Origin of the sequence: Comamonas guangdongensis, assembly GCF_041079535.1 — a bacterium.
Lineage (GTDB): Bacteria > Pseudomonadota > Gammaproteobacteria > Burkholderiales > Burkholderiaceae_C > Comamonas > Comamonas guangdongensis.
The window spans coordinates 55,904-234,350 of record NZ_JBFYGN010000006.1 but is presented as its reverse complement, the minus strand read 5'-3'; the positions used below and the strand labels follow the sequence as shown (position 1 = coordinate 234,350).

Annotated in this window: 164 protein-coding genes, 2 tRNA genes, 1 other RNA gene and 1 pseudogene (1 of these 168 only partly in view); 46 read left to right on the top strand and 122 right to left on the bottom strand. The window is 64.0% G+C overall.

What is annotated here, in order from left to right:
- Positions 1-462: pseudogene (locus AB6724_RS07710) on the top strand (transcriptional regulator); the annotation flags it as partial.
- A 101-nt stretch (positions 463-563) separates the two neighbouring features.
- Here the strand turns inward: AB6724_RS07710 and AB6724_RS07705 are convergent.
- The 7 genes from AB6724_RS07705 to AB6724_RS07675 all read right to left on the bottom strand — a co-directional run bounded on the left by AB6724_RS07705 (position 564) and on the right by AB6724_RS07675 (position 7,025).
- The gene (locus AB6724_RS07705; protein ID WP_369337923.1) at positions 564-1,463 is read right to left on the bottom strand and encodes a carbohydrate kinase family protein; all 900 of its coding nucleotides are present in this window, start codon (positions 1,461-1,463) and stop codon (positions 564-566) included.
- A gap of 20 nt (positions 1,464-1,483) precedes the next feature.
- Positions 1,484-2,680, bottom strand: a complete 1,197-nt coding sequence (locus AB6724_RS07700; RefSeq protein WP_369337922.1) for a DUF3426 domain-containing protein — start codon at positions 2,678-2,680, stop codon at positions 1,484-1,486.
- 62 nt (positions 2,681-2,742) lie between these two features.
- Positions 2,743-3,633: a 50S ribosomal protein L11 methyltransferase gene (prmA, locus tag AB6724_RS07695; protein ID WP_369337921.1), complete on the bottom strand. Its 891-nt coding sequence runs from the start codon at positions 3,631-3,633 to the stop codon at positions 2,743-2,745.
- Positions 3,634-3,779: 146 nt separating this feature from the next.
- Positions 3,780-5,138 (bottom strand): acetyl-CoA carboxylase biotin carboxylase subunit, encoded by a 1,359-nt coding sequence (gene accC / locus AB6724_RS07690; RefSeq protein WP_369337920.1) that lies wholly within the window; start codon positions 5,136-5,138, stop codon positions 3,780-3,782.
- 124 nt (positions 5,139-5,262) lie between these two features.
- Positions 5,263-5,730 (bottom strand): acetyl-CoA carboxylase biotin carboxyl carrier protein, encoded by a 468-nt coding sequence (gene accB, locus AB6724_RS07685; protein ID WP_369337919.1) that lies wholly within the window; start codon positions 5,728-5,730, stop codon positions 5,263-5,265.
- A 148-nt stretch (positions 5,731-5,878) separates the two neighbouring features.
- Positions 5,879-6,427: a TlpA family protein disulfide reductase gene (locus AB6724_RS07680; RefSeq protein ID WP_369337918.1), complete on the bottom strand. Its 549-nt coding sequence runs from the start codon at positions 6,425-6,427 to the stop codon at positions 5,879-5,881.
- Entirely contained in the window at positions 6,420-7,025 is a 606-nt protein-coding gene (locus tag AB6724_RS07675) for a hypothetical protein (protein ID WP_369337917.1), read from the bottom strand. Before AB6724_RS07675 ends, AB6724_RS07680 begins: the two co-directional genes overlap by 8 nt.
- 271 nt (positions 7,026-7,296) lie before the next feature.
- Between AB6724_RS07675 and mpl the strand changes: the two genes are divergently transcribed.
- Positions 7,297-8,715 carry a UDP-N-acetylmuramate:L-alanyl-gamma-D-glutamyl-meso-diaminopimelate ligase gene (gene mpl / locus AB6724_RS07670; protein WP_369337916.1) on the top strand — a complete coding sequence of 473 codons (1,419 nt, stop codon included), beginning with the start codon at positions 7,297-7,299 and terminating at the stop codon, positions 8,713-8,715.
- 162 nt (positions 8,716-8,877) lie between these two features.
- Here the strand turns inward: mpl and AB6724_RS07665 are convergent, their stop codons facing one another.
- Positions 8,878-9,195, bottom strand: coding sequence for a hypothetical protein (locus AB6724_RS07665; protein WP_369337915.1), 318 nt, complete (start codon positions 9,193-9,195; stop codon positions 8,878-8,880).
- 353 nt (positions 9,196-9,548) lie between these two features.
- On the opposite strand from AB6724_RS07665, the gene AB6724_RS07660 reads away from it, so the two are divergent.
- Entirely contained in the window at positions 9,549-9,920 is a 372-nt protein-coding gene (locus AB6724_RS07660) for a YqcC family protein (RefSeq protein WP_369337914.1), read from the top strand.
- A gap of 72 nt (positions 9,921-9,992) precedes the next feature.
- Here AB6724_RS07660 and AB6724_RS07655 read toward each other — a convergent pair whose 3' ends face one another.
- The 3 genes from AB6724_RS07655 to rodA all read right to left on the bottom strand — a co-directional run bounded on the left by AB6724_RS07655 (position 9,993) and on the right by rodA (position 14,536).
- Positions 9,993-11,150, bottom strand: a complete 1,158-nt coding sequence (locus AB6724_RS07655; protein ID WP_369337913.1) for a 3-deoxy-7-phosphoheptulonate synthase — start codon at positions 11,148-11,150, stop codon at positions 9,993-9,995.
- Positions 11,151-11,711: 561 nt separating this feature from the next.
- Positions 11,712-13,172 carry a metalloprotease TldD gene (tldD, locus tag AB6724_RS07650; RefSeq protein ID WP_369337912.1) on the bottom strand — a complete coding sequence of 487 codons (1,461 nt, stop codon included), beginning with the start codon at positions 13,170-13,172 and terminating at the stop codon, positions 11,712-11,714.
- A gap of 182 nt (positions 13,173-13,354) precedes the next feature.
- On the bottom strand, positions 13,355-14,536 hold the full coding sequence (gene rodA, locus AB6724_RS07645) for a rod shape-determining protein RodA (RefSeq protein WP_369337911.1): 1,182 nt from the start codon (positions 14,534-14,536) through the stop codon (positions 13,355-13,357).
- 178 nt (positions 14,537-14,714) lie between these two features.
- Here rodA and AB6724_RS07640 point away from each other — a divergent pair, with 178 nt between their 5' ends.
- The 6 genes from AB6724_RS07640 to ruvC all read left to right on the top strand — a co-directional run bounded on the left by AB6724_RS07640 (position 14,715) and on the right by ruvC (position 20,790).
- Positions 14,715-15,299: a YqiA/YcfP family alpha/beta fold hydrolase gene (locus AB6724_RS07640; RefSeq protein ID WP_369337910.1), complete on the top strand. Its 585-nt coding sequence runs from the start codon at positions 14,715-14,717 to the stop codon at positions 15,297-15,299.
- Between the two features lie 154 nt (positions 15,300-15,453).
- On the top strand, positions 15,454-17,517 hold the full coding sequence (locus AB6724_RS07635) for a ribonuclease catalytic domain-containing protein (RefSeq protein ID WP_369337909.1): 2,064 nt from the start codon (positions 15,454-15,456) through the stop codon (positions 17,515-17,517).
- A gap of 31 nt (positions 17,518-17,548) precedes the next feature.
- Positions 17,549-18,409, top strand: a complete 861-nt coding sequence (locus AB6724_RS07630; protein ID WP_369337908.1) for an energy transducer TonB — start codon at positions 17,549-17,551, stop codon at positions 18,407-18,409.
- A 156-nt stretch (positions 18,410-18,565) separates the two neighbouring features.
- Complete coding sequence (aroE, locus tag AB6724_RS07625; RefSeq protein WP_369337907.1) at positions 18,566-19,450, top strand: shikimate dehydrogenase; 885 nt, start codon at positions 18,566-18,568, stop codon at positions 19,448-19,450.
- Positions 19,447-20,163 (top strand): monofunctional biosynthetic peptidoglycan transglycosylase, encoded by a 717-nt coding sequence (mtgA, locus tag AB6724_RS07620; protein WP_369337906.1) that lies wholly within the window; start codon positions 19,447-19,449, stop codon positions 20,161-20,163. The genes aroE and mtgA overlap by 4 nt, the downstream gene beginning before the upstream one ends.
- Before the next feature lie 78 nt (positions 20,164-20,241).
- Complete coding sequence (ruvC, locus tag AB6724_RS07615; RefSeq protein WP_369337905.1) at positions 20,242-20,790, top strand: crossover junction endodeoxyribonuclease RuvC; 549 nt, start codon at positions 20,242-20,244, stop codon at positions 20,788-20,790.
- Positions 20,791-20,835: 45 nt separating this feature from the next.
- On the opposite strand, the gene AB6724_RS07610 is transcribed toward ruvC, so the two are convergent.
- From AB6724_RS07610 to AB6724_RS07455, 32 genes are all read right to left on the bottom strand, one after another.
- Positions 20,836-21,234 carry an RcnB family protein gene (locus AB6724_RS07610; RefSeq protein ID WP_369337904.1) on the bottom strand — a complete coding sequence of 133 codons (399 nt, stop codon included), beginning with the start codon at positions 21,232-21,234 and terminating at the stop codon, positions 20,836-20,838.
- A 233-nt stretch (positions 21,235-21,467) separates the two neighbouring features.
- Positions 21,468-21,644, bottom strand: a complete 177-nt coding sequence (locus tag AB6724_RS07605) for a hypothetical protein (RefSeq protein ID WP_369337903.1) — start codon at positions 21,642-21,644, stop codon at positions 21,468-21,470.
- Between the two features lie 12 nt (positions 21,645-21,656).
- Positions 21,657-22,580, bottom strand: coding sequence for a UDP-3-O-acyl-N-acetylglucosamine deacetylase (lpxC, locus tag AB6724_RS07600; protein WP_369337902.1), 924 nt, complete (start codon positions 22,578-22,580; stop codon positions 21,657-21,659).
- A gap of 255 nt (positions 22,581-22,835) precedes the next feature.
- A complete protein-coding gene (ftsZ, locus tag AB6724_RS07595) occupies positions 22,836-24,038 on the bottom strand; it encodes a cell division protein FtsZ (protein WP_369337901.1) in 1,203 nt (400 codons plus the stop codon).
- A gap of 146 nt (positions 24,039-24,184) precedes the next feature.
- Positions 24,185-25,414 (bottom strand): cell division protein FtsA, encoded by a 1,230-nt coding sequence (ftsA, locus tag AB6724_RS07590; RefSeq protein WP_369337900.1) that lies wholly within the window; start codon positions 25,412-25,414, stop codon positions 24,185-24,187.
- A gap of 72 nt (positions 25,415-25,486) precedes the next feature.
- Positions 25,487-26,296 carry a cell division protein FtsQ/DivIB gene (locus AB6724_RS07585; protein WP_369337899.1) on the bottom strand — a complete coding sequence of 270 codons (810 nt, stop codon included), beginning with the start codon at positions 26,294-26,296 and terminating at the stop codon, positions 25,487-25,489.
- Positions 26,293-27,264: a D-alanine--D-alanine ligase gene (locus AB6724_RS07580; protein ID WP_369337898.1), complete on the bottom strand. Its 972-nt coding sequence runs from the start codon at positions 27,262-27,264 to the stop codon at positions 26,293-26,295. Before AB6724_RS07580 ends, AB6724_RS07585 begins: the two co-directional genes overlap by 4 nt.
- A complete protein-coding gene (murC, locus tag AB6724_RS07575) occupies positions 27,261-28,694 on the bottom strand; it encodes a UDP-N-acetylmuramate--L-alanine ligase (RefSeq protein WP_369337897.1) in 1,434 nt (477 codons plus the stop codon). Before murC ends, AB6724_RS07580 begins: the two co-directional genes overlap by 4 nt.
- Positions 28,691-29,788: an undecaprenyldiphospho-muramoylpentapeptide beta-N-acetylglucosaminyltransferase gene (murG, locus tag AB6724_RS07570; RefSeq protein ID WP_369337896.1), complete on the bottom strand. Its 1,098-nt coding sequence runs from the start codon at positions 29,786-29,788 to the stop codon at positions 28,691-28,693. Before murG ends, murC begins: the two co-directional genes overlap by 4 nt.
- Positions 29,785-31,056 (bottom strand): putative lipid II flippase FtsW, encoded by a 1,272-nt coding sequence (ftsW, locus tag AB6724_RS07565; RefSeq protein ID WP_369337895.1) that lies wholly within the window; start codon positions 31,054-31,056, stop codon positions 29,785-29,787. Before ftsW ends, murG begins: the two co-directional genes overlap by 4 nt.
- Positions 31,053-32,942, bottom strand: a complete 1,890-nt coding sequence (gene murD / locus AB6724_RS07560) for a UDP-N-acetylmuramoyl-L-alanine--D-glutamate ligase (RefSeq protein ID WP_369337894.1) — start codon at positions 32,940-32,942, stop codon at positions 31,053-31,055. Before murD ends, ftsW begins: the two co-directional genes overlap by 4 nt.
- A 5-nt stretch (positions 32,943-32,947) precedes the next feature.
- A complete protein-coding gene (gene mraY, locus AB6724_RS07555; RefSeq protein ID WP_369337893.1) occupies positions 32,948-34,126 on the bottom strand; it encodes a phospho-N-acetylmuramoyl-pentapeptide-transferase in 1,179 nt (392 codons plus the stop codon).
- Complete coding sequence (locus AB6724_RS07550) at positions 34,117-35,535, bottom strand: UDP-N-acetylmuramoyl-tripeptide--D-alanyl-D-alanine ligase (RefSeq protein WP_369337892.1); 1,419 nt, start codon at positions 35,533-35,535, stop codon at positions 34,117-34,119. The genes mraY and AB6724_RS07550 overlap by 10 nt, the downstream gene beginning before the upstream one ends.
- Complete coding sequence (locus AB6724_RS07545) at positions 35,532-37,046, bottom strand: UDP-N-acetylmuramoyl-L-alanyl-D-glutamate--2,6-diaminopimelate ligase (RefSeq protein ID WP_369337891.1); 1,515 nt, start codon at positions 37,044-37,046, stop codon at positions 35,532-35,534. Before AB6724_RS07545 ends, AB6724_RS07550 begins: the two co-directional genes overlap by 4 nt.
- On the bottom strand, positions 37,043-38,791 hold the full coding sequence (locus tag AB6724_RS07540; protein ID WP_369337890.1) for a peptidoglycan D,D-transpeptidase FtsI family protein: 1,749 nt from the start codon (positions 38,789-38,791) through the stop codon (positions 37,043-37,045). Before AB6724_RS07540 ends, AB6724_RS07545 begins: the two co-directional genes overlap by 4 nt.
- Complete coding sequence (ftsL, locus tag AB6724_RS07535) at positions 38,788-39,072, bottom strand: cell division protein FtsL (RefSeq protein WP_369337889.1); 285 nt, start codon at positions 39,070-39,072, stop codon at positions 38,788-38,790. Before ftsL ends, AB6724_RS07540 begins: the two co-directional genes overlap by 4 nt.
- A gap of 43 nt (positions 39,073-39,115) precedes the next feature.
- Entirely contained in the window at positions 39,116-40,045 is a 930-nt protein-coding gene (gene rsmH, locus AB6724_RS07530; RefSeq protein WP_369337929.1) for a 16S rRNA (cytosine(1402)-N(4))-methyltransferase RsmH, read from the bottom strand.
- A 14-nt stretch (positions 40,046-40,059) separates the two neighbouring features.
- Positions 40,060-40,488 (bottom strand): division/cell wall cluster transcriptional repressor MraZ, encoded by a 429-nt coding sequence (mraZ, locus tag AB6724_RS07525; protein WP_369337888.1) that lies wholly within the window; start codon positions 40,486-40,488, stop codon positions 40,060-40,062.
- Positions 40,489-40,843: 355 nt separating this feature from the next.
- Positions 40,844-42,163 (bottom strand): ATP-dependent protease ATPase subunit HslU, encoded by a 1,320-nt coding sequence (hslU, locus tag AB6724_RS07520; protein WP_369337887.1) that lies wholly within the window; start codon positions 42,161-42,163, stop codon positions 40,844-40,846.
- A gap of 77 nt (positions 42,164-42,240) precedes the next feature.
- Positions 42,241-42,786: an ATP-dependent protease subunit HslV gene (gene hslV, locus AB6724_RS07515; RefSeq protein WP_369337886.1), complete on the bottom strand. Its 546-nt coding sequence runs from the start codon at positions 42,784-42,786 to the stop codon at positions 42,241-42,243.
- A 195-nt stretch (positions 42,787-42,981) separates the two neighbouring features.
- Positions 42,982-44,706, bottom strand: coding sequence for an STAS domain-containing protein (locus AB6724_RS07510; protein WP_369337885.1), 1,725 nt, complete (start codon positions 44,704-44,706; stop codon positions 42,982-42,984).
- Positions 44,707-44,752: 46 nt separating this feature from the next.
- Positions 44,753-45,496, bottom strand: coding sequence for an RNA polymerase-binding protein DksA (gene dksA / locus AB6724_RS07505; RefSeq protein WP_369337884.1), 744 nt, complete (start codon positions 45,494-45,496; stop codon positions 44,753-44,755).
- Between the two features lie 257 nt (positions 45,497-45,753).
- Complete coding sequence (locus tag AB6724_RS07500; RefSeq protein WP_369337883.1) at positions 45,754-46,854, bottom strand: CobW family GTP-binding protein; 1,101 nt, start codon at positions 46,852-46,854, stop codon at positions 45,754-45,756.
- Between the two features lie 203 nt (positions 46,855-47,057).
- Complete coding sequence (locus tag AB6724_RS07495) at positions 47,058-48,110, bottom strand: tyrosine recombinase XerC (RefSeq protein WP_369337882.1); 1,053 nt, start codon at positions 48,108-48,110, stop codon at positions 47,058-47,060.
- A gap of 9 nt (positions 48,111-48,119) precedes the next feature.
- The gene (locus AB6724_RS07490) at positions 48,120-48,833 is read right to left on the bottom strand and encodes a DUF484 family protein (RefSeq protein WP_369337881.1); all 714 of its coding nucleotides are present in this window, start codon (positions 48,831-48,833) and stop codon (positions 48,120-48,122) included.
- The gene (gene dapF / locus AB6724_RS07485; protein ID WP_369337880.1) at positions 48,830-49,708 is read right to left on the bottom strand and encodes a diaminopimelate epimerase; all 879 of its coding nucleotides are present in this window, start codon (positions 49,706-49,708) and stop codon (positions 48,830-48,832) included. Before dapF ends, AB6724_RS07490 begins: the two co-directional genes overlap by 4 nt.
- A gap of 49 nt (positions 49,709-49,757) precedes the next feature.
- On the bottom strand, positions 49,758-50,312 hold the full coding sequence (locus AB6724_RS07480) for a MarR family winged helix-turn-helix transcriptional regulator (protein WP_369337879.1): 555 nt from the start codon (positions 50,310-50,312) through the stop codon (positions 49,758-49,760).
- Between the two features lie 78 nt (positions 50,313-50,390).
- Positions 50,391-52,157 (bottom strand): acyl-CoA dehydrogenase family protein, encoded by a 1,767-nt coding sequence (locus AB6724_RS07475; RefSeq protein WP_369337878.1) that lies wholly within the window; start codon positions 52,155-52,157, stop codon positions 50,391-50,393.
- A gap of 157 nt (positions 52,158-52,314) precedes the next feature.
- Positions 52,315-53,310, bottom strand: coding sequence for a Bug family tripartite tricarboxylate transporter substrate binding protein (locus AB6724_RS07470; RefSeq protein ID WP_369337877.1), 996 nt, complete (start codon positions 53,308-53,310; stop codon positions 52,315-52,317).
- Between the two features lie 169 nt (positions 53,311-53,479).
- On the bottom strand, positions 53,480-54,247 hold the full coding sequence (locus tag AB6724_RS07465; protein ID WP_369337876.1) for an SDR family NAD(P)-dependent oxidoreductase: 768 nt from the start codon (positions 54,245-54,247) through the stop codon (positions 53,480-53,482).
- A 44-nt stretch (positions 54,248-54,291) separates the two neighbouring features.
- Positions 54,292-56,199, bottom strand: coding sequence for a feruloyl-CoA synthase (locus AB6724_RS07460; protein WP_369337875.1), 1,908 nt, complete (start codon positions 56,197-56,199; stop codon positions 54,292-54,294).
- A 36-nt stretch (positions 56,200-56,235) separates the two neighbouring features.
- Positions 56,236-57,018: a crotonase/enoyl-CoA hydratase family protein gene (locus tag AB6724_RS07455; protein WP_369337874.1), complete on the bottom strand. Its 783-nt coding sequence runs from the start codon at positions 57,016-57,018 to the stop codon at positions 56,236-56,238.
- A 157-nt stretch (positions 57,019-57,175) separates the two neighbouring features.
- Between AB6724_RS07455 and AB6724_RS07450 the strand changes: the two genes are divergently transcribed.
- Entirely contained in the window at positions 57,176-58,864 is a 1,689-nt protein-coding gene (locus tag AB6724_RS07450; RefSeq protein ID WP_369337873.1) for an MBL fold metallo-hydrolase, read from the top strand.
- 55 nt (positions 58,865-58,919) lie between these two features.
- Entirely contained in the window at positions 58,920-59,687 is a 768-nt protein-coding gene (locus AB6724_RS07445) for a pseudouridine synthase (protein WP_369337872.1), read from the top strand.
- 74 nt (positions 59,688-59,761) lie between these two features.
- Here AB6724_RS07445 and rnpB read toward each other — a convergent pair.
- An RNA gene (gene rnpB / locus AB6724_RS07440) (RNase P RNA component class A) lies at positions 59,762-60,099 on the bottom strand.
- A 21-nt stretch (positions 60,100-60,120) separates the two neighbouring features.
- Entirely contained in the window at positions 60,121-60,945 is an 825-nt protein-coding gene (locus tag AB6724_RS07435; RefSeq protein ID WP_369337871.1) for an AraC family transcriptional regulator, read from the bottom strand.
- Between the two features lie 98 nt (positions 60,946-61,043).
- Between AB6724_RS07435 and AB6724_RS07430 the strand changes: the two genes are divergently transcribed.
- The 7 genes from AB6724_RS07430 (at position 61,044) to AB6724_RS07400 (ending at position 72,249) form a co-directional block, all read left to right on the top strand.
- Positions 61,044-61,997, top strand: a complete 954-nt coding sequence (locus AB6724_RS07430) for a DMT family transporter (protein WP_369337870.1) — start codon at positions 61,044-61,046, stop codon at positions 61,995-61,997.
- Positions 61,998-62,269: 272 nt separating this feature from the next.
- Positions 62,270-63,190 carry a cysteine synthase A gene (cysK, locus tag AB6724_RS07425; RefSeq protein ID WP_369337869.1) on the top strand — a complete coding sequence of 307 codons (921 nt, stop codon included), beginning with the start codon at positions 62,270-62,272 and terminating at the stop codon, positions 63,188-63,190.
- A 194-nt stretch (positions 63,191-63,384) separates the two neighbouring features.
- Positions 63,385-65,223, top strand: a complete 1,839-nt coding sequence (locus AB6724_RS07420; RefSeq protein WP_369337928.1) for an ABC transporter ATP-binding protein — start codon at positions 63,385-63,387, stop codon at positions 65,221-65,223.
- 43 nt (positions 65,224-65,266) lie between these two features.
- A complete protein-coding gene (locus AB6724_RS07415) occupies positions 65,267-65,533 on the top strand; it encodes a DUF2164 domain-containing protein (RefSeq protein ID WP_369337868.1) in 267 nt (88 codons plus the stop codon).
- Between the two features lie 97 nt (positions 65,534-65,630).
- Positions 65,631-66,869 (top strand): exonuclease subunit SbcD, encoded by a 1,239-nt coding sequence (gene sbcD / locus AB6724_RS07410; protein WP_369337867.1) that lies wholly within the window; start codon positions 65,631-65,633, stop codon positions 66,867-66,869.
- A complete protein-coding gene (locus AB6724_RS07405) occupies positions 66,866-70,303 on the top strand; it encodes an AAA family ATPase (RefSeq protein ID WP_369337866.1) in 3,438 nt (1,145 codons plus the stop codon). The genes sbcD and AB6724_RS07405 overlap by 4 nt, the downstream gene beginning before the upstream one ends.
- A 167-nt stretch (positions 70,304-70,470) precedes the next feature.
- Positions 70,471-72,249, top strand: coding sequence for an NAD(P)/FAD-dependent oxidoreductase (locus AB6724_RS07400; protein WP_369337865.1), 1,779 nt, complete (start codon positions 70,471-70,473; stop codon positions 72,247-72,249).
- Positions 72,250-72,306: 57 nt separating this feature from the next.
- On the opposite strand, the gene AB6724_RS07395 is transcribed toward AB6724_RS07400, so the two are convergent.
- On the bottom strand, positions 72,307-73,650 hold the full coding sequence (locus AB6724_RS07395) for an amidohydrolase (RefSeq protein ID WP_369337864.1): 1,344 nt from the start codon (positions 73,648-73,650) through the stop codon (positions 72,307-72,309).
- A 105-nt stretch (positions 73,651-73,755) separates the two neighbouring features.
- Between AB6724_RS07395 and AB6724_RS07390 the strand changes: the two genes are divergently transcribed.
- Both AB6724_RS07390 and AB6724_RS07385 read left to right on the top strand, forming a co-directional pair.
- Positions 73,756-74,799 (top strand): GlxA family transcriptional regulator, encoded by a 1,044-nt coding sequence (locus AB6724_RS07390; protein ID WP_369337863.1) that lies wholly within the window; start codon positions 73,756-73,758, stop codon positions 74,797-74,799.
- Between the two features lie 129 nt (positions 74,800-74,928).
- On the top strand, positions 74,929-75,489 hold the full coding sequence (locus tag AB6724_RS07385; RefSeq protein WP_369337862.1) for a hypothetical protein: 561 nt from the start codon (positions 74,929-74,931) through the stop codon (positions 75,487-75,489).
- Here the strand turns inward: AB6724_RS07385 and AB6724_RS07380 are convergent.
- The 7 genes from AB6724_RS07380 to AB6724_RS07350 all read right to left on the bottom strand — a co-directional run bounded on the left by AB6724_RS07380 (position 75,470) and on the right by AB6724_RS07350 (position 80,708).
- Positions 75,470-76,279 carry an oxepin-CoA hydrolase, alternative type gene (locus AB6724_RS07380; protein WP_369337861.1) on the bottom strand — a complete coding sequence of 270 codons (810 nt, stop codon included), beginning with the start codon at positions 76,277-76,279 and terminating at the stop codon, positions 75,470-75,472. The genes AB6724_RS07385 and AB6724_RS07380 overlap by 20 nt on opposite strands.
- 91 nt (positions 76,280-76,370) lie before the next feature.
- Positions 76,371-76,727, bottom strand: a complete 357-nt coding sequence (locus AB6724_RS07375; RefSeq protein WP_369337860.1) for a hypothetical protein — start codon at positions 76,725-76,727, stop codon at positions 76,371-76,373.
- A 111-nt stretch (positions 76,728-76,838) separates the two neighbouring features.
- Positions 76,839-77,711 carry a protease HtpX gene (htpX, locus tag AB6724_RS07370; RefSeq protein ID WP_369337859.1) on the bottom strand — a complete coding sequence of 291 codons (873 nt, stop codon included), beginning with the start codon at positions 77,709-77,711 and terminating at the stop codon, positions 76,839-76,841.
- Positions 77,712-77,784: 73 nt separating this feature from the next.
- A complete protein-coding gene (locus AB6724_RS07365) occupies positions 77,785-78,615 on the bottom strand; it encodes a DUF3025 domain-containing protein (protein WP_369337858.1) in 831 nt (276 codons plus the stop codon).
- A gap of 11 nt (positions 78,616-78,626) precedes the next feature.
- On the bottom strand, positions 78,627-79,454 hold the full coding sequence (locus tag AB6724_RS07360; RefSeq protein ID WP_369337857.1) for an NYN domain-containing protein: 828 nt from the start codon (positions 79,452-79,454) through the stop codon (positions 78,627-78,629).
- A 73-nt stretch (positions 79,455-79,527) separates the two neighbouring features.
- Complete coding sequence (pyrC, locus tag AB6724_RS07355) at positions 79,528-80,559, bottom strand: dihydroorotase (RefSeq protein ID WP_369337856.1); 1,032 nt, start codon at positions 80,557-80,559, stop codon at positions 79,528-79,530.
- The gene (locus AB6724_RS07350) at positions 80,556-80,708 is read right to left on the bottom strand and encodes a hypothetical protein (protein ID WP_369337855.1); all 153 of its coding nucleotides are present in this window, start codon (positions 80,706-80,708) and stop codon (positions 80,556-80,558) included. The genes pyrC and AB6724_RS07350 overlap by 4 nt, the downstream gene beginning before the upstream one ends.
- Between AB6724_RS07350 and ocd the strand changes: the two genes are divergently transcribed.
- On the top strand, positions 80,707-81,813 hold the full coding sequence (gene ocd, locus AB6724_RS07345) for an ornithine cyclodeaminase (protein WP_369337854.1): 1,107 nt from the start codon (positions 80,707-80,709) through the stop codon (positions 81,811-81,813). The two genes, AB6724_RS07350 and ocd, sit on opposite strands and share 2 nt — an antisense overlap.
- Positions 81,810-82,784, top strand: a complete 975-nt coding sequence (rocF, locus tag AB6724_RS07340) for an arginase (protein WP_369337853.1) — start codon at positions 81,810-81,812, stop codon at positions 82,782-82,784. Before ocd ends, rocF begins: the two co-directional genes overlap by 4 nt.
- Before the next feature lie 175 nt (positions 82,785-82,959).
- Here rocF and AB6724_RS07335 read toward each other — a convergent pair whose 3' ends face one another.
- From AB6724_RS07335 to AB6724_RS07315, 5 genes are all read right to left on the bottom strand, one after another.
- Entirely contained in the window at positions 82,960-83,697 is a 738-nt protein-coding gene (locus tag AB6724_RS07335; RefSeq protein ID WP_369337852.1) for an amino acid ABC transporter ATP-binding protein, read from the bottom strand.
- Positions 83,698-83,721: 24 nt separating this feature from the next.
- Positions 83,722-84,393, bottom strand: a complete 672-nt coding sequence (locus AB6724_RS07330; protein WP_369337851.1) for an amino acid ABC transporter permease — start codon at positions 84,391-84,393, stop codon at positions 83,722-83,724.
- Between the two features lies 1 nt (position 84,394).
- Positions 84,395-85,147: an amino acid ABC transporter permease gene (locus tag AB6724_RS07325; protein ID WP_369337850.1), complete on the bottom strand. Its 753-nt coding sequence runs from the start codon at positions 85,145-85,147 to the stop codon at positions 84,395-84,397.
- A gap of 112 nt (positions 85,148-85,259) precedes the next feature.
- Complete coding sequence (locus AB6724_RS07320) at positions 85,260-86,159, bottom strand: transporter substrate-binding domain-containing protein (RefSeq protein ID WP_369337849.1); 900 nt, start codon at positions 86,157-86,159, stop codon at positions 85,260-85,262.
- Positions 86,160-86,584: 425 nt separating this feature from the next.
- A complete protein-coding gene (locus tag AB6724_RS07315) occupies positions 86,585-87,535 on the bottom strand; it encodes a LysR substrate-binding domain-containing protein (RefSeq protein ID WP_369337848.1) in 951 nt (316 codons plus the stop codon).
- A 298-nt stretch (positions 87,536-87,833) separates the two neighbouring features.
- On the opposite strand from AB6724_RS07315, the gene AB6724_RS07310 reads away from it, so the two are divergent.
- Genes AB6724_RS07310 through AB6724_RS07300 form a run of 3 tightly spaced genes read left to right on the top strand, consistent with a single transcriptional unit; the run spans position 87,834 to position 90,776 of the window.
- Positions 87,834-88,397, top strand: coding sequence for a TRAP transporter small permease (locus AB6724_RS07310; RefSeq protein WP_369337847.1), 564 nt, complete (start codon positions 87,834-87,836; stop codon positions 88,395-88,397).
- Positions 88,394-89,692 (top strand): TRAP transporter large permease, encoded by a 1,299-nt coding sequence (locus AB6724_RS07305; RefSeq protein ID WP_369337846.1) that lies wholly within the window; start codon positions 88,394-88,396, stop codon positions 89,690-89,692. The genes AB6724_RS07310 and AB6724_RS07305 overlap by 4 nt, the downstream gene beginning before the upstream one ends.
- 46 nt (positions 89,693-89,738) lie before the next feature.
- Positions 89,739-90,776: a DctP family TRAP transporter solute-binding subunit gene (locus AB6724_RS07300; protein ID WP_369337845.1), complete on the top strand. Its 1,038-nt coding sequence runs from the start codon at positions 89,739-89,741 to the stop codon at positions 90,774-90,776.
- Between the two features lie 54 nt (positions 90,777-90,830).
- Here AB6724_RS07300 and AB6724_RS07295 read toward each other — a convergent pair whose 3' ends face one another.
- Positions 90,831-91,418, bottom strand: a complete 588-nt coding sequence (locus tag AB6724_RS07295; RefSeq protein WP_369337844.1) for a TetR/AcrR family transcriptional regulator — start codon at positions 91,416-91,418, stop codon at positions 90,831-90,833.
- Between the two features lie 178 nt (positions 91,419-91,596).
- On the opposite strand from AB6724_RS07295, the gene AB6724_RS07290 reads away from it, so the two are divergent.
- Positions 91,597-92,013, top strand: coding sequence for an LIC_13387 family protein (locus AB6724_RS07290; protein WP_369337843.1), 417 nt, complete (start codon positions 91,597-91,599; stop codon positions 92,011-92,013).
- Between the two features lie 30 nt (positions 92,014-92,043).
- Positions 92,044-92,436: a hypothetical protein gene (locus tag AB6724_RS07285; protein WP_369337842.1), complete on the top strand. Its 393-nt coding sequence runs from the start codon at positions 92,044-92,046 to the stop codon at positions 92,434-92,436.
- Positions 92,437-92,449: 13 nt separating this feature from the next.
- On the opposite strand, the gene AB6724_RS07280 is transcribed toward AB6724_RS07285, so the two are convergent.
- The 8 genes from AB6724_RS07280 to AB6724_RS07245 all read right to left on the bottom strand — a co-directional run bounded on the left by AB6724_RS07280 (position 92,450) and on the right by AB6724_RS07245 (position 101,653).
- A complete protein-coding gene (locus AB6724_RS07280; protein WP_369337841.1) occupies positions 92,450-93,391 on the bottom strand; it encodes a 2-hydroxyacid dehydrogenase in 942 nt (313 codons plus the stop codon).
- A gap of 113 nt (positions 93,392-93,504) precedes the next feature.
- On the bottom strand, positions 93,505-94,473 hold the full coding sequence (locus tag AB6724_RS07275; protein WP_369337840.1) for a PDR/VanB family oxidoreductase: 969 nt from the start codon (positions 94,471-94,473) through the stop codon (positions 93,505-93,507).
- A 22-nt stretch (positions 94,474-94,495) separates the two neighbouring features.
- Entirely contained in the window at positions 94,496-95,581 is a 1,086-nt protein-coding gene (locus AB6724_RS07270; protein ID WP_369337839.1) for a Rieske 2Fe-2S domain-containing protein, read from the bottom strand.
- Between the two features lie 18 nt (positions 95,582-95,599).
- Positions 95,600-96,955, bottom strand: a complete 1,356-nt coding sequence (locus AB6724_RS07265) for an MFS transporter (protein WP_369337838.1) — start codon at positions 96,953-96,955, stop codon at positions 95,600-95,602.
- Positions 96,956-97,181: 226 nt separating this feature from the next.
- Positions 97,182-97,667: a MarR family winged helix-turn-helix transcriptional regulator gene (locus tag AB6724_RS07260; RefSeq protein ID WP_369337837.1), complete on the bottom strand. Its 486-nt coding sequence runs from the start codon at positions 97,665-97,667 to the stop codon at positions 97,182-97,184.
- 85 nt (positions 97,668-97,752) lie between these two features.
- Entirely contained in the window at positions 97,753-98,832 is a 1,080-nt protein-coding gene (locus AB6724_RS07255) for an aromatic ring-hydroxylating dioxygenase subunit alpha (protein ID WP_369337836.1), read from the bottom strand.
- Between the two features lie 61 nt (positions 98,833-98,893).
- Positions 98,894-99,658, bottom strand: a complete 765-nt coding sequence (locus AB6724_RS07250; protein ID WP_369337835.1) for a GntR family transcriptional regulator — start codon at positions 99,656-99,658, stop codon at positions 98,894-98,896.
- Positions 99,659-99,820: 162 nt separating this feature from the next.
- Positions 99,821-101,653, bottom strand: coding sequence for an ABCB family ABC transporter ATP-binding protein/permease (locus AB6724_RS07245; RefSeq protein WP_369337834.1), 1,833 nt, complete (start codon positions 101,651-101,653; stop codon positions 99,821-99,823).
- 41 nt (positions 101,654-101,694) lie between these two features.
- Between AB6724_RS07245 and AB6724_RS07240 the strand changes: the two genes are divergently transcribed.
- A complete protein-coding gene (locus AB6724_RS07240) occupies positions 101,695-102,156 on the top strand; it encodes an acyl-CoA thioesterase (RefSeq protein ID WP_369337833.1) in 462 nt (153 codons plus the stop codon).
- 64 nt (positions 102,157-102,220) lie between these two features.
- On the opposite strand, the gene AB6724_RS07235 is transcribed toward AB6724_RS07240, so the two are convergent.
- The 15 genes from AB6724_RS07235 to AB6724_RS07165 all read right to left on the bottom strand — a co-directional run bounded on the left by AB6724_RS07235 (position 102,221) and on the right by AB6724_RS07165 (position 119,726).
- On the bottom strand, positions 102,221-102,805 hold the full coding sequence (locus AB6724_RS07235; protein ID WP_369337832.1) for a bactofilin family protein: 585 nt from the start codon (positions 102,803-102,805) through the stop codon (positions 102,221-102,223).
- A 196-nt stretch (positions 102,806-103,001) separates the two neighbouring features.
- Entirely contained in the window at positions 103,002-103,514 is a 513-nt protein-coding gene (locus tag AB6724_RS07230) for a thioesterase family protein (protein ID WP_369337831.1), read from the bottom strand.
- A 171-nt stretch (positions 103,515-103,685) separates the two neighbouring features.
- Positions 103,686-104,471: an enoyl-CoA hydratase gene (locus tag AB6724_RS07225; protein ID WP_369337830.1), complete on the bottom strand. Its 786-nt coding sequence runs from the start codon at positions 104,469-104,471 to the stop codon at positions 103,686-103,688.
- Between the two features lie 45 nt (positions 104,472-104,516).
- Complete coding sequence (locus tag AB6724_RS07220) at positions 104,517-105,350, bottom strand: acyl-CoA thioesterase (protein ID WP_369337829.1); 834 nt, start codon at positions 105,348-105,350, stop codon at positions 104,517-104,519.
- Positions 105,351-105,387: 37 nt separating this feature from the next.
- Positions 105,388-106,326 (bottom strand): alpha/beta hydrolase family protein, encoded by a 939-nt coding sequence (locus tag AB6724_RS07215; protein WP_369337828.1) that lies wholly within the window; start codon positions 106,324-106,326, stop codon positions 105,388-105,390.
- A 17-nt stretch (positions 106,327-106,343) separates the two neighbouring features.
- Complete coding sequence (locus AB6724_RS07210; protein WP_369337827.1) at positions 106,344-107,540, bottom strand: acetyl-CoA C-acyltransferase; 1,197 nt, start codon at positions 107,538-107,540, stop codon at positions 106,344-106,346.
- 22 nt (positions 107,541-107,562) lie between these two features.
- Positions 107,563-109,965 (bottom strand): 3-hydroxyacyl-CoA dehydrogenase/enoyl-CoA hydratase family protein, encoded by a 2,403-nt coding sequence (locus AB6724_RS07205; protein WP_369337826.1) that lies wholly within the window; start codon positions 109,963-109,965, stop codon positions 107,563-107,565.
- 69 nt (positions 109,966-110,034) lie between these two features.
- Entirely contained in the window at positions 110,035-110,478 is a 444-nt protein-coding gene (locus AB6724_RS07200) for a DUF2147 domain-containing protein (protein WP_369337825.1), read from the bottom strand.
- A 79-nt stretch (positions 110,479-110,557) separates the two neighbouring features.
- Positions 110,558-112,354: an acyl-CoA dehydrogenase C-terminal domain-containing protein gene (locus tag AB6724_RS07195; RefSeq protein WP_369337824.1), complete on the bottom strand. Its 1,797-nt coding sequence runs from the start codon at positions 112,352-112,354 to the stop codon at positions 110,558-110,560.
- A gap of 59 nt (positions 112,355-112,413) precedes the next feature.
- Complete coding sequence (locus tag AB6724_RS07190; RefSeq protein ID WP_439329836.1) at positions 112,414-113,229, bottom strand: TetR/AcrR family transcriptional regulator; 816 nt, start codon at positions 113,227-113,229, stop codon at positions 112,414-112,416.
- 198 nt (positions 113,230-113,427) lie between these two features.
- On the bottom strand, positions 113,428-114,123 hold the full coding sequence (gene slmA, locus AB6724_RS07185; RefSeq protein WP_369337822.1) for a nucleoid occlusion factor SlmA: 696 nt from the start codon (positions 114,121-114,123) through the stop codon (positions 113,428-113,430).
- Between the two features lie 177 nt (positions 114,124-114,300).
- A complete protein-coding gene (locus AB6724_RS07180; protein ID WP_369337821.1) occupies positions 114,301-115,800 on the bottom strand; it encodes a sensor histidine kinase in 1,500 nt (499 codons plus the stop codon).
- Between the two features lie 136 nt (positions 115,801-115,936).
- Positions 115,937-116,656, bottom strand: coding sequence for a response regulator transcription factor (locus AB6724_RS07175; protein ID WP_369337820.1), 720 nt, complete (start codon positions 116,654-116,656; stop codon positions 115,937-115,939).
- A 157-nt stretch (positions 116,657-116,813) separates the two neighbouring features.
- Positions 116,814-117,704 (bottom strand): acetylglutamate kinase, encoded by an 891-nt coding sequence (gene argB / locus AB6724_RS07170; protein WP_369337819.1) that lies wholly within the window; start codon positions 117,702-117,704, stop codon positions 116,814-116,816.
- Between the two features lie 114 nt (positions 117,705-117,818).
- Entirely contained in the window at positions 117,819-119,726 is a 1,908-nt protein-coding gene (locus AB6724_RS07165) for a polysaccharide biosynthesis protein (RefSeq protein ID WP_369337927.1), read from the bottom strand.
- Between AB6724_RS07165 and AB6724_RS07160 the strand changes: the two genes are divergently transcribed.
- Complete coding sequence (locus tag AB6724_RS07160) at positions 119,655-119,852, top strand: hypothetical protein (protein ID WP_369337930.1); 198 nt, start codon at positions 119,655-119,657, stop codon at positions 119,850-119,852. The genes AB6724_RS07165 and AB6724_RS07160 overlap by 72 nt on opposite strands.
- 7 nt (positions 119,853-119,859) lie before the next feature.
- Here the strand turns inward: AB6724_RS07160 and AB6724_RS07155 are convergent, their stop codons facing one another.
- The 16 genes from AB6724_RS07155 to glyQ form a co-directional block, all read right to left on the bottom strand.
- On the bottom strand, positions 119,860-120,453 hold the full coding sequence (locus AB6724_RS07155; protein WP_369337818.1) for a sugar transferase: 594 nt from the start codon (positions 120,451-120,453) through the stop codon (positions 119,860-119,862).
- Complete coding sequence (locus tag AB6724_RS07150) at positions 120,453-121,607, bottom strand: DegT/DnrJ/EryC1/StrS family aminotransferase (RefSeq protein ID WP_369337817.1); 1,155 nt, start codon at positions 121,605-121,607, stop codon at positions 120,453-120,455. Before AB6724_RS07150 ends, AB6724_RS07155 begins: the two co-directional genes overlap by 1 nt.
- 169 nt (positions 121,608-121,776) lie before the next feature.
- Positions 121,777-123,006 (bottom strand): glycosyltransferase family 4 protein, encoded by a 1,230-nt coding sequence (locus tag AB6724_RS07145; RefSeq protein WP_369337816.1) that lies wholly within the window; start codon positions 123,004-123,006, stop codon positions 121,777-121,779.
- A gap of 3 nt (positions 123,007-123,009) precedes the next feature.
- Positions 123,010-123,879: a hypothetical protein gene (locus tag AB6724_RS07140; RefSeq protein ID WP_369337815.1), complete on the bottom strand. Its 870-nt coding sequence runs from the start codon at positions 123,877-123,879 to the stop codon at positions 123,010-123,012.
- A complete protein-coding gene (locus tag AB6724_RS07135; protein ID WP_369337814.1) occupies positions 123,864-124,529 on the bottom strand; it encodes a PIG-L deacetylase family protein in 666 nt (221 codons plus the stop codon). Before AB6724_RS07135 ends, AB6724_RS07140 begins: the two co-directional genes overlap by 16 nt.
- A gap of 29 nt (positions 124,530-124,558) precedes the next feature.
- Positions 124,559-125,098 (bottom strand): PglD-related sugar-binding protein, encoded by a 540-nt coding sequence (locus AB6724_RS07130; protein WP_369337813.1) that lies wholly within the window; start codon positions 125,096-125,098, stop codon positions 124,559-124,561.
- The gene (locus tag AB6724_RS07125; protein ID WP_369337812.1) at positions 125,095-126,171 is read right to left on the bottom strand and encodes a glycosyltransferase; all 1,077 of its coding nucleotides are present in this window, start codon (positions 126,169-126,171) and stop codon (positions 125,095-125,097) included. The genes AB6724_RS07130 and AB6724_RS07125 overlap by 4 nt, the downstream gene beginning before the upstream one ends.
- On the bottom strand, positions 126,168-127,151 hold the full coding sequence (locus AB6724_RS07120) for an NAD-dependent epimerase/dehydratase family protein (protein WP_369337811.1): 984 nt from the start codon (positions 127,149-127,151) through the stop codon (positions 126,168-126,170). Before AB6724_RS07120 ends, AB6724_RS07125 begins: the two co-directional genes overlap by 4 nt.
- Positions 127,148-128,530, bottom strand: a complete 1,383-nt coding sequence (locus tag AB6724_RS07115) for a hypothetical protein (protein WP_369337810.1) — start codon at positions 128,528-128,530, stop codon at positions 127,148-127,150. Before AB6724_RS07115 ends, AB6724_RS07120 begins: the two co-directional genes overlap by 4 nt.
- 5 nt (positions 128,531-128,535) lie before the next feature.
- A complete protein-coding gene (locus AB6724_RS07110) occupies positions 128,536-129,816 on the bottom strand; it encodes a lipopolysaccharide biosynthesis protein (protein ID WP_369337809.1) in 1,281 nt (426 codons plus the stop codon).
- A 47-nt stretch (positions 129,817-129,863) separates the two neighbouring features.
- Positions 129,864-130,952 (bottom strand): DegT/DnrJ/EryC1/StrS family aminotransferase, encoded by a 1,089-nt coding sequence (locus AB6724_RS07105; protein WP_369337808.1) that lies wholly within the window; start codon positions 130,950-130,952, stop codon positions 129,864-129,866.
- Between the two features lie 6 nt (positions 130,953-130,958).
- On the bottom strand, positions 130,959-131,540 hold the full coding sequence (gene wbpD / locus AB6724_RS07100; protein ID WP_369337807.1) for a UDP-2-acetamido-3-amino-2,3-dideoxy-D-glucuronate N-acetyltransferase: 582 nt from the start codon (positions 131,538-131,540) through the stop codon (positions 130,959-130,961).
- Complete coding sequence (locus AB6724_RS07095) at positions 131,537-132,484, bottom strand: Gfo/Idh/MocA family protein (protein WP_369337806.1); 948 nt, start codon at positions 132,482-132,484, stop codon at positions 131,537-131,539. Before AB6724_RS07095 ends, wbpD begins: the two co-directional genes overlap by 4 nt.
- Positions 132,485-132,499: 15 nt before the next feature.
- Positions 132,500-133,795, bottom strand: coding sequence for a nucleotide sugar dehydrogenase (locus AB6724_RS07090; protein WP_369337805.1), 1,296 nt, complete (start codon positions 133,793-133,795; stop codon positions 132,500-132,502).
- A gap of 81 nt (positions 133,796-133,876) precedes the next feature.
- Positions 133,877-135,991 carry a glycine--tRNA ligase subunit beta gene (gene glyS, locus AB6724_RS07085; protein WP_369337804.1) on the bottom strand — a complete coding sequence of 705 codons (2,115 nt, stop codon included), beginning with the start codon at positions 135,989-135,991 and terminating at the stop codon, positions 133,877-133,879.
- 87 nt (positions 135,992-136,078) lie between these two features.
- Positions 136,079-137,017 (bottom strand): glycine--tRNA ligase subunit alpha, encoded by a 939-nt coding sequence (gene glyQ / locus AB6724_RS07080; RefSeq protein ID WP_369337803.1) that lies wholly within the window; start codon positions 137,015-137,017, stop codon positions 136,079-136,081.
- 376 nt (positions 137,018-137,393) lie between these two features.
- On the opposite strand from glyQ, the gene AB6724_RS07075 reads away from it, so the two are divergent.
- Both AB6724_RS07075 and AB6724_RS07070 read left to right on the top strand, forming a co-directional pair.
- Entirely contained in the window at positions 137,394-138,503 is a 1,110-nt protein-coding gene (locus AB6724_RS07075; RefSeq protein ID WP_369337802.1) for an SPFH domain-containing protein, read from the top strand.
- 231 nt (positions 138,504-138,734) lie between these two features.
- The gene (locus AB6724_RS07070) at positions 138,735-139,829 is read left to right on the top strand and encodes a TFIIB-type zinc ribbon-containing protein (protein ID WP_369337926.1); all 1,095 of its coding nucleotides are present in this window, start codon (positions 138,735-138,737) and stop codon (positions 139,827-139,829) included.
- Between the two features lie 140 nt (positions 139,830-139,969).
- On the opposite strand, the gene AB6724_RS07065 is transcribed toward AB6724_RS07070, so the two are convergent.
- The 4 genes from AB6724_RS07065 to AB6724_RS07050 all read right to left on the bottom strand — a co-directional run bounded on the left by AB6724_RS07065 (position 139,970) and on the right by AB6724_RS07050 (position 145,252).
- Positions 139,970-141,085 (bottom strand): TIGR03364 family FAD-dependent oxidoreductase, encoded by a 1,116-nt coding sequence (locus tag AB6724_RS07065; RefSeq protein ID WP_369337801.1) that lies wholly within the window; start codon positions 141,083-141,085, stop codon positions 139,970-139,972.
- A 107-nt stretch (positions 141,086-141,192) separates the two neighbouring features.
- Positions 141,193-142,944 carry a putative 2-aminoethylphosphonate ABC transporter permease subunit gene (locus tag AB6724_RS07060; RefSeq protein WP_369337800.1) on the bottom strand — a complete coding sequence of 584 codons (1,752 nt, stop codon included), beginning with the start codon at positions 142,942-142,944 and terminating at the stop codon, positions 141,193-141,195.
- Entirely contained in the window at positions 142,941-144,017 is a 1,077-nt protein-coding gene (locus AB6724_RS07055; RefSeq protein WP_369337799.1) for an ABC transporter ATP-binding protein, read from the bottom strand. The genes AB6724_RS07060 and AB6724_RS07055 overlap by 4 nt, the downstream gene beginning before the upstream one ends.
- A gap of 188 nt (positions 144,018-144,205) precedes the next feature.
- On the bottom strand, positions 144,206-145,252 hold the full coding sequence (locus AB6724_RS07050) for a putative 2-aminoethylphosphonate ABC transporter substrate-binding protein (protein WP_369337798.1): 1,047 nt from the start codon (positions 145,250-145,252) through the stop codon (positions 144,206-144,208).
- A gap of 225 nt (positions 145,253-145,477) precedes the next feature.
- Here AB6724_RS07050 and AB6724_RS07045 point away from each other — a divergent pair, with 225 nt between their 5' ends.
- Positions 145,478-146,344, top strand: coding sequence for a LysR substrate-binding domain-containing protein (locus AB6724_RS07045; RefSeq protein WP_369337797.1), 867 nt, complete (start codon positions 145,478-145,480; stop codon positions 146,342-146,344).
- Positions 146,345-146,369: 25 nt separating this feature from the next.
- Here the strand turns inward: AB6724_RS07045 and rfbC are convergent, their stop codons facing one another.
- From rfbC to AB6724_RS06970, 15 genes are all read right to left on the bottom strand, one after another.
- Positions 146,370-146,927 carry a dTDP-4-dehydrorhamnose 3,5-epimerase gene (gene rfbC / locus AB6724_RS07040; protein ID WP_369337796.1) on the bottom strand — a complete coding sequence of 186 codons (558 nt, stop codon included), beginning with the start codon at positions 146,925-146,927 and terminating at the stop codon, positions 146,370-146,372.
- The gene (gene rfbA, locus AB6724_RS07035; protein ID WP_369337795.1) at positions 146,924-147,811 is read right to left on the bottom strand and encodes a glucose-1-phosphate thymidylyltransferase RfbA; all 888 of its coding nucleotides are present in this window, start codon (positions 147,809-147,811) and stop codon (positions 146,924-146,926) included. The genes rfbC and rfbA overlap by 4 nt, the downstream gene beginning before the upstream one ends.
- Positions 147,812-147,830: 19 nt before the next feature.
- Positions 147,831-148,721, bottom strand: coding sequence for a dTDP-4-dehydrorhamnose reductase (rfbD, locus tag AB6724_RS07030; protein WP_369337794.1), 891 nt, complete (start codon positions 148,719-148,721; stop codon positions 147,831-147,833).
- Complete coding sequence (gene rfbB / locus AB6724_RS07025; RefSeq protein WP_369337793.1) at positions 148,718-149,797, bottom strand: dTDP-glucose 4,6-dehydratase; 1,080 nt, start codon at positions 149,795-149,797, stop codon at positions 148,718-148,720. The genes rfbD and rfbB overlap by 4 nt, the downstream gene beginning before the upstream one ends.
- 57 nt (positions 149,798-149,854) lie before the next feature.
- A complete protein-coding gene (locus AB6724_RS07020; protein ID WP_369337792.1) occupies positions 149,855-150,628 on the bottom strand; it encodes a type III pantothenate kinase in 774 nt (257 codons plus the stop codon).
- 205 nt (positions 150,629-150,833) lie between these two features.
- Complete coding sequence (locus AB6724_RS07015; protein ID WP_369337791.1) at positions 150,834-151,259, bottom strand: rhodanese-like domain-containing protein; 426 nt, start codon at positions 151,257-151,259, stop codon at positions 150,834-150,836.
- A 27-nt stretch (positions 151,260-151,286) separates the two neighbouring features.
- On the bottom strand, positions 151,287-152,276 hold the full coding sequence (locus AB6724_RS07010; protein ID WP_369337790.1) for a M48 family metallopeptidase: 990 nt from the start codon (positions 152,274-152,276) through the stop codon (positions 151,287-151,289).
- 16 nt (positions 152,277-152,292) lie between these two features.
- Complete coding sequence (locus AB6724_RS07005) at positions 152,293-153,033, bottom strand: lysophospholipid acyltransferase family protein (protein ID WP_369337789.1); 741 nt, start codon at positions 153,031-153,033, stop codon at positions 152,293-152,295.
- Between the two features lie 134 nt (positions 153,034-153,167).
- The gene (locus tag AB6724_RS07000; RefSeq protein WP_369337788.1) at positions 153,168-153,755 is read right to left on the bottom strand and encodes a D-glycero-alpha-D-manno-heptose-1,7-bisphosphate 7-phosphatase; all 588 of its coding nucleotides are present in this window, start codon (positions 153,753-153,755) and stop codon (positions 153,168-153,170) included.
- Between the two features lie 80 nt (positions 153,756-153,835).
- On the bottom strand, positions 153,836-155,059 hold the full coding sequence (gene fabB, locus AB6724_RS06995) for a beta-ketoacyl-ACP synthase I (protein ID WP_369337787.1): 1,224 nt from the start codon (positions 155,057-155,059) through the stop codon (positions 153,836-153,838).
- The gene (gene fabA / locus AB6724_RS06990; protein ID WP_369337786.1) at positions 155,056-155,577 is read right to left on the bottom strand and encodes a bifunctional 3-hydroxydecanoyl-ACP dehydratase/trans-2-decenoyl-ACP isomerase; all 522 of its coding nucleotides are present in this window, start codon (positions 155,575-155,577) and stop codon (positions 155,056-155,058) included. Before fabA ends, fabB begins: the two co-directional genes overlap by 4 nt.
- 218 nt (positions 155,578-155,795) lie before the next feature.
- Positions 155,796-157,439: an apolipoprotein N-acyltransferase gene (gene lnt, locus AB6724_RS06985; RefSeq protein ID WP_369337785.1), complete on the bottom strand. Its 1,644-nt coding sequence runs from the start codon at positions 157,437-157,439 to the stop codon at positions 155,796-155,798.
- Positions 157,440-157,505: 66 nt separating this feature from the next.
- Positions 157,506-158,387, bottom strand: coding sequence for a CorC family transporter (locus AB6724_RS06980; RefSeq protein WP_369337784.1), 882 nt, complete (start codon positions 158,385-158,387; stop codon positions 157,506-157,508).
- A 137-nt stretch (positions 158,388-158,524) separates the two neighbouring features.
- Positions 158,525-159,247: a GNAT family N-acetyltransferase gene (locus tag AB6724_RS06975; protein ID WP_369337783.1), complete on the bottom strand. Its 723-nt coding sequence runs from the start codon at positions 159,245-159,247 to the stop codon at positions 158,525-158,527.
- A 152-nt stretch (positions 159,248-159,399) separates the two neighbouring features.
- On the bottom strand, positions 159,400-159,882 hold the full coding sequence (locus tag AB6724_RS06970; RefSeq protein WP_369337782.1) for an Lrp/AsnC family transcriptional regulator: 483 nt from the start codon (positions 159,880-159,882) through the stop codon (positions 159,400-159,402).
- Positions 159,883-160,098: 216 nt separating this feature from the next.
- Between AB6724_RS06970 and hppD the strand changes: the two genes are divergently transcribed.
- From hppD to AB6724_RS06950, 4 genes are all read left to right on the top strand, one after another.
- Positions 160,099-161,220 carry a 4-hydroxyphenylpyruvate dioxygenase gene (gene hppD / locus AB6724_RS06965; protein ID WP_369337781.1) on the top strand — a complete coding sequence of 374 codons (1,122 nt, stop codon included), beginning with the start codon at positions 160,099-160,101 and terminating at the stop codon, positions 161,218-161,220.
- A 394-nt stretch (positions 161,221-161,614) separates the two neighbouring features.
- Positions 161,615-162,571: a Bug family tripartite tricarboxylate transporter substrate binding protein gene (locus AB6724_RS06960; protein WP_369337780.1), complete on the top strand. Its 957-nt coding sequence runs from the start codon at positions 161,615-161,617 to the stop codon at positions 162,569-162,571.
- 85 nt (positions 162,572-162,656) lie between these two features.
- Complete coding sequence (gene phhA / locus AB6724_RS06955; RefSeq protein WP_369337779.1) at positions 162,657-163,544, top strand: phenylalanine 4-monooxygenase; 888 nt, start codon at positions 162,657-162,659, stop codon at positions 163,542-163,544.
- A 173-nt stretch (positions 163,545-163,717) separates the two neighbouring features.
- The gene (locus AB6724_RS06950; protein ID WP_369337778.1) at positions 163,718-166,123 is read left to right on the top strand and encodes a DUF3772 domain-containing protein; all 2,406 of its coding nucleotides are present in this window, start codon (positions 163,718-163,720) and stop codon (positions 166,121-166,123) included.
- Here the strand turns inward: AB6724_RS06950 and AB6724_RS06945 are convergent.
- Entirely contained in the window at positions 166,087-167,049 is a 963-nt protein-coding gene (locus AB6724_RS06945) for an esterase/lipase family protein (protein ID WP_369337777.1), read from the bottom strand. The two genes, AB6724_RS06950 and AB6724_RS06945, sit on opposite strands and share 37 nt — an antisense overlap.
- 182 nt (positions 167,050-167,231) lie before the next feature.
- On the opposite strand from AB6724_RS06945, the gene AB6724_RS06940 reads away from it, so the two are divergent.
- The 5 genes from AB6724_RS06940 to AB6724_RS06920 all read left to right on the top strand — a co-directional run bounded on the left by AB6724_RS06940 (position 167,232) and on the right by AB6724_RS06920 (position 170,891).
- A complete protein-coding gene (locus AB6724_RS06940; RefSeq protein WP_369337776.1) occupies positions 167,232-168,932 on the top strand; it encodes an AMP-binding protein in 1,701 nt (566 codons plus the stop codon).
- A 155-nt stretch (positions 168,933-169,087) separates the two neighbouring features.
- Positions 169,088-169,162: transfer RNA gene (locus AB6724_RS06935), tRNA-Val, on the top strand.
- 6 nt (positions 169,163-169,168) lie between these two features.
- Positions 169,169-169,243: transfer RNA gene (locus tag AB6724_RS06930), tRNA-Val, on the top strand.
- A gap of 151 nt (positions 169,244-169,394) precedes the next feature.
- Positions 169,395-169,847: a bacteriohemerythrin gene (locus tag AB6724_RS06925; RefSeq protein ID WP_369337775.1), complete on the top strand. Its 453-nt coding sequence runs from the start codon at positions 169,395-169,397 to the stop codon at positions 169,845-169,847.
- Between the two features lie 96 nt (positions 169,848-169,943).
- Positions 169,944-170,891 carry an MBL fold metallo-hydrolase gene (locus AB6724_RS06920; RefSeq protein WP_369337774.1) on the top strand — a complete coding sequence of 316 codons (948 nt, stop codon included), beginning with the start codon at positions 169,944-169,946 and terminating at the stop codon, positions 170,889-170,891.
- A 61-nt stretch (positions 170,892-170,952) separates the two neighbouring features.
- Here AB6724_RS06920 and AB6724_RS06915 read toward each other — a convergent pair whose 3' ends face one another.
- Positions 170,953-171,744, bottom strand: coding sequence for a siderophore-interacting protein (locus AB6724_RS06915; protein ID WP_369337773.1), 792 nt, complete (start codon positions 171,742-171,744; stop codon positions 170,953-170,955).
- Between the two features lie 75 nt (positions 171,745-171,819).
- On the opposite strand from AB6724_RS06915, the gene AB6724_RS06910 reads away from it, so the two are divergent.
- Entirely contained in the window at positions 171,820-172,266 is a 447-nt protein-coding gene (locus AB6724_RS06910) for a MarR family winged helix-turn-helix transcriptional regulator (RefSeq protein ID WP_369337772.1), read from the top strand.
- A gap of 61 nt (positions 172,267-172,327) precedes the next feature.
- Here AB6724_RS06910 and AB6724_RS06905 read toward each other — a convergent pair whose 3' ends face one another.
- A complete protein-coding gene (locus AB6724_RS06905; protein ID WP_369337771.1) occupies positions 172,328-174,307 on the bottom strand; it encodes a lytic transglycosylase domain-containing protein in 1,980 nt (659 codons plus the stop codon).
- Between the two features lie 15 nt (positions 174,308-174,322).
- Here AB6724_RS06905 and AB6724_RS06900 point away from each other — a divergent pair, with 15 nt between their 5' ends.
- Complete coding sequence (locus AB6724_RS06900) at positions 174,323-174,913, top strand: 5-formyltetrahydrofolate cyclo-ligase (protein ID WP_369337770.1); 591 nt, start codon at positions 174,323-174,325, stop codon at positions 174,911-174,913.
- Between the two features lie 109 nt (positions 174,914-175,022).
- Here the strand turns inward: AB6724_RS06900 and queC are convergent, their stop codons facing one another.
- Entirely contained in the window at positions 175,023-175,769 is a 747-nt protein-coding gene (gene queC / locus AB6724_RS06895; protein ID WP_369337769.1) for a 7-cyano-7-deazaguanine synthase QueC, read from the bottom strand.
- A gap of 107 nt (positions 175,770-175,876) precedes the next feature.
- Between queC and AB6724_RS06890 the strand changes: the two genes are divergently transcribed.
- The 3 genes from AB6724_RS06890 to AB6724_RS06880 all read left to right on the top strand — a co-directional run bounded on the left by AB6724_RS06890 (position 175,877) and on the right by AB6724_RS06880 (position 178,342).
- Complete coding sequence (locus AB6724_RS06890; protein ID WP_369337768.1) at positions 175,877-176,560, top strand: glutathione S-transferase family protein; 684 nt, start codon at positions 175,877-175,879, stop codon at positions 176,558-176,560.
- 36 nt (positions 176,561-176,596) lie between these two features.
- Positions 176,597-177,841 (top strand): multifunctional CCA addition/repair protein, encoded by a 1,245-nt coding sequence (locus AB6724_RS06885; RefSeq protein ID WP_369337925.1) that lies wholly within the window; start codon positions 176,597-176,599, stop codon positions 177,839-177,841.
- Between the two features lie 72 nt (positions 177,842-177,913).
- Entirely contained in the window at positions 177,914-178,342 is a 429-nt protein-coding gene (locus AB6724_RS06880; protein WP_369337767.1) for a DUF4124 domain-containing protein, read from the top strand.
- Between the two features lie 6 nt (positions 178,343-178,348).
- Here the strand turns inward: AB6724_RS06880 and trxC are convergent, their stop codons facing one another.
- Positions 178,349-178,447, bottom strand: partial view of a thioredoxin TrxC gene (gene trxC / locus AB6724_RS06875; RefSeq protein ID WP_369337766.1) — the 3' end only. 336 nt of this gene lie beyond the right edge of the window; only the last 99 of its 435 coding nucleotides appear in the window; its start codon lies beyond the right edge, outside the window; it ends in the stop codon at positions 178,349-178,351.

The window sequence follows — 178,447 nt, the reverse complement described above, 5'->3', positions numbered from 1 at the left end:
GCTGCTGCCAAGCCCGCTGCAAAGGCTGCTGCCAAGCCCGCTGCAAAGGCTGCTGCCAAGCCCGCTGCAAAGGCTGCTGCCAAGCCCGCTGCAAAGGCTGCCGCCAAGCCCGCTGCAAAGGCTGCCGCCAAGCCCGCTGCAAAGGCTGCCGCCAAGCCCGCTGCAAAGGCTGCCGCTAAGCCCGCTGCAAAGGCTGCTGCCAAGCCCGCTGCAAAGGCTGCCGCTAAGCCCGCTGCAAAGGCTGCCGCCAAGCCCGCTGCAAAGGCTGCTGCTAAGTCCGCAACCGCCAAGAAGGCTGCCGACGCTGCCAAGCCCAATGGCGCAGCTCCCAAGAAGGCCGCCGCCAAGAAGGCCGCTGCTGCACCCGCAGCTCCTGCCGCCGTGGAGGCCGCAGCGCCCATCGCTCAGACCCGTCTGGCGCCCCAGGCTGCCTGGCCCTTCCCCACAGGCAACAAGCCCTGATCGGCACTCTGACTGGCACTCAATGAAAAGCCCGGCCTCTTGCGAGAACCGGGCTTTTTTACGAGCTCAGCGCCGGATCATCGGCGCACCTGAATTCAGTCTCAGGGCTGAAAGTCCAGCTGATAATTCTGCGGGCCGCGGTGCGCAATCTTCAGCGCTCCCATGCGGTTGCCCAGCTCGGCACAACGCACCAGATCCCAGCCACGCTCCAGACCGAACAGGAAAGCGCCGCGCCAGGCATCGCCGCAGCCCGTGGGATCGACCACGGCAGCCGGCTTGACCGGAGCCACCACGGTCTTGCGACCCTGCTCCCAGACTTCGCAGCCCTCGGCTCCCAGCGTAACGATCAGACCGCGCACCTGCTGCGAGATCTGCTCGAAGCTCAGGCCTGTGCGCTCGCTGAGCATCTTGCCTTCGTAGTCGTTCACCGCCACCCAGTCGGCCTCCTCGATGAAGACCTTGAGCTCTTCACCATTGAACATGGGCAGGCCCTGGCCCGGATCGAACACAAAGGGAATGCCTGCGGCCTTGAACTGGGCCGCGTGGTCGATCATGGCCTGGCGGCCGTCTGGCGCCACAATGCCCAGCTTGACCTGATCCGCCATCTCCACGGTGATCCGGTTCTCATGCGCCTGCATCATGGCGCCGGGATGGAAGGCCGTGATCTGGTTGTTGTCATGGTCGGTCATGATCATGCACTGGGCGGTGTGCGTGCTCTGCAGCTGACCCACATGACGGGTTTCTATGCCCAGCTCCCGGAAGCGCTGCACATAGTCGGCGCCGTCGCTGCCCACCATGGCCATGGGCCAGGCTTCGCCGCCCAGCAGCCTCAGGCTGTAGGCGATATTGCCGGCACAGCCGCCGAAGTCGCGACGCAGCGTGGGCACCAGAAACGACACATTGAGGATGTGCAGCTGGTCAGGCAGTATCTGGTCCGCAAAACGACCATCGAAGGTCATGATGTTGTCGAATGCCAGCGATCCGCAGATCAAAGCAGCCATGGTGTCGTTCTCTTTCTTAATCAGGGATAAAAAACCAGTGCGCGATAGCCGGCCACGGGTGCGGACAGGTTCTCTACCTGCACCGGCACGCTCACGCTCCATTCCTGGCGGGCCAGCAGTTGCGCGGGCGCGCCCAGGGGCTTGAGGTCGATCACGCGGCGCAGCAGCGGCTTGTCCTGGGCATCGGTCAGCGTGAGCTCGGCCATGGGAATGGCCACGGGAACATCGGAGCGATTTTCCAGGCTCAGGCTCCATTGGTAGCGTTGGACATCGGCCAGTTGCTTGAAACCCGAGCCGCTGATCACCACATCGGCGATCTCGCGCCGCGCCTGCAGCTCGCAGCCCATCAGATGGCAGGCCTGGCCCAAGGCCGGGGCCAGGGCCGGATGCTGCGCAGCCAGCACATCGCGCTGCTGCCATGCATATTGGGCCGCCACGCCTGCCAGCGCGAGCATGGAGCCCAGGACCAGCGCCGCGCGCATGCCGGCGGAATGCCAGAAGGCCTGGCGGCGGGCCTGGCGCACAAAGCCTGGTTCTTCGGCCGGAGCCGGCTCTTCAGACCCGACCGGCTCGGCTTCCGGCGGCCGGGCCGCATCCGCCTCAGAGCGCGGCGCGTCCATATCGGTGGACAGCAGCGCCTGTGCCGATACCACTTCCACCTCGGCCCCGGCCGCCTCATCCGCCGCGGCCTCGGACTGCATGGACAGAGGCTCGGCCTGCGGCTCGGGCTCCTGCGCCTGGTCCTGGCTGGCATCGGGCAAGAGAGCTTGCGGCTCGCCGCTCTCGCTCAGCACCACTTCGGCAACCAAGGGCCTGGCCTGGTCCACAAAGGACGGCTGCACCATCTCCGGCTCCGCGAGCGGCTCCTGCGTTGGCGCTTCCTCCGTCGCAGCCAGCACTGAGGCTCCGGATGGCGCGGCATCATCCGCCTTGCCACTCACTGAAGCCGTATCCAACAAGGCTGCAGCCCTTGCTGCAGCCGCGGACTCCGCTTCCAAAACAGGAGTCTGCGGCGGTTTGACGGCCTCGCTCACCTGCCCGGCCTGCTGAGCCACCGCGGATTGCAGCAGCTCCTCGGGCACGCTCTGCAAATCCTGCGATGCGTCGAACACGCTTTGGCACATTCCGCAGCGCACCCAGCCCTGCGAGATGCGCAGCTGGTCGGCAACCACTTTGAAGCGGGTTCCACAGGAGGGGCAACGGGTGACTTGGCTCATCGGTTTGCAATTGTAGGCAGCCGCGGCCGGCGCTCCTGCTCGAGCGCCGGCCGCTGCCGCAATCAGGCTGCGCGCTGGGCAGTCATCAGAATCCAGCCGTCCTCGCTGTCAGCCACCTCGAGCTTGAGGTAAGGCGCATAAGCCTGCTTGAGCTCGTCGGCCTGGCGCTCCAGGATGCCGGCCAGCACCAGATTGCCGCCCGCATGCACGCGACCGCACAGCAAGGGCGCCAGCACCTTGAGCGGCGTGGCCAGGATATTGGCCAGCACGGTCTGGTATTCGCCGGCCGCAGCCTCGGGCAGGCCGGCATTGACCTGCACATGGTTGGCGCTGGTGTTGTAGTTGGTCGACTCCACGGCGGCCGGGTCTATGTCCACGGCGTCGATCTCGGTCGCGCCGAACTTGGCCGCGCCGATCGCCAAAATGCCGGAGCCGCAGCCGTAGTCCAGCGTGCGCCCCAGAGTCCCCTGGGGCTGGCGCGCAATCCAGCGCAGGCACATGCGGGTGGTGGGGTGGGTGCCGGTGCCGAAGGCCAGGCCCGGATCGAGACGGATGCTGACCTTGGCCTGCTCGGGCAGCTCATGCCAGGTCGGCACGATCCAGAACTCGGGCGTGATGTCCACGGGCTCGAACTGCGACTGCGTCAGCCGCACCCAGTCCTGCTCGGGCACGGGCTTGACGGCCAGCACCTTGCAGCCTTCAAAGAAGTCCTGCGGCAGCAGCAGCTCGCGCGCCTCGATGGCCGCGGCCTCGCTGGGGAACAGCGCGATCACGCGGCTGCGCTGCCAGCCTTCCTTGGGCGCGGGCATGCCGGGCTCGCCGAACAGCGCCTGCTCGGCTTCGGTCTGCGCATCGGCGTCCTCGACGGACACGCTCAGCGCGTCGAGCGCATCCAGCGCATCGCTAATGGTTTCAACCCGATCTTCGGGGCACAACAGGCTCAGCTCGAACATGGCCAATCCTTTCTTGGGCCTACGTCAAGCCAGATGCGGGACTGACCCGGGCTGCTCGCGTAAACCGTACTTTCCTGAAAAACGAAAATGCTGGCCTCCGTCACCAGAGGCCAGCATGGGAACTCAGAGCCGCAAAGCTCGCGGTCTCATCGCTTGGAAGGAGTGCGATGGGTCAGCCACTCTTCCAGATAGTGGATATTGGTGCCGCCTTCCATGAACTTGGAGTCGACCATCAGGTCCTGGTGCAGCGGAATATTGGTGTTGATGCCTTCCACCACCGTCTCCAGCAGGGCGGTGCGCATGCGGGCTATGGCCTGCTCGCGCGTATCGCCGTAGGCAATGATCTTGCCGATCATGGAGTCGTAGTTGGGCGGCACGAAGTAGTTGTTGTACACATGGGTATCAACACGCACGCCTGGGCCGCCGGGCGCATGCCAGGTGGTGATGCGTCCGGGCGAGGGGATGAACTTGTACGGGTCTTCGGCGTTCACGCGGCATTCGATGGCGTGGCCCTTGAACTCGACCTGGCGCTGCGTGAACGGCAGCTTCTCGCCGGCGGCGATCATGATCTGGGTGCGCACGATGTCGATGCCCGTGATCAGCTCGGTGATGGGGTGCTCCACCTGCACGCGGGTGTTCATCTCGATGAAGTAGAACTCGCCGTTCTCGTACAGGAACTCGAAAGTGCCCGCGCCGCGATAGCCGATCTTCTTGCAGGCCGCAGCGCAGCGCTCGCCGATCTTCTCGATCAGGCGGCGGGGAATGCCGGGGGCCGGAGCTTCCTCGATCACCTTCTGGTGGCGGCGCTGCATGGAGCAGTCGCGCTCGCCCAGATAGACGGCATTCTTGAAGGTATCGGCCAGCACCTGGATTTCCACGTGGCGTGGGTTCTGCAGGTACTTTTCCATGTAGACCGCGGGATTGCCGAAAGCGGCACCGGCCTCGGCCTTGGTCATCTGCACGGCATTGATCAGCGCCGCTTCGGTGTGGACCACGCGCATGCCGCGGCCACCGCCGCCGCCCGAGGCCTTGATGATCACCGGGTAGCCGATGGCCTTGGCGATGCGCTTGATGAGTGCGGGATCGTCGGGCAGCTCGCCGTCCGAGCCCGGCACGCAGGGCACGCCGGCCTTGATCATGGCTTGCTTGGCCGAAACCTTGTCACCCATGGTGCGGATGTTCTCGGGAGTCGGGCCGATGAAGGTGAAGCCGCTCTTTTCCACGCGCTCGGCAAAGTCGGCGTTCTCGGAGAGAAAGCCATAGCCGGGGTGGATGGCTTCCGCGTCGGTCACCTCGGCGGCCGAGATGATGGCCGGCATATTGAGGTAGGACAGCGGGGACGGTGCCGGGCCGATACACACGGCCTCATCGGCCAGCTTGACGTACTTGGCATCGCGGTCGGCTTCGGAGTAAACCATCACCGCCTTGATACCCAGCTCACGGCAAGCGCGCTGGATGCGCAGGGCGATCTCGCCCCGGTTGGCAACCAAAATTTTCTTAAACATGAAGTTCCTCGCAGCTTGGCGCCCGCGCCGCAGCACAGGCCACTGCCAATGACTCAGTCGCGCCGCCGGAGGCTGGCGCACCTAGGCGCTGCCATGCGGACCGCATGCAACGCCTCATGATCTATCACTCGATCACGAACAGGGGCTGGCCGTATTCCACAGCCTGGCCGTTTTCGCCCAGCACGCGAACAATGGTGCCGCTCTTGTCGGCTTCGATCTCGTTGAGGATCTTCATGGCTTCAACGATGCAGATGGTGTCGCCTTCCTTGACCTGGCTGCCAACATCCACAAAAGGCTTGGCGCCGGGGCTGGAGGCACGGTAGAAGGTACCGACCATCGGCGACTTGACCACATGACCTTCCACAGCGGCGGCGGCCGGTGCGGCGGTGGCGGGAGCGGCGGCCACGGGGGCTGCAGCGGCGACGGGAGCTGCCATCATGGGAGCGGCCTGTACGGGAGCGGCAACGTATTGGTGAACCACACCTTCGCTCTTGACGATACGGACCTTGCCCTCTGCTTCGGTGATCTCCAGTTCCGAAACATTCGATTCGGACACCAGGTCAATGAGGGTCTTGAGTTTTCGCAAATCCATGGGAGCTCCAGCGGCTAAAACTAAACAGGGCGCGAATTTACCTCAATTTCGCCCTTCTGCGCGCATTGGCGCATATTTTTCAATAACGTCGCTAGGGAATTTCCCCATCCCTACACTTTTCTTACGCCAAGAGCCAGTTTCATCCGTTCTATTTGCTCCAATTTGCCAGATCTTCGCCGGAAAGCTCGCCTATTTTACGCTGCCGCACTTGCCCCTCGGCGTCGAACAGCACGCTGAACGGCAGGCCGCCCTGCAGATTTCCGAGGGCGCGCGTCAGTCCCAGCCCGCCCTGGGCGACCAGCGCCACGGGAAATTGCACCGGCTGACGCTGCAGGAAACGCAGCACGGCCTCGGGCTTGTCGATCGCCAGACCGACGACCTGAATTCCCCGGGAACCTTGATGCGCCGCAAACTCGCTGAGCATGGGCAGCTCCTTGACGCAGGGCGGGCACCAGGTAGCCCAGAAGTTGACCAGCAGCGGCCGGCCCTTGAAATCCGCCATGGCCAGGGGCCTGCCATCTGGGGCGGCAAAGCTCTGACTCCACAGCTGCTGCTCGGCACTCGGACCCATGGCCTGGGGCCGGCCGCGCCACCAGGCCGCGCCTGCACCGGCGGCGGCCGCAGCCACGGCGACCGCGCCCGTCAGCCACAGGCGGCGGGAGCTGCCGCGTGCCTCGGCGGGCTTGATCTCATTCATGTTCACTCTCCTGCTCCAGCAGCTTGCGCAGCGCTTTGGCATCGCCGCGCGGGCTGCGGCCGCGGCTGTCGGGCTTCATCGCGCCGCGCATATCGTCATGGTCATAGACCAGCAGATGCACGCCCACGGTTTCGTTGAGGGGTTTGCACAGCGAGTGGATGGACAGCGCCTCCACGGGCTTGCCCTGAAAGCCAGTGACCGTGCTCGGCTCGTACTGCACCTGATTGTTGATCAGCGCGATTTCGGCCGATTTGGGGTCATCGCAAAACAGCTGCAGATAGATATCGGACAGCCGGGTGGCCGTTCCGCGCCAGACGGCGCCCGCCAGATGGGGACGGAACTCCTGCAATCTGTCCATCCAGACCAGGGCCAGTTCACGCAGGGCGCGCAACTCCCGGGGCTGGGTGTCGGCGCAGAACAGCTCTATATATTCACGCACCGCCTCTTCCATCAGCTCGTTGTCGGGCAGGGCCGTGCGGCCGGGCAGCCCGAGCTGACGCAGGGCACGCTGTTTGGCAGCCCCCCATTCCAGGCCCTCTTCCACCACGATGCGGGCAGCCGCCTGGGCGATTTCAGCACTCACATTGTCCAAGCTCATAGCGATTCCTAGCCCCCGCCGCGGTCTGCGGAACGGGTCATGCGGGCATTGTGACCCATATGGACCGAGCCAGTTTTGCCTATTCCGCACAAAGCCCATGTTTTCATAGCATCTAGCGCTTGACAGCTCTCATATCTCCAGAGGGAACCATTGAAAAAGAATGGAAGCCTTGCGCATCAAGCTATCAATTTGATAAGAAAGGTTACCGCCTGCGCCTCTGCGGCCCAGGGCTCGCGCCCGGGTCATGCGCGCAAACGTAGAATCTCCGCCCATGCACATACATATTCTGGGCATTTGCGGCACCTTTATGGGGGGCCTGGCCGCTTTGGCACGTGAGGCCGGTCACAGGGTCACGGGTTGCGACTCGGGCGTCTACCCGCCTATGAGCGATCAGCTGCGCGAGCTGGGTATCGAGCTGATCGAGGGCTATGGCGCCGATCAGATCGCCCTCAAGCCCGATATGTACGTGATCGGCAATGTGGTCAGCCGCAGGCGGCTCGAGGACGGCTCGCCCAAGTTTCCGCTGATGGAAGCGATCCTCGATGCCGGCGCCCCCTATACCAGCGGCCCGCAGTGGCTGGCCGAGCATGTGCTGCGCGGTCGCCATGTGCTGGCCGTGGCCGGCACGCATGGCAAGACCACCACGACCTCCATGCTGACCTGGGTGCTGGAATGCGCGGGCCTGCAGCCCGGCTTTCTGGTCGGCGGCGTGCCGCTGGACTTCGGCGTCTCCGCGCGCCTGGGCGCGCCCAAACGCCCCGTCTGCGGCCCCGGCCCGGCCGGCGAGGAGCCCGTGTTCGTGATCGAGGCCGATGAGTACGATACGGCCTTCTTCGACAAGCGCAGCAAGTTTGTGCACTACCGCCCACGCACGGCCGTGCTCAACAATCTGGAGTTCGATCACGCCGACATCTTCGACGATCTGGCCGCCATCGAGCGCCAGTTCCACCATCTGGTGCGCACCGTGCCCTCGACCGGCCGCATCGTGAGCAATGGCCTCGAAGAAAGCCTGAGCCGCGTGTTGGGCCAGGGCTGCTGGAGCGAGGTGCGCAGCTTTGGCGCCGCCGTCAGCGACTTCAGCGCCGAGGGCGACCCCGGCGACTTCTACGTGCTGCGCCATGGCCGGAAGGTGGCGCGCCTGAGCTGGTCGCTGACCGGTGTGCACAACCAGCTCAATGCGCTGGCCGCGATTGCAGCGGCCGACCATCTGGGAGTGAGCGCCGAAGTCGCCTGCGAAGCCCTGTCGCGCTTTCAGAATGTGAAGCGCCGCATGGAGCTGCGCGGCACCTTGAACGGCATCGAGGTCTATGACGACTTTGCCCACCACCCCACGGCCATCCGCACCACGCTGGATGGCCTGCGCCGCAAGCTGGGTCCGGACGCCCGCATCCTGGCCGTCTTCGAACCGCGCAGCAACACCATGAAGCTGGGCACCATGAAGAGCCAGCTGCCCTGGTCGCTGGAGAACGCCGATCTGGTCTTCTGCCATACCGCGGGCCTGGACTGGGATGCGGCCGAAGCCCTGGCCCCCATGGGCGTGGGGAGCGGCAAGCGCGCCCAGGTGGCCGGCAACATCGAGGCGCTGATCGCCCAGATCACCACCGCCGCCCGGCCCGGCGACCATATCGTCTGCATGAGCAACGGCGGCTTTGGCGGCATTCATGCCAAGCTGCTTGAAGCCTTGAAATAAGCACCAAACAAAATGCCCGCAAAAAACGGGCATTTTCATCAGCTATCTTCAAAAGCGGCATGCCCCAACACGGGGACAGCGAGCAAGAGCCGTCTTGCAGCGAGGCTGTCGTCCCCCTCCGCGAAGCAGAGAGGGGGAAGCCGCAAAGCGGCTCAGGGGGCGTCAGTAGCTTATAGACATCGCCGGCACATCCACGCGGATCAGCGGCTTGGACAGCACGGCCTGGGCGGCCACAGCATAGCTGTTGAGCCAGTCCTGGTTCCCAAACAGCTCGGGACGGCTGCGCGCCTCACGCGCCACCACCACCAGCTTGTCGGCCAGCAGCACCTTGCCCGTGGCACGCAAGGGCTCACAGTCCAGCGCCACAAATTGCTGGTCCAGCCAGCGGCGGCCCTCGTCCGAGCTCACCGACGACAGGGACTGGGTGTCCACCCGATATTCACGGTCGGCATCCAAAACCACGATCACTTCACTACGCATAGTTCTCCTCGCTTCATGGCGCTTTGCACCAGTCGTTGTCATGGCCACAGCTTGATGGTGGCGGCAGGACGGGAAATGCTTCAAGCTGACTGCTGGCAAACAGCAATGGCCCATAAGCCCTCACCAGACTTATCAGGCATCAGGGCGGATATGAAAAAGTGTTATGCCGCAGCGCCAGTTTTGCAAGCTTCGACGACATCCAGCGCGGACATGAACCCCATATTTGGGCCGGTCCGCGTATTTCAAGCCCCGGCATCGATCGGCGCTCCGCTCTTGAAGTCGCCGCAAACGGGCTTACATACAATTCATGACTTTGCGGCAAAGGCTGCAAACGCCTTCAGGACTCCCCAACCATGACTGCCGACATCATCCACAAAGAACTGCGGGAGCATCTGCAACAGCTGCAGGCCGAACTGCAGGCCCAGCAACTCTGGTCTGCCGCCGCGCCCTCTCCCAAGGCCCTGGAATCCACCGTCCCCTTTATGTACGACACGCTGCAGCTGCACGAGTGGCTGCAATGGGTGTTTATTCCACGCCTTCAGGCGCTGATCGACGCCAAGGGCAGCCTGCCCCACCAGAGCCATATCCATCCGCTGGCCGAGCACGAATGGGAAAAGCGCAACGACTTCGACAAGCGCCAGTTGCTGCGGCTCATCAACCGCATCGACGCCACGCTCAACGGCTGCGATATGACTCCTCATCCGGAGCCTGGCGAGGAACATTAAGCGGCGTCTAGAGAGCCAAGAAACAGGTCACAAGGCAAGCCGCCTTGCGACCTGTTTTTTTATGGGCTCGGCTCAGGCCGCGACGGCGGCCTCCTGGCCGGCCACCACCGCCTCGCGGCGCTGGCGCACCGCCTGGGAGAGCTCTTCCAGCGTTGCCAGCGAATCTTCCCAGCCCAGGCAGGCATCGGTGATGCTCTGGCCATAGGTCAGCTTGCAGACCTCGTCCTTGCCCGGCGTGAACTTCTGGGCGCCGCCCACCAGATGGCCTTCGATCATCACGCCGAATACGCTGTTCGAGCCTGCCGCGATCTGGCCGGCGATGTCACGCGCCACATCTTTCTGGCGTTCATGCTGCTTGCTGCTGTTGGCATGGCTGCAGTCCACCATCAACGACGGCGTCAGGCCTGCGGCGGCCAGATCCTCGCAGGCGGCGGCCACATGCTTGGCATCGTAGTTGGGCGTCTTGCCGCCGCGCAGAATCACATGGCAGTCCTGGTTGCCGCCCGTATGCACGATGGCGACCTGGCCGTTCTTGTGCACCGACAGGAAGTGATGGCCGCGGCTTGCCGACTGGATGGCGTCGGTGGCGATGCGGATATTGCCGTCGGTACCGTTCTTGAAACCAATGGGCGCCGAGATGCCCGAGGCCAGTTCGCGGTGCACCTGGCTTTCGGTGGTGCGGGCACCGATAGCGCCCCAGCTGATCAGGTCGCCGATGTACTGGGGCGAGATCACGTCGAGGAACTCGCTGGCCGCCGGCACGCCCAGGCGGTTGATGTCGATCAGCAGCTGGCGCGCGATGCGCAGGCCCTCGTCGATGCGGTAGCTCTGGTCGAGGTAGGGGTCGTTGATCAGTCCCTTCCAGCCCACGGTGGTGCGCGGCTTTTCGAAATAGACGCGCATCACCACTTCCAGAGTGTCCTTGTACTGCTCGCGCACCACGGCCAGGCGACGGGCATATTCGAGCGCCGCGGCCGGATCGTGGATGGAGCAGGGACCCACGATGACCAGCAGGCGATCGTCCTGGGCACGCATGATGTTGTGGATGCTGCGGCGGGTGTCGCTGATCAGGGTCTCCACGGCCGTGCCGCGAATCGGGAAGAAGCGGATGAGGTGCTCTGGAGGGGGTAACACTGTGATTTCCTTGATGCGTGCGTCGTCGGTCTGGCCTGTTTTGGGAGAGCCGGAGCGATACCAGGAATCGGCGGAGGAAGTGTTCAGAGCAGTCATGGCAATCTTTCGTGAGGTCGTTGATCGATGAAAACCGGGGGAGCTGAAACGTAGGGGTGAAAAAAAACCGCCGGGCTTTGCAGCTTCGGCGGTTCTTTGGGAGGTGTTTGCAGGTGCGCGCGCTTACCTCTCAGCCGCCGGGGGCGAGAACCAAAAGTAAAAGAAATAGGCGCGTTGCGTTTGCATGTCTTTCAATGTAGCACAGCCATTGCGCATTGCAACATGGACGCCAGAGGGTGGCGTACCGGCAAAAGCACCTCACCCCTCTGTGGAAGCCAATAATTCAATGAATTAACATTTGCAATTTTTTTTCAAAATTTCAAATTTCAAGAAATTTTATTGAGTTAAAAAATACAAAATCCATAATTCATGCAATTTTAAAGCGCAATTCAGATATTCATTGAATTCAGACTCCAAGCCTCCCGCAAAACCCTTTCAGCGGCTGCCCTGCAGCCGGCCTGCGCTTCCGAAAACAACAAGGCCCCGGTCTGCAATGCAGACCGGGGCCGGTAGGAATGGCGCGCAGCGGACACTGCCGCAACGGATATTGCGGCTAGTGGATCAGGCCGTTCCGCCCACGGTCAGACCGTCGATGCGCAGCGTGGGTTGGCCCACGCCCACCGGCACGCTCTGGCCTTCCTTGCCGCAGGTGCCCACGCCCGAGTCCAGGCGCATGTCGTTGCCTATCATGGTGATGTGCTTGAGCGACTCGGGGCCGCTGCCCACGATAGTGGCGCCCTTGACCGGGTACTGGATCTTGCCGTTCTCCACCCAGTAGGCTTCGCTGGCCGAGAACACGAACTTGCCGCTGGTGATGTCCACCTGACCGCCGCCGAAATTGGTGGCGTACAGACCCTTCTTGATCGAGGCGACGATTTCCTGCGGATCCTTGTCGCCGCCCAGCATGTAGGTATTGGTCATGCGCGGCATCGGGATATGCGCATAGCTTTCGCGGCGGCCGTTGCCCGTGGGCTTGACGCCCATGAGGCGGGCATTCATAGAGTCCTGGATATAGCCCTTGAGGATGCCGTCCTCGATCAGCACATTGCTCTGGCTGGCATGGCCTTCGTCGTCCACATTGAGCGAGCCGCGGCGATCGGCCAGCGTGCCGTCGTCGAGCACCGTCACGCCCTTGGCCGCCACGCGCTGGCCGATGCGGCCGCTGAAGGCGCTCGAGCCCTTGCGGTTGAAGTCACCTTCCAGACCATGTCCCACGGCCTCGTGCAGCAGCACGCCGGGCCAGCCCGGGCCAAGCACCACGGTCATCTGACCGGCCGGAGCTGGACGCGAGTCCAGGTTGACCAGGGCCGCATGCACGGCCTCGTCCACATACTGGCTGATCTGCTCGTCGCTGAAATAGGCGAGGCCGAAACGGCCGCCACCGCCCGAAGAGCCCACTTCGCGGCGGCCCTTCTGCTCGGCGATCACGGTCACCGACAAACGCACCAGCGGGCGCACGTCGGCTGCCAGCGTGCCGTCGGCACGCGCGACCAGCACCACGTCGTATTCGCTGGCGAGGCCCGCCATGACCTGCACCACGCGCGGATCCTTGGCGCGGGCCAGCTTTTCCACCTTGCCCAGCAGCTCGACCTTGGCCGTGCTGTCCAGCGTGCTGATGGGATCCAGACCCGGATACAGCGAGCGGCTGGGCGCAATCTTGGGCGCACCCGCCTTGACGCGGCGCGACTGGGTGGCTGCGGAGATGGAGCGCACGGTACGCGCGGCATCGAGCAGCGAGGCCTCGGAGATATCATCGGAATAGGCGAATGCCGTCTTCTCACCGCTGACCGCACGCACCCCCACGCCCTGGTCGATGGAGAAGGAGCCGGTCTTGACTATGCCCTCCTCCAGGCTCCAGCCTTCGGCGCGGGTGTACTGGAAGTACAGGTCGGCGTCGTCCACCTGGTGCGAGCGAATCTCGGCAAGCGCACGAGCAAGATGGGTTTCGTCCAGGCCAAAGGGCTCAAGCAGCAACTGACGGGCCGTGGCCAAGCGTTCGATGGTGGGTTCGCGGGAAATCATGGAATGCATTGTAGAGAGGCTTGCATGCCCTCGCGACCGCTAGGCTGCTGGCGGCCCGCCTCGCGCCGCAGGCATTCTCCCAGCCGGACCGCGTCACGCTGCGCACTGCGTCGCCCCCTCAACATCCGCAAGCCCTGGACGCTTGACCCTTCGGCGCCTGCCGCTGCTTCTTTCAGAAGCGATCAGGCGTGGGGAATATGTCCGTCGCCGCCCGGCAACTGGCGCTGTGCGCGCGACACCGACATCAGCACCCCCAGCGCCAGCCCCAGCGTCACCATGGCCGTGCCGCCATAGCTGATGAAGGGCAGAGGCACGCCCACCACGGGCAGGATGCCGCTGACCATTCCCATGTTCACAAACGCATAGGTGAAGAAGATCATGGCCACGGCCGCCGCCATCAGGCGGCCGAACAGCGAGCTGGCGTGCATGGCGATGGCCAGGCCGCGCCAGACCAGCAACAGAAAGCAGACGATGATGAAGAGATTGCCTATCAGGCCGAACTCCTCGGAATAGGCGGCGAAGATGAAGTCGGTGGTGCGCTCGGGGATGAATTCCAGGTGCGTCTGGGTGCCGGCCATGAAGCCCTTGCCCCAAACCCCGCCCGAGCCGATGGCAATCATGCCCTGGATGATGTGGAAGCCCTTGCCCAGCGGGTCGCGCGTGGGGTCCAGCAGCGTGCACACGCGGGTGCGCTGGTAGTCGTGCAGAAAATACCAGCTCACGCCGTCGGCGCAGAGCTGGGGCTCGTACCAGATGATGAGAAACACGCCGATCACGCCCAGTACCACGGGCGGCACGATGAGCTTCCAGGGCAGGCCCGCAAAAAAGATGACCGACAGGCCGGCCGCCATCACCAGCAGCGAGGTGCCGAGGTCGGGCTGCTTCATGATTAGACCCACGGGAATCAGCAACAGGCCGAAAGCGATGGCGAAGTCCGTGCCGCGCAGATTGCCTTCGCGGCGCTGGAACCACCAGGCCAGCATCAGCGGCGTGGCGATCTTGAGCAGCTCCGAGGGCTGGATCACCACGCCCACGTTCACCCAGCGCGTCGCGCCCTTCTTGGTGATGCCGAACAGCGCCACGGCCACCAGCAGCGCCACGCCCAGGGTATAGAGCGGCACGGCGGCCTTCATCAGCTGCTGGGGAGGAATCTGCGCCACCACAAACAGCAGGCCCGCCGCAATCAGCATATTGCGACCATGGTCCACAAAACGCGTGCCGTGGTCGAAGCCCGAGGAATACATGGCCAGCAGGCCGGCGCTGGCCAGCAGCGCGACAAACAGCAGCAGCAGGAAATCAAAGCCGCGGAACAGCGGAATGATGCGTTGCAATAACGAAGGTTTGTCGAATTCGGTGGCAGACATGGGCCGCAATTATCGTGTGAGCCGGTCGCCGTGCGCGTTGCAGGGTTGAGCCCTGCCAGCGCTGCGGCCGGTTCGCCCCGGGTGAGGTCCGCCACAGGCCTCCCCCCTGCCAAGCCTGGGGCAGACAGGCCACAATGGACGCAAAACATTCATCGCCTGACTAGAGGAGACTGCCGCCATGACCACCACCCATCTGCTTTATCTGCACGGCTTCCGCTCCTCCCCGCAGTCCAACAAGGCCCGCATCCTCGCGGACTATGTGGGCGCCCGGCATTCCCGCGTGCGCTGGTGGTGCCCGCAGCTGCCGCCCTCCCCGCGCGAGGCTGCCGCCCTGATTGCCGAAGGCATTGCCAGCTGGCCGCGCCAGACCATGGCCGTGGTCGGCTCCTCGCTGGGCGGCTACTACGCGAGCTGGGTGGCCCAGCTCGCGCGCTGCAAGAGCGTGATGATCAACCCCGCCGTGAATCCGGCCCGCGACCTGGAAAAATACATCGGCGAGCAGAGCAGCTGGCACGACCCCGCGGAGCACTTCTTCTTTCGCCCCGAATACATAGACGAGCTGCGCCAGCTCGATACCCGGGCCATGACCCCGGCCGCGCCCGAAATGGTGCTGATCGCCCAGGGCGACGAGGTGCTGAACTGGAACGAGATGAGCGAGCGCTACCCCCATGCGCTGCAGCTGGTGCAGGAAGGCGGCGACCACGCGCTGTCCAACTTCGAGGAATACCTGGATCGCGTCGACGAATTTCTGGCCCTGGCCTGAAACCGTCCCCAGCCCAAACGGACTCCTGGCCCCCGCCTCGACGCCTCGCGCGCCATATGTGGCCGGTCAAGATGCGGGCCATTAATTGGCCGATCTGCAGCGCGAAGCTTGGCGCATTCGCATGCTTCGCCGGCTCGTGGGAAAATGCGCGGTTATGCACGCACTGTTTGAAGAAGCCGGCAAATTTCTGGCCGGGCGCATCCTCTCCGAAGCCGAATCCTCGGCCCAGGTCGAACTGGACTCGGGTAAACGGGTCAAGGTCAAGGCCGCCAACCTCCTGCTCAAGTTCGAGAAGCCGGCTCCCGCCGAGCTGATGACCCAGGCCCAGGCCCAGGCCGCCGAGATCGATCTGGATCTGGCCTGGGAGTTCGCCCCCGACGAGGAGTTCGGCTTCGCCGACCTGGCGCGCGACTATTTCTCCGAATCCGCCACGCTGGCCCAGCAGGCCGGCGCGCTGTTCCGGCTCTACGACGCGCCGCACTATTTCCGCCGTGCGGGCAAGGGCCGTTTCAAGAAGGCACCGGCCGAAATCCTGCAGCAGGCCCTGGCCGCCATCGAGAAGAAGAAGCTGATCCAGGCCCAGATCGAGGCCTGGGCCGAGGAGCTGAGCCGCGGTGCCTGCCCCCAATCCATCCGCGAGCAGCTCTACAAGATTCTGTTCAAGCCCGACAAGAACGCGCCCGAATACAAGGCCGTGGTCGAAGCCAGCCGCGCCACCAAGCTGGCCCCGCTGGAGCTGCTGCACCGCGCGGGCGCCATAGACTCGGCCTACCAGTTCCACTGGAAGCGCTTTCTGTTCGACAACTTCCCCAAGGGCACGGGCTTCCCCAGCCTGCAAGCCCCCCAGCCGCCGGCCGATCTGCCCGTGGCCGAGGTCCAGGCTTTCTCCATCGACGATTCGGCGACCACCGAAATCGACGATGCGCTCTCCGTGCGGGGCCTGGGCACCGGCACCGTCACCGTGGGCATCCACATCGCGGCGCCCGGCCTGGCCATCACGCCCGGCGGCGAGCTCGACAAGCTGGGCCGTGCACGCCTGTCCACGGTCTATATGCCGGGCTACAAGATCACCATGCTGCCCGACGAGGTAGTGCAGATTTACACGCTGGACGAGGGCCGCTCCAACCCGGCCGTGTCGCTGTACGTGACCATAGACGAGGCGACGCTGGAGACCACGGCCAGCGAAACCCGACTGGAGCGCGTGCCCGTGGAAGTCAACTTCCGCTACGACAAGCTCGACCATATCGTGACCGAGGAATGGCTGGCCGATCCTTCGATCGAGATCAAAAACACGCCCCAGCCTCTGCTGGGCAAGCGCCAGGAGCTCACATTTCTGCAGCGCTGGTCCAAGCATCTCAAGGCCAAGCGCGAAGTGGTGCGCGGCAAGCCCGAGAACTTCAGCCGCCCCGACTACAACTTCCGCCTGGTCGGCAATGACGGCGCCGAGCCCCAGGGCAGCGAGCAGGTGCAGATCAGCGTGCGCAAGCGCGGCGCGCCGCTGGACCTGATCGTGGCCGAGGCCGCCATCGTGGCCAACAGCACCTGGGGCAGCTGGCTGGCCGAACTGGGCGTGCCCGGTATCTACCGCAGCCAGGCCAGCCTGGCTCCCGGCGTCAAGGTGCGCATGAGCACCAAGGCCCTGCCCCATGCGGGCATAGGCGTGAAAGCCTATTCCTGGGCCACCTCGCCGCTGCGCCGCTATGTGGACCTGGTCAACCAGTGGCAGATCATTGCCTGTGCGCGCCATGGCGCGACGGCCGCGCTGGCTGCTCCGTTCAAGCCCAAGGATGCTGAGCTGTTCGGCATCATCAGCAGCTTCGACGGCGCCTACAGCGCCTACAACGGCTACCAGGCCGGCATGGAGCGCTTCTGGACGCTCAAGTATCTGCAGCAGAACAACATCACCGAGCTCACGGCCAGCGTGATCAAGGAAGGCGTCAACGGCGGCTTCCTGGTGCGCGCCGACGATCTGCCCCTGGTGCTGCCCGTGCTGGGCGCGCAGAACCTGCCGCGCGGCGCCCATGTGCGCGTCAAGCTCGGCGAGATCGACGAGATCGCGCTCGACATCTCGGGCACGCTGATCGAACGTCTGGACGGCGACGTCCAGACTGCCGAGGACGCAGGCGAGGACGAGGAGGAAGCCGTGGCCGGCCCCATCTCCATCGCGGTGGACATGAACGACGCCGACGCTCCGGCCGCCAACAACCAGTCGTCCTGATGCATCCCCTCCATCCGCTCTGGGCGCTGCCGTGAAACTGCCTACCTCGCTTCAAAGACTGAGCACGCTGCAGATTGCGCTGGGCGTGTCCATTGCCGTGCATGTCGTGACCCTGTCCATCAAGTTCGTGGACCCGGAGCGCTTCGAGCGCGTGTTTCAGGACACGCCGCTGGAGGTGATCCTGGTCAACGCGCGTGCCAACGAGACGCCGGACAAGGCCCAGGCCATTGCCCAGACAGCGCTGGCCGGCGGCGGCGACGCCGACCAGGGTCGGGCCACCAGCCCCATGCCCTACTCGGCCCTCACGGCCGCGGGCGACGACTTCGAGGAAAAGCAGCGCCAGATCGACGCCATGCAGCAGCAGCAGAATCAGCTGCTGACCCAGCTGCGCGAACAGGTCGCATCCCTGCCGCCGCTGGACCCGCGCCTCTCCGCCGACGCCAGGGAGCACGAGGCGCAGGAACAGAAGCGCCGCCAGCTCATCAAGATGCTGGCCGAGATCGAAAAGCGCATCAACGAGGAAAATGCCAGACCCAAGAAGCGCTATATCAGTCCCGCCACCAAGGAGGCCGTGTATGCGGTCTACTACGATGCACTGCGCCGCAAGGTGGAGGACAAGGGCACGGAGAACTTCCCCGAGAACAAGGGCAAGAAGCTCTATGGCGAGCTGGTCATGATCCTCACCGTGAACCACGACGGCCGCGTGCTCTCCACCGAGGTAGTGCAGGGCTCGGGCAACCGCATGCTGGACACGCGCGCCGAAGCCATTGCGCGCGCGGCCGGCCCTTACGGTCATTTCGGCCCCGCCATGCGCGCCAAGGCCGACCAGATCGCCGTGGTCTCGCGCTTCAAGTTCACGCGCGAGCAGACGCTGGAAACGGATGTGCGCTAAACCTCTGTGCCGCTTCGCGGCTTCCCCCTCTCTCGCTGCGCGGGAGGGGGACGGCAGTCTCGCTGCGGGGCGGCCCTTGCTCGCCGCCGCCCGCTTAGACCGCGCCAGTATTGCAGGCCCGGCTTCATGCTTTCAAGCTTGCACAAATTCTTAGATATGACGACCACTCTTGATTCCTACTGCGTCGTTGGCAACCCCGTGGCCCATAGCCGCTCCCCCTGGATCCATGCCCGCTTCGCCGAGCTCACGGGCCAGCGGCTGAGCTATGAGCGCACTCTGGTGCCGCTGGACGGCTTTGGCGCTTTTGTGCGCGAGTTTGCCGCCAGCGGCGGCAGAGGCTGCAACGTGACCGTGCCCTTCAAGCTGCAGGCCGCCGAGCTGGCCGCCAGCGCCAGCGAACGCGTGCGCCTGGCTGGTGCCGCCAACACCCTGGTGTTCGATGCCCAGGGCATCCATGCGGACAACACCGACGGGCTGGGCATAGTCGCCGACATAGTCCGCAATGCGGGCGTGCAGATCGCGGGACGCGATCTGTTGCTGCTGGGCGCGGGCGGTGCCGCGGCCGGAGCCCTGGGTTCGCTGATCGAGCAACAGCCGCGCCGCATCGTCGTGGTCAACCGCACGCACGCCAGGGCCGTAGAGCTGGTGACACAGCATGCGCCGCTGGCAGCGCTGCATCAGGTAGAGCTGCTGGCGCTTGAAAAACAAGGGCTGGAAGCCGATCCGGCCCAGAATTTCGACATCGTCATCAATGCCACGGCCAGCAGCCTCGCGGGCGCCGAGGTGCCGGCTCCCGCATCGGTGCTGCGCCCCGGCAGCCTGGCCTACGACATGATGTATGGCCCGGCCGCCCAACTGTTTCTGGACTGGGCCCGCAGCCACGGTGCCCAGGCGCGCGACGGCCTGGGCATGCTGGTCGAGCAGGCGGCCGAGTCCTTTGCTCTGTGGCGCGGCGTGCGTCCGCCCTCGGCCCAGGTGCTGGCCGAACTGCGCACGCTGCTGCAGGCCGAAACCGCGCGCCCAGACCCGCGCCAGCCATGAAAGCCCTGGCCCGACTGCTGCTACTGATACTCTGCGCAGGCCTGCTGCTGCAAGTATTTTTTGTAGCACGCATCGCAGTCATGGTCTGGGCTGACCCGCAATCGACCAGCTATCAGCGCTCCGAGGCCTGGCAGCTGGCGCACAGCGAAGACGGCCTGCGCTGGCGCCAGCAATGGGTGGACTATGGGCAGATCTCCGCCAACCTCAAGCGCGCGGTGATCGCCTCCGAGGATGCGGGCTTTATGGAGCACCATGGCGTGCAGTGGGATGCGATCCGCAAAGCCTACCAGCGCAACGCCAGGGCCGAGGAAAAAGCCGAGAAGGCCGACAACGGCAGGCCGGCCAAGGTCTACGGCGGCTCCACCATCACCCAGCAGCTGGCCAAGAACCTGCTGCTCTCGGGCGAGCGCAACTTTCTGCGCAAGGGCCAGGAATTGGTGCTGGCCCAGCTGCTGGAGCTGATGCTGGACAAGCGGCGCATTCTGGAGATCTATCTCAACAGCGTGGAATGGGGCCAGGGCATCTTCGGCGCCGAGGCCGCGGCCCAGCACTACTTCCGCAAGAGCGCGGCCCAGCTCAGCGCCAGCGACGCTGCGCGTCTGGCGGCCATGCTGCCGGCACCCAAGCGCTTCGAGAAAACGCCCCAGTCGCGCTATCTGGCGCTGCGCACCCGCACCATCACCCACTATATCCCGATGATTACGCCCCCCTGAGGCGCTGCGGCGCGGCCGGCATAGGCCTGCGCCACTCGCCTGGAATGCAACGGGTTGGTACGTGGATAATCGGCTGCCATGCGCATTCTAGGAATCGACCCCGGCCTGCAGACCACGGGCTTTGGCGTCATAGACATGGACGGCCAACGCCTGTCCTATGTGGCCAGCGGCACCATCCGCACCACCAAGATGGAGCTGGGCGACCTGCCCGGCCGCCTCAAGATGCTGTTCGACGGCATTTCCGAGGTGGCTGCACGCTACCAGCCCGATATGTCGGCCGTGGAAATCGTGTTCGTCAACGTCAACCCCCAGTCCACGCTGCTGCTGGGCCAGGCGCGCGGCGCGGCGCTCACGGCTCTCGTCAACGCCAATCTACCCGTGGCCGAGTACACGGCGCTGCAGATGAAAAAAGCCGTGGTCGGCCACGGCCGCGCGGCCAAGAGCCAGATTCAGGAAATGGTCAAGCGTCTGCTGCAGCTGCCGGGCCTGCCCGGCACCGACGCCGCCGACGCCCTGGGCCTGGCCATCACCCATGCCCATGCGGCGGCGGCCATGGGCAAGATGGCCGAGGTCACGGACCTGCGCCGCCGCCAGCATGCGATGTACCGCGGCGGCAGAGTCTATTGATGCCCTGAACGGCCACACGGCTGCCGACTGTGGAGAACACGGGTTTCAGTAGCCGCTGTCCAGGACTATGGAGAGGATCACGCCGGTGCCTATGCCGATCAGCAGATAGTCGCCGCCATTCTGTATCCAGTGGTAGCCGCGCGGCGGAGCCGACAGATGGTGGGCACGCCAGTCATCGACCACATAGTGATGCGAGCGATATTCGGGCGGCACGCGGTAGCCGCGCCGCCAGTCATGCTCCGGGCCTGCGCCACGGCCCTGGTCATCGCGGTCAAAGCGGCGCTCATCACGGCGGTCCTCATAGCGGTCGCCGCGGTCGTCATAGCGGCCGCCATGGCGCATCTCCTGCGGGCCTCGGCCCGGCTGGGCCTGTACGGCCAGGCAGCTCAGCCCCAGGCACGCAGCCATCGAGGCGGAAAGAACACGGGTTGTCAGACGGGACATGGTTTCTCCTTTCTGAAACGGTTCAGTCACGGCGGCCTGCCAGATGCCGCCCACACCTGCATCATCCCCCGAACCCGCCTCGCAGCGGCGCAGGACGAACGTCGCTTTACCGGCTTTTGCCCCGGTTTACAAAACCTACACCGTTGCAACACGCGACCACAAAGTTCGTGCAGCTACTGATTCAATAACTTCAGGCGCAGATACCGCAAGCCATGCAAACGATCTGAGCCTATTCAGGCAATGCGCCCCGCAAACAGCACGGCAAAAAAGGCCAGGGCCGCGATGACCGTCCATTTGAAAAGCAGAAAGCCCAGGCGCTTGTACTGCGACCTGCCCGTTCCCAGGTAGAACGCGAAGCACAGCAGCGAAGCCAGGATCAGCAAACTGGCCAGCCAGCGGAAAATCAGCATGGCTTAACCCACCTACCAGGCCCGCACGGGCTGCGCATAGCCCTGGGGCGCCTGGCGCTCGCTCTCGAAGGTCACGACCTCCCAGGTTTCGGGCTGGGCGAGCATAGCCCGCAGCAGCTTGTTGTTGAGGCCATGGCCCGAGCGGAAGGCGCTGTAGGCGCCAAGAATGGGCTTGCCGATCAAATACAGATCGCCGATCGCATCAAGGATCTTGTGCTTGGCGAATTCGTCGTCATAGCGCAGGCCATCGCTGTTGAGGACCTTGTAGTCGTCCATGACGATGGCGTTGTCCAGCCCACCGCCCAGGGCCAGGCCGTTGTTGCGCAGCATCTCCACATCCTTGGTGAAGCCGAAGGTACGGGCCCGCGCGATATCGCGCGTGTAATTGTCTAGGCCCATGTCGAACTCCACGCACTGGCCCGTGGAATCCACAGCGGGGTGGGCAAAGTCGATCTCGAAGCGCAGCTTGAAGCCGTGATAGGGGTCGAAGCGCGCCCATTTGAGATTCTGGCCTTCGCCCTCGCGCACTTCCACCGGGCTCTTGATGCGGATGAAGCGCTTGGGCGCCTTCTGCAGCTCTATGCCTGCGCTTTGCAGCAGGAACACAAAGGAGGAGGACGAGCCGTCCAGAATCGGCACTTCCTCGGCCGTGATGTCCACGTAGAGATTGTCTATGCCCAGGCCCGCAATCGCCGACATCAGATGCTCGACGGTATGCACCTTGGCGCCGCCCGTGCCTATGGTGGAGGCCATGCGCGTATCGGTCACGGCCTCGGCGGAGATGGGGATGTCCACCGGCTCCGGCAGATCCACGCGACGGAACACGATGCCGGTATCAGGCTGGGCAGGGCGCAGCGTCAGTTCGACGCGCTGGCCGCTGTGCAGACCCACGCCTACGGCACGGGAAATCGTCTTGATGGTGCGTTGTTGGAGCATGTCGCCATTTTAAATGTGACAACCCCGAGACAGCATAGCCATCCCAGGGTTGTATTAATCGCTGCCATACAGCGAACTGATGAGGCCTCGATCCTTAACGATCCGCAGGCCTTGACGGCTGACCGCCCCCCTCCAAACAGGCATGTCCCATCACAGAGACAGCGAGCAAGGGCCGCCCCGCAGCGAGGCTGTCGTCCCCCTCCCGCGAAGCGAGAGAGGGGGAAGGCGCAAAGCGCCTCAGGGGGTGGCCGACGATCAGTCGGCCTGTTTGCGCAGGAAGGCGGGGATTTCCACGTCTTCCATGCCGCCCGAGGCCAGGGCGCTCACGCGCTCCGAAGCCTGGCTGCGGTTGGTGCGCCAGACGCTGGGCACATTGGTGTTGGCGGTACCGAAGTCCATGCCCACATTGCCGCTCAGGGGCGGCAGGCCCACGGCCACGTTGTCGGTGCCGGTACGCAGACCGCCCTGCACCACCTGGATGCTCTGGCGACGCACGTGGGGACGCGACAGGCCGGTGGCCACCACGGTCACGCGGATTTCATCGCCCAGCGAATCGTCGTAGGCCGCGCCGTAGATCACATGCGCGTCGGGCGAAGCGTAGGCGTTGATGGTGGACATGGCCAGACGCGACTCGGACAGCTTGAGGCTGCCCTTGGCGGCCGTCACCAGCACCAGCACGCCCTTGGCGCCGGACAGGTCGATGCCTTCCAGCAGCGGGCAGGCCACGGCCTGCTCGGCGGCGATGCGTGCGCGGTCGGGACCGGCGGCCTTGGCCGTGCCCATCATGGCCTTGCCGGGCTCGCCCATCACGGTGCGCACGTCTTCGAAGTCGACGTTCACATGGCCGTACTCGTTGATGATTTCAGCGATGCCGCCCACGGCATTCTTGAGAACATCGTTGGCATGGGCGAAAGCCTCGTCCTGGGAAATATCGTCACCCAGCACATCGAGCAGCTTTTCGTTGAGCACCACGATCAGCGAGTCCACATTGGCTTCCAGCTCGGCCAGACCGGAGTCGGCGTTCTGCATGCGGCGGCCGCCTTCCCATTCGAAAGGCTTGGTCACCACACCCACCGTCAGAATGCCCATGTCCTTGGCGACGCGGGCGATCACAGGAGCGGCACCCGTGCCCGTACCACCGCCCATGCCGGCCGTGATAAAGAGCATATGCGCGCCTTCGATGGCGGCACGGATGTCTTCCACAGCAGCTTCGGCAGCATCGCGACCCTTGTCGGGCTTGCTGCCTGCACCCAGGCCGCTGCCACCGAGTTGAATGGTGCGGTGTGCACGGCTGCGCAGCAGGGCCTGCGCATCCGTGTTGGCGGTGATGAACTCAACGCCCTGCACATTGCGTTCAATCATGTGGTCGACGGCGTTGCCGCCGCCGCCGCCGACGCCGATCACCTTGATCTGCGTGCCTTGGTTGAACTCTTCAACTTCAATCATGTCGATAGGCATGGTGGTGCTCCTGTTCTCTAGTGGTGGTTTGTCGCTGCTGTGGAAAAGAAATCGTCGAATCGTGGAGCGGCCTCGGTCTTCGTCGCCGGTGCCGCGAAAAATCCGTCATGGGTGGGCCGGTGATGAACATGCGATGAGTGCTCATATCAGAAGTTCCCCACGATGAAGTCCTTGAACCGGCCGAAAGCGGTCTTCATGGAACCGCTCTTCTGCGCCACCTTGTAGCCGCGCATGCGTGCCAGGCGGGCCTCGTCGAGCAGACCCATCACGGTGGCCGCGCGCGGCTGGGCGACCATGTCGGCCAGCGCGCCCGAATACTTGGGCAGGCCGCGGCGCACGGGCTTGAGGAAGATGTCCTCGCCGAGTTCGATCATGCCGGGCATGACGGCGCTGCCGCCCGTGAGCACGATGCCCGAGGACAGCACTTCCTCGTAGCCCGATTCACGGATGACCTGCTGCACCAGCGAGAAGATCTCTTCCACACGGGGCTCGATCACGCCGGCCAGCGCCTGCTTGCTGATCATGCGCGGGCTGCGGTCGCCCAGGCCCGGCACTTCGACCTGGGCATCGGGATCGGCCAGCAGCTGCTTGGCATAGCCGTTCTCGACCTTGATGTCCTCGGCATCCTTGGTGGGCGTGCGCAGCGCCATGGCGATATCGCTGGTGATCAGGTCGCCGGCGATGGGAATCACGGCCGTGTGGCGGATCGCTCCGCCGGTGAAGATGGCCACGTCGGTGGCGCCGGCGCCGATGTCGACCACGGCCACGCCGAGCTCGCGCTCGTCATCGGTGAGCACGGCCTGGGCCGATGCCAGCGGGTTGAGCAGCAGCTGCTCCACTTCCAGGCCGCAGCGGCGCACGCATTTGATGATGTTCTCGGCCGCGCTCTGGGCGCCGGTCACGATATGGATCTTGGCCTCGAGGCGGATGCCGCTCATGCCTATGGGCTCGCGCACTTCCTGGCCGTCGATCACGAATTCCTGAGCCTCCACCAGCAGCAGGCGCTGGTCGGAAGAGATATTGATGGCCTTGGCGGTTTCCATCACGCGGGCCATGTCGGTGGCCGAAACTTCCTTGTCCTTGATAGCCACCATGCCGCTGGAGTTGAGACCGCGGATATGGCTGCCCGTGATGCCCGTGCAGACGCGCTGGATCTTGCAGTCGGCCATCAGCTCGGCCTCCTTCAAGGCCTGCTGGATGCTCTGCACGGTGGCATCGATATTCACGACCACGCCGCGCTTGAGGCCGTTGCTGGGCGCCACGCCCAGGCCCGCCAGCTTGAGCTCGCCATTGGACATGACTTCGGCCACCACCGCCATCACCTTGGCCGTGCCGATATCCAGCCCAACGATCACATCCTTGTATTCTCTTGCCATATCAGCTTCCGCCCCCGGTAGGTTCTGTCTTGTCTTTGTGTGCGCCTTGCATGCGTGCTCCCCTGCTCCTGTTCATCGCCTCGCCCTGGCCGGTGTCGCCGCGGCAGAGGAACCGGTGGTCACGCCCTTGAGTCGCAAGGCATAGCCATCGTCGTAACGCAGATCGGCGGACTCCAGGGCCACGGCCGTGCGTTTGTATTGAGAGGTGATCTGGGGCAGCGTGCGCACAAAGCGCTGCACGCGCTGCAGCACCTCTTCGGCCGTTCCGCCGCCCAGCTTGATCACGGCTTCGTTGTCCAGCGCCATTTCCCAGCCGCCGCGCGCATCCAGCGTCAGACCGTCCAGGCCGACGTTCAGGGGCCTCAGGGTCGGAGCCAGCATGCGGAACATCTGCAGCACGCGCAGGGCCGAGCCCTCGGGTCCCTGCAGCCGCGGCAGTCCTTCGCGGTCCAGTTCGCCCAGATTGGCCTCGAACACCTCGCCAGCCTTGTCCACCAGGCCCGTGCCCGTGTCGGGCCCCCAGAAGGCCTCGGCCACATGCTCCTTGAGGATGACGCGCAGGCCGTTCGGATACTCGCGGCGCACCTGGGCTTCCTTGACCCAGGGTGCCTGCTCGAAAGCATGCTGGGCCGACTTGAGGTCCACCGTGAAAAAATTGCCCTTGAGCGCCGGCGCCACATTGGCGCGCAGCGTCACGGCGTTGTTGTGCACCAGCTCGCCTTCCACCACGATCCGGCCGATGTTGAAGGCCGGAGTCCGCATCAGCCACCAGCCCACGGCCATCACGCACGCAGCCAAGCACCCCATGAACATCACCGTGGCGGTGATGTTCATGAGCTTGACGTCGAACGGCACGACGGCTGTGGGTTGGTTGCGGGTCATGGCTGTGGCGCTTCTCCATCCAGCGTGCTGCTGGCCAGAATGCCCAGGCACAGGTTTTCATAGCTCACATCGGAGGCCCGCGCCGCCATGGGCACCAGCGAGTGCCCCGTCATGCCCGGCGAGGTATTGATCTCCAGCAGAAAGGGCTTGCGGTCGCCGGCGCGGATCATGATGTCGGCGCGCGCCCAGCCGCGGCAGCCCAGCGTGCGGAAGGCCTTGACCACGATGCGCTGGATCTCGGCCTCCTCCTCGGCCGGCAGACCGCTGGGGCAGTGGTATTGCGTGGTGTCGGTGAAGTACTTGTTCTGGTAGTCGTAATTGCCTTCGGGCGCCACGATGCGGATCACCGGCAGCGCGTGGGCGCCGGCGTCGGCCCCCAGCACGGGGCAGGTGGTCTCGTCGCCGGCAATGAACTGCTCGCACAGCACTTCCAGGTCGTACCGGGCCGCCAGCTCATAGGCCTTGGCGCATTCCTCGGCATTCATCACCTTGGTCAGGCCGATGCTCGATCCGTCACGCGCGGGCTTGACGATCATGGGTGCGCCCAGCGCCTCAAATGCCGCCACGGTTTCCTCGGCCGAAGACACCATGCGCCAGTCGGGAGTGGGCAGCCCTTCGAAGCGCCAGATGCGCTTGGTCATGACCTTGTCCATGGCAATGCTGGAAGCCATCACGCCGGAGCCCGTGTAGGGAATGCCCAGCAGCTCGAGCGCGCCCTGCACCGTGCCGTCTTCGCCATAGCGGCCGTGCAGCGCGATGAAGCAGCGGTCGAAGCCCTGCACCTTGAGCTGGTCCAGCCCCTGCTCAGCGGGGTCGAACTTGTGGGCGTCCACGCCCTTGGACTGCAGCGCGGCGAGCACGCCCGAGCCCGACATCAGCGACACCTCGCGCTCGGACGAGCGCCCGCCCATGAGCACGGCCACCTTGCCCAGGGCCTTCACATCAATATTGGTGCCAAATGTGCTCATTGCGCATTCCCCTCTTGCACACTCAGCTCATCTTTCGAGAGCATTTCAACCAGCTTTCCGGGCACGGCACCAATGGAGCCCGCACCCATGCAGAGCAATACATCGCCAGCTTGCGCATTCGCGGCGATGGCCGCCGGCATATCGGCAATGTTTTCCACAAATACAGGTTCGACCTTGCCGGCCACACGCAAAGCACGGGCCAGCGAGCGGCCGTCGGCCGCCACGATGGGCGACTCGCCCGCCGCATAGACCTCGGCCAGCAGCACGGAGTCGGCACTGCCTATGACCTTCACGAAGTCCTCGAAGCAGTCGCGCGTGCGGCTGTAGCGGTGGGGCTGGAAGGCCAGCACCAGGCGCTGGCCCGGGAAGGCGCCGCGCGCCGCGGCCAGCGTGGCCGCCATCTCGACCGGATGGTGGCCGTAGTCGTCGATGATGGTGAAGGTGCCGCCGTTGCTGGCGGGCAGCTCGCCATAGCGCTGGAAGCGGCGGCCCACGCCCTTGAAGCCCTCGAGCGCGCGCAGCAGCGCCTCGTCCGAGATCTCCAGCTCCATGGCCACGGCCACGGCCGACAGCGCGTTCAGCACGTTGTGCTCGCCGGGCAGGCTCAGCACCACATCCAGGTCGGGATAGCTCTGGCCGTTGCTGCGGCGCACGGTAAAGCACATGCGGCCGCCTTCGGCGCGCACGTTGACGGCGCGCACCTGCGCATCTTCGGCAAAACCGTAGGTGGTCACCGGGCGCGCCAGCTTGGGCAGGATTTCGCGGACTGCGGGGCTGTCCACGCAGAGAATGGCGCGGCCGTAGAACGGCATGCGGTGCAGAAAGTCCACGAAGGCCTGCTTGAGACGGCCAAAGTCATGGCCGTAGGTCTCCATGTGGTCCGCGTCGATATTCGTGACCACGGCCATCACCGGCAGCAGGTTCAGGAAGGAGGCATCGGACTCGTCGGCCTCGACCACGATGTAGTCGCCGTGGCCGAGCTTGGCATTGGCGCCCGCGCTGTTGAGTTTGCCGCCGATCACAAAGGTCGGGTCCAGCCCGGCCTCGGCCAGCACGCTGGTCACCAGGCTGGTGGTGGTGGTCTTGCCATGGGCGCCCGCAATTGCGATGCCCTGCTTGAAGCGCATCAGCTCGGCCAGCATCAGCGCGCGCGGCACGACGGGAATCTTCTTCTCGCGCGCCGCCACGACTTCGGGGTTGTCGCCATGCACGGCCGTAGAGGTGACCACGACATCGGCGCCCGCGATATTGCCCACGGCATGGCCCACGAAGGTCTTGATGCCCAGGCTGGCCAGACGGCGCAGCGTGGCGCTGTCGGCCAGGTCGGAGCCCGAGATGGCATAGCCCAGGTTGTGCAGCACTTCGGCGATGCCGCTCATGCCGGCGCCGCCAATACCGACAAAATGAATGTGATGGATGGCGTGTTTCATGCGGCCAACTCCTCACAAGCGGCAACCACCTTCGCGGTGGCATCGATCTTTTGCATTTTCTTCGCTAGTTCAGCGCGCTCCAACAGCGTCGCACGCTGCATATTTTGTAGCATTTCAGCCAACCCTTGGGGGCTCAAAGTACTTTGCGGCAACAACCACCCGGCGCCGGCGTCCACCAGGAAGCGCGCATTGCTGGTCTGGTGGTCGTCCACGGCGGCCGGAAACGGCACATAGATCGCCGCGGCGCCCACGGCCGCAATCTCGGTCACGGTGCTGGCTCCCGCGCGGCAGACGATGACATCGGCATCGGCAAAAGCCTTGGCCGTGTCGTCGATGAAAGGCGTGAGTTCGGCCTGCACGCCGGCCGCCGCATAGTTGGCGCGCAGCGCGTCGATCTGGGCCGCGCCGCTCTGGTGCATGACCTGCGGGCGCTGGTCGGCGGGAATCAGGGCCAGGGCCTGGGGCACGATCTCGTTCAAGGCCTTGGCACCCAGGCTGCCGCCCACGACCAGCAGCTTCAGCGGACCGGCGCGGTCCGCAAAGCGCCGCGCGGGATCGGGCTGCTCGGTGAAGGCCCGGCGCAGCGGATTGCCCACCCACTCGCCCTTGGCAAACACCTTGGGGAAGGCCGTGAACACGCGCTTGGCCACCGTGGCCACCACCTTGTTGGCCATGCCGGCCACGGAGTTCTGCTCGTGCAGCACCACGGGCACGCCGGACATGGCCGCCATCAGCCCGCCGGGGACCGTGAGGTAGCCACCCAGGCCTATCACCACATCGGGCTGCACGCGACGCATCACGGCGCGGGCCTGGGAGAAGGCCTTGAGCAGCCGCAGCGGCAGCGCTGCCAGGGTCTTGAGTCCCTTGCCGCGCACGCCACCGAACTCGATGCTCTCGAGCGCAAAGCCCTGGGGCGGCACGATGCGCGCCTCCATGGAGTCCGGCGCCCCCAGCCAGTGCACCTGCCAGCCGCGCTCGCGCAGCTCCTGGGCCACGGCCAGACCGGGGAAGATATGGCCGCCGGTGCCGCCGGCCATCACCAGGGCCGTGCGTTGCTTGTCCTGCTGCCCAACGGCTTGTAGTGGCAGGCTCATGCGTGGCCTCCCTTCATCAGCAGCTTGTTTTCGTAATCCACTCGAAGCACCACGGCTATCGCTATCAAATTCATCAAAATGGCCGAACCGCCAAAACTCATTAACGGCAGAGTCAGGCCTTTGGTTGGCAGCGCCCCCAGATTCACCCCCATGTTGATGAAGGCCTGAAAGCCCATCCAGATCGCCACGCCCTCGGCCACCAGTCCCGCGAACACGCGGTCTAGCGCGATGGCCTGGCGACCGATCAGCATGATGCGGCGGGTCAGCCAGAGGAAGGTCACGGCGATCAGCAGCACCCCGACCAGGCCGAACTCCTCGCCGATCACGGCCATCAGAAAGTCGGTATGGGCCTCGGGCAGCCAGTGCAGCTTTTCCACGCTGCGCCCCAGGCCCACGCCGAAGATCTCGCCGCGGCCGATGGCAATCAGCGCATGCGAGAGCTGGTAGCCCTTGCCCAGCGCATGCTTCTCATCCCAGGGATTGAGGTAGGCAAAAATGCGCTCGCGCCGCCACTCCGAGGTGGCGATGATCATCACGAAGGCCATGACCACCAACAGCGCGATGATGAAGAACATGCGCGCATTCACGCCGCCCAGGAACAGAATGCCCATGGAGATCACCACGATCACCATGAAGGCGCCCATGTCGGGCTCGGCCAGCAGCAGCACCCCGACCACGACCACGGCCAGCCCCATGGGCAGCACGGCGCGGAAGAAGCGCTCCTTGACCTCCATCTTGCGCACCATGTAGTCGGCCGCATAGATCAGCACCGAGAACTTGGCCAGCTCCGAGGGCTGGAAATTCATGATGCCCAGCGACAGCCAGCGCCGCGCGCCGTTGACCACCGTGCCCACGTGCGGAATCAGCACCGCCACCAGCAGCACGATGGAGACCACGAACAGCTTGCGTGCGACCTTCTCCCAGACATTCATGGGCACCTGGAACGCCAGCAGAGCCGCCACGAAAGCCATGCCTATGGACATGGCATGGCGCATCAGGAAGTGATAGGGCTCGATCTTGCCGAAGCGCGGGTTGTCCGGCATCGCGATCGATGCCGAATACACCATGACCAGACTCCAGGACAGCAAAGCGATGACCACCCAGATCAGGGCCTGATCCAGGCCCAGCACGCTGGCCGGGGTGCGGGTGGGTCGGTCGTACTGCGGCCCGCCCACGCGCACCGGCAGCACGTCTATGGGCTTGTCCCCGGCGCTGCGCAGCAAAGAGCGCATGCGGCCGGAGAGGCTGGTCATGAAGGAGGTGGTCATGCACCGTCCTCCAGCTGCTGGCCGGCGTCCAGTGCCAGCTCGCGCACCGCTTCCACGAACTGGTGGGCGCGGTCCGCATAGTCCTTGAACATGTCCATGCTCGCGCAGGCCGGCGACAGCAGCACGGCGTCATTCGCATGGGCCAGACGCGCGGCCTGTTGCACGGCCTCCTGCATGGTCGCGGCGTCGACCAGGGTCACGCCGGTGTCGCTCAGCGCTGCGCGAATCTGCGGCGCATCCTGCCCGATCAGCACGGCGGCGCGCACATAGCGCGCGACGGGAGCGGCCAGCGGTGCAAAATCCTGGCCCTTGCCCAGACCGCCCAGAATCGCCACGATGCGATGGTCCGGACCCAGTCCCATCAGGGCCGCGACCGTGGCCCCGACATTGGTGCCCTTGCTGTCGTCGAAGTATTCGACGTCTTGCACGCGGCCTATGGGCTGCACGCGGTGGGGCTCGCCCCGGTATTCGCGCAGGCCGTAGAGCAGCGGCGCCAGATTGCAGCCGGCAGCCGTGGCCAGCGCCAGCGCCGACAGGGCGTTGATGGCGTTGTGGCGGCCGCGGATGCGCAGCGCATCGGCAGGCATCAGGCGCACGATGTGCAGATCGTCGGCGGTCTTGCCCTTGCTGGTTTCGTCGGCCTCGTGGGCGCGCACCAGCCAGGTCATGCCGTTGACGACCTCCAGGCCGAAATCGCCGGGTCGGCGCGGCATATCGCCGCCGAAAGTCACATGGGCGCGCTGGAAGGTCTTGCCGCGCTTGCCGGGCACGGACACCGGTGCGGGCAGCATGGCCATGACCACGGGGTCTTCGCGGTTGAGCACCATCAGGCCCTGCTCGCCAAAGACATGGGCCTTGGCCGCCGCATAGGCCGGCATGCCGCCATGCCAGTCCAGATGGTCCTGGGTGATATTGAGCACCGTGGCCGCCGTGGGCTCGAAGCCGTGGCAGTCGTCGAGCTGGAAGCTCGACAGCTCCAGCACCCAGGCCTGGGGCAGGCTTTGCGCATCGATGCGCTCGGACAGAGTATCCAGCAGCGAAGGGCCGATATTGCCGGCCACGCTCACGCTCAGGCCCGCATGCTCAAGCAGCTGGCCGCTCAGCGAGGTCACCGTGGTCTTGCCATTGGTGCCCGTCACGCCCAGCACCTTGGGTGCATAGCCATGGGCCTCGCGCAGGCCCTTGAGGGCCATGGCGAACAGATCCAGCTCGCCGCCCACGGGCAGGCCGATGGCGCGCGCTGCCTGGAAGACCGGCGCCACCGTGGCCGGGCTCAGGCCCGGCGAGCGGTAGACGGAGCTCAGGCCCCGGCCGTCGACCAGGGCCGCGGAAAACTCGCCCGCGACAAAGCGCACGCCGGGCAGCTCGGCCTGCAGGGTCGCCAGATGCGGCGGTGCCTCGCGCGTATCGGCCACCGTGACCTCGGCGCCCGCACGCGCGCACCAGCGCGCCATGGCGATGCCCGAGATGCCCAGGCCCAGGATCAGCACCCGCTGACCCTGCAGATGCTGCGCGGCGGCCTGAGGCCAGAGCACGGGCACGGGGGGCAGCTCGACCACATCGGCTGAAGCCGCCTGGGGCTGCTCCACGGCCGTCACATCGGCATCGGCCGCATCGGAGATGCCGGGGTCGGCAAAGATCTGGGCCACAAAAGCCGCAGCCTCCTTGGCCGCGGTCAGGGTGGAGAGATCGGGAACCGGCTCGGCGCCAGCAGCCTGCACCGCAACCTCGGCATCTGTAGCAGCCAGCACTTGCTGCGTCTGGACTTCAGCAGTCTCCTGGACCAGATCCGTTAACTGTTCAGCGGCTGCAGCTTGCATTTGCATAGCAAGCTCCGACTCCGGCAACAGCGCCCGATCCTGGAGGTTGAGGTCTTCGTCATGCATGTGCATCACCTCAGCTTCAGCGTGGACAGGCCCAGCAGGCACAGCAGCATGGTGATGATCCAGAAGCGGGTCACGACCTGCGTTTCCTTCCAGCCGCTCTTTTCGAAGTGGTGGTGCAGCGGCGCCATCTTCAACAGGCGCCGGCCTTCGCCATAGCGCTTCTTGGTGTACTTGAACCAGGTCACCTGCAGCATCACGGACACGGCCTCGGCCACGAAGATGCCGCCCATCACGGCCAGCACGATTTCCTGGCGCACGATCACGGCGATCGTGCCCAGGGCCGCGCCCAGGGCCAGCGCGCCCACATCGCCCATGAAGACCTGGGCCGGGTGGGCGTTGAACCAGAGGAAGGCCAGGCCCGCACCCGCCATGGCGCCGCAGAACACCATCAGCTCGCCCGAGCCCGGGATATGCGGAAACAGCAGATATCTGGCGTAGGTCACATTGCCCGTCACATAGGCAAAAATGCCCAGCGCCGTGCCCACCATGACCACCGGCATGATGGCCAGGCCGTCCAGGCCGTCGGTCAGGTTCACGGCATTGCTGGCGCCGACGATGACCAGATAGGTCATGATCACAAAGCCCAGCACGCCCAGTGGGTAGCTGACCTCCTTGAAGAAGGGCACGAGCAGACCGGCCTTGGGCGGCAGGTCCATGGAGAAGCCCGACTGCACCCAGGAGACGAACAGCGCGAACACCTCGGCGTTGTTGTTCTCGGAAACGCAGAACACCAGATACAGCGCGGCCAGCAGGCCGATCACCGACTGCCAGAAATACTTCTCGCCGGAGCGCATGCCCTCGGGGTCCTTGTTGACCACCTTGCGCCAGTCATCCACCCAGCCTATGGCGCCAAATCCCAGCGTGACCAGCAGCACGATCCAGACGAAACGGTTGGACAGGTCGAACCACAGCAGCGTGGACACGGCGATCGCAAACAGGATCAGCACCCCGCCCATGGTGGGCGTGCCGCTCTTGACCAGATGGGTTTCCATCGCGTAGCCGCGCACGGGTTGGCCGATCTTGAGCGCGGTCAGCATGCGGATCGCCTTGGGACCGATGAACAGGCCGATCAGCAAGGCCGTCACGGCCGCCAGCACGGCGCGCAGCGTCAGGTACTGGAACACGCGCAGAAAGCCGAACTCCGGCGAAATACCCTGCAACCATTGAGCGAGCATCAGCAGCATGCGGCCTCCCCGCAAGTGCCTTGCTTCTTGTCTGCGCCGGCTTCCATCGCCTGCACCACCTGCTCCATCTTCATGAACCGCGAACCCTTGACCAACACACTGCCCACTGCGGGCAGAAGTTTGCAGACCGCTTGTTCAAGCGCCTGCATGCTATCGAAATGCTGAGCGCCGGCGCCGAATGCCTGAGCGGCAAACGCGCACTGCTGACCCAGCGCAAAGAAATGCGCAATGCCTTGCTGCCTGGCCAGCGCACCGGCCTCGGCATGGAATTGCGGGCCGTTGTCGCCCACCTCGCCCATATCGCCCAGGACCAGCAGCTGCGGTGCGGGCAGCTCGGCCAGCACGGCAATGGCCGCGGCCACGGAGTCGGGATTGGCGTTGTAGGTGTCGTCCACCACGGTCACGCTGCGGCCCGCGAACTGCACCGCCAGCGCGCGCGAGCGGCCGGTCACGGGCTCGAAGGCCGAGAGCCCCCGGACGATCGCCTGCAGCGGAACGCCAGCCGCATGGGCGCAGGCCGCTGCGGCCAGGGCGTTGCGCACGTTATGGCGGCCCGCGATATGCAGCTGCACGGCGGCGCTGCCCTGCGGCAGGTGCAGCGCAAAGCTCCAGGCGCCGCCGCTCCACGCCACATCGGCGGCAAACACCTGCGCACCCGCGGAGGCATCGCCAAACATCAGGCACTTGCGGCCCTCGGCCAGCATCGTCCACAGCGGTGTGTATTCATCGCCTGCGGGGAAAATGGCCACGCCATCCCGGGGCAGAAAGCTCAGCACCGAGCCGTTTTCGCGCGCCACGGCTTCCACCGTGTGCATGAACTCCTGGTGCTCGCGCTGGGCATTGTTGACCAGGGCCACCGTGGGCTGGGCTATGGCGGCCAGCTCGACGATCTCGCCGGGATGGTTCATGCCCATCTCCAGCACGGCCAGCCGGTGCTCCGCCGTCATGCGCAGCAGATTCAGCGGCATGCCGATGGAGTTGTTGAAGTTGCCGCGTGTGGCCAGCGCCGCGTCGCCCGCATGGGCGCGCAGGATGGAGGCGATCATCTGCGTGACCGTGGTCTTGCCATTGCTGCCCGTCACGGCGATCAGTGGCAGATCAAACTGCGCGCGCCAGGCGCGGGCCAGAGCGCCCAGAGCCTGCAGGCTGTCGGGCACCTCGATGCCGGACAGGCCGGCCTCGGCCAGGCCGTGCGATGCCAGTGCGGCCACCGCGCCGGCAGCCTTGGCCTGGGGCAGAAAATCATGGGCGTCGAAACGCTCGCCCTTGAGGGCCACGAACAGATCCCCGGCCTGCAGCGTGCGCGTGTCGGTGTGCACGCGCGCCAGCAGGACCTGACCGTCGCCGATCAGGCGGGCTTGGGGGATATGCGCCTGGAGCAGCTCCAGCGCTTTTTCCAAGGTCATCATGACCGCATCTTTCCTTCGCGGGCCGCCAGCGCCTTCTGCGCCTCGGCCATATCGGAGAACGGATGGCGCACGCCCTTCGTCTCCTGGTAGTCCTCATGTCCCTTGCCGGCAATCAGCACCACGTCGCGCGCATCGGCGCGGGCCAGGGCCTCGGCAATGGCCGCCGCGCGGTCGACCTGGACATGGAGGTGTTCGCCCTCGTGCATGCCGGCCAGGATCTGGTCGATGATGCGTTCGGGCACTTCGCTGCGCGGGTTGTCGCTGGTGACGAGCACGCAGTCGGCATGGGTCTGGGCGGCCTGCCCCATCAGCGGGCGCTTGCTGTTGTCGCGGTCGCCGCCGCAGCCGAATACGCACCAGAGCCGGCCCTGGCGCTGACGCGCGGCGGGCTGCAGGGCCTGCAAGGCTTTCTCGAGCGCATCGGGCGTATGGGCATAGTCCACGGCCACCAGCGGCAGGCCGGTGCGGGCAATCTGCTGCATGCGGCCGGGCACGGGCTCCAGGTCGGCGCAGGCGGCCACGGCCTGCTCCAGCGTCAGGCCCAGGCTGCGCAAGGCGGCCAGCACGCCCAGCAGATTCGAGACGTTGTACTGCCCCACCAGACGGGTGTTCATGCGCAGGCTGTGACCGGCTTCGAGCACGGTGAACGCCAGGCCGTTCTCGCCCAGGCTGATGTCCTTGGCCTGCAGACGCGCCGGACCCTGGATCGAGATGCTCCAGACGTCGAGTGCCTTGGCCTGCAGCTTGGCCCAGAGCCGAGCGCCATGCGGGTCGTCGATATTCACCACCGCGGCCTGCAGCCCCGGCCAGTCGAAGAGCTGGGTCTTGGCCTGCCAGTAGGCCTCCATCGTGCCGTGGTAGTCCAGATGGTCCTGCGTGAAGTTGGTGAACAGGGCCACGCGGATCTTCGTGCCGTCGAGTCGATGCTCGACGATGCCTATGGACGATGCCTCGATCGCGCAAGCCGCCAGGCCCGCGTCCGCATATTCGCGGAAGGCACGCTGCAGCCGCACGGGGTCGGGCGTGGTCAGGCCCGTGTACTCCAGATGGGGCGGCACGCCCACGCCCAGAGTGCCCACCAGCGCACAGCCGGTGCGGGCCTTCAGTTCCACCTTGGACAAAGCATGGGCCAGCCACCAGGCGGTGGTGGTCTTGCCGTTGGTGCCGGTTACGGCCAGCACATCCATCTCGCCACTGGGATGGGCAAACCACTGATCCGCGATCAGGCCGGTGGCGGCTTTCAGGCCTTTGAGGGCCGCGATTCTGTCGCCACTTAGCGCGAAGGCTTCCAGGCCCTCGGCTTCCACGAGCACGGCGGCAGCGCCCTGCTCCAGAGCCTTGGCAACATAGGCGCGGCCGTCGGTCGCGGCGCCGGGCCAGGCGATGAAGCCGTCGCCGGCCTGGAGCTTGCGGCTGTCGGTCTGCAGATCGCCCTGGACGCGCGCGCGCAGCCAGGCCACGGCCTCGGCCGCCGTGTTCAGATGATGGATGGAAACTTGATGGCTGCTCATAGCACAGGCTCCTCAGGCGGGGCGGCCACGATCTGAGGCTTGACTTCCTTGTCGGGCGGCACGCCCATGAAACGCAGGGTCTGCTGCACCACGTCGGCAAACACCGGGCCCGCCACGGTACCGCCGTAGTAGGAGCCGGCCGTGGGCTCGTCCACCATCACCGCGACGATGATGCGGGGCTTGTCTATGGGCGCCATGCCCGTGAACCAGGCGCGGTACTTGCCGGCCGCATAGCCCTTGCCCTGCTGCTTGCGCGCCGTGCCGGACTTGCCGCCGATGGTGTAGCCCTCGGCCTGGGCCTTCTGGCCCGTGCCGCCGGGGCCGGCGGCCAGCCACAGCATATGGCGTACGGCGGCCGCGTTTTCGGCCGAGAACACGCGCACGCCCACGGGCGGCTCGGTGCTCTTGAGAATCGTGGACGGAATGACGTTGCCGTCGTTGGAGAACACGGTATAGGAGCGCGCCATCTGGAACAGCGAGGCCGACAGGCCATAGCCATAGGACATGGTGGCCTGCTCGATGGGCTTCCAGGTCTTCCAGGGACGCAGACGTCCCGACACCGCGCCCGGAAACTGGATCAGCGGCTTCTGGCCAAAGCCCAGCGCGCTGAAGTGCTCCCACATTTCCTGCGACGAGAGCTTCTGCGCCACCTTGGTCGCGCCCACGTTGCTGGACTTCTGGATCACGCCCTCCACCGTCAGCACGCCGTAGTTGTGGGTGTCGGTGATGGTCGAGCCCGTGACCGTGTAGCGGCCCGGCGAGGTATCGATGATGGATGAGGGCTTGACCCGCTTGAGCTCCAGCGCCGTGGCGATGGTGATGGGCTTCATGGTCGAGCCCGGCTCGAAGGTATCGGTCATGGCACGGTTGCGCAGCTGCTCGCCGGTCAGATTCTTGCGGTGGCCGGGGTCGTAGCTGGGGTAGTTGGCCAGCGCCAGCAGCTCGCCCGTATGGGCGTCCATGACCACCACGCTGCCCGCCTTGGCCTTGTTGATCTCAACCTGCTGCTTGAGCTTCTGGTAGGCGTAGTACTGGACCTTGCTGTCGATGGACAGCTGAATGTCCTTGCCATCCTGCGGCGGCACCTCGTCGCCCACGCCCTCGACCACGCGTCCCAGCCGGTCCTTGATCACGCGGCGCGAGCCCGGCTTGCCGGCCAGCTCGCCGTCGAAGGCCAGCTCCATGCCTTCCTGGCCATGGTCTTCCACATTGGTGAAGCCCACGATATGGGCCGCGGACTCACCCTCGGGATACTGGCGCTTGTATTCCTTGCGGTTGTAGATGCCCTTGATGTTGAGGGCCACGATCTTCTGACCCACATCCCAGTCCAGCTGGCGCTTGACCCAGACAAAGCTCTTGTCCTCATCGTCGAGCTTGCCCAGCAGCATGGGCAGCGGCATCTCCATGAGCTTGGCCACTTCCTTGAGCTTCTGCTGGACTTCCGGGTCCTTGAGATCCACGTCCTCGGGAATGGCCCAGATGCTGGCCGCGGGCACGCTGGAGGCCAGGATCAGGCCGTTGCGGTCCAGCAGGCGGCCGCGGTTGGCGGGCAGCTCCAGCGTGCGCGCAAAGCGCACCAGACCCTGGCGCTTGAAGAAATCATTGCCGAAGACCTGCACATAGGCTGCGCGCGCGCCCAGGCCCACAAAGCCCAGGGCCAGCGCCGCCACGATGAACTTGCTGCGCCACAGCGGCGTCTTGGACGCCAGCAGGGGGCTGGTGGTGTAGAGCACGCTGCGCGTCATTGCACGGCTCCCGCGGCGGCTCCGTCCTGCACATATTGCGTGATGGCCGGCGATGCCGGCTTCATCTGCAGCTTCTCGCGCGCCATGGTCTCGATGCGCTGCGGCGTGGCCTGGGCGCGCTTTTCCACCTGCAGGCGCTGCTGGTCGGTCGCCAGGCGGCGGGCCTCGGATTCGGCCCGGTCCAGCTCGGTGAACAGCTTGCGCGACTCATACTGGGTGTGCACCAGGAAAATGGCGCTCAGCATCACGGCCAGCAGCAGCAGCAGGTTTATGCGCAGCATGGCAGCCCTCCCCGAGCCATGCGGACCAGAGCCAGGCTCAGCCTCATGCAGGCACCTCCGTGCGCTCGGCCACGCGCATCACCGCCGAACGCGAGCGCGGGTTGGCCTCGATTTCCGCGGCGCTGGGCTTGATGCGCTCCAGCGCCTTGAGCCGCATGGGCGTGGGCGGAGCAAAAGGCGCGCGGCGGTCGTAGACCTCCTTGGAGTGCTTGGCGATGAATTGCTTGACGATGCGGTCTTCCAGCGAATGGAAGCTGATCACGGCCAGGCGCCCACCGGGCGCCAGCACGCGCAGGCTGGCTTCTAGCGCTTGCTCGAGCTCCTGAAGCTCGGCATTGATGAAAATCCGAAGAGCCTGGAAGGTACGTGTTGCCGGGTTCTGCCCAGCCTCGCGGGTCTTGACCGCGCCAGCCACGAGCTGGGCCAGTTCGGCAGTGGTGCGTAATGGGCCCTGGCTCTCGCGCCTAGCAACAATCGCCTTTGCAATGGGGCCAGCAAACCGTTCTTCGCCGTAGTCACGTATCACCTCCGCAATCTGCTGCACTTCCGCATCCTCGAGCCACTCGGCCACGCTCTGGCCACGCGTGGTGTCCATGCGCATGTCGAGCGGTCCGTCGAAACGGAAGCTGAAGCCCCGGCCCGGGTTGTCGATCTGGGGCGAACTCACCCCCAGGTCCATCAACACGCCCCGCACACTGCCTTCGGGCAGCTCGCTCAGATGGCTGAATCCCTGATGCCGAATCGAAAAACGCGCATCGGTGATGCGCGCCGCTTCAGCAATTGCGTCCGGGTCTTTGTCGAACGCCAGCAAGCTTCCGTCCGGCCCTAGCCGCTGCAGGATGAGCCGGGAGTGACCTCCCCGTCCGAACGTTGCATCCACCCATTGCCCGGCCGGCTGCGCGCCGGCTCCACCCAGCAGGGCGTCCACGGCCTCATCCAGCAAGACGGTGATATGTTGCAACGGCTGATTCACAAGCACGTCTCTTCCTAAAAAACAAAATCCTGGAAAGCCGCCGGCATTTCCTGCTGCATGGCTTCCGCCTCACGTGCCTCATAAGTGGCCTTGTCCCAGAGCTCGAAATGGTTGCCCATTCCCAGCAACACCACCTCCTTGCTCAGACCGGCCGCATCACGCAGCTCGGGCGACACCAGCAGGCGGCCGGTTCCGTCCATCTCCGCATCCATGGCATTGCCCAGAAAAATGCGCTTCCACCATTGGGCGCTCATGGGCAGTTGGGCGATGCGCTCGCGGAACTGCAGCCATTCGGGCCGGGGAAACAGCATCAGACAGCCGTGGGGGTGCTTGGTGAACGTGACCTGACCTTCGGCCATGGACAACAGGGCGTCACGATGCCGGGTCGGCACCGAAAGCCGCCCCTTGCCATCGAGATTCAACGAAGACGCCCCTTGAAACACGGTCTGCTCCTCCGGTCATCCGTAGCCACTCACTCCCGAAAAAACGGGCGCGAGGGCAGTTTCCACCACTTAATTGCACTTTTTTGCACTGTAGCAGCAATTTCGAGGCTTACCAAACACAACTGGACAATTATTTGCAATGAAATCAAGCACTTAGAGATGAAAAGAAAAGCCCCACCAGGAAAAATACCTTTCCTATACAAGCACTTAGCAAAACCTGTGCATGTGGACTCTCAATAGAAACGATCAATTGCAACGATTCAATTCAGGGTAAACAAGCTCCGTACTCACGCTGTTTTCCTACAAACGCAAACTGCCCGCGCAAGCGGGCAGTCCTATGGGCAGGCCGTGAACTTCACAAAATAAAGCGCGACAGATCCTCGTCCTGGCTCAGCATCTGCAAACGCTGATTTACATAGTCTGCGTCTATCGTCACCGTCTGCCCCGAAAGCTTGGCTGCATCGAAGCTGACTTCGTCCAGCAGACGCTCCATGACCGTGGACAGGCGCCGCGCACCGATGTTCTCGGTGCGCTCGTTGACCTCGAAGGCAATCGTGGCCAGACGCGTGATGCCGTCGGGTTGGAACTCCAGCGTCACGCCTTCGGTGGCGAGCAAGGCCTGATATTGTTTGACCAGAGAGGCGTGAGTCTGCATCAGAATGGCCTCGAAGTCCTGGACCGACAGGGAATCCAGTTCCACGCGAATGGGAAAGCGCCCCTGCAGTTCGGGAATCAGGTCGCTGGGCTTGGAGAGGTGAAAGGCACCCGAGGCGATGAACAGAATGTGATCGGTCTTGACCACACCGTATTTGGTCGACACCGATGTGCCTTCAACCAGCGGCAGCAGATCGCGCTGCACCCCCTGACGCGAAACATCGGAACCGCTGGTTTCCTGGCGCGTGGCCACCTTGTCGATTTCGTCGATGAAGACAATGCCGTTCTGCTCGGCATTGAGGATGGCGCGGTTTCGGACCTCCTCCTCGTTGACCATCTTGGCCGCTTCCTCGTCGGTCAGCAGCTTCAGGGCCTCGGCAATCCTGAGCTTGCGCGTCTTGCGCTTTTCCTGGCCCATGTGGCTGAACATGCCGCGCAACTGCTCGGCCATCTCCTCCATGCCTTGCGGACCCATGATCTGCACCTGAGGCATCTGCTCGGCGAGGTCGATCTCGATTTCCTTGTCGTCGAGCTGGCCTTCGCGCAGCTTCTTGCGGAACACCTGACGGGCCGTGCTGTCGGCAGCCGCCTCGCCGGTGCGTGCCTGCGGGATCAGCACGTCGAGGATGCGCTCCTCGGCCGCATCTTCGGCGCGGACGCGCATCTTCTTCATGTCGGACTCGCGCGTCTGCTTGACGGCGACCTCGGCCAAGTCGCGGATAATGGCATCCACATCCTTGCCCACATAGCCGACCTCGGTGAACTTGGTGGCCTCCACCTTGATGAAGGGCGCATCGGCCAGCTTGGCCAGGCGACGCGCGATCTCGGTCTTGCCCACGCCCGTGGGGCCGATCATCAGAATGTTCTTCGGCGTAATCTCGTGGCGCAGGCCTTCGGCAACCTGCTGACGGCGCCAGCGGTTGCGCAGCGCAATGGCCACGGCGCGCTTGGCGCCGTTTTGCCCGACGATGTGCTTGTCCAGCTCGGAGACGATCTCCTGGGGAGTCATGGCAGAGGACATTGAAAACTCTCAGTCAAACAAGCCTCGAACGCTTGTCAGTCAAGCGCATAAAGCTATCAATTCAGGACCCGAAGCGCTTACAGCGTTTCGATGGTGTGATTCATATTGGTGTAGATGCAGAGCTCGCCCGCGATGGCCAGCGACTTGCGCACCACGTCTTCGGCCGACAGCTCGGTGTTGTTGAGCAGCGCCTTGGCGGCCGAGTGCGCATAGGCACCGCCGGAACCTATGGCCACGATGCCTTGCTCGGGCTCGAGCACATCGCCGTTGCCCGTGATGATCAGCGAGGTCGTGGCATCGGCCACGGCCAGCATGGCCTCGAGCTTGCGCAGCACGCGGTCGGTGCGCCAGTCCTTGGTCAACTCGATGGCGGCGCGCGTCAGATGGCCCTGGTGCTTTTCGAGCTTGGCCTCGAAACGCTCGAACAGCGTGAAGGCATCGGCTGTGGCGCCCGCAAAGCCCGCCAGCACCTTGCCATGATAGAGCTTGCGCACCTTGCGCGCCGTGCCCTTGATGACGATATTGCCCAATGTGACCTGGCCATCACCGCCGATGGCGACTTGCACGCCCTCGGGAGTCTGGCGGCGCACGCTCAAAATGGTGGTGCCGTGAAACTGTTCCATCTGCTGTAGATGAGGACAAGGCAGCACAAGCTCAAGAGCTCAGGAAAATTTAATTTGAAGCACAGCGCTGGAACAAGCACGCACCAACTCAGGGACACCGAGCAAGAGCCGCCTCGCGGCGAAGGTGTCGTCTCCCTCCCGAAGAGAGAGAGGGGGAAGGCGGGGCCGCCTAGGCGCGCAGCGCCTCAGGGGGTGTCAATCTCTCCGTGGAATCACCTGCGCATGCTCCTGGATGCCCACGATATTGAAAAACACGGCCACGAGTTGGTGCAACTGGCTGAATTGCAGCACATGGCCCATGGCCTGCATGTCGGCGGCCCAGTTGAGCACCGAGCCGGCCGCGGCAAAGTCCATGCGCACCAGGCGCGAGCAGTCAACGGCAATCGTCTCGCCCAGCTTGGCCTTGTCCTGCACCGCCGCCAGCCAGGGCAGAGCATCGCCATCGATCACGCCCTGCAGCACGAATTGAGGCGCACGCTCGCGCCCCAATGCATCGGGCAGCATGGAGTCGGGTCCCTGCAGCGGCTTGGGCGCCTGCATCTGCGCATGGCCGTCCCGCATGAAACTGCCGACAGGATCCACCCACGACGGCGGCGAAACCTCGTAGGTCACGCAGTAATCCAGTGCGGCCAGCTCGAAGTCATCCTGCATATGCATCAGCCTCAGCAGGGCCAGACGCAGATGCCACCAGTCCTGGGCCACGCTCGCATCGCCGGACGGGCAGAGCTTGCCCATCACGGCCAGCAGGCGCTCGGTCCCGGCAAAGATCAGCTCGCCTTTCTCGTGGGTCCAGCGCTCCACCGCGGCCCGCAACGCCGGCAGCGCGGCGGGCGCCATGCCTTCCAGAGCGCTCCAGTCCATCAGCCAGGGGCTGGGGCTGCGCGACTTACTGGCCTGCAAGACCTTGAGAGCGGATTCGTCCAGTTGCAGCGGCGCCTGCCAGCGAAAGCCCTGGGCCACGGCGGCGCTGGTGTTGATAGTTTCGCTGAGCTGACCCGGCTGCTGCGGCATGGCAAACCATTGCGGGGCCGAGCGGCCAAAACGGGCCGCGAAGTCCAGGCCCGCATCATCGAACTGGGCCTGCCAGCCGGCAGCACGATACAGATCCAGCAGGGCCAGCCACAGCGGCAGCTGGCTCGGCAAATCCTGGGAGCGTTGGGCAATCAGCGCCTTGAGGCCTTTCTCGGCACCGGCGGCGTCGCCATTGGCAAAGACAATGGCCGACTCCTCAAGCACCGCGTCATGCTCGTAGCGCGCAAACGAAGGCGGCACCATGCTGACCGATGCCGGTGCGGATACCTGTGTCGAGGCAAAACCCGGGGTGAAATCCGTATCGCCGCGCATGCTGAGCAGGCCCGGCACGCCTGTGCCCGGGCTCTGCACGGTCTCCGGCAGCTTCAGATCGCTGGGCAGAGCGTCGCTGAGCAAGGGCAGCGGACAGCCCGGCGGCGGGGTTCTGAAGGACGAAGGCATGGTGTTGCCGCCCTCGGGCAGCTGCAGCGTCATGGTGGTGGCATCTGCGGCCTGCTTGCCACGCCACCATTGCTGGGCCATCTGGGCTTCGATCTCGTCGATCTTCCTGATCGTTTCGGCGCGCTCGCCGAGGTCGGTGCTGTGCGCCGTCTGCAGAAAGGACGAGGCGATCGCCGCCACCTTGGCCTCGGCCGCCGCAGCGGCCGGCCTGGAGGACTGCGCAAGCTGAGCCTGGCGCAGCTTGCGCAGCTGCTCGAACTCGCGCTTGCGCACAAAGTCGTTGCGGCGCTTGCGCTCCAGCATCTCCTTGAGTGCCTGCTTGCTGTACTGGCCTTCGTCGCTGTCCTGGTTCAGATTGTCCAGATCGGACCAGTTGACCGTAGGGTGGCGCACAAAGCGCACCACCTTGGAGAGCAACCCTCCCGACTTATTCTCTTCTCTTGCCATGATCAACTACTTTGGCGCTTGCAGCCCGTTCGGCACCTGATGCACATCAATCGCCGTACATCTTCTGCTTGAGTTCGCGACGCTGCTGGGCTTCCAGCGACAGTGTGGCCGTGGGACGGGCCAGCAGACGGCCCACACCGATGGGCTCGCCGGTCTCGTCGCAATAGCCGTAGTCGCCGGCATCGATGCGGGCGATGGACTGGTCGATCTTCTTGAGCAGCTTGCGCTCGCGGTCGCGCGTACGCAGCTCCAGCGCATGCTCTTCCTCGATCGTGGCGCGGTCGGCAGGATCGGGCACCACCACGGTGTCTTCACGCAGGTTCTCGGCGGTTTCACCGGCGTTCACATGCATGTCGTTCTTGAGCGCGACCAGCTTGCGGCGGAAGAAGGCCAGCTGGACATCGTTCATGTAATCGTCATCAGACATGGCCAGCACATCAGCATCGGTCAGCTCTTCCACCGACTTGGTCTTCCAGGCATTGGCCAGTTTGGGATCTTTTTTGGTCACGGCTTGCTTTGTGTTGGTCATAGCTTTCGTATCGCTCTTGCTTCCCGCGGCCTCGACTCCCGTGGGAGCCTGGGGCGGAACTTTCGTTTGGGGCTGCCGCGCAGGAGGCGTTGCAGAACGTTTGGTCTCGGACGGTACGGAAGATTTCCGCGGTGCAACAAGCGCCGGCTCCGGGCTGGCCGGGACCGCGTCCGCCAAAGAGGTCCTGGCGCTGCGGGCACGCACAGCGGACGCCGCAGCTGTAGCAGCGGCTCCGGGCTTGTTACGACTCACAGCGTTCACGTCCTGTCTCCTCACAGTACGGTGACCAGCACAGAACCGGATTGCTCCAGCCCCCTCTTTAGGGGCGGGATTGTAGCGATGCTCGCTCCCCTATCCCCCGACCGTTGCACATACCCCACACATACAGGGTCCGACTTCGGCAAATCCTTTGCAGTTTGCGAGAGATATCGACGCAAACAAACGGCCTGCTAGGCAGGCCGTCAGTCATTGTCAGCAATGGAAAGCGCAAACCGCAGCATCTTTCCATGTCAGAAGCATTACACCAGGCACTGGTCCAGCCCCTGACGAAGGATATCCTGCGGCAGGTCGATGCCGATAAAGACCATCTTACTCTCACGCTTTTCGTCGGCCGCCCATTCGGGGCCCAGATCGCTGCCCATGAGCTGGTGCACGCCCTGGAAGATCACCTTGCGGCCCGTGCCCTTCATGTCGAGCACGCCCTTGTAGCGCAGCATCTTGGGGCCGTAGATGTTGACGATGGCGCCCAGGAAGTCTTCGAGCTTGGCAGGGTCGAACGCGCGCTCGGCGCGGTAGACAAAGCTCTTCACGTCGTCATCGTGGTGATGGTGGTGCGGGTGATGGCAATGTTCGCCGTGCTCGTGGTCATGGTGCTCGTGGCCGCAATGCGCGTCGTGCTCGTGACCATGGTCGTGATCGCAATGGCCGTGCTCATGGTCGCAGTGGCTGTGGTCATGCTCGTCTTCCTGGAGGAAGTCGGGATCGATGTCCAGCTTGGCGTTCAGATTGAAGCCGCGCAGATCGAACACCTCGGTGAGCGGCACATCGCCAAAATGCACGGCACGGATGGGCGCGCGCGGATTCATATGCTTGAGGCGGTGGATCAGTTCATCCTTTTCGCCTTCCGTCACCAGGTCGGTCTTGGACAGGAACATCTGGTCGGCAAAGCCCACCTGGCGGCGCGCCTCCTGCCGGTCATCGAGCTGCTGGTTGGCATGCTTGGCATCGACCAGGGTGATGATGGAGTCGATCAGATAGGTCTCGGCAATCTCGTCGTCCATGAAAAAGGTCTGGGCCACGGGGCCGGGGTCGGCCAGGCCCGTGGTTTCGATGACGATGCGGTCGAAGTCGACCAGGCCCTTGCGGCGCTTGGCGGCCAGCAGCTGCAGGGCCTCGCGCAGGTCTTCGCGGATGGTGCAGCAGATGCAGCCGTTGCTCATCTGCAGAATCTGCTCGGTGGACTCGGTCCTGAGAATGTCGGTGTCGATATTTTCCTCGCCGAACTCGTTCTCGATCACGGCAATCTTCATGCCGTGGGATTCGTGCAGCACGCGCTTGAGCAGCGTGGTTTTGCCCGAGCCCAGAAAGCCCGTAAGGATGGTGACTGGAATGAGAGACATGCTTTGAAACCTTTTGCTGCGGCCGGATGCAGGGCGCACCCGCCAAAAAACACGCGAAGCTGGGCTGCGAAAAACACAGCCTCGGTGACAACAGCTGGGGAGTGTAGCGGTGCTTTCAAGCGCGCACTGCGGCCAGGGCTGCCGCAAATACCGGACGCAATCGAGCCATAGCGCTTATGTGGATTGCGCCTGTAGCTATCAAATCAGGAATCATCTTCCGGCGTATCGCCGCGCCCGGTGGGCGTTGCGGGACGCTCGGGCTGGCGCCTGGCTCGCGGATGGGCATGCTCATAGGCCTGGGCCAGATGCTGAAAATCCAGCCGCGTATAGATCTGCGTGGTGGCGATGCTGGAATGCCCCAGCAGCTCCTGCACGGCACGCAGATCGCCGCTGGATTGCAGCATATGGCTGGCAAACGAATGGCGCAGCACATGCGGATGCACGCCCGAAGCCAGCCCCGCCTGCTGGCCGCGCTGCTTGAGCCGCGACCAGACCGACTGGCCGCCGAGACGCTCGCCCCGGCGACCTATGAACAAGGCCGCTTCATCCTGCGCCCTAGCCTGGGCGGCGCCCGTCAATCCCGCACTGCGCAACGCCAACCAGGCCTGCAGGGCCTGGGCTGCCATGCGCCCCACGGGCACGATGCGACGCTTGCCGCCTTTGCCCTGCACATGGGCATCGCCCGCTTCCAGGTCAATCCAGCCCCGGCCCTGCTGCTGCGTGCTTTGGTCGGGCCGTACATCCAGTCCCACCAGCTCGGCCACGCGCAGGCCGCAGCTGTAGAGCAGCTCGGTCATGGCGGCATCGCGCGCCTCCAGCCAGGGATCGGCCGCTGGATTGTGAAAGCTGGCCAGTTGCACGGCGTCATCCACGCCCAGCGCCTTGGGCAGGGGTTTGGGCGCCTTGGGGCCGCGCACGCCCTCCACGGGATTGAACGGCACCAGCTCCTGCCGGGCCGCCCAGCGGAAAAAGCTGCGCCAGCCCGAAAGAATCAGCGCAATGCCGCGGGCGCTGCGCCCGGCACCATGCATTTGCGCAGCAAAGCGACGGATATGCATGGGCTGCAGGGCCAGCAGCTCTAGACGCAGCTCCTGCGCCAAGGCCTGCAGCTTGATCAGGTCCAGCGCATACAGCGTGTGGGTGCGCTCGGCCAGGCGCTTTTGCACCCGCACATGCTCGAGATAGGTTCGGGCGACCTCGGGCAGGCGGGCGAACTGCTCTTCAAACGAGAGCTGCTGCTCCTGTGGCGAGGCCATGGTCGCCGGTCAGCCGCGGGCCAGCGTCAGCGGGACTGGGCGCATGCGCGACAGCGAGGCGCTGGCGAGCTCGGAGATACGCGCCAGGAATTCCGTGCCCATGGTGGCGTCGAAGCGCAGCGGGTCGGGCGAGCCCAGCACCAGCATGCCGAAGGCATTGGAGGTGCTGTCCATGGCACCGTCATGCAGGGTCAGCAGGGCCACCGACTGCACGGCGTCGGGCTGGGGCAGCCAGTGCACGGGCTCGAAGCCCATGTTCGGGCCGCAGAACGGCATGGTCAGCGATGCCGCAAAGGCCCGGGCGTCCTCGCTCACGCCCATGGTGTAGACGGTGCCCGAATGCGCGCCCGCCACATTCCACAGGCGCAGCGCCACCTGGGGGATATCGAACATATGCTGCAGGCTGGCGGTCAGCACATGGGGCAGCTCGCGCAGGTCCTGGACCTTGACCAGCGCATGGGTCCACTGGTGGATCTTCTGCGCGATGGAGGCGTTCTCGCTGCCGTGGCGCATCATGTCCATGATGCGGTGCTCCAGCACCTTGATCTTCTCGCGCAGCATCTCGGCCTGGCGCTCCTGCAGGCTCACGGCACGCGGGCCGTGGCCGCTGAGCAGTTGCACACCGGTCAGCATCTCGGCATGACGCTCGAAAAACTCGGGGGTTTGCTGGAGATAGTCGGCAATCGCCTCTTCGGTCATTGCGTTGTCGGTGATGCTGTTCATAGCGTATCGGGTATCTCGATCTGGCCTTCAAAAACAAACTCTGCGGGGCCGGTCATGCGCACGCGATCCTGCGCCCCACCTGCCCATTCAATGGTCAGCAGACCGCCATGGGTGTGCACGTCCACCTTGCCGTCCAGCAGGCCCCAGCCTATGCCGGCCACCACGGCGGCGCAGGCTCCGGTGCCGCAGGCCAGGGTCTCACCGGCACCGCGCTCATAGACCCGCAGCTTCACTTCGCCGCGGCCCACGATCTGCATAAAGCCCGCATTCACGCGCTGAGGAAAACGTGCATGGTTCTCGATCAGCGGCCCCCAGGCCAGCACCGGCGCCGCTTCCACATCGTCCACCAGCTGCACCGCATGCGGGTTGCCCATGGACACCGGCGCTATCCAGACCGTAGCAGGTGGCACGACGCCATCCAGCGCCAGCGGCCATTTTTGTGCGGATCCCAGGAGCTGCGGCTGCAGGCCGGCGGTATCGAACGGCACCAGGGCCGGATTCAGCTGGGGTGCGCCCATGTCCACGGTGACGCGACCGCTGCCGTGGATTTCTGGAGCGATCACGCCGGACAAGGTCTGCACGCGGATCACGCTTTTATCGGTCAGGCCCTTGTCGTGCACATAGCGCGCAAAGCAGCGTGCGCCGTTGCCGCACTGCTCCACCTCGCCGCCATCGGCGTTGTGGATCACATACTCAAAATCCACGCCGGCCGCAGGCGCGGGGCGCACGCTGAGGATCTGGTCGGCGCCCACGCCGAAGTGGCGGTCGGCCAGATAGCGGTACTGGGCCGCGCTCAGGCCCAGGCGGCCTTGGGTTTCGTCGAGCACCACAAAATCGTTGCCCGCGCCCTGCATCTTGGTGAAGCGAATCTGCATGATCCGCACATTATCCTACCGGCCGCGGAGTCCGGGCCATGCCTGGCGATCAGCGGTACAGCTTTTGCAACAGATGCATGAGCTGCACCCGCTCGGCCTCGCTCAGATGAGCGACGGCTTTTTCCTCGCTGCTCTTGAGCTGGGGCTCCGCCGTGTCCACCAGCTCGCGCCCCGAAGCGGTCAGGTACAGGCCGGTGGCGCGGCCGTCGCGCGGGTGCGGGCGCCGCTCCAGAAAATCGCGCCGCGCCAGCGCATCGATCATGCCCACCATATTGGGCGGCAGCATGTCCAGCTGCTGGCACAGCTGGCGCGAGGTGATGCCAGGATTGCGGCCCACCAGCGACAGCACGGAAAACTCCACGATCTTGAGATCGAAGCGCGTCATGCACTTCATGAACACGCCGACCAGGGACAGAGAGGCACGGCGCGCGTTATAGCCCAGCAGCGACTCCAGGAAGCTGGCATTGACCGTGTCCACGGCAAACACCTCGGCACCGCCCGCATCCTCAGCCGGGACGCTGTCCTCGGCAGCAGCTCTGGCACGCTTGCCGCGCAAGGCGCGCGCGGGCCTGGTTGCGGTTTCGGCGGTCTTGTGAGCGGGCATAGGGTGTGTCAACTTCAGGAGCCAGGGGCGATGGACAGACCGCAATTTTGCCGGTTTCGGCCACTCTTGTAGAGCAGTTCATGGCCTGGCCGGGGCAAACACCTGATTGCCGTGCACCACAGAGGCCTGGCTCCACTGTGCCTTCATCAGGCTCAGGCGCCAGTCCAGCTCCGGTAATATGCGTTGCTGCAGCTGTCGAAGCGGTCCCTGCCAGCGCTCGCCTTCGGCCCCTTCCGTGGCCGCTATGCGTGCCCAGGCCCAGCCCAGCAGGGTCACGGCCACGCAGCGCAGATAGTCGTCGGCGACGCGCCAGGCCAGCGTCTGATCGTCCGCACAGGCCTGCGCCAACACCGTGGTGAAGTAGCGCAGCTGCGCCAGGCAGCGCAGCACCTCGGCGTCCAGGACCCGGGCCGCATCCAGGCTTTTGCGCAGTCCCAGCAGCCACTGGCCCATGGACTGGCCGCCATCGGGCAGGACCTTGCGCACCAGCAGGTCGATGGCCTGGATCTCGTTCGTGCCTTCGTAGATCATGGCCACGCGCGAATCGCGCACGATCTGCTCTATGCCCCATTCGCGGATATAGCCGTGGCCACCAAAGACCTGCAGGCAGGCGCTAGCGCCTTCAAAAGCCTGCTGCGTCCATGCGGCCTTGAGCACCGGGGTGATCAGGCTGCACCACTGCAGGGCCTGTTCGCGCTCGCGCTCATCTGCGGCATGGCGCGCCACATCCAGATGGACGCCAGTCTGATAGGCCAGCACGCGCCCGCCATCCACCCAGGCCCTTTGCAGATCGAGCGTTCGCCGGATCGCCGGGTGCTCGATGATCAGATCCGCCACCTCGCCCGCACCGCGCGAGGCCGGCACGGCCCCCGGCGCCCGCATCTGGCGGCGCTCCAGCGCATAGGCCTGGGCCTTCTGCCAGGCCGCATCGAGCAGGCCTATGCCCTGCAGCGCCACATGCAGGCGTGCGGCATTCATCATCACGAACATGGCGTTCAGGCCCGCGCCGGGCCGGCCTATCAGCCAGCCCGTGGCGCCATCGAAACGCATCACGCAGGTGGGGCTGCCATGCAGGCCCATCTTCTCCTCGATGCGCTCGCAGACCACGGTATTGCGCCGGCCGTCCGGCAGCAGCCTGGGCACCAGAAACAGCGACAAGCCCTTGGGTCCGGCCGCAGCGTCCGGCAGCCGGGCCAGCACCAGGTGCACGATGTTCTCGGTCAAGTCGTGCTCGCCGCCCGAGATAAAGATCTTGCTGCCGCTGATCTCGTAGCCATCCCCCAGCTCCGTAGCTCCCGCAGGCAGGGCCTGGGTTCTGACCTGGCCGAGGTCGCTGCCCGCATGGGCTTCGGTCAGGCACATGGTGGCCAGCCATTCGCCGCTGGCTATCTTTGACAGATAGGCGGCCTTGAGCGCCTCGCTGCCATGGTGCTTGAGGCATTCATAGGCACCGTGCAGCAGGCCCGGCGCCATGGTCCAGCCATGGTTGGCCGCGCTCAGCCATTCGTAGAGCACACCTTCCAGCACCCAGGGCAGGCCCTGGCCGCCGTCTTCCACGGCGCAGGCCAGGGCCGGCCAGCCCGCCTGCCAGAAGTCCCGGTAGGCCCGGGCAAACCCCGGTGGCGTGGTGACGCAACCGGCATTGAACTGCGCGCCCACCTCATCGCCCGCGCGCGACAGCGGCGCCACCACGGCGCCCACCCATTTCCCGGCTTCGTCCAGCACCTGGCGCATCAGTGCCCGGTCGGTCTCGCCATGCGCGGACAGGCGCTGCAGCTGCCGGTCCGCCTTGAGCACATCAAACAGAAGAAAAGCGTTGTCGTCGCCGAGAGGCTGGTAGGACATAAGAGCTTGGATGTAAGGCTAAAACACAGCGGCCAGACGCTGGTGCGCCGGCCTCAATCCCGGCATGGCGGGCGGCATCAGGGGCGCCCGGCAAGGGCCGCCCCACGGCAAAGGCACCGCCCCCCCCCGAGGGAAGCGGCGCAGCCGGTCAAAGGGATCAGGAATCCCCGTTAAAGCCGATCTGCTTGACCAGGGGACCCCAGCGCTCGTACTCGGCCTGCTGAGATCTGGCCATTTCCTCGGGCGTGGAGCTGGTGACGATCAGACCCACGACGCCCAGGCTTTCCTTCACGGAATCGCTCTTGAGCGCCTGGACAATGGCCGCATGGGCGCGCGCGCGCACCTCGGCAGGCGTCTTGGCATTGGCATAGAAGCCAAACCATTCCTCGGTGGTCAGGTCGTTGAAGCCCTGCTCCGCAAACGTGGGCACATTGGGCAGATAGGGGTTGCGCTTGGGACCGCTGGTCGCCAGCACCCGCAGCTTGCCGGCCCGGTAATAGCTGAGGAAGTCGCCGCTGGGGCCCATCATGGTGGATATCTGGCCGCCGACCAGATCGGACACGCCCGGAGCCATGCCGCGGTAAGGCACATGGTTGAGCTTGACGCCGGAGCGCAGGCTCAGCAGCGCGCCTATCAGGTGCGGCAGAGAACCCGCACCGGGGCTGCCGAAGTTGGCCTGCTCCGGATTGGCCTTGGCCCATTCCAGATAGTCCTTGAGACTCTTGACGCTGGCCGGCACCGCGGGCCCCACGGCCAGGCCATGATGCATGATGGCCCCGATGGACAGGGGATGGAAATCCTCGGGCTTGTAGCTCAGCTTGCTGTAGATGAAGGGATAGACGGAGAAGGCCGACACCTGGCTCAGGGCGATCACCGAGCCGTCGCCGCTCGCCGAACGCAGCGCTTCCAGTGCAATGCGGCCGCCCGCACCCGGCTTGTTTTCCACCACCCCCATATTCTTGGTATAGGCCGATCCGCCCAGCTTCTCGCCCACGCGGCGGGCCACGGAGTCCCCGGCGCTGCCCGCGGGGAAGCCATACAGAATGCGCACCTGCTCGATAGGCCCGCCCTGCGCCCTGGCGGCCATGGGCCCCAGCGCAGCCATCGCAGCGCTTGCACTCAGCCCTTTGACGAAATTTCTACGGTCTTGCATGGTTTGTCTCCTCTTAGAAATATGGTGGACTCTGCGTTCCTATGAATCGAATCAAGATGCCGGCCGGCACCAGGCTAGAGACACCGAGCAAGGGCCTGGACCGGCGGCGCTGCAGCGACGGTGTCGTCCCCCTCTGAGGGCTGGCACTTAGCGCCTCAGGGGGATGGCTTTACCTTGGCGCCATGCGCAGCGCGCCATCCAGCCGTATGACTTCGCCGTTCAGATGGCCGTTGTGCACGATGTGCAGGGCCAGCTCGGCAAACTCCGAGGGCTTGCCCAGGCGCGGCGGAAAGGGAATCGACGCAGCCAGCGACTGCTGCACGGCCTCGGGCAGCTCCTGCATCAGCGGCGTGGCAAACAGCCCCGGCGCCACGGTGCAGACGCGTATGCCATGCTGGGCCAGATCGCGCGCCATGGGCAGCGTCATGCCGACCAGGCCGCCCTTGGAGGCGCTATAGGCCTGCTGGCCCACCTGGCCGTCGAATGCTGCCACCGAGGCGGTGTAGAGGATCACGCCGCGCGCGCCGTCGTCCAGAGCGTCCAGCCTGGCGCAGCGCGCCGCAAACAGCCGCGTCATGTTGTAGCTGCCGATCAGATTCACGCGGATCACGCGCTCGAAGTCGTCCAGCGGCGCGGGCTCGCCATCGCGGCCGATCACGCGCTTGGCCGTGCCTATGCCGGCCACATTCATGAGAATGCGCGCATCCGTGCCCCAGTGCGCGCGGATCTGATCGAGAGCCGCCGTCACGCTGACGGCGTCGCAGATATCGCACTCCAGCGCCAGGCCGCCGATGTCGGCGGCCACGGCCCTGGCCTTGTCGAGCTGGCGGTCCAGCACCGCCACCTTGGCGCCGGCTGCCGCCAGCGCACGGGCCGTGGCTTCGCCCAGGCCAGAGGCGCCGCCGGTCACGATGGCGATCCGATCTTGAACTTGCATTTCGCTATCCTTTTAAAAGCTGCTTGCGCTTGTTGACAGTGAACTCAGGCCTGTTTTGGCTTCAGGACAAACGGCAGGTTCTCCGCATACAGACCCTCCACCAGATCGGCGCGGTGCTGCAGGACCGCACGCTGGTTGATGGAGCCCTTGTCCGTGACCTCGCCCAGGTCCAGCGAGGGCGCGCGCGTGGAGGCCACGGCTCTGGCGATGCGCGTGGCGCTGCCGGTCGCCGTCTGCGCCAGCTGGTCGAGCACGGTCTGCAGATGCTGCTGCACGGGCGCGCTGTGCATGATCTGCTCCAGCGTGGCATCTGCCCCCAGGCCGCTGAGTGCGGCGCAGGCCGGGGTGCCGAAGACGATGGCGCCCACTTCCTTGCGGTCCAGCCCGGTCAGCACCACATCCTGGATATAGGGCGCACCCGCATGGATGATCTTCGCGCGCAGCGGCCCCACGTTGACGAAAGTGCCCGTGGCCAGCTTGAAGTCCTCGGCAATGCGACCGTCGAAACGCAGGCCCTGGTTGCGGTCCTGCGGATCGCGCCACTGCACGGCGTCGCCGGTGCGGAAAAAGCCTTCTTCATCGAAGGCCTGGGCCGTGGCCTCGGGCGCACGCCAGTAGCCGGGCGTGACATTGGGACCGCGGTAGCGCACTTCGAGCTTGCCGTCGACGGGCGCCAGCTTGAGCTCCAGCCCCGGCACGGGCACGCCCAGATCGCCGGAGCGCACATCGGGCCGGTTGATGAACAGCGCCGAGGGCGAGGATTCGGTCATGCCCAGGCCCGTGCCCATCACGATGCGCTCGCCGCATTCGCTTTCCTGCGTGCGGTGCAGGCTGTCCCAGACCGGCTGGGCCAGGGAGGCTCCCGCATAGAAGAACACCTTGACCCGCTTGAGCAGACTGGTGCGCAGCTGCGCATCGCTCTCCATGGCGCACGCAATATACTCAAAGCCCGTGGGCACGTTGAAGTACACGGTGGGCGAGATCTCGCGCAGATTGCGCAGGGTCTCGGCAATGCCCGCGGCCGTGGGCTTGCCCTCGTCGATATACACCGTGCCGCCGTGATACAGCGCCAGGCCTAGGTTCTTGTTGCCGCCGAAAGTGTGGTTCCAGGGCAGCCAGTCCACCAGCACGGGCGGGCCCTTGGCCATATCGGGCATGGTCTGGGCGATCTGCTGCTGGTTCGCGCACCACATGCGGTGGGTGTTGATCACGGCCTTGGGCAGCTTGGTCGAGCCCGAGGTGAACAGGAACTTGGTGATCGTGTCCGGTCCCGTGGCCCGCATGGCCGCGTCCACGGCGGGCGTGGGCTGTGTTGCCAGCAGCTCGGCGAACCGGGTATGCGGCGCAGCCTCGGCCGCGCTGCTGCGGTAAACCACTTCGCAGTCCGCCGGCAGCACGGCCCGTACCGCCTTGTCATAGCGCGCCGCGTCGCTCGCAAAGATCAGGCCGGGACTGAGCGTCTCCACCACATGGCGCAGCTTGGCGTAATCGCTGCTGACCAGCGAATAGGCGGTGGAGACCGAGCAGTACGGCACGCCCGCATACAGACAGCCCATGGCCAGCAGCGCATGGTCCAGATCGTTCTCGCTGAGGATGATGACGGGCCGCTCGGCGCCAAGCCCGCGCGCCACCAGCGCCTGGCCTATGCTGCGCGCGGCCGCCAGGGCCTGCGCATAGCTGATGTGCCGCCAGTCGCCCGTGCCGCCGCCGGCAAGCCGTTCGCGCTGGGCGATGAAACTGTGATCGGGCGTGGCCTGCGCCCAGTGCACCAGCCGGTCCGTCATGCGCTGCGCATGGGGCGCGAGTTCCCGATCGGAACGCACATAGAAGCTGCCATCGGCCGCTTCGCGCACCTGGATGCTGCGTACGCCAAACTCCAGCTCCCGGTAGCGGGGGGAGGCATCTCCCTCTACCCTGTCCCTGGCCTGCGGCGCTGTGCTTGTCTCCTGCATTGTCTTGGTCTCCACAGCTTGTGATATCGCCAGGCTTCAGTCTTTGCTGACCTTGGCGGCCCGCCCTTCGAGGAACTCCTGCAGACGGTACTTGGCCTCCGGCGCGCTCTGGGCGATGGCGGCCATCAGCGCCTCGGTCATCAGCCCCTGATCCGCAGGCTGCTCCGCGATGCGCGGCAAAGCATGCATCAGCGCGTAATTGGTCATGGGCGCGTTCTCGGCAATGCGCAGGGCCAGCTCCACGGCTTTTTCCAGCGCCTGGCCTTCGGGCACCAGGTATTGCGACAGGCCTACGCGCTCGCCCTCCTCGGCCTTGTACACGCGGCCCGTGAACATCATGTCGGCCATGCGCGCGGCGCCTATCAGGCGCGGAATGCGCACCGAGCCACCGCCGCCCACGAAGATGCCGCGCGAGCCCTCGGGCAAGGCATAGAAAGTGCTGGCATCCGCCACACGGATATGGCAGGCGCTGGCCAGCTCCAGCCCGCCGCCGACCACGGCGCCGTGCAGCGCCGCCACCACGGGCACGGCGCCAAACTGAACCTGGCGCAGCGCTTCATGCCACATGCGCGAGTGATGCACACCCTGGGCCGCATCGCGCTCCGTCAGCTCGCTGAGGTCCAGGCCTGCGCAGAAATGCGGGCCGTCGCCATCCACCACGGCCGCCCGCACGTCGGCGGGCAGATTCAGAAACACATCGCGCAGGCCCAGCACCAATCCATCGGACAAGGCATTGCGCTTGGCCGCGCGCATCAGGCGGATCACGGCCACCTGCTGGGCTTCGCCACGGAACTCAACTGCAATTTCTTTATGAGTCATAACCATTCCTTTGCATCATTATTGTTATTTCAAATAATCAATTGCAAGACATTCGACGCACTTCGGCCTCAGTGCTTTCCCGAGTCGGGGCACGCCGGCGTGGCGTCTGGCCCCATGCGACATTCATGGCTGCCGCGACTTCGCATAATGTGAACTCATGACCTCACCCCGCCAGAACCGTCCCAGCCAGTTGCTACAGCCTCAGCGCCAGCCCGTTGCCACCCGTGATGCCTCCACCATCCTGCTGCTGCGCGACGGCGCCGACGGCTATGAGGTGCTGATGACCCGCCGCGCCGCCCAGGGCAACTTTGCCAATGCCTATGTGTTTCCTGGCGGCGGCCTCGAGCCCCAGGACGCCGACCCGGCCAACCATGCTCTGGCCCGTGTGCGCCAGGGCATGGTGGATGCGGGTGGAGAACTGCGCATCACCCAGGCCCTGGCCGGAATTCGCGAGACTTTTGAGGAACTCGGCGTTTTGCTGGCCTATGACGAGACCGGCCGGCCCGTGTCGCCCGCACAGGTGCAGACCCTGGACCGCAAGGCCTCGCTGTATGAGCAGTGCCGCGCGCTCGGCTGGAGCCTGGCCGTGGACCAGCTCTGGTATCTGGCCCACTGGACGGCAGCCCGCGATCTGCCCAAGCGCTTCAACGTGCCGTTCTTCGTGGCCCGCATGCCCGAGGACCAGACCGCCGTGGCCGATGAGACCGAGCAATTCGAACCCACCTGGATAGGTCCGCTGGCCGCCTTGCAGCGCTTTGCGGAAAAAAGCTTGGTTCTAGTCTTCCCCACCGAACGCACGCTGCAGCGCATGGCGGCTTTTGCCGACACCCAGGCCGTGCTCGATGCGCTCCAGAGCGAAAACCTGCTGTGGCACAGCTGCCCGCGCACCGGCTACCTCCAGGGCCAGGACACGCGACATATGGAAACCGATATGGCCTATGGCGAACTGGAATTCGTCCACCCCGACGGCCAGGCCGGCCACCATCTGGACTGGCAATTCGAGCAGGCCGTGCCCCTGCGCAAAAACCTGCTGCGCCTGACCGCCCCCAACCCCGGCGTGATGACCGGCCCCGGCACCAACAGCTATCTGGTCGGCGATGCGAGCACCGGCTATATCGCCATCGACCCCGGCCCCAACGAGCCCGCTCACCTGCAGCGCCTGCATGATGCGGCGGGCGGCGACATACGCTACATCGTCTGCACCCATTCCCACCCCGACCACTCGCCGGGCGCCGCACCGCTGCAGGCCATGGTGGAGCTGTCCGGCCATGCCAGGCCGCCCATCATGGGCCTGCCCTCGGCGCCCACGGCGCGCTCCAACAGCCGCTTCAAGCCGGAAATCACGCTGCGTGACGGGGAACGCATCGCGCTGCAGGGTCAGGGCGATGCCGGCGAGATCACGCATACGCTGCAAGCCATCTTCACGCCCGGCCATGCGGCCAACCACCTGTGCTTTCTGCTCGAGGAAGATGCGCTGCTGTTCAGCGGCGACCATATCCTCAACGGCAGCACCACCGTGGTCAGCCCGCCCGACGGCAACATGATCGATTACCTGGATTCGCTGGACAAGCTCGACGCGATCTGCGGCGAACATGGCGTGAACCACATCCTCCCGGCCCACGGCTATGTGCTGGGCAGCGCGCGCCAGCAGATCGCCAAGCTCAAGGCCCACCGGCTCGCGCGCGAAGCCAAGGTCCATGCCGCCATGCGTGCCAAGCCCGACGGCAGCATCCAGGACTGGGTGGCCCTGGCCTATGCCGACACGCCCCAGGCCCTGTGGCCCGTGGCAGAGCGATCGCTGCTGGCCCATGTCGAGCGCATCCAGACCCTGTGCCTGGGCCGCTAGGCCCGGCCAACACCTGCGAACAACTAGGACATGGCCGCCGCATTAAGCTCGCGCCATGTCTGAATCCCAGCCTGAAACTCAAAGCATCCGCCTGTCCAAGCGACTCGCGGAGCAGGAACAATGCTCGCGCCGCGAGGCCGAGCTGCATATCGAAGCGGGCAACGTCCAGGTCGACGGCAAGATCGTGCAAGTGCCCGAGACCCGCGTCAGCCCCGCCCAGGTCGTCACCCTGCGCCAGGGCGCCAAGCCCGAGGCCATTCCGCCCGTCACCATCCTCATGAACAAGCCCGCGGGCATGACCCAGGGCCCGGCCTATGGCCGCGTGCGCAGCGCCCACTCGCTGCTAGGCGAAGCCACCAAGGCCGAGCTGGACACCCCCATGCCGCAACTGGTGCTGAACCAGCACTTCAAGCACCTGGAGTCCTACCTGACGATCCCCCTGCCCGCCAGCGGCCTGATCGTCTATACGCAGGACAAGCGCGTGGCGCGCAAGCTGGCCGAGGAAGGCATGTGGCTGGAGCAGGAAATCATCGTCGGCGTGGAAGGCAAGGTCCATGAAGACGGGCTGGAGCTGTTGCAGGACGGCCTGCCCATTCCCGGCGGCAATGGCCACCGCCGCCTGCCGCCCTGCCATGTGAGCTGGCAGAACGAGAACCATCTGCGCTTTGCACTCAAGGGCATTGCACCCGAAGAGATCGAGCGCATGTGCGCCGCCATCGGCCTCACGGTGACCAGCATGCGCCGCCTGCGCATAGGCCGCGTCTCGCTGGCCAAGGTGCCCGAGGGGCAGTGGCGCTATCTGATGCCCTGGGAACGGTTCTAAGCCCATTCAACTCATAAAAAAAGAGCTGCCAGCGCTTGTCTACAAAGCGCTTTCAGCTCTTTTTGCCTATCAAAGTGTGAAGTGCGCCGATAAGCCGGATTCTGTGCACAGCGGTTGCCCGCTGCGTGACCGCCATTAATCTTGGCCGCCAGTCGCCTGGTGGCTCGGTGCTACCTACCCGCACACTCCGGGGGCCCCGTCAACGTGTGCCTACTTGGTATTGCTGCGCGTAGAGATTGCCCGTTTCACCCTGGTTGGTCTGCCTTGCGGCACTCCTGCCAGACTCGTCTCTGTTGCTCTGATCCTCACCTCACGGTGGACAGCTGTTAGCTGCTACGCCGCCCTATGCAGTCCGGACGTTCCTCCGGTACGGCCTTTCGGCACTTGTACCAGCGGCGGTCTGGCGCACTTCACGGTGCGCATTATCCCGCGTTCACAAAGAGCTTGCACAGAACTCGCGTCTGAACTGCTCGGGAGCCAGGCCGGACTCGCGCTGGAACATGGCGATGAAGGCCGAGGGCGTGCTGTAGCCCAGGTCATAGGCGATGCGCTGCACGGTATGGCCGGCCTCCAGCGCGTCTATGGCCCGCAGATAGCGCATGCGCTGGCGCCACTCGCCCAGGCTCATGCCCAGCTCGGCCTGGCAGTGGCGCGCCAGCGTACGTTCGGTCATGTGCACGGTCGCGGCCCAGGCGGCCAGACTGCGGTGGTCGTCGGGACAGGACTGCATAGCGTCGAGCACCTGTACCAGCGCCGGATGCTGAGCCACCGGCAGAAAGCTCAGCTCCAGCGGCGTGGCGCACAGCTGGTCGTGCACCACCTGGGCCAGCCGCAGGTCCGGCTCCGTCGTCGGAACCTGCACGCCGCGGGCGCCGAAGTCCAGCAGTATGGCCTTGATGATGGGGCCGATGGGCATGCAACCCGCAGACTTCGGCAACGCCTCGCAAAGCGCGGGGGCAAGATAGACGGAGCGATATTGCACCGCGTGCTGCAGATAGCAGCTGTGCACCACGCCCGGAGGAATCCAGACCCCATGCTGGGGCGGGCACAGGATATGGCCGGTGGGCACATCCATGCTCAGGCTGCCGTGGGCCGCATAGTTCAGATGCCCCCAGCGGTGGCTGTGCGGCGGCGCCTCGCTGTGCTCGCCAAACTCGTCATAGCGGAAGTAATAGCAGCCCTGCACCTTATCCGTGTCTAGGATCCGGACGGCTTGCCGCTTGGCGGCCAGGGCAGAGCGGGGAGCGGAAGCAGGCATGGCGTTCGTCCGGCTTGCGTTATGAAATGTCTGAAATCAGGAATGCACTTTAAATACGTCAGACGCATGATAGTCCCCATCAAGGAGTCTTCACCATCATGGGTTCTTATCTACTACCGCTGGGCGCAGTACTGATCTGGTCCATCAACACCGTGGTCAGCAAGCTGGCTGCGGACAGCATCAGTGCCGCCGAGATCGGTTTTTTCCGCTGGGTCGTTGCCGCCCTGCTGTTCACGCCCTTTCTGCTGCCCTCCATCTGGCGCCAGCGCGCCGACATCAAGCCCCTGCTGCCCAGAATCATGGTGCTGGGCGTTCTGGGCATGGTGATCTACCAGAGCCTGGCCTATTACGCGGCCCACTACACCACGGCCACGCACATGGGCATCATCGGCTCGCTCACGCCCATGCTGGTGCTGGCTCTGGCCGTCTTCATGCTGGGCCAGCCGCTGACGCGCGGCGGAGTCTGGGGCTCGCTGCTGGCGATTGCGGGCGTGGCACTGGTGGTCTCGTCGGGCCGGCCGTCGCGCCTGCTGTCCGAAGGGCTGAACCTCGGCGACGCGATGATGTTCATCGCCATGCTGGCCTATGCGATCTACAACATCCTGCTCAAGCGCTGGCCCATGCCGCAACTGGCCACCATCCAACTGCTGTATCTGCAGGTGCTGGTCGCGGTGGCGGCACAGCTGCCGCTGTATCTGCTGTCGCCCAAGACGGGGCTGAACGCCGTCAACCTGCCGCTGGTGGCCTACGCCGGCATCATGGCCTCGATTGCCGCGCCGCTGCTGTGGATGAAGTCCGTGCAGCAACTGGGGCCGGGCCGCTCCAGCATGTTCTTCAATCTGATTCCGATCTTCACGGCCATGGTCGCGTTTGCCGCGCTCGACGAACCGCTGGCGCTGTACCACGCCGTGGGCGGCGCCATGACGGTCACGGGCCTGCTGCTAGCCGAGCTGTGGAAAGCGCCGCTGCGCCGGCCTGCGCGGCCTAGCTCAGCAAATGGACAATGGTGTAGCTCATCAGCGACAGCAACCCGACCACGGCCACCAGCATGACCCATGGTCCCCAGCGCTGCTCGCGCCAGGAGAAGCCCCCCAGCAGAACCACACAGCACAAGCCCAGCAACATCAGAGTGGTGTTGAAACTCAGCAAGTCAGACCTCCTGAAATACAGCTTCGGAGCATTGTTACATTCCTGGCCGCCAGGGGCTGCGGCAACTGCCAAGGTCTTGACCTGAGGCAAGAATATTCATATTCCTGCCAGGCAGAACAACTGCGCCACAATGCAGTTCTTGGGCTCTGCTCCTTTATCCACTCCTGGAGGCTTCATGAAGTTCGACAACGTTCTGCAGACCATCGGCGATACGCCCACCATCCACATCAACCGCCTGTTCGGCGCCAACGCTGATGTGTGGATCAAGTCCGAGCGCAGCAATCCCGGCGGCTCCATCAAGGACCGGATCGCGCTGTCCATGATAGAAGACGCCGAGAAGTCCGGCACCCTCAAGCCCGGCGGCACCATCATCGAGCCCACCAGCGGCAACACCGGCGTGGGCCTGGCCCTGGTCGCGGCCGTCAAGGGCTACAAACTGATCCTGGTGATGCCCGACAGCATGAGCGTCGAGCGCCGCCGCCTGATGCTGGCCTATGGCGCCACTTTCGATCTGACGCCCAAGGAAAAAGGCATGAAGGGCGCCATCGCCCGGGCCCAGGAACTGGCGGCACAGATACCGGGCGCCTGGATTCCCCAGCAGTTCGAAAACCCTGCCAACGTGGCCGTGCACGAGGCCACCACGGCCCAGGAAATCCTCAGGGACTTTCCCGAAGGCGTGGATGTCTTCATCACCGGCGTGGGCACGGGCGGCCACCTCTCGGGCGTGGCCAAGGTGCTCAAGGCCAAGTTCCCCAGGCTCAAGGTCTATGCGGTGGAGCCCAGCGCCTCGCCCGTGATCTCGGGCGGCCAGCCTGCGCCCCACCCGATTCAGGGCATTGGTGCGGGCTTTATTCCCAAGAACCTGGACACCAGCCTGCTCGACGGCGTGATCCAGGTCGATGCCGAGCCCGCACGTGAATACGCGCGCCGCATGGCCACCGAGGAAGGCCTGCTGGTCGGCATTTCCTCGGGCGCCACCCTGGCCGCCATCGCCCAGAAGCTGCCCGAGCTGCCCGCTGGCACCCGGGTGCTGGGCTTTGCCTACGACACGGGCGAGCGCTATCTGTCGGTGGAAGGCTTTCTGCCCAGCGCCTGAGCCGGGCTTACGCCACCCCAAGGCCTGCCGATGCAGGCCTTTTTTCATTGCCGCCTGGGGCCGCGGCCACACGCAGCGAGGAGCGTGGGGGCCCCTCCTCATCGCGAATGGACCCATGTACCAAGCGGTCATCGCTGGCGGCCGGTGCCGGGTACGGGGACTCGCCTAATATCGCTGTTCAAGGAGAAATGACAGTGTTTGGCTTCTTCGAAAAACAAGTCCCCCCCTACCCCGCACCCGAACCCAGGGTGCCCCCCAAAGGCTTTTTCGCCTTTCTCTGGGCCTGCACCCAGGGCATGCGCGGCTGGATCGGGCTGATGACGCTGACCTCGGCCCTGCTGTCGGTCTACGAAGCCCTGCTGTTCGCCATCATGGGGCGCGTGGTGGACTGGCTGGGCACGGTCTCGCCCGCCAACTTCTGGGCCGAGCAGCAGGCCACCATCCTCGGCATCGTGGCCATCCTGCTGGGCAGCGTGCTGCTGCTGGCCCTGCACACCCAGGTCATGCACCAGGTGCTGGCCATCAACTTTCCCATGCGGCTGCGCTGGATCTTCCACAAGCTGATGCTGGGCCAGAGCATGTCCTTCTACGCGGACGAATTCGCGGGCCGCATCACCACCAAGATCATGCAGACCGCACTCTCGGTGCGCGAAGTGATCTTCATGGTCGTCGACGTGCTGGTCGGCGTGAGCGTCTACATGATAGGCATTCTGATTCTCGCGGCCAGCTTCGAATGGCGGCTGATGATTCCGTTTGCGCTGTGGTTTGCCGCCTATGCCGCAGCCTGCTTCTTCTTCGTGCCGCGCCTGGGCAAGATCGGCAAGGAGCAGGCCGATGCGCGCTCCATGATGACGGGCCGCGTGACCGACGCCTACACCAATATCGCCACCGTCAAGCTGTTCGCCCACACGCGCCGCGAGGCCGAGTACGCGCGCAACGCCATGGAGGCCTTCAAGGCCACGGGCTATGCGCAGATGCGCCTGGTCAGCCTGTTCGAGATCACCAACCATCTGATGATCGCGCTGCTGCTGCTGGGCAGCGGCGGCACGGCCCTCTATCTGTGGACCCAGGGCCAGGCCTCGGCCGGCGTGGTCGCGGCCGTGCTGGCCATGGCGCTGCGCCTGATGGGCTATTCGCACTGGGTGATGTGGCAGATGACGGGCCTGTTCGAGAACGTGGGCACGATCCAGGACGGCATCACCACGCTGACCAAGCCGCGCCTGATCGTGGACGCGCCGCTGGCCAAGCCGCTGCAGGTGACTCAGGGCGCGATAGCCTTCGAGGACGTGAGCTTCGGCTACAAGGCCGACGGCAAAAAAGTCATGGACCACCTGAACCTGCATATCCGCCCCGGCGAGCGCATAGGCCTGATCGGCCGCTCGGGGGCGGGCAAGTCCACGCTGGTCAACCTGCTGCTGCGCTTTCACGAGGTGCAGGGCGGCCGCATCACCATCGACGGCCAGGACATACGCAACGTCACCCAGGACAGCCTGCGCAGCGCCATCGGCATGGTGACCCAGGACACCTCGCTGCTGCACCGCTCCATGCGCGACAACATCCTCTACGGCCGCCCCGACGCCAGCGAGAAAGAGATGCGCGCCGCGGCCCATGAGGCCGAGGCCTCCGACTTCATCGAGACCCTGAGCGACCTCAAGGGCCGCACCGGCTACGACGCCCAGGTGGGCGAGCGCGGCGTCAAGCTCTCGGGCGGCCAGCGCCAGCGCGTGGCCATCGCGCGCGTGATGCTCAAGGACGCGCCCATCCTGCTGCTCGACGAGGCCACCAGCGCGCTGGACAGCGAGGTGGAAGCCGCGATCCAGGAAAGCCTGGACAGCCTGATGCAGGGCAAGACCGTGATCGCGATCGCCCACCGCCTGTCCACCATCGCGGCCATGGACAGGCTCATCGTCATGGACCAGGGCCATATCGTGGAAACCGGCACCCATTCGCAGCTGCTGGCGCGCGGCGGCATCTATGCCAAGCTCTGGGCCCACCAGAGCGGCGGCTTTCTCGCCGAAGTGGCCAGCGAATAGACCGTATCACCTCCAAGCCCTTACCTCTCAAGCGTCAGCAGCTATGACTATTGAACTGAACAAACACGCCCGACAGCAGGCCATGACCTCCATAGAGCGCTATTTCCGCGAGAGCATGGACGAGCCCATAGGCAATATGCAATCGGGCGCGCTGCTCAATTTCTTTCTCGCCGAGATCGGGCCCAGCATCTACAACCAGGCCGTCAGCGATGTGCAGCAGAACCTGCAGGCCCGGCTGCAGGAGCTGGACTATGAAGTAGGCCAGGAAGAGTTCGGCTACTGGACGGCCAAGCGCCCCGCCAGGCGCTGAAATCCATGCCCTCTCGGCAAAGCCTGCCGGCCACGACCGGCCAGGCTTTTTACCGGGCCTCCACGGCCCGGACGGCGCGCTGGCATACCATCGCCTCATGCGCATTCTCCATACCTCCGACTGGCATCTGGGCCAGCATTTCATGGGCCAGAGCCGCCAGGCCGAACACCGCGCGCTGATAGCCTGGCTGCTGGAGCAGGTGCAGGCCCATGCGGTCGATGCCGTGCTGGTGGCCGGCGATATCTTCGACACCGGCGCGCCGCCCAGCTATGCGCGCGAGCTGTACAACCAGCTGGTCGCCAGGCTGCATCAGGCCGGCGTGGCGCTGCTGATTCTCGGCGGCAACCATGATTCGGTCAGCGTGCTCGACGAAAGCCGCGATCTGCTGCGCCATCTGGGCACGCAGGTGATCGCCGCCACCGGCACGCCCCTGCAGCATGTCATCACCCTGCCCCGACGCGGCGGCGAGCCCGGCTGCATAGTCTGCGCCCTGCCCTTCATCCGCGCCCGCGATGTGCTGCAGAGCCAGGCCGGCCAGAGCGCACAGGACAAACAGCTGGCACTGCAGAACGCCATCCAGTCCATCTACCAGCAGGTGTATGCGGCCGCACTTGAGCAGCAGGCGGAACTGCAACAGTCGCTGGGCCGCAGGCTGCCCATCATCGCCAGCGGGCATCTGACCACCGTGGGCGCCAGCAGCAGCGAATCGGTGCGCGAGATCTATGTGGGCTCGCTGGAAGCCTTTCCCACCAATGCCTTCCCGCCGGCCGACTATATTGCGCTGGGCCATATCCACCAACCGCAGAAAGTGGGCGGGCTCGAACATATACGCTACAGCGGCTCGCCCATCGCACTGGGCTTTGACGAGGCACGCCAGGCCAAGCAGATGCTGCTGGTGGAGCTGGACGACGCCGGCCTGCAGGCCGTCACGCCGCTGGCCGTGCCCATGTTCCAGGCCCTGGTAGCGCTGCGCTGCACCCTGGCCGATTTGCCGGGGGCTCTCAAAAATGCCGCTTCCGGCCCAGACCCCAAGCGCGCTGCATGGCTGGATGTCACGATCGAAGAAGACGACTATCTGGCCGATCTGCCGGCCCGCGTTCAGGCCCTAGCCGAAGGTCTGGCTGTACAGGTGCTGCGCATCAAGCGCCAGCGCGGCAGCGCCGCGCCGCAGCTGCAAAGCCAGGCCATGGAATCGCTGGACGAGCTGACGCCGCTCGAGGTGTTCGCGCGCCGCCTGGCTCAGGAAACCCTGGAGCCGCCTTTGCAGCAGGCCCTGACCGAGCGCTACCGCAGCGTGGTCGAGGCGCTGGGCAGCGCCGACGGAGAGGCGGCATGAAGATTCTCAAACTGCGCCTCAAGAACCTGAACTCGCTCAAGGGCGAATGGTCCATAGACTTCGGCGCCGCGCCCTTTGCCGACAACAGCCTGTTCGCCATCACCGGCCCCACGGGCGCGGGCAAGTCCACCCTGCTCGATGCGATCTGCCTGGCCCTGTATCACCAGACGCCGCGCCTGGCCAGCATCAGCGCGGGCAGCAACGACCTGATGACGCGCCACACGGCCGACTGCCTGGCCGAGGTCGAATTCGAGGTCAAGGGCAGCCGCTACCGCGCCTTCTGGAGCCAGCGCCGTGCGCGCGACAAGGCCAGTGGCGCGCTGCAGGCGCCCAAGGTCGAACTCGCGCGCGTGGCCGACGGCCAGATCCTCAGCAGCCACAGCGGCGACAAGCTCAAGCAGATGGCGCAGATCACGGGACTGGACTTTGCGCGCTTTACCCGCTCCATGCTGCTGGCCCAGGGCGGCTTTGCGGCGTTTCTGCAGGCCAGCGCCAACGAGCGCGCCGAGCTGCTCGAGGAGCTGACCGGCACCGACATCTACGGCCAGATTTCGCAAGCCGTGTTCGAGCAGGCCCGCGATGCGCGCCAGGCGCTGGAAAAAAACCAGGCCCAGGCCGACGGCATGCAGTTGCTGGCCGAAGCGGAGCGCGCGCAGCTGCAGGCCGAGGCCGAACAGCTGCAGACCGCATTGGCCGGGCTGCACACGCGCCACGCCGCCTTGCAGACATTGCAGCGCTGGCAGGAGCAAAGCGCGCAAGCCGCGCAGGCCCAGGCCCAAGCCAGCGACGCTCAGACGCAAGCACAGCAGGCATTGCAGGCCGCGGCGCCCGAGCTGCAGCGCCTGCAAGCCCATGGCCCGGCCCAGGCCATACGGCCCGCGCACGAACGCTGGCAACAGGCCCGTGCCGCATGCGACGCGGGCCGGCAGCAGCTGCAGCTGCTGCAGTCGGCATCGCAGCAGGCACGCCTGGCGCAGTGGCAGTACCACCGGCATGCCCAGGACCTCGCCGAACAGGCTGAGCAGCAGGCCGAGCAGCAACTGCAAGCGCTGCAGACGCAGCAGACCCAGCTCGCGCAGTGGCAGCAGACCCACGCCGCCCATGCTGTGCTGGGCGAGCATTTGAGCGGCTGGCGCGAAAAGCTCGAGCAGCGCCAGCACACCCGGGAGCAGCTGCAACGCGGCCAGGACGAGCTGCAGCAGAACCAAGGCCGGCTGGAGCAGCTGCAGCACCGCCTGGATGCCCAGGCCCGCCAGGTACAGCAGGCCGGCGCCGTGCTGCTACAGGCCGAGACCGCCGCACAGCAGGCACTCCAGGCTCAGCAGCAACGGCTGACCCCGCATGGCGGCAGCTTGGCCCAGCTGCGCGCCCACTGGCAGCAGGCCCAGCAGCATCTGCATGGCTGGCAGCGGCTGCACGCACATGCCCGCCTGCGCCAGCCCATGGAGGACAGTCGGGCGCAGCTGAGCGCCGCACTGCAGGCCACGGCAGGCCGCATCGAGCAGCAACAGACGGAGCTGCTGGCCTTGCGGGCCCAGTACAAAGCACAGAAGGAAAAAGTGGCCGACAAGCAGCAGTTGCTGGCACAGGAACAGCGCATACAAAGCCTGGAGGCCCAGCGCCAAGCCTTGCGGCCCGGCGAGGCCTGCCCGCTGTGCGGATCGCACGAACACCCGGCCCTGGCCGCCTACGCTGCCATCGACCAATCGGCTACCGCCGCCGCGTTGCAGCAGGCCCAGGCCCTGCTCGAGGCGCTGCAGCGCCAGGGCGAGCAGCTGGGCGCCGACCAGGCCGCCAGCCGCAGCCAGCACGGCAGCCAGCAGACGCAGCTGGAGGCCGTGAGCACGCAGATCGCCGAGTGGCAGGCAGCATGGGCCGCGCTATGCCAGGCCGCGCCCGAACCCGTGGCCGATGCCGCCTGGCAGCAGCCCGATGTGCTGGCCCGGGCACAGCAGGCGCAGGAGCAGCGGCTGGCCACCCTGCAGCAGGTGCTGGACGCCGCGGAAGCCGGCGAGCGCACCGGGCAGGCCGCCAAGGATGAGGCCCACGGCGCGCGGCAAGCGCAGCAACAGGCCCTGCACCAGCAGGAACGCCTGCAGCAATCGCTGCACGAAAGCACGGCGCAGCAGCAACGCCTGGCTGCAGCGCTGCAGGGCCTGCAGAGCGATGCAGCCAGCCTGCATGCGGCCCTGCAAGCCGCCGTGGCCCAGGCCGGCCACAGCGTGCCAGAGGCCGCGGACGCCGCAGTCTGGCTGCAGGCACGCCAGCAGGACTGGCAGGCCTGGCAAAGCCAGCTGGCCCGGCTGCAGGCCCTGGCCCAGCAGCTGGAGCTGCAGCGGCACCAATGCGCCCAAACCACCCAACAGGCCCGCGAATGGCAGCGGCGCGGCGCGGAACTGGAGCCCGTGGACGCGGGCGCCGGCCATGAGGCGCCCGTCCGACCCGCGACACTGGCCGACTGCACCGTACAAGTGCAGCGCAGCACACAGCAGCTGGCCGGCCTGCAAGGCCAGGCCCGGCAGGCACAGGACATGCTGACCGGCCTCGAGCAGGCCCTCATGCATGCGCAAGCCGCATGGGAGGCGGCCTTGCAAGCCAGTCCGTTTGCCGACGCCGCGGCCTTTGCCCGGGCCTTGCTGCCCGCCGCAGAACAGCAGCGCCTGGCCGAGCTCGGCGACCGGCTGCAGCAGGCTGTGCACAGCAGCGCCGCCTTGCTGGCCGAAGCCACGCAGCGCCTGCAGCGGCTGCAGGACCAGGCCTTGACGGCCGAAACGCCCGAGACCATCGGCGCGCAGCTACAGGCGCTGGAGGCCGAACGCAGCGCGGCGACCGAACACCTGGGCGCCCAGCGCGCACGGCTGGACGACGATGCGCGGCGCCGCGCAGGCCAGCAGGATCTGCTGCGGCAGATTGCCGAACAGCAGCGCGACAGCGAACTCTGGCAACGGCTGGACGGCCTGATCGGCTCGGCCAGGGGCGACAAGTTCCGCAAGTTTGCGCAAGGCCTGACCCTGGACCATTTGCTGCATCTGGCCAACCGCCACCTCACGCGTCTGCACGGCCGCTATCTGCTGCGCCGCAAGCCCACGGGGGAGCTGGAGCTGGACATCGTGGACGGCTGGCAGGCCGAGGTGGCACGCGACACGCGCACGCTGTCGGGCGGCGAGGCCTTCCTGGTCAGCCTGGCCCTGGCGCTGGCGCTGTCGGATCTGGTCAGCAGCAAGACCTCTATCGATTCGCTGTTCCTCGACGAAGGCTTCGGCACCCTGGACGGCGACACGCTGGAGACGGCGCTGGCGGCTCTGGACGCGCTGAACGCCAGCGGCAAGATGATAGGCATCATCAGCCATGTGGAAGCGCTCAAGGAACGCATTCCCGCGCAGATCCGCGTGGAAAAAGGCGCGGGCGTGGGCTACTCCCGGCTGGTGCTGTAGCCACCGGAAAATATGCTGGCAGCGCTTGATGCACAAGCGCCGTCAGCTATCAAACCAGGAGTTCCAGCCATGGTTTTCCGAGTCTTTGCCAAGGCCACAGCGGCCGCGGCCGCCGCTGGCACGGGCTTTGCCGTACCATCCTAGCCCCTGCTTGATAGGTACAAGCCATGATCCGGATCGCTGAACTCAAACTCCCGCTCGCGGCGGTGCAATACCACCCCGAGAACCACACCGAATACCACCCCACCGACAGGCTCGTGCAGCTGGCGGCCGAACGCCTGGGCATTGCTGCCCAGGCCATCGCCGGCCTGCAGGTGCACAAGCGCAGCTTCGATGCGCGCAAGTCCGAGCTGCTGGCCGTCTACATCGTCGACATCACGCTGGCCGACGCCGGCCAGGAGGCCACGCTGCTCGCTCGGTTTGCCGAGCATGCCCATGTCAATCCCACGCCCGATATGAGCTGGAAGCCCGTGGGGCTGGCGCCCGCGCAGCTCGAGCAGCGACCCGTGGTCGTGGGCTTTGGCCCCTGCGGCATTTTTGCGGCGCTGGTGCTGGCACAAATGGGCTTCAAACCCATTGTGCTGGAGCGCGGCAAGCCGGTGCGCGAGCGCACCAAGGACACCTGGGGCCTGTGGCGCAAGCGCGAGCTGACGCCCGAATCCAATGTGCAGTTTGGCGAAGGCGGCGCCGGCACCTTCTCCGACGGCAAGCTCTACAGCCAGATCAAGGACCCGCGCCATCTGGGCCGCAAGGTGATGAGCGAGTTCGTGGCCCATGGCGCGCCCGCCGAGATTCTGTTTGCCGCCCACCCGCACATCGGCACCTTCAAGCTGGTGAAGGTCGTCGAGGGCATACGTGCGGAAATCATTCGCCTGGGCGGCGAGATCCGCTTCGAGCAGCGCGTGAGCGATGTGCTGATCGAGGACGAGAGCCGCCAGCTCGTGGGCCTGCAGGTGCTGAACCAGGCCACGGGCGAGAGCTATACCCTGGCCACGCGCCATGCGGTCATGGCGCTGGGCCACAGCTCCCGCGACACTTTTGCGATGTTCTACGAACGCGGCGTGGCCATGGAGGCCAAGCCTTTTGCCGTGGGCTTCCGCATCGAGCACCCGCAAAGCGTGATCGACCGGGCGCGCTGGGGCAAGGATGCGGGCCATCCGCTGCTGGGCGCCGCGGATTACAAGCTGGTGCACCATGCGAAGAACGGCCGCGCCGTCTACAGCTTCTGCATGTGCCCTGGCGGCACCGTGGTGGCCGCGACCAGCGAACCCGAGCGCGTCGTCACCAACGGCATGAGCCAGTATTCGCGCGCCGAGCGCAATGCCAATGCCGGCATGGTCTGCGCCATCAGCCCCGAGGACTACCCGCAGGATCCAGCCAGCTTTGCCTGGGCCTTTGGCGGCAAGACCTACGGCGTCGAAAAGCTCGCACCGGGAGAGCGTCACCCGCTCTCCGGCATCGTGTTTCAGCGCCAGCTGGAGTCCCGGGCCTATGTGCTGGGCGGCAGCAACTACAGCGCGCCGGGACAGCTGGTCGGCGACTTTGTGGCCGGCAAGCCGTCCACGGAATTCGGCGCGGTCCAGCCCTCGTACAAGCCCGGCATCAGCTTGGGCGACCTGCATCAGGCCCTGCCCGGCTATGCGATCGAAGCCATGCGCGAGGCCCTGCCGGCCTTTGGCAAGAAGATCCGCGGCTACGACATGCAGGACGCACTGCTGACGGGTGTGGAAACCCGCACCTCCTCGCCCGTGAAGATAGGCCGCGGCGCAGACTTCCAGAGCGAGAACACGCGCGGCCTCTACCCGGCCGGCGAAGGCGCAAGCTACGCGGGCGGCATTCTGTCGGCCGGCGTGGACGGCATCAAGGTCGGCGAGGCCGTGGCCTGCGCCATCCTGGGCCTGGAGATCCCGTCCTCGGGCGTGCGCGGCTCGGGCGGCGCAGCCTGACGCGGCCACGCCCAGGCCTGATCGACGGCATGGCCTCAAAGCCATGCCGTTTTCACATCAGCGCGGATTGCGCTGCAGATAATCGAGCGCCAATGCGGCCAGCGAGCGCGCGCCCACGGGCAGCTGTTTTTCGTCGATGTCGAACAGCGCCGAATGGTTGGAAGCTGCCGTCATGTAATCCTTGCCCTCGGGCGTAGCGCCCAGGAAGTAGAAGAAGCCCGGCACCTGCTTCTGGAATTCCGAGAAGTCCTCGGATCCGCTGACCTTGGGAATCAGCATCACCTTGCCGCCCATGGCCAGCTTGAGCGCCGGCAGCGAAGCTTCGGTCAGCTCCGCGGGGTTGGTGGTGACCGGATAGCTGACCGGGCCGAAGCGCACCTTGGCCTTGGCGCCGCTGGCCGCGGCAATGTGCTCGGCCGTGGCGGCAATGCGCTTGTGGGCGTCCTCGCGCATGCCTTCGTCGAAGGTGCGCAGCGTGCCCAGCATCTCCACGCTGTCGGGAATGATGTTATAGCGCGTGCCGCCGTTGATGGCGCCTATGGTCAGCACCGCGGGTTCCTTGCTGATGTCGAGCTGGCGGCTGATGACGGTCTGCAGTCCGGCGACAACCTGGGTCGCTGCCACCACCGGGTCCACGGCATTCCAGGGCGAGGAGCCATGGCCGCCGCGGCCCTCGACCTGGATGGTCACGTTGTCGGCTCCGGCCATCAGCGGTCCGACACGGTAGCCCACCACGCCCGGTGGCAGATTGGCCGTGATGTGCAGACCGTAGATGGCCTGCACGTCCTTGAGCGCGCCGGCCTCCACCATGGCCTTGGCGCCAAAGCTGGGCACATGGCCGCTGGCGTCGGCCTCGATGGGAGCGCCTTCCTCCTCGGGCTGGAAAATGAACTTCACGCTGCCCGGCAGCTTGGCCTTCATGGCGGCCAACGCCTCGGCCGCGCCCATGAGCATGGCCACGTGGGCATCATGGCCGCAGGCATGCATGACCGGCACTTCCTTGCCCATGTACTGGGCCTTGGCCTTGGAGGCAAACGGCAGGCCGGTTTTTTCGGCCACGGGCAAGGCATCCATGTCGGCGCGCAGCGCCACCACGGGCCCGGGCAGCCCGCCGCGCAGCGTGCCCACCACGCCCTGGCCGCCCACGCCCGTCTGTACCTCCATGCCCAGGCGCCGCAGATGCTCGGCCACCAGCCCGGCCGTGCGCTTTTCCTGGCCCGAGAGTTCGGGGTGCGCATGGATGTCGCGACGCCACTCGACCATCTTGGGTGCCAGCGGCGCGATGGCGGCGTCCAGCGCCGAAAGTCCCTGGGCATCGAGCCCCTGGGCGGTGGCGGCAAAAGCCAGGCCGCAGCTCATTGCGGAAGCGGCAAGGGCGAGCGGGCGAAGGCGCAGCTGCATATTGGTCTCCGTTTTGTCGTGGTTGAAGCACCATGCTAAAAGCGAAGCCCAGCCTTCTTGCGAGGCAGAATCGCCAATCGCCACGCCGAAATCGCCACACCCGCCATGTCCGCCAACTTCGTCATCGAGCTACCCCGTCTCACCGAAAGCGCCATCGGCCATGCTCTGCATCTGGTGGAGATGCTGCGCAGCGCCAATCTGCTGGCCGGCCTGCGGCATGGCCGCCATGGGCCGCGCTTCGGCTGGCGCTGGGTGGATGGGCAAGGCCGCGACATGGGCAAGCACATGCCCCATGGAGCCGAGGGCGCCGCCGTCGCCGGGCCGGTGCGCGCGCTGTTCCTGAGCTCGCTGCAATGCCCAGACATTCCCGCCATCCGCGAGATCGTGGCCGCCAACAAGCCTCTGGTGCAGCGCACCGCGGCCGCCTTCGACCAGGGCCTGCAGGTCTGCACGCTGGGCAGCGCTGCCTGGTTTGCGGCCGGCAGCGGCCGCTGCCAGGGCCTGAGCGTGGCCCTGCCCTGGTTCTACATGGGCGGCTTCAGCCTGGACTTTTCCGAGATCGCACTCGCCCCGGGCCGGCCGCTGGTCCATGACGGCCACTGGCTCAGTGCCTCCCACCTCGAAGCGCTGCTGCCCATGGCACTGGCTCTCACGCGCATGGCCTTGGGCGACGATCTGGCCGCTGCTCTAGGGGCCGTGCTGCAGCCCGATCCGTTGCGCGAGCGTGCGGCCCAGGCAGCCTCGCGGGACCTGCAGCTGCCGGCCACCCGGGCCAGCACACTGGCCCATGCCATTGCCTGGCTCGAAGCCCATACGGAGCAGCCCTATGACCTGCGGGTGCTGGCCGATGCGGCCTCGGTCAGCCCGCGCACGCTGCTGCGGCATTTCCAGCAGGAACTCGGCCACAGCCCGCTGGACCATCTGCACGGCCTGCGCTGCGCGCGGGCCCGCGTGCTGCTGGAGATCACGCTGGAGAGCATTCCTTCCATCGCCCTGGCCTGCGGCTATGCCGACCCTGCGGCCTTCAGACGCATCTTCGTACGCCATACGGGCATGACGCCCAGCGACTACCGCGAGCGCCACAGGTTGCGCTCACCGCGGCGGCGCTGGCGCGTGGATGCTGGCGAACATGGCGCCAGAAAAGCCTGACCGCCGGCCTGCAGAGCCAAGCTTGATGAGCGACAGTTGTAAATGTCAGGAAATGTCTAATACATCTGCGAACGTCGCACTCACCCAACAACGCCCACGGCGCCGGCACGATCCTGCACAATTCCGTCCATGCTTTTCCCTCGCTCCATCACGCTCTCGCAGGTGGCCGCAGGCCTTGTCCTTTGTACCTGCGCCCATGCCCAGACCTCTGCCGCTGCAGCCACGCCCGATGACGACACGTCTCGCTCGGCGCTGTCCGGCTGGACTTTTGGCTACTCGCCCTATACCTTGCATTACTCGGACGCCAAGAAAGAAAACTCTTGGGAACCCGATTCGCAAAAGCATTCCTATGTGTGGCTGATCCAGGCGGAAAAAACACTCGACGAACGTCACATCGCCGGGTTTGCGTATTTCAGCAACTCCTTCGGCCAGCCCAGCCAATATGCTTATTACGGCTGGCAGTTCAAGCCGTTCGACAGCATTCCCGATCTGTACTTCAAGCTGACCGCGGGCGTGATCCACGGCTACAAGTACCCGTACAACAAGAAGATTCCGTTGAACAACACGCATGGCTGGGGCATCACGGCCATTCCCGCCATCGGCTACAACTTCAACAAGAACTGGGGTGGCCAGCTCAATGTGCTGGGCAATTCCGGCCTGATGTTCCAGCTTAACTACACGGTGCGATAGCGCATCGCAACCCGGCAAAATCGGGCTGGCGCTTTTCCAGGAAAGCGCCGATCCCTTCACGGGATTCCTCGCCGCCCTGAGCCTCCACCATATAGTCGGCCTCCAGGTCCAGTTGCTGCTGCAATGACTGGTGCTGCGCCGCATGGCACAGAGTCTTGATGCGGGCCACGGCCTGCGCCGGGCCTGTGGACAGCTGCCTGGCCAACTCCAGAGCCGCGGGCAGAGCCCCGCCGGACTCGGTCAGACGATTGACGCAGCCCAGCTGGTGCATGCGCTCGCCGCTCACGCGCTCGCCGGTGAGGCATAGCTCGGTCAGTACCTGGCGCGAGACAAACTCGGATAGAAAAGCCGTGGCACCGCCGTCCGGGGTCAGGCCGACCTTCACATAGGCCACGGAAAACACCGCGTTCCTGGCTGCAACCAGCATGTCGCAGGCCATGGCCAGGGACAGTCCGGCCCCCGCGGCCGCGCCCTCTACGGCCGCAATCACCGGCTTGGGGCAGTCGCGGATGGCGCGAATGAAGCGGTTCAAATCCTCCAGGCGCTCGCGCCGCTGCGCGGCGGGCATTTCACGGCGTGTGGCCAGCTGGCGCAGATCGCCGCCGGCACAGAAGTGCCCGCCCTCCCCCGTAAGAATGACGGCCGCCAGCGAGGGGTCGGCCGCGGCGGCGCGCAAGCCGTCCATGACCGCATGGTAGTACTCGGGCGATAGCGCGTTGCGCGCCGCCTGATTGTTGTTGGAAAGAATGAGAACCGCGCCATCACGGCGGCTGACGAGTGCAGGATTCACGGCACACCTCCTGCAGACAATGTAGCGCCCCGCCCAGGCCACGCCTAGCGGGGCGGCCCGAAGCCGGCCGCCCTTGCTATCAGGTACGCGCTCAGCGCCGCGGTCCCCAATGGCCGCCGTAGCCCTGCCAGCCACGCGGGCCACGCGACCAGCCGCCCGCATGCCAGCCATAGTCGGCACGCGGCGGCATGGCCCAGCGGCCCGGATGCCAGTTGTAACGCCCACCGCCCCAGCCCCAGGATCCGCCGATCCAGACATAGGCCGGCGACGGGGCTACGGGGATGACCTCGGCCTGCAGTGGAGGCGGCGCCATGGGCGCATAGACCACATCGCCGCCATAGGCAGGATAGGCCGGGGCGACCACGCAACCCGTCAGCGCCGCACAGGCAGCGGCCAGCGCGGCAGCGGGCAGCCAACGCGGACCCAAAACAGTTTTAAAGGTTTTCATGGCAACTCCTGAATCACTCGCCTATACAACGCAAAAGCCCCTGCCGGTTGTTGACAGGGGCTTGTGAAGCAGGGGTAAAGACGGACCGCGGCCGCTTACAAGTCAGCGTTCTCAGCGGGCGTTCTGCAGCGCTGCAATGCGCTCTTCGATGGGCGGATGGGTGGAAAACAGCTTGCCGATGCCACCGGCGATGCCCATGGCCGCCACGCTCTTGGGCAGCTCGCCCGGATGCATGCCACCCAGGCGGGCCAGCGCATTCACCATGGGCTGGCGATTGCCCATGAGCTGGGCCGCGCCCGCATCGGCACGGAATTCGCGCTGGCGCGAGAACCAGGCCACGATCATGGAAGCCACAAAGCCCAGCAGGATGTCCAGCACCAGGGTGGTGATCATGTAGCCGATGCCGGGGCCGGAGTTCTGCTCGTCGTTGCGGCGCAGAAAGGAATCCACCGCATAGCCGATGACGCGCGAAAGAAAGACCACAAAGGTGTTCATCACCCCCTGGATCAGCGTCATGGTCACCATGTCGCCGTTGGCCACGTGGGCGATCTCGTGGCCGATCACGGCCTCGACCTCTTCACGCGTCATGCCTTCAAGCAGGCCGGTGGACACGGCGACCAGGGCCGAGTTCTTGAACGCTCCCGTGGCAAAGGCATTGGGCTCGCCCTCGTAGATGCCGACCTCGGGCATGCCTATGCCGGCCTTTTCGGCAAAACCGCGCACGGTGTTGACGATCCAGGCCTCGTCGGCATTACGCGGCTCGTTGATCACCTGAACGCCCGAAGTCCATTTGGCCATGGGCTTGGAAATCAGCAGCGAAATAATGGCGCCGCCGAAGCCCATGACGAAGGCAAAGCCCAGCAGGGCGCCAAAATTGAGGCCGTTGGCCGTCAGATAGCGGTTGACGCCCAGAAGACTGGCCACAACACCCAACACCGCCACGACGGCGATATTGGTCAACAGAAATAAAGCGATACGTTTCATCGAGGGTGTACTCCACACTGAGATCAAAATTGCCGAAACCCTTGATGCACCGCCCTTGCTGGGCCAATGCCGATCACGCCAGGCCTTGTGCTGGCAGTACCTGTTGTTGTGCTGTTTGTGGGGTACTTGGGGCTCGGAAAACTAACGAGTCATCATAGAAGGAAAAGTTCTGGTTCTCCTGCCACCAGCCCGGGATTCCTAATATGGGTATTGGTAGATAGGGCTTGTCGGCAAGATTGCAAGCCCCCGAGTCGAGCTGCGCGCGCAGCCAGCAATCCACCTCGGCAAGGCTGGAGAGGCCGCCCCACTTTTCCACAGGCACGCATATCGCATGGGCCGTGATGGCCTTGCGCGGCCGCACCAGCTTTTCCAGCAAAGCATGGCCCATGGGCCAGAAGCGCGCCCGCTGCCACAGCTCGCGCCGCTGCACAAACAGCTCCTGCCAGCGTCGCTGCTGCAGTGCGTCACACAGGGCCTGGGGCGCCAGCAACAAGCCGCCGTTTTCATCGAGCACGGTGACCGCATCCCTCAGGCGGCCACGCTGGGCGCCCACGCCCTGGCGCTCGATTTCAGCGGCCTGCAACGCATTGAGACCCTGCTTGAGCCGCGGCCAGTGCAGCCAGATCAGACCGTTGAAAAAATCGTGCAGATTGTCGCGCGTGGGAATGCAGCGCTCGGCACCGATAAAGGATTCATAGGCCTGGCCCGCGGGCAGGAGCTGCTGGTCTACAAATTGCCAGCCTTCGAGCAGGCCATGGAGGCGAGCCGTTTTTTGCAAGGCCTGGGCCACGCTCGCTCCCTCCTGCACCAGCGCCTGCACCCGTCGCCCCAGTTCATGCATATCCGCCAGCCATGGAGCCTGCCAGTCGATACGCCAATCCTCGGTCACCATTCCCGAGCCCATGCCTTGATCCATCAGTTGCCGGAGCGGCCCTTGAGCAGGCGCTTGTCGCGCACCGCCACGCGGGGCGTACCTTCGTCGCGCAGCTCGAAGGCCTGGGTGGCCGCCAGCAGCTTGGTCAGGCTTGCGTAGCCGTAATTGCGCGCATCGAAAGAGGTCTTGTTGCCGATCTGCGTGCCGACCGCGCCGACACGCGCCCAGCCTTCCTCGTCCTGCACGGCGTTGACCGCGGAACGCAGCAGATTCATCAGCCAGGTATCCTGGCGCAGCTGCTGCGTGGGCACGCGCAAACCTGCGCCGTCATCGGACTTGGCCGCGGCTTCCGCAGGCTCGGCCTTGTGGTCGCGAGCCTCGGCCTCGGGCTTGGCAGGCTTTTGCTCCGGCGCCGGCTCCAGCGCGACCTCCTCGCCCAGGGCTTCCAGATACAGGAAACGCGAACAGGCGTTGACAAAAGGCCTGGGCGTCTGCGCCGCGCCAAAACCGTAGACGGCCGCTCCCTTGGAGCGCAGATGCATGACCAGCGGCGTGAAATCGGCATCCGACGAAACAATGCCGAAAGCCTCGGGCTTCTCGGTATAGAGCAGCTCCATCGCATCCACGGTCATCGCCATGTCGGTGGCGTTCTTGTGCTTGGAATAGTCGAACTGCTGCATGGGCCGCAGCGCATATTCGAGCAGCTTGTTCTGCCAGCCCATCAGGCCGTGCTTGGTCCAGTTGCCATAGGCGCGGCGGATATTGATCACGCCGAAGGTGGAGAGCTCGGTGAGTATTTCGTCGATCTTCTCGGCCGGAGCATTGTCGGCATCGATCAGCAAGGCGATACGGGGCTGCAACTCAGCCATGAACCCTCCTCTTCGCAACAGTGCCTGGATTGGCCCACGCAGTCATATGACAGCATGGGCCGCTGGTTTCAGCTTACACCAGCTTCCAGGGCAGGACATCGCCGGCGCGCAGCGGCTTAAGCTGGGCTTCGCCAAACGCAAAGCTGCTGGGCGGCGTCCAGTCCTCGCGGCGCAGCGTGATTTTTCCGGTATTGCGCGGCAGACTGTAGAAATCAGGGCCGTTGAAGCTGGCAAAGGCTTCGAGCTTGTCCAGCGCGCCGGCCTTGTCGAACACCTCGGCATACATCTCTATGGCCGCATGGGCGCTGTAGCAGCCCGCACAGCCGGTCGCGGCTTCCTTGAGATGGGCCGCATGCGGCGCGCTGTCCGTGCCCAGGAAGAACTTGTTGGAGCCGCTGGTGGCCGCCTGCACCAGGGCCAGACGGTGGGTTTCGCGCTTGAGCACAGGCAGGCAGTAGAAATGCGGGCGGATGCCGCCCGTGAAGATGGCGTTGCGGTTGAACAGCAGATGCTGGGGCGTGATGGTCGCGCCCACGAAACGGTCGGCCTCGTTCACATATTGCACGGCTTCCCGGGTCGTGATGTGCTCGAACACGATCTTGAGCTCGGGGAAATCGCGGCGCAGCGGAATCAGGCGCTGCTCGATGAATGCCGCCTCGCGGTCGAAAAGGTCGATCTCGCTGCTGGTCACCTCGCCATGCACCAGCAGCAGCAGGCCTTCGCGCTGCATGGCTTCCAGTGTGGGGTAGATCTTGCGCAGATCGGTCACGCCGAAGTCACTGTTGGTGGTGGCACCGGCCGGATAGAGCTTGCAGGCCACGATGCCGGCCGCCTTGGCGCGCGCGATCTCCTCGGGCGGCAGATTGTCGGTCAGATACAGTGTCATCAGCGGCTCGAAGCTCAGGCCCTCGGGCACGGCCGCCAGGATGCGCTGCTTGTACTCCATGGCCTGCTCGGTGGAGGTCACGGGCGGCTTGAGATTGGGCATGATGATGGCGCGAGCAAACTGCGCGGCCGTGTGCGGCACCACGGAGCGCATGGCTTCGCCATCGCGCACATGCAGGTGCCAGTCGTCGGGGCGGGTGATAGTCAGAGTCTGGGTCATGCCGACATTGTCACATCATGGACATCGACCTTGACCACGATCGGAAACACCCGGGCCGGATCGCGCTCAAAACCATAGCTGCCAGCGCTTGCCACTGCTGTCCACAAGAGGTAAAAGTCTGAATCATCTAGCCAAGGAGGAATCACCATGGCTGTTCCTCAAAGCCAGTCTTCGGCCCGGGTGCAGACCGACTTCCTGAGCGCCAGCGACGCGGCGCGCCTCGTCGCCCAGGTGGGCATCGTGGAGGTGCTGCGCCTCATGACGGAGGCCGTCGAGGCCGATTACGGGCGCTGGCAGGATTTCGACAAGTCGGCGCGCACGGCCGCGCACTCGGCCAGCGGCGTGATCGAACTCATGCCGGTGGCCGACGCGCATGACTATGCGTTCAAGTATGTCAACGGCCACCCTGCCAATCCCCGCCTGGGTCTGCCCACGGTGATGGCTTTCGGCGCGCTGGCCGAGGTGGCCACCGGCATGCCGCGCTTCGTCAGCGAGCTGACGCTGACCACGGCACTGCGCACCGCCGCGACCTCGGCCATGGCTGCGCGCCGGCTGGCGCGCGCGGGCAGCCGCAGCATGGCGCTGATCGGCAACGGCTCGCAGAGCGAATTCCAGGCGCTGGCCTTCATGGCCTTGCTCGGGGTGAACGAGTTGCGCCTCTTCGACATCGACCCCGCCGCAGCGCAAAAGCTCGTGCGCAATCTGCAGCCCTGGCTCCCGCAGTTCGGCGCCACCGCGACCGTCGCCGCCAGCGTGCAGCAGGCCGTGCAGGGCGCGGATATCGTGACCACGGCCACGGCCGACAAGACCCGCGCCACCGTCCTGCCCGAGCACCTGGCCGAGCCCGGCATGCACATCAATGCCGTGGGCGGCGACTGCCCGGGCAAGACCGAGCTCGAGGCCGGCCTGCTGCGGCGCGCCCAGGTCTTCGTCGAATACGAGCCGCAGACCCGCATCGAGGGCGAGCTGCAGCAAATGCCCGCCGACTTCGCCGTCACCGAGCTCTGGCGCGTGCTCCAGGGCCTGGCGCCGGGCCGCAGCTCGCCGCAGCAGATCACCCTGTTCGACTCGGTGGGCTTTGCGCTCGAAGACTACTCGGCCCTGCGCACCATGCACGCGCTGGCGCGCCGCACGGGGCTGCTGTCGCAGATCGAGCTCGTACCCACGCTGAGCGATCCCAAGGACCTGTTCGCCATGGTGCGAAGCGCGCAAACCGGCCAGGTCCTGGGACTTCATCAACGCAAAACCGCATGACCATGGAACACGCCAGCCATACCGTTGCCGCAACCGGCCAGATCCAGGCCACGCTGATAGGCCTGCCTACCGATGTGGGCGCTTCGCGCCTGGGCGCGGCCATGGGGCCCGACGCACTGCGCGTGGCCCAGCTGGCCCCGGCGCTGCAACGCCTGGGCGTGGCGGTGCAGGATCTCGGCAATCTGGCCGGACCGCCCAATCCGCGCGGCGAACGCGATGCCCAGGGCATGCGCAATCTGGCCGAGTGCCTGGCCTGGAACCGGATCGCGCACGACACGGTCTTGCAGCTGCTGCAGCAAAAACGGCTGCCCATCCTGCTGGGCGGCGACCACACCCTGGCCACGGGCTCGATCAGCGCCGTGGCCAGGCACTGCCGCGCTACGGGCAAGCGCCTGCGCGTGCTGTGGCTGGATGCGCATTCGGACTGCAACACGCCCGAGAGCTCGCCCACCGGCAATCTGCACGGCATGCCCGTCTCCAGCCTCTGCGGGCGCGGGCCGAAATCGCTGGCCGCGCTGTCGGGCGCCGTGCCCGCTCTGCCTGCATCGGCCTTCTGCCAGATTGGGCTGCGCAGCGTGGACGGGAGCGAGAAAAGCATGATCCGCGAACTCGGTCTGGAGGTCTACGACATGCGTGCCATCGACGAGCTGGGCATGCGCGAAGTCATGCGCCGCGCGCTGGCGGGCGTGAACGGGCCACAGAACAGCGACGTGCATCTGCATCTGAGCTTCGACGTGGATTTTCTCGACCCCGACATCGCGCCCGGCACCGGCACTCCGGTACGCGGCGGCCCCAACTACCGCGAGGCCCAGCTGTGCATGGAGATGATCGCCGACACGGGCCGCCTGGCCTCGCTCGATATCGTGGAGCTCAACCCCGCCCTCGATCTGCGCAACCAGACCGCCGAGCTGGTGGTGGATCTGGTGCAAAGCCTGTTTGGCCAAAGTACTTTGATGAGGGACGCCCCCTGAGGCGCTTCGCGCCTTCCCCCTCTCTGTACACGCTATGGGAGGAGGACGACAGCATCGCTACGGGCGGCGCGGCCGGCGCAGGCCCTTGCTTTCTGTCCCTGGCTTCAGGTTGCGCCGGTTTTCGGGCACAAAAAAGGCGCTCTTGCGAGCGCCTTTGTCTTGGTGATCTACTGCTTCAATGCTGCAGGATCTTGTTGAGGAAGTCCTTGGTACGCGGCTGGCGGTTCTCGGGGTGGCCGAAGAACTCGTCCTTGGAGCAGTCTTCGAGGATCTTGCCGCCCACGTCCATAAAGATCACGCGGCTGGCCACCTTGCGCGCAAAGCCCATTTCGTGGGTCACGCACATCATGGTCATGCCTTCGTTGGCCAGGCCCACCATCACGTCCAGCACCTCGCCGACCATCTCGGGGTCCAGCGCCGAAGTTGGCTCGTCGAACAGCATGACGATGGGGTCCATGGACAGCGCACGCGCAATGGCCACGCGCTGCTGCTGGCCGCCCGAGAGCTGGCCCGGAAACTTGTCCTTGTGGGCGGTCAGGCCCACGCGGTCCAGCATCTTGAGGCCGCGCTTCTTGGCGTCGTCCGCATTGCGGCCCAGCACCTTCATCTGGGCGATGGTCAGGTTCTCCGTCACCGACAGGTGGGGGAACAGCTCGAAGTGCTGGAACACCATGCCCACGCGGCTGCGCAGCTTGGGCAGATTGGTCTTGGGATCGTGCACGGCCGTGCCGTCCACAAAGATCTCGCCCTTCTGGAAGGGCTCCAGCGCATTGATGGTCTTGATCAGCGTGGACTTGCCCGAGCCCGAAGGCCCGCACACCACCACCACCTCGCCCTTCTGGATATTGGTGGAGCAATCGGTCAGCACCTGGAAGCTGCCGTACCACTTGGAAACGTTCTTGAGTTCAATCATTGCAATTCCTCGGAGGGAGCAGGCTTAACGGATGATGGCGATCTTCTTGTGCAGGCGCTTGACGCACCAGGACAGCGCGTAGCAGATGACAAAGTAGGTCACGGCCGCAGCCAGATAGGACTCGATGGGACGGCCGAAGTTCTTGCCGGCAATCTCGAAGCCCTTGAGCATGTCGTAGGCACCGATGGCATAGACCAGCGAGGTGTCCTGGAACAGGATGATGGTCTGCGTCAGCAGCACGGGCAGCATGTTGCGGAAGGCCTGGGGCAGGACCACCAGCTTCATGTTCTGGGCATAGGTCATGCCCAGAGCCTGGCCCGCAAAGACCTGGCCGCGCGGAATGGACTGGATGCCCGCACGCATGATCTCGGAGAAGTAGGCCGCTTCAAACGCCACAAAGGTGATGATGGCCGAGGTTTCCGCGCCGATGGGCCGACCGATGAGCATGGGCATCAGCAGGAAGAACCACAGGATCACCATCACCAGCGGAATGGAGCGCATGCCGTTGACATAGATGGTGGCCGGCAGGTCCAGCCACTTCTTGCCCGACAGACGCATCAGCGCCAGCAAGGTGCCGAAGAAGATGCCGCCCAGCGTGGCGATCACGGTCAGCGACACGCTGAAGTACAGACCTTTCAGCACGAAGTCACGGAACAGGTCCCCCGAGAAAAACGACCAGTCGAGGTTGAGATTCATATCAGTGGCCTCCACCGCTGGCAGCGATCAGGCCGGGCACGCGAGAGCGCTTCTCGATGAAAGCCATGATGCGGTTGATGATGAAAGCGGAAATCACATACAGCGCCGTCACCGCCATGTAGATCTCCACGCCGCGCGAAGTCTCCTCCTGCGCCTGCATGGCAAACATGGTCAGTTCAGCCACGGACACGGCAAACGCCACGGACGAGTTCTTGAACACGTTCATGGCCTCGCTGGTCAGCGGCGGAATGATGATGCGGAACGCCATGGGCAGCAGCACATAGCGATAGGTCTGGAAGGTGGTGAAACCCACGGCCATGCCCGCATAGCGCTGGCCGCGCGGCAAGGCCTGGATGCCGGAGCGCACCTGCTCGGCAATACGTGCCGAGGTGAAAAAGCCAATGGCAAACACCACCAGCACAAAGCCCGGCAGGGACTTCATCGCCGGAAAGATGGAGGGAACCACGTGGTACCAGATGAAAACCTGTACCAGCAGCGGAATATTGCGAAACAGTTCGACCCAGGCATTGCCCAGGCGCACGATCCAGGGACGATCGGGCAAGGTACGCAAGGTACCGATCGCCGCTCCCAGCACCAGGGCGATGACCAGCGACAGCAGCGCAACCGAAACGGTCCAGCCCCAGGCCGACAGCATCCAGTCCATGTAGGTGATGTCACCGTTCTTGCCGAAACAGCTCTGCCCGACCTCCTGGGTTATGGTGTCCTGACAGAACACCTGCCAATCCCAACTCATACGAGCACCTCTTGAATTCTTGGTTTATGAGGACCGGCGCCGGCCGGACCTCGCAACAAAAAAGCCCCTTCCAACCGCGTGTCAGAAGGGGCGGTACACCTATAGGGCGGGATTACTTGACTTCGTAAGCTTCCATGGGCTTGTCGTTGGGGTGTGCCCAGGCTTCCTTGGTGGCTTCGGACAGCGGCAGACCGATCTTCACATTGTTGGGAGGAATCGGCTGCAGGAACCACTTGTCGTACAGCTTGGTCAGGGAACCATCCTTGATCTGGCGCACGATGGAGTCATCCACGGCCTTCTTGAAGGCGGGGTCGTCCTTGCGCAGCATGCAGGCGATGGGTTCCACCGACAGCACTTCGCCGACGATCTTGTAGTCGCTGGGGGCCTTGGACTTGGAGATATTGGCCGCCAGGATGGAGCCGTCCATGATGAAGGCGTCGGCACGGCCGGTTTCCAGCATCAGGAAGCTGTCGGCGTGATCCTTGCCCATGACTTCCTTGAAGGTCAGGCCGTCGGCGCGCTTGTTCTTGCGCAGGGTCTGCACGGAAGTTGTGCCCGTGGTGGTCACAATGGTCTTGCCGTTCAGGTCCTTGATGCTCTGAATGCCAGAGTTGGCACGGGTGGCGATGCGCACTTCTTCCACATAGGTGGTGAAGGCGAAGGCAGCATCCTTTTGACGGGCCGTGTTGTTGGTGGTGGAGCCGCACTCGATGTCCACCGTGCCGTTCTGCACCAGGGGAATACGGTTTTGCGAGGTCACGGGCTGGTACTTGATCTCCAGCTTGGACAGACCCAGCTGCTTCTGGATGTCGTGCAGGATGCGCTCGCCCATTTCGGTATGGAAGCCCACATACTTGCCATTGCCCAGCGTATAGCCCAGGCCGGAAGACTCGCGCACACCCAGGGTGACGCTGCCGGAGGACTTGATCTTGGCCAGGGTGTCATTGGCCTGTGCAAACACGCTGCCTGCTGCCAGTGCGGTCACGGCAATGGCCAACAAATGCTTCTTCATACGGATCTCCTATTGGTAAGGCCCAAAAACGCTTGTCATCGACGCACTGCCCTTTGTGAGGGTAGACAAGCCGCGTCAACAAATGTACTGCACCCCATTGTGCAGTCATGAAGATGGCTGCAACGCAAACATTTCTAGGACTTTTCCCTAGAAAGTAGGAGCATGCGAACACCCACTCTCCGGCTTATTCCTGCATTGCAATACAGCACCTCGTTTTGTGCAAGCTGCGAACTCTAATGCTTTCGCTACATGGCAAGCCAATGCCGATAGCAAAAGGCCTTATGCGCAACTTGCATATTTGGTATTAACCCCATGCATAACCTCAGGGTTTTTACCTAGAAAATGCTTGAAACCACCTCATAGCGTTCACACAAGCAAAAAAAGGGCTAGATGGCCCTTTTGAAGAAAAAACAACAGTCCCTAGGCTATACGGCCTTGGCCTCGCCGCTGGCGGATTCGCCCTGCTCCTTGAGGAAGTTCCACAGCGCGGCGGCCACGCCCTGGGGCGCATCCCCGGTGGGCTTTTCGCGGTAGGCGCGCACTTCCATATCCATCTGAAAGCCGTTCATGCCGTCGGGCACGGCGCGCACCAGGCGGCCGGACTCCAGCTCGCCGCGCACCGCGCTATAGGGCAGGAAGGCCACGCCATGGCCTTCCAGGGCCATGGCCTTGAGGCCCTCGGCCATATCGGTTTCATAGACCCGCTCCAGGTGCACGGCTTCGGCCGACTCCTTGAGGATCAGCTCCGTCACCCGGCCCAGATAGGCGCCGGCCGCATAGCCCAGATACGGCAGGGGCTGACCCTGGCGGCCCGGCAGGGCGAAGATGGGCTGGCCTTCGGCATCGGGCTTGGAATACGGCGCCAGCACCTCATGCCCCAGGCTCACCATTTCATAGCGGGCCGGGTCCAGCTGGAAAGGCTGGGACGAGTGATAGTAGGCAATCAACAGATCGCAACCGCCTTCCACCAGGCGCATCACCGCATCATGCACATTGAGCGCGAACAAACGACTGCGGAACGGGCCGAACTTCTCGTGCACGGCCGAGACCCAGTTGGGGAAGAAGGTGAAGGCCAGGGTGTGGGGCACGGCAAAGCCCACCATGCCCTTGCCCGCGCTGACATGGGCCCGCAACATGGTGCGCGTGCTCTGCAGTGACTGCAGTATCTCCAGTGCCTGCTCGTACATGGTCTTGCCCGCGGGCGTCAGACGCGTGGGATAGGAGCTGCGGTCGACCAGGTCGGTGCCGGCCCAGGCCTCCAGCGCCTGGATGCGGCGCGAGAACGCGGGTTGCGTGACATGGCGCAGTTGGGCCGAGCGGCTGAAACTGCGGGTTTCAGCCAGGCTGACGAAATCTTCAAGCCATTTGGTTTCCATAGGCTCCCATTATCCGCTGCCCTGCACCATGACTGTGCAACAGCTCCAAGCATGCCCCGCGGCGGCCTTGGCCGGGCCTAGGGAAATGCCTGCTGCCCAAGCTGGGCCCTGAGACATAGATACCTTGGTAATATTTGCTCACATCCATCCGATGTGCTTACCCGCTCCACGCCATCCCGGTGCACAACGCCGCGAAGGTCGAGGGACTACATAAGGGCATTCTCCTCGAGTGCGCGCAGATCACGTCATTCGTGCGGCCTGCCCTGATCCATATGTGTTTTTCTGACTTCCCGCGTTCATGTCCTCCACTCCTCCCGAGACCGATGGTGCGGCCGACTCCGGCACGCTCCCCGGCGAACCTCGCTCGCTGCGCCTTGAAGACTGGCTCACCGTGATCATCATGGCCGCACTGGCCCTGATCACCTTTGCCAATGTGCTGGTGCGCTATTTCACCGACTCCTCCTTCGCCTGGACCGAGGAAATTTCCGTCTTTCTGATGATTGCGCTGGCCCTGGTGGCCGGCTCGGCCGCCGTGGCCCGCGACCAGCACATCCGCATCGAATTCTTTTCCGATAGCGGCTCGGCCTCGCGCCGCAAGGCGCTGGCGCGCTTCGGCTCGCTGATGGTGGCGCTGCTGTTTGCGCTGATAGCCGTGCTCAGCATGCGCGTGGTCTGGGACGATTTCCGCTTCGAGGAAACCTCGCCCGGCATCGGCATACCCCAGTGGTGGTATTCGGTCTGGCTGCCCATCGTGTCGGCGCTGATCACCGCCCGCGCCATCGGCCTGTTCATCCGCCAGGGCAAACCCGGCGCCTTCCCCGACCAGCCCGTGGAAAAAGACCACAGCAAGGAGATCGCATGATCGCCACCCTGCTGTTTGTCGCCTTCCTGGGCCTGATGTTCGTGGGCGTGCCCATAGGTGCGGCCCTGGGCCTGGCCGGCGCCGCCGCCATTGCCTTGGCCAATGCCGATGCCCAGTGGTTCGGCCTGCTGGCCGTGCCGCAGAACTTCTATGCGGGACTGGGTAAGTACCCGCTGCTGGCCATCCCCATGTTCGTGCTGGTCGGCTCCATCTTCGACCGCTCGGGTGTGGCGCTGCGCCTGGTGAACTTTGCCGTCGCCATCGTCGGCCGCGGCCCCGGCATGCTGCCCCTGGTGGCGATTGCCGTGGCCATGTTCCTGGGCGGCATCTCGGGCTCGGGGCCGGCCAATGCGGCCGCCGTGGGCGGGGTGATGATCGCGGCCATGAGCCGCGCCGGCTACCCCAAGAGCTTCTCGGCCAGCGTGGTCGGCGCAGCCGCAGCCACCGACATCCTGATCCCTCCCTCGGTCGCGTTCATCATCTACTCGGTGCTGGTGCCCGGTGCCTCGGTGCCCGCGCTTTTTGCTGCGGGCATGATTCCCGGCGTGCTGGCCGGCGTGGCGCTCATCATTCCCGCCGTGTGGATGGCGCGCAAGCACAAGATGGGGGCGCTCGAAGCCTCCATGCCCCGCCCGCCGTTCTGGAAGAGCTTCAAGGAAGCGGCCTGGGGCCTGGCCGCCCCCGTGCTGATCCTGGGCGGCATGCGCATGGGCTGGTTCACACCCACCGAAGCCGCCGTGGTGGCCGTGTTCTACGGCCTGTTCGTGGGCATGGTGATTCACCGCACCATCGGCGTGCGCGACCTGTTCACCATTTTGCGCGAGGCCGGCGAACTGTCTGCCGTGATCCTGCTCGTGGTCTCGCTGGCTGGCATCTTCGCCTTCTCGCTGTCCACGCTGGGCGTGATCGACCCGGTGGCCAATGCCATCGTCAATTCCGGTCTCGGCGAATACGGCGTGCTGGGCCTGCTGATTCTGCTGCTGATCACCGTGGGCATGTTCCTCGACGGTATCTCGATCTTCCTGATCTTTGTGCCGCTGCTGCTGCCCATCATGAACCACTACCACTGGGATCCCGTGTGGTTCGGCGTGATCCTCACGCTCAAGGTCGCTTTAGGCCAGTTCACGCCGCCGCTGGCCGTGAACCTGATGGTCAGCTGCCGCATCGCCGGCGTGCGCATGGAGTCCACCGTGCGCTGGGTCGGCTGGATGCTGCTGGCCATGTTCATCGTCATGCTGCTGGTGATTGCCTTCCCCCAACTGGCGCTATGGCTCCCGGCAAAGCTGGGCTACTGACGTCTGTCATTTCACCGTTTCGAATTCATCCAAGGAGACACCAAAAATGAAACTGCGTACCTTTCTGACCTCCGCCGTGGCGGCCGCTGCAGCCCTCGCCTTTGCCTCCCCCATGGCCATGGCCGACACCAAGTACAAGAGCGAATATCGCATGTCCCTGGTGCTGGGCACGGCCTTCCCCTGGGGCAAGGGCGGCGAGCTGTGGGCCGACAAGGTGCGCGAGCGCACCCAGGGCCGCATCAACATCAAGCTCTATCCCGGCACCTCGCTGGTGCAGGGCGACCAGACGCGCGAGTTTTCCGCGCTGCGCCAGGGCGTGATCGACATGGCCGTGGGCTCGACCATCAACTGGTCGCCCCAGATCAAGTCGCTGAACCTGTTCTCCATGCCCTTCCTGTTCCCCAACTTTAAGGCCGTGGATGCCGTGACCCAGGGCGAAGTGGGCCAGGAAATCTTCAAGACCCTGGAAAAAGGCGGCGTCGTGCCTCTGGCCTGGGGCGAGAACGGCTACCGCGAAATCTCCAACTCCAAGCATGCGATCAAGACACCTGCCGACCTCAAGGGCATGAAGGTGCGCGTCGTGGGCTCGCCGCTGTTCCTGGACACCTTCACGGCCCTGGGCGCCAACCCCACGCAGATGAGCTGGGCCGATGCCCAGCCCGCCATGGCCAGCGGCGCCGTGGATGGCCAGGAGAACCCCGTCTCGGTCTATATGGCGGCCAAGCTGCAGTCCGTGGGTCAGAAGCACATGACCATGTGGGGCTATATGAACGATCCGCTGATCTTCGTGGTCAACAAGGACATCTGGAATAGCTGGAGCAAGGCCGATCAGGACATCGTGCGCCAGGCCGCGCTGGATGCCGCCAAGGAAGAAATCGCCATCGCGCGCAAGGGTCTGGTGGAGGCCGACAAGCCCCTGCTCAAGGAGCTGGCCGGCCTGGGCGTGACCGTGACCACGCCCAATGCCGCCGAGCGCGAAGCCTTCGTCAAAGCCACCCGCCCCGTCTATGAAAAGTGGAAGAGCCAGGTCGGCGCCTCCCTGGTGGACAAGGCCGAGAAAGCCATCACCGCCAGCCAGAAGTAAGCCGGGCCGGCGCTCATCGCAAATCCCCGCCGGAGTTCTCCGCGCGGGGATTTTTTATTCGGCCGCAGACTCCAGCAACATGCGCCCCCCCATCTCGCACAGCAGTTCCTCGAGCACGCCCGAGGCGATCAGCGGCGAGCCCTCCAGCGCAGCAAAGCGCACCGTGCCAAGCACGGCGCGCGTGGCGACATAGAGGCGCGCATAGGACAGCGACGGACCACCCCAGCGCTGCAAATGGGCGGCCATGCGCTCGGCGGTCTCGCGCATGGACAGCGCAATGCGCTCGTCCTCGTCCTGGCGCCAGGCAAAGCGCGCGAGCTTGCGCTGCGCCGGCGTGCAGCCCGCAAAGCCGGTGACTATGCGCGCGACTACGCCCCTGGCCACCTGCGCAGCCGGCAGCAGCTCGCGCGAGGCCTGGTCCAGCCAGGCTTCGATGGCGGCGATGGCTTCGCGCCGCTGTCCATCCACCAGCGCATGGCAGACCGCCCGCTTATCCGGAAAATACTGGTAGAGCGTGCCTATGGAAACCCCGGCGCGCTCGGCGATATAGTTGGTCGTGAGCGCGGCCTCTCCCTCCTTGACCAGAATCTGAGCCGCAGCCTGCAAGATGGCGGCCACCGTGCGCTGTGAACGCGCCTGCACAGGCCGTCTTCTATTCGCAGGCACGAGGGTTTTCGGTGAAGCGGAAGGCATATGGCAAAACCTGAGCTCAAGACGAGTTTTAGCCCACGAGTTTAACGACTACAGTGCCTTCACCGCCTTGTTCCGACAGCACCATGCCAAACCTATCGCCGCACACCGGACCACGCGAGGCCCGCATATGAACTGGCCCGCCACACTGATCGCGCTCGCCGGCCTGCTGATGACTGCGTTGGGTGCCGTCCACCTGCTCTATACGCTGCGCGGCCAGCGCCTGGACCCCATCGATCCCGCACTCATCGCGGCCATGCGCCGCACACCCATGCACATCACGCGCGAGACCGATATGTGGCGCGCCTGGCTGGGCTTCAATGCCAGCCACAGCCTCGGTGCGATCGGCTTCGGCACCATACTTGCCGGGCTGGCCGTCAGCGATGCCCGGCTGTTTGCCGGCCATCCTCTGCTGACCATCTGGGCGCTGGCCATGGTGACCGGCTATCTGTGGATAGCGCGCGCCTGCTGGTTCTCGGTGCCAAGGCGCGGACTGCAGACCGCGCTGTGCCTGCTGGCCGCCGGTCTGCTGGCACTGCTGCGCTAAGCCATGCAGGAGCTCGCCCGCCTCTCTTCAATGGCCGCCGCATTGCTGGATGCGGCAGCCGCTGTCGCCCACTTGGCCTGCATCTTCTGGGGCGCACACGGGCTGCGCCTGCTGGGTGCTGGCGAGCGCATCGCAGGGCTGGTCGAGGCCGGCCACTGGTATCCGCCGCTGATCTCGGCAGCCATTGGCTCCCTGCTTTCGCTGCTGACCGCATACGCCCTATCGGGTGCCGGCCTGCTAGGCCCTCTGCCCGGACTGCGTCCGGTGCTGGCGCTGGCCGGCACCGTCTTTCTTGCCAGAGCCGCGGCCGTGCCCTGGCTCAGGCCCTTGTTCCAAGGCAACAGCATCAGGTTCTGGAGAGTTTCGTCGACCATCTGCCTGGCCCTGGGCCTGCTGCACCTGGCAGCGGCTCTGGGGCGCTGAGCCGGCTGCGGAGCTAGATCGGCGAGACCAGCGGCTTGCCGTCCAGATGGTTGCGCATATTGGCGATAAAGCGATCCACCGAGTTCTGCACGGCCTCTGGCGACCAGCCGCCCACATGGGGGGTGAGCACCACGGAGTCGAGCGCTATCAGTTCCTGGGGCGGCAAAGGCTCGCTTTCGTAGACATCCAGGCCGGCACCGGCCAGCCGACCCGCACGCAAGGCCTCGGCCAGGGCTTGGGTGTCGATCACGGAGCCGCGCGCGATATTCACCACCACGCCCTGCTCGCCCAGTGCCGCCAGCACCGACGCGTCTATCAGATGGCGGGTGGAAGCGCCGCCGGGCGTGGCCACCAGCAGCACATCGGCCCAGGTCGCCAGTGCCAGCAGTTCGTCGAAATAGCGATAGTCCACGCCCTCGCGCGGCTTGCGGTTGTGATAGCCGATCTCCATGTCGAATGCGGCCGCGCGCTTGGCGATCTTGGCGCCTATCGTGCCCAGGCCGAGTATGCCCAGGCGCTTGCCCGAGACATTGGGCGGCAGCGGCAGAGCCGAGCGCCACACGCCAGCACGCGTGGCCTTGTCCAGCTTCACAATGCCGCGCACGGCGGCGATCAGCAGGCCCATGGCGTGATCGGCCACGCATTCGTCGTTGGTGCCCACGCCGTTGCCCACGGCAATGCCATGGGCCTTGCCGTAGGCCACGTCGATGTTCTCGTAACCGGCGCCCATGGCGCAGACCAGCGCCAGCTCAGGCATGCGCTGCATCTGCGCGGCCGACAGACCCGTGGCACCTATCGTGCAGATGCTGCGCACACGCGCACCGTGCACGGCAATCGCGGCCTCGGCCTGCTCGGCATCGGGCGCATAGATCAGCTCGAAATCGGGAAAGCTCTGCGCCATCTGATGCAGATGGGCTTCGGTCTGGAAATTCAGGACAAGTAGAACAGGCTTCATGACTGGCGGGGCGCGCCGCCCGATGGCGGCAGGTTTCATCTCGGAACGGCTATTGTGAGCGCATGCCGCCAGCCCTGTCGTCCCATGGGACAAGGGCCGGCAACGATCCGCAGTCAGAGATCCAGTACCAGCCGCCCCGAGAGCGCGCGCGAGCAGCAGGGCATGAACTGGTCGCCAGCGGCCTGCTCCTCCTCGGTCAGGTACATGTCTCTGTGGTCGGGCGCGCCCGCCAGCACCCGCGTCAAACAGGTGCCGCAGACGCCCTGCTCGCACGAGGTCTGCACGCATACGCCTATGGACTCCAGCGCCTGCACCACGGTCTGCTCGGGCGCCACGCGCACCACCTGGCCGGTGCTGGCCACCTCGACCTCGAAGCCCGCGTCGTCGGCGCGGCGCTCCACCTCGCCCGCAAAGAACTCGTAGTGCAGCTGTTCCTGAGGCCAGCCCGCGCCCTTGGCCGTGGCCAGCACCGCATCCATGAAGCCTTTGGGACCACAGACATACAGATGCGTTTCCGGGCTGACCTGGGCCAGCAGCGCGACCAGGTCCAGCTGCGGCTTGCCGCCGGCATCGTCCACATGCAGGCGCGCCCGCCCAGCCCAGGTGGCGGACTCGATGGCGGCGGCAAAAGCCATGCGCTCGCGCGCCCGGGCGCTGTAGTGCAGCTCGAAATCCGCGCCCTCGCGCGCCAGCTGGCGCGCCATGGCCAGAATCGGCGTGATCCCTATGCCCCCGGCCAGCAGCAGGTGCTTCTGCGCCTGGGAATGCAAAGCGAAATGGTTGCGCGGCGCGCTGATCGTGATCTGCTGACCGGCCTGCAGCTGCTCGTGCACGGCGGCCGAGCCGCCGCGCGAGGCGGGTTCGCGCAGCACAGCGATCACATAGCGGTCGGACTCGGCGCAGTCATTGCTCAGCGAATACTGGCGCACCAGGCCGCCAGGCAGGTGCACATCGATATGCGCGCCCGCGCCGAAGGCGGGCAGGCTTTGCCCGTCCAGCGGCAGCAGCTCCAGGCTGCAGATGTCCTGGGCCTCGGCTTGCTTGCGCGCAATGCGCACCTCGAGGGTGGTGTCTTGACTCATGGGGATGCTTTCTCTTCCTTGCTCATGCCGGCGCCACGCCCTCCCGGGCCCTGGCACTGGCTGCGCGCAGGCGCTCTATGACGCGCCGCGCGCGGTTGGGCCCGACGTCCACGTGGATGTCGACCACGGGGCGCGAGCCAAAACGCTGCTGGTTGCGGAACTGGGCCTCGATCACCACCTTGTCTTCCTCGAAGGTGGCCGCCGTCTGATCGATCACCAGCTGCGTCGGGTCCTGCATCCCGGGATGCGGATTGGTGGCGATGGTCCAGAAGTAATGGGCCGAGGTCTCGGTTTCCGGTGTCACGCCGTGAAAGCCGCGCATGTGGAAACCCTGGCGCTGCGGGTTGTCGAGCCGGTCCGCGTCCTTGTCCATGGCACCGGTCCAGATGCGCACATGCGAGGGATGGAACTCGACCTCCTGCCAGCGGTCGATGCGCCCCTTAAAGGGCCAGGCCGCCGCATAGGTTGGCGGCGGCTCGGAGTCGGGCATCCAGCGCACCACCTTGACCGAATCGCCCTCCTGGCTGACCTTGAGCTCTGCATTCATGTGGATGCTGGCGTTGCCGCCTATGGTCTTGAGGTGGACATAGCCCAGATGGCTCAGGTCCAGCAGGTTGTCGTGGATCAGCTGGTAGGGCGCATCGTAGTGATAGACGCCGCCGCCGAAGCGGTAGTCCGGATCGCTATGCACCGCATAGGCCGGCGGCTCTGCGGCGGGCCGGGAATCGGGCGTGGTGCCCATCCAGATCCAGAGAATCTGGTCGCGCTCGCGCAGTTCGAAGGACTTGACGCAGGCCTTGGCCGGAATGCGCTCCTGGCCGGGAATCTCCAGGCAGCGCCCGCCATGGTCGTACAGCATTCCGTGGTAGCCGCAGCGCAGCCCCCTGTCCTCGACGGTGCCGCAAGACAGCGGCAGCTCGCGGTGACAGCAGCGGTCCTCCAGCGCGGCGACCTGGCCGTCGGCGGTGCGGAACAGCACCAGGGGCTGGCCCAGCAGGGTGCGGGCCAGCGGCGCATCCTTCAACTCCCAGGAAAAGCCCGCCACATACCACTGGTCCAACGGGAAAGACGGCAGCGATGCCAGCGGCGCCTGAACGGTTTGAGTCATGGTGTCTCCTGTTGGCGCTCAGTGCGCGGCCAGCGCGGCCGCACCGCCATTGCCGGAACGGGAGGCCGAGGGGCCTTCGATGCGGTGCAGCGAAACGATGACGGCCGCGAACACAAAGGCCACGCCATAGCCCACATACAGCTGGCTCGGCGACCAGGCCGCATCGAGCAATCCGCCCGCCACCAGCGGCGAGACGATGGCGCCTATGCGCCCCACGCCTATGCCCCAGCCCACGCCGGTGGCTCGCACCTCGCTGCCGTAGACCGCGGGAGCGATCGCATACAGGCCGGCCACGCAGCCGTTCACAAAGACGCCGATCAGAAAAGCCAGCGCATACGAGACCCACAGCGCGCCGGAGCTGCCGACCAGAAAGCACAGCAGCACGGCCGTGATCAGCATGAAGACCGCCAGAGCGCGGTGAATCGCAAAGCGCGCCGCCAGCAGGCCCAGCAGCGTGGCGCCCAGAATGCCGCCCAGGCTCAGCAGCACGCCGCTGGTCACGCCCTGCTCCGCCGTGAGCCCCGAAGCGGCCAGCAGCTTGGGCGTCCAGCTCATCACGAAGTAAAAGCCGAACATCACCGAGAAAAAGGACAGCCAGACCAGCAGCGTGGGCCGGCGCAGACCCGCGGAGAACAGCTGCAGCGGGCCGCGCGGCTTGGCCGCGCCCCCGGCGTCGGCCGCCGCAGGCATGGAGGCCAGCGCCGGCAGGCCCAGCCGCACCATCAGCGCATTCAGCCGCTCCAGCGCGCCCTTGGGGCGGCGGGCCAGCAGAAAGTCCAGCGACTCCGGCAGCGCAAACCAGGCGATCACGAACACCGCCAGCGTGCAAGCGCCGCCGAACATGAAGACCGAGCGCCAGCCCTGGTGGGCGAGCAGCCAGACCGCAATGCTGCCGCCTATGCTGGCGCCCAGCGCATAGCCGGTGGACTGCAGGGTCACGGCCAGGCTGCGCCAGCGCTGGGACGCATATTCGCTGGCAATCACATTGCTGCAGGCCAGAATGCCGCCCACGCCCAGGCCCGTGAGCACGCGCAGCGCGGCCAGCTGCGTCGGCGTCTGGCTCCAGGCCGAGGCCAGCATGCCGACTCCCGAGATCGCCAGGCAGGCCAGGATCAGCGGCCGGCGCCCGAGCTTGTCGGCCCAGGGGGCCAGCAGCAGCGATCCGGCAGCCATGCCGAACAGGCCGGCGCTGAGCAGAAAGCCCAGCTCGGCGCCGCCGAGCTTCCAGTGCGCCGAGACGGAGGAAGCGGTGAAGGCCATGACCAGCACGTCAAAGCCGTCGATCATGTTGAGGGCCATGCAGACCCCCACCACAGACCACTGGAACACGGTCATGGGCCGCTGGTCCAGATGCGCGCGCAGGTTCTGGCTCATGGCTGCACCTCCTGCATCAAAGGTTGTGCGCCGCTTGCGGGCCGAGTTCGGGAAATACGCAGTTTCATGGTTGTCTCCTGTGGTTTTCTTTTTTCATTCAGCATACTTAATCTCATTCAGTTTACTGAATGAAGATTTGCATGCAGTCAGGGATTTCCCGCGCCGTGACTAGTCCGTCATGGCGCCTGAGGACCCGCACCCGGCGCGGGCAGACCGCGGACTGCGGTTATTTGCGGTCCGTGGCGGAATCCGGCTCGGCCGCGGCTTCGCCGGCATCGTGCAGCTGCACGAACTTGCGCAGCAGGCGCTTGAACTCCGCCTGCTCCTCGGGCTCCAGTGCCGAGAGCATGCGCTGGCGCAGCTCGTGCACATTGGGCACGAAGGACGCCAGCATGGCCTCGCCCTCGGCCGTGAGGCTCAGGCGGCGCTGGCGCCGAGGCAGGATCTCGCGGTGAATCCAGCCCTTGCTCTCCAGGCGCGCTGCGATGTCGGCCGTGGTCGAGTTGTCCAGCGCCACCAGCCGCGCCAGCGTCACCTGGTCTATGCCCGGTGACTCCTGCAGCATGCGCAGGATGGCGTACTGCACCGGCGTCACATCGGGCCCGAGCACATCGCGGAACAGCTGCGTGGCGATCTGCTGCGCGCGCCGGATCAGATGGCCGGGCTGGTCGTAGAGGTCCAGGGAAAGCAGGTCTGGGGCGGGAGATGGCATGCTGCGGCGAAACAAAGGCTGGCGGTGAGACAGCCTTCGAGATTACCGCATTCATGGGCATCGTCTCTCCCTGATCGCCTGCAGCTCAGGCCACGGCGGCCTGCAGGACCGGCATGGCCTGCTCGTCGGCAATCAGACGCTCGATGATCTTGCGCGACTGCACGCCGCCCGCATCGATGTTGAGCTTGAGCAGCTGGCGCTCGGGATAGTCGGCCAGATTGCGCTGCTGCAGCTCCAGCATTTCGAGATCCTCGCTGAAGATCTTGTGCTGGCCCGCGCGGATCTGTTCGGTGACCGCGGCGTCGCCGGGATTGAACTTGCGCGCCATGCCCCAGAAGTACCACATGGAGCCATCGGTCTCGGGCGTGATGAAGTCCACGACCACGCTGTAGACCTTGTGTGCATCGGCCGCCTCGTAGCCGCCCTGGCCCGCATGGGCCACGCCGACCTCGATCATCACATGGCTGGGCGGCGTGAAGCGGCAGATCTGCCAGCGGTCCACGTTCACGTCATCGGCCAGGCCATTGCTGCGCAGCGCCATCTGCCAGAACGGCGGCGCGGGAATATCTTGCATGAAGCGGCTGGTCACGACCTCGGCCTCGCCATGAACCTCGGTCTTGCAGGGCGTCTCATCGATCTCGGCCTGGCCTATGCTCGTCGCATGCACATAGGTCTCGTGCGTGAGATCCATGAGGTTGTCTATCATCAGCCGATAGTCGGCCTTGATATGGAACAGGCCACCGTCGTAGGCCCACTCGGGATTGTCATGCCATTGCAGCTGCGGGATCAGCGCCGCGTCGGCCTGCTCCCTGTCGCCGGGCCAGACCCAGACGAAGCCGTAACGCTCCTCGACCGCATAGCTCTTGATCGCGGGAAAGCCGCGCACGCGCTGGCCCGGCATGGCGATGGTCTTGCCGTCGCAGCCCATTTCCAGGCCGTGATAGCCGCAGACCAGCTTGCCCTCGCAGACCCGGCCCAGGGACAGCGGCGCACCGCGGTGCGGACAGAAATCCTCGACGGCCGCAATCCGGCCCTCCTGGGCGCGGTAGAAAACCATGCGCTCGCCGCAGATCTGGCGGCCCAGGGGCTGGTCCTGGACTTCGGCCGCTTTCGCAGCCACGTACCAGGTATTGCGTGGAAAAGTACTGGGCTTGGGGGTGCTCATCGAGGATCTCCTTGTCTTTGTGGTGTTCAGGCCGGCGACACGGGCCGCGGCAGGGCCGGCTCTAGCGTCCGGCGCGAATCAGCTGGGCGCCCGGAACGCCCGCGGTTTCCGGTGATTCCATGGCCTCGCGCAGATTGCGCCGGGCGATGCGCGAGTGCTCCTTCATCAGCGCTTCGGCGCGCGCGCCCTCGCGCTGCTCTATGGCCTCCAGCACCTGCCGGTGCTGCTCCTGCGCCAGCATCAGGCTGCGGTGCGCACGCGGCGATTCCGCACGCGCGACCACGAAACCCGAGGGGGAGGCGAACGGCAGGCGCTTGACCCGCTCCAGCTCGCGCTGCATGAAGGCGCTGCCCGACATCTCGAGCAGCACGTCGTGGAATTCGGAATTCAGCGCCACATAGCGCGAAAAAGCTTCGTCGCCCCAGCCTGCGGCATCGAGCACGCGGTCTATGGCATCCAGGCAGCGCGCGGCGCGCGCCAGCAGCTGGGCATCGACGCCGCGCTCGGCGGCCAGGCGCGCGGCCAGGCCCTCTAGCGTGCCGCGCAGCTCGATGGCATCTGAGACATCGGCCTCGGAAAACACCCGCACGCGATAGCCGCGCCCGCCGGCCATGGCTTCAAGCATGCCCTCCTGCTCCAGACGCATCAGCGCCGCGCGAATCGGGGTTCTGGAAATGCCCAGCCGCTCCACGATGGCCAGCTCGGCGATGCGCTCCCCGGCCGCCAGTTCTCCGGCCAGGATCATCTCGCGCAGCTGCAGCTGCACCTTTACGACCTGGGAATGGCTTTCTTCGGCGATGAGGGCCGGGGCTATGGCTTGGGTCATGTCTCTGCGTATTTTTTTGATGGAATGAATGTATACATAAAAATCAATAAATGGCGTTTTTTCCGCAATTAAAAGGGAAAATACCTATCTCAATGTATACATACAAGCAATATTCGGGCGAAAAAAAGCCACCCAGGAGGCGGCTTCCAGAACCGGTGCTGGCTACTCGGTCTCGGCCAGCGTTTCGGGCTGATTGAGCTGAAGGTTCCACATCTGCGCATAGCGCCCACCCGCGGCCAGCAAGGCCTCGTGAGTGCCGCGCTCAATGATGCGGCCGGCCTCCATGACCAGGATTTCATGCGCCTCGACCACGGTGGACAGGCGGTGCGCGATCACCAGCGAAGTCTTGCCCTGGGCGGCGCTGCGCAGCTCGTTCTGGATGGCACGCTCGTTGGCCGAATCCAGCGCCGAGGTGGCCTCGTCGAAGATCAGTATCGGCGGGTTCTTGAGCAGGGTGCGCGCAATCGCCACACGCTGCTTTTCGCCGCCCGACAGCTTGAGGCCGCGCTCGCCCACGCGCGTCGCATAGCCCTGGGGCGTGGCCTCGATGAAATCATGGATGCGCGCCGCCCTGGCCGCGGCCACCACCTGCTCGCGCGAGGCGCCGGGCTGGCCGTAGGCTATGTTGTATTCGACCGTGTCGTTGAACAGCACCGTGTCCTGCGGCACGATGCCCACGGCGGCGCGCACGCTGGCCTGGGTCACGCTGCGGATGTCCTGGCCCGCAATGCGCACCTGGCCGCCCTGTACGTCATAGAAGCGGAACAGCAGCCGCGCCAGCGTGCTCTTGCCCGAGCCCGAGGGGCCGACCACGGCCACGGTCTTGCCCGCCGGGATTGTGAAGCTCACATCGTGCAGAATGGGCCGCGCAGGGTCGTAGGCGAAGTCCACATGCTCGAAGCGCACTTCGGGCGGCCGGTTGCCGGTATGCAGGGCCTTGGCGCCCGGCACATCGGCCACTTCGCGCTCCTTGTCCATGAGCGTGAACATGCGCTCCAGATCGGTGAGGCTTTGCTTGATCTCGCGGTAGATCACGCCCAGGAAGTTGAGCGGGATATAGAGCTGGATCATGAAGGCATTGATCATGACCAGATCGCCCAGCGTCAGGCGCCCATCGACCACGCCCTGGGTGGCGCGCCAGAGTATGGCCACCAGCGCCGCGCCGATGATGAGCTGCTGGCCGCAGTTGAGCATGGACAGCGTGGTCTGGCTCTTGAGCCGCACGCGGCGCAGCTTTTCCAGGTTTTCGTCGTAGCGTTCGGCCTCGAACTTCTCGTTGTTGAAGTATTTGACGGTTTCGTAATTGAGCAGCGAATCTATGGCCTTGGTATGGGCCGCGGATTCCTGGGCATTGGCTTCCTTCCTGAAGCGCGTGCGCCACTCGGTCACCGTCACCGTGAAAGCGATGTAGAAGACCAGGGCCGCCAGCGTGATGAGCGCAAACCACACGTCGAAGCGTAGCGCCAGAATGCCCAGCACCAGGCCCATCTCGATCAGCGTGGGCAGGATGGAATACAGCGAATACGAAATCAGCGACTCGGTGCTGCGCACGCCGCGCTCGATGTCGCGCGTCATGCCGCCGGTCTGGCGCTCCAGATGAAAGCGCAGGCTCAAAGCATGCAGATGCTCGAAGGTCGATAGCGCGATCGAGCGCGACGTGCCCTGCGTGGCCTTGGCAAAGACCAGATCGCGCAGCTCGGTGAACAGGGTCGAGGAAAAGCGCAGCAGCCCGTAGGCCACCAGCAGGCCCACCGGCACCACCAGCAGCGCCTGCGCCTGACCGGTCTTGATGTCCAGCGCATCGACCAGATGCTTGAGCAGCACCGGCACGCCCACATTGGCCAGTTTGGCGCCAACCATGAACAGCAGGGCCGCCAGCACGCGCCACTTGTACTCCCAGAGATAAGGCAGCAGACGCCTGAGCGCGCTCCAATCCCCGGAAGTCGATGTTGAAGTTAAGGGTAAATCCTTAGAGGAACCACTATCACGGCGCATTTGGGACAATTCGAGAAGTTCTGTTTTCTCCCATTGTGCCAATGCCACCTCGTCCAGACCTTCCCTCCCAGCCTTTGCCCGAAGACAAGGAGCTGGTTCTCAAAGTCGTCCCCATGCCGGCCGATGTCAACGCCAACGGCGACATCTTCGGCGGCTGGGTCATGGCTCAGGTGGACCTCGCGGGTTCCGTCCTGCCCCAGCGCATCAGCCACACGCGCATGGTGACGGTGGCCGTCAACGAGTTCATCTTCAAGCAACCCGTGCGCGTGGGCGACATTCTGTCGTTCTATGCCGGCGTCCAGCATGTGGGCCGCACCTCGGTGGCCGTGGACGTGGAAGTGTTTGCCGAACGCTTCTCGGACCAGGGCAAGTATGTGAAGGTCACGGAAGCGCGCCTGACCTATGTGGCCATCGACGCCACGGGCAAGCCCCAGGCCCTGCCGGATACCGAGCAGACCCGTGCCTGGCGCGAGAAGATCGCAGCCCAGGCCCTGAAGAGCTGAGGCCCTCAGCCATCATGAAAAAAGCGACCGTGGGTCGCTTTTTTATGGCCTGTGCGCGCAAGACTCAGATGCCGGCGGAATTGCTCTCGGTGCTGCCTGCGGCCTTGCCCGCCGAAGCGCTGCCGGCCAAGCTCCTGCCCGCCTCGATCTGTCCCGTCAGCTCGCCGCCTTCCTCGATCACCACCTTGCCGTAGCGGATCTTGCCGCTGACCTTGCCCGAGCCGTAGATCACCAGCTTTTCGCGCACGGTGAGCGTGCCGTCGAACTTGCCGTGGATCTCGGCAATGTCGATCTCCGCCGTGCCGTGAAAAGCACCATGCTCCGCGATCTTGATGACGCGCGAGTTCATGGTGGCCTCTACCGTGCCCTCCACCACCAGGGTGTCGCAGTCCGTGATTTCCACGCCCTTGAGCTTGATGTTCGGCCCCACGGTGAGCTTGCTGCCGCCCGTGCCCTCGGACGAGGGGGCGGGCGCGGCCGGTGCGGTCGTCGCGCGCAGCGAGCTCGGGGATGTCGAGACACTGCCGCTCAAGGAGCTGCCCAGATTGCTGCCCGTGCCGGCACTGCCTGCGGACGACCCCGTGACGGAATTACGGGAAGAAAAACTGTCGCTATCGCGCTTGCCAAAGAACGGGTTTTGCACAGCCATTGCAGGAATCTCCTTGTCAGAAAAACCGTATCCTAGGCAGCACGGGCGACTACATTTGCCGCCATCTCGCAATATCGGTAAGCAAAGCTTTCACAAGTTTCAACTACTTGCAGGCATTGCCTGAACTCACAGAATGAAGGATCTGGCAGCATTTACGCCGCCAGCCCAGAAACAGAAAGCGCCAGGCGCTCTTATTTCAGGAGACGATATAGGCCGCCGTGCCCGTGGACAGCAGCTCGCCATCGGCGGAGAGAAACTCCATCTGGGTATTGGCCACGCGCGAGCCCAGGCGGATCACCTTGGCGGTGAGCAGGAATTCCTTGCCTATGCCGGGACGCATATAGTCCACGCGCAGGTCGATGGTGCCCAGCCGCGAAAAACGATGCAGGCGCTCCATGGGCGTGTCGTCCATATGGCGCGCCGCAATCGCCGCCATCACGGCCAGCCCGCCCATGGAATCCAGCCCCGCGCTGATCACGCCGCCATGGATGCGCTCGTAGGCCGCATGCCCGATCAGCTCGGGACGCATGGCCAGACGGCCTTGCACCAGCGTGGGCGTGATCTCGCCGATCTTCAGCCCTATGGTCTGGTTGAAGGCCACGCGCCGCTCGAAAATCTCGCGCAGACCGGCGATGAACTCGGGCTCGAACTGCACGGCCTCGGCCGCGGCCTGGGCCTGTTTACGGGACTGGGGGGTTTGGGATGTCATATACCTGCTCGAGAACCGCCGGGGCAGACGCCAGCAGCCCGGCGCGGTCAGTTCAATGCGCTCGCGCCGCTGGCGCGAGCAGTCGGCATCAGCACTTGCTGAAGTCCGGGTGCCGTTTTTGGTGAAAACCGCCCCCCTTGCTGCGCTCGTGCTGCTGCGCAGCAGTGGACTTCAGCACTTGCTGAAGTCCGGTTGCCGTTTTTCCATGAACGCGGTCAGCGCTTCCTTGGCTGCAGGTTCGCGCAGCATGCGCGCGAAGACCGCGCCTTCTTCCGCGATGCGCTCGCTCACGGCCCTGGTCTGGCCGCCCTTCATCAGGCGCTTGGTTTCCATCAGCGAAGACAGGGGCTTGCGCGCCAGCTTCTTGGCCTGGGCCTGGGCCAGCGCGTTGCATTCGCTGGGCGGCACCACGCGGTTGACCAGACCCACCTCAAGCGCGGCCTCGGCCATGAAGGGCTCGCCCAGCAGCAGCGCCTCGGCCGCGCGGTGATAGCCCAGCATCTGCGGCAGCAGCAGGCTGGAGGCGGCCTCGGGGCAGACGCCGAGGTTGATGAAGGGCAGGGAAAAGGCCGCGTTGTCGCCCGCATAGACCAGATCGCAGTGCAGCAGCAGCGTGGTGCCTATGCCCACGGCCGGGCCGCAGACTGCGGCGATCAACGGCTTGGGAAAGGCCGAGATTTCCTGCAGGAAACGCCATACCGGCGCATCGCCGCCCATGGCGCCGGGCGTGGCCGCCTGCTTGAGGAAGTCGGCAATGTCGTTGCCGGCGCTGAAGATGGCGACATCGCCCTGGAACACCACCACCCGCACGGCAGCGTCGGCCTTGGCCGAGGCCAGCGCATCGGCCATCTGGGTGTACATGGCCTCGGTGATGGAGTTCTTCTTGTCCACACGGTTGAAGGTGATGGTGCGCACGCCGTCTTCGGTGTGCACCAGAATGTCCTGGTTTTCGCTCATGGTCTTGCCTTGTAGGGTGAATCTGAAAGCGCTGCGGAGAGCGCCCTATTCCTTGTAGTAAACGATCTGGTGACTGGTGGCCAGCATCAGGCCGGAGTCGCTCCACAGCTGGGCCGTCTGGTCAAAAAAGCCGTTGCGAAACTCCTGCCCGCGCGCCTGCGCCAGCAGCGGAGCCTCGCCCGCCGCCGCCAGCTCGTCGCGCCCCGTGTGGAAGTACACGGTGATGGACACCGTGCCCGCCGGCACGCGCGCGGCACGGCGCAGCCACACCCGCGGATAGAACACATCGGCAACCGCAGCCAGCGATGCGAAATCCAGCGGACGCGGCGGATTGTCCCTCACCCAGAGCCGGGTGCAGCTGTCGCGCTCGGCGCCATCGCTGTGCGCAGGCAGAATGCCGTCCACAAAGCGCATCTCGTAGCGCTTGAGCCATTGCACCGCATCAACCAGGGCCGGCGCGCGCTGCACCTCGGCCGCGGGCAGGACCTCCGGCATGGGGGCGTCGGTCGCGCTCCAGGTCTGGCGGCGCACCGCCGTCACCGCCGTGGCCGTGGTCACCACCTGCAGGCTGCCGTCTTCGCCGGCCTGTCTCACCGTCAGCAGCCAGTGCTGGGTGGAGCGGTTGGTACGCACGGGGTCGGCATCGATCTCGAAAGCCCCGGCGCCCATGGCCGCCGCATAGTTGACGGTGATGGACACGGGGTCGCCCAGGCATTGCGGATGCTGCTGCATGGCCTGGACCAGCGCGGCCGCCGTGATGCCGCCATAGGGCCCCACCATGTTCCAGTAATCCCGCGAGGCCTGCCCCTGGTAGCGGCCCGGCACTCCCGTGGCCACCAGGGCGATGGCGCGATCAAAAGGATGGATGTCTGTGCTCATGGATCTCAGTGTTGCGCAAAGCCGGGAATGAAAGCCGTCAAGCAGGTGACTCTTGCGGCCCGAACAAGGGTTTGCCTGGACCGCCCTCGCCCAGGCGCCAGCTCTGCAGCAGCGGCAACAGCGGCCGCCACAGTAGCTCACGCATCTCCTCTCGGAAATACCCCATATGGCCTATGCGCCCCGAAGGAGCGAGCGCCGGATCCACGCGCTCGAGCAGGCCCGGGGCGTTCTTGTACCAGCCCAGCAGCGCTTGCACGCTGGCCAGCGACATCATCTCGTCGTCTTCGAAGTACAGCGCATGCAGCGGATAGCGCGCCGCCGCATAGGCCTCGGCGGCCCAGAGCCCTTCCACGCCTATGCCGTAGTCGGGGTTCAGGCACCAGCGCCGCCATTGCCACAGCACGCCGGCCGGCAGGTCTCCGATGATGCCCAGCTTGCGGCCCGGGAAGCCGCCGCACAGCGCCGTGGCCAGAGGAGCGATGCCCCACCAGAAAAGCCGAACCAGGCGCCGCGTCGGCGCCGCGTTGTCGCGCCAGTAGCCGCTGCCGCTGCCCACGGACAGCAGGCCGTTGATGGGCAGGGCCGTCGGCGCCAGCCCCGGCAGCTGCGAGCCCAAGCTGTGGCCTATCCAGATCAGGGCCTGGTCCGGAAACTGCTGCTTGAGCTGCTCGGCAACCCGCTGGCAGTCCTGCACCCAGTCCAGCAGATCGGCCCTGGCCGCGCGCAGCGGCCCCTGTAGCGACAGGCCATGGCCGCGATAGTCGAAGGTGGTCACGCCATAGCCCTGCTCGGCCAGCCAGCTCGCGAACTGCTGGTAATAGCTTTGCAGCACGCCCATGGCCGGGGCCACGACCACCTGCGCCAGCGCCCTCCCCGTCGCGGGCTGGCATTGGCGCAGCACCAGGCGCCCGGCGCCGGCAGAGATGGGCAGGCCCATCTCCGTCCATTGCACCGCGGGCTGCTCGCTGCTCTGCATGAACTGCCCCTTAGCGCTCAGACGCGCTCGAAGATGCCGGCAGCGCCCTGGCCCATGCCCACGCACATGGTGACCATGCCATGCTTGAGCTTGTGGCGCTGAAGCGCATGCACCACGGTGGCGGCGCGGATGGCGCCCGTGGCTCCCAGCGGGTGACCCAGGGCGATCGCTCCGCCCATGGGGTTGACCTTGGCCGGATCCAGTCCCAGGGTGTTCACCACGGCCAGGGACTGTGCCGCGAAGGCCTCGTTGAGCTCGTACCAGTCGATGTCCTCCTGCTTCAGGCCCGCATAGCGCAGCGCCGCAGGGATGGCTTCGATCGGGCCTATGCCCATGATGGACGGCGGCACGCCCTTGCTCGCGTAGCTGACGAAGCGCGCCAGCGGCGTGAGGCCGAAGCGCTTGACGGCGGCTTCGCTAGCAATGATCAGCGCCCCCGCGCCATCGCTGGTCTGCGAGCTGTTGCCCGCCGTCACCGAGCCGCGCGCCGCGAATACGGTGCGCAGCTTGGCCAGGCCTTCGAGGCTGGTATCGGGGCGCGGGCCTTCGTCGAGGCTCACGGTACGCGTGCTGGCCACGGTCTCGCCCGTGGCAATGTTCAGCGTGCGATCCGTCACCTCGATCGGCGTGATCTCGTCGCGGAACTCGCCGGCCTGCTGGGCCGCGATGGCGCGGCGGTGCGACTCCAGCGCGAATGCGTCCTGGGCTTCGCGCGAGACCTTCCACTGCTGGGCCACTTTCTCGGCCGTCAGCCCCATGCCGTAGGCAATGCCGACATCGCCATCGCGCTCGAAGATGCTGGGCGAGAGGCTGGGCGCATTGCCCATCATGGGCACCATGCTCATGCTCTCCACGCCCGCGGCGATCATCACGTCGGCCTCGCCCACGCGGATGCGGTCGGCCGCCATGGCCACGGCGCTCAGGCCCGAGGCGCAGAAGCGGTTGACCGTGATGCCGCCGATGCTGGTGGGCAGGCCCGCCAGCACGGCGCCGATGCGCGCCACGTTCAGGCCCTGCTGGGCCTCGGGAATCGCGCAGCCGCAGACGATGTCCTCGATGGCCTTGGGGTCCAGGCCCGGAGCCTGGGCCAGCGCCGCCTTGAGCGTGGTGGCCAGCAGATCGTCGGGACGGTAGTTGCGGAAAAAGCCTTTGTGCGAGCGACCAATGGGCGTTCGCGTGGCCGCAACGATATAGGCGTCTTGTACTTGTTTCATCTTTGTTTCTCCTCGCTTCGCCTTAGTTGCGCACCGGCTTGCCGGTATTGAGCATGCCCAGAATGCGTTCATGGGTCTTGGGGTGAGCAATCAGATGACAGAAGGCCTTGCGCTCCAGCTTCATCAAATAGGCCTCGTCCACCAGCGTGCCCGCATCCACCTCGCCGCCGCAAACCACGTTGGCGATCAGGCCCGCAATATGCTGGTCGAACTCGCTGATGAAGCCGCCGTCGCGCATGTTCACCAGCGAACCCTTGATGGTGGCGATGCCGCTGCGGCCGGCCACGGGGAAGCTGCGCTTGAGCGGCGCGCGCCAGCCGCTGGCGGCCATGGCCTTGGCCTCGTTGATGGCCACAAACAGCACCTCGTCCTTGTGGGCCACGATGATGTCGCTGTCCAGCAGATAGCCGAGCTTGCGCGACTCGATGGCGCTGGTGCCCACCTTGGCCATGGCGGCCGCCGTGAAACCCTCGGTGAGAAAGGGCAGGATGTCCTTGCCCGTACTGGTGGCCGCGTTTTCCGCGGCGCGGCGCGCGATATAGGTCAGGCCGCCGGCACCGGGCACCAGGCCCACGCCGACCTCGACCAGGCCGATATAGCTTTCCATATGGGCCACGCGACGCGCCGAGTACACGGCCAGCTCGCAGCCGCCGCCCAGGGCCAGGCCGTGGATGGCCGAGACCACGGGCACTTGCGCATAGCGTATGCGCAGCATCAGGTTCTGCAGCTCCTGCTCCACGCTTTCGATGGCATCCGCGCCACCGACCACGAAGGCCGGCATGGTGGCTTCCAGGTCCGCGCCCACGCTGAACGGTGCATCGCCGGACCAGATGACCATGGCCTCGAAATCGCTCTCGGCCATGTCCACGGCCTCCATCAAAGCCTCCATGACCTCGGGGCTGATGGCATGCATCTTGTTCTTGATGCTGGCGATCAGCACCTTGCCGTCCAGCGTCCAGGTGCGCAGCGCCTTGGACTCGGCAAGCGTGGTGCCGGCGGTCTGCCAGTCGGGCAGATTGGTTTCGCCGAGCAGCTTCTCGGGGAACAGCTGACGCTCATACACGGGCAGCACGCGGCGCGCCACGAACTTGTTCTGCGCGGCGCTCCACGAGCCATTGCCGGTATGCACACCGCCCGCATCGGCCACCGGACCTTCGAACACCCAGCGCGGCAGCGGCGCCTTGCAAAGTGCCTTGCCCGCATCGATGTCCTCTTGCACCATCTTGGCCACTTCGAGCCAGCCGGCTTCCTGCCACAGCTCGAACGGGCCTTGCTTCATGCCGAAGCCCCAGCGCATGGCCTGGTCCACATCGCGTGCGGAGTCGGCAATGGATTCCAGGTGCACGGCGGCGTAATGGAAGCTGTTGCGCAGAATGGCCCAGAGAAACTGGCCCTCCTTGCCCTCGGCATTGCGCAGCAGCTGCAGGCGCTCTGCAGCGGGCTTCTTGAGCATGCGGCCATAGACCTCGTCGGCCTTGCCACCGGCGGGAATGTAGTCCTCGCTGTCCAGCTCGAACTGGAAGATGTCGCGGCCGACCTTCTTGTAGAAGCCCTGCTTGGTCTTCTGACCCAGGTTGCCCAGCGCTATCAGCTTGGCCAGCACGGGCGGCGTGCCGAAGCTGCCGTAGAAGGGATCCGTCTCCAGGCTCAGATTGTCCTGCAGGGTCTTGACGACATGGGCCATGGTGTCCAGGCCCACCACGTCGGCGGTGCGGAAAGTGCCCGAGGAGGCGCGGCCCAGCTTCTTGCCCGTGAGGTCGTCGACCACGTCAAAGCTCAGGCCGAAGTTCTCGACCTCCTTCATCGTGGACAGCATGCCCGCGATGCCGATGCGGTTGGCGATGAAGTTGGGCGTGTCGTGGGCGCGCACCACGCCCTTGCCCAGTCCCGTGGTCACGAAGGCCTCGAGCTGGTCCAGCACCTCGGCGTTGGTGGTCGGCGTGTTGATCAGCTCCACCAGCGGCATATAGCGCGGCGGGTTGAAGAAGTGGATGCCGCAGAAGCGCGGCTTGATCGCATCGGGCAGCGCTTCGGAGAGCTTGGTGATGGACAGGCCCGAGGTGTTGGAAGCCACGATCGCATGCTTGGCCACGAAGGGCGCGATCTTGTGATACAGATCCAGCTTCCAGTCCATGCGCTCGGCAATGGCTTCGATGATCAGATCGCAACCCTTGAGCAGCTTCATGTGCTCTTCGTAGTTGGCGGGCTGGATCAGCTCCACATCGTCGGCCACGCCGATCGGCGAAGGCTTGAGCTTCTTGAGGTTGGCGATGGCTTTTTCGGCGATGCCGCTCTTGCTGCCGGACGCTGCGGGCAGATCGAACAGAACGACCGGCACCTTGACGTTGACCAGATGGGCCGCGATCTGCGCGCCCATCACGCCCGCGCCGAGCACGGCGACTTTTTTCACATTGAATCGGGACATGGGAAATGTTCCATTGAGGGCCGGCCGCCTTCCAGAGCATGGCGGGGCCGGCAGATTGTTGGGTGTGGCTTACTGCACGCGAACCCAGGTCTGGGTGCGCCAGAAAGGACCGATGGAGCCGCGCACTTCGAGCTTCTTGCCCTCGTCCACGGGCGTCAGCCGCACGGTGTAGGTCTTGCCGTTTTCGGGGTCGAGGATCTTGCCGCCCTCCCAGACCTCCTTGCCTTCGGCCTTTTTGACATTGCTGATCAGCGTCATGCCGACCACGGGCTTGTCCTTGAGCTCGTCCTTGCACTCGGTGCACAGGGCATGGGGATCGGCTCCCTTGCGCAGCAGGGCCTGTACCTTGCCCGTGACCACGCCATTGGTTTCGGTGATGTTGACCTCGGCCTTGGGCGTGCCCTCTTTCTCATCGATGCTGCGCCACACGCCTACGGGCGTCATCTGCGCCCAGGCAGTGGACAAACTGCCAACCACCAAAACCAGAGCTGCTAGCGCTTGTGTCTTCTTCATCTCCAGGTCCTTTCCATTCGAACTGCAGAATTCTTGTGCGCGCGCCGCTCCGCTTTTTTGAGCAGAGCGGCTGCCGACATCAGGCCAGTGCGGCGTCGGTGTCCATCAGGGACTTGCTGCCGGCGCGCGCGGTGCGCATCAGCGACGCGGTCTCGGGGAACAGCTTGGCAAAGTAGAAACGCGCGGTCTGCAGCTTGGCCAGGTAGAACGGGTCGGTATTGCCGTTGCCGATCTCACGCAGCGCCACTTGCGCCATGCGCGCAAACAGATAGCCGAACACCAGGTGACCGGCAACGCGCAGATAGTCCACCGATGCGGAGCCCACCTCGTCGGGGTTCTGCATGCCCTTGAAGCCGATCTCGGTGGTGAACTTGGTCATCTGCTCGCCCAGCGTGGCGATGGGCGTGATGAACTCGCTCATCTTCTCGTTGACGCCCTCTTCCTCCACCAGCTTGGCGATCAGCTTGCCGAACTTCTTGAGCGTGGCGCCCTGGTTGCCCAGGATCTTGCGGCCCAGCAGGTCCAGCGCCTGCACGCCGTTCGTGCCTTCATAGATCATGTTGATGCGGTTGTCGCGCACGAACTGCTCCATGCCCCATTCGGTGATGAAGCCGTGGCCGCCATAGACCTGCTGGCTCATGGTGGTGGCGATCCAGCCGTTGTCGGTGATGAAGGCCTTGACGATGGGGGTCAGCAGGGCCACCAGCTCGCCGCTGTCCTTGCGCACTTTTTCGTCGGGGTGGTTCAGCTCCTGATCGATCAGCAGCGCGCTGAAGGTGGACAGCGCGCGGCCGCCTTCGGCATAGGCCTTGGCCGTCATCAGCATGCGGCGCACATCGGGGTGGACGATGATGGGATCGGCGGGCTTGTCCTTGGCCTTGGTGCCCGACAGGCTGCGCATCTGCAGGCGGTCCTTGGCATAGGCCAGCGCGTTCTGGAACGCCACCTCGGTCAGGCCCAGCGACTGGTTGCCCACGCCCAGGCGCGCGGCATTCATCATCACGAACATGGCTTGCAGGCCCTTGTTGGGCTCGCCCACCATGGTGCCGATGGCGCCGTCGATGTTGATCTGGGCCGTGGCATTGCCGTGGATGCCCATCTTGTGCTCCAGCGCGCCGCAGAAGATGGGATTGCGCGAACCCAGGGAACCGTCGGCGTTCACATGGAACTTGGGCACGACGAACAGGCTGATGCCCTTGGAGCCCGGGGGCGCATCGGGCAGGCGGGCCAGCACCAGGTGCACGATGTTTTCGGTGAAGTCATGCTCGCCGGCCGAGATGAAGATCTTGTTACCGGTGATCCGGTAAGTGCCGTCGGCCTGAGGTTCGGCCTTGGTGCGCAGCAGGCCCAGATCGGTGCCGCAATGGGGCTCGGTCAGGCACATGGTGCCGGTCCATTCGCCGCTGGTCAGCTTGCCCAGATAGGTCTTCTTCTGCTCGGGCGTGCCGTAAGCGTGCAGCGCCTCGTAGGCGCCATGGGACAGGCCCGGGTACATGGTCCAGGCCTGGTTGGCGCTGTTGAGCATTTCGTACAGCGCCGAGTTCAGCACCATGGGCAGGCCCTGGCCGCCGTATTCGGGGTCGCAGGACAGAGCCGGCCAGCCGCCTTCCACAAACTGCTCATAGGCCTGCTTGAAGCCCTTGGGCGTCCTGACCTCGTGCGTTTCCTTGTTCAGGCTGCAACCCTCGGCATCGCCGCTGATATTGAGCGGAAAGGTCACGTTGGCCGCGAACTTGCCGGCCTCTTCCAGCACCGCGTTGATGGTGTCCACATCCACCTCGGCATGCTTGGGCATTTGCTGATAGGACTCGGTGACCTTGAAGACCTCGTGCATGAGGAATTGCATATCACGCAGTGGCGGGTTGTAGCTGGGCATTTGTCTTCTCCTGTGATGGTGGTTGCGTGTGGATCGGGTGGATGACCTGAACTGCTGTCTCAGGCCGCCGGCGGCTCGCTCGCATAGCGGGCCAGGATGTTGCTGAAGCCCGCTTTCGCGCGCTCTATCGAGCCTTCGCTGCGCAGAAAGCGGGCCTCGTAGTGCAGGGCCAGAATCAGGCCGTGGATTTCAAACAGCAGTTGGTTGGCATCGGTGTCGGCACGCAGATCGCCGCACTCGCGGCTTTGCACGATGGTGCGGCGCATGGCGGCATGCCAGGTGCTGACGGACTCCACCAGCGCGTCGCGCACCGGGCCGGTGCGATCATCGAACTCGACGGCGCCGCTGATGTAGATGCAGCCGGAGTCCAGCTCGATGGAGGTGCGTTTCATCCAGTTGTCGAACAGCGCGCGCAGACGCGGAATGCCGCGCTGCGCCTCTATGGCCGGGTAGAACACTTCCTGCTCGAAGCGGTCGTGGTATTCGTGCACCACGGAGATCTGCAGCTCCTCGCGCGAGCCGAAATGGGCAAACACGCCCGACTTGCTCATGCCCGTGAGTTCGGCGATCGCGCCTATGGACAGGCCTTCCAGGCCTATGTGCGTAGCAAGATTGAGAGCAGCCTCCACAATCGTGGCCTTGGTTTGCTGGCCTTTTGGCAAGGATCGAGCGGATTTGCCGGCCGATGCTTCCTGCGTTTTGTTGCCATCCGGGGCTTGCACGGCGGCCGCTGCTTTGCGAGACTTGTCCGCAGCCTTGGCGACAGCCTCTTCCGGCTCCGCCGCCGCGGAGCGCACGGAAGTACGGCCGGTCGCATGCGCGGTTTTGCGCGCAGCACGCGGGGCAGAGGAACGGGGGACGGACGACGAAGACATGCAAAATCCAATAAAACGAACGTTCGTTCTATTTTGCACAAAATCCGCCGTCCATCCGATAGCTTCAAGGGTAAATACCTAATCTTTAGCGCTCAGGCTTTCCCTAGGGCGGCCAGCACAGACGCCGCGCCTTGGGCAAAAAAAAGCCGCCAGCCCTCACAGGCGGCGGCGTTTCAAGTCTTGATTTCGCGGACCGGACTAGACCACCACCATCATGGCCAGGCTGGCATCCAGATGCTCGGTGGGCACGCGGCGGAAGCCCGAGCGCGCATAGCGCTGCAGGCGCCCCAGCGCGAACGAGGTCAGCACGCTGGCGGCCACCGAGGCCTCGACCGTCGGCGCGGCCGAGCCCAGCGCGCCCGCCGCGGGGCGCAGGCATTGGCGCAGCGTGGACTCGATGCGGTCAAAGAACTGGTTCATGCGCGCCTGCAGGCGCTCGTGCTCGAACACGATGGCGTCGCCGACCATCACGCGCACCATGCCGGGGTTCTTCTCGCCGAACTGCAGCAACAGGGCGATCACGCGGTTGGCATTGCGCACACCTTCGATGGGATCGTGCGGAGCTTCGGCTCCATCGCGGCCCACGATCTGCTGCACCAGCGTGAAGACGGACTGTTCGATGAATTCGATCAGGCCTTCGAACATCTGGGCCTTGCTGGCAAAGTGGCGGTAGAGCGCGGCTTCGCTCACGCCCAGATGGGCGGCCAGGGCGGCCGTGGTGATGCGGTCGGCGCCGGGCTTTTCCAGCATGGTGGCCAGGGCCTGCAGGATTTGCTCGCGGCGCTCGCCGGGTTTGGGACGCTTGCGCGCCGGGGCCAAGGCGGGCGCTACGGAAGCGTCCTCCGCTGAATTTTCGGGATTGGAAACAGGCGACAGGACTTCAGACTCAGACATAGGCGACTCAGTATTTGTAAGTAATTTTCTCACAGCCATTTGCACTGTTAAGCACATGACTGCCCTCTGTCGGCAGGTTGTCAGGTAGGCTCAAACATGCCGCACGAGCGCACTTGTCGTTTCCGTCCCTCTTTTCACAACCCCCGCTCTCACCAACCCGCAAGCGTAACCGAGAAATCAGGCCTCGCGATGCACAGCCCCATCATGGCTGCCGTCCGAGGCCGGCTGCACCGGCAGCTCGAGCCGCACCAGCAGCCCCTTGCCGGAGCTGCCTGCGGCAAAGCTGAGCACGCCCTGATGCAGCTGCGTGATCTCGTCGGCGATGGCCAGACCCAGGCCCGTGCCCTCTTCCACCACGCCCTGGGCTCGGTAAAAGCGCTGGGTGATCTGGCTGCGTTCCTCCTCGGGCACGCCGGGGCCGTCGTCGTCGACCTCCACGAATGCCCATTGCGTGATGCCGGGCAGGTTCAGCAGCGCCGCATCGTCCGTACCCACGGGCCGCGGGCGCAAACCGCAGCTCAGCGTGACGCTGCCTCGCGCAGGAGTGTATTTGATGGCGTTCTCCACCAAATTGGAGACCAGCTCGCGCAGCAGCCAGCTATGTCCCCAGACCGCAGCCGGCGCCATCTCCAGGCCGAAGTCCAGCTCCTTGGCCGAGGCCCGGTCGATGAAGGTCTCCAGCATGCTCTCGCACAGATCCTTAAGGTCCACCTCCTGCAGAGGCTGGACCTCGGCATTGCGCGCATCGGCGCGCGACAGGGCCAGCAGCTGGCGCGCCAGCTGGGAGGTGCGGCGCGTGGCATCGCGCAGCTGCTCGATCTGCTCCACGCTGAGCACCACCTGGGCCTGGGCGCCGCTGCGCCTGGCAATGCGCTGCGCTTCCTGGGCGCTGAGCGCCCAGGCCTCGACCTGGGCCTGCAGCGCGGCCAGCGGCGTGCGCAGCTGGTGCGCGGCATCGGCCACAAAACGGCGCTGCCCCTCGGCCTGGGCGTTGACCAGCGAGAACAGGCGGTTGAGCGAACGCACCAGAGGCCTGACCTCCGCGGGCGAGGTCTGCTCGTTGATGGGACTGAGGTCGCGCGGCGAGCGGCGCTCCACCGCCTGGGTCAGCTTGTGCAGCGGCTTGAAGGCGCGGCTGACCGACCAGTAGATGGCCACGGCCGCGCCCGCGATCAGCAGCAGATTGGGCAGCAGCACATGCATCAGCAGCTGGCGCACCCACTGCTGGCGCACATCGCTGCTGTCGGCCAGCATGACGACCATCTCGCCCGCGCCATAGGTTTCGGCCTTGAGCACGCCCACGCGATAGGTCACACCGTCATGCTCCTGGCTGTGGAACTCGGCCGTGGCCGTGGCCGGCACATCGAAACGGATCCAGGTGTCGCCCGCGACCACATGGCCCTGCAGATCGCCCACCGCGTAGCCGACCTCGTCGCCCTGGTTGCGCAGAAAGTCCTCGATCGCCGGCGTCAGCGACACCAGCGGCGGCGTGCCGTCGGCAATCGAGGGAGCCAGCACGGAATCCGCCAGCGCCGGCAGCAGGCGCAGCAGCCGCTGGTCATGCTGGGTCGAGGCCTCGTCCGCCGCGCTATAGCTGAACCAGCCACCCATGGCCGCCAGCAGCATCAGCGGCACCAGCAGCAGTACCAGCAGGCGGAAACGCAGATTGGCGGTCATGACAGGGCAGGTCGTTGCATCAAGAGGCGGGGACTTTTATTTCTATAGCTGCCAGCGTTTGGTGGATATCGATATCTCCCCAATATTCCAATAAAACCCATTATCTTTGGGCGCTGGAAGCTATCAATTTTGGGAGTTAGCTGTTTTCGGGCATCAGTTCCAGACGGTAGCCGAAGCCGCGGATAGAGCGCAGCGCCACCCCATGCGGCTCGAGCTTGCTGCGCAGGCGCGAGACATAGACCTCCACCGCATTCGGCGTGATCTCGCGGTCCCAGCCCGTGAGGGCCTGAAGCAGCTTTTCCTTGCTGGCCGGCTTGGGGGCATTGAGCAGCAGATACTCAAGCACCGTCCATTCACGCGGACCCAGATCGATGGGCAACAGCCGGCCCTCGCTCTCGCCCTCCTGCGCCGGCTGGCGCGCGCCGGCACGCCGGCCCGCCGTGTCCAGCTCGATGCAGCCGAAGTTCAGCACCGCCGAGGTTGCGGCCTGCGAGCGGCGCATGAGAGCGCGCAGCCGCGCCAGCAGCTCTGGCAGCTCGAAAGGCTTGACCATATAGTCGTCGGCCCCCAGGTCCAGGCCCTGCACGCGGTCCTGCAGGGCATCGCGGGCCGTGAGGATCAGCACCGGCATGGCCTTGCTCTCCACCTCGCTGCTGCGCAGGCGCCGGGTCAGCTCCAGGCCGTTGATGCCCGGCAGGCCGATATCGATCACGGCGACGTCAAACGCTTCCTGGGCCAGCACCTCCAGCGCACGCTCGGCGCTGCCCACCCAATCCACGGCATAACCGGCATCGGACAGACCCAGCTTGATACCGCTGGCCACCATCACATCATCTTCCACCAGAAGCAAACGCATAAAGTCCTACCTAGCTCAAAAACAAAAGCCGCCCAAAGGCGGCTTGCGGCAGATGTCCGTAGAAGAATCTGCCCCCGAAAAGCCCTGCAACGATGTTAACGCGTTCTGCGCTGGGCCACCCGAGGGGAGCGGCCAGCTGTCAGGGCCAGACAGCCACTCAATGGCTGCGGATCATCGTGCCATAGGCCTGCTCGGTCAGGATTTCCAGCAGCATCGAGTGCGGCACCCGGCCGTCGATGATGTGCACGGCGTTGACGCCGGCCTTGGCCGCATCCAGCGCACCGCTGATCTTGGGTAGCATGCCGCCGGAGATCGTGCCATCGGCGAACAGGCCGTCGATTTCGCGCGCCGTCAGATCCGTCAGCAGATTGCCGGCCTTGTCCAGCACACCCGGGGTATTGGTCAGCAGCACCAGCTTCTCGGCCTGCAGCACCGTGGCCAGCTTGCTGGCCACCACGTCGGCATTGATGTTGTAGCTCTCGTTTTCCTCGCCGAAGCCGATGGGGCTGATCACGGGAATAAAGGCATCGTCCTGCAGCGCGCGCACCACGCTGGGATCGATGGAGACGATATCGCCCACCTGACCCACGTCGTACTCGATGCTCGGATCCTTGTTGTCCACCATCTTGAGCTTCTTGGCACGGATCAGACCCCCATCACGCCCCGTCAGGCCCACGGCCTTGCCGCCGGCCTGATGGATCAGGCCCACGATGTCCTGCTGCACCTCGCCGGCCAGCACCCACTCCACCACTTCCATGGTCTCTTCATCGGTGACACGCATGCCCTGGATGAATTCGCCCTTCTTGCCGAGGCGCCCCAGCGCCGCCTCGATCTGCGGCCCCCCGCCATGCACCACCACCGGATTGATACCCACGAGCTTGAGCAACACCACATCCTCCGCAAAGTCCGCCTGCAGGGCGGGATCGGTCATGGCGTTGCCGCCATACTTGATGACCATGGTCTTGCCATGGAACTTGCGGATGTAGGGCAGCGCCTGGGCGAGGATTTCGGCTTTGTCGCGGGGGGCAATCGTGGGGGTGGTAGTCATGAGTGCAAGCGCCTGCCAGTGCAGGACAGATAAAGTTCAAAAAATCAAAGATCACCGCTCCCGGTGATCTCTGTCGTTTGGTGCGGATTTTGCCGCAATAACGGGCTCGCCCCGTCAGCCCCCCGCCAGTTCCCGCGTTGCAGTGCTGCCCTGGCATGCCCGTTCGGAGCCTCCAGGCGCCACATAGCCGCTGACCAGCTGCAACAGCTGGGTGTGGATCGTCGCATCGTCCCCCAGCTTGGCCGCATGGCGCAGCGTCAGCAGATGCGGTAGCAAAGCCTGCCAGGACAAGCAGCTTTCATGCGCTTTCATGATCCGCGCATGCTCCGTGGTTTCGGGATTGTCGCCAATGAGCAGCTCCTCATACAGCTTCTCCCCGGGCCTCAGGCCAACCACCTGAATCTCGATGTCACCCGATGCGTGGGCCTCGTCCTTGACGGTCAGACCCGACAGCTGAATCATCCGGCGCGCCAGATCGATGATCTTCACGGGCTTGCCCATGTCGAGCACAAAAACGTCGCCGCCATCGCCCATGGCGCCGGCCTGCAGCACCAGTTGAGCGGCCTCGGGAATCGTCATGAAATAGCGGGTCACGGCCGCATGGGTGACCGTCAGCGGCCCCCCGTTGCGCAGCTGGCTGCGAAACAGCGGCACCACGCTGCCGCTGCTGCCCAGCACATTGCCGAAGCGCACCATGCAAAAACAGGTACGGTTCGCCGTCTGCCTGCCCGCGGGCTGTTCGTCGATGGGCGCGAAATCCACGCCCGACGCCCCGGCCATGGCCTGCAGCACCAGTTCCGCCATGCGCTTGCTGGCACCCATGACATTGGTAGGCCGCACCGCCTTGTCGGTGGAGATCAGCACGAAGCGTTCCACTCCCTGCTCCATGGCCACGCGCGCCACATTGAGCGTGCCGAAGACATTGTTCAGAATGCCTTCGGCCGGATTCTCCTGCACCAGCGGCACATGTTTATAGGCCGCAGCGTGATACACCGTGTGAGGCCTGCAATCCTCAAAAATGGCGCGCAGGCGGCGCAGATTCCGGATACTGCCCAGCCGCGGCAGCAGCTGCACGGACAGGCCATGCTCCTTGCATAGCAACTCCAGATTGTGGTGAATCGCGTAGAGCCCGTATTCATTGTGCTCCACCAGCACCAAGGCCTGCGGACGCTCCAGGATGATCTGTCGGCACAGCTCGCTGCCTATGCTGCCGCCAGCTCCCGTCACCAGCACCACCTTGCCGGCCAGATTCTTGGCCAGCAGTTGCGGGTCGGGCGCCACCGGATCGCGGCCCAGCAGGTCCTCGATGTCCAGCTCCTGAAAATCCGCCACCGTCACCTTGCCCGAGGCCAGATCCATCATGCCGGGCAGGGAGCGCACATGCACGGGCAGCAGTTGCAACTGGTCGATGATTTCCCGACGCCGCAAGCGATTCAGGGAGGGGATTGCCAGCAGGATGTCCGTGACGTCCAAGCGCTCCACCAGCGCAGGCAAATGGTCATGCCCATAAATCTTGACTCCGTTGATGGTCCGCCCCACCTTGGACACATCATCATCGACAAAGCCCAACAGCACAAAATCGCGCATGGCGCTCAGGGCAGAAGCCGTTTGCACGCCGGCCTCACCAGCCCCATAAATCAACAGACGCCCTTTGGCAGCTACATTGGTTGCAGCACCATCGCCCATAAACCAAAAGCGTGCCATGGCCCGGCTGACACCGACCAGCACCAAGAAAATCAGCGGCTGTATCAGCCCTATGCTGCGTGGAATACCTGGAGGCTTCAACAGCAGCAAAGTACAGAAAAACAGCCCTCCGTAGATCAGTACCGCGATAGCCGTCGCAGCCATTGCGCTCATGCCTGTGTAGCGGAAGATGGCCCGGTATAGGCCCATGCGTACGAAAACCGGCAGGAACAGCAATGCTGCCAGCACATAGACAAAATCCTGCTCGTGCAACGGCAAGCCGACTTGGTCAACACGCAGATAAAACGCCAGCCAGACAGCGATGAGCGACATCACCATATCCAGCCCTATGACCAAGGCCTGCTTGGCAAGCCGGGGCAGTTCAAGCAAAGGCTCAACAAATCTATAAATCATTATTTTTTCTATGCCATCGCTGTATCGATGACCATAGCCTTCTATGCCTAAGGCCTACCTAACGCACAAGAGCCGCTAGCGTAGCGAGAATAATGCGAATATCTCCCCAGAAAGAGCGGCCACGCACATACTCGGCGTAGTACCGCAGCTTGACTGGTAGAACCTCATTCACATATGCCTTCTGTGGATCGCTGGATCGCGCAAGGACTTCATTTTCGTCCTTGTATTGGATTGAAGCCCAGTCCGTGATGCCCGGCTTGACCGAGAGAACAAGCTCACGCAACTCTGCGGGATAACAGGCCACGTAGCGTGGCACTTCGGGGCGTGGGCCTACCAAGCTCATGTCGCCAAGGAACACATCCAACAATTGCGCAAGCTCATCGAGCTTGTACTTGCGTAACAGAAAGCCCACCCGAGTGACGCGCGCATCAGCCCCCACAGTAATCTGCAGCCCCCGAGACTCGGCATCCGTCACCATGGTGCGAAATTTATGGATTCGAAACAGCTTGCCGTACTGTCCCACCCGCTCCTGGCGAAAAAAAACCGGTCCTCGCGAATCCAACTTCACAGCCAGTGCTATCAGAAACAGCAGCGGCGAGAGCACTAGCAGGCCCAGGCCGCTGGCCAGCCAATCAAATAGACGTTTAAGCATCAATTGAGTGCAGCCTTCATTGCATCGACCACCCGCAGCACATCCGACTCCGTCATGCGCGAATACATGGGCAAGGACAAAGTGCGCTCATAGATACGCTGGCTCGCCGGGAACATCTCGGGCGTTAGGTTGTAGGTATCGCGCCAGTAGGGCTGCAAATGCAGCGGAATGTAATGCACGCTGCAGCCAATGCCTTGGGCAAACAGGCGCTCAACAAACTGGTCACGCTTCACCGCAACCGAGTCCTCCAGCTGAATGACGTACAAATGCCAGGAATGGACATCCCCTGCCGCCGCATGAGGTGGACGGATGATGGGCAAACCGGCCAAGGCTTCGTCGTACAGCGCTGCAACCCGAGCTCGCTTCTGCTGAAATGCATGTGCCTTCTTGAGCTGATGGATGCCCATAGACGCAGCAATATCGGTCATGTTGTACTTGAAGCCCGGTGCCACAATTTCGTAGTACCAGCTTGGCGTCTTCGCGGTGAAGCGGTCGAACGCATCGCGATTGATGCCATGCAAACGCATTACGCGCGAGCGTTTGGCGATTTCCGGATCCCGGGTCACCAGCATGCCGCCCTCACCCGTGGTGATGGTCTTGTTGGCATAAAAGCTGAACACCGTCACATCGCTGTCCAACGTGCCCACCATCTTGCCGCCGCACGTGGTAGGCAGCGCGTGCGCCGCATCCTCCATGACTCGCAGGCCATGCTTGCGCGCCACCGCCAACAGGGCCTGCATGTCTGCTGCTCGCCCCGCAAAATGCACGGGGATGATCGCCTTGGTCCTTGGCGTGATCGCAGCCTCCACCGCGGTCACGTCGATGCATAGCGTGCTGGGGTCCACATCCACGAACACTGGATCAGCCCCCAGGTAACGAATAATCTCTGCTGTGGCAGTGAAGGTGTGTGTAGTGGTGATCACCTCGTCACCCGGCCCTACGCCCAGCGCCTCAAGTCCCAGGTGCAGCCCCGCGGTGGCGGAATTTACCGCTATCGCCTGAACACCGCCCCCTAGGAAATCTGCGAAATCAGCCTCGAACTGCTTGGCTTTCGGCCCTGTCGTGACCCAACCTGAGCGCAAGGCCTGCACTACCGCCGCAATTTCTTCCTCACCAATTTCGGGTAAGGCAAAGGGTAAAAAATCAGAAGTCATCTTTTTAATTCAGCAAAGTACATACATACGTCACAGCATGGCTATGTTGCATAAATGAAGATTTTTTTGTGCAAGTTACTTTTTTGAGAATTCTGCACTCTTACCAGAGTAAGGATCTCCCCCCTACAGGGATTTCCTACTGCAATTTTTTGTATGCAACAACATCAAATCAAGTCGCTACCGCATCCAAAAACCTCTGAGCCAACTGCGCATAGGTCTGGTTGCGCAAGATAAAGGCACGCCCTGCTTGCCCCATGGTCTCGCGCTCGACAGTTGACAATTCTGTCAAACGAAGAACGGCCTGAATAATCGCCTCTACATCCCCAGCACGCACCGTAATGCCGCAACCAGACTCGCCGACTGGATCGTTTCCAGCATCGATTGCCATCACAACAGGCTTTGCAGCAAACATATAATCCATCAACTTGTTGGGCGAAATACCAAACCGATACAGTGGATTCGCAGTTGAGCCAATAAAGGTGATATCAAATGCCTCCAGCAAGTTCGGCACCGCCTGCTTAGCCACTGCTGGCAGCATGTGAACATTGCTTAGGTGCTCCTCCCTCACACGCGCCAGCAGCCGCTCTCTCTCAGGCCCTGTCCCCACCAGCACTACCTCGGCCCGCCCTTCCAAACGCTGAGCAGCACTCAGCAAATCATCGAGAGCATTTGCCAAACCATGCGTACCGGAATAGCCGACGATTGGCAAGCCCTTCCCGCGAATTTTTTGCAAATGTTGCACCACCTCTGCAGGCAAAGAATGTGGAGCGGTCCACTCCTCTTCATCAACCCCATTGGGCACATAGAAAAACTTCTTAGCCGCCATGCCCCGCGCTTGCATATAGGGCTGAGCTTTGGGCAACATTGACACCACCTTATCCGCGTGACGGTAGGCATAGTCCTCGGCCATCTGCACCCACAGAATGAACGGGTGCCACTTCGACATACCACCAAGCTCCATAGGCGAGAGTGGCCACAGATCATGCACCTCGAACACCAGTCGAGCACCTGCAGCTTTCGCAATACGCCGTGCGGGCCAGATATCCATTGGATAGGTGCTGGATGCAATCACCACGTCTGGTTTGAAATCGCGTGCCAGCGCTTTGCCATTGCGCCACAGATGCCATAAAAAAGACACCATGCTGTACACCCGTCCCACGCCATTGCCACGATAGCTTGGAGTTGCGTACCAACGATAGGCAATACCATCCAAAATTTCATCAAGCCAACGCACACCTAATGGCATCTTTGGCTGTCGTGCTCGTATATGCGAATAGGCTCCCGCAACGATCTGCACTTTATGCCCCATGCGCACCCATTCACGAGCCAAGTAATATGGACGAAACTCCATTCCATGAATCTGCGATCCGGCATAATGATTAATAATTAATATATTCATATATCAATTATTGGATCGCAGTGTTTTCGCGGGGTTACCTGCAACCACAACGCCATCAGGAACATTTTTTGTCACATTTGCAGCAATCCCAACCAGAGAGTTTTCACCAATAGTCACTTTTTGAATAATTGATGAATTGGGACCCACCCATGCACCCGCACCAATCTTCACTCCGCCACTGACTTCCGCACAAGCTATTACCATTGCACCAACACCAACTACAACATTATGTGCAATATGAACGTGATCATCAATCTTCACGGAATCTTCGATTATGGTGTTCCCGAGTGTCCCTCGGCAAACAGTCGTTACGCAGCCGACCTCAACGTTATTTCCAATAATTACATTGCCAAGATGTACGATGCGTAATGGAATATTATTTTCATCACGTTCAAATCCAAAACCATCTTGCCCGATTACCGCACCCGATTTTATAATGCAATCTTCTCCAATTATCGTTCCTTCACCAATATACGAAAATGGAAGAACAATAGTTCGAGCACCAATCACTACGCCGGGTGCCACAAAAGCCTGGGGACTAACCTGCGCTGTAGGATCAATCTGCGGTGGGACGGTTGGCCTTTGAAAGCCTATGTTGCGCTGAATTGCATCCAAGGCTTTGGCAAAGGTAAGGCGGGGTCTGTCCGTAGCCAATAGGCAAGAGGCCACATTTTGGGCCTCCGCTGTAGAAATGAGGGCTACTTGTGATGCACTAGTTTGCAATGGTGCGGAATTGGCAAAACAAAGCGCTCCATCGGTGGGAGCGGACAAAGGTGCAATACTGTGCACCTGCATATCCGTACCCAGCCAATTTACCCCACACCAGCCAGCGATAGTACTGGCCATGACTGGTTGAATCAACTTATTACCCATCTCACCACCTCGAATGCTTCTGCATACCGCTTACCAATCTGAACTCCTCGAGTCAGCGCCAAGCTACGAATGAATTCCTCATTTGCATAATTACGATGCTTCTGAGATTGGTACTTTTCCAACGCATTTATTTTTTTTAGTAAAAATTTCTCAGAGATTTCAAAAAAGCAACTGGTTCTAAAATCAAGATTATTCCATGGAACCTCGTACCCCAGCATGGTTGTACGTTTAAAAGCGCGGAAGCCCTCCTCGGCAATAGTTTTGTGATCCTGATGAGTATCATTTATGCTCGGCAAAAAAACCATATCAGGCCGATACTCTTTTTGCAACTCAATCATCTTGTCCAGTATTCTTTGCCGCTGCTCTGGAAAATATCGAACATCAAAATCAAAAACCAAACAATCTTTATCCGCGATACCTAAAACAGAAGTCGCCTGACGCACCTCTGTCCGTAGAATATCGCGAGGCAAATGCGGCAACACCGACTGCTCTGCAGCAGAAAAAGCTGCATAAATAACACGCGCGCCTTCTTCTACATACCGCGCAATGGTTGCACCACATCCAAACTCACCATCATCAGTATGCGGCGCAAGCACCAAAATATTTTTAATAGGATTAATTATCACAAAAAGATCTACTCCGTAAATCATCGAAATAAAATAGATTCATCATGAATCAATCACTCCTGTTTTCTTTCATTGAGGCCGGCTGGTGTGAGGGCCTGGCCATCTTCGCCTTGAATCGGAGAAGGCCAGACTTCGCGCGGACCGCAGACTTGACCAGCGCGCAGGTGGGCGAATGCACCAACGCGAGCGTCGTGGTCCACCTGAGCACCGATGTCGATGATCGCACCACGCCCGACCACCGCGGCCGTTTCGACCACTGCACCAGCCGCCACCAGTACGCCATCCCCAAGTACCGCGTCTGGCGCTAGCCATGCAGTGCGATGCACGATATTCGGCAGCCGCCAGCCAGCCGCGGCAAGCTCGTCCATCAGACGCGAGCGCACTTCGGGCTTTCCAATTGCCACGAACATCGCTTCACCGTCCTTTGGATCGGAAAGCTCAGAGGCACAAATGACACCGATGTCGGCGATCGGTGCATGAGCATCATTGGCCTCGTCAACGAATGCTGCGACCTCCCAACCCAGATCACGCGCATAGTGAAACACCTTGCGGGCATGCGAGCCGGTACCAAAGATGAATAGCCTTGTGCTCATACGCCAGCCCTCGCGTTTGTAATGGCTTGCGCGTAGGTAATATTCATGCGATCCACGCATACCCGCCAGTCGGCCCGCTGCTCCACGATTTGCCGATTCAAACGGCCAGCATGCTCTCGCTGATCCTTATCCTCTGCCGCACGCACAATGCAATCTGCCAAGGCGTCCGCATCACCCGATGGGTAAAGCAGACCGTTCTTGCCATCCTCAATCCACTGGGCATTTGCAGGAATATTGGTGGCAATAGGGAAACACGCACATGCCATAGCCTCATTGAGCGACACATTGTTGCCATCCGAAAGTGCTGAGCTCACGAAAATATCGGCATCGGCAAGCAATGCCGCCAGACGCGCATGGTCTACGTGCCCATGAAACTCTACACAGTCAGACAACCCTGCCTCAACCACCTGTCTCTCCAGCGCCTCGCGCAGCTCACCGGCACCAACCAGATGCACCGACAGCCGCAGACCTCGCCGCGCACATGTTGCAACCGCTGCAATCACGGTATCAACGCTGTAAATCGGTGCGAAGTTTCGCGTCGAAATCAGGCGCAGAACCTCACGCTGCGGTCTATCAGGGAGCGGAACAAAACGCTGGGAATCGACGCCGAACGGCACCGCCGACACCTCTTCCAAAGGCACCCCAAGTCTTGCCACAGCGGGATTCATATGCTGAGCCACAGTCGTGACCGCATCGGCATGTCTCACAGCGTAACGCGCCAACCAGCACATCAGCTTGGACTCTTTGGGGCTAATCAGCACATCGGTTCCCCAAGCAGTCAACACAAGCGGCCTCAATCCTGCCATGGCCGCCAAAAATCCATAGCTCGTGACGTACTGCGCATGTATCACATCCGGACGCAGCTGACTTGCCAGCCTGCGTAGAAACGGGATAGCAAGCAAATAACCCAGCTTCCCTAACCCGCCTGTCGGCAATTGATGAATGCTGACGCCTGGAATGCTTGCCTTCCGGAAGCTCGCAATGTGCACGTCCACCCCTTGGTCGCGATAGTGCTCTGCCCAACGGCGAGTGTGGATGCTCAGCGCATCCGACACATACAAAATTCGTTTCACAACAATCCCTCTTCGCGGTAAGTACGCACCATCTGCCTGATCTCCGCCTCGATGCCAACGGGGTACCTGAAATCGGCCGCTATCCGCAACGCAGTCGGATCGTAAATCGTGGTGTTTGTCAGTTCCGTAAATCGTTCGCGCTGGAATGGCATGTGCCGGCCCAAAATCCGTTGAAGCCAGGAGCCGGCCTCGGCCAAGCCTTGCCCCAGCCATGGCGGCAGTTGCCGCGCCGGAGCCGCCACACCAAGCTCTTCCGAGATCCAGGCCACCACGTCCGACATCCGAGCAGGCGTGTTCACGACATAGCTTCGGTTAGGACATGCCGTAGCCGCTGCCACGATCGCGGCAGCCACGTCTTGGACCCCCACATAGTTCGCCCAGGGCTCGGTCTGGCCAAACCAAGCGAAGTGACCACGCTGAATCATCTTCATCAGGCCAAGCAAAGGATAGGAGCGCCCCTGCACAATGCCAATCACATTGCTTGGCTGCACAATCACCCACTCCATCCCAGCGCTCTCACACACTTCTCGCACACACCTCTCACCGGCGTCCTTGCTGGATTCATAAAGATTTCTCGGCGTATGAGGAGAAGCTTCATTGATCCGACCTGAGTGCGGTACAGCTCCATACACCCCCACACTGCTGACATAGACAAAACGACGCACCCGTGCACGAACGGCAGCCTCAGCCAAGCGACGCGTGCCGAGGTGATTCACCTCGCTCATCTTCGTCAAGTCGCGCTTTTCTCCTGCAATGTGGATAACCGTATTGATACCCTGCGGCAGCAGCACCTCACCTCTGCCCAAGTCCAAGGGAAAAATCTCTGGCGAGCCTACATCTCTTGCGCTCTCGCTCTGCCGAGAGGCAATGACGACTCGGCCAATAGTCGACGTCGCCCGTAATGCATCCAGCGTGTAGCCGCCGAGGAACCCAGTGCCGCCGGTCACAAACACGCTACCCAGAAGATCAGAGTGGATCATTTGGGCACTCCTGACCGAGGCACTGCTTTGCCTGTACGACGACGCCCAGCACACAGATAGGCTATCGCTATGATGATGAACACCGCCGCCAGACTTTGCTGGGTCGTACCGACCAGAAGGGTGACAACATCCCCTGCGATACAGCGGAACATGAAGGCGGTGAGCAACGAATAAATCAGCACGGTGCCAAACCTGTCGCGACCACGTGTCATCCAACGATGGAGCGCTCCCCAGCCTATCCCCCAAATTGCAGCGACTAGGAAAACCCCGGCAGCTCCCCAGTTTAGATAGCCTTCAGCGAGAAAGAAGAATTGACGTCCTTCGTTTAAGCCATAGCCACCCCCATAAAAATTTTCCATATACCAATTCGCGAGTGGAAGCGGCCGATCCGGAAAAATAAAACTGGGAATCATATACACCGGAGCTCGCAAATAGGACAGGCCCAGCCAAGGCCATTGGTCCACACCAATGGATCGTATCATTTGCGGCAGTGTTTCAAATGGAACGACGAACTCACCAATCGTCAAGGTGTAGAAAAAATTGTGTGAATCGGTCGCACCAGCCTCCGACGAAGCAAACATTCGCTCTACAAACTCCTCTATGCTTCCATAGTCCGATCCGCGCAACGTACCCATGACATTAAGTCCAATGAAACCAGCCAGCGCGAGCGGCAGAAAAATTGCAGGTGTAAGACGCCGGATGCGCAAGTGAATGAAAATCGTCAGGGAAATCGCCATGTACATGATCATGGCCCGATTACCCGTCAGCGCAAAAATACCAAAATTCCCTGCCAGCAGTAGCAAGCCAAAAATGGCATCGCGCCATTTCTTTCTGGTTGCATAACGATCAAACAAAGCCAGCATCGCCACAACCAGCCACGGGAAACCGACTGCCAGATAGCCCCGACCGAAGGTCTCCTCCGACGACTTATACCCAAGCAGCAAAAATTCCAGAAAACCCCCAACCGATTCCGCCAAAAAATAAATCAGGACCACTGATATCAGCACCAGCATCAAGATGCTCACGCCGGTTCCCTTCGCGCCATGGTCAGGCAACTGCGGAATGCGGTCGCCAAGGCGGCGCGCCCAGCGCGAATAATAGAACAACACAAAAACCACCAGAGAAATGGCCGTCATAACCAGTGAAATGCCGATATAAGACGCAAACTGTGGCAGGCTGGTTGAAACATTTCCCTCGATTTCCGTCGTGAAACAATAGCGCACTGGCAATGGCAGTGCAAATAGAGAAACAAAGAAGAGGAACAACCCTACCGGCTCAAATGGACTAGCCCGGCGCACGAAAAATACATACAACGCCAGCAGTAAAAGTATGGCCACATAGAACATAACGGCTAATACCGTCCAAGATTGCGAGTCCATGTGATTCAGCTCCTCGATATCTTTGCCAACATACGCTGCACACCTGCCCAGTCCTGAAACCTAGGTTTGAGCAATTCGCACATTGCCACCTTATGGACCCGACTATAGCCGACCAATGTAACAGTTGCCGTGATAGCCGATACAGCATTGATAGCCCAGACAGCCCCCAAAACACCCCAGCGAGGGATTAATAAAACAGCCAGGATCGCACCGACTACTAACGACAGCGCAGCTGCAATCAGTGGATACCGAGGATACCCTTGCCCCGAAAGGACTTGGCTCAATATCCGTGGAATGGCCAACAAGATAACTGATGGGGCCAAATGCATCATCGCCGATCCAACCGACACATATGCCTCACCCATCAATACACGAATCACTGGAATAGAAAGAAGAACTACTCCAACAGCCAAAAATAAACCGATCAACATATTGATTCGAAGAACGATCTCGATCACGCGTCGATCAAACCCCGTCGTACTTGACTGAGGAAAAACCAATTGCCCAATAGCGCTTGGAAGCAACAAGGTCACTTCCAACAGCAACAACGCAAGATTTAAAAATCCAACCGACTCCGGAATGCTGTAATAAGAAAGCAGCAAAAGCAAACCTCGCATCGCAAGGTAGTGCAGAAGATTCGACGCATAGACAAGCGCACCATAGCCAAGCATTGCATGCAAGACAGAGCCAACAGATTTCTCGCTCATCAGCTCCGCTGAACGATTTTTTTCCGAGGCCCCTGTCAAAGCCATAATAGACAGCATCAATACAACCGCCATAGCCGCAGTGTGGGCGATCGATAAATTCAATGAATCTGGCGCAACCAGCAAAGAGAGCAAAGCAATAAACAGCAGCGGCACACCTGCCTTTGAAATATTAAGCAAGTTCACCGTGTCATACCGATGCCCGCCCATCATGATCGCAAGCATCTGATTGAACGTGAGAAGCAGCACCCCCCCAGCCAACCCCCAAAGAAAAAGCGGGACAGGGATCTTAAATGCCGATTCGACAACGCGAATCATGGAAGCCTTCCAAATCAGAAGCGTGACCAGCCCCAATAAAGCAGTTATCAGAGAAATCACCCGCACACTGATGCGACGTGCCGCCGCCTCCGTCAATCTCCCTGACGCTACAAAGTATGTGCTGGCAGGTCCCAGACCAAAGTTCAAACCGATGAAGACCAAATTGAACACCAGCACAAACTGCGCATAGTGCCCATTCTGTTCCGGCCCAAGCAGGCGCGCAGCAAGAATCGTCAAACCTAATTGGAGCGCACCACCAACCACGGTTGCTCCCGTGGTGGAAAGTATGTGACTACTCTTAAGCACTCAATTCACTCTCGCGCGCTCAACAATGCGTCAACCACCAGTTCTTGATCAGCTGCTGATATATATGCACTCATCGGCAAACTGAGGACCTCCCGAGCCACTGCATCACCTACAGGCAAATTAACATTTGTACTGGCAACTGCAGGTTGCTGATTCAATGGAATGGGGTAGTGAACTGCCGTAGGAACCCCCTTCGCTTTCATCTGCTCTTGAACCATATTTCGATCAGAAACCCGAACAGTGTATTGCGCCCATGCACTTTGATTATCCGGATCAATAAAAGGGACGAAAGCATCCGAAACGCCATTCAGCATTGCCGCATATCGCCCCGCGACCAATTGCCTTTGTGCAATTTCCTGCTCCAAAACAACAAGCTTAGGCAGCAAAATAGCAGCTTGAATCGTATCCAGCCGACTATTGACGCCCACACGAACATGGTGGTAACGACGATCTTGCCCATGGCGAGCAATCTGACGGAGAACCTTGGCCAGTTCGTCATCGTTGGTAAAAATGGCACCACCATCACCGTAGCAACCCAAGGGCTTGCTTGGAAAGAAGCTAGTACAGGCAATAGTAGTCAAGTTACAGCTCTTACGCCCCTTGTAGGTACCGCCAAAGCTTTGCGCGGCATCTTCGATCACTGGAATTCCGTACCTAGCCGCAATGGCATTAATAGCGTCATAGTCCGCACACTGCCCATACAGACTCACCGGAATAATGGCTTTGGTCTTCGGAGTAATGGCCGCTTCCAGCAGCGCGGGATCCAAGTTATAGGTGCGCGGGTTCACATCAACGTATACCGGCTTGGCGCCCAACAGAGCCACGGTTTCAGCAGTCGCAATGTAGGTGAAGCCGGGAGTGATGACTTCGTCGCCAGGGCCAATATTCAAAGCCATCTGGGCAATCTGCAACGCGTCAGTACCATTGGCGCAGCTGATGCAGTATTTGGCACCGGTGTAGGCTGCCAGTTTTTCTTCCAACTCGGCCACTTCGGGGCCGAGAATGTACTGCCCGTGATCCAGCACACGCTGGATGCCAGCGTCGATGTCCGCTTTCAGGCTTTGATATTGGGTTTTGAGATCAATGAAGTCCATGGTGGCTTAAGCAGGCAATTTTGAAATAGCAGTGCCATCAAGCACATAGCGAGCACCGGTGTGCTGGCAAACAGCTTCGGCCTGCCCCTGCAACGGCAGGTCCAGTTGTTCACCAAATTCGCTCATCCAGCCAATCTGGCGTGCGGGAACGCCGACCATCAAGGCGTAGGCTGGTACGTCCTTGTTGACCACTGCTCCTGCGCCGACGAACGCGTATTCGCCAATAGTGCTCCCACAAACAATGGTGCAGTTCGCGCCCAGGGTTGCACCTTTTTTGACCAAAGTGTCCCGGTATTCGTTCTTGCGCTCAATGAGCGAACGAGGGTTGTACACGTTGGTGAACACCATGCTGGGGCCACAGAAAACGCCCTCTTCCAGCGTAACGTTGTCGTACACGCTGACGTTGTTCTGGATCTTGCACCGGTCGCCGATGACCACCTGATTGCCCACGAACACGTTCTGACCGAGCGAGACACCTTTGCCAATGCGGGCGCCGCCGCAGACGTGCACAAAGTGCCAGATGCGCGAGCCTTCTCCAATCTGGGCACCTTCATCGACGATGGCGCTGTCGTGCTTGAAATAACTCATACCCGCACCTTGACCAGCAGTGGATGGGGGTTGTCAGGGCTGGTGGTAATGGGTGCAGTGCGAATGACTTCCACCGTGGCAATGGCGGCGCGGTTGTCTTCGGTGCCGTAGCCCTTGCCTTCGAGCACACGCTGGTAGCTTTGAGTGTGCAGATCGGTAAAACCGCCAGAGAACTCTAGTTCTTCGCCTTCAATGGTGATGCTGCGGTAAGTGAGTTTTTCCCCCTTGACGGCATTGGCCGGCAGGTGGTCGGCATCAATCGAGAGGAACCAGCGCACACGGGCGCGTTCGTATTCCAGATAGCCAGCAGCAGTTTTTTCGTCGCGGTAATGGACTTCGTTTTTGACGATGCTGCCAAAGATGAAGTGCAGCATGTCGTAGAAGTGCACGCCGATATTGGTGGCTACACCGCCAGATTTTTCGTCAAAGCCTTTCCAGGATTTGAGGTACCACTTGCCGCGCGAGGTGAGGTAGGTCAGATCCACATCAAACACCTTGCCAGCGGGAGCGTTTTGCACCTTTTCACGCAGCGCCAGGATGGAGGGGTGCAGGCGCAGCTGAAGGATGGAGTTGACCTTGGCGCCGTAGGTGGCCTCGTAGCGCAGGAGAGTGTCCAGGTCAGCGGTGCGCAACACCAGGGGTTTTTCGCAAATGACGTCGATGCCGTTTTGCAGCGCAAACTTCATATGCGGCAGGTGCAGGTAGTTGGGCGAGCAGACGGCAATGTAGTCCAGCTTTCGACCTTGGAGCTTCAAGTCTTCCACATAGGCGGAGAAGGCTTCAAATTCGGTAAAAAACTCGGCTTCAGGGAAGTGGCTGTCCATGATGCCGACGGAGTCGTTCACATCCATGGCCACCAGCAGATTGTTGCCTGTGTCTTTGATAGCTTTGAGGTGGCGCGGTGCGATATAGCCAGCAGCGCCAATGAGGGCAAAGTTTTTCATGGTGTTATGTGAGGTTTACAGACGGAACACGCTAAAGCCGGCCTCGGCCATCGCATGGCGGTCATACAGGCTTTTCACATCGGCAAGCACAGGCTGCGGGCTGCGCGTCAGGGCTTTGAGCTGGGCGGGCGTGAGGGCGCGGTATTCGTTGTGCCCCACGGCCACCACCAGAGCATCAACGGGCTGCTCGGGGCTAATCTGCCCCAAGGGGATGCCGTATTCATGCTGCACTTCAGCCGCATCGGCCCAGGCGTCAGCCACCACAACCTGGGCGCCCCAGGTTTCGAACTCACGTACCATGTCAGCAACCTTGCTGTTGCGAATGTCCGGGCAGTTTTCCTTGAAGGTGATGCCCAGCACACCAATGCGGCAGCGCGGCACATCCATGCCGTTTTTCAGCATGCGCTGAATGGTAGTGCGAGCTACGTAGCGCGCCATGTTGTCGTTGATACGACGCCCAGCCAGAATGACCTGGGGGTGGTAGCCCACTTGCTCGGCCTTGTGCGTCAGATAATATGGATCCACGCCAATGCAGTGCCCACCTACCATGCCGGGACGGAACGGCAGGAAATTCCATTTGCTGCCTGCGGCCTCCAAGACATCCAAGGTATCAATGCCCAAGCGGGCAAAAATAACGGACAGCTCATTGACCAGCGCAATATTCAAATCACGCTGGGTGTTTTCAATCACCTTGGCCGCCTCTGCGACCTTGATGCTGCTGGCCTTATGGGTGCCTGCTGTGATGATTTCGCGATACAACCCATCCACAGCATCCGCCACCGCAGGAGTGCTGCCGCTGGTGATTTTTTTGATGGTGGTCAGCGTGTTGACCTTGTCACCGGGATTGATACGTTCGGGACTATAGCCACAGAAAAAGTCCTGGTTAAACTTCAGGCCGCTGATGCGCTCCAGTTCGGGCACACAGACTTCTTCGGTGGCGCCGGGATACACGGTGGATTCGTAAATCACCACATCGCCTTTTTTCAGCGCAGCACCCACCGTCTGGCTGGCCTTGATCAGGGGCGTGAGATCTGGCCGGTTAGCTTCTCCCACCGGAGTTGGGACAGTCACAATAAAGATGTGGCATTTCTTTAGATCGTCCACCTCGCAGCTGTAGCGTAATTGCGCTGCAGCTTTTAGCTGATCGGATGTACATTCCAAGGTGTGGTCTTTGCCGCCTTGCAGTTCTGCCACGCGAGCCCGGTTGATATCAAAGCCAAGCACCGGACGATGCTTCCCAAACTCCACCGCCAATGGCAGGCCGACATAACCAAGGCCAATAATGGCAATGGTGGCATCTGAAAAATTCATGGAATCAGTTTTCCTTAAAAATCGCTTGCGCAATGGCCATGGCATCGCGCACAACCCTGACCATGGCCAATAAATTGCAAATCACACGGCCAATTTCGCCAAATCCGCCACGCGATTCATCGCCGCATGCAGCTCGGCCAACAGACTCAGGCGGTTGACTTTCAGTGCTTCGTCCTCGGCATTCACCATGACATGCTCAAAGAAGGCGTCCACGGACGCTCGCAGAGCAGCCAGGGTTTGCAGGCTGGCTGTGTAATCACCTGCAGCAAACTGTTGCTGAGCCTTGGGGGCCACGCTCTGCAGGGCCGCGTACAAGTCCTTTTCCGCCCGCTCCGCCAATAGCGCAGCATTGACTTGAGGCTGCACCGCAACTTCGGCTTTTTTCAGGATATTGCCAACGCGCTTGTTAGCGGCGGCCAGGGCCGGGGCTTCGGGCAATGCCGCAAAGGCGCGCACGGCCTCCAGGCGCTTTTGCACGTCGGACAGGCGCTGGGGTTGCAGGGCCAATACGGCCTCGACTTCCTGGGCGCTGTAGCCCTGTTCGCGGAACATATTGGCCAGACGGTCGTAGATGAATTCGACCAGTTGAGGCGTGGCGTCCTGGATCTTGTCGCCGAAGGCCGGCAGCGTGCTGACCAGCAGGGTTTCAAGGTCCAGCTCCAGGTCCTTCTCGACCAGCATGCGGATCACGCCCAGAGCATGACGGCGCAGCGCGAAGGGATCGCGATCGCCCGTGGGCAGGTTACCGATGCCGAACATGCCGACCAGGGTCTCGAGCTTGTCGGCCAGGGCCACAACCACGCCCACATCGCCGCGCGGCAGTTCGTCGCCCGCAAAGCGCGGCTTGTAGTGGTCTTCGATGGCGTCGGCCACGGCCGCGTCGAGCTGGTCGTTCAGGGCGTAGTAGCGGCCCATGATGCCTTGCAGCTCGGGGAACTCGCCCACCATGTCAGTCACCAGGTCGGTCTTGGCCAGCATGGCGGCCTGATCGGCCTGGCGGCCCAGCTCGGGATTGCCCAGTTGCTGGGCAATGGTCTTGGCGATAGTGCGCACGCGGGCGATGCGCTCGCCCTGCGTGCCCAGCTTGTTGTGATAGACCACCTTGTCCAGCAGCTCCACGCGGCTGGCCAGGGTCTTCTTGCGGTCCTGATCGAAGAAGAACTTGGCATCGGCCAGACGCGGGCGCACCACGCGTTCGTTGCCACCGATCACCGCCGAGGCATCCTGGGGCTGGATGTTGCTGACGATCAGGAACTGGTTGGTGAGCTTGCCGCTCGCATCCAGCAGCGGGAAGTACTTCTGGTTGGCCTTCATGGTCAGAATCAGGCATTCCTGCGGCACGTTGAGAAATTCCTTCTCGAATTCGCAGACCAGCACATTGGGGCGCTCGACCAGAGCCGTCACCTCGTCCAGCAGTGCGTCGTCGTCGATGGGGCGCACGCCGCCGCCAATGCGCTCGGCCGCCGCTTGCAGCTGACGCGCGATATCGGCACGGCGCTCGGCAAAGCTGGCGATCACGGCGCCCTCTTCGCGCAGCTGCTCGGCATAGCTGTCGGCATCGCGGATCACCACGGGATCCACGGCAGCCTCAAAGCGGTGGCCATGGGTAGCAGGGCCGGCGGTCAGGCCCAGGGCCTTGACGCCGATCAGCACCTGGGTGCCGTGCAGCACCACCAGACCGTGGGCCGGGCGCACGAAGTTGACGCTGGTCCAGCCGTCCTGCAGCTGATAGCGCATGACCTTGGGAATGGGCAGCTTGGCCAGAGCCTCGTCCAGCGCCTTCTGCACGCCATCGGTCAGCAGCACGCCCTTGGCAGTGGATTCGTAAAACAGGGCCTCGGCCTTGCCTTCGCCCTGGCGCTTCAACTGAGCCACGGCGGAAGCATCGGCACCTATGGCCTGCAGCTTCTTGAGCAGCGCGGGCGTGGGCTGGCCATCGGCGTCCAGGCCCACGGAGACGGGCATGAGCTTTTGCGACACGGCCTTGTCCTCGGCCTGGGGCAGCACTTCGGTGATGTGGGCGGCCAGACGGCGCGGCGAGGCATAGGCCGTCACGCGGGCTTCGGAAGAAGCCAGCAGGCCCTGATCCTTGAGTTGCTCAAACAGCACGGTGGCAAAAGCATCGCCGAGCTTTTGCAGCGCCTTGGGCGGCAGCTCTTCGACAAACAGTTCAACCAGAAGATTCGATGCGTTCATGATGTTTTGATAGCTGCAAGCACTTGATACATAAGGGCTACAGCTGAAATTGCTTATTAGTGGACTGGATGTGGCGGGGCAGAGGTGTTACGCCGCCTTCTTGGCGGCCTGCTCCGCAGCCTTGGCCAGTTCGGCCAGCACTTCGTCGGCATGCTGCTTGGACGCCATGGGGAAACCCAGGCGCGCACGGCTGTCCAGATAGCTCTTGCCCACGGCGCGGGCCAGATTGCGGATGCGGCCGATATAGGCGGCACGCTCGGTCACCGAGATGGCGCCGCGCGCATCCAGCAGATTGAAAGTGTGGGCGGCCTTGAGCACCTGCTCGTAAGCGGGCAGCGCCAGCTGGGCTTCCATCAGCTGGTTGGCCGTGCCTTCGTGGGCGTTGAAGGCGCTGAACAGGAAGTCCACGTTCGAATGCTCGAAGTTGTAGGTGGACTGCTCCACCTCGTTCTGGTGGAACACGTCGCCATAGGACAGACCATCGGTGTAGACCAGGTCGTACACAGACTCCTTGCCCTGCAGATACATGGCCAGGCGCTCCAGACCGTAGGTGATCTCGCCGGTCGCGGGCTTGCAGTCGATGCCGGCCACCTGCTGGAAGTAGGTGAACTGGGTCACCTCCATGCCGTTGAGCCAGACTTCCCAGCCCAGGCCCCAGGCGCCCAGCGTGGGGTTTTCCCAGTCGTCTTCGACGAAGCGGATGTCGTTCTTCTTGAGGTCGAAGCCCAGGGCTTCGAGCGAGCCCAGGTACAGCTCGAGGATGTTGTCGGGCGCGGGCTTGAGCACTACCTGGAACTGGTAGTAGTGCTGCAGGCGGTTGGGGTTCTCGCCATAGCGGCCGTCCTTGGGGCGGCGGCTGGGCTGGACATAGGCGGCCTTCCAGGGCTCGGGGCCGATGGCGCGCAGAAAGGTGGCGGTGTGCGAAGTACCGGCGCCCACTTCCATGTCATAGGGCTGGAGCAGCGCGCAACCATGGTCTGCCCAGTAGGACTGCAGTTTCTGAATGATTTGTTGGAAGGTCAGCATGACTAAAGTACGTTCGCACGTCCGATTTCACGGACGGCATCTTTCAAATTTGGATGTTCTGGGCGTATTTACCGCGTAAGCGGTGATTCTAAGTCTGTGCCTCCGGCACCGACAGCGTCCGTCTCCGCAGCCCCACAGCGCGCATTCTCACGAATACCGGCTTGCACATTGATTTCAAAATGTGAAAACGGAGCAGACAGCTCTGTTATCAAACAGCTTTTCATTCCGGGCTTTGCCTTGCCAAGGCCAGATATGCAAAGCGCCATGCGCTTACTTTTTAACAATTTCCGGGCCTGCATGGACCCGCAGAGCATTGGACGACCTGACGGGACTCCTAGAATGCTTGATTTCCTGTCATCGACTTTCGGAGCCCGGCATGGACTTTATGAAGATCATCACCAAGCAACTGATTGAAATCATCGAGTGGACCGATGATTCGCGCGACACGCTGTCCTACCGCTGGCCCGACGACGACAAGGAAATCAAGAACGGCGCCCAGCTCATCGTGCGCGAGTCACAACAGGCGCAATTCGTCTCGGCCGGCCAGTACGCCGATCTGTTCGGCCCCGGCAAGCATTCGCTGACCACGCAGAACATTCCCATCCTGTCCACCCTCCAGGGCTGGAAGTACGGCTTCAACTCGCCGTTCAAGTGCGACGTCTATTTCATCAACACGCGCCTGTTCACGGGCAACAAATGGGGCACCTCCAACCCCATCATGATGCGCGACAAGGACTTCGGCGTGGTACGCCTGCGCTCCTTCGGCACCTACGACTTCCGCATCGTCGAGCCGGCCAAGTTCCTCAAGGAAGTGGCGGGCACGGACCAGCACTTCCGCCTCGACGAATTCGCCGATACCATGCGCTCGCGCATCGTCAGCGTCTTTTCCGAAGCCCTGGCCAAGGCTCAGGTACCGGCGCTCGACGTGGCCCAGCGCTATAGCGAGCTAGGCGATGCGCTGCTGCAGCTGATCAACCCGGCCATGACCGACAAATACGGCCTGGAGATCACCAGCTTCATTCTTGAGAACGTCTCCGTGCCGCCCGAGGTGGAGCAGGCCATAGACAAGCGCTCCAGCATGGGCGCCATCGGCAATCTCAACGACTACATCAAGTACCAGATGGGCCAGGCCATGGCCCAAGGCGGAGAAGGTGCGGCCGCGGCCACCATTCCCGCCACCATGGCTATGGGCTTCGGCATGGCCCAGGAAATGATGAAGAGCATGCAGAGTGGCGCAGGCGCTCCTGCAAGCGGAGCAGCAGCCGCAGACCCCTTCTCGCCCGCAGCAGCTCAGGCCGCGCAAAGCCAAGCGGCACCAGCGGCAGCTGCTATGCAAGTATTGACGCCCGCCCAGGCAGCCCAGGTGCTGGGCGTGGGCGAGGCCGATGTGCTGGCCGAGATCCAGGCGGGAAACCTCAAGGCGCGCCAGATCGGCAGCCAGTGGCGCATCGCCCAAAGCGCGCTCGACGAATTCCTAAAAGGCTGACACCCCCCTGAGCCGCTGCGCGGCCTCCCCCCTCTCTCGCAGCGCGGGAGGGGGACGACACCCTCGCTGCGAGGCGGTGCGGCCGGCTTAGGCCCTTGCTCGGCATCCCTCCCTTGGGCCGCACCAATACCGAAGGCCATGTGCAGTGCTGTCAAAGAATATCCCGTCGTGACCGATAACACTGTCCCCTCCTCCAGCTATACCGCAGCCGCGCAAGCAGCGCCTCCCTCCATGGTGCGCAAGCACCCCTGCCCCGAATGCGGAGCGAATCTGGAGTGGGATGCCAAGGCGCAGTCCCTCAAGTGCCCGTACTGCGGCACCGTGGTGCCCTGGAGCGAAGAAACTCGCGAGGAGCTGGGCCGCGCCGTGGTGGAGCAGGACCTGGCCGAGGCCTTGCGCAACCCGGCCCATGGCCGTGGCTGGGGCACCGAGGAGCGTTACGAGGTGCAGTGCCAGAACTGCCGGGCCATCTCCGTCTTCCTGGAGAGCAAGGTGGCCCAGCGCTGCGATTTCTGCGGTTCGCCGGCCATCGTGGCCTGCGAGGAGCGCAGCGACGCCATCACGCCGCAAAGCATTCTGCCGTTCAAGATCAGCGATGGGCAGATACGCGACCGTATCCGCCAGTGGTATGGCAGCCGCTGGTTCGCCCCCAACCGGCTCAAGAGCGCTGCGCTCACCGATACGCTGCACGGCGTCTACCTGCCCTACTGGACCTTTGACGCCCACGCCGCGGCCCAGTGGCGGGCCGAGGCCGGCTATTACTACTACACGACAGAGACCTATCGCGACGGCAGCGGCAACACCCAGACCCGGCAGGTGCAGCATGTGCGCTGGGAACCGGCTTCGGGCAGCCTGCAGCATTTCTTCGACGACGAACTGGTGCCCGGCACCGTGGGCGTGCAGCCACAGCTGCTGCGCCAGGTGGAGCCCTTCCCCACCACCACCGACCTCAAACCCTACACGCCGGAATTCGTGCGCGGCTGGACGGTGGAGCGCTACCAGGTGGACCTCTCCAAGGCCGCCAACATCAACGAAGAGGACATGGACGGCCAGCTGCGCGATATGTGCGCACGCGAGGTGCCGGGAGACACTCAGCGCAATCTGCAGGTGCAGCGCCAGTACTCGGGTCGCACCTTCAAGCACATCCTGGTGCCGGTCTGGCTGGTCGGCTATACCTATGGCAGCAAGACCTACCAGATCGTGGCCAATGGCTACACGGGCCAGATCGCTGGCGAGCGGCCCTATAGCTGGGTGAAGATCGCCTTTGCCGTGCTGGCCGTGATCCTGCTCATCATGCTGATTGCACCGCTGTTTGTGCAGCAGTGATCGCCCACCCTCCTGCCAAAGGCACCTGGCAAGGGCCTGAGCCGGCCGCGCCGCCCCGCTGCGATGGCGCCGCCCCCCTCCCGCGTAGCGAGAGAGGGGGAAACGGTGGGGCCGCCTAGGCGTAGCCGCTCAGGGGGTGATTACCAATTTCTCCAGACTTCTTCAGCCAGGCCAAAGGCCGTGCTGGCACCCGAGCCGCTGGTGACGGCCACCACGCGCGTGGCATCGTTCGGCGCCTTGACCATGCAGGGCACTTCGGGCGACGAGGGATAGATGCCTACCCAGCGCTCGACCACCTGGGCGCCCTGCAGATGCAAGGCCTGGTTCATATGGCGCAGCATCAGCCTGTCGACCTCGTCGCTGGCAAAGGGCTGAGGGGCCGCGCCGTAATGGTGGGAGTCGCCCACGACCAGCGAGCCGTCGGCGCTCTGCACGGCGATCAGGTGGATGCCGTGCGCCAGGCTCTCGGCCTCGTCCCGCTCCAGTTCGGCGCGCAGCGCGGCGGCCTCCGGCAGCGCGCTATAGCCCTCATAGCGCACCAGGCTCAGATCGCCCATGACCGAGCCCTGCAATACAAAGCCTGGCTGCGGCCGCACGCGCAGCATCTGCAGCTGGCACAGCTGTACCCGGTCGCTCCGCCATGCATCGGCGAACAGCCCGCCCGGCTCGGCGTTGTTGCAGACCACCACGCGCTCGGCGTGATAGACGGCACGCGATGTGCTCACTCGCGGCGTTGCCACCTCGAGCACGGCTTCGCTGAACGCGAAGTCCACGCCCAGCGCCTGCTGCAGCCAGCGCGCCAGCAGTGGAATGGCGGTGCGAGATTCCACACGCAGCTCGTGCGGGCTGTAGAGCACGGACTGCAAGCCTTCGGTACGCAGCGCCGCATGGCGGGTCGCAGCCTGCACGGGTGTCAGCAGCTCGCAGCCATCGCCCATCTCGGTGCGCATGAAGGCCTCGGCCACGGCCGCCGCCGCGGGGCGCTGCGCCGTCAGCCACAGCCCCTGGTGCACGACCTCGATGCCTGCCTGGGGCGCGATCCGCGCCCAGACGTCGCGCGAACGCATGGCGCGCTGCCAGTGCGCTCCGGCGCGCTGGCCGGTGACGGTGACAAAGCCGAAGTTGCGGATGGAAGCGCCCAGGCAGGCGGCGTCGCGCTCTATCACCAGCACGGACTTGCCCTGGCTGGCCGCGGTATAGGCATGGGCCAGGCCGACAATACCGGCCCCCACCACGATCAAATCGTAATTTTTCATAGCATCAAAAACACAAAGCAGATCCCGGCTCGCACGGCCAAGGCCGTGGGGCGCAGGAAGGTCACAGAAGAGAGAGTTCGGGGCGGCAGGCCCATGGCCTGCCTGGTTCAGCGCTGGCGCCAGTGCTGGGTGCGCTTTTGCATCCAGGCATCGAGCAGCGCGATCAGCAGCCGGCCCGCAGCGGCCGTGGCGAAGATCAGCGTGGCCATGGCGGCCGCGGGAGCGATATCACCCGCATCGTCCATGGCCAGCACGGCCACCGAAGCCAGCGTGGTCTCGGGCGAGTACAGGAACACCACGGCCGAGACCGTGGTCATGGCATTCACGAAGAAATAGCCGGCCACCTGCATGACGGCGGGCAGGCACACGGGCAGATGCACGCGCCACAGCAGCGTCCAGAACGGCACGCCCATGGAGTCGGCCACGCGCTCGTACTCGGCATCGAGCTGCTGCAGGGCCGTCAGCTGGGTGATGTGGGCCACCGAGAAAAAGTGCGCGACCGAGCACAGCACCAGGATGGACAGGCTGCCGTACATGAAGTGCAGCGGGTTGCCCTGGGCGTTGAAGAACAGGATATAGCCCAGGCCCAGCGCCAGCCCCGGCACCGCCATGGGCAGGGTAGCGACCGCATGCAGCCACTGGCGCGTACGCCCCCAGCCCGTGGGCTTGGCCACCAGATAGGCCGAGACAAAGCTCAGCAGCGCACCGAGCACGGCCGTGGCGCCGGCCATGGCCAGAGAATTGCCATAGCTGGCCCAGCCACCGCCGTCCATCATGTCGAATCGGTAGTTCTTCAGGCTCAGGCCGAGGTTGTAGGGCCAGAAGCTGACCAGCGAAGCCAGCACCGCCGTCCCCATCACGGCCAGCATGGCCAGCGCAATCAGGCTGCAGTATGCGAACAAGGCCCGGTCCAGCGGCGCATGGGGCTGGGGGGTCAGCGGCACGGCACGCACGGCCATGGTGGCAGCCTGCCTGGCGCGCAGATGGCGCTCGGCCGCAAAAGCCAGGCCCGCGGGCACCAGCAGCAGCATGGCCACCACGGCGCCCATGGACAGGTTTTGCTGGCCTATGACCTGCTTGTAGATGTCGGTAGCCAGCATTTGCGTGTTGCCGCCAATCACCTTGGGCACGCCGAAATCGGTCACCACCAGCACGAAGACCACGATCCAGGCAATCATCAACCCGTAGCGGCTGGCCGGCAGCGTGACCTGGCAGAAACTGCGCCAGCGGCCCGCGCCCAGCGTGGCGGCGGCCTCGTACAGCCGCGCATCGCCCGAGGCCAGCGTGGTGCACAGAATCATCAGCGCATGCGGGAAGGTCCAGAGCACCGAGCCGACGATGATGCCGAACGGACCATAGGCGGTTGCGCCCAGCAGCCAGTTTTTGAGCAGGCCCTGGGCCCCGAACAGATAGATCAGGCTGATGGCCATGAGCAGCGAGGGCGCGAGCAAGGGCACCAGTGCCACGGCGCGGAACAAGCGCGCCAGCGGCATGCAGCTGCGCGTGAGGCCGTAGGCATAGACATAGGCCAGGGCCACGCAAATGCTGCTGCTGACGGCAGACAGCCACAGGCTATTGAGCAGCGACTGGCCCACGCCCGGCGTGCTCACATAGGTCCGATACTGCGCCAACCCCGTGAAGCTGCCGTCGTCAGACAGAAAGCTGTGGCCCAGCAAGGTGCCCACCGGCAAGGCAATGGCCACCAGCAGCAGACCCAGCATGGCCAGCACCAAAGCTCCCAGCCAGATGCGCTCCCAGTTGAGGGCGCCATGGCGCGGCCTGGCCGGCCCCGAAGGCTGGCTGGCACGCACAGACGCTACGCTTTCTGGCGCCGTGACGGTCATGACTGCGGCGCTCATGCGGCCCTCCGCAGGCTTTCCGGTGCGGCCAGCGCCTGCAAGGCGGCAGCCGGCAGTTCCAGCAGCACCTCGCCCTGCAGCCAGTCGGGCAGCTTGGCATCATGGCGCAGCGGCCATTGCGCATCGATCTGGCATTGCAACGCAGTGCAGAAGACGCGCACCAGCACCATGGGGCCCAGGAAGGAGGTCTCGATCACCCGGGCCCGGAACAGATTGGCCAGCGCCGTGGGCTGGGCCGGGTGCAGCACCACGCTCTCGGGCCGCACGCCCACCAGCAGGGCGCGCCCGGCGGAAAAGCCCTGGGTGCTGCAGTCGAGCCGAGCCTCGCCCACATGCACCACATCGCCGCTGCCGGCCACGGCAGGCAGCAGATTCATGCGGCCCACAAAGCCGGCGGCAAAGTGGCTGACCGGTTTGGCATAGAGCTGCTCGGGCGAGCCCTGCTGCTCGATGCGACCCTGGTGCATGAGCACCACGCGGTCGGCCATGGACAGGGCCTCCTCCTGATCATGGGTGACCATGATGGAGGCGATGCCCAGTTGGCGCTGCAGCCGGCGGATTTCGCTGCGCAGCTCGGTACGCACCTGGGCATCCAGGGCCGACAGCGGCTCGTCCAGCAGCAGCAGGCGCGGCTGGGGCGCCAGGGCGCGCGCCAGCGCAATGCGCTGCTGCTGGCCACCCGAAAGCTGGGCCGGATAGCGCAGGGCCTGGGCCGAAAGGCCCACCAGTGCCAGCATTTCCTGCACCCGCTCCCGAATCTTGGCCGCAGGCTGGCCCTTGAGGCCGAAGGCCACGTTCTGCGCGGCCGTCAGATTGGGAAACAGCGCATAGCTCTGGAACACCACGCCGAAGCCGCGCCGCGCGGCGGGCCAGTGCGTGATGTCATCGCCCTGAAACAGGATGCGCCCCTCATCTGCCTGCTCTATGCCGCACAGAATGCGCAGCAGCGTGGTCTTGCCGCAGCCCGAAGGGCCCAGCAGGCTCACGAACTCCCCGGCCTCCACGGACAGGGCGATGCCGCGCAGCACAGGCGTTTCCTTGTACTGCTTGGCGATTTGGTCTATGCGCAACATGTGCATCTTTCAACGGGCAAACAATCCGAAGGCAGTTCCGATCTGTATCGCTCGAAATGCCACCCTGCTGCTTGTGCAGACCCCTTTCGCCAGTGACAGCGAGCAAGGGCCGCCCCGCAGCGAGGCTGTTGTCCCCCTTCGGCGCGCAGCGCCAGAGAGGGGGAAGGCGCAAAGCGCCTCAGGGGAAGTTATTTCTTCTCCGCCTTGGCCTCGTAACGGCGGCTCCACTCGGCCAGAATGCGCTCGCGGTTGGCCGCGGCCCAGTTGAAGTCGTTCTTGGCCAGCAAGGACTCGAGATTGGCGGGAATGAACTCCAGCTTTTCCTGGGCCTCCGGCAGGGCAAGCACCGCAAAATTGGCCGCATAAAGCTTGTTGGCCTCGGGCGTCACCGACCAGTCGGCCAGCAGCTTGGCTGCATCCTGCTTCTTGCTGCTCTTCATGATGGCCGTGGCCTCCACGTCCCAGCCCAGGCCCTCCTTGGGGAAGATGATGGAGATGGGCGCGCCCTCCTTCTTGGTCTTGCTGGCGCGGTACTCAAAGCTCAGGCCCACAGGGAATTCGCCAGCACCGGCCTGGCGGCAGGGCTTGGAGCCGCTGTGGGTGTAGACGCCGACGTTCTGGTGCAGAGCGTCCATATAAGCCCAGCCCTTTTCCTCGCCCATGATCTGCAGCCAGGCGGCGACCATCAGATAGCCGGTGCCGCTGGAGGCCGGATGGGGCATGGTGATAGCTCCCTTGTATTCGGGTCGGGTCAGATCGGCCCAGCTCGCGGGCTCGCTCAGCTTGCGCTTCTGGCCTTCCACGGTGTTGAAACACACGGCCGAGGACCACAGATCCATGCCCACCCAGGCGGGTGTGGCCTGCGGGTCGCGCATATTGGGGCGCACCTTGGCCAGGTTCTTGGGTGCATAAGGCTGCAGCATGCCCTGCTTTTCCAGCAGCATCAGCGAGGTGGCGGCCACCCCCCAGATCACATCGGCCTGGGGATTGGCCTTCTCGGCCAGCAAGCGGGCCGTGATGATGCCGGTGCTGTCGCGCACGAATTTGAGTTCGATCTCGGGGTGGGATTTCTCAAAGGCGGTCTTGTAGGCCTTGATCTGGTCGGCTTCCAGGGCCGAATAGACCAGCAACTCGGTCTTGGCAGCATGTGCTGCGGAGGCCAGGCCCAGCAGGGCGGATGCCGCAGCGGCGGTCAGGGTGAGGCGGCGGGTCCAGGAAACAACAGCGTGGCGCATGGCAGACAGTCCAATCAACGGGAAGGTGAATCAGTCACAAAGGCCTAGGCCTAATGGGTTGCCGGAACTGTAGAAATCCGATGTGAAACTGCTGTGTCACAGATCTGAAATTTTCGGAGGACGCCATTGGAAAATTTGTGTCCTTTGCCGACTCAAATGCCTTCCGGCCTGTCTGTCCGAATGACAATCGGCGTAGGCAGTCCTATCCACGCAGCCACGACGCCCATGTTTGTCACGCAACTCAAATCATTTTTCTGGACCGCGCGTCTGGGCAGCATCACCCAGGCGGCAAGGCAGCTGGGCCTGAGCCAACCCACGGTCACGGCGCAGATCAAGGCACTGGAGGAGCTCTACGAGGTGGAGCTGTTTGCGCGGCAAGGCGGGCGTCTCGCCATCACCGACGCGGGCCTGCGCATGCTGCCGCAGATCGAGCAGCTGCTGCTGCAAACGGCACAGGTCGAGTCCTCGCTGCGCCAGTCCGGCGACATAGGCCAGGGACATTTGCGCATCGGCGCCACCGCGCCGTTCTATGTGCTGGATATCATCAAGCGCTACGGCAAGCAGTTTCCCAAGGTCGATATCAGCATCGTGAACGGCAATTCACGGCAGATGATCCAGGCGCTGTTTGAATACCAGGTGGATCTCGCGACCTCTTCGCATCTGGATACCGATCCACGCCTGAGCAGAATCGAGCTGGGGCAGGATCCTCTGGCCCTGGTCATGCATCGCCGGCATAAGCTGGCAACCCGGTCCGCCGTCCAGATCGGCGATATCGCACACAACACCTTGATCCTGCGCGAACGCGGCTCTATGACCCGCCAGCTCACGGAACAAATGCTGGCCGCTGCCAGCGTAGTGCCGCAGCGTATTTTCGAGATTGCCAGCCGCGAAGCCATACGCGAGGCCGTGATCCGCGATATGGGCATCAGCGTTTTTGCACGGCATGAGGCCTCTGCCCATCCGGAACTGGTCATTCTGCCCATCGAAGGAGAGGTGCCGAATCTGCCCGAGTATCTCTATTGCCTGCGCGAACGCCGCACGGCTCCACTCATCGACGGATTTCTGGCTCTGTCACAGCCGCAGCGCGCCTGAAACCTGGTCAAACCCAGGCGTCTTCTCAGATCGACGGGAAGAGCTCGGCGTCCTTGAGCCAGGGCTGTTTTCTATCCTTGTCCGAAAGCACGAAATCCATGCCCAGATCGGGCCACTGGATGTCTATCTGCGGATCGCTCCACAGAATGCCGCGGTCCGACTGTGGCGCGTAATAGGCTGTGGTCTTGTAGAGAAAATCCGCCGTATCACTGAGGACCATAAAACCATGGGCAAATCCCGGAGGAATCCAGAGCTGCTTGTGATTCTCCGCCGTCAGCTCGACACCCACCCACTTGCCGAAAGTCGTGGAACCCTGGCGGATGTCCACGGCCACATCGAAGACCGCGCCGTGGGTCACCCGCACCAGTTTGCCCTGTGCATGCGGGGGTAGCTGGTAGTGCAGGCCGCGCAGCACGCCGCGGCTTGAGCGGCTGTGGTTGTCCTGGACGAAGTCATTGCGGGTACCGGTTGCTTCATTGAAAGCCTGCTGGTTGAAGCTTTCCAGAAAGAAGCCGCGGTCATCGCCGAACACCTTGGGCTCAATGACAAGCACATCCGCAATGGCCGTAGGCGTCACCTTCATCGCACGCCACCCTTCAGGCACTGCATCAGATACTTGCCATAACCGTTCTTGAGCAAAGGCTGGGCCAGCCTCTCCAATTGAGCGGCATCGATCCATTGGTTGCGATACGCAATCTCTTCGGGGCAGGATACTTTGAGCCCCTGGCGCTGCTCCAGCGTGGCGATGAACTGGCTGGCCTCCAACAGACTGTCGTGCGTTCCCGTGTCCAGCCAGGCGTAGCCGCGGCCCATGAGCTGTACGCTCAGTTGCTCATGCTCCAGATACAGGCGGTTGAGATCCGTAATTTCCAGTTCGCCGCGCGGCGAAGGCTTGAGCGACTTGGCCAGATCCACAACTTGGTTGTCATAGAAGTACAGGCCCGTAACGGCATAGTTCGATTTGGGCCGGACCGGTTTTTCCTCCAGCGACAGCACCTTGCCTTGGGCATCGAACTCCGCCACGCCATAGCGCTCGGGGTCCTGCACGTGGTAGGCGAACACGGTCGCACCAGCCTGCCGGGCACTAGCCTCGCGCACCAACAGTTGAAAATCGTGGCCGTAGAAGATGTTGTCGCCCAGCACCAGGGCGCTAGGGGCGCCGTCGAGAAACTGTTCGCCGATCAGAAAAGCCTGGGCCAATCCGTCCGGGCTGGGCTGCACCGCATACTGCAGATTCAGACCCCACTGGCTGCCGTCACCCAGCAGTTGCTCGAAGCGCGGCGTGTCCTGGGGCGTGCTGATGACGAGAATGTCGCGTATGCCCGCCAGCATCAGGGTGCTGAGCGGGTAGTAGACCATGGGCTTGTCGTAGATGGGCAGCAGCTGTTTGCTGATGGCCAGGGTGGCCGGATGCAGGCGGGTACCGGAACCGCCAGCCAGGATGATGCCTTTGCGTTTCTGAGTCATGGCTTGTTTTGTCTGAGGCTTAAAGGATTTCGTGCAGCATGCGGGCCACGCCCCGCTGCCAGTGCGGCAGATGCAGGCCGAAGGTGGTCTGCAGCTTCTGCGTATCCAGCCGCGAGTTCTGCGGGCGCCTGGCCGGTGTAGGAAAGGCACTGGTGGGAACGGCGTGGATCTCCTTGGCCTTGATCGCCAATGCCGGCTGTATCTTCCGGGCCTGCTCGATCACATATCCCGCGTAGGCATGCCAGGTGGTCTCGCCACCGGCCACGCAGTGGTACAGCCCACCTTCTTCGGGGCGCGAGCGCAGATGCCGGACGGCATGGGCCGTCACGTCGGCCAGCAGATCGGCGCCTGTAGGTGCGCCCCACTGATCGTCGATGACGGACAGACTGTCGCGCTCCTGAGCCAGGCGCAGCATGGTCTTGGCGAAGTTGCCGCCGCGCGCTGCATAGACCCAGCTGGTGCGCAGGATCAGGTGTGCGCCGCCCGCTTGCTGTATGCGCCGCTCGCCTTCCAGCTTGGTTCGGCCATAGACGGACAAAGGGCCTGTGGCATCGCCTTCCCGCCAGGGAGTGTTGCCACTGCCATCGAAGACATAGTCGGTGCTGTAGTGCACCAGCAGCGCCTTCAGTTGCGCGGCCTCTTGGGCCAGCATGCCGGGCACGACGGCATTGATCTGACGAGCCAGCCCGGGCTCGTTCTCGGCCCTGTCCACGGCCGTATGCGCCACGGCATTGACAATGACATCGGGGCGTACGGTGCGCATGGCATCCACCACCGCTTCGGGGTTGGCAAAGTCGCCACACAATTCCGTGCTATTGCGCCCCAGCGCCACCACCTCGCCGAGTGGCGCCAGGCTGCGCTGCAGCTCCCAGCCGACCTGGCCGTTCTTGCCCAGAAGAAGAATCTTCATGCAGCCACCTGCCCCTCAGGCTGCGCATACTGCTTTTGCACCCACTCTCGGTAGGCACCCGACTGCACGTTGGCCACCCACTGCGGGTTGTCCAGATACCACTGCACGGTCTTGCGGATGCCGGTCTCGAAGGTTTCCGCAGGCTTCCAGCCCAGCTCACGCTCTAGCTTGCGCGCATCGATGGCGTAGCGGCGGTCATGGCCGGGACGATCGCTCACATAGCTGATCTGCTCGGCATAGGACTTGCCATCCTGGCGCGGACGCAGCTCATCGAGCAAGGCGCATATGGTCTTGACGATGTCGATATTGGCTTTTTCGTTCCAGCCGCCCACGTTGTAGGTCTCGCCCGTCTTGCCGGCCTCCAGCACGCGGCGGATCGCGCTGCAATGGTCGCGTACATACAGCCAGTCGCGCACCTGCTGGCCGTCGCCATAGACGGGCAGCGGTTTGCCGGCCAGGGCGTTGACGATCATCAGCGGAATGAGTTTTTCGGGGAAATGCAGCGGCCCGTAGTTGTTGCTGCAATTGGTGGTCAGCACCGGCAGGCCATAGGTATGGTGCCAGGCACGCACCAGATGATCGCTGGCCGCCTTGCTGGCTGAGTACGGGCTGTTGGGCTCGTAGTTGTGCTCTTCGGTAAAGGCCGGATCGCTGGGCGCGAGCGTGCCATAGACTTCGTCGGTGGAGACGTGCAGAAAACGGAAATCCGCCTTCGCCCGAGCCTCCAGAGTATGCCAATAGCCACGCACGGCTTCGAGCAGGCGGAAAGTGCCGAGAACATTGGTCTGGATGAAGTCTTCGGGGCCATGGATGGAGCGATCCACATGGGACTCCGCCGCAAAATTCAGCACGGCACGCGGCCTATGCTGCGCCAGCAACTGCGCCATCTGCCCGCCATCGCCAATATCGGCCTGCACAAAGATATGGCGAGGATCGCTCTGTGCGCCGGCCAAATTCTCCAGATTCCCCGCATAGGTCAACTTGTCGATATTGACCACCGGCTCATCAGCAGCCGCCAGCCAGTCCAGAACAAAGTTGGCGCCGATAAAGCCTGCACCGCCGGTGACAAAAATCATGGAGTCCGCCCCAAATAAATGCAGAATTATCTCTCCATGCCATGGAGGGCATGCGCCTCAGCCCCAGCGCTTTTCCGCCATCACCAGCAAGCCATCAAAAATCAGGTTGTTGATCAGCTGGAACGGCCGCGTCATGCTGGGCGACATCTTCCAGCCCGCACCACCGGCCATGATGCACATGGGCTCCTCGCCGCAGTGCTCGGCCAGATGCTGGTACATGCGCTCGACCGCGCCGGCAATGGCGTAGGTGCCACCACTGGTCAGTGCATCGCTGGTGTTCTTGGGAAAACGCTTGACCTCGCCCGTGGGCACATGCAGCCCTGCGGTACCGCCCTCCAGGGCCCTGAGCATGATGCCGTGGCCCGGAATGATCAAGCCGCCGAGAAATTGCCCTTGGGCATCCATGGCGTCCACCGTCACGGCAGTCCCCACCATGACCGTGATTAAAGGCCTGGCCTCGCCCAGCTCGAGCATATGGTGACGGGCTCCAATCATGGCGACCCAACGATCCGCCCCCAGTCTCGAAGGATGGTCGTAGCCATTGGTCACGCCCGCTTCCGCCACGGAGGGGACGACCCATTGCGGCTCGAAATTCCAGCCCAGCATGAGCTCAATCTGCTCATGGACCCGGCGTCTGGCAATTTCTCCAGCCACCACACAGCCCAGCATGCGGTCCGGCGCCGGCAGGCCTGCCCAGGCCCCTTCCGCCAGACGCTCTATATGCTCCAGAAACTCCGCCCCATGGGCCAGCAAGGCCGCACCGGGGCGATGATCTTCATACATGGCCCACTTCAAACGGGTGTTGCCAATGTCTATGGCCAAAAATGTCATGCGGCGGATTATCAGGATTTTTGTCGCATCCGGGCCGAGCTGTGTCACATCCATTGCAGCAGCCGCGGGAATTGCTCGAGACTGGCGGCGCCACAATTGCCATCACCAGCGCTCGTAAATTTGCACTCAAGCGACCGGCGCTCGCTCCATTCACCGACCTCCGGGACGCAGCCCGGCTTGAAGCGAATGCATCAACGCCTGGGCATCACTGATGCCAGGGCAGTCCCCGCTTGCGCCAGCCGCCCAGGTTCCCGCGCTGGCCGTTGGCGTCGACGTCCCCCTCAAAGCCTTCGAGGATGTTGTAGGCCTCGATGCCCAGACCCGTGGCCCGTTGGGCGGCTGCAACGGAGCGCACGCCACTACGGCACAGCAGAACCACTTTCTTGCCCGCAGGCACGGCGGCGCGCAGCTGGGCATCGAAGTCCGGATTGGCGGCCATGGTGGGCCACTGCTTCCAGGCCACGGCCACGGCGCCCGGTACCTTGCCCACCCATTCACGCTCGGCATCGGTGCGCACATCGACCAGTACCGCCTCGCCGCTTTGCAGCCATTGCCAGGCCAGCTCCGGCAGCACATTGCCCGCATAGCCCTCGGCAGGCTGGATTTGCTGTGTGATTGTCTTGTGGTTCATATTCCATCCTTGTCGATTCGTCGCCGCTCATTCCCAGGCGGGCAACGGCTTGTCTCGCAGAGATTTGCGCAATCGCTTCCAATCCGGCAGCACCTCGGCCACCAGGGCCCAGAATTGCGCACTGTGGTCCATATGCTGCAGATGCGCAAGCTCGTGCACCACCACATAGTCAATGGTCTGCGGGCCGTGCTGCATCAGCCGCCAGTTCAGGCGGATGATGCCATCGCTGTTGGCACTGCCCCAGCGCGTGCTGGCACTGCTCAGCCTTAGCGCATTCCAGCGCACGCCCAGCAGCGGCGCATAGTGCAGCAGGCGCGCCGTGAAATGCGTGCGCGCTTCGCGCAATATCCAGGTCTGGACCGCGGCTCTGACCTGGGCGGCCGGAGCGGCGGAAACCAGCGGCAGATGCAGGCTCTGGGAGCCGTCCACCGCCTGCTCTCGGTGGGTCTGCCGGGTCCGCGAAACCAGGGCCTCGTCGCCCTTGAGGCGCAGAACCAGGGGCCGGCCCAGATAGTCCAGCACGCCACCATCCTGCCAGTGAATGCGGGCCTCGTTTCTCTGCTGCTGCCGCTGTCCTGCGTCCTGGAGCTTGCGCACAATCCAGTCGGCCTTGGTCTGCAGCGCGGCCTCGATTTCGCCCATGGCCAGCCATTGCGGAGCCGTCACCTCCAGTCCCTGAGCTCCGACCGCAAATCCTATGCTGCGCCGTTTGGACCTGCGCAGCAGATAAGCCACATCCCGGCCGTGCAGCGCGGTGCGGTGGCTGGCATCCGGATGGACCAATAGCTGCTCGGATCTGGTTTGGGCCTCTATTGAATCAGCAGCACCTACCGCTGCAACTGCGGTTTCCATGGATATTTCTTCAGCCATCGGCACAGGCAGCAGGGCGACCGGGGCCGGAGGCGGCAGTGTCCCCTCTATCGAACGCCGGCGCGAAATCAGCCGTCCCAGCCCGTCCTCCACCACCGGGGGGACCAGCCATTGCCAAGCCTGCTTCAAGGTATCGCCCGTGGACATGGCCGGTCTCGGGCTCTTATTGGCGATAAGCCTCGGGGTCCAGGCGCTGCATCTCGGCCTCGATCCAGGCTTCGACCTCGAGCATCAACTCGTCATGCTTGCGGCCCGTGGTCGGAATGGGTTTGCCAATGGACACATCCACCATGCCGGGTGTTTTGATGAAAGCCTTGCGCGGCCAGCATTTGGCCGAGGTCACGGCGATCGGCACCACGGGAGCGCCGGCCATGATGGCCAGGCGCGTGGCACCGGTCTTGTATTCGCCCTTCTCGCCTCGCTTCACGCGCGTGCCTTCGGGAAACATGATGACCCAGATGCCTTGGTTGAGCAGACGCTTGCCCTGCTCCACCACCTTGTGGAAGGCACGCGAGCCCTGGGCACGGTCGATATGGATCATGTCGAGCGCGCCGATGGACCAGCCGAAGAACGGCACTTTCAGCAGCTCTTTCTTGAACACATAGGCCAGCGGGCGCGGCATGATGGCCGGCATCAGAAAGGTCTCGTAGGTGGACTGGTGCTTGACCAGCAGCACCACGCCCTGGCCGGGGTCTGTCGGCAGGTTTTCCATGCCCTGCACCCGGTACCGGATGCCCATGAATACGCGAGCGCTGTCCACCGACAGCTTGAGCCAGGCGCGGGCGACGCTGTACGCCTTGGCCGACGAACCGCTGATCCACTTGGCCAGCAGCAGCGCAATCGTGTAGGGAATGACGGTGACAGCCATCCACAGCATGTGGAGGACGGAACGGATCAGAGACATGACGGCAATCGAAAGACTGGGGGCGCAGGCTTGGCTGCATGCACCCGTTGATTTGGCACGAGATTCCGCAAGAAACATAGCAGCTTGCGCTGACGCTTCAAGCACTCGAGGGTATTTTTACTTGAAACCTGAAGTCAATGCGAGGGGGGCGGCTCCGCAACCGGCTGCGGCACCTCATCCTCCCCCAGCGGCAGCAGCATGTTCACCACGGCCTCGAGGTCCGCATAGCGCTCGCTGCCTGCGGGCAGATCGGCATCGCTGCAGGCCACGGGACGGGCCGTCGACTCCACGAAGACCAGATGCGCGCCCAGAGCCAGGCCCGCCTGCAGATGCTCGGCACCGCTGCCAATGGCCCAGATTTCGCGGCCTTCGGCGCCGTAGCGCTCGACAATCTGCTCGAACAGGGCCGGACCCGGCTTGCGGCAGCGGCATTCCTCATCGGGTGCATGCGGGCAGAAGAACACGGCTTCCACGCGTCCGCCCACCGCGGCCAGCTCGCGATGCATCTTGGCATGCACGGCATTGAGCTCGATCACATCGAACAAGCCGCGCCCCAGCCCCGGCTGGTTGGTGGCGATGACCACATGCCAGCCCGCGCGATTCAGGCGCGAGACCGCCTCCAGAGCGCCCGGCACGGCCACCCATTCATCGGGATGACCGATGAATCCCCGCGCACCCCACTGGTTCAAGGTGCCATCGCGGTCCAGAATTGCAAGCTTCATGAAAGTGACGCCAGGTGTTGACAGAAAAAAGCCCGCTTACCTCGAAGGCCAAGCGGGCTTGCTTTCAGGGAAGCCGCAGCTTACTGGCCTTCCCAGCGCTTGAGCACCAGGGAGGCATTGGTGCCGCCAAAGCCGAAGCTGTTGGACAGCACGGTCTTGAGCTCGGCAGCGCGCGTCTGCGTGACCAGAGGCATATCGCCCAGCAGCGGATCGGGGGTTTCCACGTTCACGGAGCCGGCGATAAAGCCCTTGTTCAGCATGATCAGGCAGTAGATCGCCTCCTGCACCCCGGTGGCACCCAGGGAGTGGCCGGTCAGCGACTTGGTCGACGAGAACGGCGGCACCTGATCGCCGAACAGCGTCTTCATGGCGCGCACTTCCTGCATATCGCCCACGGGGGTCGAGGTGCCATGGGTGTTGATGTAGTCGATGGGGGCATCCACGGTTTCCATGGCCTGCTTCATGCAGGCGATGGCGCCGTCGCCGGACGGAGCAACCATGTCCTCGCCGTCACTGGTGGCGCCAAAGCCCACCACTTCGGCCAGGATGTTGGCGCCGCGCGCCAGCGCATGCTCCAGGCTCTCCAGCACCACGGCGCCGCCGCCGCCGGCGATCACGAAGCCGTCGCGGTTGGCGTCATAGGCGCGCGAAGCCTTCTCGGGCGTGTCGTTGTACTTGCTGGACATGGCGCCCATGCCGTCGAACAGCAGCGACATGCCCCAGGACAGCTCTTCGCCGCCGCCCGCAAACATCACATCCTGCATGCCCCAGGCGATCTGCTGGGCCGCCGCGCCTATGCAGTGGGCCGAGGTAGAGCAGGCCGAGGTGATGGAATAGTTGATGCCCTTGACCTTGAAATTGGTGGCCAGGCAGGCCGAGACCGTGGAGCTCATGCATCGCGTGACCTGATACGGTCCCACGCGGCGTATGCCTTTTTCGCGCAGCGTGTCGGCCGCCTCGATCTGGTTGGCCGGCGAGCCGCCGCCCGAGCCCATGATCAGGCCGGTGCGCGGATGGCTCACCTGCTCGGGCGTCAGGCCCGACTGCTTGATCGCATCTTCGAGAGCAATCTGCGAGTAGGCCGCAGCGTCGCCCATGAAGCGCAGCTGCTTGCGGTCGATGCGCGCCTCGATGTCGATCTCGGGAATGCCGGCCACCTGGCTGCGCATGCCCAGCTCGGTGAACTGAGGCATGGCCTTGATGCCCGAGCGGCCCTCGCGCAGCGAGGTCTCCACTGTCGCCAGATCATTGCCGATGCACGAGACAATGCCCGCGCCGGTGATCACTACCCGCTTCTTGCTCATGCTGCCTTACCTTGGCCGTCTTCACGCAGGAACAGACCCACGCGCAGGTCATTGGCCACGTAGATTTCCTTGCCATCGGCCAGCAGACGTGCATCGCCGATGGCCATGTTCAGCTTGCGCTTGATAACCCGCTTGATATCAATTTCGTATGTCACGAGTTTGACGTCCGGACCCACTTCGCCCGTGAACTTGACTTCACCGGCGCCCAGGGCACGGCCACGGCCGGGCAGGCGCAGCCAGGTCAGGTAAAAGCCGATCAGCTGCCACATGGCATCCAGGCCCAGGCAGCCGGGCATCACGGGGTCGCCCTGGAAGTGGCAATCAAAGAACCACAGATCGGGCTTGACGTCCAGTTCCGCAACAATCTTGCCCAGGCCGTGGGCACCGCCGTCGCTGTCGATATGCGTGATGCGGTCGAACATCAGCATGGGAGGCAGGGGCAGACGTCCGCTCTCGGCGCCAAACAGCTTGCCCTCACCGGAAGCGATCAGTTGTTCATAGGAAAAAGATTCGGCCATTCTCTCAATTGCTCCACGGCAGCCTGTGGGTGCTACCTGTTACTCTATATCTTGGATCGGGTCGGCGCCCTCAAGGCGCCCGGTACAACCGGGCATTATCAAGGCTGGCGGTCATGCTGCGGACACAATACCCGTTATCAGGGATGAACTCTGCCACAAATGCCACAGCCGCTTGTGACAGAACGACTTATTCCGGGTCGGGAACTACGCCATAGGGCTCAGATCCCTACCCGGCGCACGCGCCACCAGGCCAGCAGGCATATCGCCAGGCACAGCAGCGTCAGCGGCACCAGACCCAGCGCATGCACCCAGCGCGCATAGGGCGTCAATCCCTCGCGACCCTGAACCCGTCCCTGCAACACAGCCCGCGTGAACGGCGCCAGAGCCTTGACCACGGCTGCCGTGTGATCTATCACCACCGTGGCGCCGGTATTGGTAGCGCGCAGCATGGGGCGCTCGAACTCCAGCGCACGCATGCGACTGATGGCCAGATGCTGGTCGATCGCCGGGGAATCGCCGAACCAGCCGATGTTGCTCAGGTTCACCAGCACCGTGGGCGCGGTGGCCGCATTGCCGAAATGCGCGGCCAGCTCCTCGCCGAACAGGTCTTCGTAGCAGATATTGGGCGACAGGCGCTCGCCAGCCCAGTTCATGGACGGCTGGCCCAGGGCGCCGCGGTTGAAGTCCCCGAGCGGAATATTCATGAGTTCGGTGAACCAGCGGAACAGCGGCGGAATGAACTCGCCGAACGGCACCAGATGATGCTTGTCATAGCGATAAGGGCTGGACCGGCCCGGTTGCCAACCCTCCACGGTATTGGTAAAGCCCTGCTCCCAGCTTCCCAGGGGAATGCCGATCAGAGCCGCCTGCTTGGCGTCCTGGCCCACAAAAGGCGCACGCACAAAGTCCAGATAGCCTTCGGGCAGTTGCTGGGGCAGCAGCGGCACCGCGGTCTCGGGCGCCACCACCAACTGCGCCTTGGCGTCATGCAAGCGCTGCGCATACCAGCGCAGAGCCACGGGCACGCCCGAGCCCAGCTCGAATTTTTCGTCCTGCGGAATATTGCCCTGCAGCAGCTCCACGCTCAGGCCCGGTTGCTGGCTAGCGGCGCTCAGGCTGTCGCTGCGCGCCCACCACAGCCCGCCCCAGAGCAGCGCCAAGGCCAGGACACAGCCCAGAGCCGGCCTCAGATGCAGCACGGTCTGCCTTGCCTGCCGACGCCAGACCAGCAAGGCCAGCCAGGCCGCAATCCAGGCAGCGGCCAGACCCGTGCCGTACACGCCTATCCAGCGCGGCAGCACGGTCAGAGGACCTTCCACATGGGCGTAGCCGCCGGCCCCCCAGGGAAAGCCCGTCCACAGCCAGCCGCGCGCGAGTTCGGCCAGCGTCCACAGCGCAGCAAAAACCATAGCTGCCAGCGCAGAAGGCTTCTGGATCAAGCGTTTGAAAACCCATGAAGCCATGGCGTAGTAACTGCCCAGAAAGGCGGCCAGCGCCAGCACCGCGGCCACGGCCAGCGGCGCCGCCAGCCCGCCATAGGTATGCATGGAGATGAACAGCCACCAGAAGGTGCCGGTCAGCCAGGCCGTGGCAAACACCCAGGCCTTGCCCGCCGCCTGGGCCGCGGTGCGTGCGGCCAGCAGCACCTGGACCAGCATGGCCAGCGACAGAATCTGCAGCCACCACAGCGGACGACCGTAGCCGCCCTCCAGGCTCAGCCAGCCGCTGCCCTGCCCGCGGGCCCAGGGCCAGGCCAGGGAAAAAGCCTGCAGACCGCCCGCAACCAGAACCAGCAGCCAGCCGGCCCAGCGCCTGGGTCCGGCGGCAGAGGTCTGAACAGAGGAGGCGGTGGTGATGGTCATAAGAATCGGCAAGCTATAACAAAACACCCAACCGCAGGGGTTGGGTGAGTGCAAGCATACGGGATATCAGTTTTGGACGAGGCTGTCGGGCGAAGGATCGCGCACCACCTTGAACCAGCGCACCGCGCCGCCCTTGGTATGCAGCACGGTGAATTCCAGCCCGCCCAGATGGATCTGCTCGCCGCGCTTGGGCACATGGCCGATTTCGTGGGCGATCAAACCGCCAATGGTGTCGAAGTGCTCGTCGGGGTCGCTGCCCTGCAGGGCGGTCGCGAACTCCTCGCTCACATGCTCGATGCTGGCGTCGCCGGCCACGCGGTAGCTGCTATCGGCCAGGGCAAAGATGTCGCCCTCGTCCTCGGGGATGTCGAACTCGTCCTCGATCTCGCCGACGATTTCCTCGAGCACGTCTTCGATCGTCACCAGACCCGCAACGCGGCCGAACTCGTCGATGACGATGGCCAGATGGTTGCGGTTGGCGCGGAACTCGCGCAGCAGATCGTTGAGGCCCTTGCTCTCGGGCACAAACACCGCGGGACGCACCAGGGCGCGGATATTGAGGCTGGGCGAGCGCTGCAGCTTGAGCAAATCCTTGGCCATGAGGATGCCGATGATGTTCTCGCGCTCGCCCTGATACACCGGAAAGCGCGAATGCGCCGTGGTGATGACCTGGTGCAGGATTTCATCGAAGGGTGCGTCGATATTGATGAGATCCATGCGTGGCGCAGCCACCATGACCTCTCCCGCACTCATGTCGGCCATGCGGATCACGCGCTCCAGCATGACACGGGACTCGGTGCCGATGACCTGGTTGTCTTCGGCTTCGGCCAGGGTTTCGATCAGCTCATCCGGAGAGTCCGGTGCCGGATGGATGAATTCAGCCAGCTTCTGCAGGAAGCTTCGCTTGTCTTCCTTCTCGGGAAGTCGCGCAGGATGGGGGTCAGACACTGTCTTGGAGTGCAGGACGTGCGGTAGTCATACAAGACCCCAAGAATAACGGATTGTTTCGGCCAGCGGCTGGCGGCGAGCAAAAAGCCATGGGCCGCTATCGCCCCGGCCGGGCAGCCGATGGTCGCCGCATGCGGTTATTCGGCCGACTGGTGCCGGCCTTCCTGCACGCCTTTGCGCACTTCCTGCACGCCGGCCAGGAAGGACCAGAAATTATGGGCCTGCTTCTTGAGCTGGTAGTCCATCTCGCCGAGATGCTCGGTCACCAGCTCGCTCACATGGGTCTCGAAGTCGGCCGGAGGCAGTCCCAGATAGGCTTCGGACTCCGAACCATCGCGCTTGACGGTGGCCCCCGCATTGCGCGCGATCTTGAGCATGGCCGTGTTCTCCGACAGCGCATGGATGAACATCATGCTCACATTCTTGCTGCGCGCATGCAGCACGGCGCGCTCGAACAGGCGTTTGCCCAGACCCTTGCCACGCGCGCTCTTGAGCACGGAGACGCCGAACTCCGCGCATTTTTCGTGCTCAGGGTGGCCCGCAAAAGCCAGATGCGCCATGGCGATCAGTTCCAGGCGGCGGTTGAAGATGCCGAAGATATCGTCGCGCTCGAAGTCCAGATGCTCGACATAGCGGCTCACCTGCTCGTCGCTGGCCGCATAGCCGAAGCGCAGATAGCGATCCCGGGCGTCGAGCTTGAGCAAATGCTTGATCACGCGCTCGCGGTGGCGCGGGCTCAGCGAACGGATGGGCACCAAGGACGGCGAGCGACGCTCGGCGCCATGGGACTTGCCCATGTCCCGCAGCCAGCCGGAGCCGGCCTGCCAGGGCGATTTCAACCAGTCTTTGGGGAGGTTCATGGCCTGAAATATAGGTAAAAACCCGAATTACCACAAGCACCTTGCTGCATTGCAACAATCTTGTAAGGATTTTGCGCTAATTCAACACCTTAGCCAACTTTTTGGGCTAGACCATGGTCCAAACAGATGACGCCCATGCGCCAGCCCAAACGCTACAAAGGCACGGCCGTCGTGACCTTGACCCGGTCCATCACAAAGCTGGTCTTGCAGTCCTGCACGCTGGGGTGCTTGAGCAAGGTGTCCATGATGAAACGGCTGTAGTGCTGCATGTCGGCCACGACCACGCGCAGCAGATAGTCCATCTCGCCGGTCAGGGACACGCACTCCACCACCTCGGGCCAGGTCTGCACGCTGGCACGGAACACGTCCATGGGGTTGCGCTTGCTGGTCTCGGTGTATTTTTCCAGGCGCACATTGAGGTAGGCGGTCAGGCCCAGACCCACGGTCTCGGGCTGAACCAGGGCCACATAGCGGTCTATGACCCCGCTTTCTTCGAGCCGCTTGACCCGGCGCAGCACGGCACTCGGCGAGAGGCCTACCTGCTCCCCGATCACGTCATAGGTTTCCCGGCCGTTGGCCTGCAATCGGCGCAAAATCGCCTTATCCAGTTTGTCGATGGTGTGCGTAGGGCTCATGGCGGCAGATTATAAAAATGAAGCAATTTTCCTTCAGGGTTAACCCTTGATATCCATAAAAATTGCATGAAATCAAATTCTCTTGCAATTTTCATGCATACCAGGGTTTGACGCCACGGTCTTTTTGCAAAAACACTGCCAGGGGCCTGACCTACAGTGAAGCCAATATCGACGCCTGAGATCCATGTGTCGTGTCTTTACCGGATGGAGACCTCTATGACCGCCCCGCAGCCCCAAAGCAATGCCAGCCACTTCCAGACCTGGGACAACCCCATGGGAACGGACGGCTTTGAATTCGTCGAATACGCGGCCCCCGATCCCGTGGCCATGGGCCAGCTGTTCGAGCGCATGGGCTTCACCGCCATCGCCAAGCACCGCCGCAAGAATGTGACGCTGTACCGCCAGGGCGAGATCAATTTCATCATCAACGCCGAGCCCGATAGCTTTGCCCAGCGCTTTGCGCGCCTGCATGGCCCCAGCGTCTGCGCCATCGCCATCCGCGTCGACGACGCCAAGTACGCCTACGAGCGCGCCGTCTCCCTGGGTGCCTGGGGTTACGATCAGCATGCCGCGCCCGGCGAGCTCAACATCCCCGCGATCAAGGGCATAGGCGACTCGCTGATCTATTTCATCGACAAATGGCGCGGCAAGAACGGAGCGAAGGACGGCGACCTGGGCAATATCAGCTTCTTCGATGTGGACTTCGAGCCCCTGCCCGGTGCCGAGCTCTACCCCGAGGGCCTGGGCCTGACCTATATCGACCACCTGACCAACAACGTCTATCGCGGCCGCATGGCCGAGCTGGCCGGCTTCTACGAACGCATTTTCAACTTCCGCGAGATCCGCTACTTCGATATCGAAGGCCAGGCCACGGGCGTCAAGAGCAAGGCCATGACCAGCCCCTGCGGCAAGATCCGCATTCCCATCAACGAGGAAGGCAACGACAAGGCCGGCCAGATCCAGGAATACCTGGACATGTACCACGGCGAAGGCATTCAGCACATCGCGCTGGGCTCGACCAACCTCTACGACACCGTGGACGGGCTGCAGATGAACGGCATCAAGCTGCTGACCACCAGCGAAACCTATTACGAGCTGCTGCCCAAGCGCATTCCCCAGCTCCAGGAACCCATCCCCGAGCTGCTGGCACGCAACATCCTCGTAGATGGCCAGCCCGGCGAGCTGCTGCTGCAGATCTTCAGCGAAAACCAGCTGGGACCCATCTTCTTCGAGTTCATCCAGCGCAAGGGCAATAGCGGCTTTGGCGAGGGCAACTTCAAGGCGCTGTTCGAGACCATGGAGCTCGACCAGATGCGCCGCGGCGTGCTCAAGGCCTGAGAACCCGGGCCCGCCAGCGGGGTCACCATGCGCAGCACCAGCCACTATCGCCTCGCTCCCAGCGCTTGCGGCGCGAACGGCAAGCACTGGTGCTTGCATATTGATACACATTCGCCGGACCGCGCCGGCCTTGAGGCTACGCGGCTGCCACGCAAGGCGGCGCCCGACCAACGCTCTGGAAGCCGGTTGCAGTGCCTATACTCCGGCGCATGTTGCACCGCCGCAAACGCGCCAAGTCATACGGGCCATCATCTTGAAAGCTCACGCGCCGCGCCCATCCCCAAACTCTGCCGTACCGCTCGGCAGGGCCGCGGGCAGGGCTTTGCCCGGCGGCAAGCACGGCCTCACGCGTCGTCAGGTCCTGGCCTCGTCGGCCGCGGCAGCCACTGCCTTGATGGCAAATGGCGCCTACCCGGCAGGCCTTTCGGAGGATTCTGCGGCCGAAGCCAGCAGGACTCGCGGCGAGCTGCAACTGGTCGTGCCCTATTCCGCGGGCGGGCCGCTGGACCGCTCTGCACGCAAGCTGGTGCAGGAGACCAATTCCATCGGCCGCCTGCAGGTGCTGAATGTACCGGGCGAAGGGGGTGCCACGGGTGCCGCCATGGTGGCCAGGACGGGCTCGCGCGATCCCTTGCTGCTGATGGGTACGGTCGCCACCCAGGCCATACTGCCCTGGCTGAACCCGCAGCTGCCCTACGATCCGCTGCGCGACTTTCAGCCGCTGATGCTGGTGGCACGCATGCCCCATGTGCTGGTCATGCGCAGCGAACTGGCCCTGCAGTGGCGCATCTACAGCCCCGACGATTTGCTGCGCTTCATGGCCAAGCACCGGCAGCCGCTGCGTTACGCCTCGGCGGGCAACGGCAGCATCGGCCATATCGCGGGCAAGCTGTTCCAGACCCTGACCCGCGTACCCTTGCTACACCTGCCGTTTGCGGGTGCGCGGCCGGCGCTGTCGGCCCTGCTCGAAGGCTCGGCCGATCTGATGTTCGACAACGTGGCCTCGGCCCTGCCCCATGTGCAGGCCGGGCGGCTCAAGGCCATAGGCGTGACCTCGCGCACGCCGCTGCCGCTGCTGCCGGGCGTGCCCAGCCTCAGCGACAGCGTGCGCGATCTGCATCTGGCGACCTGGTTCGGACTGTTTGCCACGGCCGGCATTTCCGACGCCCTGGCCAAGCGCTGGGTCGGCGCTTTTGCGCAGACCCTGCAGAAGCCGCAGGTGCAGCAGTATTTCGACGCCATGGGCGTGATCCGCGAGGATTTGCGCCTGCAGGACTTTGCGCGCCTGGTGCAGACCGAGCACAGCTTCTACGGCCAGCTCATCAAGGCCAATCACATCCTGCCGGGCTGAACCCCGGCACGCCCCTGTCTTCCAGCCTGTGCCGCCACAAGCGGCCGCCGGCTCTCTCACGTCCTACCGCTAGCGGGAGTGCATCATGAACAAACTCCAGAACATCGCCACGGCCACCGGCGCCGCCCCCGTGGTCTACGGCCAGTCCGATCGCCCTCCCCGCGGCGATTACACGCGTGCCCATGCCGACTACACCTGCGCCCAGAACTACGCCGCCTACACGGCGCAGGACCACGACACCTACCACCGCCTGTACGAACGCCAGAGCGCGCTGCTGGCCGGCCGCGCCAGCCAGGAGTTCATCTCGGCCCTGCCCTCGCTGGGCATGAGGCAGCGCATTCCGCGCTTCGAGGAGGTCAACCAGCGCCTGTTCAAGGCCACGGGCTGGGAGATCGTGGGCGTGCCGGGGCTGATTCCCGAAGTGCCGTTCTTCTCCCTGCTGGCCCAGCGCAAGTTCCCGGTCACGGACTGGATACGCAAGCCCGAGGAGTTCGAGTACATCGTCGAGCCCGATGTCTTCCACGATCTGTTCGGCCATGTGCCGCTGCTGTTCAACCCGGTGATCGCCGACTTCATGCAGGCCTACGGCCAGGGCGGGCTGAAGGCCGCCGAACTCGGCGCCTGCGAGATGCTGTCGCGCCTGTACTGGTACACCATAGAGTTCGGGCTGATCCGCGAAAGCGAAAAACACGGCGGCGGCCTGCGCGCCTACGGCGCCGGCATCCTGAGCTCCGCGGGCGAGCTCGAATACTCGGTGCACAGCCCCGAGCCGCACCGCATTCCGCTGGAGCTGGCGCGCACCATGCGCACGCTCTACAAGATCGACACCTATCAGCAGACCTATTTCGTCATCGACAACATGCAGCAGCTGCTGGATCTGGCCAACACCGACTTTGCGCCGCTCTATGAACAGCTGAGCCAGTTGCCGACCATAGGCGCCAAGGAGCTGCTGCCGGGAGAGCAACTGCTCTGAGTTCGAGCTTGAGCCCTCGCAGCCCCTGGCAAGAAGAGGTCTATTGCTATTTTTTACATAGCAAACAAGCATGACACACTTGACCGTCGACGGTCTGCGGAGGGCCGCGCACTGACATCCTGACAGCTTTATAGTGAGACCCAGCGGCAACCTGCCAACACCGACTTCTCACAATGCATCACAGCTGTACCCGATTGCTGCGCTGGTTTCTGGCGCTTCAACTTTGCATAGGCCTGGCCATCGCCGGCGAGACGCCCGCGGCCAGCGATCTCCAGGCCAGCTCCATAGACCAGATCCAGCAGGCCTCGGACGCGCTGGACGGCGTACGCAAATCGCTGGACGACGCCGACGCCTCCGAAACCCTGCAGACCCTGTCCGACAAAGCGCTGCAGTCCAAGCGCAGCGCCGACGCGGCCGTCACGGCGCTGGAGCCTCTGCTCAAGCAGGTCGATGCGCGGATCGCCCAGCTGGGCCCCGTCACCGCCGATGCCGAGGAAGGCCCCGAGATCACCCGCCAGCGCAAGGAGCTGGCCCAGCTGCGCAGCGATCTGGACTCGGCCATCAAGCGCGGCAAGCTGCTGGTGGTGGAGGCGACGCAGACCACGGACTCCATCGAAAAAATCCGTACCCAGCAGTTCAACGAACAGATCACGCGCAAGCTCACCTCACCGCTGTCCCCGGCTCTGTGGCGGCAATTCGCCCAGCAGGTGCCGCTGGACTGGCAGCGCATCACCGCCCTGCAGCGCCAGGGCCAGGCCAGCTTTACCGCCGCCATCGCCGAGCATGGCTGGAGCAAGCCGCTGACCGGCCTGATTCTGGCCCTGCTGCTGATGTTCCCGCTGCGCATCTGGCTGCGCAGCCTCGGGCGGCGCTTTGCGGCCTCCGAAAAAGCGCCCAACGGCCGTCTGCGCCGCTCGGGCCTGGCCGTCTGGCTGCTGCTGGTGGGCACGGCCCTGCCCGGGCTGGCCAGCCTGGTGTTCATTGAGAGCCTGCGCGACATCGATGCGATCGCCCCGCGCCTGCAAAGCGTGGCCACGGCCTGGATCCAGTCGTCCTTTGTCGCGGCCTTCTTCCTCTCCGTCAGCGCCAGCCTGCTGGTGCCACGCCGCCCGTCATGGCGGCTGATCAATATCGACGATATTGCCGCGCCCGTGCTCACGCGCTTTGCCGCGGGTGCCGCAGGTCTGACCTGGTTCACCATGATGCTCAACGCCGTGGACATCGCGGCGCGCACCAGCGCCGTCACCACCATGGCTCTGGACGGCTTGATCGCGCTGACCTATGTGGCGCTGATCATGTCGGTGCAGGTCATCATCAACCGCCAGCGTCAGCGCCAGCTTGCCGAGGGCCAGGATGGGGCGGGCCACCCGGTGCAACGCAGCCGCTGGCTGATGTTCGTCTGGCTGGGCGGGCATCTGACGGTGCTGGCCGCGCTGATCGCCGCCCTGCTCGGCTATCTGAACTTCTCGGTCTTCGTGGCCACGCAGATGGTGTGGATCACCGTGGTGGTGCTGGCCACCTCGCTGCTCATGAAGTTTGCCGACGACTTCTTCATCTGGCTATGCTCGCCCGACAGCCGCCCCGGCAACGGCATTGCGCTGGGCACGGGCATGAGTGCGGCGCGGGTCGAGCAGGTGGGCGTGCTGCTGTCGGCCCTGCTGCGCGTGTGCCTGCTGCTGCTGGGACTGACGGCGCTGGCCGCACCGTTCGGCAACGCCAGCAGCCTGCTGATGCTGGGGGACACCGCGGCCAAGGGACTGTCCATCGGCGACGCCGTGATCAAGCCCATGACGATAGTCCAGGGCCTGGCTGTGCTGGCCCTGGGCCTGACCATTTTCGGCGCCTTCCAGCGCTGGCTGGTGGACACCTATCTGCCCAAGACCGAACTCGACATAGGCGCGCGCAATTCCATCAGCACCGTGGCCCGCTATCTGGGCCTGATGCTCTCGGGCCTGTGGACCCTGGGCGCGCTGGGCATAGGTTTCGAGCGCATCGCCCTGCTGGCCAGCGCCCTGTCCGTGGGCATAGGCTTCGGCCTGCAGGCCATCACGCAGAACTTCGTCTCGGGCCTGATCCTGCTGGCCGAGCGCCCCGTCAAGCTCGGCGACCGCGTGCGCATCGGCGACCAGGTCGGGGATATACGCCGCATCAGCGTGCGCGCCACCGAGATCCAGACCGACGACAAGGCCACGCTCATCGTGCCCAACTCCGAGCTGATCACCAAGTCCGTGCAGAACCTGACCATGAATGGCGCGCTGGGCCGGATCTCGATTGCCTTCTCCGTGCCCCTGAGCACCGATGTGGTCAGGCTCAAGCAGTTGCTGCTGGGCATTTATCACGACCATGAGAGCGTGCTGGAGACGCCGGCGCCCGCCATGTATGTGGACTCCATCAACGGCAGCGTGATCAATATCACCAGCTTCGGCCATGTCGCCAGTCCGCGCAATGTCTACGGCACGCGCAGCGACCTGCTGTTCTCGCTGCTGCAGCGCTGTGCCGAGGAAAAAATCGCCCTGGTCTCGGCCACCGATATCCATCTGATTCAGGACCCGCCGCCCGCAGCCAGGCCCATCGTCTGATTTGGCCCGCCCTGCAGCTCTGCGTTCAGCTGCAGGCAATGCCGCCAGACCCGCGCGTCACACAGCAGCTGTATATGGGCGGCATCGTCCACCTGGTGCACCCGAGCCCGCGACAGCACCGCCAGATCCGGCGGATACACGATGTTGTCGCTGCTGCTGCACCAGCAGCTGAAGCCCACATCCTCGGGCGGCAGGCCCAGCTGCTGCAGCCAGGCGCTGTGCTCGCGCATATCGCGCGCGGGCAGGCGCTGCGCAAAACGCCCCAGCCAGGCGCCGCGGTGCGGCGTGGCAATCGTCACCACATGGGCCGCGCACTGCGCGCGCTCCCGGGCCGACAGGGTCTTGAGCCAGGCCCGCACCACCAGCCCGCCCATGCTGTGCGCGACCAGCAGCGGCGCGCGCCCCGTGGCCCGGACCATGGCTTTCACGCTGCGGTCCAGATCGCCCACCATCTCATCCATGGTGCCGCCGTGCGCCGGCTCCAGCGTCATCGCCGCACAGGGAATGCCTCTGGCCCTGAGCCCGCGCAGCCAGCGATTCCAGACCCCGCGGTTGCAGAAATAGCCGTGCACCAGCACCATGCCGACCCGGCCTTGCGGGCTCGCTCCCAGCACTGCGGCGCTCAGCGCATCGGGCTGCGCATGCTCCCGAAACGGAATCTGCCAGCCGAAGATCTGCAACGCGCAGCGCCACTCGCCCAGCCAGGCGCGAAACGCCACCGCAGGAGGCGGCAGCGCCACGGCCCGGCGCCGCAGCAGCCTGCGCATCAGCAGCATCTGCACGCCCAGCTGCAGACCCGCAGCGCTGGCCAGCAGCAGCACGCCGGCCAGCGCCATCACCGCACAACGGCTCCACCAGTAGCTGCACCACAGCACGGCGGACAGCAGGCTGCCCGCCACCACACAGCGCCAGAACCAAGCGTTCACAGCCCATACCTCCAAGGCACAGCGTAGCAAAGCCGGAGCTGCAGCGCCTAGGACAAGCCCCGGTAGACCCTGAACGGCGCCGTCCCCAGAATCTTCGGCAGCGGCAAAACCGCGGACTCTTTCTTTGTTCAACCCGCCGCCCTTTCTCTGCCTGCCATGGGCTGCTTCTGCAAGGTACATCTATGGACGCCGCTGCCCCCTGGTTCAAGAACTACCCGCCCAATGTGCCGCACGACGTGCATCCCGAGCAGTACCGCTCGCTGGTGCATCTGCTGGAGGACAGCTTCACCCGGCATGCCGATCGCCCCCTGTCCGTCTGCATGGATCGCTGGATGAGCTATGCGGAGCTGGACCGGCTCTCGACCCAGCTGGGCGCCTGGCTGCAAGGCCTGGGCCTGGAGCCGGGCGCGCGCGTGGCCATCATGCTGCCCAATGTGCCGCAGTTCGCGGTCAGCATGGCCGGGGTGCTGCGCGCGGGCTTCACCTGCGTCAACGTGAACCCGCTCTACACCGCACGCGAACTGGAGCACCAGCTCAAGGACTCGGGCGCCACGGCCATCATCATCCTGGAGAACTTCGCCCACACGCTGGCCCAGGTGCTGGAGCGCAGCTCCGTGCGCCACATCTGCCTGACGGGCATGGGCGACCTGCTGGGCGGCCTCTATGGCAGCTGGATCACGTTCGCCGTGCGCCATCTGGCCAAGATGGTGCCGGCATTCGATCTGCCGCTGGGCTCCGGCTGCAGCACCCGGGAAGTAACCCGTTTCAAGCAGGCCCTGGCCCTGGGCGCCAATCGCCAGCTCATGCCCAGCACGGCCACGCTCGACTCCATCGCCTTTCTGCAGTACACGGGCGGCACGACGGGCCTGTCCAAGGGAGCGGTGCTGACCCACCGCAACATCGTGGCCGCCGCGCTGCAGGCCCATACCTGGTTCACGCCGGCGCTGGACGGCAAGGTCCAGGGCCACGAAACCCATATCGTTGCGGCGCTGCCGCTGTATCACATCTTCGCGCTCACCGTCAGCCTGTTTGCGATGCGCCTGGGCGGCAGCCTGAGCCTGATTCCCAATCCCCGCGATATCCCGAAGTTCGTGAAGGTGCTCAAGAAGCGGCCGTTCCATGTGCTGCCGGCCGTCAATACCTTGTTCAACGCCTTGCTGAACAACCCGGAGTTCAGGCAGCTCGATTTTTCTCAGCTGTTCATCTCCCAGGCCGGCGGCATGGCGGCCTCCGAAGGCACGGCGCGCCAGTGGCATGAGGTCACGGGCTGCGCCATGATCGAAGGCTGGGGCATGAGCGAGACCTGCGCCATCGGCACCAACAACCCCGTCACCAACCAGCGCTTCACGGGCTCCATAGGCCTGCCGCTGCCGGGCATCTCGGTGGCCATCAAGGATGACGCCGGCGACGATGTGCCCACCGGGCAGCCGGGCGAGCTGTGCATCAAGGGGCCCAACGTCATGCATAGCTATTACAACCAGCCCGCGGAGACGGCCAAGGCCTTCACGGCCGACGGCTATATGCGCACGGGCGACATAGCCGTGCTCGACGCCGAGGGCTATACCCGCATCATCGACCGCAAGAAGGACATGATGGTGGTCAGCGGCTTCAACGTCTATCCCAACGAGCTGGAGAACGTGATCTCCATGTGCCCCGGCGTACTCGAGTGCGCGGCCGTGGGCGTGCAGGACGATCGCCAGGGCGAGTCCATCAAGGTCTATGTGGTGCGCAGCGACCCCTCGCTGACCGAAGACCAGGTCATGCGCTACTGCCAGGAACAGCTGACCGGCTACAAGCGGCCGCGCTATATCGAGTTCCGCAACGAACTGCCCAAGACCAATGTCGGCAAGATTCTGCGGCGCGAGCTGAGGGGTCAAGGCTGATTCCCCGAGTGCTTCCCGCGGCGGCCACGGCCTCGCCACAGGAGCTGGCAGCACATGCTGCCGACGGGCATGAGGCAGCTGCGGATAGGCTTTTTCGAAAAATTTGCGAGTTTTCCCGAAGAGGGCAAAAAGTTGCTGCTACAATAGCGTTCTTCGGGTGATTAGCTCAGCGGTAGAGCACTGCCTTCACACGGCAGGGGTCACATGTTCGATCCATGTATCACCCACCAGTTATTGCGCGATTAGCTCAGCGGTAGAGCACTGCCTTCACACGGCAGGGGTCACATGTTCGATCCATGTATCGCGCACCAGACAAACCTCTTGAACCCTCGGTTCAAGAGGTTTTTCTTTTGGCGCCTCCCCTCCCCCATCCAGCACGACGACCTTGGCCACCTGGCTTGCATAATGCAGGCCAGGAAACAAGCTGCGCCCGGCGCGCATCACTCGCACGAGAAAACCGATATGAGCCATACCGCCACGCTGACCTGGGGAGACGATTTGCTGATGGGCCATGGGCCCATGGACGAGATCCACGAGGAATTCGTCGGGCTGATAGGCCGGCTGCAGAGCGCGCACGACGAGCAGTTGCCCGAGCTGCTGCAGGCCATGGAAACCCATCTGCAGCATCACTTCGGCGAAGAGGACCAATGGATGCTGGGCACGGCCTTCCCGCCCCGGGACTGCCATATCGACGAACATGCGGCCGTGCTCAAGTCCGTGGGCGAGGTGCGGGTCCAGCTCGCGCAGGGCAATGTGGCCATCTGCCGCGACCTGATTCGCGCCCTGGCCGAATGGTTTCCCGGCCATGCCACCCATCTGGACTCCGCCCTCGCGCACTGGCTGTCCAAGCAGCGCTTCGGCGGCAAGCCCGTGGTCATCCGGCGCAACATCCAGTCCTCGGCGCCGCTGTCCTGAGCCGGCGGCGCTGCGCCCCAACTCCGCCCGCGGCACGGCAGGACTTCTCTGCTAGTCTTGTGTCAAACAACACAGCAGAGCCGCGAGACAAGTCCGATGAATCTTCCCTCCTTGCCGCCCGGCATGACCGTGCTCGAGCGCGGCTGGCTTTCCGCCAACAACATCGTGTTTGCAGCCCTGGCCGGCGATGAACCGGGCGCGGCCGTGGTGGACACGGGCTATGTGGTTCATGCGGCGCAGACCCTGGCCCTGATCGAAAGCGCTTTGCAGGGCCAGCCGCTGACGCGCATTCTCAACACCCATCTGCACAGCGACCATTGCGGCGGCAACGCCGCGCTGCAGGCCGCCCATCCCCGGGTGCAGACCTTCATCGCCCCCGGCCAGGCCGAGGAAGTACGCCGCTGGGACGAAAGCGCTCTGAGTTATGCGCCCACGGGCCAGGACTGCCCGCGCTTTGCGATCAACGGCCTGCTGCAGCCGGGCACGCTGGTGCGGCTTGCGGGACGGAACTGGGAGATTCATGGCGCCCCCGGGCATGACCCGCATTCCATCATCCTGTTCGAGCCGCACAGCCGCACCCTGATTTCGGCCGACGCGCTCTGGGAAAACGGCTTTGGCGTGGTCTTCCCCGAGATCGAAGGCATCACCGCCTTCGATGAGGTCAGCGCCACGCTGGATGTGATCGAAGGCCTGAAGCCCGAGCTGGTGGTGCCCGGCCACGGCAGCGTGTTCGCCGACGTTTCCTCCGCTCTGGCCGTGGCGCGCAGGCGGCTCGACGGCTTTGTGCAGTCCCCGGCACGCCATGCGAGCTATGCGGCCAAGGTGCTGCTCAAGTACAAACTGCTGGAGTGGCAGCAGATCGGCCTGGCCGAGCTTGCGGTCTGGATACGGCAAACCCCGTATTTCGGCATGCTGCACCGGCGCTACTTTGCCGGTCAAAGCGCCGAACAATGGCTGCAGGACCTGGTGCAGAGCCTGGTGGCCAGCGGCGCCGCCCGGCTCCAGAGCGATCCCGGGCAGAGCCCGCTGCTGCTCAATTGTTGACTCTCGTTTTCATAGCTTCTCGCGCTTGACTGCCAAGGACTTCAGCCGATTCCGGCCCATATCAGGCGTCGGTGGCGAGCTCCGCATGGTGGGCGGCCTCGCCCTGCTTCCAATAGGAGGCGACGCGCATGCGCCTGGGGTTGGCACCGGGCCTGGCCAGCAGCCGCTGGCGCAGGTCGGCTATGGCACGGTGCTCGCCCGCGGCCCAGACAAAACCATCGCCCGGCGGAATCTCCAGCCCATCGACTGCGGCCGCGAGTGAATCCACCCACTGCAGGTCCAGCTCCGCGGCGCTGCTCCAGGCACGCCGGTCGGCGCGGTTGCCGAGCTGCACGCGCACGATGGCGCGGCTGCCTGCGGGCAACTCGGCCAGGCGGCGCTCTATTGCGGGCATGGCGGTCTCGTCGCCCAGCAGCAGATGCCAGTCCAGAGCCGCGGGAATCAACAGACTGCCGCGCGGCCCGGCCAGGCCCAGCCACTGACCCAGGGGCGCGCTCTGCGCCCATTCCACGGCCGGCCCCGAACCATGGAGCGCAAAGTCCAGGCACAGCGTGCTGGCCGCCGCGTCATAGGCCAGCGGGGTGTAGTCGCGCATGGTGGGGCGCTCGCCGTCGATATGCGGGCGGCCGTCGATCAGCTGCGGCAGATTGGGCTTGGTCAGCCCTTCCTGGGGCAGGATGAGCTTGGTATGGTCGTCAAAACCCGCGCTCACAAAGCCCTGCAGTTCGGGCCCGCCCAGCGTCAGGCGCACAAAACCGGGGCTGATCCGCTCGCGCGCCAGCAATTGCACATGGCGGGCGCGGAAAACATGGCGCACACGCTGCATGATGGGAGTCGTTTCTGTGGTGGACATGATTCTCAAGAAGTTGATAAAGTCCACCAAATATCCATTAATAAGTTGACTTTGTCAACCATAACTCTTCCCGCCATGAACTCCCCCATCTCCATCGAAGTGTTCGAGGTACTGCACGATCTGCTGCACCTGTTTCGCGCGCGCCTGCGCAAGTCCATGGAGGCGATTCATCCGGAGCTGACTTTCAACGAGGTGCGCATCCTCATGCACACGGGCCGCCATCCGGGCCTGACGCAAAAGGAGCTGGTAGAGCACAGCCATACCGACAAGGCCCAGATGGCGCGTACCCTGGCCCAGCTGCAGGACAAAGGCTGGCTGGAACGCTCGGCCAGCGCCTCCGACAAGCGCGTGCGCTGCCTGCAGCTGAGCGCACAGGGCCAGGCGCTCTACGCCCGCCTGCGCCGGCTGCGCGAAGCGCTGGCGGCCGAGCTGCTGCAGGACTGCCCGCAGCCGCTGCAGGCCCAGTTGCTGGCCCTGCTGGAGCAGGCGCGCGACAGCGCCAGGCGGCAAGACCACGCATAAAAAAAGCGCTCCGCCCATACGGGGAGAGCGCTTCACAGCTTCACCAAGGAGGCAGGCCCGCCTATGGCAGATCCTTCATGGTCTCGGGATCGCTGGCCGGGCGCGGGCCGATGGTGCCGAGGCGGCTCTTGAGCGACTGGGGCTGGCCCGTGATCAGCGCCGCGTAGTTGGTGGTGTTGGCGAGCACCTTCTTCACATAGTCGCGGGTTTCGCTGAAGGGCACGTTCTCGGCCCAGATGGCGGCATCCAGCGTGGGGCCATTGCGCCAGTTGCGCGGACGGCCGGGGCCGGCGTTGTAGCCGGCCGCGGCCAGGGCCATGGAGCCTTCGAAATCGTCAAGCGCCAGCTTCAGGTAGGAGGTGCCGATGGTGATATTGGTGTCGCGGTCGTTGAGCATGCCGGGCGTGAAGTCCGTCATGCCTATCTTCTTGGCCGTCCAGCGCGCCGTGGCCGGCATCACCTGCATCAGGCCCGAAGCGCCCACGCCGGAGCGCGCATCCATGATGAAGCGGCTTTCCTGGCGGATCAGGCCGTAGACATAGGCCGGGTCCAGTCCGATATTGCTCGACTTGGCCAGCACGGTGTCGCGGTAAGGCATGGGAAAGCGCTGGCTCCAGTCGGCAAAGGTCTTGATGCGCTCGCTGGTGTTGATGCAGCGGTCCCAGGCCTGGCGCTCGCAGGCCAGGTCGGCAGCCGCATACAGCTCGCGGTCGCCCATGCCGCCCGGCTGGTGCAGATTGGTGCTGTAGTTCCATTCGCGCACGCCTTCGCTGCGCAGCCCGATCTGGATCGCATACAGGCTGCGCGCCAGGCCGGGGTTGGCACGCGCCGCGGCCTTTTCCTGTGCCGTCAACGGCACGGGAGCGGGCGGCGTGGTCACGCGCTGGCCGATTTCCTCCAGCGCCAGCTGCTCGTAGAAGCTGCCGCTGCCCGCCGTGTCTTCCAGCAGCTGCCTGGCCTCGGCCTTGTCTTCCGCACTGGGCCGGCCCGCCAACATGGCCTTGGCCTTCCAGTAGCTCCAGGTCGGGTCGGTGCGTTCGGGGCCCATGGCGTCGATGGCGCGGCGCACGCTCTTCCAGTCGCCGGCGCGCATGGCGGCGCGGGCCTTCCAGCCCAGCAGGTCGTCGCTGAGATCCTCGTTGCGGCGCACCTTGGCAAAGTAGCCGTTGGCATCGGGCGACAGCTTGAAAGCCGACTGCTTGCCGATCACGCCCCAGGCCCAGTTGCGCTCTTCGCCGCTGAGCTGGGCGCCCCAGCCGCCCTCCATCTGCGTGGCTGCGGCATCGGGGTCGCTGGCGGCCATGCGGATCAAGGCCAGCAGTGCCAGCTCCTTGCGCTCGCGCCCGCGCGACTTGCTCTGCCCGGCCAGGTATTTGACGGGCGAGGCAAACACCTGGGCCACCTGGTCGGCCGCCTCGGGGGCCACAATGGCCACGGCATCGCGCGCGGCCTTCTGGCGATTGTTCTCGGCCGCCACGCGGGCCCGGCGCCAGACATCGGCGTCGGTGATCAGCTTTTGCGCATACATCTGTCCCGCAGCCGCGGTGCAGCCATCGTCGGCATCTTTTTGCGCCAGCCACAGATCGCGCACCTGCTGGCCCATGCCGGGCGTGCTGCGGCCCTGCAGGCTGTCGGCCAGCAGGGCGTAGCAGGTCACGGACCTGTCGTCGCGCATGCGGAACTTGGCATAGACCTGGCCGAAGGTCGCCCAGTCGCGCTGCTTGCCCAGGATCAGCAGCCAGTCGTTGCGCAGACGGTCTTCCTGGTAAGTGCCCGCATAGCGGCTCAGAAAGGACTGGATCTCGTCGGCCGCGGCCGTTTCCAGGCGGTTCTTGAGTTCCCAGTAAGCGGCCCAAGCTTCCAGGGGGTGGCCGCTGGCCTGGGGCAGCATCTGCGTGAGCGCGGACTGGTCGCGCTTGCGGAATGCTTTTTGCATCTCCAGCAAGACGGCGTCACCCGAAATTTGCGCCTGCGCCAGCGGAGCGGCTACAGTCAAAAAAGAGGCCGCCCAAAGCGGTGTCAAAATCTTCAGCCAGTGCATGGAGGAAATTATCCGATGGACAAAGCAGCCTTACGCCGCAAGTTGATTGACCAGCGCCTCAACCTTCCAGACCGCCTGCTGCGCGCCGATGCGCTGCAGCAGGTGATGCGCTTTTGGCTGGTGGAGCGCCCCGACACCGTGATTGGCGCCTATTGGCCCATCAAGGGAGAGTTCGACCCACTGCCGGCTCTGCATCGCTGGAAAGAGGATGGCGAGCTACAGGGTACTCCACAACGGCGCAAAATTGGCCTGCCGGTCATCGACAAACAGCGCAAGACACTCAGTTTTCACGCCTGGCATCCCGGCTGCCCCATGGAAGAGGACGCTTTCGGCATACCCAAGCCCAAGGACACCGAGTTGCTGACCCCCACGCTGCTGTTTGTCCCCTGCGTGGGCTACGGCGCGGGCGGCTACCGTCTCGGCTACGGCGGCGGCTTCTACGACCGCACGCTCGCGCAGATCAATCCCAGGCCGTTCACCGTGGGCCTGGGCTATGCCGAGGGCTTTGTCGACGACTTCGAGCCCGAGAACCACGACCAGCCGCTGGACGCCATCCTCAATGACAACGGCGAGGTCTGGCCCGTGGCCGGGCTCTCCCTGAGATAGGCCGGCCCGGCTTTTTTAATAGCAGTCAGCGCATGCTGCTCATGGAATTTGAAGCCAAACAGCCAAAATTTCAATTGCAGTCGGCGCTAGAAGCTATCAAATCTGCATCTCAGGCCGCACGCTGCGCCTGCCACTGGGTCCAGCCGCTGGCGCGCAGCTCGCAGGCGGGACAGTTGCCGCAGCCATAGCCCCAGGCGTGCAGCACGTCGCGCGTGCCCTGGTAGCAGGTATGGGTCTCGGTGCGGATCAGCTCCACCAGTGCGTCGCCACCCAGATCATGGGCCAGCTGCCAGGTCTGGGCCTTGTCCAGCCACATCAGCGGCGTATCGATGCGCAGGCGCCGCTCCAGCCCCAGGTTCAGCGCCAGCTGCTGCGCCTTCATGGTGTCGTCGCGGCAGTCGGGGTAGCCCGAATAGTCGGTTTCGCAGACCCCGGTGACGATCACGCTCAGGCCGCGGCGGTAGGCCAGCGCTCCCGCCAGCGTGAGAAACAGCAGATTGCGCCCCGGCACAAAGGTGTTGGGCAGGCCGTCGGCCTGCATGGCAAACGCTACGTCATCGGTCAGGGAGGAGCCGCCGATCTGCTTGAGCACATCCAGCGAGAGCACATGGTCCTCGCCCAGGCGCGGCGCCCACTGGGGAAAGCACTCGGCGATCGCCCGGCGCACATCGAGACGCACCTGCATCTCCACGCTGTGGCGCTGGCCGTAATCGAAACCCAGGGTCTCCACGCGCTCGAACATGGACAGGGCCTGGGCCAGACAGGTGGTGGAATCCTGGCCGCCGGAAAACAGCACCAGCGCGGCCTTGTGCTGCCCGGCGCCGGCCCTGAACGCGGAAAAAGAGGTATTTGCCATACCGCCAATTACATCATCGCCGCCGCAATCCCTTCATGCCAAGGCAGAATGCAAGTTGTAACCGCACGGCCGGTCAAGCCGCGCCGATACCGATACCGGGGAACCTCATGCTCAAGCTCTACATCGGCAACAAGAACTACTCGTCCTGGTCCATGCGCCCCTGGGTGCTGATGCGCCAGAGCGGCATAGACTTCGAAGAGGTCATGCTGCGCTTCGACAGCTTCGCGCCCGACTCCAGCTTCAAGCAAAGCGTTCTCGCACTCTCGCCCACCGGCAAGGTACCGCTGCTGGTCGATGGGGACCTGGTGATCTGGGACAGCCTGGCGATCAGCGAATATCTGGCCGAACGCCATCGCGACAAGCAGCTCTGGCCCCTGCCCGCGGCCCAGCGCGCCCGCGCGCGCAGCCTGGTCGCGGAAATGCATAGCGGCTTCAACGCCCTGCGCCGCCTGTGCCCCATGAATATCGAGGCCCGCCTGCCCGAGGTGGGCGCCCGGCTCTGGGCCGAGAACGCCGATCTGCGCGCCGATGTCCAGCGGCTGGAAGCGCTGTGGGAGCCCCTGCTGGCCAGTTCCGGCGGCCCCATGCTGTTTGGCCAGTTCGGCATCGCCGATGCGTTTTTTGCGCCGGTCTGCATGCGCCTCAACAGCTATGGCCTGCCCGTCTCGCCGGCGGCGCAGGCCTATGTGCAAAGCATCAGCCGGCTGCCCGCGACCCAGGCCTGGGTGCAGGCAGCGCTGGCCGAGCAAGACTTCCTGCCCTTCGAAGAGCCCTATCGCCAGCAGCGCTGAGCGCCGGCCAGGCACTACCATTGCTGCATGAGCGAAATCAAGGTCTACAAGGTAGGTGGAGCGGTACGAGACCAGTTGCTGGGCCTACCCGTCAACGATACGGACTGGGTGGTGGTGGGCGCCACGCCCGAGCAGATGACGGCGCGCGGCTTCGTGCCCGTGGGGCGGGACTTCCCGGTATTCCTGCACCCCACCACTCATGAGGAATACGCGCTGGCGCGCACCGAGCGCAAGCAGGGCATGGGCTACCGCGGCTTTGTGGTGCACACGGCCGCCGATGTCACGCTGGAAGAGGACCTGGCCCGGCGCGACCTCACCATCAACGCCATCGCCGGCCCCGCCGACTGGAGCCAGGCCGGCGAGCTGATCGATCCTTTCAACGGCCAGCAGGACCTCAGGGACAGGGTGCTGCGCCATGTGACCGATGCCTTCCGCGAAGACCCGGTGCGCATCTTGCGCCTGGCACGGTTTGCGGCCCGCTTCACCGACTTCATGGTGGCCCCGGAAACCATGGAGCTCATGCGGGAGATGGTGGCGGCCGGCGAGGTCGATGCGCTGGTGCCCGAGCGCGTCTGGCAGGAAATCAGCCGCGGCCTGATGGAGGCGCAGCCTTCGCGCATGTTCGGCATCTTGCGCGAGTGCGGCGCGCTGGCCGTGCTCCTGCCCGAGCTGGACCGGCTCTGGGGCGTGCCCCAGCGCGCCGAATACCATCCCGAGGTCGACACCGGCGTGCACGCCATGCTGGTGCTGGACATGTCGGCCCGGCTGCGGACGCCGCTGGCCGTGCGCTTTGCCTGTCTGTGCCACGACCTTGGCAAGGGCACGACTCCTGCCGATATGCTGCCGCGGCATATAGGCCACGAGCAGCGCAGCGCGCGCCTGTTGCTGCAGCTCTGCGAGCGCTGGCGCGTGCCCAATGACTGCAAGGAACTGGCCGAAGTCGTGGCGCGCGAGCACGGCAACATCCATCGCAGCGGCGAGCTCAACCCCGCGGCCCTGCTGCGCCTGCTGGAGCGCTGTGACGCCGTGCGCAAGCCCCAGCGCTTCGAGGAGGCGCTGCAGGCCTGCGAATGCGATGCGCGCGGGCGCCTGGGCTTTGAAGAGTCGGCCTACCCGCAGCGCCAGCGGCTGGCGGGAGCGCTGCAGGCGGCTTTGGCCGTGGAGACCGCGCCCGTGGCCCAGGCTGCGGCGCAGCGCGGCCTCAAGGGCAAGGCCATAGGCGATGCCGTGAGCAAGGCGCGCGAACAGGCGATTGCAGACTGGCTGACACACGCCGGCTGAAACGCGCTTGGCCGCGACAGGGCTGGCCGGCATACTGGTCCCATGCACAAAAACTACCTTGGAGGGGTGCTCATGAGCTGCACGGTGCTGAGCGCGCCGCTGACGGCCATGAGCCAGCAGGTCTACCGTTGCGAGGCCAATGGCCAGGTCAGCTATTCGCACGAACCCTGCCTGGGCGCCAAGGCCATAGACACCACGCCTACGCAAGGCATGGACAGGATGACGGGCCAATCCCAAAAAGGGGCCGATGTGCGGAAAGCAGAGCATGACCGCATGTTTGCCGAAGCGCTCAAACCGCTGACGGGCAAAACACCCGAGGAATTCGAAGTCGCCAAGCGGCGCATCAATCATTCGCCGCTTGAAAAACTGAGCTGCTCCCAGCTTGACGGAGCTCTGCCGCGGCTCGCCCAGGATGCGGCTCACGCAGTGCCTGAGGCTAAGAACAGCGCAGAAGCCAGGCTTTACAAGGCTCGCAAGGCCTTTCGCGATCTGCGCTGCTGAGCAGCGCTAGATCACCGACTGCACCCAGCGCACGATGTCGCCGGGCGGCAAGGCGCCCGAGATGCGCGCCAGCTCCTTGCCCTCCTTGAACACCACCATGGTCGG

What these genes read in the sequence shown, in the direction of transcription:
- AB6724_RS07015 (WP_369337791.1), bottom strand. Translation starts at nt 151,259, where the DNA reads ATGAACCACAAGACAATCACACAGCAAATCCAGCCTGCCGAGGGCTAT.
- AB6724_RS07655 (WP_369337913.1), bottom strand. Translation starts at nt 11,150, where the DNA reads ATGACTGCTCTGAACACTTCCTCCGCCGATTCCTGGTATCGCTCCGGC.
- AB6724_RS07490 (WP_369337881.1), bottom strand. Translation starts at nt 48,833, where the DNA reads ATGAACAGCATCACCGACAACGCAATGACCGAAGAGGCGATTGCCGAC.
- pyrC (WP_369337856.1), bottom strand. Translation starts at nt 80,559, where the DNA reads ATGACCCAGACTCTGACTATCACCCGCCCCGACGACTGGCACCTGCAT.
- AB6724_RS07585 (WP_369337899.1), bottom strand. Translation starts at nt 26,296, where the DNA reads ATGACCCGCAACCAACCCACAGCCGTCGTGCCGTTCGACGTCAAGCTC.
- AB6724_RS07435 (WP_369337871.1), bottom strand. Translation starts at nt 60,945, where the DNA reads ATGCCTGCTTCCGCTCCCCGCTCTGCCCTGGCCGCCAAGCGGCAAGCC.
- rfbB (WP_369337793.1), bottom strand. Translation starts at nt 149,797, where the DNA reads ATGATTTTTGTCACCGGCGGTGCAGGCTTTATCGGCGCCAACTTTGTT.
- AB6724_RS06920 (WP_369337774.1), top strand. Translation starts at nt 169,944, where the DNA reads ATGAATCTTCCCTCCTTGCCGCCCGGCATGACCGTGCTCGAGCGCGGC.
- AB6724_RS07255 (WP_369337836.1), bottom strand. Translation starts at nt 98,832, where the DNA reads ATGAGCACCCCCAAGCCCAGTACTTTTCCACGCAATACCTGGTACGTG.
- ftsL (WP_369337889.1), bottom strand. Translation starts at nt 39,072, where the DNA reads ATGCTGCGCATAAACCTGCTGCTGCTGCTGGCCGTGATGCTGAGCGCC.
- AB6724_RS06950 (WP_369337778.1), top strand. Translation starts at nt 163,718, where the DNA reads ATGCATCACAGCTGTACCCGATTGCTGCGCTGGTTTCTGGCGCTTCAA.
- AB6724_RS07500 (WP_369337883.1), bottom strand. Translation starts at nt 46,854, where the DNA reads ATGTCTCTCATTCCAGTCACCATCCTTACGGGCTTTCTGGGCTCGGGC.
- queC (WP_369337769.1), bottom strand. Translation starts at nt 175,769, where the DNA reads ATGGCAAATACCTCTTTTTCCGCGTTCAGGGCCGGCGCCGGGCAGCAC.
- hslU (WP_369337887.1), bottom strand. Translation starts at nt 42,163, where the DNA reads ATGTCCTCTGCCATGACTCCCCAGGAGATCGTCTCCGAGCTGGACAAG.
- AB6724_RS07235 (WP_369337832.1), bottom strand. Translation starts at nt 102,805, where the DNA reads ATGGCTGTGCAAAACCCGTTCTTTGGCAAGCGCGATAGCGACAGTTTT.
- AB6724_RS07635 (WP_369337909.1), top strand. Translation starts at nt 15,454, where the DNA reads ATGCACGCACTGTTTGAAGAAGCCGGCAAATTTCTGGCCGGGCGCATC.
- AB6724_RS07230 (WP_369337831.1), bottom strand. Translation starts at nt 103,514, where the DNA reads ATGACATCCCAAACCCCCCAGTCCCGTAAACAGGCCCAGGCCGCGGCC.
- dapF (WP_369337880.1), bottom strand. Translation starts at nt 49,708, where the DNA reads ATGCAGATTCGCTTCACCAAGATGCAGGGCGCGGGCAACGATTTTGTG.
- AB6724_RS07130 (WP_369337813.1), bottom strand. Translation starts at nt 125,098, where the DNA reads ATGAGCACAAGGCTATTCATCTTTGGTACCGGCTCGCATGCCCGCAAG.
- AB6724_RS07335 (WP_369337852.1), bottom strand. Translation starts at nt 83,697, where the DNA reads ATGATTGAACTCAAGAACGTTTCCAAGTGGTACGGCAGCTTCCAGGTG.
- AB6724_RS07415 (WP_369337868.1), top strand. Translation starts at nt 65,267, where the DNA reads ATGACTATTGAACTGAACAAACACGCCCGACAGCAGGCCATGACCTCC.
- AB6724_RS07330 (WP_369337851.1), bottom strand. Translation starts at nt 84,393, where the DNA reads ATGAATCTCAACCTCGACTGGTCGTTTTTCTCGGGGGACCTGTTCCGT.
- AB6724_RS07455 (WP_369337874.1), bottom strand. Translation starts at nt 57,018, where the DNA reads ATGACTCATAAAGAAATTGCAGTTGAGTTCCGTGGCGAAGCCCAGCAG.
- AB6724_RS07000 (WP_369337788.1), bottom strand. Translation starts at nt 153,755, where the DNA reads ATGAAGCTTGCAATTCTGGACCGCGATGGCACCTTGAACCAGTGGGGT.
- accC (WP_369337920.1), bottom strand. Translation starts at nt 5,138, where the DNA reads ATGTTTAAGAAAATTTTGGTTGCCAACCGGGGCGAGATCGCCCTGCGC.
- AB6724_RS07430 (WP_369337870.1), top strand. Translation starts at nt 61,044, where the DNA reads ATGGGTTCTTATCTACTACCGCTGGGCGCAGTACTGATCTGGTCCATC.
- fabB (WP_369337787.1), bottom strand. Translation starts at nt 155,059, where the DNA reads ATGAGCAAGAAGCGGGTAGTGATCACCGGCGCGGGCATTGTCTCGTGC.
- AB6724_RS07190 (WP_439329836.1), bottom strand. Translation starts at nt 113,229, where the DNA reads ATGTCTTCGTCGTCCGTCCCCCGTTCCTCTGCCCCGCGTGCTGCGCGC.
- AB6724_RS06880 (WP_369337767.1), top strand. Translation starts at nt 177,914, where the DNA reads ATGAGCTGCACGGTGCTGAGCGCGCCGCTGACGGCCATGAGCCAGCAG.
- AB6724_RS07605 (WP_369337903.1), bottom strand. Translation starts at nt 21,644, where the DNA reads ATGCTGATTTTCCGCTGGCTGGCCAGTTTGCTGATCCTGGCTTCGCTG.
- AB6724_RS07405 (WP_369337866.1), top strand. Translation starts at nt 66,866, where the DNA reads ATGAAGATTCTCAAACTGCGCCTCAAGAACCTGAACTCGCTCAAGGGC.
- AB6724_RS07360 (WP_369337857.1), bottom strand. Translation starts at nt 79,454, where the DNA reads ATGGCTGAGTTGCAGCCCCGTATCGCCTTGCTGATCGATGCCGACAAT.
- tldD (WP_369337912.1), bottom strand. Translation starts at nt 13,172, where the DNA reads ATGATTTCCCGCGAACCCACCATCGAACGCTTGGCCACGGCCCGTCAG.
- AB6724_RS07285 (WP_369337842.1), top strand. Translation starts at nt 92,044, where the DNA reads ATGGCCGCCGCATTGCTGGATGCGGCAGCCGCTGTCGCCCACTTGGCC.
- ocd (WP_369337854.1), top strand. Translation starts at nt 80,707, where the DNA reads ATGGCTGTTCCTCAAAGCCAGTCTTCGGCCCGGGTGCAGACCGACTTC.
- mtgA (WP_369337906.1), top strand. Translation starts at nt 19,447, where the DNA reads ATGAAAGCCCTGGCCCGACTGCTGCTACTGATACTCTGCGCAGGCCTG.
- AB6724_RS07115 (WP_369337810.1), bottom strand. Translation starts at nt 128,530, where the DNA reads ATGGACTCGCAATCTTGGACGGTATTAGCCGTTATGTTCTATGTGGCC.
- AB6724_RS07305 (WP_369337846.1), top strand. Translation starts at nt 88,394, where the DNA reads ATGATCGCCACCCTGCTGTTTGTCGCCTTCCTGGGCCTGATGTTCGTG.
- AB6724_RS07665 (WP_369337915.1), bottom strand. Translation starts at nt 9,195, where the DNA reads ATGCGTAGTGAAGTGATCGTGGTTTTGGATGCCGACCGTGAATATCGG.
- AB6724_RS07675 (WP_369337917.1), bottom strand. Translation starts at nt 7,025, where the DNA reads ATGAGCTTGGACAATGTGAGTGCTGAAATCGCCCAGGCGGCTGCCCGC.
- AB6724_RS06905 (WP_369337771.1), bottom strand. Translation starts at nt 174,307, where the DNA reads ATGCACTGGCTGAAGATTTTGACACCGCTTTGGGCGGCCTCTTTTTTG.
- wbpD (WP_369337807.1), bottom strand. Translation starts at nt 131,540, where the DNA reads ATGAGTTATTTCAAGCACGACAGCGCCATCGTCGATGAAGGTGCCCAG.
- AB6724_RS07580 (WP_369337898.1), bottom strand. Translation starts at nt 27,264, where the DNA reads ATGAGCACATTTGGCACCAATATTGATGTGAAGGCCCTGGGCAAGGTG.
- hppD (WP_369337781.1), top strand. Translation starts at nt 160,099, where the DNA reads ATGACCGCCCCGCAGCCCCAAAGCAATGCCAGCCACTTCCAGACCTGG.
- AB6724_RS06975 (WP_369337783.1), bottom strand. Translation starts at nt 159,247, where the DNA reads ATGAACCTCCCCAAAGACTGGTTGAAATCGCCCTGGCAGGCCGGCTCC.
- AB6724_RS06925 (WP_369337775.1), top strand. Translation starts at nt 169,395, where the DNA reads ATGAGCCATACCGCCACGCTGACCTGGGGAGACGATTTGCTGATGGGC.
- AB6724_RS07705 (WP_369337923.1), bottom strand. Translation starts at nt 1,463, where the DNA reads ATGGCTGCTTTGATCTGCGGATCGCTGGCATTCGACAACATCATGACC.
- glyQ (WP_369337803.1), bottom strand. Translation starts at nt 137,017, where the DNA reads ATGCTGACCTTCCAACAAATCATTCAGAAACTGCAGTCCTACTGGGCA.
- AB6724_RS07135 (WP_369337814.1), bottom strand. Translation starts at nt 124,529, where the DNA reads ATGATTTACGGAGTAGATCTTTTTGTGATAATTAATCCTATTAAAAAT.
- AB6724_RS07225 (WP_369337830.1), bottom strand. Translation starts at nt 104,471, where the DNA reads ATGAGCGAAAACCAGGACATTCTGGTGCACACCGAAGACGGCGTGCGC.
- AB6724_RS07550 (WP_369337892.1), bottom strand. Translation starts at nt 35,535, where the DNA reads ATGATGACCTTGGAAAAAGCGCTGGAGCTGCTCCAGGCGCATATCCCC.
- murG (WP_369337896.1), bottom strand. Translation starts at nt 29,788, where the DNA reads ATGAGCCTGCCACTACAAGCCGTTGGGCAGCAGGACAAGCAACGCACG.
- AB6724_RS07660 (WP_369337914.1), top strand. Translation starts at nt 9,549, where the DNA reads ATGACTGCCGACATCATCCACAAAGAACTGCGGGAGCATCTGCAACAG.
- aroE (WP_369337907.1), top strand. Translation starts at nt 18,566, where the DNA reads ATGACGACCACTCTTGATTCCTACTGCGTCGTTGGCAACCCCGTGGCC.
- AB6724_RS07065 (WP_369337801.1), bottom strand. Translation starts at nt 141,085, where the DNA reads ATGAAAAATTACGATTTGATCGTGGTGGGGGCCGGTATTGTCGGCCTG.
- AB6724_RS07250 (WP_369337835.1), bottom strand. Translation starts at nt 99,658, where the DNA reads ATGACCCAAGCCATAGCCCCGGCCCTCATCGCCGAAGAAAGCCATTCC.
- AB6724_RS06940 (WP_369337776.1), top strand. Translation starts at nt 167,232, where the DNA reads ATGGACGCCGCTGCCCCCTGGTTCAAGAACTACCCGCCCAATGTGCCG.
- AB6724_RS07680 (WP_369337918.1), bottom strand. Translation starts at nt 6,427, where the DNA reads ATGAATGAGATCAAGCCCGCCGAGGCACGCGGCAGCTCCCGCCGCCTG.
- ftsZ (WP_369337901.1), bottom strand. Translation starts at nt 24,038, where the DNA reads ATGCCTATCGACATGATTGAAGTTGAAGAGTTCAACCAAGGCACGCAG.
- AB6724_RS07315 (WP_369337848.1), bottom strand. Translation starts at nt 87,535, where the DNA reads ATGGAAACCAAATGGCTTGAAGATTTCGTCAGCCTGGCTGAAACCCGC.
- ruvC (WP_369337905.1), top strand. Translation starts at nt 20,242, where the DNA reads ATGCGCATTCTAGGAATCGACCCCGGCCTGCAGACCACGGGCTTTGGC.
- AB6724_RS07265 (WP_369337838.1), bottom strand. Translation starts at nt 96,955, where the DNA reads ATGAGCCAGAACCTGCGCGCGCATCTGGACCAGCGGCCCATGACCGTG.
- rocF (WP_369337853.1), top strand. Translation starts at nt 81,810, where the DNA reads ATGACCATGGAACACGCCAGCCATACCGTTGCCGCAACCGGCCAGATC.
- AB6724_RS07385 (WP_369337862.1), top strand. Translation starts at nt 74,929, where the DNA reads ATGCTTTTCCCTCGCTCCATCACGCTCTCGCAGGTGGCCGCAGGCCTT.
- AB6724_RS07390 (WP_369337863.1), top strand. Translation starts at nt 73,756, where the DNA reads ATGTCCGCCAACTTCGTCATCGAGCTACCCCGTCTCACCGAAAGCGCC.
- AB6724_RS07245 (WP_369337834.1), bottom strand. Translation starts at nt 101,653, where the DNA reads ATGCGCCGTGATAGTGGTTCCTCTAAGGATTTACCCTTAACTTCAACA.
- AB6724_RS07460 (WP_369337875.1), bottom strand. Translation starts at nt 56,199, where the DNA reads ATGCAGGAGACAAGCACAGCGCCGCAGGCCAGGGACAGGGTAGAGGGA.
- AB6724_RS06900 (WP_369337770.1), top strand. Translation starts at nt 174,323, where the DNA reads ATGGACAAAGCAGCCTTACGCCGCAAGTTGATTGACCAGCGCCTCAAC.
- AB6724_RS07060 (WP_369337800.1), bottom strand. Translation starts at nt 142,944, where the DNA reads ATGAGCGCCGCAGTCATGACCGTCACGGCGCCAGAAAGCGTAGCGTCT.
- mpl (WP_369337916.1), top strand. Translation starts at nt 7,297, where the DNA reads ATGCACATACATATTCTGGGCATTTGCGGCACCTTTATGGGGGGCCTG.
- AB6724_RS07300 (WP_369337845.1), top strand. Translation starts at nt 89,739, where the DNA reads ATGAAACTGCGTACCTTTCTGACCTCCGCCGTGGCGGCCGCTGCAGCC.
- AB6724_RS07105 (WP_369337808.1), bottom strand. Translation starts at nt 130,952, where the DNA reads ATGGACTTCATTGATCTCAAAACCCAATATCAAAGCCTGAAAGCGGAC.
- AB6724_RS07450 (WP_369337873.1), top strand. Translation starts at nt 57,176, where the DNA reads ATGACCTCACCCCGCCAGAACCGTCCCAGCCAGTTGCTACAGCCTCAG.
- htpX (WP_369337859.1), bottom strand. Translation starts at nt 77,711, where the DNA reads ATGAAACGTATCGCTTTATTTCTGTTGACCAATATCGCCGTCGTGGCG.
- AB6724_RS07445 (WP_369337872.1), top strand. Translation starts at nt 58,920, where the DNA reads ATGTCTGAATCCCAGCCTGAAACTCAAAGCATCCGCCTGTCCAAGCGA.
- AB6724_RS07470 (WP_369337877.1), bottom strand. Translation starts at nt 53,310, where the DNA reads ATGCAAGACCGTAGAAATTTCGTCAAAGGGCTGAGTGCAAGCGCTGCG.
- AB6724_RS07640 (WP_369337910.1), top strand. Translation starts at nt 14,715, where the DNA reads ATGACCACCACCCATCTGCTTTATCTGCACGGCTTCCGCTCCTCCCCG.
- lpxC (WP_369337902.1), bottom strand. Translation starts at nt 22,580, where the DNA reads ATGCTCCAACAACGCACCATCAAGACGATTTCCCGTGCCGTAGGCGTG.
- rfbD (WP_369337794.1), bottom strand. Translation starts at nt 148,721, where the DNA reads ATGAAGATTCTTCTTCTGGGCAAGAACGGCCAGGTCGGCTGGGAGCTG.
- fabA (WP_369337786.1), bottom strand. Translation starts at nt 155,577, where the DNA reads ATGGCCGAATCTTTTTCCTATGAACAACTGATCGCTTCCGGTGAGGGC.
- murC (WP_369337897.1), bottom strand. Translation starts at nt 28,694, where the DNA reads ATGAAACACGCCATCCATCACATTCATTTTGTCGGTATTGGCGGCGCC.
- ftsA (WP_369337900.1), bottom strand. Translation starts at nt 25,414, where the DNA reads ATGGCAAGAGAATACAAGGATGTGATCGTTGGGCTGGATATCGGCACG.
- AB6724_RS07140 (WP_369337815.1), bottom strand. Translation starts at nt 123,879, where the DNA reads ATGGGTAATAAGTTGATTCAACCAGTCATGGCCAGTACTATCGCTGGC.
- rfbA (WP_369337795.1), bottom strand. Translation starts at nt 147,811, where the DNA reads ATGACTCAGAAACGCAAAGGCATCATCCTGGCTGGCGGTTCCGGTACC.
- AB6724_RS07540 (WP_369337890.1), bottom strand. Translation starts at nt 38,791, where the DNA reads ATGACGCGCAGCGTGCTCTACACCACCAGCCCCCTGCTGGCGTCCAAG.
- AB6724_RS07260 (WP_369337837.1), bottom strand. Translation starts at nt 97,667, where the DNA reads ATGCCATCTCCCGCCCCAGACCTGCTTTCCCTGGACCTCTACGACCAG.
- AB6724_RS07215 (WP_369337828.1), bottom strand. Translation starts at nt 106,326, where the DNA reads ATGCAGAGCAGCGAGCAGCCCGCGGTGCAATGGACGGAGATGGGCCTG.
- AB6724_RS06915 (WP_369337773.1), bottom strand. Translation starts at nt 171,744, where the DNA reads ATGTCCACCACAGAAACGACTCCCATCATGCAGCGTGTGCGCCATGTT.
- AB6724_RS07150 (WP_369337817.1), bottom strand. Translation starts at nt 121,607, where the DNA reads ATGACTTCTGATTTTTTACCCTTTGCCTTACCCGAAATTGGTGAGGAA.
- AB6724_RS07240 (WP_369337833.1), top strand. Translation starts at nt 101,695, where the DNA reads ATGCCACCTCGTCCAGACCTTCCCTCCCAGCCTTTGCCCGAAGACAAG.
- AB6724_RS07050 (WP_369337798.1), bottom strand. Translation starts at nt 145,252, where the DNA reads ATGCGCCACGCTGTTGTTTCCTGGACCCGCCGCCTCACCCTGACCGCC.
- hslV (WP_369337886.1), bottom strand. Translation starts at nt 42,786, where the DNA reads ATGGAACAGTTTCACGGCACCACCATTTTGAGCGTGCGCCGCCAGACT.
- AB6724_RS07165 (WP_369337927.1), bottom strand. Translation starts at nt 119,726, where the DNA reads ATGGTGATGTCGCTCATCGCTGTCTGGCTGGCGTTTTATCTGCGTGTT.
- AB6724_RS07465 (WP_369337876.1), bottom strand. Translation starts at nt 54,247, where the DNA reads ATGCAAGTTCAAGATCGGATCGCCATCGTGACCGGCGGCGCCTCTGGC.
- AB6724_RS07205 (WP_369337826.1), bottom strand. Translation starts at nt 109,965, where the DNA reads ATGTCCCGATTCAATGTGAAAAAAGTCGCCGTGCTCGGCGCGGGCGTG.
- AB6724_RS07010 (WP_369337790.1), bottom strand. Translation starts at nt 152,276, where the DNA reads ATGTCCACGGGCGATACCTTGAAGCAGGCTTGGCAATGGCTGGTCCCC.
- AB6724_RS07270 (WP_369337839.1), bottom strand. Translation starts at nt 95,581, where the DNA reads ATGACTCAAACCGTTCAGGCGCCGCTGGCATCGCTGCCGTCTTTCCCG.
- glyS (WP_369337804.1), bottom strand. Translation starts at nt 135,991, where the DNA reads ATGAACGCATCGAATCTTCTGGTTGAACTGTTTGTCGAAGAGCTGCCG.
- AB6724_RS07545 (WP_369337891.1), bottom strand. Translation starts at nt 37,046, where the DNA reads ATGAGCAGCCATCAAGTTTCCATCCATCATCTGAACACGGCGGCCGAG.
- AB6724_RS06960 (WP_369337780.1), top strand. Translation starts at nt 161,615, where the DNA reads ATGGCAAATGGCGCCTACCCGGCAGGCCTTTCGGAGGATTCTGCGGCC.
- AB6724_RS07045 (WP_369337797.1), top strand. Translation starts at nt 145,478, where the DNA reads ATGTTTGTCACGCAACTCAAATCATTTTTCTGGACCGCGCGTCTGGGC.
- AB6724_RS07210 (WP_369337827.1), bottom strand. Translation starts at nt 107,540, where the DNA reads ATGAAACAAGTACAAGACGCCTATATCGTTGCGGCCACGCGAACGCCC.
- AB6724_RS07375 (WP_369337860.1), bottom strand. Translation starts at nt 76,727, where the DNA reads ATGAAAACCTTTAAAACTGTTTTGGGTCCGCGTTGGCTGCCCGCTGCC.
- AB6724_RS06970 (WP_369337782.1), bottom strand. Translation starts at nt 159,882, where the DNA reads ATGAGCCCTACGCACACCATCGACAAACTGGATAAGGCGATTTTGCGC.
- sbcD (WP_369337867.1), top strand. Translation starts at nt 65,631, where the DNA reads ATGCGCATTCTCCATACCTCCGACTGGCATCTGGGCCAGCATTTCATG.
- AB6724_RS07280 (WP_369337841.1), bottom strand. Translation starts at nt 93,391, where the DNA reads ATGAAGCCTGTTCTACTTGTCCTGAATTTCCAGACCGAAGCCCATCTG.
- AB6724_RS07195 (WP_369337824.1), bottom strand. Translation starts at nt 112,354, where the DNA reads ATGCCCAGCTACAACCCGCCACTGCGTGATATGCAATTCCTCATGCAC.
- AB6724_RS07055 (WP_369337799.1), bottom strand. Translation starts at nt 144,017, where the DNA reads ATGTTGCGCATAGACCAAATCGCCAAGCAGTACAAGGAAACGCCTGTG.
- AB6724_RS07155 (WP_369337818.1), bottom strand. Translation starts at nt 120,453, where the DNA reads ATGCTTAAACGTCTATTTGATTGGCTGGCCAGCGGCCTGGGCCTGCTA.
- lnt (WP_369337785.1), bottom strand. Translation starts at nt 157,439, where the DNA reads ATGACCATCACCACCGCCTCCTCTGTTCAGACCTCTGCCGCCGGACCC.
- AB6724_RS07475 (WP_369337878.1), bottom strand. Translation starts at nt 52,157, where the DNA reads ATGTCCTACCAGCCTCTCGGCGACGACAACGCTTTTCTTCTGTTTGAT.
- AB6724_RS06910 (WP_369337772.1), top strand. Translation starts at nt 171,820, where the DNA reads ATGAACTCCCCCATCTCCATCGAAGTGTTCGAGGTACTGCACGATCTG.
- prmA (WP_369337921.1), bottom strand. Translation starts at nt 3,633, where the DNA reads ATGTTCGAGCTGAGCCTGTTGTGCCCCGAAGATCGGGTTGAAACCATT.
- phhA (WP_369337779.1), top strand. Translation starts at nt 162,657, where the DNA reads ATGAACAAACTCCAGAACATCGCCACGGCCACCGGCGCCGCCCCCGTG.
- AB6724_RS07275 (WP_369337840.1), bottom strand. Translation starts at nt 94,473, where the DNA reads ATGAGTCAAGACACCACCCTCGAGGTGCGCATTGCGCGCAAGCAAGCC.
- AB6724_RS07700 (WP_369337922.1), bottom strand. Translation starts at nt 2,680, where the DNA reads ATGAGCCAAGTCACCCGTTGCCCCTCCTGTGGAACCCGCTTCAAAGTG.
- AB6724_RS07005 (WP_369337789.1), bottom strand. Translation starts at nt 153,033, where the DNA reads ATGTCTCTGATCCGTTCCGTCCTCCACATGCTGTGGATGGCTGTCACC.
- AB6724_RS07145 (WP_369337816.1), bottom strand. Translation starts at nt 123,006, where the DNA reads ATGAATATATTAATTATTAATCATTATGCCGGATCGCAGATTCATGGA.
- AB6724_RS07075 (WP_369337802.1), top strand. Translation starts at nt 137,394, where the DNA reads ATGGACTTTATGAAGATCATCACCAAGCAACTGATTGAAATCATCGAG.
- AB6724_RS07120 (WP_369337811.1), bottom strand. Translation starts at nt 127,151, where the DNA reads ATGATCCACTCTGATCTTCTGGGTAGCGTGTTTGTGACCGGCGGCACT.
- AB6724_RS07175 (WP_369337820.1), bottom strand. Translation starts at nt 116,656, where the DNA reads ATGCGTTTGCTTCTGGTGGAAGATGATGTGATGGTGGCCAGCGGTATC.
- accB (WP_369337919.1), bottom strand. Translation starts at nt 5,730, where the DNA reads ATGGATTTGCGAAAACTCAAGACCCTCATTGACCTGGTGTCCGAATCG.
- AB6724_RS07480 (WP_369337879.1), bottom strand. Translation starts at nt 50,312, where the DNA reads ATGCCCGCTCACAAGACCGCCGAAACCGCAACCAGGCCCGCGCGCGCC.
- rodA (WP_369337911.1), bottom strand. Translation starts at nt 14,536, where the DNA reads ATGTCTGCCACCGAATTCGACAAACCTTCGTTATTGCAACGCATCATT.
- AB6724_RS07610 (WP_369337904.1), bottom strand. Translation starts at nt 21,234, where the DNA reads ATGTCCCGTCTGACAACCCGTGTTCTTTCCGCCTCGATGGCTGCGTGC.
- AB6724_RS07400 (WP_369337865.1), top strand. Translation starts at nt 70,471, where the DNA reads ATGATCCGGATCGCTGAACTCAAACTCCCGCTCGCGGCGGTGCAATAC.
- AB6724_RS07495 (WP_369337882.1), bottom strand. Translation starts at nt 48,110, where the DNA reads ATGGCCTCGCCACAGGAGCAGCAGCTCTCGTTTGAAGAGCAGTTCGCC.
- mraY (WP_369337893.1), bottom strand. Translation starts at nt 34,126, where the DNA reads ATGCTGCTGATGCTCGCTCAATGGTTGCAGGGTATTTCGCCGGAGTTC.
- rfbC (WP_369337796.1), bottom strand. Translation starts at nt 146,927, where the DNA reads ATGAAGGTGACGCCTACGGCCATTGCGGATGTGCTTGTCATTGAGCCC.
- AB6724_RS07090 (WP_369337805.1), bottom strand. Translation starts at nt 133,795, where the DNA reads ATGAATTTTTCAGATGCCACCATTGCCATTATTGGCCTTGGTTATGTC.
- AB6724_RS07310 (WP_369337847.1), top strand. Translation starts at nt 87,834, where the DNA reads ATGTCCTCCACTCCTCCCGAGACCGATGGTGCGGCCGACTCCGGCACG.
- ftsW (WP_369337895.1), bottom strand. Translation starts at nt 31,056, where the DNA reads ATGACCACCTCCTTCATGACCAGCCTCTCCGGCCGCATGCGCTCTTTG.
- AB6724_RS07510 (WP_369337885.1), bottom strand. Translation starts at nt 44,706, where the DNA reads ATGGCAAGAGAAGAGAATAAGTCGGGAGGGTTGCTCTCCAAGGTGGTG.
- AB6724_RS06890 (WP_369337768.1), top strand. Translation starts at nt 175,877, where the DNA reads ATGCTCAAGCTCTACATCGGCAACAAGAACTACTCGTCCTGGTCCATG.
- slmA (WP_369337822.1), bottom strand. Translation starts at nt 114,123, where the DNA reads ATGTCTGAGTCTGAAGTCCTGTCGCCTGTTTCCAATCCCGAAAATTCA.
- AB6724_RS07020 (WP_369337792.1), bottom strand. Translation starts at nt 150,628, where the DNA reads ATGACATTTTTGGCCATAGACATTGGCAACACCCGTTTGAAGTGGGCC.
- AB6724_RS07320 (WP_369337849.1), bottom strand. Translation starts at nt 86,159, where the DNA reads ATGAAGAAGCATTTGTTGGCCATTGCCGTGACCGCACTGGCAGCAGGC.
- AB6724_RS07290 (WP_369337843.1), top strand. Translation starts at nt 91,597, where the DNA reads ATGAACTGGCCCGCCACACTGATCGCGCTCGCCGGCCTGCTGATGACT.
- cysK (WP_369337869.1), top strand. Translation starts at nt 62,270, where the DNA reads ATGAAGTTCGACAACGTTCTGCAGACCATCGGCGATACGCCCACCATC.
- AB6724_RS07070 (WP_369337926.1), top strand. Translation starts at nt 138,735, where the DNA reads ATGGTGCGCAAGCACCCCTGCCCCGAATGCGGAGCGAATCTGGAGTGG.
- murD (WP_369337894.1), bottom strand. Translation starts at nt 32,942, where the DNA reads ATGCATGACGAAGACCTCAACCTCCAGGATCGGGCGCTGTTGCCGGAG.
- argB (WP_369337819.1), bottom strand. Translation starts at nt 117,704, where the DNA reads ATGACTACCACCCCCACGATTGCCCCCCGCGACAAAGCCGAAATCCTC.
- AB6724_RS07095 (WP_369337806.1), bottom strand. Translation starts at nt 132,484, where the DNA reads ATGAAAAACTTTGCCCTCATTGGCGCTGCTGGCTATATCGCACCGCGC.
- AB6724_RS07365 (WP_369337858.1), bottom strand. Translation starts at nt 78,615, where the DNA reads ATGGGCTCGGGAATGGTGACCGAGGATTGGCGTATCGACTGGCAGGCT.
- AB6724_RS07180 (WP_369337821.1), bottom strand. Translation starts at nt 115,800, where the DNA reads ATGACCGCCAATCTGCGTTTCCGCCTGCTGGTACTGCTGCTGGTGCCG.
- AB6724_RS07200 (WP_369337825.1), bottom strand. Translation starts at nt 110,478, where the DNA reads ATGAAGAAGACACAAGCGCTAGCAGCTCTGGTTTTGGTGGTTGGCAGT.
- AB6724_RS07350 (WP_369337855.1), bottom strand. Translation starts at nt 80,708, where the DNA reads ATGGTGATTCCTCCTTGGCTAGATGATTCAGACTTTTACCTCTTGTGG.
- AB6724_RS07220 (WP_369337829.1), bottom strand. Translation starts at nt 105,350, where the DNA reads ATGAGCACAGACATCCATCCTTTTGATCGCGCCATCGCCCTGGTGGCC.
- AB6724_RS07395 (WP_369337864.1), bottom strand. Translation starts at nt 73,650, where the DNA reads ATGCAGCTGCGCCTTCGCCCGCTCGCCCTTGCCGCTTCCGCAATGAGC.
- AB6724_RS07325 (WP_369337850.1), bottom strand. Translation starts at nt 85,147, where the DNA reads ATGAGTTGGGATTGGCAGGTGTTCTGTCAGGACACCATAACCCAGGAG.